Below are 230,686 nucleotides of genomic sequence, written 5' to 3'. Positions count from 1 at the left end.
GTCGCCGTCGCGCAGGAAGGTGTTCACCGCGAAGCCCGCGCCGGGACCCGCGCCCATGTCGGCGCCGAACGGGCTGTCGTGGGTGGAGTACCAGGTCATCGTGTTCCCGACCCGGCGCTTGTAGGCGAGCGCCTCCTCGATCGGGCCCTGGGTCACGATGACGAAGCGCGCGTCGTAGGCGGCGAGGAAATCCAGCCGGGCGTACTGCGCGGTGAGGCCGGTGCAGCCGGGGCACTGCCAGGTGTTCCCGTCGGTCCACATGTGGTGATAGGTGATCAGCTGGGAGTGTCCGTCGAAGACCTCGGCGAGCGAAACATCGCTCCCGTCTTCGGCTTTCAGCGTGTACGGGGGAAGTTCGACGGCGGGCAGCCTGCGCCGTTGCGCGGCGACGGCGTCGAGTTCGCGCGTCGCGGCCTTCTCCCTGATCCGGAGTTTGTCGAGTTCGGCCTGCCAGGTGTCGCGATCGACGATGGTCGGCAATGCGGTCATGGGGCGACTCCTTGAATGTGTACGGCGTGCACATTTGATATGTTCACACTGTACACTTCGTTCGGAGGGAGCTCCAGGGTTGGCCTATCACCACGGCGACCTCGCTGCCGCGCTGATCGAGGCCGGGCTGGAACTCACCAGGACCGGCGGTCCCGACGCGCTGACGATCCGCGAGGTCACCCGCCGGGTCGGGGTCACGCCGAACGCCGCCTACCGGCACTTTCCCGACCGGCAGGCGCTGCTGCGCGCGGTGTCGGCGGCGATCGAGGCCGCGATGGCGACCGGCATGGCCACCGACCGGGGCTTGGCCACCCCGCGCGACAGCCTGCGCGCCGTCGGTCTCGGCTACGTCGACTTCGCGCTGGCCGAGCCGGGCTGGTTCGCCGTCGCGTTCTTCGGCGCGGGCGACACCTCACCGGAGTCGGTGCTCGACTCGCCCGCCTACCTCGCTCTCGCCGACGCGCTCGACATGATGGTCCACATCGGGGATCTGGCGCCCGCGGCGCGCCCGGCGGCGACCTGGAGTTGCTGGTCCACCGTGCACGGCTTCGCCGAGCTCGCGCTGCGGGGGCCGCTGCGTCATCTCGACCGCGCCGAGCTGTGGCGTCTGGCCGAGCAAGCCGTCGACACCATTGTCGCCGGACTGCCGCGCGATATGTGATCGAGGTCACTGTGACCAGTGGTACGTCAGTGTAAAGATGAAACGTCTGGGCTCCGCATGTACCCTGCAGGTGGAAGGGTGTGCCCGGGTGGGTACTCCAAGTGATCTGCAGCGGCGATGGCCTGCAGCGACGACGAGGAGGTGGTGTTGCGATGCGCAGCGAACCCCCCAGTCGAAGGCCGCGCGGCGTCGCCCCTTCGCTCTCTCGCTGATTCCCGGTCGATTTCCTTCGGCTGTGCGTGACGGTCGTGGCGGTGGACGCCCGCGGTGTGCAGCACCGTCTCCCGATCCACTTTCGTAGCATCCCTGCGGCTCGGCCGCAGGCATGCGCGCTGTCGCGCCAGAGGACTCTCCCATGTCGCAGATCGACCTCGTCGAAGCACGTCACGTACCCGCTGATTCCGCTGTGCCGGAAGCGGATTCGCCGCAGCAGCACCATCGCTCCGGTGCCGATGATCACTCGGTGACCGAGGCGCTGGAGATCCTGTCGGAATCGGTGCGCCACCTCGTCGAGACCCACCGGGTCGACGGCGCCATGGAGTGGCTCGACAACCGCCCGCCGCACGTCATCGCCGACGCGCTGGCCCGGATGGACGCCGTGCAGGCGGGCGTCGTGTTCCGGCTGCTGGACAAGGATCGCGCGATCACCGTGTTCGAGGAGCTCGAGCCGGTCGACCAGCAGCAGATCCTGCAGGGCCTGCGCGAGAAGAGCTTTCGCGATCTGGTCGAGGCGATGGACCCCGACGATCGCGCCCGCATGCTGCACGAGGCGCCGGCCAAGGTGGCCAAGAAGGTGCTGGCCGGGCTGAGCCCGCGCGAGCGCCGGATGACCGCCGCGCTGCTGGGCTACCCGGAGGGCTCGGTCGGTCTGTACATGACGCCGGAAGTCGTTGCGCTGCCGGACAATCTGACCGTCGCGCAGGCGCTGGCCTGGGTGCGCGCCAAGGGCGGCAACGCCGAGACCGTGTACACGCTGCCGGTCGTCGACTGTGGTCGCCGGCTCACCGGCATCGTCGAGCTGCGCGAGCTGGTGCTGCACGCGCCGGACGCGATGGTGTCCGAACTGGTCGTCACCGAGCCGGCGTTCGCGCGGGCCACCGACTCCGCCGAGAAGGCCGCGCGCCTGATGAGCTCCACCAACGACATCAACCTGGTTGTCGTCGACAGCGAGGACCGGGTCGTCGGGCTGCTCACCATCGACGACGCGATGGAGGTGCTCGAGGCCGCCGACAGCGAGGACGTGGCCAAGCAGGCCGGTTCGGCGCCGTGGGAGGGGCACTACATGGCCGCCAAGGTGTTCCAGCTGGCGCGCTACCGGGCGCTGTGGCTGATGCTGCTGCTGTTCGCCGCCACCCTGACCGTCAGCGTCACCGACGTCTTCTCCACCACGCTCGAGCAGGCGGCCAGCCTGGCGCTGTTCATCCCGCTGCTGATCGGCGCGGGCGGCAACGCGGGTGCCCAGGCGGCGACGGCGTGTGTGCGCGCCCTGGCCGTCGGCGAGGTGCGGGTGTCGGACCTGTTCAAGGTGATCTGGCGGGAATGCCGGGTGGGCCTGGTGCTCGGCAGCATGCTCGCCGCCGCCGGCCTGTTGATCGGCACGCTGTTCGTCGGGCCCAAGATCGCCGTCGTCGTCGCCATCACCCTGGTCATCATCTGCGGTTGGGCCGCCACCATCGGCGGCACGATGCCGTTGCTGGCCAAGAAGTTCCGCATCGACCCCGCCGTCGTCTCGGCCCCGATGGTCACCACTCTGGTCGACGCCACCGGCCTGATCATCTACTTCACCACCGCCAAGCTGGTCCTCGGCATCTGACCCGAATTCGCGGCCGGCGTCAGCCCTGGGGGAACAGGGTGAGGGCGCGCGTCATCACGTCTCTGGCGACGTCGTCGGTGGCGGCGACGACCTCCACGATGGGGATGCGGCGGCCGAAGGCGGTGGATTCGGCCGGTAGTTCGGGGCCGACGGCGGCGGTGTAGATCGGAATCCGGTTGTCGTAGACCGAGACCGAGCGGTGCACGACGCGGCCGTCGAGGTGTTCCTCGGTGCTGTTGGCGGCCAGGTAGGCGGGTACGCGGTACTCGTAGCCGACGGTGATCTTCTCGCCGCGATAGCCGAACAGGCATTGGGTCAGCCGTTGTTCGTCGTCGGGGACGGTGTCGGCGAGTTTCGTGCGGACCGTGCACGGGTCGGCGCCGAGCAGCACGGTCGGGACCGTGTCGGGGGAGGTGCCCTGGGGTGGCGACTGCCGCCAGCGGTCGATCATGCCGGGGACCAGTTCGTCGGCGACCGTGCACGGGTTCTTTCCCGGCGGCGTGGACAGGCCGAGATAGAACGCGGCGCCGGACGGGAAGTGGGCGGTCGCGCCGCATGCGCGGGGTTCGCCCGCGTCGCGGTCGGGAACCAGGCGCACGGTGACGTCGCCGAGCGGCTTGGTCACGCCCCGGCCGCTCGGCGTCAGGCCGGGCAGCAGGGTGGCGTGCCAGGTGAGGGTGGTGCCCGCGCCGGAGGTGGCGCTGCCCAGGATCGCCCGGCACGAATCCAGACCGACGGTGACGCTGGTGATGTCGCCGAGCGGTGCCAGCGCCTCGCGGGGCAGGACGGCGCAGACGTCGACCTGGCGGGTCGCCTGGGCCACCGCCTCCCGCCCAGCCTGATCCCGCGGGACCTGCGACCAGAACTCCGGCGGCGGGGCGGGCATCACCGGGGCCGGTGGCGGCGGCAACGTCGCGTAGTCGGGTGTCGAGCCCTCGTCGTCGCCGCATCCGGCGCAGAGGAGCAACGCGGTAGCAGCCAGCGCCATCCTCCGGTCCATCAGCACCCCTGTCCTCGGCGGAACCGGGCTCGGACGCGCGCCCGACCACCGAGTCTGCCCGCCGGGGCAACCCGGTCGCAAACATCTCCGCCGGTCGTTCCCAGAACGTTGTGACCGCGCGGGTCTCAGTTCAGCAGCGGCAGCGTCTCGCGCATGATCTTCTCGGCGGTGCCGGAGTCGGCGGTGACCGAGACTGTCGGCACGCGCGGGCCGAGCAGGGCGTCGGTGGGGCCCGCCGCCATGGCGGGGCCGACGATCGCGGTGAGCGAGGCGATGCCGGACTGCGCGGCGGGCGCGTCGAAAAGGTAGACCTGCCGCGCGCCCACGGTGAAGGCCGGGGTGTCGTCGGTGATCGAGCGTTCCGCGTTGTAGTCGTAGGTGATGATCGCCTGGTGACCGTCGACGGTCAGCCTGCACGTCGTGACACCCTGATCGGTCACCGGCACCCGGACTCCGAGCAGCGGCGCGACCGCGCACGGATCGGCCCCGGTGACCACCGTCCGGTCCGAATCGGGCGAGCTACCCTGCGCCGGGTCCGTGCGCCATCGGGTCAGCGCGGTCCGCATCAGGGCCGCCGCGGTGGTGCACGCGTCCTTCGGCGCCCGCACGCTCATCGACAGATCGGCGCCCGCGACGAAGTGGGCCCACACCTGGCAGCCGCCGCGCACCTGCGGGTCGGCCGAGCCGGACGGCTCGTCGTCGAAGAGCACCCGCACATCGCCCATGGCCTGCTCGGTCACCGGCGCGTCCATGGTGGGTTCGCCGGAGAACATCACCCCGGTGGTCCAGGTCGCGTCGATCCCGGTGAGGTGCCCGTCGACCGCGATTCCCATCCGGCACTGGTTCGGATGCACGTTCTCCACGTCCCGTACGGTCCCCAGCCCCGTCACCGACTCGCGCGGGATCAGCGCGCACGCGTCGATCGCCCGCACCTTGCGCAGCACCGCCGCCTTCTCCTGATCGGAAACCGCCGCAGTGGACCAGAATCCGCCGGTCGGCATGGTGTCCGGCGCCTCGGCGCGCTGGCACGCGAGCAAGGTCAGGGCCATCGCGATGAGCGGAACGAGTCGGCGCACGTCAGTCCTCCGGGAACAGTTCGGCGGTGTGGCTCAGGACTTCTCGCAAGACGGTGGGATCGCGGCCCATCAGTTTGACGACCGGCACCCGGGGGCCGAGGGGCGACGGATTGCCCGGTGGGGTCAGCGGCGGTCCGAGAATCGCTCCGTACCAGGAGTTTTCGGTGGGACTGCGCAGATCGTGCCCGGGATGTCCGTTGACGACCAGGATCGGGTCACCCTTCGCCACCATGCCCTTGTAGTCGTACTGGTACTGCAGGTCGACCTTGGTGCCCTGGTAGTCGAAGACGCACCGGTGCAGGAGCTGCCGGTCGAGCGGGGTGGTGACGCCGAGCTCGGACAGCACCGCGCACGGATCCGCCACGGCCAGAGCGGTTTTCGGGGTGTCGGGGGAGGTTCCGATCGCGGGCTGGGTGCGCAGCAGCTCCAGCGCGCCGGGCAGCACCCGGTCGAGGAGCGCGCACGGCAGGTCGGTGATCGGCGTCGCCGCATGGACGAAGAGTCCGATGGTCACGGGGAATCGGGCCCGCGCCGCGCAGGAACGGACCACGACGTCAGGTTCCGGCTCGGTGTCCCGGTCGGCGAGAACCGTCGCGTCGCCGATCGTGCGTTCCACGCCGCCGGGGTAGGGGTCCGACGGGCTCGGGGCGACGAGCACGGTCCAGGCCAGCCGCGTCTGCTTGCCGAGGTCGGTCGAATTCAATTCCGCGACACAGGAATCGGGGGCCGTCGCGTCGACCGTCTGCACCGTGCCGAGCGCGTCGAGCGTGGCCCGGGGGATCAGCGCGCACGGGTCGATCGCACGGGCGGCGGCCAGTACCGCGCGCCGCTCCGTATCGGTGGTCGGCGGGGTGGTCCAGGCGATCGGCGGGCGGACGGTCACCGGGCGCGGATCCTCGCAGCCCGTCGATCCGAGCAGGAGAAGGACCGGAACGACGGTGGCGAGGAGTCGGCGAAGCATGGTGGATCCCCCTGTCATGATCACGCGTCCGTGGCGGGACCCGCGAGCCGCAGTTTGCCGGGTGCCCGGTGAGAATGCAAAGCACGCCGAGTGGCCGGATTCACCCGGCGGGGCGTCCCCGCGCGTATGTGGCGAATCACGGGCGATGCGATGGTGGTGCGACGGCGGTCGTGTCGCACAATAGGGGCCGCGTGTGTGGCGCGGGTGTCCTGTCCGAGTGGCTGGGTTCGGTGCGTCGCAACACAAGCTGTTGTGTTGGCGGGAGTTGTCACCCACTACGAGTAGTGTTCAGGGTGAATGGGCTCGTGCACGGCGGCGGTGCGGGTCAACGGTGGAGGCGGAAAGGTGTGGAGGCGGAATGAAGCTCATCGATCGGGTAAGCGCCATCAACTGGAATCGGGTGCCCGATGAGAAGGACGCCGAGGTCTGGGATCGGCTGACCGGCAACTTCTGGCTGCCGGAGAAGGTGCCGGTGTCCAACGACATCCCCTCCTGGAACACGCTGACCGCCGACGAGAAGCAGCTCACCATGCGGGTCTTCACCGGCCTGACGCTGCTGGACACCATCCAGGGCACCGTCGGCGCGGTCTCGCTCATCCCGGACGCGCTCACCCCGCACGAGGAGGCGGTGTACACCAACATCGCGTTCATGGAGTCGGTGCACGCCAAGAGCTACAGCTCCATCTTCTCCACCCTGTGCTCGTCGAAGGAGATCGACGAGGCGTTCCGCTGGTCGGAGGAGAACCGCAACCTGCAGCGCAAGGCCGAGATCGTCCTGTCGTACTACAACGGCGAGGACCCGCTCAAGCGCAAGGTCGCCTCGACGCTGCTGGAGAGCTTCCTGTTCTACTCCGGCTTCTACCTGCCGATGCACTGGTCCTCGCGGGCCAAGCTCACCAACACCGCCGACATGATCCGCCTGATCATCCGCGACGAGGCCGTGCACGGCTACTACATCGGCTACAAGTACCAGAAGGGCCTCGAGCTGATCTCCCAGGCCGAGCGCGACGAGCTCAAGAACTACACCTTCGAGCTGCTCTTCGAGCTCTACGACAACGAGGTCGACTACACCCAGGACCTCTACGACGAGGTCGGCCTCACCGAGGACGTCAAGAAGTTCCTGCGCTACAACGCCAACAAAGCGCTGATGAACCTCGGGTACGAGGGCCTGTTCCCGAAGGACGAGTGCGACGTGAACCCGGCCATCCTGTCGGCGCTGTCGCCCAACGCCGACGAGAACCACGACTTCTTCTCCGGCTCGGGCTCGAGCTACGTCATCGGCAAGGCGGTCAACACCGAGGACGAGGACTGGGAGTTCTGACCGAACCCGTACTCCGGCGGCGGCGCACCTACTCGGGTGCGCCGCCGTTGTGCGTTCGCGGGCCGCGCTTGCGTCGGCGACACGGTTCCCGGGATCGGGTTTCAGCCGTAACCTCGCAGAGATGAGCAACGCCATCACCCCGTTCCGCATCGATATCGCTCAGCGCGAGCTGGACGACCTGCGCCGCCGGCTGACCGACGCGCGCTGGCCCACCCAGCAGCCGGGTGCCGAGTGGAGCCGCGGCGTTCCGGTGGAATACCTGCGGGAGCTGGCCGAGTACTGGCGCAGCACCTACGACTGGCGGGCGGCCGAGGCGGAACTGAACGCGTTCCCGCAGTTCACCACCGAGATCGACGGCCAGCGCATCCACTTCCTGCACGTGCGGTCGGCGCGCCCCGACGCGACGCCGCTGCTGCTCACCCACGGCTGGCCGGGGTCGATCGTCGAATTCCTCGACGTGATCGGTCCGCTCACCGATCCCGGCGCCCACGGCGGCGATCCCGCCGACGCCTTCCACCTGGTGATTCCCTCGCTGCCCGGCTACGGATTCTCCGGTCCGGTGTCGGACGCCGGCTGGAATCCGGCCAGGATCGCAGCAGCCTGGGTGGAGCTGATGAGCAGGCTCGGTTACGAGCGGTTCGGCGCGCAGGGTGGTGACTGGGGCGCGTTCATCACCCCGGAGGTCGGCCGCGCGGGTGGTGACCGGGTGATCGGCGTGCACGTCAATGCCGCGACCGTCGGCTTCCTGCCGTTCGGGCCGGTCACCGACGCGGACAAGGCGACGATGACCGAGGCCGAACTGGCCCGGCTCGACCGGCTCGCACTGTTCAAAGGTGAGGGCAGCGGCTACTTCCGGATCCAGGCGACCCGCCCGCAGACCCTCGCCTACGGCCTGCACGACTCACCGATCGGCCAGCTCGCGTGGATCGTGGAGAAGTTCAAGGAGTGGACGTTCCCGGCGGACGGACTGCCGGAGTCGGCCGTGGACCGTGATCGCCTGCTGACCAATGTGATGCTCTACTGGCTCACCGGCACCGCCGGTTCCTCGGCCGCCCTGTACTACGAGACCACGCACGCCGGGTCCTGGCCGACCACGCCGTCGACCACGCCGACCGGGGTCGCGGTCTTCGCCGAGGACGTCGCGATCCGCCGCTACGCCGAGGGCAACGCGAACATCGTGCACTGGTCGGAATTCGACCGGGGCGGCCATTTCGCGGCGATGGAGGCGCCGGACCTGCTGGTCGGCGATATCCGCGCGTTCTTCCGCGGCCTGCGCTGACTCAGCGGTCCCATGGTGCCCGCAGGTCCGGGTCGTCGAAGGCCTGCGCCGCGTCCAGATAGAGGGCGGAGATCCGATCCGCCACCCGGGCGCGATCGGCCTCGGGGAGATCGGCCTGGTCGAGCCGGGCCGCGGCATTGGTGACGGCGTGGAAGACGCGGGTGGGCTGTCCGTCGATGATGTCGGCGACCGGGAACTTGTAGTCGGCCTCGGTCGCCGGGTTCCCGCCGGGCTGCCGGTACAGGTAGATACCGGCCAGCTTCCGCGGATCGCCCTTGGCCCATTCGAGTGCGTCGTGCTCGGCGCGGTGCCCATTCCACGGGTGCTCGCGCGGCGCCCACGGCAGGTCCAGATCGGCGGCATTGTCGGACGCGGGCGGGATCGGTTCGCCCTCGGAACCCTGAACCATGTTTCCTCCTCGTACGGCGGCGACGGAGCAACGGCGCCGGGACGGCGCGACGTCATGGATCACTGCCCGCCATGATAGCAATCACGCTGCTACCTGCGGTTTGCCCATGGAAATCGGGGTTTTCCGATCCGTGTGGTTGCCGATCTAATCGGAGCATGACCGCGATCGGACAGCAGGCCAGCCTCGGTGACATCCTCGATCGCGGCGGAGCGGGCGCCGGGATCGCCGTCGTCGACGGTGACGCAAGCTGGACCTACGCGACCCTGGCCGGTGCGGCGCATCGGCTCGCCAGGGAGCTGATCGAGCACGCGGTGGGCCCGGAATCGGTGGTGGTGCTGGCCCTGCCGCGCTCGGCGGAGCTGGTGCGCGCGGTGTGGGCGGTGGCCGCGACCGGCGCGGCCGTCCTGCCGGTGGACTTGCGGCAACCGCAGGCCCGGCGCCGCTATCTGCTGGCCGACGCCGCCGCCACGATCGGCATCACCACCCGCTCGATGCTCGCCGAACTGCCGACCTGGATCACCTGGTTGGTGCTCGACGACCCCGACCTCGCGCGGCGGTGCGCGCGGCACGATCCGGCGCCGCTCACCGATGCCGACCGGGTCGCGCCGACGCACCTCGACCAGCTCGCCTACGTTCTCTACACCTCCGGGTCGACCGGGGCGCCGAAGTCCGTCGCCATGACCCACCGCGGCCTCACCACGCTGGTCGCGGCGGTGTCGGCGCGGCTCGGCTCGTTCGAGCGGGCGCGCGTCCTGCAGGTCAGCTCACCGGGTTTCGACCTGTTCGTGCTCGAGCTGATGCTGACGTTCACGCACGGCGCGACGGCGGTCATCGTGCCGCCGGAGATCACCGGCGGTGGCGAACTCGACGAGCTCATCGCCGAACAGGCGGTCACCCACGCGGTACTCACGCCCGGGGTGCTGGCGACCCTCGACCCGCAGCGCCACGTGACGCTGCGCGGGCTGGTGGTCGGCGGTGACGCCTCGGACCCGGCGCTGGTGGCCCGGTGGGCGCCGGGGCGCATCTACGTCAACGCCTACGGGCCGACCGAGACGATGGTCTTCGTCACCGCGACAACACTGTCCGCGGGCGAGCCGGTGGTGCTCGGCGCGGTGTTCGAGGGCTGGTCGGCGCTGATTCTGGACGAGCGCCTGCGTCCGGTGCCACCCGGTGAGCCGGGGGAGCTGTATCTGTCCGGTCCCGGTGTCGCGCGGGGCTACCGCCGCAGGCCGGGGACCTCCGCGACGCGCTTCGTGGCCGACCCCTTCGGTCCGCCCGGCACGCGGATGTACCGCACGGGCGATCTGGTTCGCGCGCACCGCGGCGACTCGGCGTCGCTGGAGTTCCTCGGCCGCACCGATTTCCAGCTCAAGGTGCTCGGCGTCCGGGTCGAGCCGGGCGAGATCGACGCCGTCCTCACCGGGCACGATGCGGTTCGCTCGGCGATCACGACCGGATGGCGGACACCGGCCGGGGCGCGCGTTCCGGTGAGTTACGTGACGGCCGAGCCCGGTCGGGTCGTCGACATCGGCGCGCTGCTGGCCTTCGCGCGGAGCAGGCTCGCCGCGCATGCGGTGCCCGCGACGGTGATCGTCCTCGACGAGCTGCCGTTGACCCCGGTGGGCAAGGTCGACCGGGCCGCGCTGCCCGCCCCGGTCTTCGCCTCCAAGGGCGGTGCGGCGCCGATGGATTCGGTCGAGCGGCTGATCGGTACGGTCATGGCCGGACTGCTCGGCGTGGAATCGGTGGCCGCTCAGGACGATTTCTTCGCGCTGGGCGGGAACTCCCTGCTCGCCGCGCAGCTCGGGGCGCGCGTCGGTGCGGCGACCGGCAAGCAGATCCCCGTCCGCACCGTATTCGACGCGCCGACCGTGGCCCGGCTCGCCGTCGCGATCCGCCATCTGGCGCAGGCGGCGCCGCGACCACCGGTGACCCGCCGGGTCCGGCCGCAACCGGTGCCGCTGGCGCCCGCTCAGCAGCGTCTGTGGGTGCTCAACCGGATCGACCACCGGTCACCGGCGGACAATATCGCGCTGACGGTGCGGCTGCGCGGGGCGCTGTCGGTCGAGGCGTTGCGCGCCGCCCTCGACGATGTGGTCGCACGGCACGAACCGCTGCGCACCCGCTATCCCGAGCTGGACGGAGTCGGCGTCCAGCACATCGTGGCGATCGACCACGCGCGCAGCACCCTCACGCCGGTGCCGGTGCGCCCCGGGGAACTCGCGGACGCGGTGGCCGAATTCGCCACGGCCGGTTTCGATCTCACCGTCGACCTGCCGCTGCGCACCAGGCTGTTCGCGCTGGATGATCGCGAGCACGCCCTGGCCGTGGTCGTGCACCACATCAGCGCCGACGGCTGGTCGCTCGGCCCGCTGCTGCGGGATCTGCTCGGCGCGTACGCCGCTCGGCTCCGGGACGCGGTGCCGGAGCTGCCGCCGCTGCCGGTCACCTATGCCGACTACGCACTGGCACACCAGGATTGGCTGGCCGATCCCGCCGGAGCCGCGACCTTCGACAGCCAGCTGCGGTACTGGCGGGCCCGGCTGAGCGGGCTGGCGCCACGGTTGCCGCTGCCCGTCGACCGCCCGCACCCGCCCGTGGCGTCCGGGCACGGCGCCGTGCTCGATGTCACCCTCGACGTCGAGCTCACCGCCGCCCTGCGCCGCATCGCGGTGGCGCACGGCGCGACCCAGTTCATGGTGGTGCATGCCGTGCTCGCGGTCGCGCTGGCCCGATCCGGCAGCTGCGCCGATATCGTCATCGGTACCCCGGTGGCCGGGCGTGGCGGTCCCGAACTGGACGACCTCGTCGGCATGTTCGTCGCCATGGTGGTGCTGCGCACGACCGTCGATCTCGCGCAGTCCTTCGCCGCTCTGCTCACCCGGGTCCGGGATATCGACCTCGGCGCGCTGGCCAATGCCGATATCCCGTTCGAGCGGGTCGTCGAGGCGCTCGATCCACCGCGCACCCGGGCGCACCATCCGCTGTTCCAGGTCGTGCTCACCGCCGAGGCAGGGGTCGAGCCGGTCGTGGCCGACCTCGCCGGGCTCGTCGTCGAGCCGATCGAGCCCACCGAGACACCGGCGAAGTTCGACCTCCAGCTGACGATGTCGGACCCGGCGGCCGACACCCTGCGGCTGGCGATCACCTACGCGACCGACCTGTTCGATCGCGACACCGTCGCGCGGTTCGCCGAGACGATCGAGCGCATCGCCCGCGCGGTCGCCGCCGAGCCGGCGCGGACGGTCGGCGATATCGCGCTGGTCGACCCCGTGGCGGTGCCCGCCGTGGCCCGCACCGACGACCGCACGCTGCGCGATCTGTTCGAGGTCGCCGCGCATCGGTATCGGCACGCGGTGGCCGTGCGCGCGGGCGAGACCACCCTCACCTACCAGGACCTCGATGACCGCAGCGCGGCTCTGGCACGGGAACTCGTGGCTCGTGGTGCGGGGCCGGAGCAGCGGGTCGCCGTCGTCGTACCGCGCTCGGCCGAGCTGGTGGTGGCGATCGTGGCGGTGGTGCGCAGTGGGGCGGCCTATGTTCCGATCGACCCCGGGAATCCGCGGGAACGGATCGACTACCTGCTGGCCGACGCACAGCCGGTGTGCGTGATCGCCGAAGGGCTCGTCGTCCATCACGCCGAGCCGGCCACGCCGTACGCGTCCGGCAGGGCTGCGTCGTTGGATACTGCTGAGCCACAGGCACTCTCGACGTATCCCGTCGTCCACCGTGCGCAGGTCGACGCCGAAGATCGGCAACAGCCGACCGGTGCGCGGCGGGAAGTGCGGGAGGGGCGGCTCGCCGGAGTCACGGATGGCGTGATCCACGCGGCGAACGTCGCCTACGTGATCTACACCTCCGGGACGACCGGAACGCCGAAAGGTGTCGCGGTGGAACACCGCAATGTCGTCGCGCTGCTCGACCGGACCCGTCGGGTGCTGTCCACCCGATCCACCGATGTCTGGGCGCTGTTCCATTCGACGGCATTCGACTTCTCGGTGTGGGAGCTGTGGGGTGCGCTCACCACCGGCGCGGTGCTCGTAGTGGTCGATCAGGACACCGCGCGCTCACCCGAGCAACTGCGGGAACTGCTGGTGCGCGAACAGGTCTCGATCCTCGGTCAGACCCCGTCGGCCTTCGCCGGTCTGGATGACGCCGATGCCCGCGCCACCGACAGCCCACTGGCCTTGCGGCGCATCGTCTTCGGCGGCGAAGCGCTCGACCCGCGCCGGCTCACCGCCTGGCGTGCTCGGCACGGTGCGAGCGGACCCGAGCTGGTCAACATGTTCGGCATCACCGAGACCACCGTGCACGTCACCCACACGACCCGCACCGACAGCGCCGCCGAGCGCGCGGGCAGCCCGGTCGGCCGACCGCTCGACGGACTCACCGTGCACGTGCTCGACGACCGGCTGCGGCCGGTGCCGACCGGCGTCATCGGGGAGATCTACGTCGGCGGCGCCCAGGTGACCCGCGGCTACCTGCACCGCCCCGGTCTCACCGCCACCCGCTACGTCGCGAATCCCGCTGCGGCAGGCGGCATCCTGTATCGCTCGGGTGATCTCGGCCGCTGGACTCGCGCGGGTACCCTCGAGCACTTCGGTCGCGCGGACCGTCAGGTGAAGATCCGTGGCTATCGCATCGAACCGGCCGAAGTCGAAGTGGCGCTGCTGGAGTGCCCGCGGATCGGCGCCGCTGTTGTGGTGGTGCGAGACGACCCGGCGACCGGACACCAGCTGATCGGCTACGTGGTGCCCGGTGGTGGCGAGCGAGTCAGTGGCTCCGAGGTCCGCGCTCAACTGCGGGACCGATTGCCGGAGCACCAGATTCCGGCGGCGGTCGTCGTCATCGACAGTCTGCCGCTGACGGCGAACGGCAAACTCGACCTCGCGGCGTTGCCGAGCCCGGCGTTCGGTTCCGCCGCCTACCATGCCCCGGCGGGCGCCGTCGAGCAGTGCGTCGCCGCCGTCTTCGCCGAACTCCTCGGCCGCGACCGGGTCGGCGCCGACGACTCGTTCTTCGACCTCGGCGGCAACTCGATGGTCGCGACCCGTGTGGTGGCGCGCTTGCGGACCGAGCTGGCCACCGATATCGCGCTGCTCTGGCTGTTCACCGACCCCACCCCGGCCGGCCTGGCGCGCCGCATCGCCGAGAACACAGCGGGCGGAGACGAATCCATGCTGACGCCGCTGCTCACGCTGCGCCGCCGGGGCAGCGGCGCGCCGTTGTTCTGCGTGCATCCGGTGGTCGGGCTGGCCTGGAGCTTCGCGGGGCTGACCGGCGAACTCGACTGCCCGGTGTACGGACTGCAAGCACCGGCCATCGCCGAGGACACGCCGCTGCCGGAGTCGCTCGACGCGCTCGCCGACGACTACGTGGCGCGGATCCGTGCCGTCCAGCCACACGGGCCGTACCGACTGCTCGGCTGGTGTGTCGGCGGGGTGATCGCCCACGCGATGGCCGTGCGGTTGCAGGAACTGGGGGAACGGGTGACGGTCCTGGCCATGCTGGACTCCTTCGTCGGGGACGTCGGATACCGCAGCGAGACACCGGTGACGGTCGGCGATCTGCTCGGCCAGTTCGGTACCGAGCACGAACTCGCCACGCCGGTGGGCGAATTCACCCCCGACGACGCCGTCACGCTGGTCGCCGAGCTGCCCGGACCGTTCACGGAACTGACCGCCGAACGGGTGCACCGGATCTTCGCGGGCATCCTGCACGCCCAGGTGATCGGCGCGGCGCACCGGCCCCGCGTCTTCCACGGCGACCTGCTGTTCTTCACCGCGGGCCGCGACGACCGCGGCGCGGGCCGAGCCGCGGGGGCGTGGCGGGACCACATCGGCGGCGAGATCCGCGATGTTCCTGTCGACGCCACCCACTGGGACATCACCGGCGCGACCGCCCTGGCCACGATCGGACCCGCGCTGGCGGCGGCGCTCGACCGCGAGTGAGCCCGGTGGTGGCGGCGACCCCTCGCCGCCGCCACCGCGTCAGCGCAGTGCCGCCAAGCCGACGCGGTCGATCTTGCCGGTCGGTGTGCGCGGGAGTTCGTCGACGAACACCACGTCGCGGGGCGCTTTGAACCGGGCCAGATGCGACTTCACAGAGGTGCGGACGGCGTCGGCGTCGAGGTCACCGGCGCGCACGACGAACGCGGCCAGCCGCTGCCCGAACTCCTCGTCGGGCACCCCGAGGACGGCGGCCTCGGTGACCGCCGGGTGTCGGTAGCGCAGGTCCTCGATCTCGCCGGGGAAGACGTTCTCGCCGCCGGAGACGATCATGTCGTCGTCGCGTCCGTCGATGAAAAGCCTGCCCTCGGTGTCGAAGTGGCCGAGGTCGCCGGTGCTCATCAACCCGCCCCTGAGCTGTTTGGAGCCGCCGCCGGAATACCCGTGGAGGGCGATCGAGTTGTCGACGTGCACGGTGCCGACCGCGCCCGGCGTGGTCACCCTGGTGTCGCCGTCGTAGAGCGCCACCGTGATCCCGACCGGTGCCCGGCCGACCGTGCCCGGCGGGCGTCGAACTTGCCGTGCAGCACGATCGTCGAGCCCAGATTCAGCGACAGGATGAACTGGGACAGCGCGGTGCCGTGGAACAGCGGCGCGCCGTCGACGAGCGCGATCCGTTCCGGTGCGCGGCGGGCCGAGGCCAGGATGCCGCCGGCGATCGGGCCGTAGGTGCGCATCGCGCGGGTCGTGTGCGCGAGTCGATCGGGGCGTCGCAGATCGATCAGTCCGGCGCGCTGCAGGACGCGCAGCTGGCGCGCCATGGTCGACGCGGCGTGCGGCCAGGTCGCCGGGCTCATCGCGAATCTCCCTGCCGGCGGGCGTTATCGGGTCGGATCAGCACAGCGTCGGTCCCGGGTCGGCGCCCGCGGTGACCGCCAGCAGCCAGGCGACCGTACCGATCTCGGGGACGATCTCGGCGCTGGTGTGCTCCGACATCGGCACCCGGAACATACGCAGGTTCACCCCGCGCGCGCAGTAGGCGGCGGCGATCTCGTCGATGGCCAGTTCGGCGGGCAGCAGCTGGTCGGTGGTCGAATGCCACATGAGCAGCGGGATGTCCGGGGTGTTCTCGGGACGGCCGAAGCTCGCCGCGGCGAGCCCCTCGTGCGCGGCGGCCAGCGCGGCGGCCGGGTCGGTCAGGTAATCGGCGACCGGGCGCAGCAGCGTGGAGCCGACGGCGGTGTAGAGGCAGCGGTCCGACAGATCGCGAGCGACTTGCTTGCCCTCCGGCGTGAGGTAGGTCTGCAAGGCCCGATCGAACTCGGGATATTCGCGAGCGAGACCGAGGATGGCCAGCCAGCCGGTGAAGTTGGCCTGCGGCTGAGTACCCGAGATGGCGAACGGCGCGATCGCGACCTTGTCACCGGGGATGCCGCCCTGCGCACTGGCGCGCAGCGCGAGCTCGGGCGCGTACTTGCGGTGCTGTTCGGCCGCCGACGCCGAGGAATTGCCGCCTCCGGAGTACCCCCACAGGCCCACCGGCGACGCCTCGAGGCCGAGCCCGCCGCGCTGGGCGGCCCGGATGCCGTCGAGCACCATCCGGCCCTCGCTCGGGGACATGATCGTATTGCGCTTGCCGTCGAAATCGGTGACCACCACCGCCGCGCCCGCGGCCAGGAACTGGCCGATCAGCGCGACCTCCTTCTGGATACCCGCGCGCAGCGTGTACGACGGATTGCACTGCTGACCGAGGCTGTCGATCGCCTCCTGATACGAGATCAGCGGGCGCGCACCGGGACCCAGCCACGGAATGCCCGGCATCAGCACGGTGGTCGCGGTGGCGATCGGGTTGTCGTGGGTATCGGTGCTGCGGAACAGAGCTGGGTGGTGTGCACCGGGACCGGGATGCCGAGGGCGTAGGTCTGCACGACCCGGTCGCGGATCACGTCGCCGTTGGCGTAGGCCGCGAAATCGGCCGGATCGCCGTACCAGGGGTCCTGCTGCCAGCAGGGCGGGCACGCCGAGGCGCCGGGATCGGTGGGTGGCCGTGCTGCGCTGCATGGCATCTCCTTCGGTAGGTGACGCTGATTACAGCAGGTTCTCTTGTTGGTAACAAGAGTTCTTGTCAATATTGGGTGATCGGTAGGCTGAGCTGCGTGACGTCGACCGAGAAGAGTCCCGTTCGCTCCCGGCGTATCCAGGGGCTGGACGCCGAGCAACGCCGCGCCCGTCGGCGCGAGCAGATCCTGGCCGCCGCGTTCGAACTCATCGCCGCCGATGGCTACGTCAACACCGCGATCGAGCAGATCTGCCAGACCGCCTTCGTCGGCAACAAGGCTTTCTACGAGTTGTTCGACAGCAAGGAATCCTGCTATCTGGCGCTGCTCCAGCAGCTCAGCGAACGCACCCAGGCCGAAGTCGCCGCCGCGCTGGCCGAGTGCACCGGCGGCCGCGACGAGGTGGTGTCGGTCGTCCTCGCCGCCTTCGCGCACTCGCTCGTCGACGATCCGCGCGTCGCTCAGGTCACCTTCGGCGAGGCCAGTGGCATCTCCGCGAACGTCGAACAGCAGCGCCGCACCAATCGCCGCTGGGCCGCCCAGTTCCTCGAAACCCTGTGGCGCGAATATGGTTTCGTCCCCGCGTCCGGCATCGGCGTCGACCTGCACGCCCTCGCCGTCGCCACGATCGGGGGCCTGTTCGACACCGTCGCCGACTGGCTGAACCAGACCGCCGCGGGCACCACCGGCGAGATCGACACCCTCATCCGCGATCTCACGGCTTTCACCGACATCGTGCACCTGGGGTTGGCGGCCGCCGCCGAGAAGCACGCCGGTCGCTGACCGCGGAGCCGGCCCTCTCGGCTCAGGCCAGAGTCACCACGGCGCAGGCCGCGAGAAACAGCGCCTGGAGTGCGGTGCGGGCGGGTAGGGGCATGGTCTTGATGCCCAGATCGACGCGGGCCGCACGGACATTGGCCGGGAACATGGCCAGCAGCAGGGCGAACAGGCAGGCGGCGGCCAGGGGCGCGGTGGCCGGGATCAGCAGGCCGACGGCGCCCGCCAGTTCGAGGACGCCGGTGAGGGTGACCAGGGCGGCCGCGTTGGGGAGCCGGGGCGGGACCATCGCTTTCAGGGCGGCGCGGCGGGGCTCGAGGAAGTGGGCGCTCGCGGTGAGGGCGAACATGGCGGCCAGGCCCAGGGCGATGGCGCGCGGCCAGGAATTCAGCCAGGACAGATCGGTGAGCAGGCCGATCAGCCTGGCCAGGGCGGTGACGACGGCGAGAACGATGAACGGGGCCATGGGAACTCCTCGAAGTGGGCGTCGACTGGCCTGCCGCCAATCTTGACACTGGAAAGATTGACATCGGAAGTCGAACTTGTCAATGACAAGTTTGTGCGTCAGGATCGAGGCATGACCAAGACCGGGTATCACCACGGGGATCTGCGGGCGGCGCTGCTGGACTCGGCGGCCGAGCAGATCGCGGCCGAGGGCGTCGAGGCGGTGTCGCTGCGCGCGCTGGCGCGCCGGGCGGGGGTCTCGCACGCGGCCCCCGCCCATCACTTCGGCGACCGGGCGGGTTTGTTCACCGCTCTGGCGATCGAGGGATTCGACCTGCTGGCAACGGAATTGGCGGCCGCGGGCGACGACATGCGGGAGGTCGCGGTCGCCTACATCCGCTTCGCGCTGGCCCATCCCGGCCGGTTCGACATCATGTACCGGCGCGAGGTACTGCGCGCCGACGACCCCGAGTTGCTCGCCGCCCGGGCCCGCTCGGGTGCGGCGCTGCGGTCGGGGATCGCCGAGCTGCAGTCCGGGCAGTCACCCGATCGGCAGCGTTCGACCCGGCTCGCCGCCTGGTCGCTGGTGCACGGGTTCGCGACGCTGTGGCGGGAGGGGGCGCTCGACGGGTCGGAGCTGGCGTCGTCGGCGGATCCCGAAGAGCTCGCGCGCGACATGCTCGCGACGGTGCAGTTCGACTGAAGTCACAGAGCCCAGTCGGCCTCGCGCCGACCCGGATCTGCTTCGGTTACCGGGGCGGCGCTCCGCCGCCCCGGACCCTGGCCCCCGGGCGGCGGGGAGCCGGCGGCGCCACTGGGCGGCATGCCGGGAGAACCGTTGCCGGACTGGGTGTTCTGGGACTTCGCGGCGACGCCGACCGCGAGGGAGACCGCCATGGTGGTGGTCGGGGTCCCGGTGACCGTGGCCAGGCTCACCCCGGACATGTTCGCGATGCTCGCGGAATAGCCGGAGTCGGCGGCGAAGACGGACTCGCAGGAGTCCTGCGGAAGGGCGATCTGGGAGGTGAGGCGGGCATTGTCGCCCGTTACGGCGGTGGCGAGATCGTCGTGGTCGTCCACGCTGCTCCTTCGCTCGTCCGTGTCGTCGCCGACGGTAGGCGCGGGCACTGCGCCGGAGCTGGGAACACGCTGGGCGTTCGCTGGGAGCCCCGAGGTCAGTCGGTGACGTACCCGTTGAGGCTGTCGCGCAGGTCGGTGAGGATCGCGCGGGCGGCGGTGAGGCCGGTGGTGTGCCAGACGCTGTCGTCGACGGCGAACACGCGACGATCGGTCGAGGCGCCGAGCGCGGTGAACTCGTCCGAGCGCAGGACCTGCTTGCCGTGGTCCTCACCCGGTTCGCCGGCGAACATCACGTAGATGATGTCGCCCTCGGCCTTGGTGGCCAGGTCGGCGGTGGTGATGTCGTAGGAGGTCCCGCGCTGGGCGGTCGGGCGCTGCACGCCGACATCGGACAGGACCTGGGCCGCGAAGGTCTCGCTGCCCTGCACCTGGGTGGCATCGGCGGTGAACCGCAGCACCGACGCCTGCGACTGGCTCGCGTTGAGCGCGGGGCCGAGATCGTGCGCCTCGGTGAGATAGCTCTGCAGCGCGGTGTCGGCGGCGCCGCGGCGGCCCATCCCGGCGGCGTAGGCCGCGAAGTCGGCCTGCCAGCTGCCGCCGGACCCGATCAGGACGGTCGGCGCGATCGCGCTCAGCGCCTCGTAGCCGCCAGCCGGGGCCACGTCGCCGAGGATCAGGTCGGGCTTCAGTTCGGCGATGCGCGCCGGATCGGGCTGTCCGATCGGGCCGACGCTGGGCACCTTCAGCACGCCGTAGCCGAGGTACATCGGCTGCGGGCGCGCACCGTCGAGGGTGACCGCGCCGGCGACTCGCTCCCACAGGCCCACCGCGCAGGCGGCGTCGAGCGCCGAACTGGTGAGCACCACGATGCGCTGCGGGTCGGCGGGGACCTGCGTGGTCCCGGCGGCATGGGTGACGGTGCGCGTCGCGCCCGCGGCGGGATCGGGCGCGCTCGGCAGCGGGCACGCGGTCGCGGTGTCCCTGGCCACGCCGACGACACCGGCACCGGCGATATTCGTGGTGGTGCGGATGATCGTGCTCGCGTCGTCGTGCTTGTCCGCGCAGCCCGCGGTGACCACGGCGACGCACAGCAGCGCGGCGACGGCGAGGATGCCACGCGAGCGGACACGAACGCCCTGCTCGGCGGTGCGACGGAATCGGGTGCGTACTCGGGCGCTCACCGGCATGCGCACGAGGGTACTGCGTGGCAGGCCGGCCCGGCGCCGCGGGTTCGCGGCCCGAACTCAGCGCCGGCTGGCGCGCCGGAACCCGACCCCGGCCGGGACCGCGAACAGCACGATCGCGCCGAAGCACCACACCAGGGTCAGGATCAGCGGCCGCGCGACGGGTCCGTGAGCGGCGAGTCCGCGCATGGCGTCGACGGCGACCGACATCGGCTGGTTGCGCACGATCGGCTGGATCCACGCGGGGAAGGCGATCAGCGGGACGAAGCCGGTGCTGAAGAACATCATCAGCGAGGTGAGGATGGTGACGCCTTCGACCAGTGAGGCTTTCGCGGTGTAGACGGCGATCGCGGTGACGATGGTGGCGAAGGCGAGCCCGAACAGCACCGGTACCAGCAGAAACACCAGCGCGGCCAGCGGGCCGTGGTGGAAGCGGAAGCCGAGCACCGCGCCGACGGCCACCACGGCGAGGGTGCCGAGCACGATCCGGCAGCCCTCGGCGAGGATGCGCGAGGCGATCCCCGAGGCCCGGTGCACGGGCAGCACCCAGAACCGGGCCAGCAGACCGGCGTCGCGTTCGCGCCCGAGCAGGACCCCGCTGGCCACGGCGCCGGAGAGCGCGCCGACGATGGCGACCATCGGGACCGAGCCGTAGAGGGCGTCGTCGCCGGTGAACTTCTCGATCTGCCCGCCCACGACGATGTCGAGCATGATCAGCAGCAGGCACGGGATGAGCAGGGTCTCCAGCAGGGTGACCGGATTGCGGCCCCAGCGCACCAGCAGGCGCTGTGTCTGGATCAAGGTGTGCCGGACCAGCGCGCCCATCGTGGTCTCCGAACCCGCCGTGGTCTGCTCGGTACGAGCGGCAAGCAGCGCCATCACGCCCTCCTCGAACTCAGCCGGATAGCCAGGGGCGTACAGATCAGCAGGATCGCCGCCAGCCACAGCAGCGACGGGCCCACCAGCGACCAGCTGACCGTGCCCGCGTTCCCGGCGGTGTCACCGGCCAACGCCCGCAATACGATCGCGAACTGCGAGACCGGCTGATTGCGGACGAACCACTGGATCCAGGTCGGGAACTGGCCGGCCGGCGCGAGACCGGTCGAGAGCATGCCGAAGATCAACGGCGGCAACACCAATGCCTGGGTGGTGGCCTCGGGGCTCTTGGACACCGTGCCGATGACATCGGCGCCGAGCGTGAACGCGATCCCGATGAGCAGTGAGAACGCCAGGTATCCGAGGGTGTGCGCGGCGTCGAGCCGGAACCGGAAGCCGATCACGTACCCGGACGCGATCGCCGCGGCCAGCGAGATCAGCAGCCGGAAGATATTGGCCGACATCCGCGCCGCCACCGGCACCAGCGGGCGCAGCGGCATCGCGCCGAAGCGGCGGTTGAGCCCGGCCACGGAATCGGTGGCCGAGCGGAACGCCGCCGAGATGGCGGTGAACGCGGCGGCCTGCAGGATCACCAGCGGCATCATGTACTGGGCGTAGCTGCTGAAGCCGTTGCCGGAGAACATCATCACGGTCTTGAGCGGGATGTAGAAACTGGCCGTGAAGGCTGCGGGCGCGACGATCGAGGACAGCACCTCGCCGGTCTTGACCGAGGGCACGATCAGCCGGGTGGTCAGCACCCACCACTGCTGCACCGTGTCCGGGGCGGCGCGGACATCGGTGTGCCAGGTGGTGGCGGTCACGACACGGCCTCCGGCGCCGTCTCGGTGGTCGGCAGATGGCCGGTGAGCTGGAGGAACACGTCGTCGAGTGAGGGGCGGCGCAGCGCGATGTCGACGAGCTCGACCGCCGCGTCGTCGAGGCGGCGCAGTGCTTCGGCGAGGGTCTTGGCGCCGTCCGGGGCCGGGATGGTGATCCGGTCGGATTCCGGTGTCAGCGCGGCCAGGTTCTCGGCGGGTAGCAGCGCGCCGAGCGCGGCGACGATGGCGGGCATTTCCTCCAGATCGAGCGGCACCACCTCGCAGTAGCTGCCGCCGGTGCGGTGTTTCAGCTCGTCGGCGGTGCCGGAGGCGATCACCACGCCGTGGTCGATGACGATGATCTGATCGCTGAGCGCGTCGGCTTCCTCCAGGTATTGGGTGGTGAGCAGGGTGGTGATGCCCGCGCTCTTGAAGCTGCGCACCAGGTCCCAGACACCTTGACGGCTGCGCGGATCCAGGCCGGTGGTCGGCTCGTCGAGGAAGACCACATCGGGCCGGACCACCAGCCCGCAGGCGATGTCGATGCGCCGCCGCATGCCGCCGGAGTAGGTGCCCACCCGCCGGTTCGCGGCCCGCTCCAGATCGAATTCGGCGATCAGTTCCTTGGCCCTGGCGCGGGCCGCCGGTTTGCGCAGGCCCATCAGCCTGCCGAACATGACGAGGTTCTCGTAGCCGCTGAGCATGTCGTCGAGCGCGGCGTACTGCCCGGTCAGCATGATGGATTTGCGGACCGCCGCCGGGTCGGCCACGACATCGTGCCCGGCCACCACGGCCCGCCCCCGGTCGGGGGTGATGAGCGTGGACAGCACGTTCACCATGGTGGTCTTGCCCGCGCCGTTGGGGCCCAGGATGCCGAGCACCTCGCCGGGGGCGGCCACGAAGTCGACGCCGCGCAGCGCGTGGACCTCGCCGAAGGATTTCTCGATCCCTTCGACGACTACGCCGCCGGTGGAGGTGAGGGTGGGGCTCGGTGCGACGCTCATGTCCGGTCTCCTGCTTCCATGTGGTCATCCAGCACCGGCGAGATCACCGACAGTGCGAGGGGATTGGTCAGCTCGTCGTGGGTCACGTCGACGTCGTGATCGACGATCGCGCCGGTCACGTAGGGACGCCAGCCGTCGGGGCCCATCCACGCGCCGGGGTCGACGGCGGCGGTGAAATAGAGGACGTCGCCGTCGTAGACCGGGCGCTGGTAGCCGGTTCTGGTTCCGGCGGAGGCGTTGTAGGAGCCCGCCATTCGCTCGATGGTGGCGGCGTCGACGAGTTCGACGCCGCCGAGTTTCGCGGTGATGAGCTCGGCAGCCTCCTGTGCGGTGGCTTCGGCGGGAACGTTGTCGATCCCGAAGATCGAGCCGAAGGTATTGATGAACGCGCCCGGCGTGAGCCGCTCGATGCTGTCACCGTCGATATCGGCGGTGTCGGTGTCCAGTAGCGCCACCACGCCGACGCGTTCCCCCGCCGCGGCCAGCTGCACCGCCATGGCATGGGCGATCAGTCCGCCGAACGACCAGCCCAGCAGGTGATACGGGCCGCTCGGCTGGACCGCGCGTATCTCGCGCACGTACCGCCGCGCGAACTCCTCGATGGACCTCGCCGACGGCTCGCGGCCGCTGAGATCGGGCGCCTGCAGACCGTAGATCGGCCGACCGGGCCGGAGACGTTCGGCGAATCCCAGATAGCTCCACGACATTCCGGAGGAGGAGTGGATGCAGAACAGCGCGGGTTTGTCGCCGCCGAGGCGGATCGGCAGCAGGACGTCGAGTCCGAGGCCGGTCGATCCGGTGCTCGCGGGTTCCGCCGCCGCGGCGACCATGGCGGCGGCTTCCTCGGCCGACGCCCGTTCGGCGGCCGGGGAGTCCGCGAAGCGCGCGGCCGCGCCCAGCGCCTCCCACCACAGCTGGGCCAGCTCGGCGACCTCGTCGCGGTCGAGCAGCTCTGCGGGATAACCGAAGTCGGCGCGCAACCGGTCACCGAGCACCATGGCGTTGATATCGATCGCCGCCATGACCGGGACCGTGGCGTGTTCGCCGACATCCAGATCGCCGAATTCGTCGGTGGGCAGCCAGCCGATGCCTTCCAGCCCGGCGGGGATCTCCGCGGCGGTGTGCCGGCCGAGATAGTTGACGGACACCTGGCCGGGCAGCCGCTCGGGCAGTTCGGCGGCGGTCTCCGGATTCAGGTACCGCAGCAGGCCGAACCCGATGCCCTTGTCCGGCACCGACAGCAGCTCGTGTTTCACCGCGCGGATGGCCGCGCCCATCGCCGGGCCGCCGGCGAACGCGTCGTCGATGTCGATGCCGGACAGTCCGAGCCGGACCGGATACAGGGTGGTGAACCAGCCGATCGTCCGGGACAGATCGGCACCGGGGATGATTTCCTCCTGCCTGCCGTGTCCTTCCAGCCGCAGCAGCGCGGACTTCTCGTCCACGCCGCGGCGGGCCCGCCAGCGGACGAGCGCCAGTGCGAGCGTGGCGAACAGCGCGTCGGTGACGCCGCCGTGGAACAGCCGGGGCAGCGTCGTGAGCAGGGCGGTGGTGACGTCTTCGTCGACCTCGATATCGACGCGGCGCACGGTATGGGCTTGATCGATGGCGGGATCGAGGTGCCTGGTGCCGAGCAGCGGGTCGGGGCCGCCGACGATATCGCGCCAGTAGTCGAGTTCGGCCCGGCGCTGTTCGGAGTGCGCGGCTTCGGTCAGCGCGTAGGACCAGCGGCGCATCGAGGTCCCGGTCTCGGCGAGCACCGGGGTGGCGCCGGCGGACACCTGGGACCAGGCACCGATCAAGTCCTGCACCAGGATTCGCCACGACACACTGTCGATGGCGAGGTGGTGCGCGACCACGATCAGCCGGCCGGGTCTGGTGCGCGAGCCCGCGGCGCCGACCGGGTCGAGCCAGACGAACTGCAGCACGACGCCGTCGGCGGGAGCGAGGCGGTTCAGGGCGGAGTCGAGTTCGCTGCGCACGTCCTCGCGCAGTTCGGTGGGTTCGGCCACGGCGTCGATCTCGGTGCGGTGCACCAGGGCGTCGACCTCGATCGTGCCCGGTTCCGCCACCCGCAGCTGCCAGCCGTCCTCGTCGGACCACAGCCGGGCCCGCAGCATGTCGTGTCGGTCGATGACGGCGGTGAGCGTGGCGACGAGGTCCGAACGCTCGATGCCGACGGGCAGTTCCAGCACCGCGGTCTGGGCGAAGCGGTCGAAATCGCCGCCGCGCTCGATCATGTACCGCACGATCGGGGTGAGCGGCAGGTCGCCGACACCGCCGCCGGGCAGTTCCGCGAGCGCCTCCACCGTCCCGGCGGCGTCGACGGCCGTGGCCAGCGCCGCGACGGTGCGATGCTCGAACACCTGCAGCGGCGTGCAGTGCACGCCACGCAGTTTCGCCTGGGTGACGAGCTGGATCGCCAGGATGCTGTCACCACCGAGGGCGAAGAACGAATCGTCGACGCCGACCTGATCGCGGCCGAGCAATTCGGCGTAGACCTCGGCCAGGACATGTTCGGTGGGTGTGCGCGGCGCCAGGTACGGCGCTTCCTCGGTGCCGAACACCGGTTCCGGCAGCGCCTTTCGATCGAGCTTGCCGACGGCGTTGACCGGGATGGCGTCGAGGACGACGAAGGAGGCGGGCACCATATAGGCGGGCAGGCTGTCGGCGGCGACGGCCCGCACCCGCGCGAGATCGAGGTCGGCGCCGGGCATCCGCACCAGATAGGCTGCCAGCGCGGTCGCTCCGGTGGGCCCGGGAACGCCCAGCGTCACCGCGAGATCGACACCGTCGATGCCACCGAGCACCGCGTCGATCTCCCCGAGCTCGATGCGCTGACCGCGCACCTTCACCTGGAAGTCGGTGCGGCCGAGGTACTCCAGCGTCAACCCCAGCTCCGGCGGACGGATCCAGCGCACCAGATCGCCCGTGCGGTACAGCACGTCGCCGGGCGCGCCGTAGGGATCGGCGACGAAGCGAGCCGCCGTGAGCCCGGGCCGGGCGTGGTAGCACCGCGCGGTGGCGGTGCCGGTCAGATACAGCTCACCGGCGACACCGACCGGCACCGGGCGCAGCCGATCGTCGAGGACGAGCACGGCCGCACCCCGGATCGGCGTGCCGATGGTGACCGGCTCGGTCGTGGCCAGCGGCGCGGAACCCGTGGCCCAGATGGTGTATTCGGTCGGCCCGTACAGATTGACCATCCGCCGCCCCGCGGCCCCGCCGCACCAGCGCCCGACCAGGTCGGGACCGACCGCCTCGCCCGCCACCGCGAGGACCCGCACGCTCGACACCTCGGCGGGATCGATCGTCGCCAGCGCGGACGGCGTGATCACCATGTGCGTGACCGCTTCGGCGGCGATCAGCTCGGCCAGCGCAGCGCCACCGAAGACCTCGGGCGGTGTGATCACCGAGGCGCCGCCACCGCCGAACGCCATCAGCGCCTCGAAGATCGACGCGTCGAAACTCGGCGAGGCGACCTGGAGCACCCGCGACTGTTCGTCGAGTCCGAGGTCGGCACGCTGCGCCGCCACCAGATCGGCCAGGCCGCGATGGGTCACCGTGACGCCCTTGGGCGTTCCGGTCGACCCGGAGGTGTAGATCATCCAGGCCGGATTCTCCAGGCGGATCGGCGCGGGCAGGTCGCCTGCGGTGAGCGCGGCGTCGGAGGCGGCGCGCAGGCGGGCGACGATATCGGGATCGTCGAGGACCAGCCAGCGGGTGGTGTCGGGCAGGCTCGCCCGGTACGCGGTCAGGGTGAGACCGACGCGGGCACCGGAATCGGTGAGCATGTGGTCGATGCGCTCCACCGGATGCTTCGGGTCGACCGGCAGGAACGCGGCACCGGCCTTCGCGGCGGCCCAGATTCCCAGGTGCAGCTCGGCGCAGCGGGGCAGACCCAGGGCGACCACGGTTTCGGTGCCCGCGCCCGCGTCGATCAGCAGGCGGGCCAGCTGGTTCGATCCGGCATCGAGCGCGCGGTAGGTGGTCGTGGTCCCGGCGACCAGCGCGGGACGATCGGGGTAGGTCGCGGCGGTGTCGGTGAGCAGCTCGGGCAGTGTGGTCGTGCCCACGGTGGCGGGGCCGCGCACCGGAATCAGTTCCGCGCGTTCTCCTGCGTCGAGGAGGTCGATATCGGAGACCCGGATGTCCGGGTCGGCGAGGACGGCCGAGAGGACGCGTTGCCAGCGGGTCACGAACGCGGCGACCGTGGCCGCGTCGAACAGGTCGGTCGCGTAGGTCAGTACGCCGTCGAGACCGGCCGCGCCGGAGTCGGTGAATCGCTCGCGCAGGTCGAGGGTGAGGTCGAAGGCCGAGGCGTCGCGGTCGAAGTCCTCGACCTCGAACCGCACGCCGGCCAGTTCCAGCACCGGCTCGACGAAGTTCTGCAGCGACAGCGACACCTGGAAGACCGGGTGGTGCGCGGTCGAGCGGGTGGGGTCGAGCGCCTGGACGAGCTGTTCGAAGGGCACGTCGGCGTGGGCGAACGCATCGAGATCGGTGGCGCGGACCTCGGCCAGCACCTGCCGGAAACTCGCGCTCGGGTCGATCGGGGTGCGCAACGCCAGGGTGTTGACGAACATGCCGACCAGGTCGTCCAGCGCCGCCTCGCCGCGCCCGGCGACCGGGGTGCCGATGACGACATCGCCGGTGCCGCTCAACCGGGCCAGCAGGACGGCGAGCGCGGCGTGCACCACCATGAAGACGCTGACATTGCCCGCCGCCGCGACCTCGACCAGCGTGCGGTGCAGCTGCTCGTCGATCGCGAAGTCGAGGTCGGCGCTGCGCATCGTCTGCACGGCCGGGCGCGGGCGGTCGGTGGGCAGTTCCAGCGCGTCCGGTGCGTCGGCGAGGGTGCCGGTCCAGTACCGGATCTGCTGGGCGGCAACGGATTCCGGGTCGGTCGCGCTGCCGAGGAGTTCGCGATGCCACAGCGCGAAATCGGCGTACTGCACGGGCAGCGGCGACCAGGCGGGAGCGGTGCCCGCCACCCGCGCCGAATAGGCGGCCACCAGGTCGCCCGCCAACGGTGCCATCGACGCGCCGTCGGCGCTGATGTGGTGCACCACCAGGACCACGACATGCACGGGGACAGGGCCGGAGCCGACGAGCCGGAACAGCCCGACCCGCAGCGGCGCCTCCCTGGTCAGATCGAACCCGGTGCCCGCCAGCTCGGTGATCCGATCACGCAGGGGCGCAACGTCTTCGGTATCGACCACCGCCATCGCGGGCGTGGCGGCCTCGATGCCGACGACGACCTGCCGGGGCCCTTCGGTATCGGCCGGATAGCGGGTGCGCAGGCTCTCCTGCCTGGTGATCACATCGGTGAGCGCCAGGCGCAGGGCCGCCACCTCCAGGTCGCCGGTCAGCCGCAGGGCGATGGCGATGTTATAGGCGGCCGAGCCCGGGTCGAGCTGGTTGAGTACCCACATGCGCTGCTGCGCCGGCGAGAGCGGGATCCGGTCGGGGCGCACGCGCGCGGCCAGCGCCGGGCGCCCGGGACCGCCCGCGGCGGCCGGGACGACTCGCGCGGCCAGTTGCGCCACGGTGGGCGCGTCGAACAGGTCGCGCAGCGCGATGGTCGAGCCGAGCGCCGAATTCACCCGGGCGACGACCTTGGTCGCGCTCAGCGAGTTGCCGCCCAGCTCGAAGAACGACTGGTCGACGCTGACCTGCTCGGCCCCGATCACCTCCGCGAACACCGCCGCCACCGCCGCTTCGGTCGCAGTCCGGGGCGCGAGGTACGGGCGCTGGGCCGCCGCGAAGTCCGGCACCGGCAGTGCCTTGCGATCCAGCTTGCCCACGGGGGTGAGCGGAATCTCGTCGAGCACAACGACATACGCGGGCACCATGTACCCGGGCAGCTCCGCCGCGACGGCCGCGCGCACCCGCTCGGTAGCCAGGTCGGCGCCGGGCGTCGGCAGGACATAGGACACCAGCACGGTCGCCCCCGCCGGACCCGCGCGCCCGATGGTCACCGCGTAGTCGATCTCCTCGTCGCGCGAGAGCACCGCGTCGATCTCGCCGAGCTCGATCCGCAGACCGCGGATCTTCACCTGGAAATCGCTGCGGCCCAGGTACTCCAAGGCGAGCGCACCGTCCTCGACGACCCAGCGGACCATATCTCCGGTGCGGTACATGCGGTCACCGGCCGCGCCGTACGGGTCGGCGACGAACCGGCTCGCGGTCATCTCGAACCGGTTGAAATAGCCGCGCGCCAGCGCCGGACCGGCCAGATACAGCTCGCCCGCGATACCGACCGGCACCGGCCGCAACCAGCTGTCCAGCACGACCACCGCCGACCCCCGAATCGGTCCGCCGATGGTGATCGGCTCGCCCGCGACGAGCTCGGCCGGACCGGTGGCCCAGATACTGAACTCGGTGGGGCCGTACAGGTTCACCATCCGGCGGCCGGCCGACCACTTCTCGATGAGTTCGGGGGTGGCGGCCTCACCGGCGACCGACAGCACCCGGAGATCGGTGAGGTCGGCCGGTTCCATGGTGGCCAGTGCCGACGGGGTGATCACCGCGTGGGTGACCCGTTCGGTGCGCAGCAGCTGTTCGAGTTCGCTGCCGCCGTACACCTCCGGCGGCGAGACCACCAGCCGTCCGCCCGCCGAATGCGCGGTGAGCATCTCGAAGACCGAGGCGTCGAAGCTGGGTGAGGCGACCTGCAGCGCACTCGCCGACGGGTCGAGCGCCAGCGTTTCCCGTTGCGCGGTGGTGAGATTCGCGATGCCGCGGTGGCTCAGCAGCACCGCCTTCGGCTTGCCGGTGGAGCCGGAGGTGTAGATCAGGTAGGCGGTGTGGTCGATGTCGATGGGGCCACCGCGTTCGGCGTCGGTGATCGGCGCGTCGGAGACCAGCATCGCCCGGCGCAGCGTGTTGAGGTCGTCGAGCAGCAGCCAGTCGATGGTGCCGGGCAGCGTCTCACCGGTCGCGGTGACGCTGACGCCGATCGGCGCCTTGGAGTCGTCGAGCATGTGCTCGATCCGCTCCACCGGATAGCTCGGGTCCAGCGGGACGAAGGCCGCGCCGGTCTTGGCCAGCGCCCACACGGCCACCACCGATTCCAGCGACCGGGTGAGCGCGAGCACCACGAACACCTCGGGGCCGACGCCGCGGCCCAGCAGGACCCGGGCGAACCGGTTCGACCAGGAATCCAGGTCGCGGTAGCTCATCCGCAGGTCACCCGCGCTGACCGCGACGGCGTCGGGATCGATGCGCGCGCCGGCGGTCAGGAGGTCGGGCAGCGTGCGCATCGGCACCGAGGGCAGCCCGCGGACCGGGGCCAGCCGCGCCAGTTCGGTGTCGTCGCAGTACTGCACCTGCGACACCAGGTCGTGCGGCTGCGCGGCGAGCCTGCCGAGCAACCCGACGAACCGGTCCAGCAGCGACCGCGCGGCGGCGGCGTCGAGCTGATCGGCCATGAACTTCACCGTGACCCGCAGCGCGTCACCGGTGCCCGCCTCGCCGCGCAGGGGGATCACCATGAGGTTGAGCGGATACGGCGTCGCGTCGGTGCCCTCGACGTCGAGCACCCGCATGCCCGCGATGTCGAGCGCCTGCGACAGCGCCTCGCGGTCGATCGGATAGGACTCGAAAACGGTGAGGGTGTCGAACAATTCGGCCAGCCCGACCGCGCGGTGGATCGCAGCGAGTCCGACGTGCTGGTGGTCCATCAGCCGCGCCTGCTCGGCCTGCACCCGGGCGAGCAGATCGGACACCTTCTCGGCGGGGTCGAGCGTCACCCGCACCGGGACGGTATTGATGAACAGGCCGACCATCTCCTCGACGCCCGGCAGCTCCGGCGGCCTGCCCGACACCGTGCTGCCGAACACCACATCGGTGCGGCCGGTGAGCATGGCCAGCAGCAGCGACCAGCTCGTCTGGACCAGGGTGTTCACCGTGGCGCCCGCCTCGCGGGCCGCGATTTCGAGCTCGGCGACCGTGGCGGCGGACAGCTCGCGGGTGACCATCGCGGTCTCCGGCGTGGCGATCCCGGCCAGGGTCGGGACCGCGCGCGTCGGAGTGTCGACTCCGGCCAGCGACTGCTGCCAGGCGGCGAGCGAGGCGTCGGCGTCCTGGGCGGCGAGCCAGGCCAGGAACTCGCGGTAGGAGCGGGCGGGCGGCAGCACCGACGGATCGCCCGCGGTGACGTAGAGCGCCAGCAGTTCCCGGACCAGCAGCGGCGTCGACCAGCCGTCGAGCACCAGGTGATGGTTGGTCATGATCAGCCGGAAATTGCCGGGGGTGGTGGTGACCAGGGTGAAGCGGATCAGCGGGGGACGGGTGAGGTCGAAGCGGGTCAGCGCGTCGAGGGCGATGATCCGGTCGAGTTCGCGGGCGCGCGCTTCCTCGTCGGCGAGGTCGGTCAGATCGATGTCGGCCCAGCGGATCTCGGCGTCGGCGAGGACCAGCTGGCGCGGCCCGTCGTCGGTCTCGACGAAGGCCACCCGCAGGTTCTCGTGCCGGTCGACGAGCGCCTGGGCCGCCGCGCGCAGGCGGGTGGTGTCGACCGTGCCTGCCAGGGTGAGCATCGACTGCACCGTGTAGCCGTCGGCGGTGTCGGAATCGTAGAGGGCGTGGAAGAGCAGGCCGTACTGCAGCGGCGAGAGCGGCCACACGTCGGCGAGGTTCGGATAGGTCTGTTCCCAGCGGTCGATCTGCGGCTGGTCGACGGCCACCAGCGCGAAGTCCGACGGCGTCCGCCCACCCGCGTCGCCGGCGCGTGCGTGGTCGGCGAGCGCGTGCAGCGCGGCGGTCCACAGCTCGGCCAGCTCGTCGACCTCGCGCTCGTCGAGCAGTCTGCTCGCGTAGGCCCAGGTGACCTCCAGGCCCGCGTCGGTCAGGACGGCGTTGATGTCGACGACGGCGGCCAGCGGGGCCCGGTCGTCGTTGGTCGCGGCGAAGCGGCGGGGCATCCAGGAGTCGGCGCCGGTGACCGCGCGGCCGAGGTAGTTGAAGCTCAGCTGGGGTGTGGGGGCGGCGGCCAGGGCGGCGGCCGTGTCGCTGTTCAGGTATCGCAGCAAGCCGTAGCCGACACCACGGTCGGGGATCGACCGTAGCTGCTCCTTGGTCGTCTTGATCGCCGACCCCGCCGCCGGGCCGCCGGCGAAGGCATCGGCCAGGTCGATGTCGGTGAGGTCGACGGCGACCGGGTACACGCTGGTGAACCAGCCGATCGTGCGCGCGACATCGGCGCCGGGCAGCAGGGATTCGTCGCGGCCGTGGCCCTCCAGGGTCAGCAGCGTGCCGGTGCGGTCGCGCCAGCGGCACACGGCCATGGCCAGGGCCGCGAGCAGCACATCGTCGGCGCCGCAATGGAATCGCTCGGGCAGCGTGGTGAGGACGGTGTGGGCCAGATCCGGTGGCACCGTGCTCAGCCGCTGTTCCATGGTGGCCACGACGTCGAGGGCAGGATCGAAGGAGATCTCCTCGGTGGCGAACGACGGGTCCGGTGTCGCCAGGATGCGCTGCCAGATCGGCAGTTCACCGAGGCGGGTCGTGGCGTTGTCGGCCTGGCCGTGCGCCCACCGGCGGAACGAGGTGCCGACCGGGTCGAGCGTGCCGCCGAAGGCCGCGGTCGCCAAGTCCGGCAGCAGGATTCGCCAGGAAACGCCGTCGGTGACGAGGTGGTGCAGGACCAGCCAGCACAGTGGGGCGGCGTCGTCGCGTTCGAGCAGGACGAACCGGGCGACGGCACCGACAGCGGGGTCGAGCTGATCCGCGGCATCCCGCAGGGCGCGCTCGACGGTGTCCTCGGTCTCGGCCCGGACGACATCGATCAGCGACTCGGCCGCGACCGAACCGGGCTCGGCGACAACCCATTCCCAGCCCTGCGGCGTGGCACGCAGCGAGGAGCGGAGCAGATCGTGGTGCTCGACCAGGACCTGGAGGGCCGTCGCGAGGGCCGGACGGTCGACGCCATCGGGCAGGCCGATCAGCACCGCCTGCCCGTACCGGCCCCAGGTGTCACCGTGCTCGACCATGGCGTGCACGATCGGCGTGAGCGCCACCGGACCGACACCGCCACCGGGCAATTCGTGCACCACCTGGACCTCGGTGTCGGCCGCGACCGCCGCCAGCGCGGCGACGGTCTTGCGTTCGAACACATCCCGGGCGCTGAACGCGATACCGGCGGCCTTGGCCCGTGAGACCAGTTGGATGGAGACGATGCTGTCGCCGCCGAGGGCGAAGAAGCTGTCGTCCACGCCGACCGATTCCAGGCCGAGCACCTCGGCGAACAGGGCGGCAAGTGCCTCCTCGCGCGGGGTAGACGGCGCCCGGCTGGTGACGGTGCGCGCGCGGAAATCCGGTGCGGGCAGCGCCTTGCGATCCACCTTGCCGAGCGGGGTGAGCGGAACCCGGTCCAGCACCATGACCACCGAGGGCACCATGTACGCCGGAAGGCTCTCGCCGACAGCTGCTTTCACGGCTTCCGGATGTGCCTCGGCACCGGGCTCGGTCGTCACATAGGACACCAGCGCGGTCGCGCCCGCGGCCGTCTCGACGCCGAGGGTGAGCGCGAAATCGATCTCGGGGAGCCGCTGCAGGGCGGCGTCGATCTCACCGAGCTCGATCCGGAAGCCACGCACCTTCACCTGGAAGTCGCTGCGGCCCTGGTATTCCAGGACGAACCGGCCGTCGTCGTCACGCCAGCGCACCAGATCGCCGGTGCGGTACATCCGCTCGCCGGGCGCGTGTGGATTCGCGACGAACCGGCTCGCTGTCAAACCGGTACGCCGGTGATAGCCGCGGGCGACGCCGGGACCCGCGAGATACAGCTCGCCGACGGTGCCCGCCGGGACCGGGCGCAACCAGGCATCGAGCACCAGGCCGCTCACGCCACGCACGAGGCTGCCGATCGTCACCGGCGCATCGGGGACCAGGCCGTCGGTGAGGGTGGTCGTCACGGTGGTCTCGGTGGGGCCGTAGCCGTTGATCAGGGTGCGACCGGCCCACTTGACCACCAGTTCCGGCGGGCACGCGTCGCCGCCGACGACGATGGTGCGCAGGTCGGGCAGCGTCGCCGGATCGAGCGAGCCGACGACGGCCGGCGTGACATTGAGATGGGTGACCCGGTGCGCGCGCAGCACCTGCGCCATGTCCTCGCCCGCGTACGCCGACGGCGGCACCACCGCCAGACTCGCGCCCGCCGCCAGTGTCACCAGGATCTCCTCGACGGAGATGTCGAAGCTCGGCGAGACGGCATGGGCGACAACGGAGCCCGCGTCGACCCCGAACCCGGCGCCCGAACTCGCGACGAGATCGGCCAGGCCGCGATGGGAGACGAGCACGCCCTTGGGCAGACCGGTCGAGCCGGAGGTGTAGATGATGTAGGCCACCTGATCCGGGCGCACCGGGGCGCGGCGGTCGGCGTCGCCGATCGGCCCGGCGTCCTCGGCGGCGATCTGCCCGAGGGTCGCCTCGTCGTCGAGGGTGAGCCAGTCGACCCGGTCCGGCAGCGATTTGCGCGCCTGCGCGACGGTGAGACCGGTGCTCACGCCGCTGTCGTCGACCATGTGCTCGATGCGGTCCGCCGGATAGGTGGGATCGATCGGCACGAACGGCGCGCCCGTCTTGGCCACCGCGATGGTCGCCAGCACCGACTCGGCCGAGCGCGGAATCGACAGGGCGACACCGTGTTCGGGTCCGGCGCCGGCGGCGATCAGGACCCGGGCCAGGCGGTTGGTGTAGTCGTCGACCGCGCGGTAGGTCAGCGTCTCGTCCGTGCCCCAGCGCAGCGCCACCGCGTCCGGGTCGAGCGCGGCGCCCGCCGCGAGAATCTCGGGCAGCGTGCGGATGTCGACACCGGCCGGGCCGCGCGCGGGCACCGAGACGGCCTCCTCGGCGGGCGAGAGGACCGGCACCGCCGACAGCGGCGCCTCGGGTCCGGCGACCAGGAACCGGTGCAGGAACCGCAGGAAGCGCGCGTGATGCGCCGCCAGGTCGGCCTCGCTGTACAGATTGCCGTTGCCCTGCAGGTCGATGTGGGTGCTCTCGCCGCCGACGCCCGGATACAGGTTGACGAACAGGTCGTCGATCAGGCCCGAGGTGAGCACGTGCAGCCGCCCGACGACCTGGCCGAGCGCGATCCTGGTGTCGACCATCATCAGATTCACGGCGGGGCCGAACGAGGTGGCCTCGTCCATCGCCCAGCCGAGATCGCGGACGATGTCCTCCTGACGGTAGCGCTGGCGGCGCAGCGCGCCGGTCAGCTCGCCCTGCACGGCGAGAATCGCCGCGCCCACGGTCGTCGTCGGGTCCAGGGTGACGCGCAGCGGGACGACATTGGCGAGCATGCCGCCGGAACGACGCAGCGTCGCGGAGGTCCGCGCCGACACCGGCAGGCTCAACACCACTTCCGGCGCACCGGTCATCGCGGCCAGGTAGGCGCCGAACGCGGCTACCACCGTCGGCGCGACACCCGAATTCACTGAGGCGGCAACGGAATCCAGCAGCGCCGAGGTTTCCGGGGGCAGCGCGCCGGAGACCCGGTTGGGATGGCCGTCGACCTCGGCGTCGCGGCCGGCCAGATTCACCGGATCGGCCATCTCGGCCAGGTGCTCGCGCCAGTACTCGCGGTCGGCGGTGAAGCGGTCGGAGGTGCGATAGGTCAGATCCGCCTCGACGATCTTCGGTAGCGGCTCGGCCTTGGCCGGCGGCGCCTCCCTGCCCTCGACGGCGGCGTTGTAGAGCTCGCCGGTGCGCTGCACCAGGGCCAGCGCGCCCATTCCGTCCAGCACGATGTGGTGCATGCGCGAGTACCAGAACCACCGGTCGTCGGCGACGCGGATCATGGCCAACCGGACCAATCGGTCGCGCATCACGTCCAGGGGTGCGGTGTACTCGGCGCGCATCCACGCGTGCGCGGCCGCGATCGGGTCGGGCTCGCCGCGCAGATCCAGCTCGGTCATGTCGGCGTCGAGAGAGAAGTCGACGAGCTGGTGGGGTTGGCCGTCGAGATCGATCAGGCGCAGATAGCCGGTGCCGAACTCGCGACCGGCCCGGCGCACGACCCGCACCAGCAGATCGTGGTCGACCGGACCACTGAGTTCGACGTATTGGGCGATGGAGATGGGGGTGTCACCCGCGATGTGCTGGGCGAACCAGATGCCACGCTGGGCCGCGGACAGCGGGAAGGCGCCCTCGGAAGACTGGGTCATGAGCGGACCTGCGTTCTCATGTCTGGAGCTCGGTATTCACCATGTGTCCCCGACCGGCGGGCAAGTACCTGGTAGGTAGTACCCGCCGCTGCGTACTGCGCTCTCGATCCATTCTGGACCTGCGAGGACCAGACCGGAATGGGTTCAGGAGACAGCGCGCAGATCGGCCGTGGACAGCGGCGCGTCGGAGCTGACCAGATAGCGCCGCAGGGTCGAGCGATCGTCGAGGACCAGCCAGTCGACGACGTCGGTCAGTTCGGCCTTGCGGGCCCGGGTGGTGATGCCGGTGTAGGCGCCGAAGACGAACTCGTCGTCGGTGACGGAGACGGGGACGGCGCCGATCTTGCGCACCGCCGCCTCGGCGACGATCGCCTCGGTCGTGGCGTCGACCGCCAGCGCGATCCGGGTGCCCGCGGTGGCGCCGCGGCCGAGCAGCAGTCGCGCCAGCCGATTGGCCCAGCGATCCAGATCGGAATCGGCGAGGTGACCATCGGCGGCGACCTGGCCGGCCTGCTTGCGCGGCAGCTGGATGACATTGTCGGCGATCGCGGTGGTCATCGTGCTCATCGTGGTGTCCCCTTGACGCTGGTAGGAGGTGCTTTTCGGTACACCTCTACTGTCGTCGGCGGGCGGGGACTCCGACAGCAACCCCAGCGTTGGGGGGTGACCTCCCAGGGGGCGCGTTTCCCACCCCAAGGTGGTGCAACCCCGACGGCGGCGGCGCGACCGGGCCCGCCGCCGTCGCGGGCCGCTCAGCGCGCGTTGCCGCCGATGCTGAAGTGGGCGCCGGTGGGGTCGGTGAGACCGGCCAGGCGGCCGTAGGGGGTGTCCATCGGCTCGAAGACGACGGCGCCGCCGAGGGTCTTGGCCAATTCGGCGGTCTTGTCGACGTCGTCGGCGCCGAAGTAGGCCGTCCACGCGCCGGGGATGCCCTCGGGAAGGTGGCCGGTGGCGTCCATGACACCGCCGAGCATCGGCGAGGTCGCGTGGATGGTCGTGTAGCGGAACTCGGGGGAGTCGGCCACGGCGAAGGTGTCGCGCCAGCCGAAGACCTCGCGGTAGAAGGTCAGCGAGGGTTCGTAGGCGCGGGTCATCAGCTCGAACCAGGACGGGACGCCGTCGTGGTTGCTCCAGACACCGTCGGCGACATCGCCGATCGCCTCGAAACCGGGGAACTCGCCGGCCTGCCAGACGCCGACGCCGACACCGCCGACATCGGCCAGCACCGCCATCGTGCCGAGGTCACCGACCGCCATCGGCTCGACGAAGACGTTGCCGCCCGCGGCGCTCGCCTTTGCCGTGGTCGCCGCGGCGTCGCTGGAGGCCAGGTAGACGGTCCAGCGATCCGGGTACGGGTCACCGGCGTCGGGGGTCCGGCTCATCGCGCCCGCGACGGCTTTGCCGTCCTTGCGCAGGGTGGTGTAGCCGCCGAATTCCTCGCCGCCGCGTTCGGCGGTCCAGCCGAACAGCTCGCCGTAGAAGGCGATGGCACGGTCGAGATCGGCGGTGTAGAGATCGACCCAGGTGGGGTCACCGGGTTGCTGGGTACTGGACATGACGACTCCTCGGCTGCGGGGGACTGGCTCGACAGAGACGGTGGCGGGACGCGCCCACCGTCATCGATCATGACGCCGCGGCACCCGAAAAGTCATCGACGACAACCGTTGCACCCGCGCGACCTGCGGAGGAAGATCGAGAACGGCGCCGGGCCGACACACCGTCGGCCGTCTACGGCGCGCTGAATACGACACAGAGTAGGACCCGCGCGGAATGCTGCGGCAGCACGGTTTACGATTCACACCAACGCATGCTGACCGTCGTCTGCCTCTGACCGGAGGACGGAGGGCCTGCGAGTGACGTACAGGCATCTTCAGGAGGATCAGTGACTGCGGTAGAGCCCAGGCCAGTCCCTCAGTTGGAAGCGACTCGACCGTATCCTGCTCGGACCGGGCCCAAGGGCTCGTTCCTGTACAAGGCGGTCACCACCACCGACCCCAAGGTGCTCGGCACCATGTACCTGGTGACGGCGATCAGCTTCTTCCTGGTCGGCGGTCTCATGGCGCTGCTCATGCGCGCCGAGCTGGCGCGCCCGGGTCTGCAGTTCCTGTCGCCCGAGCAGTTCAACCAGCTGTTCACCATGCACGGCACGATCATGCTGCTGTTCTACGCGACGGCGATCGTGTTCGGCTTCGCCAACATCATCCTGCCGCTGCAGATCGGCGCCCCCGACGTCGCCTTCCCGCGACTGAACGCGTTCAGCTACTGGCTGTACCTGTTCGGCGGCACCATGGCGACCGCGGGCTTCGTGACCCCCGGTGGCGCGGCGGACTTCGGCTGGACGGCCTACGTGCCGCTGACCGACATCCTGCACTCGCCCGGTGTCGGCACCGACCTGTGGATCCTGGGTCTGGCCGTGTCCGGTCTGGGCACCATCCTCGGTGGCGTCAACATGCTCACCACCGTGGTCTGCCTGCGCGCGCCCGGTATGACCATGTTCCGCATGCCGATCTTCACCTGGAACATCGCGGTGACCTCGGTGCTGATCCTGCTGGCCTTCCCGCTGCTGACCGCGGCGCTGTTCGGTCTGGCCTACGACCGCCACCTGGGCGGCCACATCTACGACCCGGCCACCGGCGGCATCCTGCTCTACCAGCACCTGTTCTGGTTCTTCGGCCACCCCGAGGTCTACATCATCGCGCTGCCGTTCTTCGGCATCGTCTCCGAGATCTTCCCGGTCTTCAGCCGTAAGCCGATCTTCGGTTACACCACGCTGGTCTACGCGACGCTGGGCATCGCGGCGCTGTCGATCGCGGTGTGGGCGCACCACATGTACGCCACCGGCGCCGTGCTGCTGCCGTACTTCTCCTTCATGACCTTCCTCATCGCGGTTCCGACCGGTGTGAAGTTCTTCAACTGGATCGGCACCATGTGGCGCGGTCAGCTGACGTTCGAGTCACCGATGCTGTGGTCGATCGGCTTCATCGTGACGTTCCTCTTCGGTGGTCTGTCGGGTGTCATCCTGGCTTCGCCGCCGCTGGACTTCCACGTCACCGACACGTACTTCGTCGTCGCGCACTTCCACTACGTGCTCTTCGGCACCATCGTGTTCGCCACCTTCGCCGGTATCTACTTCTGGTTCCCGAAGATCACCGGCCGCATGATGGACGAGCGTCTGGCGAAGTGGCACTTCTGGACCACCTTCGTCGGCTTCCACACCACCTTCCTGGTGCAGCACTGGCTGGGCGCCGAGGGCATGCCGCGTCGCTACGCCGACTACCTGCCCAGCGACGGCTTCACCACGCTGAACACGATCTCCACCATCGGTGCCTTCATCCTGGGCTCGTCGATGCTGCCGTTCGTGTGGAACACCTTCAAGAGCTACCGCTACGGCGAGGTCGTCACGGTGGACGACCCGTGGGGCTACGGCAACTCCCTGGAGTGGGCCACCACCTGCCCGCCGCCGCGGCACAATTTCTACGAGCTGCCGCGCATCCGCTCGGAGCGTCCGGCGTTCGAGCTGCACTACCCGCACATGGTCGAGCGCATGAAGGCCGAGGCGCACGTGGGCTGGGGCTCGGGTAAGCACGCGACGCACGTCAGCGAAGGCGCGCTCGCCAAGAAGTAAGAAACACCGGAAGACCAGGGTGTGCACCTGCTGGGGTGACCAGCAGGTGCACACTCTTTTTGTGGGTAATCGAACGGAGCAGATCGACTTGGCCGACACCACAGTTCTCGTGACCGTCACCGGCCCGGACCGACCCGGCGTCACGTCCGTGCTGCTGGCGACGCTCTCCCGCCATCAGGTGAGCCTGCTGGACGTGGAACAGGTGGTCATCAGGGGCAGGCTCACCCTCGGTGTGCTGGTGTCGTGCCCCAACGACCCCGAGGCACTGCAGGACGAGCTCGAAGAGGCCATGAACACCGTCGGCATGCAGGTCGACGTGTCGGTCGACGCGCAGATCGGCAAGCCGCCGATGTCGACGCACGCCGTCGTCGTGCTCGGCGCGCCGGTCACCGCGCACGCCTTCAGCGCCATCTCGCGGCTGCTGGCCGGCCTCGGCGCCAATATCGACACCATCCGCGGCATCGCCGACTACCCGGTGACGGGCATGGAACTGATGGTCTCGGCCGTCGATTCCGGCGCCGACACCGACTCGCGACTGCGCACCGCGCTGGCCGACATCGCCGTCGCCGAACAGGTCGACATCGCGGTGGAACGGGCCGGGCTGGCCCGGCGCGCCAAGCGGCTCATCGTCTTCGACGTGGACTCCACGCTGATCCAGGGCGAGGTCATCGAGATGCTGGCCGCGCACGCCGGCGTCGAGGAGCAGGTCCGCGAGGTCACCGAGGCCGCGATGCGCGGCGAGCTCGACTTCGCCGAATCGCTGCGGCAGCGGGTGGCCACCCTCGAGGGTCTCGACGAATCGGTGATCGAGGAGGTCGCCGACCGGATCGAGCTCACCCCCGGCGCGCGCACCACCATCCGCACGCTGCGGCGGCTCGGTTTCCGCTGCGGTGTGGTCTCCGGAGGGTTCCGGCAGGTCATCGAGCCGCTCGCGCACGAGCTGGAACTGGATTTCGTGCAGGCCAACACGCTCGAGATCGTCGACGGCAAGCTCACCGGCCGGGTGATCGGCGAGATCGTCGACCGGGCGTTCAAGGCGACCGCGCTGCGCAAGTTCGCCGCCGAGGCGGGCGTGCCGATGGAGCAGACCGTCGCGGTCGGTGACGGCGCGAACGACATCGACATGCTCAACGCGGCCGGTCTGGGTGTGGCGTTCAACGCCAAGCCCGCGCTGCGCGAGGTGGCCGATACGGCGCTGTCGCATCCGTACCTGGACGCGGTGCTGTTCATCCTCGGTGTCACCCGCGACGAGGTCGAGGCGGCCGACGCCCGCGACGGCGGCGTGCGCCGGGTTCCGCTGCTCGGCCGGTAGTCCTGGCGCGTCGCGACCGGTGCATCCCGGTCGCGGCGCTAGCCTCCAGCGCAGGAGTCCTTCGGCGTTGGGAGAGTTCCATGCGGAAAATCCTGTTCGCGGCGTGCGCGGTGGCGATGGTGGTCACCGGGTGCGGTGACGACGACGACACCGGGGACCTCTCCTCGACGACGATCGACCTGCCGACGACGGCCCCGCAGTCCGCGGCCGGACCGGTGGAGGTCGACCAGATGTTCAGCGGGAGCACCGTCGCGCTCGGGCTCGGCCAGCAGTTGCTGGTCCGGCTGCCGCAGAACCCGGACGACACCGAGTCGTGGACGCCGGTGAACATCGAGCGGGGTGTGCTGGCGCCGGAGCACCCGCAGTCCGAGGGCACCAGCACGGTGTGGCCGTTCCGCGGGGTCGGGCCGGGGACCTCGACCATTCAGTTCGTCTACGGTCCGGCCAGTCAGCCCCCGATCGCGCCGGGGCCGGAGTTCATCCTGACCGTGCGGGTCGCCTAGCGCCCACGGCGGCACCGTGGTCGCCAGGTCAGGCGTACCTCCGCACTCGCTCCGGCCGCGCGCGGGTCATCGGACGGCTCCGCCGGTAGCGCCGATTAGGCTTGGCCGCAGTGGCGTCGATCGGATCGGGTGTTGTGGCATGGGTAGCGGGGAACTGAGCAGCGTGGAGATCGAGGCGGCGGCGCGCGACGACGCGGCCGAATTCGCGCTCCGGCACGCCGAATTGGCGCGGGGCTACGGCGGCAACGGCGATCCCGACGACCCGGCCATGGTCCAGGCGATGCAGATGGTCCTGCACATCCCCAAGGCCGATCCGCCCGCGCGTAGCGCACTGCTGGAAGCCGCCGCGGCCGCGGCGGTGGCCGTGTGCCTGGACCCGCGGTCCGGGCCGGGCGGGGAGTGGGAGCCGCGCTATCTGGCGTGGAAGCGCTCCAGGATCAGGAAGGTGGCCCGGCGGGCGCGCGGAGCGCAGTGGGTCGCGGCAGGCGAGGTCGACGGGGTGACCGTCGACGTCGACGGCGCGCAAGCCCGCGCGTTCGTCCCGGGCCCGGTGGGCGCGATCGATCAGCGGATCCGCAAACTGCAGATCGGCGGAACCGACCTGGAGCACGACGAGCCCGGCCCACCGGACCCCGAACTGCCGGTGCTGTGGGTGAACGCGGCGCTGGAGATGTCGGTCGGCAAGGCCGCCGCCCAGGTCGGCCACGCCGGCATGCTCCTGGCCGGCGCCCTCCCGGTCGCCGCCGCCGCGGCCTGGGCGCAGCGCGACTTCCGGTGCGCGGTCCGCGACGCCGACGCACCCCGGTGGGCCACGCTGGTAGCCGACGTAGCCGCCGGGCGCGCCGTCGCCGTCCGCGACGCCGGCTTCACCGAGGTGGCCCCCGGCTCGATGACCGTGATCGCGGTCCCCGCCCAGCCCTGATCCACCGCGTTACGCGTGAACCGAATTCGTCGATCAGCTGACGGGTTTCGCGACCCGCCGCCCGGATGCGTGGGGACGGCGGTGGGCGCCGCGATTCGGTATCGACCAGGGACGACGAATCCCACACGGGCCGGTCGTTCCGCTGAGGGCCCGTGTGGTCCAAGATGGAGCGCGTGTCGCAACCCGATCCCGATCTGCTCATCGACTTCTCCGACGTGACCATCCGCCGCTCGGGCCGAACGCTCGTCGGTCCGGTCACCTGGCAGGTCGAGCTCGACGAACGCTGGGTGGTGCTCGGCCCCAACGGAGCCGGCAAGACCTCGCTGCTGAGAATGGCCGCCGCCGAGATCCATCCGACCTCCGGTGACGCGAACCTGTTGGGGGAGACCCTCGGTCGCGTCGACGTCACCGAGCTGCGGCCGCGCATCGGGTTGTCCTCGGCGGCGGTGGCCAGCCGCATACCGGTCGACGAGAAGGTCAGCGACCTGGTGGTGTCGGCCGGGTACGCGGTGCTGGGCCGGTGGCGCGAACGCTACGACGACATCGACACCGAGCGCGCCGTCGACATGCTGGAAACCCTGGGCGCCGAACATCTTTCCGACCGCACCTACGGCACCCTGTCCGAGGGCGAGCGCAAGCGGGTGCTGATCGCCCGCGCCCTGATGACCGACCCGGAACTGCTGCTGCTCGACGAACCGGCCGCGGGCCTGGACCTGGGTGGGCGCGAGGAACTCGTGGAGCGGTTGGGCAATCTGGCCGCCGATCCCGACGCGCCCGCGATGGTCCTGGTGACCCACCACGTGGAGGAGATCCCGCCGGGCTTCACCCATGCCCTGCTGCTCAAGGAGGGCGAGGTGGTCGGGCAGGGGCTGCTCGAGGACGTGCTCACCGCCGCGAACCTCAGCGCCGCGTTCAGCCAGTCCATCGCGCTGGACCGGGTCGACGGGCGCTGGTTCGCCCGCCGGGCCCGGCGCGCGGGGCAGCACCGCCGCGCCTGAGGTCCACTCAGCGGGAACCATCGTGTCGCGCCGCTGAACTGTTTCCCTGGCGAACCAAGCGAGCGTTAGGGTGCAGACAGGCCGATGCGACGGCCGCGGTGGCACGCGAGCGGCTCCGATGAGCCCGCCCGATCCACGGTGGCCGCCGGACCGTCGGCCACGTGGTGGAAAGGAACGGTATGAGTGAGTCCGGGGTAGCCGCGCGCGACGCGTCGACGGTGATGCTGGTGCGCGACGGCGATACGGGCATCGAGGTGTTCCTGCAGCGCCGCGTCAGCGGGATGGCCTTCGCGGGCGGTATGACAGTGTTCCCCGGCGGTGGCGTCGACGCCGCCGACGGCACCGCCGACATCGCCTGGGCCGGACCCGCACCGGCGTGGTGGGCCGAGCGTTTCGCGACGTCCGAGCAGAGCGCGCAGGCACTGGTCGCGGCCGCGGTCCGGGAGACCTTCGAGGAATGCGGCGTCCTGCTGGCCGGGCCGACCGCCGACACCGTCGTCGACGACTCCGCGGTCTACCGCGAGGCCCGCGGCAAGCTCGAGCGCCGGGAGCTGTCGCTGGCGGACTTCCTCGCCGCCGAGGGTCTGGTGCTGCGCGCCGATCTGCTGCGCCCGTGGTCGAACTGGATCACCCCCGAAGCCGAACCGCGCCGCTACGACACCCGGTTCTTCGTCGCCGTGCTACCGCAGGGCCAGATCGCCGACGGCGCCACCTCCGAGGCCGCCCAGGTCGTCTGGGCGACCCCGAGCGACGCCCTGGCGAGCTGGCGAGCGGGCGAACACGTCCTGCTGCCGCCGACGTGGTCGCAGCTCGACGGCCTGCGCGGTTTCGCCGATACCGCGGCCGTGCTGGCCGCCGAGCGGGCGATCACCCCGATCATGCCGCACTACACGCCCAATCCCGGAGGCCCGCCGCTGACCGACTTCCCGGACAACGGCCGGTATTTCGCGGAGCTGCCGCAGCTGGGTGCACTGGGCGGCCGGTAGGTTGGCCGCATGGCCGAATTCGTCACCCTCGAGCTGCCCGCCGACCCGTCCGCTCGCGGCGTCGCGCTGCTGCGCATCGATCGTCCGCCGCTGAACCTGGTCGATGCCCAGCTGGCCCGTGAGGTCGCCGCGGCGGCCGAGACGGTGGCCCAACACCCCGGCGTGGCCGCGCTCATCGTCTACGGCGACGAGCGGGTCTTCAGCGCGGGCGACGAGATGACCGAGCTCGCCGAGCTCGACGCCGGGCAGGCCGCCGCGATGGCGGCGGATCTGCAGGCGGCGCTCGGCTGCCTCACCAAGGTGCCGCAGCCGACTGTCGCCGCGATCACCGGCTACTGCCTCGGCGCCGGCCTCGAGCTCGCGCTGGGCGCCGACCACCGGATCATCGGCGACAACGTCAAGCTCGGCCTGCCGCAGATCAAGGCCGGGCTGATCCCGCTCGCCGGCATCCGCAAGCTGTCGCTGCTGATCGGCGCGAGCCGCGCCAAGGACCTCGTCTACACCGGTCGTTTCGTCGACGCCGAGGAAGCCGCGAAGCTCGGTCTGGTCGACGAGGTCGTCGCGCCCGACCATGTGCTCGACGCCGCGCGCCGTTGGGCCGAGCAGTTCGTCACGGCCGCGCCGCGGGCACTGGCCGCCGCCAAGGCCGTCTTCGAAGCGGGCCCGCACGGGCATTCCGCCGCCGTCACCGAGTGGTCGGCGTTGTTCGACACCGACGACGCGCGCACCGGCACCGGGACCTTCGCCGCCGACGGACCGAACAGCGCGACCTTCACCGGACGGTAGCAACTCGCCCGGAACCATCGTTAACTTCGCGATCGGTGATCTCGCGAGCACCTGGGTAACTCCCCAGCCACCTCCTACCGACATGGTGAGAACCGCATGCCCGGCGCCCGAAGCACCGTGCGCACAGCCCCGGCCGAGTACCCGGAGCGGCGGGCCGCGGGTCTCCTATTACTCTTGGCGGTTATGACGGTTCACCCCGATGACCCGGCGCCGAACCCGCACGCCACCGAGGCCGAGGTCGAAGCAGCGCTGAAGGACACCAAGCTCGCCCAGGTCCTGTATCACGACTGGGAAGCGGAGACGTACGACGACAAGTGGTCGATCTCCTATGACGAACGCTGTATCGCGTATGCCCGCGGCCGGTTCGACCTCGCGGTCGGCCCCGCCCCGCTGCCCTATGAACGGGCGCTCGAGCTCGGCTGCGGCACGGGGTTCTTCCTGCTGAACCTGATGCAGGGCGGCATCGCGAAGAAGGGTTCGGTCACCGACCTCTCGCCCGGCATGGTGAAGGTCGCGCTGCGCAACGCCGAGCACCTGGGCCTGGATGTCGACGGCCGCGTCGCCGACGCCGAGACCATCCCGTACGACGACGACACCTTCGACCTGGTCTGCGGCCACGCCGTGCTGCACCACATCCCGGACGTGGAGCTGGCCCTGAAGGAGTGCCTGCGCGTGCTCAAGCCGGGCGGCCGTTTCGTCTTCGCCGGTGAGCCGACCACCATCGGCAACCTCTACGCACGCAGGCTCGGCCAGGCCACCTGGAAGGTGACCACCGAGGTCACCAAGCTGCCGTTCCTGTCCGGCTGGCGTCGTCCGCAGACCGAGCTGGACGAGTCCTCCCGCGCCGCCGCGCTCGAGGCCGTCGTCGACCTGCACACCTTCGACCCGAGCGATCTCGAGAAGATGGCGAAGTCGGCCGGTGCCGTCGACGTGAAGGCCACCACCGAGGAGTTCGCCGCCGCGCTCTGGGGCTGGCCGGTGCGCACCTTCGAGGCCGCCGTGCCCGACGAGAAGCTGACCGTGACCTACCGCATGGCGCAGTACCGCGCCTGGCTGGGCCTGAGCTGGCTCGACGAGAACGTGCTGCGCAAGGTCGTCCCGCGCCAGTTCTTCTACAACGCGATGATCACCGGCGTGAAGCCGGGCGCGGCCGGGAAGTAAGTGGGTTACCGCTTCGGCCGCGACGATGTCGCCTTCCTGGGCAGCGCGGCGGGATCCGCCGCGCTCGCCGAGGTCGACCGGCTGGAGCTGACCCCGGCGACGCACCTGCGCGATATCGAGCGGGTGCGTCGCTCGTATCCGGACCGGACCGCCGCGCTGATCGAGACGGTGCGGTTGCGGCGCAAGGCCGCGGTGAAGCTGCCCGGGGCCGCCGACTGGCTGTTCACCGACGACGCGTTGCAGCAGGCGACGCCCGCGCTGGTCGCCCGGCACCGGGCGGCCCGGCTGGCCGGCCGGGCCGTGCACGACGTCACCTGTTCGATCGGGGCGGAACTGGCCGAGTTGTCGGCCGTGTGCCCGGCGGTGATCGGCAGCGATCTCGACGAGGTGCGGCTGGCGATGGCCGCCCACAATCTGTCGACGCGGGGGCGAAACATCGTGCTGGCGAGGGCTGATGCCCTCACCCCGACGTCGCGGGACACCGTGATCATCGCCGATCCGGCCCGCCGCGCGGACGGCCGCCGTACTTACGACCCCGCGAAACTCCAGCCCCCACTACCCGATCTGCTGGCCGCGTACGCGGGCCGCGACATCGCGGTGAAGTCCGCGCCCGGCCTGGACTTCGACCGGCTCGGCTGGGCGGGCGAGGTGGAGATCGTGTCCCTGGACGGCGCGGTCCGCGAAGCCTGTCTGTGGTCGCCCGGGCTGACCGAACCCGGCGTCACCCGTCGCGCCACCGTCCTCGATTCCCGGGGCAGCGCGACCACACTCACCGACACCGACCCCGACGACATCCCCGAGCGCGCGCCGGGCGAGTGGATCGTCGACCCCGACGGCGCGATCGTGCGGGCGGGCCTGGTCCGCCACTACGCCGCGAAACACGGCCTCTGGCAGCTCGATCCGCAGATCGCCTACCTCACCGGCGACACGGTCCCGGCGGGCATGCGCGGCTTCCGCATCGACGATCGCTTCGAACTGCGCGAGAAGACGCTGCGCCAGGAACTGTCGCGGCGCGACTGCGGGTCGCTCGAGATCCTGGTCCGCGGCATCGATATCGACCCCGACGCCCTGCGCAGGAAGCTGAAACTGCGCGGTTCGGTCCCGTACACCCTGGTCGTCACCCGCATCGGCCGGGCGGGCGTCGTCTTCCTCTGCACCGCGGTCGCCGCGACGCGCTAGCCCTCGATCTTCTTCACCACCCGCTGCACCGTGAGCCAGGTGCGGGTGGTGATGTCCTTGCCGTAGGTCTTCTCCAGGCGGGCCATGAAGTCGGGCGTCGCGCCGGTGCTGTTGTCGATGACGGTGAGGAACGCGCGGGCGTCGCGGTCGTAGCCGATGACGCGGGTCAGCGGATCGTCGTCGAACGAGGACAGCTCGGCCTCGCGCATCTCGTGCTTGAAGAAGGTGACTGTCAGATACGAGCCGCGCTCGTGCGGGAGCCCGTCGAACGGGTCGCGATCGAGCAGCTCGCGCAGCACGCGGTGACTGCGGATGATCGTTCCGCCGGGAATGCCGAGCTCGGCCGCCAGCGCCTCCTGGACGCGGTCCTCGAGGTCGGCCGGGTCGTCGCCGGTGCGGAACACCAGATTGCCGCTCGTGAGTACCGAGGCGACCTTGTCGAACCCGAGCCCTTCGAGCACCCCGCGCAACTTCTCGTTGCGCATGTTCGGGTTGGTCGGCATGATCCCCCGCAGCAGTGCCGCATAGCTCTCCACGGACCCGACCGTACCGACCGCCACCGACACACACCATCGCAGCGCGCCGCCCGGCGCGCTGCGACGACGGGTTACGCCTGGGCGGCGGCGTTCTTCTTGCGCTCGATATCGGCCAGCGCGGCCAGGTAGGCCTCGCGCTCCTCGGCGCTCGCGTCCCAGGCGACCTTGCGGTTCTTGACCACCTTGGCCGGCGCGCCGACGGCGATGCTGAAGTCCGGGACGTCACCGCGGACCACCGCGTGCGCGCCGAGCACACAGCCACGGCCGACGCGGGTGTCGCGCAGCACGGTCACCTTCGCCGCGATCCAGGTGTCGGGGCCGATCCGCACCGGGCTCTTGACGATGCCCTGGTCCTTGATGGGCAGGGTGATGTCGTCCATCTTGTGGTCGAAGTCGCAGATGTAGCACCAGTCGGCGACCAGCGTCGACTCGCCGATCTCGATGTCGAGGTAGGTGTTGACGACGTTGTCCTTGCCGAACACCACCTTGTCGCCGATGCGCAGCGAACCCTCGTGGCACCGGATGGCGTTGCCGTCACCGATGTGCACCCAGCGGCCGATCTCCATGCGGGCGAATTCCGGCGTCGCGTGGATCTCCACATTGCGGCCGAGGAACACCATCCCGCGCAGCACGATGTGCGGGTTGGTCAGCCGGAACTTGGCCAGCCGGTAGTAGCGCACCAGGTACCACGGGGTGTAAGCGCGGTTGGCGAGTACCCAGCGCAGCGAGTCCTTGGTCAGGAACCGCGCCTGCTGCGGATCGCGGCGGCGGGAACCACGCCAGCGCGCGCTCAGCGGCGCGCCCCACATGCTCGTCACGAAGTACTCTCCCGTCGTGATCGCACCGGGCCAGCCCCGGGGATTCGGTCGTCGGTTACACAGAGTACTTTCGGAGCGCACGCCTACCGTGCGATACCCCGATCATCGGCTCGATTACACAGGGAGATCAGCAGGTGCGAACTCGGACTCGTGTCGCGGCCTCGCTCGCTGCCGCCGGTGTGGTGGCGCTGGCAGGATGCGGCACCGATGTGGACGACATCACCGTCGGCGGCGGAAAGGGCTGGCCCGCAGCTCATCACGACGGCCGCAACGGCGGGGCGAGCCCGGTGACGGGCGCGGAGGCGATGACGCTGAGCTGGTCACGTCCGGTGGGCGGTCCGATCGCCCAGCCGTTGACGATCGGCTCCGAGGGTCAGATGTTCGTCACCTCGAGCACCGGCAACTGCGCGATCTTCTCCTTCCAGATGCGCACCGGCCGCAAGCGCTTCTGCAACCCGCTCGGCCCGTCGACGATCGAGGCGCCGACCGTGGTCGACGGCGTCAGCAATGTCTACGTCGGTGACGACGGCGCGGTGAACTCCTTCAACTACCTCGGTCAGCCCCGCTGGCGCACGCCGGTGGCCGGTGTCCCGGTGGCGATCCAGTTCACCGGTGACGGCCGGGTGCTGACGGTGACCCAGTCCGGCCAGGTCGACATCCTGAGCCGCCAGACCGGCGGCCGCGAGGTGCCGACGCTGCAGCTGCTCGGCGAGCCCGACTTCCTGCAACTGCCCGGCCTGACCCGCCCGGCCTCCGGCGACGGCCTGAGCGATTGCCAGACCGGCGGCCCGCGCTGCGCGGTCGCCAACACCACCGCAGTCGACCCCGATTCGGGCCGGTTCTTCGTCACCGTGTGGGAGCCGGGCAAGTCGGTGGCCTCGCTGCGGTCGATGCGCTACGCCGACGGCAAGGTCGTCCAGGAGTGGAGCGCCGACATGCTCACCGGTGGCAGCGCCACCAGCCCCACCCTCTCCGGCGACGGCGCCACCGTCTACGTCGGCGACAACAGCGGCCGCCTGATCGCCGTGAACGCCGAGGACGGCAGCACCCGCTGGACCCACGCGCTCGGCTGGACGCCCAGCGGCGGCATCTCCGTCGTGGACGACCTGATCATCCCCGCCGGCGACGACGGTTACCTGATGGCCGTGCACGACCGGGGCGAGCGCGCCGAGCCGGCCTGGGAACGCAAGGACCTCGCCCTGCGCGGCACCCCCGCCGGAACCGCGGGTGGCGTCGGCTATACCGTCGCCGCCATCGGCGCGGGGCTGAGCCTGATCACCTTCGACACCGCCACCGGCAACACCATCGACTCCGATGCGCTGCCCGGCGCCACCGGCACCACCACCGGCACCTCCGTCGGACCGGAGGGCGAGGTCGTCGTCGCCACCCGCGTCGGCGAGATCTTCACCTTCACCCCCGACGTCTGACCAGACGTCAGTACGGGTTGATCCGGTCGGCCCAGCGCGCGCCGGCCTCCGCCGCGAGGTGGCGGGGGAAGGAGATGCGGGCCGGGTCGCCGTCGGCGGTGTAGCGCTGCTCCGGGTGGGCGGCCAGCCAGTCCAGCCAGTAGCCCGAATCGAACGGGACCGCGCCCCGGCCGGATCGGATGCGCGGCACGCCGCCGGGGTCGATCGCGCCGTACGGTGCGGGGGCGGGGTTCGAACCGACCAGCATGACGGCGTCGAAGCGGTAGCCGGTCCCGTCCCAGCTGCCCGCGGCGGCCAGCGCGTGATCGCGCGGAGAGATGCCCAGCGGTAGGGCCATGGTGCGCACGGTGACTCCCGGCGCGGCCGCGCGTACCGCGCGCACGTTCTGCGCCAGTTGGCGTTGCACACCGTCGGCGTCGAGGTTCGCGAGATTCGCGTGATCGGCGGTGTGCGCGCCGATCTCGTGGCCGTTGGCCGCCAGCCACGGCAGCGCCCGTGGGTCGGCGCCGAACGGCTCGTTGTTGACGTAGAAGGTGGCGACCGGCCGGAAATCCGGGTAGCGGGCGCCGAATTCGGTGAGGATGCCCGCGGCGCTGTCGGGAGCCACGGCGCCGCTGTCGGTGAACGCGATCTGGCTGCCGGTGGAATCGTCGAAGGTGAGCACGACCGGGTGGGTGCCGGCGGGCAGGTCGAGGTCGCCGGCGACGTACTGCGCCGCCGTCACCGGGCGGTAGCCCTCGCGATACAGCCGTTCCAGCTCGTCCCGGAACTCCGCGGGGGTCTGGTCGTATTCCCCGGCCGGGTTCGGGGTGATCTGGTGGTACATCAGCACCGGGACGAATCCCAGTTCGTTGGCGGCGATCTCGGCCGGATTCGGCGGTGCGGGTTTCGCCGCGGTCGTGGGTGGCGGAGCGGCGGGAGCCGGTGCTTCCGGTGTCGCGCAGGCGGTGAGCGCCGCGATCAGCAGGAGCGCAGGCGCTAGTCGAAGGACAACATTCGAACCGCCGGTCATCGCGGCGATATTACGCGGCGGCCGAGGTTTTCCCTCGATCTTGCGATAACCCGCAGACAGCCCGTGCGACTGCGCCATAGTGGCCTGGCGAACGGTAGTGGAAGTTGGTGCGGGCGTTGGGATTGCGGATCCAGTCGGGCGATCGGCGGCGGTGGGCGACGATCGCCTCGGGTGCTGTCCTCGCGGTGGTCATCGTGGCTCTGGTGGCGGGATTCGCGCTGAGCAGGTCCGATTCGGAGCCGTCGGCCGATACCGTGCCACCGGTCCTCGAGGTGGCACCACCCGAGCTCGCGCGGTCCTATCGCGCGCCGGTCGTGGTGCGCGGCAAGGCCATCGATGCCGTGCGCGTGTCGATCGGCACCGACACGGTGACACCCGCCGCGGACGGCTCGTTCGAGATCTCGGTGCCGTGGGCGCCCGCCGTCGAGGTCGTCGCGGTGGACGCCGCCGGTAATCGGAGCAGCGGCATCGCTGTCACGGCGGTCGCGCTGCCGCGCATGCGGGCGGTGCATGTCACCGCGCATGCCTGGTCGCACGAGGGGTTGCGCGAGGCCGTCCTCGACCTCGCTCGCGAAGGCCGCATCGATACCGTGCAGCTCGATATCAAGGACGAGGACGGCGTCGTCGGCTACGACTCCCAGGTCCCGCTGGCCCGCGAATCCGGTGCCGTCGCCGCCATCTACGATGCGCCGTCGGCCCTGCGGCAGCTGCACGAGCTGGGCCTGCAGGTGGTCGGGCGCATCGTCGCCTTCCGCGATCCGACGGTGGCGGCGTGGGCCTGGCACAACGACAGACCCGACTGGGTGATCCAGAACCAGTCCGGGCAGCCCTATTCCAGCCACTACGGCCCGATCGCCTTCACCAATGTCGCTCATCCCGACATCCGCCGCTACACCATCGATCTGGCGGTGGAAGCCGCCCAGCTCGGCTTCGACGGCATCATGTACGACTACGTCCGCCGCCCCGACGGCAGCCTGACCAGCATGCGTTTCGCCGGACTCACCGGTACCCCCACCGACGCGGTCGCCGGATTCCTCGCCGAGAGCCGCTACCCGGTCCACCTCGCCGGCGCCCACCTGAGCGCCGCGGTCTACGGCATCGCCGCCACCCGCCCCGACGAGATCGCCCAGGACATCCCCCGCATGGCCCGCAGCGTCGACTTCGTCGCCCCCATGCTCTACCCCTCACACTGGAACTCCGGCGAATACGGCGTAGCCAACCCCAACGCCCAGCCCTACGACATCATCGCCCGTTCCCTCCACGACTTCCAGACGAGCACCGCGGGCACCGGCGCGACAGTCATCCCCTGGCTCCAGGACTTCAGCCTCGGCGTCCCCTACGGCGACGCCGAACTCCGAGCCCAGATCGACGCCACCCACGACACCGGCATCAACAGCTTCTTCCTCTGGAACGCCGCCACCCGCTACCACACCAACGGCATCCCCCCAGCCTGAGAACGCCGCCTGCTCAGACATGGGTCGGCTCCTTCGTCGTGGTGGTCGGCCACCAGCGACGGTAGAGCCGGGTCGCGACCCCGGCGTCATGCGTTGTGGGTGAACTCGAACTCGGCGCGCGACCCGGGAACGGCCGCGCGACGAGCACCGCGTCCTACTTCGGGTCGCGCTCCGGCAGCGGCCGTTCCACGATGTCGGGGCGGCCCAGCGAGGTGCGCACCCGGCGCTTGGCCGCCGAGTAGACCTGCGCGGTCTCCGCGGCGACCACGTCCCAGGCGAAGTCGGCGGTGAGCCGTTCGCGGGCGTTGTAGGCGCGGTCCTGCGCGGTGGCCGGATCGTCGAGGACGGCGCGGGCCGCGTCGACGATGCCGTCCACGTCGGCCGGTTCGAAGGAGGCGCCGGTGACACCGTCGATGACGGCCTCGCCGAGTCCACCCGCGGTGGAGGCGATCAGCGGGACACCCGCGGCGGCCGCTTCCAGAGCGACGATCCCGAACGGCTCGTACCGGCTCGGCAGCACGATGGCGTCCGCGCCGTGCAGCCAGCCCAGCAGCTCGGAGTGCCCGAGACTGCCGACGAACTGCACCGCCCTGGCGACGCGATGCACGCGCGCCCGCTCCCGCAGCCAGTCGAACTGGGTGCCGACACCGGCGACGGTGAGGGTGGTCCCGGGGTGGGCGCGGCGGATGCGGGGCAGCGCCGCGATCGCGTCCTGCACGCCCTTCTCGTATTCGAGCCTGCCCACGTAGAGCAGCTTCGGCGGCCCGGAGCGCGGCGCGCGCGGCCGGAAGGTCCACGCGCCGACATCGATGCCGTTGCGGATCACCGTGATCGGCGCGAGCTCGGGCCCGTAGAGGCGTTCCACCTCGTCCTGCATGGAGGTCGAGCAGGTGATCAGCTGATCGGCCTCGTTGGTCAGCCACCACTCGACCGAATGGACCTGCTTGTTGACCCGCCCCGACACCCAGCCACTGTGGCGACCGGCCTCGGTGGCGTGGATGGTGGCCACCAGCGGCACGTCGTAGTACTCGGCCAGCGCGATGGACGGGTGCGCGACCAGCCAGTCGTGCGCGTGCACGACATCAGGCGTCCACCCCTCGCCGACACCCGGCTTGCCCAGGGCGACGCCGGCGCGGACCATCGCGTGCCCCATCGCCAGGGTCCAGGCGAGCATGTCCTCGCCGAAGTCGAAGCAGGGCGGGTCCTCGGCCACCGCGACGACGAGCACGCCGTCGGCGATGTAGGAGTGCGTGGGGTGGGTGACCGAGTCGGTGCCCGTCGGCCTGCGCGCCAGCACCACGACCTCGTGACCGGCCGCGGCCAGCTCCACCGCCAGGTGATGGACATGTCGACCGAGCCCCCCGACCACGACCGGCGGGTACTCCCACGACACCATCAAAATCTTCATGCGAATCCTTCAGCGGCGGCCGACGGGACAGCGGTCGGCAACCGCCGCGCGTCCAGACCTGGGAAGAATCCGTCGGCCAGGTTCCATCCTGCCGCGAGACGGGCCGCTTTGGCGAACTGGCCGGCCCCGATGGCCTCGGCGAGTTCGCGCACCGCGTGCGCGTGCTCGTGCGCCCGATCGCGGGCGTACCCGGCGGCGGAGTCCTTGGAGACCATGAAGGCCCAGTCGCTGGAGACGGTGAGAATCGCCTCCCGGAGCAACTGATCGGCGACCGGATCGCGCAGCGAACCGCCCCGGCCGACCTTGTCGAGGGTGTCCAGCGCCAGCCGCACGATGTCGGCGTTGAGCTCGACGAGGTCGGCGACCTGATCGCCCGCCCATACCCGCCAGTCCTTGCCGGAACCCCACGACGAGTCGTTGAGCTGCACGGGTTCGCCCACGAAGCCGTTGTCACGGGCGTCGGCGAGGGTGCCGACGGTGACGCCCGCTTCGGGCAGTGCGCGCAGCACCTGCTCGAGCCAGGCGGGGCCCTCGTGCCACCAGTGGCCGAACAGTTCGGTGTCGAACGCGGCCACCACGAGGGCGGGCCTGCCGATCCGCGCGGACTCCTCGATCAGCCGGGCGCGCACGGTCTCGACGAAGTCGGCGACATCGCGGGTGATGGCGGTGGCGGCGAGTTCCGGATCGTAAGGGGCCTTGTCAGGACCGGCGACGGTCTTGCCGGTCACCCGGGACGGTTTGAGACCGGTCGCGTGGTCGTAGTGGTGGAAATCGCGGTAGGCGCTCTGGCCCGGGTAGCCCTGTTTCGGCGACCAGACCCGGTAGCTCACCTGGAGATCGCGGCCGAACGCGAGCACGTCGGCGTCGCGGACCGGCCTGCCGAGGGTGGTGTCGCCGCGCAGCGACGGGCCGTCGACCATGAAATGCGTCACACCCGCGGCGTCGTAGTTACGCTCCATTCCGGGGGTGTAGCCGCACTCGGGCGCCCAGATGCCGGTGGGGGTGGTGCCCCAGCGCAGCCGCGCGTCGGCCAGGCCCTCGGTGAGCTGGAACTGCCGCAGCCGCTCGTCGAGCAGCGGCTGGAACGGGTGGGCCAGCGGACCACCGAGCAGTTCGATCGCGTCGGCGTCGATGAGCGAGCGCCACACCGGCGCGCTGCCGTGCCGCCAGTCCCGCTCGAACTCGGTCAATGCCGTTGCGGCGAGCCGATGTTCGTGCCGGCCCAGCGCCACATTGCCCGACATCGACGCCTCGTCGGCGCGCAGCTGCCAGTTGCCCAGCCAGTGGTGCATGCCCGCCAGGCAGTGCGGATCGTCGAGCTGAGCGGCCAGCACCGGGGTGATACCCAGGCTCAGCAGGTGTGTACGGCCCTCGGCCGCAAGGTTTTTCAGTACCCGGACCACGGGCAGGTACGAGGCGGCCCAGGACTGGTAGAGCCATTCCTCGCCGACCGGCCAGCGGCCGTGATGGGCCAGCCAGGGCAGGTGGGAATGCAGAACGAGCGTGAACTGGCCCGGCACGGAGCCGGACCGGGCGGAGCGGGAATCGGTCAACGCCGTGCCTTTTCGGCGATCGCGACCAGGTCCAGGCTCGCGTCGATCTCGCCAGCCCGCAGGTCGAAATCGTCGATGGTGACGGCCGCGACGTCGGCGGTCAGGTCGGCCGGCCACGGCTCACCGGCCAGCGCGCGCTCGATCTGGGCGTCGATGAACGACCCACCGTGCTTGGCGTCCAGCGCTTTCAGGCTCGCGCCGTGGTGCACGCCGAGCATCTCCGAGACCGTGAACCCGGCCTCGACCAGCAGTTCGGTCAGCTCGGCCGCGTTGAGTTCGCGGGTGTGGAACGGGTTGAGCGGGGTGTCGCGACCGGGGGAGAAGGTGATCCGGTTCGGGGTGCTGATCAGCAGCTGCCCGCCCGGGCGCAGCACGCGCAGGCATTCGCGCAGGAACTGCGCCTGGTCCCAGAGGTGCTCGATGACCTGGAAATTCACCACGACATCGACGGATTCGTCGTCGAGCGGCAGCTCGGCGAGATTGCCCTGGATCATCTCGACCCGCGGGTAGCGCGCGCGCACGTGCGCGACGGCGCCGTCGTCGTAGTCCACGCCGACGACACGCGCGGCCACGCCGGCGATCATGTCGGCGCCGTAGCCCTCGCCCGAACCCGCCTCGAGCACGGTCTTGCCGGTGCACCGGTCGAGCAGGCGGGCATAGGCGATCTCGTGCCGACGGAACCAGTAGTTCTCCTCGGCGATACCGGGCACGGTCCGCTCACCGGTCAGCGGCAGTGGTTCATGTGTGGCGGCCACAGGTGCGGCAGGGATCACAGCCTCGCTCATTTCTCCGACGTTACTGGTACCGCGGGTTCCCACAGGACTCAGGGATCGGTTCCGAACCCCTTGCGCATGTAGGTTACCCACGAGTAACTTAGCGTAGGGTAGTGTTCCGCTCTGAGCTACTCACACGGACGTACGGCCCAGCTCGTGCGGCCCGCCACCACGTGTACCCAGAAGGAGGTCGACGAAGACCGATGCCGAACATCGTCGTACTCATCAAGCAGGTTCCCGACACCTGGTCCGAGCGCAAGCTGACCGATGGTGACTTCACCCTCGACCGCGAGGCCGCCGACGCCGTCCTCGACGAGATCAACGAGCGCGCCGTCGAGGAAGCGCTGCTGATCAAGGAGGCGCAGGGCGGCGAGGTCACCGTGCTGGCCGCCGGTCCGGATCGCGCCACCGAGGCCATCCGCAAGGCGCTGTCCATGGGTGCCGACAAGGCCATCCACATCAACGACCCGGCGATCCACGGCTCCGACGCCGTGCAGACCGCGTGGGTGCTGGCCGGCGCGCTGGGCCAGGTCGAGGGCGTCGAGCTGGTCATCGCCGGCAACGAGGCCACCGACGGTCGCGCGGGTGCCGTGCCTGCGATCATCGCCGAGTACCTGGGCATCCCGCAGCTGACGCACCTGCGCAAGCTGACCGTCGACGGCGACAAGATCACCGGCGAGCGCGAGACCGACGAGGGCGTCTTCAAGCTCGAGGCGTCCCTGCCCGCGATCGTCTCGGTCACCGAGAAGATCAACGAGCCGCGCTTCCCGTCCTTCAAGGGCATCATGGCCGCGAAGAAGAAGGAAGTTCAGGTCTTCACCCTGGCCGACCTGGGCATCGACCCGTCGACCGTGGGCGTCGCCAACGCCGGCACCCAGGTCACCGGCTCCACCCCGAAGCCTGCCCGTACCGCGGGCGAGAAGATCGCGGACGAGGGCGAGGGCGGCAACCAGATCGCCACCTACCTCATCGGTCAGAAGATCATCTGATCCGGCCCCGTCCGAGACTTCGAAGGAGAAAGAACAATGGCTGAAGTACTTGTGCTCGTCGAGCACGCCGACGGTGCCGTGAAGAAGGTCAGCACCGAACTGCTCACCGCCGCCCGCACCCTGGGCGAGCCCGCCGCCGTCGTCACCGGCCCGGCCGGTACCGCCGAGAAGCTGGCCTCCGCGCTGGCCGCCGCCGGCGCCGAGAAGATCTACGTCGCCGAGTCCGACGACGTCGACGGCTTCCTGGTCACCCCGAAGGTCGACGTGCTCGCCGGTCTGGTCGAGTCCGCCTCGCCCGCCGCCGTGCTGGTCGCCGCCACCGCCGAGGGCAAGGAGGTGTCGGGCCGCCTCGCCGCGCGCATCGGCTCCGGCCTGCTCGTCGACGTCATCGGCGTCAACGCCGACGGCTCGGCCGTGCACTCCATCTTCGGTGGCGCGTTCACCGTCGACGCCAAGGCCACCGGCGACGTGCCGGTGATCTCCCTGCGTCCGGGTGCCGTCGAGGCGGTCGCCCAGGCCGGCGCCGGCGAGCAGGTCGTCGTCGCGGTTCCCGCCCAGGAAGAGGGCGTCGTCAAGGTCGTCTCGCGGGAGCCGATCGTGGGCGGCGACCGTCCGGAGCTCACCGAGGCCGGCATCGTCGTCTCCGGTGGCCGTGGTGTCGGTTCCGCCGACAACTTCGCGGTCGTCGAGGCGCTGGCCGACTCGCTCGGTGCCGCCGTCGGCGCCTCGCGTGCCGCCGTCGACTCGGGCTACTACCCGGGCCAGTTCCAGGTCGGTCAGACCGGTAAGACGGTCTCCCCGCAGCTCTACATCGCCCTGGGCATCTCCGGCGCCATCCAGCACCGCGCCGGCATGCAGACCTCGAAGACCATCGTCGCGGTCAACAAGGACGAAGAGGCCCCGATCTTCGAGATCGCGGACTACGGCATCGTGGGCGACCTGTTCAACGTCGCCCCGCAGCTGACCGAGGCCGTGAAGTCCCACAAGGGATAGAGACTCGCAGCGCTGTGCGGCCCCGTCCGGGTTCTCCGGGCGGGGCCGCTGGCGTCTCGCGAGAGATGTCGTCGCCGCTGAGTAGCATGAGCGAATGGCCGTGCCGAGCGTCGACCGTCCTGACCTGCCCGAGTCGATGACCTGGGAAGAGCTGGCGAAGCTACCCGAAGAGGTCGCCGCCCAGATCGAGTTGTGGAACGGGCGAGTCGTGTGGACGCGCCGCGGGCCAGGCGAACATCAATTGGCGACACTGCTGTTAGCGCAGGAAATCAGGCGCTGTTCCAGCGACGACAGGTTGTCGCACCCCGAACGCTGCTGGCGAGGAAATCTCGAGACGAATGTTTTCTTCGGCACCACGGGTAAGTCCGATTTCGTCACCCCGGACTTCCTCGTGCACCGTTGCTTGCCGGCTGGCTCCGATGTCCGCGCTGCCGACACAGTGCTGGTCGGCGAAGTCCTGTCGCCGTCGAATACCCCGTCCGAGATGGAGGCGAAGAAGGCTCGCTACGCGGGTGCGGGTATTCCGTCGTACTGGGAAGTCGAACTGACACAGGATCTCACCGGTATCGGAGCGCTGCGGGTCTACATCCTCGAGATCGGTCATGGCGAGCTTCCGCCGGGAGTCCGCCCGCTCCGGCCCGCCAACTACCTGCTCGCCGGTGAGTGGAATCCGACGTCGGCTGCCGGCGTCTCGTTCCCGTATCCGTTCTCGATCGAGATTCCTTGGTCGGCGCTGGCCTTCTGATCAGGCGGGGTCGGGGGCATTCACCGGCCGGCCGAGAACCATCCACTTCTCGGGGTCGGTGAGGGGCTCGAAGCCGAACTTCTCGTAGAGGGTGTGGGCGTCGTGGGTGGCGAGCATGATGCGGCGCAGGCCGTAGGGGGCGAGGTGGTCGCGGACCGCGGCGATCAGTGCGACGCCGACGCCTTTACCGCGCACCGCGCGATCGACGTACACGTCACAGAGCCAGGCGAAGGTGGCCTGGTCGGTGACCACCCGGGCGTAGGCGACCTGTTGGCCCGAGACACTGTCGTACACACCGAAATTGAGTGATTCCGCGATCGCGCGATCCTGCAGCTCGCGGGTTCGGCCCATGGCCCAGTACGAGTCGGCGGACAACCAGGTGTGTACGCGGGCGGCATCGACGCGGGCGGTCTCGGCCGAGATTTCGTAACCGGCGGGGATTTCGGGGAGTGGCGTGTCGGTCATCCGGGCAGAATTCCAGGCCGGCGAACGCATGTCGAGCGGGTTTTGCGCCCGCCTGCATGTTCGTCCTCTCGGGTCCGTCGGTGGTCTCAGCACTATCATGGGGCCATGTCGCTGCCAGGTGTCGATCGGCCTGACCTGCCGGAATTCATGACGTGGGAAGAACTGGAGCGGCTTCCCGCGGAGATCGCGGATCAGATCGAGCTCTGGGAGGGCCGCGTCGTCTGGGTCCGCCGTGGCCCGGGAGAACATCAGACGTTCACCCGCCGGTTCGTGAACGAGCTGGAACGGTGTGCCCGGCAGGCCATGGAGACGGCTCAGCCGCAGAAGTGCTGGCGGGTCAACCTGGAAACGAACGTATTCCTCGGTGCCACCGGTAAGTCGGACTTCCTCACCCCGGACTTCCTGGTTCATCGGTGTCTGGCTGCGGCCTATCAGGACGTGCGGGCAGACGACACTGTTCTGGTCGGCGAAGTGCTGTCGCCGTCGAATACGCAATCCGATATCGAAGCGAAGAAGAGCCGATACGCGCGGGCAGGTATCCCTTGGTACTGGGAGGTGACGCTCGAGCGGGATGTCAGCGCCATCGCCATCATCCGGGTCTACGGTCTCGAGACCAGCTATCCAGCACTTCCTGACGGGGTGAGCCCGCTCTATCCGGTGAGCTACCGGCTCGTCGGCGAGTGGATCAACGGCTCGGTGACCGCCGTCGACTTCACCCATCCCTTCCCGATCGATGTTCCGTGGTCCGCACTGGCCTTCTGATCGAATGGTCATCGCACCTACCGAGACCGCCGTGGCAGGGTGGGTGGGGTGACGACTTTGCCGATCGAGGTGCCGCCGGAGGTCGAAGAGACGGTGCGGGGGGTGTTCGGGGCCGCGGGGGAGCGGTGGCTCGTGGATCTGCCCGGGCTGGTGGAAAAGCTGTGTGTGGCTTGGGAGTCGACGGTGATCGGCCCGGCGTTCGGGGGTGGCACGCACGCGTTCGTTGCGCCGGTGCGGCGCGGGGACGGGTCGGTGGCGGTGCTCAAGGTGCCGGTGGTCGACGAGGAGAACGTTGCCGAGGCGACCGGGCTGTTCTGCTACGGCGGGGACGGGGCCGCGACGCTGTACCGGTTCGACGTCGCCAGTGGCGCGATGCTGATGGAGTGGGCGCGGCCGGGGGAGCCGCTGCTCGCGCAGCCGGGGTTCCCGAGTCTGGAGGGCCGGCCGGAGAACGCGGGCCGGGTTCGCCTGGCGTGCAGGCTGCTTCGCCGGTTGCGGCGGGAGCCGGTCGGCATTCCGGCGGACTATCCGACGCTGCCGACAGCGGCAGACATGGTCGCGCAGTGGACCGCACGGCTTCAGCGGCCGGAACCCGAACTCGCCGAGGTCCTTCCAGCGGGTCTGCGCGAGCAGGCCCTGGCTTGGTGCGCGCGCCTAGCCGTTCCGGCGGGACCGCTGCTCGTCGTGAATCGCGACACCCACCTCGGCAATATCGTTGCCGCCGAACGCGAACCGTGGCTCCTGATCGATCCGAAGCCCTACCTGGGCGACGCCGCCTTCGACGCGGGCTTCCTGAGCATGATCCAGGTCCAGTCCACGCCGACCCCCGCGCACGCCCGCGCCGTGGTCGCCGCGACGGCACGTGACCTCGACGTCCCCGTCGACCGCGCCCACGGCTGGGCCTTCCTGCGGGCGATCGAGGAGATCATCTGGTCGGTCGAGGACGAAGACGCTGAGATGCTGCCGCTCCACCTGGCCGTCGCACACGCCTTGGTGATCTCGCCCACCGGCTAGCCACTCCCTGGTGACTGCCCAGCAGCGAGCGTGCCAGGCGTGAGCGACCAGCTGTCAGCACCGGCGCACCTCACCGCCGTCCACGCGCTGGTCCGGAACGGCGCCGAGCACTGCCCTACCGCCGGTGCAGTGCGTCCAGCAGGGTGCTGACGATCGGGTTCTGGCGGGCGTCCTCGCGCAGGACCGCCGAGACCGGGATGCGGAGGCGGTGATCGGTGAGGTCGAGGGTGAGTAGGCCCTTGGTGGGGCCCTCGTAGAGGACGGTCCAGGATTCGGGGCGGTTGAGCAGTTCCATGGTGGCGGTGTGGTCCGGGGGGATCGGCGGCCCGAAAGTGGGGCCGACGGGGAGGTCGGCGAAGGCCGAGCGGATCAGGGTGTGCAGGAGGACCTGTTCCTGTTCGGGCGGGAGCAGCAGGGGATAGGGGCTGAGGTCGGCGAGGGTGACCACGCCCTTGCCCGCCAGCGGGTGACTGCTGGAGATGGCGATCACCAGGTCCTCGACCCAGAGCTGTTCCACCGCCAGGCCGGGTTGATCCACGCTGCCGCGGATCAGCGCGAGATCGCAGTCGCCGTCGGCCACGGCGGTGATCCGCTGGCGGAACGGTTTGATGACGTATTCGATCTCGGCGTCGGGGTGGGCGGCGCGGGCGGCGGCGATCGCGGACAGGGAGCGCGCCGCGAACGACATGTTGGCGGCGAGGCGGATGCGCGGGCCGGTGGTGCGCACGGCGGCGCGGATCGCGGACTCCAGGCTCAGCATCTGCTTGGCCAGGGGGAGCAGCCGCAGGGTGGCGTCGGTGGGGACGACGGCGCGCGTCGTGCGCTCGAACAGCTGGGCGCCGAGGTCACGTTCGAGTCTCGCGATCTGGTGGCTGATCGCGGATTGGGAGATGAAGCAGCGGCTCGCCGCGCGGCTGAAACTGAGCTCCTCACAGACCGCGACGAAGTACGCCAGCTGGCGAAGTTCCACCAGGTACCTCCTATTGATTAGTTATACAGATAAGAGTCATCTTCAGTATGCGCCCAAACACTGGAAACATCTGCGTTCCGCATCGCGTTTACTCATATGAAAGGACTCATTACCGATCTTGGAGCGCGCGATCATGGAACACACGGATGTCGTCATCGTCGGTTCGGGCTTCGGCGGACTCGCCGCTGCCAAGCAACTGAGCAAGTCACGAATCAGCTACGTCCTGATCTCGAGCACGCCCGAGCACCTGTTCCAGCCGCTGCTCTACCAGGTGGCCACCGGCGTGCTCGCGCCCGAGGAGATCGCGCCGCCGATCAAGAACGTACTGCGCCGTCACCCCGAGGCCGACGTCCGGCTCGGCAAGGTCACCGCGATCGACGCCGAGGCCGCCGTGCTCACCTACGAGACCGCCGAGGGTACCCGCCGGATCAGCTACGGCTCGCTGATCGCGGCCACCGGTGCCAACCAGAGCTACTTCGGCCGCGACGACTTCGCGGACAAGACCTTCTCGCTCAAGACCATCGACGACGCCCAGCGCCTGCGCGACCAGATCGCCTCGGTGTTCGCCGCGGCCCAGGGCGCCGACGAGGCGACCCGGCGCAGGCTGCTCAGCTTCGTCGTGGTCGGCGCGGGCGCGACCGGCGTCGAGGTGGCGGGCCAGATCAAGGAGCTCGCCAAGCGTCACTTCCACCAGGAGGTGTCGGTGACCCTGGTCGAGGGCGCGGGCGCGGTGCTGCCCCCGTTCGGCGGCGGGCTCTCGGAGTACGCGAAGCGCTCGCTGACCGACAGCGGCGTCGAGGTGCTGCTGGGCACCTTCGTCACCGATATCGACGAGGGCAAGGTGACGGTCAAGGACGCCGAGGGCATCGAGCGCGGCATCGCCGCCGAGACCGTGGTGTGGTCGGCCGGTGTGCAGGCGGGTGGGTTCGCGGCGCTGCTGGCCGAGGCCACCGGCGCGGAGACCGATCGCGCGGGCCGGCTGCTGATCAACCCGGACCTGACCGTCGGCGGCCACGCCGACATCTACGCCATCGGCGATATGACCTCGCTCAACGGCTACCCCGGCCAGTCGCCGGTCGCCATGCAGGAGGGCCGCCACGCCGCCGACATCATCCGGCGCAAGAAGGACGCGGGCACGCCGTTCGTCTACTGGGACAAGGGCAGCATGGCGGTGATCAGCCGCTTCAGCGCCGTCGTCAAGCTCAACGACCGGATCAGCTTCCGCGGCACCATCGCCTGGGCGATGTGGCTGGCGGTGCACCTGATGTACCTGGTCGGCTTCCGCAATCGCTTCGCCGCGGTCGCCTCGTGGCTGGTGGCCTTCATCGGCACCGCGCGACCCGGCTTCGACGAGGCCGAGCGGACCCCGAAGAGCGCCGAACCGGTGCGCGCGGCCGCCTGAGGACACCCCGATCGGCCCGCCGTGTGACGGCGGGCCGATTGTCGTTCCGGGGCCTCGGAATGCGGACCGCCAGGCCGGATCTCGCGGCCCGATCCGGCCCCGAAACCGGCCTGTTCGGCTAGAAACCCGCAGGTGGGCGAACGATAAGCAGCGCATCGGTGAACGCGCGGTGTGACGGGTGTCTCGTTCACCGAACGGGCATCGACACGACACCGATGTGTCGCTCCGATGCCAGCTCGGGCTGGCTTCATCAGCGGTATGACAATTTCGTCCGTGTTGACCGCGCCGGCGCCGGACTCCGGGGTGGGGAAGTCTCGGTACAGTCTGGTCGTCGCGTCCGATGCCGAGCACAGGGAGGCCGCCCAGCGGCTCCGATTCCAGGTCTTCGCCGCCGAGCCCGGGTTCCGGATACCCGACAACGGGACCGGCCTGGACGCCGACCGGTTCGACGAGCACTGCGACCACCTGCTGGTCCGTGACGAGTTCACCGAGCAGTTCGTCGGCTGCTACCGGATGTTGCCGCCGGACAAGGTGACCGCCGCGGGCGGGTACTACACGGCGACCGAATTCGATCTCACCCAGCTCGACCCGACCGGTCACCGGATCGTCGAGATGGGCCGGGCCTGCGTGGTGCCCGACCACCGCAACGGCTCGGTGCTCACCCTGATGTGGGCGGGCATCCTGCACTACATCCAGCTCACCGGCTACGACTGGGTGATGGGCTGCGTCTCGGTGCCCATGCAGGACGGTCCGCAGGACCCGGTGGGGGTGAACGTGCGCGGCGTGCGCGACATGCTGCTCGGCCGCCACGCCTGCGACCCCGAGCGCCGCGTGCACCCGCACCGCCCGGTCGTCGTCGATGGCCGCACCCTCGACGAGCTGACCCCGCCGAGCCGGCCCAAGCTCCCGCCGCTGCTGCGCGGATACCTGCGCCTGGGCGCCGAGATCTGCGGCGAACCGGCCCACGATCCCGACTTCGCCGTCGCCGACTTCGTCGCGCTGCTCGGCATGGAAACCATCAATACCCGGTATCTGGAGCGGCTGCAGAGCGCGGCCGCCAATTTCGACGGGAAGTAATCACCATGGTGTTCGACGCGCCGCCCGCCACTCACTCGCACTCGTGGATGCCGTCGAGCCCCTGTGGTTCACGCTGCATCGAACCGATCGACCAGGTCGGTACCGCCAGGATGATCGCCCGGCTGGCCGGGATCGTCGGCCTGGTGTTCAGTTTTCCCGTGCTGACCGCGGCGACGCCGAAGTCACGGCGGGAGAACCTGCAGCGCCGGTACGCCCGCGCCGCGCTCGGGTGCCTGGGGATGCGGCTGCGCATCGTCGACAACCGCACCGCCGAGCAGGGCGCGTCGACGGCGGGCTTCGCCGATCCCGGCACCGCGGTAATGGTGGTGACCGGGCACATCGGCTGGTCCGATGTGGTCGCGCTGGCCGCGGTGCAGCCGGTCAGCTTCGTCGCCAGGGCCGACATGGTCGACTGGCCGGTGCTGGGCAAGCTCGCCCAGCTCACCCGGGTGATCCCGATCGAGCGGGCCCGCCTGCGCGAGCTGCCGGGCGTGGTCGGCCAGATCGGGCAGCGGCTGGCCGAGGGCAACCGGATCGCGGTCTTCCCGGAAGGCACCACCTGGTGCGGCCGGGCCTACGGGTCGATGCGCCCGGCCATGTTCCAGGCCGCGATCGACACCACCACCCCGGTGCAGCCGGTCCGCCTGCGCTACCTCGACCGGAACGGAGTGCCGTGCACGGTGCCCGGCTTCGTCGGGGACGACACCTTCGCCGATTCGGCGAAGCGGGTGCTGCGCAGCCGGGGCATGGTCGTCGAGATCTCGCTCGAGCCGCTCGAGCACCCCGGGCTGGATCGTCGTGATCTCGCGCGCCGGTGCGAGGCCGCGGTGCGCGGCACGGACCGCTCGCGGCACGGCGTGCTCGACACCGAATGGATCGAAGCGGGGAACACTCGCGTGCAGGATCCGTCGGTCGATCAGCAGACGCCGGACAGAGTATCGGCTACTGCCTGGTAACTATTTGCCGGTTTTACTCACCCTTTACCGGAGACCGCGCTCGCGGTCTCCGGTAAAGGTGTTTGCCTGACCGAATTGCGGAGAATTCGCAGGTCGGCGCCCGGCGGGTAATCGGCGCGAAAAGTGAAACAGTCACATCCGCCCCAAAGTCGTTCGCGCAGCATATGACCTGCGTATGACGTGGGTTACATACCGGACAGTTGGCTATACCCAAGCGACGTAAACTGAAACCGCCAAATTGCCGCTGCGCCAAAATTGATGAGATATTTGCGGTACCGTCACGCAGGATTTTCCCGATACCCCCGGTGTAGCCGAGAGTCCAGGCGACGTTCTAGCAGTGCGATCGCAGGGGTGATCGATGGTGAAGGGAAGAATTACCGGTGACCGAGCAAGCTTCTGGCGTACGTCGTCCCGCCGCGCGCCGCGGCCGTCGATCGCCGGTGTCCACCCTGCCTCGATTGCTGATGGCCGCCGTCGAGCGCGCACCGGAGGCGCGGGCGCTGAGCCTGGCCGGGCGCGTGCTCACCTACACCGAACTCGACCAGCAGTCCTCGCAGCTGGCCCGGGTGCTGATCGGCCGCGGTGTCGGCCCCGGTGACCGGGTGGTCCTGGCGCTGACCCGATCGATCGAGTCGATGGTGGCGCTGTGGGCGGTGGCCAAGACCGGCGCCGCTTTCGTGCCCGTCGACCCGCGCTATCCGGCCGAACGGGTCGCGCACATGCTCGCCGACTCCGGCGCCGGAGTCGGCCTCGCGCTGGCCGCCGACGCCGACCGGCTCGACGCCGGACTCCGCTGGCTGGCGCTGGATTCCGCCGAGTGCCGCGACGAGCTCGAGCGCGCCTCGGACGCGCCGGTGGTCGCCACCGACCGCACCCGCAGGCTCTTCGGCGAGGACATCGCCTACATCATCTACACCTCCGGATCGACCGGCGTGCCGAAGGGCGTCGCCGTCACCCACACCGGCCTGGCCGGGCTGTGCGCCGAGCAGATCCGCCGCTTCCGGATCACCGCCGCGTCCCGCACGCTGCACTTCGCCTCCCCGAGTTTCGACGCCAGCATCCTGGAACTGCTGCTCGCGATCGGCGCGGGCTCGACGATGGTCATCGCACCGCCCGAGATCTACGGCGGCGACGAACTGACCGACCTGCTGCGCGCCGAACGGGTGACCCACGCCTTCATCACCCCCGCCGCGCTCGCCGGTGTCGACGGATCGGGCCTGCCGGAGCTGGCCGCGATCGTGGTCGGCGGCGAGGCCTGCCCGCCGGAACTGATCGCGCGCTGGTCGCCCGGGCGCGATTTCTACAACCTCTACGGTCCGACCGAGACCACCGTCGCGGCCTCGATCAGCGATCCGCTGACCCCCGGTGACCCGATCACCATCGGCGGTCCCATCCCCGGCATGACCGCTCTGGTGCTCGACGCCCGGCTGCGTCCGGTGCCGGACCGCACCCCCGGTGAGCTGTACCTGGCCGGTCCCGGCCTGGCCCGCGGATACCACGAGCGCGCCGGCCTGACCGCGGCCCGCTTCGTCGCCGACCCGATCACCGGCGGCAGGCTCTACCGCACCGGCGACCTGGTGCGCTGGGAGCTCACCGCCGACGGCGACGCGCAGCTGATCTTCCTCGGCCGCACCGATGCCCAGGTCAAGCTGCGTGGCTTCCGTATCGAACTGGGCGAGATCGACGCGGTCCTGTCCACCGACGCGTCCGTCCGTTTCGCGACCACCCTCGTGCGGACCCTGCCCAGCGGCGTGGACGCGCTCATCGCCTACGTGGTGCCCGTGGCGGGCGCCACGGTCGACCCGGCGGCGCTGACCCGCCTGGCCGAGCAGCGGCTTCCCTCCCATGCCGTGCCGGCCGCCATCGTGCCGCTCGAGCGGCTGCCGCTCACGCCGGTCGGCAAGCTCGACTACCGGGCGCTGCCCGAACCGGAACTGACCGCCCGCGCCTTCGAGGCGCCGCGCACCGGCACCGAGGAGTCGGTCGCCGAGGTCTTCGCCGACCTGCTCGGCGCCGAGCGGATCGGCCGCGACGACGACTTCTTCGCCCTCGGCGGCAACTCGCTGCTCGCCACCCGGCTCGCGGGCCGCTTGGGTGCGAGCACCGGGGTGCGTGTGCCCGCCCGCACCGTCTTCGAACACGGCACCGTCGCCGAGCTGGCCGCCGCCCTCGACGCGCTCGTCGGCGAGGCCGCCGTGCGGGTACCGCTGACCCGGCGCGAGCGCGGCGAACGGGTGCCGCTCTCGCTCGCCCAGCAGCGCATGTGGTTCATGGCTCGCCTCGATCCCGGTTCCAGCGCCTACAACATCCCGGTTGCGCTGCGCCTGTCCGGCCCGCTCGACACCGCGGCACTGGCCGCCGCCCTCGAGGACGTGCTCGACCGCCACGAGGTCCTGCGCACCGTGTACCCCGAGCACGACGGCCAGGGCTACCAGCGGGTGCTGCCGGTGGCCGAGGCCGGACTCGACGTGGCCGTCACCGCGATCGCCGAGGCCGACCTGCGGAGGGAACTGGCCCGGCTGACCTTCGGCGGCTTCGACGTCTGCGCGCGAGTTCCCGTGCGCGCCGCCCTGTTCCGGCTCTCGGCGACCGACCACGTGCTGGCCGTGGTGGTCCACCACATCGCCACCGACGGCTTCTCCCTCGCCCCGCTCACCCGCGACCTGATGACCGCCTACGCCGCCCGCACGCACGGCGCGGCGCCGGACTGGGCGCCGCTGCCGGTGCAGTACGCCGACTACACCCTCTGGCAGCAGGAGATGCTCGGCGCGGCCGAGGATCCCGGCTCCCTGCTGGCGCAGCAGCTCGGTTACTGGCGCACGGAGCTCGCGGGCACGCCGACCCTGCTGGAGCTGCCCACCGATCGGCCACGTCCGCCGATCGCGGGCAGTCGCGGCGCCGCGCACCACTTCGCGCTCGACGCGTCGCTGCACCAGGCACTGGAAACCCTGGCGCGCGAACACAACGCGTCGCTGTTCATGGTCGTGCGGGCCGCGCTGTCGGTGCTGCTGGCGCGCGTCGCCGGTACCGACGACGTCACCGTGGGCGCGCCGGTCGCCGGCCGTGGCGAGCCCGAACTCGACGACCTGGTCGGCATGTTCGTCAACACCGTCGTGCTGCGCACCCGCGTCGACGCCGCCGAGTCCTTCGCCGCGCTGCTGGATCGGGTCCGTGAGACGGACCTGGCCGCCTTCGCCCACGCCGACGTGCCGTTCGAACGCCTTGTCGCCGAACTGGATCCGCCGCGCACCCAGGCGCACCACCCGCTCTACCAGGTGGCGCTGTCGTTCCAGAACTTCGGCGGCGCCCGGCTGGAACTGCCCGACCTGGTGGTCTCGGCCGTCGACCTGGGCGACGAGGTCGCGCCGGTCGACCTGCAGCTGACCGTCGTGCCGCACGAGGACGCGGCGGGCCCCGCCGGACTGCGGTGCTCCTGGCGCTACGCCACCGACCTGTTCGACGATCCGACCATGGCGACGCTGGGTCAGCGCCTGGCCGGACTGCTGGCCGCGGCCGTCGCCGCACCGCACCGGCCCGTCGGCGATCTGCCGCTGCTGACCGCGGCCGAGCGCAGCGAACCCGCCGGTGACCTGCGGTTGGTGCCCGAGGCGACGCTGGCCGAGGCCGTCCAGAGGCAGGCGCTGCTGCGTCCGGACGCGCCCGCCGTCACCTTCGCCGGCTCGACGCTCACCTACGGCGAATTCGCGAGCCGGGTCAACCGGCTGGCCCGGCTGCTCGTCGCCACCGGCGTCGGCCCCGGCGCGACCGTGGCGGTCGCGATCCGGCCGTCGATCGACCTGGTCGTCGCCATGTACGCGGTCTTCGTCGCCGGTGGCGCCTACGTGCCGATCGATCCGGACGCCCCGGCCGATCGCCGCGCCGACATCCTGTCCGTCGCCCGGCCGGTCTGTGTGCTGACCACGGTGGCCGACACGGTCGATGTCGACGGGCTGCCGGTCGTCTCGGTCGACCTGGTCGCGACGTCCGGTGCGCTGTCGGCGTTCCCGGACCGCCCGCTGACCGACGCCGACCGTCTCCGGCCGCTGCGCACGCTGGACCTGGCGTACGTCATCTTCACCTCCGGGTCCACCGGCAAGCCCAAGGGCGTCGGGGTACCGCACTCGGCCATCGTCAATCAGGCGGCCTTCATGGTCGGCGAATACGCGGTGGGGACGAACGACACCGTCCTGCAATCGATTCCGTGGACCTTCGACGCCTCGATGATCGGTTTCGCGACCCCGCTGCGCGCGGGCGCGCACATGATCGTGGCCGCCGCGCACGGTCTCACCGACCCGGCCTACCTCGCCGATCTCATCGCGCGGCACCGGGTCACGGGCACCACGATCGTGCCGTCCGTGCTGCAGATGCTGCTCGAGGCCGCGCCGTCCGGTGCGCTGCGGTCGGTGCGCGCGGTGTGGGTCGGTGGTGAGGCACTGCCCAACGCCACCATCACCCGCTTCACCGCCGCCACCGCGGGCAGGCTGCACAACCTGTACGGACCCACCGAGGCCACGGTGTCCATCACCGCCGCCGATGTGACCGAGGTCGGAGACGGGATCGTCCCGATCGGCAAGCCGCACTGGAACTCCCGCGCCTACGTCCTCGACGCCCGGCTGCGCCCGGTGCCCGTCGGTACGCCCGGTGAGCTGTACCTGGCCGGCGCGCAGCTGGCGCGGGGTTACCTCGGCAGCCCCGACAAGACGACCGAACGCTTCGTCGCCGATCCGTACGGTCCCGTCGGCGAGCGCATGTACCGCACCGGCGACCTGGTCCGCAGGCTGCCCTCGGGTGAGCTGACCTACCTGGGCCGCACCGATGTCCAGCTCAAACTGCACGGCCTGCGCATCGAGCCCGGCGAGATCGAGGCCGCGCTGCGCGCGCATCCGGCCGTCGCCGGTGCCGCGGTGACGGTGCACCACGAACAGCTCGTCGGCTACGTCACCCCGGCCGCCGGGCGCACCGTCGACCTCGCCGACGTACAGGCGACGGTCCGAACCCTGCTGCCGCCGTACATGATTCCGCACCGGCTGTTGGAGCTCGACGAGTTCCCGCTCGGCGCCACCGGCAAGCTCGACCGCAAGGCGCTGCCCGCGCCCGCGGTGGAACTGCGCGAGTACCAGGCGCCCGCGACCGCCGATGAGGAGGCCGTGGCGGCAGTGTTCGCGCGGATCCTGGACCTCGACCGGGTCGGCCGCGACGACGACTTCTTCGTCCTGGGTGGCACCTCGCTCTCGGCGATCCGGGTGCGCGCCGCGCTCGCCGAGCGCCTCGGTATCGAGGTGCCGTTGCGTCTGCTGTTCAGCTATCCGCAGGTCAGCGATCTGGCACTGGCCGTGCGCGACGAGTCCTCGGCCTCGGCGGCGGGCCCCGATCCGGCCGCCGACGCGATCCTGGATCCCGCGATCGACCTCACCGGCTGCGCGCCCCAGCGCGCGGGCGACCCGGCGACGTTGCTGCTCACCGGCGCCACCGGCTTCCTCGGCAGCTTCCTGCTGCGGGAACTGCTCGAGCAGACCGGCGCCACCATCCACTGCCTGGTCCGGGCCACCGACGACGCGAGCGCGGTGGACCGGGTCGTCGCGACCGCCGCGAAGTACAGCATCGACCTGGCGCCCTACCGCGACCGGATCGTCGGCGTGCCGGGCGATCTCGCGCAGCCGAGGCTGGGCATCGAGCCGGTGCGCTTCGCCGAACTGGCCGCGCGGATCGACGCGATCTATCACAACGGCGCGCTGGTCAACCACCTCGAGCCGTACGGCCGCATGCGTGACGCCAATGTCGGCGGTACCACCGAGGTGCTGCGGCTGGCGACCACCACCCGGGTCAAGCCGGTTCACTACGTCTCGACGCTGTCGGTGCTGGCCGGTATCCCGCAGGACAGTGGAGTGCCCGGCGGTCTGCCCGGCTACGCCATGACCAAGTGGGTCGCCGAGCAGCTGGTGCACACCGCGATCGAGCGCGGCATTCCCGTCGCCGTCTACCGGCCCGGCCTGATCACCGGCGACTCCCGCACCGGCGTCGCCCCCGCCGAGGACGCCTGGTGGACCATGCTGCGCGCCATGCTGGTGCTCGGCGTCGCCGTCGACGTGCGCGCGATCGGGGTCGAGATGGCCCCGGTCGATCATGTCGCGGCGGGCATCGTCCACCAGTCCCGCGACGCCGCCGCGATCGGCAACATCTACCGCGCGGCGGGCGCCCAGGTGCCGTTGCAGGTCGTCTACGAGGAGATCCTGCGCCGCCACTACCGGTTCGACTTCATCGACCCGATGGAATTCGGCCTGACCCTGACCACTGCCGCCGAGCGCACCGACGCCGACCCGATCCTGGCCCGCGCCTCGGCACTGAGCGGCAACTACGCCGCCGCCATCGCCGCGGCAACCCCGGCGACGGTCCTGAGCGCGGTCGAATCGGCCGCCCCCGCCGAGCCCTACCGCGGCCTGCCGATCGAGTTCCCCGCGGTCGACGCGACGGTCATCAGCCGCTACTTCGACCACTACATCGACACGGGGTTCTTCCCCGCGCCGGACGCGGGCAGCCTGACACACGCCTGAGATCGGACTACGAGCCCGCCGGGTACACCGCGTCGACCTCCACCTCGACCAGCCAGCCCGCGACCGGCAGGCTGGCCACCTCGAGCGCGAACCTGGTCGGCCGCGCGGCATTACGGACCAGGGGCGCGGTCGGGGCGGCGGTGCCGAGCGGGACCAGTTCGGTGTCGCCGGTGTCGAGGTCGGTGTTGGCGAAGAACTGGCGGTAGGCGCGGTTCCAGCCCGCGTAGTCGGCGCGATCGGTGCCGGGGGCGTTGTCGAGGAACACCCGCATGGTGACCACATTGTCCAGGGTCAACCCGCGGGCTTCCAGGTTCTCGCGGATCCTGGCCAGCACCGACATCCCCTGCGCCTCGGTGACGGTCACGCCGGGCCCCAGCGTGCCGCCGGCGAATTGCTGGGTGTCGATGAAGGATTCGGGGCTGCCGGTGGGGGCCGCCTTGTTGAGCGCGGTGGGTCCGATGCCACTGGTCTTGTAGACGGCGGCGTCGGCGGCGATCACCACGCCCTGCGCGATCATCGGATTGGCCTGCCCCGCTTCCAGAATCGACGAGCTCGGCGCCGGCTTCGGCTCCCCGGCGGCGTCGGAATCGGCGGAACAGCCGGTGAGGGTCAGTGCCACGAGGGTCGTCGCGGCCACAGTGATCATGGTCTTCATGGTGGGCTCCTTGTCCGGGTGGGTAGATCAGGCGGCGACGCGGGCGTGCAGCGCCGTGACGACATCGCGGGCCGAGGTGAACGCGCCGTGCTGCCAGGCGATCGCGTTGGACAGGTGGTCACCGGCGAAGTACACCCGCTCGACCGGGGCGAGCAGCTTGGTGTATTCCGGGGTGGCCACCCCGCCGTGCGCGTCGCTGCCGGACCAGCCGACCCACGCGCCCTCGGAATACTTGGTGCGCCGCCAGCTTCCGGAGAACGACGAGGCGATATCGCGCCCGTACTTCTCGCCGTGGATGGCCGAGCCCTCCGCGACCGCTTTCGCCAATCGCTGCCGGTGCGTGAGGGATTCGAAGGCTTGATGACGTTTGCCGGTGTTGTAGTAGCCGACCACCACACCGCGTTCGCCGTGGTAGTGGTCGTACGGGAACATGATCTGCGCGATGTCCTTGTCGGTATTGGTCGCGCCGCCGTAGATTCGGTCCTCCAGCTCCCACCAGCGCCGCGAGTACTCGATGCCGAGCTTGCCGGAGGACACCGGTATCGCCGCCTTCAGCGCGGTCAGCACATCGGCGGGCAGGTTGGTGGCCAGGCGTCCGACGAGATTCGGGGGCAGCGTGCAGATGCAGTAGTCGGCGTCGATGGCCTGCTTCGCGCCGTCCTGGGCGTACTCGATCCGCACCCCGCCCGGCGTGTTCCGCATGGCCGACACCTCGGCGCCGAAGCGGATCCGGTCGGTGCCGATCTCGCGCTGGAAGGCGGTGTAGATGCGGTCCATGCCGCCGACCGGGGTCATCATCATCATGGCCTGGTCGTAGCCGAATTCGAAGCTGAAGTTGCGGCCGAGACCGCTGCGGATCGTGTCGGACATGGCGAAGGGCTTGCGCTGGTCGCCGAAGTTCAGGCCCGCACCCGGCTCGGAATCGTAGCCGCGCCGGGTCGACCCGAGATAGCGGCCGTCACTGGACAGATCGCCGAAATCGCGCAGGAACGAGGCCAGCGCTTCCTTGTCGGCACCGGTCAGCACATCGTCGAGCGCGCCCCGCGACGCGGCCTTCTGCAACAGCTCCGACAGGTAGCCGTACATGTCGGCCTTGGCCGCCCGGTACTGCACGGACTGCCCGGAGATCGGCGTCGCGCTCTGGTAGTTGACCAGGGTGTTGGCGTTCTGATTGCCGAAGGGCTGGACCTCGACGCCCAGTTCGCGGCAGTAGTCGAGGGTGATGTGGCCCTGTGGAATGCGCGTGGCACCCAGGTTGAAGTAGTGCCCCTCGGCGAAGGTGCAGGTCTGGGTTTCGCCGTTGAGGTCGGTCTCGGTGGTGCCGTTACGCACCGACCACACCCGCCCGCCCGGGCGCTTCCTGGCCTCGAGCACGGTCACGTCGTAGCCCGCCTTGCCCAATTCGTACGCCGCGCAGAGTCCGGCGGGCCCGCCGCCGAGAATCGCGACCGACGCGCCCGCCGCCGACTTGCCGATGAGGTCGCCCATGGCGGGGGACCGGAACGGCACCTGCGCCGTGGCGGGCGCGAGACCCAGGGTCGACAGCGCGCCGTAGGCGAGGCCCGCGCCGCCGGTGACCCCGAGACTCTGCATGAATGATCTTCTGGTGACTGCCATGGGGCGCTCCGTCCACTGATCCGCGATGTCCGTTCTGCGAAAGTCTCGAAGGACGGTGGGGCGGTGGCGCTACGCCGGGGAAAACGTTCACCGGCCGGCGAGTGAGAGGGGCGGCGGCACTTTCTCGCTCGGTGTCGACCGACGGACTCACCACCGCAATATCGCCGAAATCCGGCCTGGCTAGGGTCGCCCGCACCGGCGAGCACGCGTCGCCGGGGTGGGAGGTGTGTGGTGACTGCTCTGGCCGACGCGGTCGCGAGGTCGTTCGCGGCGGGTGAACCCGAGCGGCCCGCGGTGTCGCCGTTGCGCGCGCTGGGCCGCAGGCAGCTCTCGGGCGTCGCGCTGCTCGGTCAGTCGGTGGCCACGACCGCGCCCGCCGCCTCGGCGGTGCTGCTGCCGGTCACCATGCTTACCCACAACGCGCTGCTGCCCGGGCTGGTCACGATCGTCGTCGCGACCGTGGTCGTCACCCTGATCGCGCACTGCCTGACGCAGTTCACCCGGCGGCTGTCCGCGGCGGGCGGGCTCTACACCTTCGTCAGTCACGGCTCCGGGCCGCGAGCGGCGCTGACCTGCGGTGTCGGCATGCTCGTGAAGTATCTCGGCAGCGCCGCACTGACGATGTATCACGGCTCGCAGACCGCCCTGGCCCTGGCCGCGCAGCTCGGAATCACCGTGCGCGGCTGGGGGATCGGCGCGGTCTACCTCGTCATCGCGGTGCTCGTCGGCGCCGTGCTGGTGCGGGGTGTCCGGTTCGCCGCGATCGCGATCCTGGCCGTCGAGGCGTGTTCGCTGAGCTTCATCATCGGCCTGATGCTGGTGTCGGGGCCCGCGGTGCCGGTCACCCCGGTCGCGCCGAATGTGCCCGCGGTGCTGGCGATCGCGCTGTCGGCGCTGTTCGCGCTGGCCGGCTTCGAGAGCGCCACGTTCTTCGCGCCGGAGACGCGGCGTCCGCTGGTGACGGTGACCCGCACCGTGCTGTGGACGCCGATCCTGTGCGGTGCGCTGTTCATCTTCGCGTCCTGGGCGGCCTGGTCCGGGCACGCGGGGACGGTGGTCAACGCGTATCTACACGGGACGGCGGGCGGATCGAGCCTGCTCGTGGTGATCCTGCTCGACGCGGGGCTCACGTGTTCGTGGCTCGGTTCGTCGATGGCGTCGTCGAATGCCGCCTCCCGGCTGGTCTATTCGATGAGCGTGGAGGGTGTGCTGCCGCGGGTGTTCGGCCGGGTGGGCGCGCGGCTGCGGACCCCGCACGTCGCGTTGATCGTGATCACCGGCACGGTCGCGGCCGTCGGCCTGCTCTTCGTCGCCCTCGACGGGGTGCCCGCGCCGGCGAAGACCGTCGTGCGGACCGCGCTCGCGCTGTCCTACATCCTGGTCGCGGTGGCCGCCGTGCGGTTCCTCGGCCGCATCGACGAACTGCGTCGCCCGGATCGCTACGCGGGGTGGATCGCGAGCTCCGTGCTCGCCGTCGTCCTCGGGTATCTGACGATCTCCGACGCGCGGCACGGTGTCCTGGTCGCGCCCGCGATGGTTGTCGCCGTCGTGGCGATCGGTGCGGTGTGGTACCGCTATCTCCGGCTGGCGCGCCCCGGAAGCCTCACCGCCATCGGGGTTTTCGACAGCCCGGAATCGGCCGACGTGCTGCCCGGCGCCGGGGTGTTCGCGGTCAACGCCCGCGGCGCGATCGCCCTGGTCGGGGTGCGGCGGTCCGGCCCCGGCGAACGATGACCGCGACGACCCGCCGTGACGGCCCGACCGGGCACGAGCCGCGGGCTGTCCAGAAGGCCCTGGCCCTGCTGGAAGCGGTCGCGCGACTGGGCTCGGGTGCCACCGCGAAGGAGATCGCCGCGCAGACCGGGATCGCGCCCGCGACGGCCTACCGGCTGCTGAATCTGCTCGTCGCCGACGGCTACCTGGTGCGCATCGAAGACCTGTCGGGCTTCGCGCTCGGGCGTCGTACCCGCGAATTGGCCGGTGCCGCACCCGAACCCGCGGCCGACCGCAGGCAGGTCCTCGACGAACTCCGTGCCCAGGTCCGCTTCGGCATCCATCTCGCCGCGTTCACCGGCCACCGGATCCGGATGATCGACAAGGACCCCGATCACGAGCTGAGCGGGGAGAAGGTCCTGGTCCGGCACCCGCACGCCTCCGCGATCGGCAAGGTGCTGATGGCACAGCATCCCGAGCTCGCCGCGGGACCACTGCGCCGGGTGACGACCTTCACGATCACCTCCCCGGCCGAGCTCGCGGCGGAACTGCGGCGGGTCAGCGCGAGCGCCGTCGCCACCGAGGTGAACGAATGCCGGGTCGGCCGCAGCGCCGTCGCGGTGCCGGTGCACGCGGCCGACGGCACCATCGCGGGCGCGCTGGCGGCGATCGGCAAGACCGGGCGGCTGCCGGTGCACGACCGCGACCTCATCGACCTGCTGGCCGCCTCGGCTCTGCGGGTGAGCTTCTGACGTGAAACCCCGCGGGAGCCGCGTAGACGACTCCCGCGGGACGCGATCACTTCGCGTAGTCGTAGAACCCGCGGCCGGACTTGCGGCCCAGGCGGCCCGCCTCGACCATCCGGCGCAGCAGCGCGGGCGGAGCCAGGTGCGGCTCGGCGAACTCCGCGTACAGGGACTCCGAAGCGGCCAGGGCGATGTCGAGGCCGACGGTGTCGAGCAGGGTCAGCGGGCCCATCGGGTAGCCGCAGCCGCCCTTCATGGCCGCGTCGATGTCCTCGGCGGTGGCGTAGCCGGACTCGAGCATCCGGATCGCCGAGCACAGGTAGGGGATGAGCAGGGCGTTGACGATGAAGCCGGAGCGGTCACCGGCCTGCACGGTCATCTTGCCGAGGGTGTTCTTGGCGTAGTCGGTGACGGCCGCGGCCGCCTTCGGCGCGGTCACCAGCGTCGAGATGATCTCGACCAGCGGCATCACCGGCACCGGGTTGAAGAAGTGCACGCCGACCACGCGCTCGGGCCGCTCGGTGGCGCCCGCGACCTTGATCACCGGGATCGAGGAGGTGTTGGTGGCGAGGATGCCCTCGGGCTTGACGATCTTGTCGAGCTTGCCGAAGATCTCGTACTTCACCGATTCGATCTCCGGCGCGGCCTCGATCACCAGGTCGCGGTCGGCGAATTCGTCGATGTCCAGGGTGACCCGCACGCGCGCGATCGCCGCGTCGGCCTCTTCCTGGGTGATCTTGCCGCGGGACACGCCCCGGCTGATCGAACTCGCGATCCGCTGCTGGGCCGCCTCGGCGAACTCCGGCTTGGTCTCGAGCACGAGCACCGAGCTACCCGCCTTGGCACAAACCTCCGCGATGCCGGCACCCATGGTGCCGCCACCGATCACTCCGATGAACTCCACTGCAGAACTCCCAACATCGCATTGCCCTGGCTGTCCCGGGGATTATTTCACCCGAGCTGGCACTCAGTGCCACAGGCTGTCGAAAGCGCTGATCGGCCGGGTCACCGACGCCGCCGGGCCGCCACCGGCTCGATGGTCGAGCGGTGACGGCCCAGCGGGTGTCGGCTATCGGACCGGCGTCAGCTCCGGTTCGTCCGGTTGCCGTCGCCCGCGACCGAGGACCGAGTGCCGACGGCCGTAGGCGAAGTAGACGACGACACCGAGGGCCATCCAGATCACGAACCGCAGCCAGGTCTCGATCGAGAGGTTCACCATCAGCCACACGCACGCCAGCGCGCCGAGGACGGGAACCACCGGGACGAACGGGACGCGGAAGCCACGCGGCAGATCGGGGCGGGTCCGGCGCAGCACCAGCACACCGACCGACACCAGCACGAACGCCACCAGGGTGCCGATATTGACCATTTCCTCGAGCGTGCCGAAGTCGACGAACCCGGCCAGCAGCGCGCAGACCACGCCCACGATCACGGTCAACCGGACGGGCGTGCCCTTCTTCCCGGTCTGGGCCAGGCCGCGGGGCAGCAGGCCGTCTCTGGCCATAGCGAACAGCACCCGGGTCTGGCCCAGGAACATCACCATGACCACCGTCGACAGGCCGGCGAGGGCACCGATCGCGATGATGTTCTTCACCCAGGTCGCGCCGTGGATGGCGAAGGCCGTCGCGAGGGTGGCGTTGCCGTCGGCCAGCGCGGTGTAGGGGACCATGCCGGTCAGGATCAGCGAGACCGCGATGTAGAGCACCGTCACGATGGCCAGCGAGCCCAGGATGCCGCGCGGGATGTCGCGCTGTGGGTTGCGGGTCTCTTCGGCGGTGGTGGCGACCACGTCGAAACCGATGAAGGCGAAGAACACCAGGCTGGCCGCGGCGAGCAGGCCGTACCAGCCGTAGCTGGTGCCGCCGGAGCCGGTGAGGAAGGCGAACAGCGACTGCCGCAGTCCCTCGGCCTTCTCCGACGGTGCCGCCGGCGGGATGTAGGGGGTCAGGTTGGACGGCGTGAAGTAGGTCGCGCCGACCACCAGCACCAGCGCGATCACGCCCAGCTTGATCGCGACGGCGATGGCCGATACCCGCGAGGACAGCTTGGTCCCGGTGGCCAGCAGCACGCCGACCACCGCGATGATCACGACCGCGCCCCAGTCGAAGGTCACCGAGCCGAAATGGACCACCGGCGCCGACGACCCGAGCACGTTGCCCAGATACTGCGACCACCCCTTGGCGACCACGGAGACCGCCAGCGCGAATTCCAGGATCAGATCCCAGCCGATGATCCAGGCGATCACCTCACCGAAGGTGGCATAGGCGAAGGTGTACGCGCTGCCCGCCACCGGCACGGTGGAGGCGAATTCCGCGTAGCACAGGGCCGTCAGCCCGCACGCGATCGCCGCGAAGACGAAGGCGAGCGAGACCGCGGGCCCCGCCACCGTGCCCGCGGTGCGTGCGGTGAGGGTGAAGATGCCCGCGCCGATCACCACCGCGACACCGAAGATCGTCAGGTCTTTGGCCGTCAGATCCTTGCGTAGCTTGGAATCGGGATCATCGGTATCCCGGATCGACTGCTCGACAGACTTGGTGCGGAACAGGCCGCTCGTGATCGCCACTGTGGTCTCCTCTTCGAAACTCGGGCGCGCTCAGAGCGACCGGGGGATGGCGTCGAGACGGCGCTCGGCGAACCGGTTCGCGGCAGCGCCGGTGCCGATGCCCTCGGCCCTGGCGGCGGCGATGATCTCGCGGCAGCGCGGGTAGATGTCGGCGACCTCGGCTTCCACCTCGGCCGGGGCGGCGACGCGCAGCTCGCCGGCGACCTGGATGAGCCCACCGCCGTTGGCGACGAAATCGGGCACCCAGGTGATGCCGCGGTCGGTGAGCGCCTGTTCGACATCGGGGGTGGCGAGCTGGTTGTTGGCGGCGCCGCAGATGAGTTTGGCCTCGATCGTCGCGGCGCTCGACGCGGTGAGCGTGGCGCCCATCGCGCACGGGGCGTACACGTCGACCGGCGCGGTGGACACCGTCGACAGCAGCCGCACGGCGGGCTGTTCGTCGGCGATGCGCCGCAGCGCGGCCTCGTTCACATCCGTGACGCAGACCTCGGCGCCGTCGGCCAACAGCAGGGCGGTCAGCTCGCGGCCGACCTTGCCGACGCCCTCGATACCGACCGTGCGACCCGCCAGTGTCGGTGCGCCCCAGACGGATTCGGCACCGGCGCGCATGGCGTGGAAGACGCCGAGCGCGGTCAGCCGGGCACTGTCACCGCTGCCGCCCGCGGCGACGCTGCGGCCGGTGACGTAGCGGGTGTGCCTGCCGATGACATCCAGGTCGTCGGTGTTGGTGCCCACATCGCCCGCGGTGATGTAGCGCCCGCCGAGGGTTTCCACGAAGCGCGCGTAGGCGGCCAGCAGTTCTTCGCTCTTCATGGTCGCCGGATCGCCGATGATCACCGCCTTGCCGCCACCGAGGTCCACGCCCGCGGCGGCGGCCTTGTAGGTCATGCCCCACGACAGCCGCAGCACGTCCTGCAACGCCGCGGACTCGTCGGCGTAGGGGTAGAAGCGGGTCCCGCCCAGGGCCGGGCCCAGCGCGGTCGAGTGGATGGCGATGATCGCCTTCAGCCCCGACCTGTCGTCCTCGCAGAACACCACCTGCTCGTGGGCACGGGCGCTCAACTCGTGCGATCGGCCGAAGACTCCCGCTTCGGTGTGCACAACGGTCACTGTCGATTCCTTTCGGTGGCCGCGCACCACGGGTCGTGCCGGGGTGCGACGGTGTTGGGTTGCCGCGGGTGTGCGGCGGTGGGGGTGCACCACGGTGTCGTGATGCGACGGCGCTCGGCGGCGTGGTCACCGCCGGTGCGCTACGGGTGTCGCGGTGCCGCCGAAGTGGTGGCGCCGCAGGGTGTTCGTCAGTACTCGATGCCGAGCTCGCGCAGTCCGGCGCGGTACAGCTCGACAGTGGCGAGCTTGATGTCCTCGTAGCCGCGCACCACGTCGGGCAGCGCGGCGGCCGCGGTGGCGGTGTCGTAGGTCTCCGGGCGCAGTTCGCCCGCCAGCCGCCCCACCATGTCGGTGTAGTGGGCCAGCAGTTCCCGCTCGACCTTGCGGACGTGGGCATAGCCGAAGGGGTCGAGCTTGGTGCCGCGCAGGAATTTGCCCCTGGCCAGTACCTTCAGCGCCACATGGGATTTCGGCGTGAGCCCGATCTTCTTGCGCCTGCCCAGGGCCCGCAGCACCGGCGGATGCAGCTGGTAGGTGAGCTTCTCGCCGTCGGGGACCTGGGCCGCGACCTCGTCCAGGAACGCCGGATCGACCAGCAGCCGGGCCACCTCGTACTCGTCCTTGTAGGCGGTGAACTTGTAGAGCCCGCGCGCCACGGCCTCGCTGAAGTCGGTGCGGTCGGTGACCTTTCGCTCCGCCGCCCAGGCGAGTTCGACGGTCTCGATGTAGCGCCGGGCCACCTCGGCGTTCTGGTAGCCGACCAGGTTCGCCACCCGCAGCTCCAGGAGCCGCCGCACCTCGCCGTCGAAGTCGGTGTGCGCCAGCAATTCCACCGGCACCCGTGGGGGAGTGCGCCGCGGCTGCCCCTCATCGACAGCCGCGGCGAACGCGGCCGGATCGGCGACGGCGACCCGCCCCCACCGGAAGGCCGCGATATTGGCCGCCACCGCGACACCGTTGATCCCGATGGACTCCTCGATCGCCGCCACCGGCAACCGCAGCCCACCGGACTGCACGGCCGCGCCGACGATCAGGAAGTTGGCCGCCGCGGTAGTGCCGAACAGGGCCTGCGCCGCGGCGAGGGCGTCGAGGTGGTGCGTCGAACGCGACACCGCCGCAAGCCGATCCAGCAGCGTCTCGGTGCCCGGGTAGGCCACCGACTTGTCGTAGACCATGTCACCGGTCGGGGTCTGGCTCGTCGAGGCCACGGCCACGGTCCGGGCCGCGTCGCCGTACTGCAGATACCGCGATTCGGTGGCGGTGAGCAGGTCGACGGCGAGCAGGCAGTCCGCGCTGCCCGGGGTGAGCCGGTTGGCGGGCTCCAGCTCCGTGCCGGAGAACCGCAGGTGCGAGACCACCGGACCGGCCTTCTGGCTCATCCCGATCTGATCCAGGCTCTCCACCTCGTACCCGGCCCGCAGGGCGGCGGTGGCCAGCACCTGGTTCACCGTCACGATGCCGGTACCACCGATGCCGGCGATCAGCACGTTCTGGGTGCGCAGCGGTGTGCCCGATCCGGGATCGGCGACCGCGGGCGGTTCGCCGACATTGCGGCGCTTGGTCTTTCGTGGCTTGTCCGGGACGGTCTCCACCGTGACGAACGACGGGCAGTCGCCGTCGAGGCAGCTGTAGTCGGTATTGCACGAGGTCTGATCGATGCGGGTCTTGCGCCCGAACTCCGTCTCGACCGGCTGCACGGACAGGCAGTTCGACTTGGTGCCGCAGTCGCCGCAGCCCTCGCAGACCGCCTCGTTGATCACCACCCGGGTGTTGCGGACCGGCAGCGCGCCGCGCTTGCGCTGCCTGCGCGCATCGGCGGCGCAGTGCTGGTCGTAGATCAGCACCGTGACGCCCTCGATCTCACGCAGGGTCCGCTGTGCCTCATCGAGCCGGTCGCGATGCCACAGCAGCGTGCCCTTGGCGAGCGCGCGCTTGCGATGGCGTTGCGGTTCGTCGGCGCAGATGATGATCTGCCGCACGCCCTCGGTGGTGAGCTTGTGGGTCAGCCGCGCGACGGTGAGCACGCCTTCCACGTCCTGGGCGCCCGTCATCGCGACGACCTCGTTCCAGAGCAGCTTGTAGGTGATGTTCACCCCCGCCGCGACACAGGCCTGCACGGCCAGCTGCCCGGAGTGGAAGAAGGTGCCGTCACCGATGTTCTGGAACAGGTGCGGCACGTCGGTGAACGGCGCCTGCCCGATCCACTGACTGCCCTCACCACCCATCTGGGTCAGCCCGGTGACCGCGCTGTCGGCGCGGCCGGACATGGTCACCAGGGTGTGGCAGCCGATGCCGCCGCCGCCGATCGAGCCCTCGGGCAGCGCGGTGGAGCGGTTGTGCGGGCAGCCGCTGCAGAAGTAGGGGGTGCGCTCGGCGGACAGGACCTCCAGCGGAAGTGCCGGTGGCGCCGCCCTTTTCAGCTCCACTCGGCCGCGCAGTACCCGGCGCAGCGGGGCGAGCAGCCGGCCGGCGGTGAGTTCGCCGTCGACCGGCATCAGCCGGGCGCCGCGCTCGTCGTGCTTGCCGAGAACGCGGGGCGCGTCCTGGGTGCCGTAGAGGATCTCGCGGATCTGGGTCTCGATGAACGCGGTCTTGTCCTCGACCACCACGACCTCGTCGAGCCCGCGGGCGAACTCGGTCACGGCGGCCGCGCCGACGGGATAGGGCATGCCGATGCGCAGCAGCCGGATACCGGCCCGGTGCATGGCCGCCTCGTCGACGCCCAGATCGAGCAGGGCCTGGCGGACCGCGTCGAAGGTGGTCCCGGTGGCCGCGATGCCGACCTTCGCCCCGGTCGGATCCACCTCGACGACATCGAGGGCGTTGGCCGCCGAGTATGCCTGCACCATCGCCCAGCGTGGACCGTAGAGATCCGCCTCGGCCAGCACGCTGTCCGAGGGCGCCGCCATCGGCCGCTGCCGGTAGACGAACGGCCTGCCCTCCCACTGCACTTCGGGCACGGTGACGGCGAGATCGGCCACGCTCGCGTCGACGGTCCAGGCGCCGTCGGCGACATCGGCGACGATCTTCAACGCCACCACGCAGCCCGAGGCCCGCGACAGCGCGATGCCCCGCATCCCCAGGGTGATGATCTCCTCGGCATTGCGCGGGAACAGCACCGGCACGCCCATGGCGGCCAGCGAGCGCTCGCTCACCGCGGGCACGGTCGACGACTTCGACGCCGGATCGTCGCCCACCAGCAGCAGCACACCGCCGCGCGGGTTCACGCCGTACATGTTGGCGTGGCGGATGGCGTCGGTGGCGCGGTCGACGCCGGGGCCCTTGCCGTACCAGACGCCGATCACGCCGTCGTGGGTCGGCGTTCCGGCGGGCAGCTCGGCCTGGCTGCCCCAGACCGCGGTGGCGGCCAGTTCCTCGTTGAACCCGGGGACGAAGGTGATGTCGTGCTCGGCGCGCACCTCCGGCATGCCCAGCAGCATCTTGTCCACCCCGCCCAGCGGGCTGCCCTGGTAGCCCGAGACGAACGTCGCGACCCGGCGCCCGGCGCGCAGATCGCGCACATGCTGTTCCACGAGCAGCCGCGCGATGGCCTGGACGCCGGTGAGCAGCACCGGTCCCGCTCCGGAGCGGTAGCGATCGGCGAGGTCGTAGGGCACGGCAGGCTCGGCCTGCGGCGCGGCGGTCGGACAGACGACGGTGGTCATGGACGCCTCACTGCAACGAAGGAACTTGCTATCGGTGCAGCGCAATCTGCCGTGGAGCGGTGATGGGTGTCAACAGTCAGTTGAAAAGTTGATCAGTCTGCTCAAAAGTGATCTACGCCACTGGGGTGCGGGTGTCAATCTGCTCGAGCGGGGAGACCTTGGTCACATCACGTCTGGTCCGTCTCGCCCGGGTCGCGCCCCACTCGCAGCACGGCGTCGAATCCCGCCGCGACGCAGTCGCGCAGCGCGGGGAGATCGGGAACGGCCGCGGTGTCGGCGTTGAGGCCGACACCGCAGATCCCGGTATTCGTGGTGAGCGTGATGTTGAACGACGCGCCGAGAGTCGGGCTGAACGCGTACAGGCGATCGATGCGCGCCCCGGCGAGAAACTGCGGCACCGGGGAACCCGGGACGTCGGAGGCGACGAAGTCGATGTGTTCCAGCATGCTCGAGATCAGCCGGATCGGGACCCGGTTGAGGACAGCGGCGGCCGCACCCGAGTAGTGGACGCCCGGCTCGTTCCGCTGGGCGGAAACCGTCTTGTCCACGGCGCGCATCAGGTCGGAGGCATCGGCGATGTCCGCCGGGACCACGAAGCGGGCGAGGCTGATCCGATTGCCGCCGACGGGGTCGTCCGTGGCGCGCAGGCTGATCGGCATGGTCACCCGCAGCTGATCGACACTCGCGCCGTGCTGGTCGTGATAGCGGCGCAGGCCGAGCAGGACCGCGGTCAGGAAGGCGTCGTTGATCGTGCACCCGGCGGTGTGCGCGCTGCGCCGCAACTGCTCGGCGGGAACCTCGAGCACCGCGAGCCTGCGTCCGGTGCCGCGCTCGGTCATGACCGGCGACAGGGTCGAGAGGACCGGTTTGACCAGGCGAGCGAGGGAGGCCACCGCCGTGGCGGCACCCCGCACGGATCGCACGTGGTGGGCTGTGCCGGAACGCGTGGCGCCGGCCGCCGGTCCGGTGTTCGAGCGGTGCCCGGCTGCCTCGCCTTCGCCGCCGCACATCGCGGAGAGCATGCGCATGCCGCCGACGCCGTCGGTGAGGGTGTGGTGGACCGTCAGCACCAGCGCGGCGGTGGCACCATCGGGCCCCTCCAACAGCTGCGCTCGCCACAGCGGACGGGCGCGATCGAAGACCGCCATCGCCTCCACGCGAGCGAACTCGAGTGCCACGGAGACATCCACCGGGCGGTGGGTCCGCACCTCTCGCAGGTGCCACGACAGGTCGAAGCCCAGGTCCGGCACCCAGTGCGGCGGACGCAGGCCGAGGCGTCCGCCGACCAGCTTGCTCCGGAATTCCGGCACCGCGCGGGTCGCGCGGTCGACCGCGCCGACCAGCCGATCCCAGCCGGGTGCGGAATCGAGGATCAGCACCGCGACGATCGTCGGCCGCAGGATCGGGTTCTGCTGCAGCCGCCACGTGAGGAAATCGGTCTCGGAGAGTTGGGACCCGCGCATGGGTGCCTTCTATCGTCGGTTGGTGCCGTTACCCCCAGCATCGTCGTCAGCCGATCGCCTCGGCCAGGGTCGCAGGTCCCGCAGAGCGAGGTCTTCCGTCGCCGTCGCGGCGCGAGTCGGGCCGATCTGCCGGTGAGCGGCGACCCGGCTCCGTTACGGCTGATTCGTCCGGTGGGTCAGATGGTCGACCAGGGGCAGGCTCCGGTAGCCGATCGGGGTGGCCAGCGCGAGCATGGTCTCGGTGTGGTTCACGCCGTCGATGGCGTGCACCCGCTGGATGATCTCCAGCAGATCCTGCTGCGATCGCGCCGCGATGCGGACCAGCAGATCCGCCCGCCCGGTGGTGGCATGCACCTCGAGCACGTGTGGGAAGCCACGCAGCGTCTCGATGATCGGATCCATCTTGTTCTGATCGAGTTCGACCCCGAGGAAGGCGTGCACCGCGAAGCCGATCGCCTGCACGTCGATATCGGGCGGATAGCCCCGCACCGCGCCCGAGGATTCGAGCCGCTTCATCCGCGCCTGCACGGTATTGCGGGCGATCCCGAGCCGCTGGGCCAGCTCGAGGATCGGCGCCCGCGGGTCCGCGGCCAGTTCGGCCAGCAACGCGGCATCGAGTGCGTCGAACTTGATGGTCATGCCGCATTCTGGCACGACGGAAACCGTGCGATGGCCGCGATCAGCCCCTGACCATGGCGCGGTGATCCTGGCGGCCGGTGCACCGATCCCCATCTACGCGGGAGTGGGATATCGAACTGGACAAACGCCATCGAAGGGGGTGGCGGAGGTCGATCGACATTCATCGCACGCTGGAGGGCTTGTTCCTGGGCGGCGGCGTCTTCTCCGGGGCGCGCCGCGGGTCGCGCGGTCGCCGGCCGTCTATCAGGCCGCGCAACGTGGGGGTGACGCGGGACGTAGCGTGAATCCTCCGCGTCGGGCGGTTGACCAGGAGTGAGACGCGTTCTATTTTGAGTGATTCGAAGCTGCTGACCGCATGCGCTGCTATTCGGGCGGCTGGAAGGCACGCGGGGGAGTGGCTGATAGTGGATCCGAACATCGGGGTGGTTGCTGAACAGCGGGGTGTCGTCCGGCTGTTCCCGGATGAGAAGTGGGGCGGCAGCCTGCAGAAGATGCTGCAGGAGGTGCGGGAGGAGGCGGTGGTGGCAGTCTGTGCCCCGCTGCAGATGAAGCGGTACTACCAACGCGAAGCGCTGGTGCTGCGCGATCTGCTGGAGGCCGGGCGTCGGGTTCGAGTCCTCTACTCGCAGAACTACGCGACCTCACGTGCGCCTGTTCCGGGATCGTTGCCCTCTGTGATGGCGCCTCACACCAAGGTCACGGGCGTCGAATTCCCCAACACGATCATCATCGACCGTCGAGTGGCGGTAGGCCGTGGGGCTGCAAACCGGTCCGGAGCGATCCCGCCCAGGGCTCGCCGCGGTGGAGATCGCTGTTCTCGAGGTGCTCGGTGCCGGGCTGAAAGATGAGGTGGCGGCGCGACGGTTGTCTGTGTCGCTTCGCACCTATCGACGCTATGTTGCGGCGATCATGGTGCAGCTCGGGGTGGGGACCCGGTACCAGCTCGGCGTCCGCGCGGCGGAGTTGGGATTTGGGTGCCGTGGAGGTGCCGGCGGCGAAATGGCAGGAAACTGACAACATCGGTTGTGGGCGCCCGATTCCAGGTCCTGGATCGGAACCAGTTCTAGCTTTGTGGCCATGGCTTTCAACGTCGCTGATCTGTTCGAGCACGCCGCCGATGCGGTGCCGGACCGTGTCGCAATCATTTGTGGGAACCGGCAAGTCACCTATCGTGAGCTGGACGAACGCGCCAACCGCTTGGCACACCACCTCGCCTCGCGTGGCGTCGGCAAGGGTGACCATGTCGGCGTGTATTCACGCAACTCCATCGAAGCGCTCGAGACGATGATCGCGACCTACAAACTGCGCGCGATCTCGGTGAGCGTGAACTTCCGCTACACCGCTGACGAGGTCCGCTACATCGTCGACAACGCGGATATGGTCGCGCTGATACATGAGCGCCGGTACTCGGACATCGTCGCAGAAGTCATGCCGCACACTCCGAAGCTGTCCGATGTGGTCGTGATCGAGGACGGCTCGGGTATCGACTACAGCCGATATGGCGGCGTGGACTACGACGTCGCGATCGACGCGCACTCGGCGGAGCGCGACTTCGGCGAACGCAGCCCCGACGACCTCTACATCCTCTACACCGGCGGCACAACAGGATTCCCCAAGGGGGTGATGTGGCGGCACGAAGATGTCTGGCGCGCACTGGGCGGTGGCATCAACCATGTCACCGGAGAATATGTCGAAGACGAGTGGGAACTGGCCGACCAGGCCAAGCGGTCGCCGGTCGGCATCGTGATGGCACCGTTGTCGCCACTGATCCACGGCGCGGCCCAGTGGGCGGCCTTCATCGGCCTGAATTCCGGCGGCACCATCGTTTTCGTGCCGCAGTTCGATGCCGACGAGGTGTGGCGGCTCGTGGAAAAACACAAGGTCAACGCCTTCACTGTGGTCGGTGACGCGATGGCCAAGCCGCTGCTGGACGCCTATCGGGCCGGCGATTACGACGCGTCGTCGGTGTGGTCTATCAGCAGTCACGCCGCACTGTTCTCGCACTCCCTCAAGCAGCAGTACGTGGAGCTGTTTCCGAACGTGTTCATCACCGACGTGATCGGTTCATCGGAGAGCGGCGGCACCGGGCTCGGGGTGGTGACCAAAGACAGTGACCATTCCCAGGGTCCGCGAGTGAAGTTCAGTGCGCAGGCGGCATTGATCGACGACGACGGCAAACTGGTGGAACCGAAGCCCGGTGCGGTCGGGCGCATGGCACGTACCGGGCACGTGCCGATCGGCTACTACAAGGACCCGGAGAAGACCGAGACGATCTTCGTCGAGATCGACGGCAAGCGATACGTAGTACCCGGTGACTACGCCCGCTATGAGGACGACGGCACCGTCACCCTGCTCGGTCGAGGCTCGGAATGTATCAACACCGGCGGGGAGAAGGTGTTCCCCGAAGAGGTCGAGGGTGCGCTCCGGTCGCATCCAGATGTTTTCGATGCTTTGGTGATCGGCATCCAGGACGAACGGTTCGGCCAAGCGGTGGCCGCGCTGGTCCAACCCCGTTCGGGTGCCGGTCTCGACCTGACTCGGCTGGATGCCCATGTTCGGACGAAAGTCGCCGGCTACAAGGCGCCCCGCGCCTACTGGATTGTCGGGGAGATGATGCGGCAGCCCAGCGGCAAGGCCAACTACCCGGCCGCGAAGAAGTACGCCGCTGATCACGCCGACCTTGCCGAACCTGCTCGCTGAGATAGAGATGGACCCGGCCGCTACGGCTGAGGAGGCTGTCGTGGTGGACCTGATCGTCGGTGGTTGTCGCTGGTCCGGATCCGGATCCAGGGCGGGCGTCGCTGCGACTGGTCGTCGACGAGGTCCCTCCGGCACTGAGATCGAGCTCGGAGCACGGGGCGTCGATGGCACCTCGGCCAGGCTGTCGCCGGGCCGGCCGGGAGGGCCGGTCCCGGGACGGACACCGGCGGCTTGCCTCGTACGACGACCGTGCGACCTCTGGCCGGCGCAATAGTCTTGCGTGCCAGTGCCCGCTGTCGTCGGGTGATTCCACGAATGGTGTCGGGACGTGGATCTTGACGCACGGAGATCGAGCGCATATTTTGGGCTGCGGACTTTGAGCTGAGGGGGAAAGAATACTGGAGTCCGCGCTCATCACCCCGCTGAATCGGGGGGAATTCTCTTCGTTTCGCAAGGTTGTCGGCGGTGTTGAACGGGCGCCGGTTCGCCACTGCATGACCGTGCTCCGCGTGCGGTGGATGCGGTTTTCGTCATGGGTCACGGCGAACTCGGTAGGTGGCGCAGCTAACGATATCGGTCCGGCGGCGAGGGTTCGATCAGTATGGCTGCCAACCGTTTTCGTTCCACGCTCCGGACGTCAAATGTCCGGTCGTGGCCTGCCACGTACCGCCGCGCGCCCTTATCTCGAGCACCGCTCGGTTATTCTCGGAGGTTGAAAAACAATGTGTGGAATTGTCGGATGGGTCGATTTCTCGACGGATCTCGAGACGCAACGCTCGGTGGTGCAGCGCATGACGGATACGATGCGCTTTCGCGGGCCGGATGCCGGTGACGTCTGGATTTCCCGGCACGCCGCACTCGGACATCGTCGATTGTCGGTCATCGATATCGAGGGCGGCGCGCAGCCGATGGTCCGCGATGATGTCGCATTGACTTACAGTGGCGAGATCTACAATTTCCGGGAATTGCGGCGCGAATTGGAAGGCGCAGGTCACCGGTTCACGACCAAGAGCGACACCGAGGTCGTGCTGCGCGCCTACCTCGAATGGGGCATCGCGTGCCTCGAGCGGTTCAACGGCATGTTCGGGTTCGCCCTCTGGGACGAGCGCAGCCAGGAGCTGTTCCTCGTGCGGGACAGGGTGGGCGTCAAACCCGTCTACTACTACCCGACCGCCGACGGGATCCTGTTCGGCTCCGAACCGAAGGCGATCCTGGCGAACCCGGCGGCGAAGCGAAAGGTCGATCTCGACGGGTTCGCCAATTTCCTTGTGTTGCAGGCGAATATGTCAGGACAAACGCCGTTCGACGGCCTGCTGGAATTGCAGCCCGGCGAATACCTGCGGGTCGGCCGGGCGGGGATCGAGCGTGATCGCTACTACCGGTTGACGGCTCGCCCGCACGAGGACGACCTCGACACCACGGTGGAGACGGTGCGTGCGTTGCTGGCCGACATCGTGGAGCGGCAGCTGGTGTCCGACGTGCCGATCGGCACGCTGCTGTCCGGCGGCATCGACTCGAGTCTGCTGACCGCGCTGGCGACCCGATCGAACGCCGCGGCCGATGTGGTGCGGTCGTTCTCCATCGATTTCGTCGGGCACGCCGACTTCTTCGAGACCACCGCCGACATCCTGCGCGCGACCGAGGACGCGCCCTTCATCCGCGAGGTGGTCGACTACGTCGGCTGCAAGCACGAGGGCATCGACGTGCCGACCGCCGCGCTCTGCGACCCCGAGGTCCGGCGCCGGGTGCTGACGGCCTGGGATCTGCCGAATCACCTGGGCGACATGGATGTCTCGCTGTATCTGCTGTTCCAGGCGGTGCGGGAGCGCTGCACGGTGGCGATCTCCGGCGAAGGCGCCGACGAGGTGTTCGGCGGCTATCCCTGGCTGCACGACGAGAAAGTCCTCGACGTGCCGATCTATCCGTGGATGGCGTTCCAGCTGCTGCAGGGCACCCCGTCGACGTTCAGCCTGTTCGACGGCGGCGTGCTGGCGCGCACCGGTTTGTTCGAGCGAATCGGCGGGATGTACGCGCAGGGCATCGCCGAAGCTCCTCGCCTGGACGGCGAGTCGCCCCTGGACGCGCGGATGCGGGCGGCCAACTATCTCGACCTCACCCGATTCATGCGGCCCCTGCTCGACCGCAAGGACCGCATGAGTATGGCGGTCGGGCTCGAGGTCCGCGTCCCGTTCTGCGACCACCGCCTGATCGACTACGTCTTCAACGTGCCCTGGTCGATGAAACAGCGTGCGGGCGAAAGCAAGTGGCTGCTGCGCGCCGCCGCCGGCGATCTGCTGCCGGACTCGGTGCGCAACCGCCCGAAGTCGGTCTTCCCGGCGACCCTGGACACCGGCTACGACGACATGCTGCGCAAGGGGTTGAACGAGGTGCTGACCGGAGCCGACGAGCCGATCCGGGAGTTCCTGAACATCGACGCGGCCACCGCGATCGTCGACGGCACCGACACCGCGGGCGGCGGCTCGTGGACCCGGCTCCGGACGGAGAGCATCCTGCGCGCCAATGCCTGGATCAAGGAGTACGACGTCGATATGAGTGCGCTCGCCTGACCGCTGGACGCCTCGTCGCGCTGCTCCGCCCTGCCCCGGGGCGGAGCTGAGGGAAGCTGGTGCGGCCCATCGTGATCCGATGGGTGTCGCCAACTGTCAGTCGCGGCCTCCCGCCACCCTGACCGAAGCCGCCTGGAACAACACCGAGATCATCACCGGCGACATCGCCATCACCGGCAGCCTCACCCTGGTCCAGTCCCTGCTGCGCGCCGGTCTGCTCGATAAACCACAGCTGTTCGTCCACCCCGTCGTCTTGGGCAAGGGCGCGCGCCGGTTCGACAAGCTCGACAACAGCGTCGAGCGGATTCGGGCCTGGTCGTAGGGCCGCCGCGCTCGACCGGTGTCGGGCACGGGTCGAGCGGGGCGGTCGTCAGCGCACACCGAACCAGCCGAGTGTCACGCGCTCTCGCAGACCTACCCGTCCGCGGGCCCACTGTCCGGGGTGAGCGCCCGGCGAGCCAACGTCAGCCACCGAAGTTGCTGTTGCTCCTCGGTGGGCGCGGTGGCCAGCAGAAGGATCACGTCATCGCTGGTGACGTCGGTATACAGCGACTCGGTGCGATGCGCGAGCGCGACCAATCGGTCAACGGCGGCGCGGCCACGTGCCTGCAACTCCAGGAACGGCTCTTCGGCCACAGTGGCGACGGCGAACCGAAAAAGGCGCTCCTGACCCATATCGAGCGCCACATTGCGCATGAGTGCGGTCAACTCCTGGCGGGCCGAGTCCGGATTCGCCTCAGCCCGCGCGATGGCGGCGTCCAGAGTTTCGCCGATCGCCGAGGACAGTTCGTCCACGATCGCGTCTATCAGGTTCTTCTTCGTCGGGAAATGCCGATACAGCGTGCCCACCGCGACGCCTGCCGCGGCGGCCAGTTGATCCATTCCGACGCCAGGCCCGCAACTGATGACCAGTTCGCGCGCGGCGGCGATGATCGCCTGGCGATTGCGTCGCGCATCCGCGCGCTGGGGCCTGCTGCCCATCTGCTCCTCCTGGACCTTGCACACAACATGAACTACTGGTTCCGGAGCGAACACCGGACTGGGTTTCGAAACCGCGTCAGCGCTGGCAGCACGCGGCGCCGAGGTCGTGCTGGCCTGTCGCGATCGAGGCCGAGCCGAGGCCGCCGCCGAACGCCTCCGATCCCGATTGCCCGGCTCTGTGGTCGATACCTACTGATCAACAACGCCGGTGTGACCGGGCTGTCCGGAACTACCGAGGACGGATTCGAAGTGCAATTCGGCATCAATCACCTGGGGCACTTCGCCCTGACCGGTCTGCTCTTGGACCGCCTCACCGCCACCGAGGGCGCGCGAGTGGTCACCGTCAGCAGCATCGGCCATCGGTTCGGCCGCATCGATCCTGATGATCCGGCCGCCCCGACCGGAAACGCCTACGGGAAGTCGAAATTGGCGAACCTGCTGTTTACCTACGAGCTCGATCGACGTCTCGGCGGCACCGCGGCGGTCGCATTGGCCGCTCATCCGGGTGGCGCGAGTACCGATGTCTTCCGCTACTCTTCCGCGGCGTTTCGGCTTCCGAATCTGGCGATCGCCCGGCTGCTCGGCCGGACACCCGCCATGGGAGCATTGCCGACACTTCGCGCGGCTACTGATCCGAGCGCGGTCGGCGGCGAATACTATGGCCCGTCAGGGTTTTTCGGAATCCGAGGCTATCCGTCCCGGATGCGATCGAGCGGAGGCTCGTACAACCGTCACCGGCAAGAGAGACTATGGGAGGTCTCCGAGCGACTGACCGGCGTGACGTATCCCGTCAATGCCGAAGCGCACTGAAATCGGTGCGGGCTAAGAGCTCCTAACAGGTTCTGTCGGGTAGCAACGAGTCCTGTTGTAGTGCAGGATGTTTCGTCGTGGCAGCGCCGTGGATCGTGGACGACCAGCTGTGGGCAGTGATCGAACCGCTACTACCGGTCAAGGCCCCGGGAACCCCGGGACCACCCCGGATGAACGATCGGCTTGTCCTGCAAGGGATCTTGTTCGTGCTGATCACCGGCATCGGGTGGGAGGACCTGCCACAGGAGCTGGGGTTCGGGTCCGGGATGACCTGCTGGCGTCGGCTACGCGACTGGCAGGCCGCCGGGGTGTTCGAGGCCATGCACACCACCGATGCTCGCCCACTGCCACCGCGCGGGACTGATCGATGTCGACCGCGTCATCCCCGACGGCTCACACGTGCGGGCCGAAAAAGGGGCACCGACACAGGTCCAAGCCCGGTCGACCGCCGCAAAACCGGAGCGAAACACCACATCCTGACCTGCGGCACCGGCCTCCGGCTCGCGGTCGTACAGTCAGCGGCCAACGTCAATGACCATCTCGTGCTGCCCGAACTGCTCAATCGTGTGCGGCCGCTACGAGGACGCCCCGGCGACCACGCGCGAAGATCACGACCTTGATCGCGGACAAAAGGCTACGACTTACTGTCGGGCCATGTGCATGCGCAGTTCGGCTTCGGCGTCGTGGATGAGGTATCCGCTGACGTTCACGGTCACTGTGTGGATGGTGCCGGTGAATTTGAAGGGGCTGGTGTAGTCGTCGGTGACGGCGGATCCGGGGTTGGCGCCGCAGGTGAGTGCGCCGGGGTTGAGCATGAATGGGTTGGTGACGGGGGCCTCGGTGCTCCCGGTGAGGGTGCCGTCGACATAGAGCTGGAGCCTTCCAGACGCGCCCTTGCCGTGTGGCATGTCCGGTTCTCCGGTCGGTTCGAATTCGAAAATGAGTTCATGTCTGCCGGGCGCGAGGACCTGGTCGGATTCCACTGCGTAGCTGGTCCGCCCGACATAGTTGTGGACGTAGCGGAGCTTGCCGTCCTTGACGAAAAGGGAGTATCCGCCAGCGGCGCTGCCCTGGCAGAGCAGCACCCCCTCGGCCCCGCCGTCGGGGATCTCGACGTCCGCGGTGAAGCTGTGCGGGCGGTTGAGCACCCGGGGGGCCGCGAAGAATGGGACCGATTGGGTGCCGGGCCGGTAGGTGTAGCTCTCGCGCAGCGGTGCCACGAGAGGTTTTTCGGCGATCATGCGGGGCAGGCCGCTGCCGTCTACCGGCATCACGTCGTACTTGCCGGCCTCCACATACCAGGTGGCGATCATCGCGATCAGCCGGTCACGGTGCTCGGCGGCCACGTTGTGATTCTCGGCGAAGTCGGCGGCCACGTGGTAGAGCTCCCAGCTTTTGGCGTCCAACTCGGCGAGGGTCTCGGCCGAGATCGGCTGTCCGAAGCCCACGCCCGCCTCGGCGAAGGATGGGCCGGGCCAGGGGCAGACGGCCCGCCAGCCGTCGTGGTAGATGGCCCGGTGGCCCAGCATTTCGAAGTACTGCGTGCGGCGGTTGCTCTCGGCGGTGTCGTCGTCGAGCGTGTGGGCGAAGCTGACCCCGTGCAGCGGTGCTTGTGTGACGCCGCGGATGGTCTTGGGCGGATCGATGTTCAGCAGGTCCAAGACTGTGGGCACCATGTCGATGATGTGGGCGTACTGGGTGCGGATCTGCCCCCGGGCAGTGATTCGCTGCGGCCAGGACACGATGAAGGGGTCGCTGGTGCCGCCACGGTAGGTCTCGCGCTTCCACCGCCGGAACGGCGTGTTGCCAGCCCAGGTCCAGCCCCAGGGGTAGTGGTTGAAGCGCTTGGGGCCGCCGATCTCATCGATCAACTCGAGACTTTCCTCGATCGGCTCCTGGGCGTTGTTGAAGAACTGCGCCTCGTTGGTGGTGCCGGTGGGTCCGCCCTCGGCGCTGGCGCCGTTGTCGGAGATGACCATGATCAGCGTGTTGTCCAGCTCCCCGAGTTGGCGCATGAACTCGATCAGCCGCCCGACCTGGTGATCGGTGTGGGAGAGGAAACCGGCGAACACCTCCATCATCCGGCTGAACAGTCGGCGTTCCGCCGCCGGATGCGACGCCCAGTCGGCTACATCGGGATCATGGCGCGAGAGCTCCGCGTCCGCTGGGACGATGCCGAGCTCCTTTTGCCGAGCGAACACCTTCTCCCGATAGGCGTCCCAGCCCTCGTCGAACACGCCCGCGTACCGGTCCGCCCACTCCTTGGGCACATGATGTGGGGCGTGCGTGGCACCGAAGCACAGATTCAGGAAGAACGGCTTGGCCGGGTCGATCTGCTTGGCGTCGGCGATGAACTCGATCGCCTTGTCGACCAGGTCCTCGCTCAGGTGGTAGCCCGCTTCGGGGGCGCGCGGCGGCTCCACCTGATGGTTGTCATACACCAGATCAGGGTGCCACTGGCTGGTGTCACCACCCAAGAAGCCGTAAAAGCGCTGGAAACCACGCCCCAGCGGCCACCGGTCATAGGGACCTGCGGCGGTCTCCTGGTTGCTCGGCGTCAGGTGGTACTTCCCAACCATGTACGTGTTGTAGCCGTGCTCGAGCAGCATCTCGGACAGGAAACCGTTCTCGAACGGGATGACGCCGTTGTACCCGGGGTAGCCGCTCGCCAGTTCCGTGATGGCAGCCATACCATTGCTGTGATGGTTGCGGCCGGTCATGATGCACGCCCGGGACGGCGAACACAACGCCGTCGTGTGCATGTTGTTGTACCGCAGGCCGTCCCCCGCGAGCGCATCGAAATTGGGTGTTCGGATCGGGCTACCGTAACAGCCCAGGTTGCCGAACCCGGTGTCATCCAACACGATGAACACCACGTTCGGGGCACCCTCACGCGCCCGCACCGGCGCCGGCCACGCCGGGGTGGACTCGTCGGCGGTCCGCCCGATGACACCCGGGAACGCAGCACCCGGCTCATACTCGGTAATTGCCACTGATGATCAACTCCCACGGTTTCTTTTTGGCCCTGACCACCCATCCTGCATCGATACACGGCGCGCCCACCTCACCCGGCACGGATGATTCCCGTCGCCGCCTACCTGGGCCACAAGCCGTGTAGTTGATGTCTGGGTGCTGTTGTTGACCGAGAGCGCCGGCAGTCACCACCGGATCGGTGTCAGCCGAGACGACCTGCGGATCGTAGCGACCATGATCGAAGACGGCCCGTCCGAACACGAACTCACAGGAATGGACCGATATGGACACTGCTCGAGGATTCGTCCGGGTCGTCGCCAAGGGCGTCTAGGAGCGACCGTTCGAGTTCGTCGGTGCGCTCGGCGCCCCGATGCGCTGTGTCGGTGCAGGCGGCGGTGTGTGCGACGCTGACCAGCCCGGTCCTGATCATGGGGCGGCGACCTCACCCGCAGCGGGTGAGGCGCGGGTGAGGCCGCCGGAGCAGTCTGTGGACAGGACAGTGGCGTGAGGCGCACACGGAGCGCTCCGGGCTGACACGCAAAGGCAGGTTTGTGATGGCGGGCTCCGATGACGACAATCCCACGGGCGATGCCCTGAGCACGGGCGAGCGGCGCGAGCTCGAGTGGCTGCGCGCCGAGGTTGCGCAGTTGCGCGGCGAACCGCCGCCCCCGCCGCGAGGCCACGGCGGCCTACGCTGGACCGCGGTGGTGGCCCTCCTGGCGCTCGTCGGAGTGTTGCTGGTGACGTCGGTGGTGGCCCGATTTGCGCGCAGCGAGATATTGAACACCGACCGCTACGTGAGCACCGTGGCACCGCTCGGGGAGGATCCCATCGTCAAGGCGGCGATCACCAATCGGGTCACCGACGAGATCTTCGCGCAGGTCGACGTCGAGGGCCTCACCGAACAGGCGCTGACCGCACTCATCGATGCCTCGAATCTCGCCACGAACGCGCCCCGCCTGGACCAGGCGGTGGTCGGTCTGGCGCCGGTCATCGCCGGGCAGGCGAAGACCTTCGTGCACGACACCGTCGAATCGCTGGTCGAGTCGGACGAGTTCGAGGACCTGTGGATCCAGGCCAACCGCGCCGCCCACACCACCCTCGTCGCGGTGGTCACCGGCGACACCGGCGACACCGCGGTGCAGGTCGACGACAGTGGGACCGTGAGCATCTCGCTCAGCACCGTCATCGACAAGGTCAAAACACGGCTGTCCGGGCGCGGTTTCGCGTTCGCCGACAAGATCCCGCAGATCGACAAGCAATTCGTTCTGGTCCAATCACCGGAACTGGCCAAGGCGCAGCGCGCGGTCCGTGCGCTCGACAAGGCCGCCGACGTGCTCCCGTGGCTGACGCTGCTCGTCGCCGCCGGGGCGATCTGGGCAGCGCCGCGGAGCTCGCGGCTGCGGGCGCTGGCCGCTGTGGGCGTCACCTTCGTCGTCACGATGGCGCTGCTCGCGGTGGCGATCCTTATCTGCCGGTCGCTGTATCTCGATAACCTGCCGCCCGAGATCCGCTCCCCGGAGGCCGCGGCCGCGGTGTTCGACACCATCGTGGTGCCGCTGCGGACCACGTTGCGGGCGGTCTTCGTCGTCGGCCTGGTCGTCGCGGTCGGTGCCTACCTGGTCGGCGGATCGGCCTCCGCGCTGGCGGTGCGCCGCGGATTCGGCCGCGCACTGGAGGTGCTGCGACGGCCGAGCACTCGGACACCCACCGCCGTGGAGATGAGGCTCGCGCGGGCGCGGGTCCCACTGCGGGCGGCCATCATCGGCATCGCAGTGCTGGTCATCGTGTTCTGGAACTACCCCACCGGGGCCGTCGTCGGCTGGACCGTGCTGATCGCCCTGCTCACGCTGTTGTTGCTCGAGATCCTCGTCCGACCTGTCCTCACGCGGGCCCGCCAGCTCGGCGATGCGGCGGTGGTGACGTGACGTGGGCGTTGCCGGCGATCACTGCGGTGTTGCTCGCCTATACCGCCGCTCTGCCCCTGGGCGGGTCGGGGTTCATCGCCGCGTTCGTCGGCGGACTGACCTTCGGCACGCTCCGCCACCTCGCCACCGAGCACCACGAGGGCGACGGTGCCGGGCACGAGGGCGAGGTCGAGAGCGACATGCTCGACGAGGCCGGCGACGTGTTCAGCGCCGTGACGTTCATCGTCTTCGGCGCCGTGCTCCTCGGTCCCGCCCTCGGCTACCTGTCCTGGGCGGTGTTCGGCTACGCGGTGGTGAGCCTGACCGTCGTCCGGATGCTCCCGGTCGCGCTGTCGCTGATCGGAACACACCCGCGCGCGCCGACCGTCGCCTTCGTCGGCTGGTTCGGCCCTCGCGGACTGGCCACCATCGTATTCGTCATCCTCATCCTCGAAGAACCCGGCGACCTGCCCCACGAAGAGCTGTTGTTGACCGCTGCCGTGATCACCATCGGGCTCTCGGTCCTGGCCCACGGACTCACGGCCGGGCCGTTAGCCGACCGCTACGCAACCTGGTTCGGCCGTCACCCCCGCCCCAAGGACCAACCCTCACCCGGCAAGCCAGGATGACGATTCCTGCGGCCGGGTGCGCGGCCTGAATACCTTTGGTGACAGCATGAACACATCCGTTCGGCCGACGTGAGACCGCCGTTCGCGTGCGTACCCGGGTCGGGGAGCTCGAGTACTTTCACCATGATCACGGACGGCACCAACATTCCTGTGGTGGCGTTCGAAATGGCGGGTGACGGCCGCGCCGAGTTCGGTGGTCAGGCTCATCTCGAGGTTCGCGCCTTCGCCGATGAAGTGTCATGTCTCGGGGGGGGGGTGAGCATCCGTTGCCAGGCGGCGCGGTTGATCGCGATGGAGCGGCGTTTGATCAGGTCGTCGTTGCCGATCAGCCAGTCCAGCAACGTACCGAGCAGGTCAGCGGTCGGGTTCTTCCTGCGGTACTGCACTTACTGGAACTTCACTTACTTCACTTGTTGGAACCACTAGTCCATCGAGCGGACACGCCATTGATCGAGCTGCCGCTTGATGTACAGGTCGGTTTGCAGTGGGGTCCAACCAGTTTACTGCGGTGGTCACCGCGTCGACGACAGTTCGACTGCGGCCGGATGAGGTCGTCAACGGCGGGACTTGAGAGCTCGTCTCTTTGGCCTCGGTGAGTTGTCGATGACGAGTACCGGCAGGTGTTCGGTGAGTCAATAGCAGTCGTCGACCTCGTCAACTGATTGCTGCGACCCGGAATCCGACGTTGCCCGACGAGCTTTCAGGGGTGCTGCCAAATCGTGCAGATACCCGGTATCTCCGGCAGTATGATGCGTGGCAAAGGTACGACCCTCCACGCTGCACCCGCTCGGGACCGACTATCGGCCCGGTAGGCGATTTCGTCGGGGATTTCGCGTAGTACCCGACGTCACGGACGTCTGCGCACCATTCCCAAACGTTGCCGGTCATGTTGTACAGCCCGTAGCCGTTCGGACCGAAGGCTGTGACAGGCGCCGTGCCCACGTAGCCGTCTTCCCCGCTATTGATCCCGGGGAACTCGCCCTGGAAGACGTTCATTCGGTGTGTCCCACCAGGTTCCAGCTCGTCTCCCCACGGAAAGGGCTTGCCCACCAGACCGCCACGCGCGGCGGCCTCCCATTCGGCTTCGCTCGGTAGCCGAGTACCCGACCAAGAACAGAACGCCTGCGCATCGTTCCAGGAAACATGCACCACCGGATGGTCCATCCGATCGGCGATGTCAGAGTGCGGACCCTCTGGGTGGTTCCAGTCGGCACCGTAGACCTGTCGCCACCACGGTGTGCCCTCCACGCCCCGAGTGGGTGGGAAGTCGTCGGGCAGGAGCCCACCGAATACGAAGGACCATTCGAACTTCTCGGCTTCCGTGCGCCATCCTGTGGCGTCGACGAACTCCGCGAACCGCTTGTTGGACACGGCGAAGCGATCGAGGCGAAACGAGGGCAGAGTTACCTCGTGGGCTGGTCCCTCGCCATCGGCCGGGTAGGCCCATGGCGAGTCGTCGCCCATCCGAAAGGTCAAACCCGGCACGGTGATCAGCGAATCAGCCGCAACGTGTCCAGGGCCGGGTAGGGCTACCACTGGGTGGTGCTCGGCGGGTTCGCGGTTAGGGGAGCAACAACTGTGCACCATGGAAGCTACTCTATTGCTCGAGGGCGGGATCAACAGGTTACTGGCGCGATATCGCAACCCTGGAGACGTCGGCGGGGTCGATGAGGTGGGAGTTGTCGTCGTCGCCGACATCGATCTGGACTACGTCGATTTTGCCGGTGAACTTGCTGGCACCAGCGTAGGCGCTACTGACCGGCATGCCGTAGTCCTCGCCGATGTCGGTGGTTTCGTCGGCGGAGAAGATCATCGGCTGGGTCTGCTCGACCCGGCCGTTCCCGACCGGCATGCCGTCATAGAACAGCGTCACGTCACCGCCTTTGGCCAGCCCACCCCCGTCGTAGGCGAACTCCGTGCGAACTTGATGGCTGCCGACCGGAATGGCTTCGGTTGCGACAGTGGTGAACTCGGTCATGCCGAGGAGGTTGTAGACAAAGGATGCGTGTCCGCCTTTGAAGTAGAGTGCCCAGCCGCCGAATCGGCCACCTTGGGCGATGATCACACCGTTGGTGACACCCCGCTCGGGAACTTCGACCGAGGCTGTCACACTGAAGGACCTGTTCTTCACGTTGATGACGCTGTGCTCGGTGAGTCGCTTCATCCCGGGGGACAGCACCTGTGTGGTGCCCTTGATCAGCTCCGGGCGTCCGGCGATAGTCGGATTGAGCCGTTCGAACCGGCGGTCGTCGATGGGGAGGACGTTATATTTCACGGCCTCGATCAGCCCTGGGAGAAGTCGACATGCCCATCGTAGAGTTCCCAGATGTCGTCATCGAGGGCCGGTAGCTCCTCGTTGGGCAGCCACGGCGTGCTGTGCCTGGTGACCGCAACCTCCGATCCCGGTGGTACGCAGGCACGTAGGTGCCTTGCCAGGCACACGGAGCCCAGGCACGTCATGAGAATCAAGGGCCTGCTATCAAGGAGCCGGATCTCGACGGCTTTGAGCCCGCGCAAGTGGTTTCTGGGACTCGCAGGGAACCTGATGGTGGGCCGAGGACTCGTTCATCGCCATATCAGCTCAGGGTCCTTCTCCAGGGAAGTTGCGAGCTCGGGAGGCTTCTCGATCGCTGCGATCAGTTCGCGGGCGGCGCGTACGACTGGAAGGCTGGCGAGCAGCAGGTCGGCCACGGCACCGGGGATCTGTGCGGCGTTCTGCTCTGGTCTGCCGAACGTCACCGAAGGCTGGCCAGGTAGATCAAGGGAACGTTGAAGCCAACCCGCACGACATCCACGGGTGCGAGGATGTGTAGCACGCGATGGTCGAGCTCTGTGCCGACGGTGGGCTCAGTTACACGAAGCGGAGCCGCTGTCCGGGATTCATCTTCTTGTCCAACACAATCAACGACTGGATCCACGGCAAGTCCTTTCCGCGGTGGGCCAACTTGTCACTAGCCCTGCGCGCCTGGGGCGTAACAGACGACGAGTTGACTGCCTGGAAGGCCGCGCCCAAGCGCGCCGACGAGGATCCCCAGCTCTGCGACAGAGGTACACGATGCGTCCGCGTTGGAGGTGCACGAACCGAACACTGTCACCATCGGCGATGGCGCCTCGAAGGCTTTGCCACCGTATGTGCGCCGCGCCCACGACGATCAGCTAGTGCCGCGTCCGGAAAGGTTGATGCGGTAACGGCTCGAGGTGGCGGGTTGATCCGTGGCCGGTGACCGGTGATGCTGCCTGACGGAGGTGGTGCCGGTGGCTCGCAAGCCGGATGTGTTCGTCAGAGCGGTAACCCCGGAGGAAGGCCGCAAACTCGCCCAGATCGCCCGGCGCAGCACAGTGCCGGTCCGGATGCGGCGGGCCGTGGTGGTGATGGCCTCGGCCCAGCATCAGCCGGTCGGGCTGATCGCGAAGCTGATGCAGGTGTCGGAATCCTATGTGCGGCAAGTGATCCACGACTTCAACGCCCATGGATTCGAGGCACTCGACCCAAAATGGAGCGGGGGCAGGCCGGCGAAGACCGATCGAGCGACACGTGATCGGATCACTCAGATCGCCCGGTACTGCCCCCGTGATCTGGGCTGGCCGTTCAGTGTGTGGAGCCTGTCGAAGCTGGTGGAAGTGTTGCGGCTCAACGGGATCGCGACGTCAGCCGGGAGACGCTGCGCGTGATCCTGAAGGCTGGCGGGGTGTCGTGGCAGTCCACCAGAACGTGGAAGTCCAGCAACGACCCGGAATTCGTCGCCAAGATGAGCCGGGTGCTCGACCTCTACGACAATCCGCCCGAAGACGGGCGTGGACCTATCCGCGACTTCGCGGTCGGCTCGAAGATCCGGCGGCCGGATTACCTACCCGACGTTGCTTGACGCGGCACTAGCATCGGTATCTCTCACCAGAGCGCCCGCGCTACTCGTGCGCTCTGGTGCGAGATCACCCTCGGCGCCGAGACCGGCTGTTGGTCAGCTGGTCTCGGCGCCCAGCCCCTTGGGCAAGCCTCATCGGTGTGGGCGTGTTCGGTGCCAGACGCCCGTGGCGAACTCGTTTTGTCCGCGGCCAAGGCTCGGGCTTCGCATTTTCCGCGAGGCGCACACCCGGCCTGCTATGCGGCGACAGGTCCCGCAGTTCACTCGCCCTGGTCCTGGAGAGAGCCGCCCAATTGAGCGGCTGATTTCGGCGTCACTTGCGCTGCACGAGGCCTTGTTGTGGCGAGCGCGGCGCGCCCGCAGGTGGTCGTGATCGTCGCCGGACCGTCATCAGGTCTTCGCTCGGCCAACACGACGACAAGGAGGCCAGCGATCTCGAACCCGCCACGTGCGCGGGCCAGTGGCGCCCCGGCCGGCGGGACTGCGGAATATCGGGTTTGTCACGTTTGCGGCGCAGCTAACGGCCGTTGTCTGCCGCCGCACAGTGACGGTCCATCGGATGGATGCGCGCAGGCGGCCGACTGCGGTCCAACGGCTGCAAGCGCGTGGAATCTCGCGTTCATCTCTGCCGCGGGTCGGCGGACCGCTGCGGTAGCCAGCTCGGCTACTTCGCTCCCAGCTGTCTCGACTGTCCCACCGGCCTGCTCATCGACGATTCGGGAATGAAAGTAGGTGATACAGGTGTTGAGATTCCTGGGTAAATCGTAGAAAAATCGTAGAAAGTAGGGGTGGACCCCGAAGATGACCAGGTCAGCGGTGGTATAGGCTTTGTCGGTCATGAAGTCGGCTTATGCGGGTCCGGTCAACGGTGCGCCCACCACGGTCTACCTCGACCACGCGGCCACCACTCCGATGCTGCCCGCCGCCGTCGAGGCGATGACGGCTGCGCTGACGACGGTGGGTAACGCCTCGTCGCTGCACGGATCGGGCCGGGCCGCGCGGCGGGCGCTGGAGGAGGCGCGCGAGTCGATCGCGGCTGAGCTGGGTGCCCGGCCGTCCGAGGTGATCTTCACTTCCGGCGGCACCGAGAGCGACAATCTGGCTCTCAAGGGCATCTTCTGGGGGCGCCGGGCCGCCGATCCCCGCCGCACCAGGATTGTCACCAGCGCCGTCGAGCACCACGCGGTGCTCGACGCGGTCGAGTGGCTGGAGAAGCACGAGGGCGCGCGGGTCAGCTGGCTGCCGGTGGACGCCGAGGGTGTGGTGTCGCCGCAGGCGCTGCGCGAAGTGCTCGCCGAGTACGCCGACGAGGTCGCGCTGGTCAGCGTGATGTGGGCCAACAATGAGGTCGGCACGATCCAGCCGATCTCCGAATTGGCCGCGGTCGCCGAGGAATTCGGCATCCCCATGCACAGCGACGCGGTCCAGGCGGTGTCCCAGGTCCCCGTCGATTTCGGCGCGAGCGGACTGGCCGCGCTCAGCGTCGCCGGACACAAGGTGGGCGGCCCGCACGGTATCGGCGTGCTGCTGCTCGGCAGGCAGGTGCCCTGCGTGCCGCTGGTCCACGGCGGCGGACACGAGCGTGACCTGCGCTCGGGCACCTCCGATGTGGCTGCGGCGGTCGGCTTGGCCGCGGCGCTGCGCGACGCGATGGGCGAACTGCCCGCCCGCGCCGCGCACCTGCGCGCACTGCGCGAGCAGCTGATCGCGGGTGTGCGCGAGGTCGTGCCCGAGGCGGTTCTCAACGGACCGGTCGGCGAGCACCGTCTGCCCGGCAACGCCCACTTCACCTTCCCCGGCTGCGAGGGTGATTCGCTGCTCATGCTGCTCGACGCCGCCGGTGTCGAATGCTCCACCGGGTCGGCCTGCAACGCGGGCGTGGCCTCACCCAGTCATGTCTTGATCGCGATGGGCGTCGAGCCGTGGCAGGCCCGCAGTTCGCTGCGGTTCTCGCTGGGCCACACGTCGACCGGGGCCGATATCGAGACCATGTTGACCGTTCTGCCGCAGGTCATCGAACGGGCCAGGGCCGCGGGCCTGGCCGGCGCTAGAGGAGGTGCCTGATGCGAGTACTCGCCGCGATGAGTGGTGGCGTCGATTCGGCGGTGGCCGCGGCGCGGGCCGTCGACGCCGGCCACGAGGTGGTCGGGGTGCACCTGGCGTTGTCGGCGTCGCCGGGCACGCTGCGCACCGGATCGCGCGGTTGCTGCTCCAAGGAGGACGCCGGTGACGCGCGCCGCGCCGCCGACGTGCTCGGCATCCCGTTCTACGTCTGGGACTTCGCCGACCGGTTCAAAGAGGACGTGATCGACGACTTCGTCGCCGCTTACGCCGCGGGCGAGACCCCCAATCCGTGCCTGCGCTGCAACGAGAAGATCAAGTTCTCGGCCCTGGCCGACCGCGCGCAGGCGCTGGGCTTCGACGCCGTGGTCACCGGCCACTACGCCCGGCTCGACGACGGCGTGCTGCGCCGCGCGGTCGACGCCGACAAGGACCAGTCCTACGTGCTCGCGGTCCTCACCGCCGAGCAGCTGTCACGCGCGATGTTCCCGGTCGGTGACACCCCGAAGCCGCGGATCCGCGAGGAGGCCGCCGAGCGCGGTCTGGCCGTGGCGAACAAGCCCGACAGCCACGACATCTGCTTCATCCCCTCCGGCGACACCCGTGCCTTCCTCGGTGCCAAGATCGGCATCCGGCCTGGCGCGCTCGTCGACTCCGACGGCACCGTCCTGGGGGAGCACGAGGGCGTGCACGGCTTCACCGTCGGCCAGCGCAAGGGTCTGGGTCTCACCCACACCGCCGCCGACGGCAAGCCCCGCTACGTCACCGGCATCGACCCCGATTCCGGCACGGTGAGCGTCGGTTCGGTCGAGGACCTCCAGGTCGACGTCGTCACCGCCGATCGCGCCATCTGGACCTCCGGTGTGCGTCCGGACGCGCCGGTCGAGTGCGTCGTGCAGGTGCGCGCGCACGGCGGCACCGCACCCGCCGTCGTCACCCCCGAGGGTGACGGTTTCGTCGCTCGGCTGCGCGAACCGCTCACCGGTGTCGCCAAGGGACAGGCGATCGTGCTCTACCTGCCCGATGCGGAGGGCGGGGACACCGTGGTCGGCAGCGGCACCATCAACGGCACCGACCGGGCCGGGGTGCCGGCGGACGCGGCCGACGCGTCGGCCTGATCGGCTCGTGCGTCCCGCGCCGGGCGGGGATCGGCTCGCCGCGGCGCTTCATGACTCTGGTCCTCGGGCCCGACGGCCGCCGCCGCTGTGCTGCGGGGCAGGATGGTGACCGACGGTCCGTGCGTCGCACGAATCGGCGAGGTGCGGTCCGTGGAGCGTGATGTCCGCACCGGTCCGGTGGAGGCGGGCGTTCGATGAATCGAAAGGTGTTGAGCGCGTGACATTGTGGCGTAGCGAGAACTCGCAGGAGACCGCCGCACCGGAGCCGGTCGTCCCGCTCGTCGGCGGCACCGCCACGGCGGTCGGCTCGTGGCCGGGCACCGATCCGCGCGAGGCGGCCGCGACCATCATCGGCGAACTGCCCGATCTCCCGCACCTGGTCGAGCTGCCCGATCGTGGCGTCGGTGCCGATCTGGTCGGCCGCGTCTCGGCCCTGCTCGTCGACCTGCGCTTCGACTCCACGACCCGCGGTTACCGCTTGGCTGCCCGGCCCGGCGCGGTGTCGCGCCGCGCCAGGGACCTGCTGAACGAAGACCTCGACGCCATCGAAGAGGCGTGGGAGACAGCGGGTCTGGCAGGCGCGGGCCGTGTGGTGAAGATCCAGTCCGCGGGCCCGCTCACCCTCGCCGCCGAGGTCGAGCTGCCCGGCGGACACCGGATTCTGACCGATTCCGGTGCGGTGCGCGATCTTTCGGAGTCACTCGCCGAAGGGCTGGCCCGGCATGCCGCCGAGGTCGCCCGGCGGCTCGGGGCCCGGGTGGTCGTCCAGCTGGACGAACCACGGCTCACCACGGTGCTCGACGGCTCCCTGCGGGGCCCCAGCATCCTCAACACCATCCGCGCGCTGCCCGAACCCGAGGCCCTGCACATCCTCGACACGGTGATCACCGCCCAGTCCGCGCCGGTCCTGCTGCACACCTGCGCCTCCCGCCCCGCCCTCACCACGCTGGGCCGCACCGCCGCCGCCGCGATCTCCTTCGACACGTCGACGATCACCACCGCCGATCTCGACGCTCTCGGCGAGATCCTCGACTCCGGCAAGAAGATCGCCCTCGGCCTGACCCCGACCACGGCCCCCGCCGCGCCGCCCACCTGGCGCACCGTCGCCGAACCCGGCGTCCGCCTGATCGATCGCCTCGGCTTCCCCCGCCGTGTCCTCGCCGAGCAGATCCTGGTCACCCCCGCCTGCGGCCTGGCCGGCGCACCGCTGCCCTGGGCCCGCAAGGCCCTCACCCTCACCGGTGAGGTCGCCCGTGCCTTCGCCGAGGAACCGGAGTCGATCACGGTCGAATGAGTCGGCGCGAACCCCTGCGACGTGCGGGAACGGTGGCCGGAAGTGTCGGTGGGCTCGGCTAGTGTTCGACGGGTGAGTGACAGCGACAGCGTGGTTTCCGTGGGTGCCGAGCTGGTGGGCGCGACCCCCGAGCAGCGGGTGCACTGGCAGCAGCTGGCGGACGAGGTGCGCGAGCACCAGTTCCGCTACTACGTGCGCGACGCGCCGATCATCTCCGACGGCGAGTTCGACACGCTGCTGCGGCAGTTGCAGGCGCTCGAGGACGCGCATCCCGATCTGCGGACGCCCGATTCGCCCACCCAGCTCGTCGGCGGCGGCTTCGCCACCGAGTTCACCGCCGTCGACCATCTCGAACGGATGCTGTCGCTGGACAATGTCTTCGATTACGACGAACTGCGCGCCTGGGCGAGCCGGGTGGCAGCCGAGACCGGTCCCGATCCGCACTTTCTGTGCGAGGTCAAGATCGACGGCGTCGCGCTGAACCTGGTGTACGAGCACGGCACACTGGTGCGCGGCGCGACCCGTGGCGACGGCCGCACCGGCGAGGACGTCACCCTCAACGCGCGCACCATCGAGGACATCCCCGCCGAACTCACCCCGAGCGCGGAGTTCCCGATCCCCGCGCTCCTGGAAGTGCGCGGTGAGGTCTACTTCCGGCTCGCGGATTTCGAGACCCTCAACGCCAAGATCGTCGCCGAAGGCAAACCGCCGTACGCGAATCCGCGCAACACCGCCGCCGGATCGCTGCGCCAGAAGAACCCGGCGATCACCGCGCAGCGCAGGCTGCGGATGATCTGTCACGGCTTCGGCCGCATCGACGGCTACCGCCCGGAGTCCCTCCACGATGCCTACCGGGCACTGACCGCCTGGGGCCTGCCGGTCTCCGAGCACACCCGCCTGGTCAAGGGCATCGACGCCGTCATCGAGCGGGTGGCCTACTGGGGCGAGCACCGCCACGACATCGAGCACGAGATCGACGGCCAGGTGATCAAGATCGACGAGACGGCCTTGCAGCGCCGTCTCGGCTCCACCTCCCGGGCCCCGCGCTGGGCCATCGCCTACAAGTACCCGCCCGAAGAGGCGACGACGACGCTGCTCGATATCGAGGTCAACGTCGGTCGCACCGGCCGGGTCACCCCGTTCGCGGTGATGGCGCCGGTCTTGATCGCCGGCTCGACCGTCGCCATGGCCACCCTGCACAACGCCTCCGAGGTGAAGCGCAAGGGCGTACTGATCGGTGACACCGTCACCATTCGCAAGGCGGGCGACGTGATTCCCGAGGTCCTCGGCCCCGTCGTCGACGCGCGCACCGGCGACGAGCGCGAATTCGTGATGCCGACGCACTGCCCCGCATGCGGCACCGAACTGGCCCCCGCCAAGGAGGGCGACGCCGACATCCGCTGCCCCAACCAGCGGCACTGCCCCGCCCAGCTGCGCGAACGCGTCTTCCACCTGGCCGGCCGCGGCGCCTTCGACATCGAAGCCCTCGGCTACGAAGCGGCCAACGCGCTGCTGACCTCGGGCGCCATCACCGACGAAGGCGATGTGTTCGCGCTCGACGGGCAGGCCCTGCTCGGTGTCCCGCTGTTCACGAAACAGGACGGGGCGCTGTCCGCCAACGGCGCCCGCCTGCTGGAGAACCTGAACGCCGCCAAGGACACTCCGCTGTGGCGGGTACTCGTCGGCCTGTCGATCCGGCACGTCGGCCCCACCGCCGCCCGCGCGCTGGCGTCCGAATTCGCGAGCCTGGATCGCATCGAAGCGGCGACGGGCGAAGAGCTCGCGGCGACCGACGGTGTCGGCCCGACCATCGCGGCCGCCGTCGTCGAGTGGTTCACCGTGGACTGGCACCGCGCCATCGTCGACAAGTGGCGCGCGGCGGGCGTGCGCATGGAAGACGAACGCGACGAGTCCATCGAACGTAACCTCGACGGCCTGTCCATCGTGGTCACCGGCTCGCTGCAGAGCTTCACCCGCGACGGCGCCAAGGAGGCGATCCTGATCCGCGGTGGCAAGGCGGCCGGTTCGGTCTCGAAGAAGACCGCGTTCGTGGTGGTCGGCGATGCCCCCGGCTCGAAGGCGGCCAAGGCCGAGGAACTGGGTGTCCCGATCCTCGACGAGGACGGCTTCCGCCTACTGCTGGACCGCGGACCCGCCGCGGTCACCTCCGCGCCGGAGCCCACCGAGGACGAATAGCCGTCGGTCGGGGTCCGTCGCAGTATGGCGGATCCCGGCTCTGTCCTCGCTCAGTGCGGGGTGACGGTGACGGTATTGCCGATCTGCGTCTTCATGTCGAAGCTCGAGCACTGCCCGTTGCTGATCTCGACATGGCGCGTCGGCCGCTTCTTGATATTGGTCTCGATATCGACCGCGACATGCGTCCCCGACATCGAGCACACCTTCGACACCGGCGCCTCGGTGTAGGACACCGAACCGGCCCCCTGACAGGAATTCGTCTCGTTCCCGAGGAACACCCGCGCGGTCCCGTTCGGGCACGGATCGGCCACCGCGCTCGGCGCGCTCAGCACCATCGGCACCACGGCACCCGCGGTCACCGCCGCGACGACAACTCCGCGAACCATCATCCGAACAGCCATCCCGAGCACCCATCCTCGTCGTCGACTCAGCCCCGCCGACCAGGCGGCCGCGGTGCCCAGCATGCTAGTGCGTCCGCGCCGGACACGCCCGGCCACGGCTGTTCCGCACCGCACCCGACACTCGGCGTCGCCGTCCGCGGCGCCTACCGCGTGCCCAGGCCCGTCGTCGCCTAGTCTTGCGAAGGATCTGGGAGAGGTGGACGACCTTGCTGCGTAGTTTTCAGGTGACCAATCACCGATCGCTGGCCGAGGCGCAGCAGTTGCGGTTGAGCAAGGGGAGCGGGAGTCCGGTGGCGGTGCCGGTGACCGCGGTGTATGGGGTGGCGGCGTCGGGGAAGACGAGTCTGGTCGACGCGCTCGCGCAGATGCGGGACGCGGTGCTGCATTCGGTGAGCGGGTGGGATCCGTACGCGGGGCCGGTGCGCAGGCCGCATCTCGGGTTCGCGGACCGGCCGACCGAGTTCGTGGCGGGGTTCGTGGCCGAGGGGGTGCCCTATACCTACGGGTTCCGGCTCGACAACGCCGATGTGATCGCGGAGTGGTTGTACACGCATCCGCGCTCGCGTAAGCGGATCGTGTTCGAGCGCAACGGTGATCAGGTCAAGATCGGGCCGATGTTCGAGGCGGCCCGGTACGGCGTGGCGGCATTGGTGCCGTTGGTGCGGCCGAACGCGCTGCTGCTGAGCTTGGCGGGACAGATGTACGCGGAGGCGCTGGTGCCCGCGTATCGCTGGTTCGCGGCGAACCTGCGGGTGCAGCAGGGGGAGGCGGGGGTCGACGAGCTCGCGCACGATCTGGGCAGTCACATCTCGCGCTCGCCCGACAACGCGGCGCGGCTGCTGATGCTGTTGCGGACGGCGGATCTGGGCATCGAGGATCTGCTCGTCGCCGAACACGATCCGATGTACGCGGACTATCTGCGTGACCTGGACGCCGAGATCAGCGCGCTGGCAGCGCAACTCGACCACGGCGGCGCCGATCCGATCCTGCTGGAACGGGAACTGAGCACCGTGCGCGCCGCGCGCGACGCGCTGTACCGGCGGATGGTGGACCGGCGCGGCGCCGCGCTGAGCCTGGTGCACGAGGGCATCGATGTGCCGTTCGAACTCGTCGACGAATCCACCGCGACGCGCTCGCTGCTGCGGGTGCTGCCCGCCATGCTCGAGGCGCTCGACACCGGCCAGGTGCTCGCGATCGACGATCTCGGCGCGGGCCTGCCGGTGGAGGAGACCGACCGGCTCGTCCAGCTGTTCCAGAACCCGGAGACCAATGCCCGTGGCGCGCAACTGATCTACACCACCGCCCAGCGCGCGCTGATCGACCGGGGCAACGGCCGCTCGCAGCGCACCCGCGCCGTGGTCTGGCAGCTGCGCCGAGAACGTGGCGTCAGCGAACTCACCCCGCTGTGACGTGGCCGCGGGGCCGGCACCGGCCCCGCGAGCGAGGCCTACGATGGGGGCATGCTCGAAGTGGTGATGGCCGCGGCCATGGTGACGATGCTGGTCGTGACGATCGGCGCCGTGGCCGCCCACCGGATCGGCCGCGGCGGCGGCGCGAACCTGGAGCAGGGCTCGCTCTACATCACCGGAGTCAGCCCGCTGCCCGCGATGACCGGCGAGCACTACGTGACGATCACCGGTACGCTCATCGGCCCGTCGGTGCCCGGCACGGTGGTGTATCGGCGCTTCGCCTGGGAGGCCGCGCAGTGGCCGTCGATCGGCGATCAGCTGCTGGTTCGCTATCCGCCGCGCAACCCGGACAAATGGGTGGCCCAGCATCCCGGCCTGCGGTCCTACCTCGGGTCGTGATCTCACCGGCTCGGTGAGACATGGGTGAGTTTCAGATCACAACGGCCGGGGTGGGATCATGCCCGGATGCAGGGTAACCACCATCAGACCCCCGGGAACGGCCTCCATATCCGGACCGCCCGCCCCGAGGACTTCGCCGCCATCTCCGCGCTGACCGTGCAGGTGTATGTGGGCGACGGCTATGTCGACGAGGACGACGGCTACGTCCAGGAGCTGGGTGACGTCACCCACCGGGCCGCCGAGGCGCAGGTACTGGTCGCCGTGCACGACGGCAAGGTCGCCGGGTCGCTCACCGTCGCGAAGCCGGGCACGCGGTACGCGGAGATCGCGTTACCTGGCGAACTGGAGTTCCGGATGCTCGCGGTGGCCAAGGACGCGCGCGGCCTCGGTGTGGGGACGGCGTTGGTGCGCACGGTGATCGACGAGGCGCGCGCCGGTGGCTACGAGGCGGTGGCGCTGACCACCATGGGCACGATGGTCGACGCGCACCGCATCTACGAGCGACTGGGATTCGTCGGTGTGCCGGAACGCAATTGGTCCACCCACGACGGACTGCAGCTGTATGTGATGCGGCTCGCGCTCAGCTGAGCGCGGTCGCCACGATGCCCGCCAGGTAGCCGAGGCGGGCCACTTCCGACGGGCGGAAGTCGGGGCCGCCCGGACGACCGAGCAGTAGTGACTTGCCGGTGTTGCCCAGCGGGGCCGCGGCCAGCTTGGTGTCCATGTCGCGCCAGATCTGCGGCACCCACTCGGCCTCGCCGTCGAGCCACGCCGGCTTCTCCAGCGGCATCCACGGCGCCGAACCCGCTTGCGTCTCCGGGGCGCTCGGGCTGCCGACCACGCGGTACGCGCCGCCGGGGCCCATCCCGATGATCGTGGACCAGCCCACGCGCAGCACCCGCGGCACACCGTCGACGAGCACCTGCAGGCGATCGTCCCGCGCGCTGGCGACCTGATCGATCAGCTCGAGCTCGCGGTGGGTGTCCAGGACGCCGGAATAGGGCCGGATCGAGTCGACGCTCACATCGTGCACGGACTCCGCGGCGGTGATGAGCGTGTCGGGCAGCGCGCCGGTGGGCACCTCGACCACCAGATCGTCGATCGCGAAGCCGGCGCCACGCTCCACGACGTCGAGCGAGAGGATGTCCGCGCCGACCCCGCCGAGGGCGAGTGCCAGGGAGCCGAGGCTTCCCGGTCGATCCGGAAGTTGCACGCGGAGCAGGTATGACACGTGCGTTCCTTTCCTAGGCGGCCGGGGCTGTTCGACACGAATACCCGGTGACGCAATACTTACACCCCCGAGCGCGGGCTATCGAGTCGAAGTATGCGCCCCTGGGCGCGACATGCGCGAACTTTCGCGCGAGGCGGGTGCGTCCGGGCCCGTCCGCTCCCCTCGATAGGCTGTCGGCAACTAGTTCCCATACCTAAGCCGAAAGGGGTCCCGCGGTGCCCGCAATCTCCCGTGACGAGGTCGCTCACCTCGCCCGGCTGTCCCGGCTGGCGTTGACCGACGCCGAACTCGACCAGTTCGCCGGTCAGCTGGATTCGATCCTCAGCCACGTGCGGACCATCTCCGAGGTCGCCGCCGACGTCCCCGCCACCGCGTCGCCGAACCCGACGACGAATGTGACCAGGCCCGATGTGGTCGTGCCCGGTCTGACACCCGAGCAGGCGCTGGACCAGGCGCCCGCCGTGGAAGAACAGCGTTTCCTGGTCCCGCAGATCCTGGGAGAGGGCGAATGAGCGAGTTGACCACGCTGTCGGCGGCGGAGCTGGCGGCCAAGATCCACGGCGGCGAGGTGTCCTCCACGGAGGTCACCCGGGCGCACCTGGATCGGATCGCCGCGGTCGACGGTGAGCTCAACGCGTTCCTGCACGTCGCCGGAGACGAGGCGCTGGCCGCGGCCGCCGTGGTCGACGCCGCGCTGGCCGCCGGTGAGACGCCCGCCTCGCCGCTGGCGGGAGTTCCGTTGGCGCTCAAGGACGTTTTCACCACCACCGACATGCCCACCACCTGCGCCTCGAAGGTGCTGGAGGGCTGGATGTCGCCCTACGACGCGACGGTGACCTCGCGGCTGCGCGCCGCGGGCATCCCGATCCTGGGCAAGACCAACATGGACGAGTTCGCCATGGGCTCCTCCACCGAGAACTCGGCCTACGGCCCGACCCGCAACCCGTGGGACACCACCCGCATCCCCGGTGGTTCCGGCGGCGGTTCGGCGGCGGCGCTGGCCTCGTTCCAGGCACCGCTGGCGATCGGCACCGACACCGGCGGCTCCATCCGGCAGCCTGCCGCGGTCACCGCGACCGTCGGCGTGAAGCCCACCTACGGCACCGTCTCGCGTTACGGCCTCGTCGCGTGCGCGTCGTCGCTGGATCAGGGTGGTCCGTGTGGTCGCACGGTGCTCGACACCGCGCTGCTGCACGAGGTGATCGCCGGGTACGACCCGCGCGACTCGACCTCCCGTGACGTGCCGGTGGCCCCGGTGGTCGAGGCGGCCAAGCAGGGCGCCAACGGCGATCTGACCGGCGTGCGGGTCGGCGTGGTGCGCGAATTGCATTCCGACAGTTACCAGCCCGGCGTGCTGGCCTCCTTCGACGCCGCGGTCGCGGTGCTGAAGGAACTCGGCGCCGAGGTGGTCGAGGTGTCGTGCCCGAACTTCGAGTACGCGCTGTCCTCGTACTACCTGGTGATGCCCTCGGAGGTGTCGTCGAACCTGGCGCGCTTCGACGCCATGCGCTACGGCCTGCGCGTCGGTGACGACGGCAGCCACAGCGCCGACCAGGTGATGTCGCTGACCCGCGAGGCCGGCTTCGGTCCCGAGGTGAAGCGCCGCATCATCATCGGCACCTACGCGCTCTCGGCCGGCTACTACGACGCCTACTACGGTCAGGCGCTCAAGGTCCGCACGATGATCGCGCGCGACTTCGACGCCGCCTACGAGCAGGTCGACGTGCTGGTCTCGCCGACCAGCCCGTTCACCCCGTGGAAGCTGGGCGAGAAGGTCGACGACCCGCTGGCCATGTACCTGTCCGACCTGTGCACGCTGCCGACCAACCTGGCCGGGCACTGTGGCATGTCGGTGCCGTCGGGCCTGTCGGCCGACGACAACCTGCCGGTGGGCCTGCAGATCATGGCGCCCGCGCTGGCCGATGACCGCCTGTACCGGGTGGGCGCGGCCTACGAGGCGGCGCGGGGCGCGCTGCCCGCGCCCGCGGGCGTCTGACACCAGCACGGAGCGGGGTGCGCTGGGCCGAATCGGCCTGGCGCACCCCGTTTTTCAGATCTCGGTCGCGCGCTTGCCGACGCCCGCGGTCATCGCGGCGAAACCGGCCCGCAGATGCTTGCCGAGAGCCAGTTCGACGACGGGGCTGAGCCAGCCGGCCAGGGTGAACCGCGACTCGTAGCGGGTGCGGTTCGGGCCGAGCGCGACCACCGTGTGCGAGCGCAGGCTGTGCAGGGCGCCCAGCGGCACCGGCTTCATCGTGTAGCTGAACTCGGTGCCGGGGGTGTGGGTGCGGATCCACTCCCGCTGCGGGCGCCGGTTGGAGCCGAGCTGCACCCGCATGTCGATGGCCGAGCCGGGTTCCAGTGTGGTCGCCGCCTCGTAGCAGAAGGTGTTCCATTCGCCGTAGCGGTCGAAATCGGTGAGCACTCGCCACACCGTCTCGGCGGGGGCGTCGATCTCGATCGTTTCGTCGATAGTGAGGGCCATGCGGAAAAACTAGGACATGTTCTAGTTTTCGGCAACCAGGTCAGACCAGCCGCCGCCGGCGTTTGCGCAGCGCGTCGATGATGACCGCCGAGGCCGCCGTCACCGCGAACAGCCCGAGCACGGTCCTGGCCAGCGGCCACAGGTTCGGGCGGTCGGCCGGGTCGGTGGTCGCGAAGACGTTCTCGACCACCGGGGCGCCGTACTCCTGCCTGCGCGAGTTCACGTCGACCGCGGTGAACGCGATGTCGGCCATCACCCCGCAGCGGGCCCGGGAGAACTCGTCGTCGCGCAGCTCGCAGGCCGCGTGGATACGCCGGTTCAGCGCCGCGTCCACCGACCGCCGCGCCCACGGGCCCAGCGGCTCGTCGACCCGTTCGGCGTAGCGCAGCATGTCGTAGCCCAGGTCATGGGCCTTGCAGGCGGGGCCGAACTCGGCGGGCAGCGTCACCGGGGAGGAGCAGCTGCCGTTCGGGTTGACCAGCAGCCCGTCCTGCTGGGCCGGGTCGTAGCCGAACTTGTAGCCGAAGTCGCGGGGGATCAGCGCGGTGGCGTCGGGGTCGTCGTCGGTGAGCGCGCGCACCACCGCGGTCGCGGCCGCGTTCTCGGCGCCGCCACCGGGCGTGGTGCCCATGGCGCCGGGCGCGGACATGACGACGGCGGCGGCCATGGCCAGCCCCGCGGTGCACAGGGCGACACCACTGCGGCGGCGATGCGCGGCTTCGGCCGGGGAACCGGTGTGCGGCGAGGCGGAGGCGGCGGAGACGGCGGTACGGGCACGGCGAGCGGCGGGTACCGGGCGAAGCGGGGTGTTCATGGCCTCCGACGGTAAGGAGCGGGTCCGGTGGCGGACATCCCGCTGTGGACCGGTTCTCGGGGCACGCGGGCGGGTGACCCGGCGCCGGGGTCACACCAGGGTAGGGGGTCCGAAATCGTTCGTGGGTATGAGGTCCGCTGACCGGACGGTTCGTAGGCTCGAGCCATGCCCGGACAACCGCGCCCCGTCGCGCGCCGCATCTCCGCTCGAACATGGTTCGACCTCGCGACGGTGGCGGTCGCGCTGATCCTGTACAGCATCGCCTGGCCCACGCTGTTCGTCACCCACGACGTGCCCGCGGCCCTGGCCCCGCTGCTGTCGGCGCCGGCGGTGTTCCCGATCCTGTTCGTGCGGATCAACCCGGCCCTGGGCTGGGCGATCTCGGCGGGCGCGGCGCTGCTGTTCTCGATCGGCCTGACACCGATGCCGGACAACGACCTGCCCTTCCAGGTCGTGCACGTCATCGTGCTGTTCGTGTTGCTGTTCGCGGTGGCGCTGCGGGCGCCGGTGCCGATCATCGTGGTGGCCTGGGCCGCGCAGTCGATGCTGTTCGCCACCACCATGCCCGGGTCGGCCGACGGGCCGCTGTGGGGCTGGGTGGTCGGCTTCGGCGCGCTCGCGCTGTTCGGGTATCTGCTGCGCATCGTGGTCGCCTCGCGGCGCAAGCTCGAGCGTCAGGAAGAGGTCACCGAACTCGAACGTGCGCGCCGGGCGATCCTCGAGGAGAAGGCGCGCATCGCCCGTGACCTGCACGATGTGGTCGCCCACCACATGTCCATGGTGGTGGTGCAGGCGCAGACCGCGCCCTACCGGATCGACGATCTCGACCCGGCGGCACGCGCCGAATTCGAGTCCATCGGCGCTACCGCGCGCACCGCGCTCAACGAGATCCGCGGGCTGCTCGGAGTGCTGCGCAGCGACGGCCAGCTGCCCGAACACGCGCCGCAACCGCGCGCGGCCGATGTGCCCGAGCTGTGCGCCTCGGCCCAGCGGGCGGGCCTGCCGGTCGAGTGGACCGTGCGCGGTGACCTGGCGGCGGTGCCGGAGACGACCGGGCTGACCGTGTACCGGGTGGTGCAGGAGTCGATGGCGAACTCGGCCAGGCACGCGCCGGGCGCGCCGGTGCATGTCGCCGTCGCCGTCGATCCCGGGGTGGTCATGGTGACCGTGCGCAACGCGGCCGCGGTGGCCGTCGGCGGGCCGGGCGCGGGCGGCGGGCACGGGATCGACGGCATGCGGGCCAGGGTCGAGGCGGTCGGTGGCGAGCTCGCCACCGGACCCACCCCGGACGGTGGGTTCGAGGTCGCGGCGAAACTGCCCACGCCGTAGGCCTCTTCGCTTCGTCGCCGCGCCCATTAGGGTGGTCGAGTGGCTATTACCGTTTTGATCGCCGACGACCAGGCGATGGTGCGGCAGGGTTTCGGCGCGCTGCTGGCCGCCCAGCCCGACATCAGCGTCATCGGTGACGCGCCGGACGGCCGGGTCGCGGTGGCGGAGGCCAAGCGGTTGCGCCCCGACGTGGTGTTGATGGACGTGCGCATGCCGGAGATGAACGGTCTCGACGCCGCCCGCGCCATCCTGGCCGCCGGATTCGATCCGCCGGTGCGGGTGCTGATGCTGACCACCTTCGACATCGACGACTACGTCTACGAGGCGCTGAGCCTGGGCGCGAGCGGGTTCCTGCTCAAGGACGCGCCCGCCGAGGAACTGGTGCGCGCGGTCCGTGTCGTCGCCGACGGTGAGGCGCTGCTGGCGCCGACCATCACCCGTCGCCTGATCGCCGACGTCACCCGCAGGCGCAACACCGTGCGCACGCCCGCGGCGCCCGCGCTCACCTCGCTGACCCCGCGGGAACGGGAAGTGCTCGAACTGGTGGCCAAGGGGCTGTCGAACACCGAGATCGCCGAGGCGCTGTTCGTCGCCGAGCAGACCGTGAAAACCCATGTCTCCAAGGTCTTCTCGAAGCTCGGGCTGCGCGACCGGGCGCAGGCGGTGGTGCTGGCCTATGAATCCGGCCTGGTCGTCCCCGGCTGAGCTGGTGCGCTCAGCGCGGGCACACCCCGCCGCGCAACTCCGGCAGGTGCCGCGACAGCAGCAGCGCCATCCGGTCCAGCAGCGCGGTGGTGTCGTCGAAGGTGCCCGAATCCGCTTGCGCGGCAAGGGCGACCGCCAGCAGGCCGCTGCCCACCGGCACCAGCCCGAACTGGCGCACCGTGTAGATGCCGGTGTCGTCGTCGGGGCCCCAGCCGCCCTTGAACTCGGTGCCGTCGAGCCGGCCGAGACCCCAGCTCTGATCGGGCGTGATCTCGCCCATCAGCTGCCGGACCAGCTCGGTGTGCGGCAGGCACGGCAGGCGCGAGGCGAACCGGACCTGGTTGGCCAGCGACCATTCGGTGCCGCCGAACGAGGTGTAGTCGAGCTCGGTGCGCAGGTTCGCCTTGCTGGTGGAGATGTCGCCCGCCTCGTCGAGGACCTCCTGCACGGCCTCGGCGGCTTCCTCGCCGTCGCCGAGGGATTCCCACAGGCCCGCGGCGGCGTCGTTGTCCGACACCGTGATCGCGGCCTGCACCATCTCGAAGATGGACTGGTCCTGATCGTGGCGCAGCGCGGCGACGGCCAGCGGGATCTTGATCGTCGACCAGGCGATGCCGGTGGTCCAGTCGCCGTAGATCGTCATCCGGCCGCCGCCGACCGGCATCAGCGCCATGCCGACCTGGCCCGGCAGCTGCGCCTGCAGCTGGGTGAACTCCGCGGCCAGCGAATCGGGCAGCATGATGGACAGGCCGGGGTGCCAGGCGTCTTCGCTGTTCACCGTGACCGTGGGGGCGCTCACGGCGGTCGGGGTGCCCGGCAGGGCACACGAGGTGGACAGTGCGGCCGATGCCAGCACCACACATTGCAGCAGCCTGCGACAGGCAGCCGCCTTCCAGGTCGACTTCACCACCGAATCCTCCCCACCACCCACTGCGCGTCGGCGCCCTGCTTCGGCGGTGCAAACTACTCGTCGAGCGCGCCCGGACAATACCGGACGACCGTTGGCAAGTTTCACCGATTTTCGGCGAGAATTCGAATGAACGTGGTCACGCCGCTGCGCGGGTGCCATGCTGATCCGCCACAGGCGCCGGAAGGGGGTCGCAGTGCTCGACATCGGTGAGGTGTTCGCCGGGTTCACCATCGAGCGGATGCTTGGCCAGGGCGGCATGGGCACGGTGTACCTGGCGCGGCATCCGCGGCTGGATCGGTTGACCGCGCTCAAGCTGCTCAACCGCGATCTGTTCGCCGACGAACGGGTGCGCGCCCGGTTCGAGCGGGAGGCGGATCTGGCGGCCGGTCTGGACCATCCCGGCATCGTCACCGTCTTCGACCGCGGCACCGAGGGCGAGCAGCTGTGGATCAGCATGCAGTACGTCGACGGGATCGACGCCGCGACCGTCGATCCGATGACGCTGCCGCCCGAACGGGCCGTGCAGATCGTCGAAGGGGTCGCCGACGCACTGGATTACGCGCACGGCAGGGGAGTGCTGCACCGGGATGTGAAGCCGGCCAACATCCTGCTGGCCCGCTCCAGCGGAGGTCAGGGCGAGCGGGTGTTCCTCACCGATTTCGGCATCGCCCGGCTGCGCGCCGATTCCACCCACCTCACCCAGCAGGGCATGTTCACCGCGACCCTGGCCTATGCCTCGCCCGAACAGATGACCGGCGCCGAACTCGACCACCGCTCCGACCAGTACTCGCTGGCGTGCGCGCTGTACTGGCTGCTCACCGGCATCGCCCCGTTCGACTCGCCCGACCCGAACGAGATAATCCGCGGCACCCTCTACCTCAACCCGCCACCCCTGGCCCTGCGCCGCCAGGGGCTCCCACCCGCCCTGGACGCCGTCCTCGCCGCCGCCATGGCCAAACACCCCGCGGCCCGCTTCGATTCGTGCACCGCCTTCGCCAAAGCCGCCCGCCAGGCCCTCACCTCCAACACCCCACCCTCCCTACCCCGCCCCCGGCCAACACCCCCGCCTTCTACCCACCCGCCCCCGCGGGCCCCTACCCGCCTCAGCCACCCGGCTACGGCCCCAACCCCGCCCAGCCGATACCGCCTGCCCCCCAACCCACGTGGCGCCTTCCCCACCAGCCCGCGGCCCCGGCAGGGCCCGCCCCCGTGCCGCAGCGGGCCCCAGCCCCGCCACCGGCCGGATACGCCCCACCGCACCCCGCCCAGCCACCTGTGGTGCAGCAGGGTGCTCAGCCCCCTGTGGCGCAGCAGCCCCCTGTGGCGCAACAGCCGCCTGTCGCTGAGCCGCCCGTGGCTCACCCTGCGGCGGAGGCCCGACCGACCCCGCCATCGCCTGCGGCGCCGTCGCTACCAGCCGCCGAACAGGATCTGTCCTCGCCCGGTCAGCAGGCGGCGATTGCCCAGCTGGGTCCACAGCAGCCGGTCGCGAATCCGGCCCCGAGCGCGAATCCAGTGGCTGCCCAACCATTCTCGGCCCACCACGCGAGCGGCCGGATTCCTGCCGTGCCCCCGGCGCCCGCAATCCAGCCGACCGAGCTACCGCCGTCTGGCCGGCCGCCGCATGCTGGGGATCAGCCAGGCGCGCAGTCGCCTTCGGCGGTCGAATCGCCGGGTGGTGTGCAGCCCGAGGGGACTCGGGCAGGGGCCGGTGAAGAAGGCGGGACTCGGCGGCCGGGGGATAGCTCTGACGGGCAGTCTGTTACCGCGGTGCGCGGCGTCGCCGGATCGGCGGTCGGGATGTCGTCCGGAGCTGCGGTGGCAGGCTCGGTCACCGGTGATGGCGAGGAGCTTTCGCTCGGCGAAAAGCCGAGTAGGGCAGTTGGTTCCGGGACCGGTGCCGGCGGCTCGGATGCCGATTCGGTTGTGACCGATGTGGTGCCGATGCCGGACACCGGGCAGTTGGATGCCGCGAACGCGAATGCGCTGACCGAGGTGACACCGATCTCGCGACCTGCGAGGGAAGTCGGTCAGGCTGGCGAATCACTCGGTTCTCCCACTGATTCCGGCCCGCCGGCGGCTGATGCTGTATCGGGCTCTGCGGTCGCCGAGCCGGTGAATGGTGCGATGGAGTCGCCGCCCGCTGCAGCCGAGCCTGGTGGTAGTGCCCGAGGCGTGGCGATCGGATCGGGCCTCGGGCACGGGGGTTCGCTCGCGCAAGGCGTCGCGCCGGGGGGTGGTGTGCCGACCGGGACGCCGCAGCCGGGAGGTGGGCGGCTGGGTGGGTCGCCGGGCGTAGGGCACGGGGCGTGGGTAGGACCGCGGCGGCCGGTGCAGCGGCGGATGTCGCGCGTGCATCGGTTGGGATGGTTGTTGCTGGCGGCGTTGGTGTTCGCGCTGGTCGGGCTGTTGGTGGCCCTGGTTGTCGTGGTGCTGCCCGATGGGGACGAGGATCCGGAAGCGGCCGGTGGGACGGCCAAGGGGCCGTCGAGTTCGGCGGCGGCCGTGGGGGATTCGTTCGTGGCGAGTCGGCGGGTGTTTCCGACCCTGGTCCCGCAGGGGTCCGTGGCGGGAGGACCCGGGTATCGGGGTGCCCGGTGTTTCGCGGTGCGCGGGGTGAGTGAGCTGGAGTGGAAAGAGCCCGCGCTGCAGTGGAATCCGATCAGCGCGGGCTGGCAGTGCGAGCGGACCGACAACAATGCCGGGTCGGTGAGCTACCTGGTGCTGGAGTATCCGACGGCGGCGCAGGCGCGTTCGGTGGTAGAGGCGATGCCCGCGGCGGTGCGGTACCCGGGGAACAAGGACGGCGTGCCGTTCTCGTTGCGCCGCTGGGTGGTTCCCGACCAGGCCGGCATTCGCACCCAGACCGCCCACCAGGTCATGAGCTTCCCCGACGACCCCACCCGCGCGAACTACCTGATCGCGGTGAGCCGCCGCGGCAGCAGCGGAATGGCCGGCGCCCCACGTCCGACCGCCCAGGACGAGGTGATCGCCTGGTGGGAGGACGTGCCATTGTGACGTTGCCGGATCGTCGGAAGCCGCACCGCCACAGCGTCACTGGAAACCTCCTGATCGGGGAGGCGTGCTGTGACGCTGCGACGGAGGCGGCTCAGTCGACCGCCAGCGCCGCCACGATCGGCATCCTGGCCGCCCGGAAGGCGGGTGGGATGGATCCGAGCAGGGCCAGGCCGAGGGCGACAGCGCCGTAGACCACCAGCAGCGGACTCGGCCGGTAGACGATGTCGATCGTCATGGCGTGCCCGATCGCCACGGTCGCCAGGTACTGCACGGCCGCGCCGACGACGAGACCGATAGCGGCGCCGATGAAACCGATGCCCGCGGCCTCGGCCAGGACCGAGCGCAGCAGGAACTTGCGGTTGGTACCCATGGCGCGCAGGACGCCGAGTTCGCGGCGCCGTTCCAGGACCGACAACATCAGCGTGTTGAGCAGCGCCACCGTCGCCACCAGGACGACGATCCACAGGATCATGTTGCTCATCGCCGCGCCCTGCTGCACGCTCGACGAGATGGCGTTCACCATGTCGGTGCCGCTGTCGACATGGATCTCCTGCGGCACCGCCGCGCGGACCCCGGCGCGCACCGCGGCCGGGTCGGCGCCGGGGGCGAACTTGATCGCCAGGATCGTCTCGCCGGGCCGCTGGTACCACTCGCGCATCTGATCCAGGCTCATCATCACCACGCCGGACACCGCGGTGAAGTACGGAATCACCTGTAGCACAGGCACGGTCCGCTCCCCGGAGGGTGTCGGCATGGTGATCCGGTCGCCGACGGCCAGCTGCATCGAACGGGCCACGTCCCGGGTGATGACGACGCCTTCGCCGCGGCCGAGCTGGTCGATCACGGCCTTGTCGACCGCGCCCAGCCGGGCGTCGTTGTAGCTGGGCGGGTAGCCCTGCAACATGACCCGCCCGCTGCCGACGGTCGCGAACGCCATCTGCGCCGGTCGCACGTGCTCGACGCCCGGCACGGCGGCCACCCGCTCGGCGATCTCGGGCGGCAGCACCGGTCCGGTCGGGAACTGTTCCACCGGACTGGGACTCACATATAGGTCGGCGTCGCCGAGGCTCTGGAAGGAGTCGGTGGCGGAGTCGACCATGTTGCCCGACGCGCCACCGAGCGCGACGACGGCCGCGACGCCGATCATCACCGTCATCGCGGTCGCCCAGACCCGGCGCGGGGCGCGCTCGAGAGTGGTCGCGCCGAGGGCGCCGGGTGCGCCGAACCAGCGCGCGATGCCCGCGGCGGCGCGCACGATCGGCCCGGTCGCGGCGAAGCACAACAGCACGGCGGCGGCGAAGGAGGTCGAGATCGAGGCAAGCGATGCCCGCCCGAGATCGAGCGCGGCCAGGGTCACGGCAGCGCCGGCGAAGCCGAGGCCGCCGACCAGGGCCGCCCACCGCAGCGGCTTGCTCGACGATGCGCCGACACCGGCCTCCACCGGGGCGAGCGCCTCGACCGGAGCCACCTTGTACACCTGCCTTGCCGCGATCGCCGCTGCCAGCACCGTGGCGATGACGCAGGCCGCGATGGCAACGGGCACCGCGTAATTCGGGACCATGAACTCGGTACGGGCCTCCACCGACTGCACGATCGCGGCGGGCAGGCGCCCGATCGCGAACCGGCCCATCGCCGCGCCGACCGCCGCGCCGATCGCACCGCCGATGAGCCCGAGCAGCGCCGCCTCGACGAGCAGGTCACGCACCATCGGCCCGCGCTGACTGCCGATCGCGCGCAGCAGTGACAGCGTCGGCCTGCGCTGGGCCACCGCCATACTCATCGCGTTGTAGATCAGGAACGCCGAGACCATCAGCGCCGCCGCCGAGGACATCAGCGTGGAGTACCGCATGATCTGGATCGCCCCACCCGCCTGCGCGGTACGCAGACTGGGCTCGGCGACCACGGCACGGCCGTCGACCACGGTGGTGAGATCGGCGCGCAGCTTCGCGATATCGGTGCCGGGCTTTGCCAGGATCTGCACCGAGTCCAGCTTGTCGACCCGATCGAGCAGCATCTGCGCCAGCGGCAGCGGGGCGGCGACCAGGTGGCCGCCGTTGAGCCGGTTGCTCGCCTCGTCGTCGAGGACGCCCGCGACGGTCGCGGTACCCCAGCCGATCGGGATGCTGTCGCCTTCCTGCAGGCCCATCGCCGCCCCGACCAGCACGCCCTTCGGCGTGGTGAGCAGTTTGTTCGTGTACTTCGACATCGGTCCGGCCAGGTCGCTGCCGAGCGCGGCGATACTGGCGTCGGCGCCGATCAGCAGGGCCCGATCGGGGCCCGCGCCGAGCGTGCTGCGCAGCATCGGCACCGCCGTGGTCACCCCCGGCGTCGCCGCGATCCGGGTGAGCAGCGATTGCTCGAAGCCCGCGTCGGTGATGCCGGTGATCTCCAGGACGCCGTCCCCGGCAAGGCCCTGGGTGAGCTTGTCGACCGACCCGGTGACCGAGCCGGAGATACTGAGCACGGCGACCAGCAGTGCCGCCGACACCGACATCACCGCCGTCGACATGAAGGTGCGACCGGGATGGCGGACCAGCTCCCCGATGTTGAACAGCCGCAGGCGATCCCAGAACGCGGCGATCATGCGTCCACCCGTGCCGGCACGATGTCGTCGGCGTCGATGCGGCCGTCGTGCAGGGTGATCACCCGGTCGCAGTGCGCGACCGCGCCCATGTCGTGGGTCACCATCACCACCGAATTGCCCTGTGCGGTGATCTCGCCCAGTAGATCGAGGATCGCCGCGCCGGTCTTGGAGTCCAGGTTGCCGGTGGGCTCGTCGGCCAGGATCAGCGGCGGGTCCATGATCAGCGCGCGCGCCACCGCGACGCGCTGCATCTGGCCACCGGAGAGCTCCGCGGGCCGGTGCTGGGCGCGGTCACCGAGACCGACCAGCTCGAGCAGTTCCAGCGCGCGCGGCTTGGCCTTGCGTAATCCGGTGCCGTCCAGCAACTTCGGCACCGCCACGTTCTCCCACGCCGACAGCGTCGGCAGCAGGTTGAAGAACTGGAAGACGAAACCGACCTGCTGCAACCGGAACGCGGCCTGCGCGTCCTCGTCCAGAGCGCCGATCTCGGTGCCGCGGAACCGGATCGAGCCCTCGTCGGGGCGATCCAGCGCGCCGAGCAGATGGAGCAGGGTGCTCTTTCCCGAGCCCGAGGGCCCGATGATCGAGGTGAACTGGCCTGCCTCGATCCGCATGCTCACCTCGTCGAGCGCGCGCACCTGCTGATCGCCGACGTGGTACTGCTTGACCACCCGCGTCAACTCCAGCATCGGCGGCTGCGGCGAATCGTTGTCCGGCATGTCGTGTCCCCCAGGGGTTTTCGGTTGTCGGGAAATCAGCGCGCGAAGGCGCGGGTACGGGTAGTCTGCACGGTCGGCGTGCGTGCGTCGAGAATTGCCCGCAGCGCCGGCTGCTCGGCGGCCAGTTCCAGATAGGCCTCGACCGCCGAATGTCCCTCGATCTCGGCCTGTTCGAGCTTGGCGCGCAGGTGATTGTTCCAGCGGTAGGCCAGGGCGTGCAGTAGTCCGTCGGTGCCGCCGAAGAGACGCTCCACCTCGGGGAGACCGGCGAACAGGGCGGGGTCGTTCGGGTCGATCGCTGCCCTGGCGAGCACGGTGTGCACGATCTCGGTGCGTCGATGCTGATCGGTCCAGGTCATGGGCTTCACCTTCCGTGAGCGATACCGCCAACGCTACGGTCGCGCCACCCCGGAATCGTCGTGCCCGGGACCCGACTTCCTCTCCTACTCCGGTAGGAGACCGGGCCCGTTCGCGGGACGATGACGGGCCGTGGCCGCGGCCGCTAGCCTTACCTCATGGAGGTGAGTCACGCCCTTCCCGCGGGTACGGCGGGCCTGCGCAGCCGCTGGCGGCGGCTCGCGGACCGGCCGCGGAACGGCGTGCGGCGAATGCTCGACACGGTGCGCGAGAGCATCGAGTCGCTGCCCTACGACTACCCGCCCGCCGTCATCATCGGCGCCGATCTGGCCCTGCTGGTGATCACCGGCGCGGCCGTGATCCAGCGGCATTCCTACTTCCCGAGCCCGCTGCCGCTGATCGCGATGGCCACCGCCTTCCTGCCGATTCCGCTGTTCGCGATCTTCGGGGTGAAGCCGCATCCGGCGCTGTTGAAGGGGTCGGCGCTGCTGTCGACCGCGCTGTTCCTGGTGCAGCCGGTCAACGCCGATTTCGCACCGTTCGTGCTGGTGATCGTCGCCGGTGAGGTGGCGGCGGTCGCCTCGCGCGGGATCACCATCGGCTTCACGCTGCTCGCGATCCTCGAGCTGGTCGCGTTCGACGTCGCCGGCCACGTGCAGTGGGGCTCGGGGGAGCGGCTGCAGGGGCTGCCGATGTACGTCCTCGGCGTCATCCTGGGCGTCTTCGTCGGCGTACTGCTGCAATACCAGCGCCGGTTCCTCTATCAGGAGCGCGAGAACCAGGCCATTCGCGCCGGCCATGCCGCCGACGAGGAACGGCGCCGAATCGCGCGCGAGGTGCACGACGTGATCGCGCATTCGCTCTCGATCACCCTGCTGCATCTGACGGCGGCCCGGCGCGCGCTCCAGACCGATGACGACGTCACCGAGGCGGTGGAGGCGCTCGTCGATGCCGAACGGCTCGGTAGGCAGGCCATGGCCGACATCCGGCGCACCGTCGGCATGCTCGACACCAGCCCGGCGCTGCTCGCCCCCGAGCCCAGCGCCGCCGACATCGACGAACTCGTCGGCGACTTCCGCCGCGCCGGGCTCACCGTCGACTACGACCGCACCGGCGACCTGGCCGTCATCGAGGGTGCCGTCGGGCACGCGCTGTACCGGATCGGCCAGGAATCGCTGGCCAATGTCGCCAAACACGCGCCCGGCACCCCGGCGACGGTGTGCCTCGACGTCACCACCGAGGCGGCCACCCTGGTGGTGACCAACGCGATGCCGCTCGGTCCGCCGCCGCGCCACGACATCGGGATGGGTCTGCGCGGCATGCGCAAGCGCACCGAACTGCTCGGCGGCTCGATCAGCGCGGGTGCCGCCGGCGACGGGTGGACAGTGCGCGCGCGGTTTCCACTCAAATCCAGCCCGTGCGCCATGATCACGGCCATGCTGCCCGGCCTGCTCAAGACCAAGCCCCAGGAGGACATGTGACGGCCGCGGCGCCGATCGACAACCCGGTGACGGTGCTCGTCGTCGACGATCAGGAACTGGTGCGCGGTGGGCTGCGCCGGATCCTGCGCCGACGCGACGGCTTCCTCGTCAGCGAGTGCGCCGACGGTGACGAGGTGGTGGCCGCCGTTGCCGCCGACCGTCCCGACGTGGTGCTGATGGACCTGCGGATGAAGCGGGTCGGCGGCATCGATGCGACACGGTTGCTGCGGGCCCGCCCGGACGCGCCGCCGGTCCTGGTGCTCACCACCTTCGACGACGACCAATTGCTCTCCGGCGCACTGCGCGCGGGCGCGGCCGGGTTCCTGCTCAAGGACTCGCCCGCCGAGGACCTGATCCGCGCGGTGCGCACGGTGGCCGCGGGCGGCGCGTGGCTCGACCCGTCGGTGACCGGCCGGGTGCTCACCGCCTACCGGACCGTCAAACCGGGCGGGACGCGCACCGATCGCCGGCTCGGCGAACTCACCGCCCGCGAGTACGAAGTGTTCGAATTGATCGGCCGAGGCCGGGTCAACAGCGAGATCGCCGCCGAACTCGGCATCTCCGAAGTCACCGTGAAAAGCCACGTAGGACACATATTCGGCAAGCTCGACCTGCGCGATCGCGCCGCCGCCATCGTGTTCGCGTTTGACCACGGCGTGGTGACACCGGGAGAATCCTCCTTCTGACGAGCAGGTCCTCGGACATGCGAGAAGTGGGAGGCGGACGCCGGTGCAGGCACCTGGGTCACGGACGGGGAGCAGGTTCGGTCCGTACGAGTTGCGGTCGATGCTGGGCAAAGGCGGGATGGGCGAGGTCTACGAGGCCTACGACACCGGCAAGGACCGTGTGGTCGCCCTGAAGTTGCTGGCGGAGGAACTCGCGCAGGACCCCGCCTATCAGGTCCGGTTCCGCCGGGAGTCCCAGGCGGCGGCGAAGCTGGCCGAACCGCACGTCATCCCGATCCACGACTGGGGCGTGATCGACGGGGTGCTGTTCATCGACATGCGCCTGGTCCCCGGCACCGACCTGCGGACCGTGCTGCACGCGGGCGGGCCGATGAGCCCCGATCGCGCGGTCGCGGTGGTCGAGCAGATCGCCGCCGCCCTCGACGCCGCGCACGCCGGTGGGCTGGTGCATCGTGACGTGAAACCGGCCAACATCCTGGTCACCCCCGCCGACTTCGCCTACCTCGCCGACTTCGGCATCGCCCACACCGAGGGCGACAGCGCGGTGACCCAGGCCGGGATGGCCATGGGCTCCTACATCTATATGGCGCCCGAACGCTTCGACGTCGGCCCGATCTCGCATCGCGCCGACGTCTACTCGCTGGCCTGCGTGCTGCACGAATGCCTCACCGGCGCCTCGCCGTTCCCCGCCGCCAGCATGAGCGTGCTGATCCGCGCGCACCTCTCGGAGGTGCCGCCGCGACCCAGCGAGATCCTGCACGGGCTGCCCACGACCCTCGACGAGGTCATCGCCCGTGGCATGGCCAAGGACCCGGCCGATCGGTACCCGAGCGCGGGTGCGCTCGCGGTCGCGGCCAGGGACGCGCTCGCCGCGGCGATGCTGCAGGGCGGTGCGCCGATGCGCGGGCCCGGGGCCCCGCCGCCCGGCACACGCGGTCCCGTCGGCGGTGGACACGGAGCGCCCTTCGGCGCCGCCGGTGCCGCGTTCGGCGCCGCGGCCGCCGCGACCGGCGCCCGTCAGGTGCCGCCCGGTGCGGTCCCGGGACGCGAGGTGCCCGGTGGCCTGGCCGCCGGTGCCGCCGCCCAGAACGCGTCCGCCGGTGCGACCGGTGGGCGTGCCGTTCCTGGCGCGCCTGCGGGTGCGACGACTGGTGGGCGTGCTGTGCCCGGTGTGCCTGCGGGTGCGGCGACTGGTGGGCGTGCTGTGCCCGGTGTGCCTGCGGGTGCGGCGACTGGTGGGCGTGCTGTGCCCGGTGCGGCTCCTGCCGGCACCACGACCGGTGGGCGCGCTGTACCTGGTGGAACGCCCGCAGCTGGCACGACTGGCGGCCGCCCTGCTGCCGGAGGACGCGCGGCCCCCGGTGCGCCGGGGGCGGACGCGCCGGAGCCCGCGCCCACGCCGACCGGTGAGTTCCGGGTCGTCGGCGCGGTGACCGCGACCGGCGGTGTCGAGACCTCGCGCAGCCAGACCAGCGCGACCGGCGCGCAGCCGACGCTGATCATCCGGCCGCCCGCGTCCGCGCCCGGCCCGGGCGAGACCACCGGTTTCCACCGCATCCCGGTCGAGGGCACCGGCGAGATCTCCATCCCCGCGGTGATCCAGCCGACCGGCCCCGCCGAGATCCGCGCGGCCGATACCCATTTCACCCCGCTCCCGTCGGTGGACGAGCCGCCCGCGCCCGAACCCCCGCCCGCCTACACCCCGGACCAGGGCCTGCCGAAGATGCGCCCGTTCCCGGATGCCCACCTCTACGGCGGTGCGCAGCCCGGCGACACCTCCGGCCCGGTCCCGGTCCCGCCGTTCCCCGCACCCACCGGTTTCGTCCCGCCCGACGCCGACCGCCCGGCCCCGCCGCCGCGGCTCGACCCGCCCTCAGGCCCGGTCCCGCAACGCGCCGCCCCGACCCAGCGGTTCGACGGCCCCTCGGCAGAACATCACGGCCCGTCGAACCCGAACCCCCGGTTCGCCCCGACCCAGCAGTACGGCGACCAGCCCCCGACCCCGGATGCCCGATTCGATTCGTCCGCGGATCTTTTCGGCGACAGCCACTCGAATCCCGGTGCCCGGCCGGGTGCTCCCGCCCAGCCGTTCGGCGACACCCAGTCGCCCGGCGGATTCGGCGCCCCCGCCCAGCGGTCCGACGGCCCGGAGACTCGATTCGATTCTCCGGCAGGACCGTTCGACGATGGTCGCCCCACCTCGGTGCCGCGTTTCGCGCCGACCCAGAAGTTCGACGGCGATCAGTTCGGTCCGGACGCCCGATTCGGTGGTCCCGCCGCCGACGATCCGTCCGCCCGCTTCGCGGCCCCGACCGAACAGTTCGGCGGCACTCCGGATCGCTTCGGCCCACCGACCGAGCAGTACGACCCGGCCGATCCACAACGGTCGGCCGTGACACAGCACTTCGGTGGCGCTCCGAACGACCGGTTCGGTCCGGCCACCGAGCAATACGATCCGCAGCGGGCAGCCGCCACTCAGCACTTCGGCGGCGCACCCGATGACGGCTTCGGCCCCGCCACCGAGCAATACGACCCGCAGCGATCAGCCGCGACCCAGCACTTCGGTGGTTCCCCCGACGGCCGGTTCCCCGCCACCGAGCAGTTCGACCCGGCGGGCATCGACGCGCAGCGGGCCGCGCCGACCCAGCACTACCAGGGCGCCGACCGGTTCGGTGTGCCGAACGATCCGTTCGACGAGCCGGACCCGCAACGCGCACAGGCGACGCGGCAGTATCGCGGTGGCGCTGCCCCGTTCCCCGCGCACCAGGCGCCCGACGACCCGGCGCGCGCGGCCGCGACCCAGCACTACGCCGGGGGCGCGCCGGATGCCTACTCCCAGTACGACGATCAGCACAACACCTATGGCGATCACGCCTACCGCGATCCGGCCGATCCGTACGGCCCCGACCCGGGCTATGGACCGGATCCGGCCTGGCAGCAGCAGGATTCGCGCCCCCGGCGCTCCCTACTGTTGCCGATCCTCGTCGGCGTGCTCGCCGTCGTGGTGCTGGCCATCGGCGGCGCGATCGGCTGGCGGCTGATGTCGGCGGCGGATTCGACGGAGACCACCAGTGCCGCGCCGAGCTCGGCCGCGCCCGGTGGCACCGGCGGCGTCCCCGGGACCACGGCACCGCGGGCGACCACCGCCGCACCGACGACCTCGGCCGGTCCGGTGACCTTGCCCGCGGGCGCCCAGCCCTGCGAATCCGGTACTGCCAGTGGCGCGTTCGGGAAGGCGGCGGTGGGGACCACGGTCACCAGTTGCGGCTTCGCCGAAGCGGTCAGGGCCGCCTACGTCGGCGGTGGCACGGCACCGGGTCCGCGACCGGTGGTGGCGGCCAGCCCGGTGACGGGCCGCACCTACACGATGACCTGCACGCCCGAGGGCAAGCTCGTCACCTGCATCGGCGGCGAGAACGCCGTGGTCTACGTCTACTGAGCCTCGAACCGGCCGCGGCCCGGAACACGGGTCGCGGCGGGGATCTCGCGTCAGCTCGCGGCCGACGCCACGGTGTCACCGAGCCGGGTGACCGTGGCCGGATCGCTCCACGACCCGGTGATCGACATACTCGGCGACCACCTGAGTGTCCGCCCGGCGCAACCGATCCGCCATGTCCTGGTTGACCACCTCACCGGGCCCGGCCGTGCTGACCGCGACCGTCGTCCCCTCGTCGGCGAACAGCAGCACGCCGTCGGCTTCCAGGGCGGAGCGGCGCAGCTGATTGGCGATCAGCGGCCGCCCGAGCTCGGGTGCCTCCTACCTGGCCTGCCGGGCGATCTTCTGCGCCGCGGCCTCGATCGCCGCGTCGTCGGCCGCGCTGAGATCGATGACGCCGATACCGGTGATCCGGTCGGCCAGCGCGTGGTTCGTCTCCTGCAACCGCAGCGCGAAATCCTCGGCGACATCAGAGGTCCCGGTGCCGTGCCCGAGCAGCACGAACGGTTCGGTGCCGATCTCCGCGACAAGCGCGACGGCGAGATCGTCGAAATAGCGCAGGTACACCTGGTGATCGTCGTGCCCGGTGTGCCGCTCGACCGTGCGCAGATGCCGGGCGGCGGTGTCGGCGTTGCGCACGTCGCGCTCGGTGTCGCTGACGTCGGTGGTGTCCAGGTCGAAGTGCAGGATCCGGGCGGTCTCGGCGTCCATCGCGACGGCGAACAGCGACCCCGCGCCCTTCAGCTCGGGATGTTCGGCCAGCAGGTGCCGCGCGTGCTCGATATCGCCGATGGCGACCCGGCCGTCGTGTGGTCGGTGGAAGACCTCGCGGTGTCCGTTCATCCGCACCGCGAGCCGATCACCCGATTCCTGCTCGACCTCGTCGGCGAGGTCCTCCCACAGGGAGACGAACCGGGTCCATTCGAGGTCGCGGGGCGCCGGATGTCCGGTGATCGCCGCCAGCGTCTCGCGGGTATGCGCGTTCACAGTGTTCTCCTCGGTGGGTCAACTCGATGGTGTGACAGTGACTTTCACGCTCTTCATCAGTGGTTGATCGCGGGCAGGTCCCGCAGCGCCTTGCCGACCATCTCGAACGTGTCCGGCCGCGCCGCGCCCCCGCCCGCCGCCGGATGGTGGTAGGGCTTCACCGGACCGTCAGCCATGACGTGTTCCCTTCGATCGAAAGAGTTCGAAGCCTGTCGGTACCCGGTGGGGATTCTCTACCGCCGAGGTCACGGATGGGCGTAGGCCGGGTACCGGCCCACCGACGTCGAGCGTGTCGCGCGCGATTCGAGTGTGCGCGCCCCGCCGGTCCGGCCGCGTCCAAGACAGACTTCCGAGCATCCGACAGGCGGCGCCTATCACCTCCGGTAGAGTCCCGAAAACCGTCTCCCACCTGCGTTTCGGCGGTTCGACGTGCGCTGCGCGGGTCGCCCACGACGGTTCACCACCGACATTGATCCTCTGCCCGCCGCCCGGGTGTTCGTCGGCCTCGCGGTGACCGCCCGCTGCCGATCCGCGAATCGGCGTCCGGCACGCCTTCGACCTCCCTGCCGCTGACATGCGAACCGATGCATACTGTCGACATGGCTGACGACAACCAGTGGTACTACTGCATCAAGCACCATCAGGCCGAACAGGGCAAGACCTGCTGGTACGGCGACCGGATGGGCCCGTACCCGGACCAGGCCACCGCCGAGCGAGCGCTCGAGATCGCCAAGGCCCGCAACAAGGCCGCCGACGCCGAGGACGACTGAGCTGCTGTTCCGTCAGCACGAGTACTTCGTCGCCCTCGCCCGCGAACGGCACTTCGCCCGCGCAGCCGCGGCCCGCTGCGTCTCCCCGCCCGCCCTGTCCGAGGCGCTGCGCGTTCGGCCTGGTCCCGGCGCCGCAGCTAGCCCTGGCAGACGATCTTCCCGCCGCCTGAGGGCGTGCGGCTCGACGACCCGGCCGTGACCGGGTTGGACCGGGCCATCGTGGTCCGGCGCGGCCTGCTGTCCTACGCTTTCGGCACGGTCATCCTCGCGCCGACGTGTCGTCGGCATCGCGACCGGCTGAGCGAACCCACCGCAACACGACCGATGGGCACCTCCTGATGAGCAGAGTCACCGCACGGCGCAAGACGATCCGGCTGTCGCCGACCGGACGGATCCAGCGTCCGGACACCCTGGCGGTGGAGGAACCGCTCGAGATCCGCGTCGACGGGCAGTCGCTCACCGTCACCATGCGCACCCCGGGCAACGACATCGATCTGGTGCACGGCTTCCTGTTCGGCGAGGACATCATCGGTGCGGCCGAGGACATCGTCACTGCCCGCTACTGCGCGGGCACCGACGACGAGGGCCGCAACACCTACAACGTGCTCGACCTGCGCCTGCGCACCCCGGTGCCGCTGCACACCCGCAATTTCCCCACCACCGGCGCGTGCGGTCTCTGCGGCAAGTCCGCCCTCGACGAGGTGCGCACGCGCACCCGCTACCCGATCCCGCGCGACATCGCGACGGTGCCCACCGACGTCCTGTCCGGCCTGCCCGAGCAGCTGCGCGCCGGGCAGAAACTCTTCGACGCCACCGGCGGCCTGCACGCGGCGGGCCTGTTCACCACCGACGGCACGCTGCTCGCGGTGCGCGAGGACATCGGCAGGCACAACGCCGTCGACAAGGTGATCGGCTGGGCACTGCGGGAGAACCGGATTCCGGCGCACGACCTGATCCTGGTGGTGAGCAGCCGCGCGTCCTTCGAACTGGCGCAGAAGGCGGTGATGGCCGGCATCCCGATCCTGGCCGCGGTGTCGGCGCCGAGCTCGCTCGCCGTAGACCTGGCGGCCGAGTCGGAGCTGACGCTGGTGGGCTTCCTGCGTGGCGAGTCGATGAATATCTACACGGGTGAACATCGTCTGACCTGAGCGTTTCACGGTCGAAGTGGGCGTTCGGCCATACTGCCCAGTACGGTGTCGGGACTGCTACCCCGGCATCGAAGCCCGGGGGGAGTTCAGAAACGAAGATGCTCTACATGATGACGAAAGATCGGCGCCCCGTCCGGGTGGTGCTCACCGCGCTGCTCGGAGCCGTCGTGCTGCTCACCGCGGGGTGCGGCTCCGGATCGAAGTCCGCGACACCACCGCGCACGACGACCAGCACCGCCGTCGTCGTCGATCCCGGCGCGGGCGGCGCGGGCGGGAGTCTCTCGATCGCGGTGCCCGGCAGTCTGGCCGCCGACTTCAACGCACTACAGCAGGGCATCCGCGGCAGCGTGGGACTGGCGATCATGCCGGTCGGCGGGGACAAGATGGTCACCTTCGGCACCTGGGCCACCGGTCCGGCCTGGTCGACGATCAAGGTGCCGCTGGCCATCGCCGCACTCCGCAACAACGCCTCCTACGCCACCACCGCGACCTCGGCCATCACGGCCTCCGACAACGGCGCCGCCGACACCCTGTGGCAGTCGCTGGGCTCCGGCGCCGCCGCCGCCACGGCCGTGGAGAACGTGCTGCGCGAGGGCGGTGACACCGAGACCACGGTGCCGACCACCCGTACCAGGGCCGACGCGTCGATCTACGGGCAGGCCGAATGGACGCTGGCCGATCAGGTCCGCTTCGCCGCGCACCTGCCCTGCATCCCGCAGAGCCAGCGCGTGGTGGGGCTCATGCAGCAGATCATCCCGAGCCATCGCTGGGGTCTCGGTGCGTTCGGCAGCGCCGAGTTCAAGGGCGGGTGGGGTCCCGACCCCTCCGGCAAGTACCTGGTTCGCCAGTTCGGCCTCATCGATTCGCCTTCGGGCCGGATCGCGATCGCCTTCGCGGCGCAACCGGATTCGGGCTCCTTCAACGACGGCATGACCATGCTGGACAAGATGGCGACCCTGATCTCGGGTCATCTCAGCGAGCTCGCCGGAGGTCACTGCTCCTGATCGCCGCAGGTGCGGCAAGATGAACGCCATGCGTATCGGAGTCTTGACCGGAGGCGGAGACTGTCCAGGGCTGAACGCGGTGATCCGGGCTGTCGTCCGCACCGCCAACGGCCGCTACGGCGACTCGATCGTCGGGTTCGAGGACGGTTGGCGCGGCCTGCTAGAGGACCGCAAGATCCGCATCCACAACGACGACCGCACCGACCGGCTGCTCACCAAGGGCGGCACCATGCTCGGCACCGCGCGCACCAATCCCGACGTGCTGCGCGCCGGGCTCGGCCGGATCAAGCAGACCCTCGACGACAACGGCATCGAAGCGCTCATCGCGATCGGCGGCGAGGGCACGCTCACCGCCGCGAGCTGGCTCTCCGAAGAGGGGGTACCGGTGGTCGGCGTCCCCAAGACCATCGACAACGACATCGACTGCACCGATGTCACGTTCGGCCACGACACCGCCCTCTCGATCGCCACCGAGGCCATCGACCGGCTGCACACCACCGCCGAATCCCATCAGCGGGTGATGCTGGTCGAGGTGATGGGCAGGCACGCGGGCTGGATCGCGCTGAACGCCGGCATCGCCGCGGGCGCGCACCTGACGCTGGTGCCCGAGGAACCCTTCGACGTGGCGCAGGTGTGCGCGATGATCAAGAGCCGTTTCCAGCGCGGGGACAAGCACTTCATCTGCGTGGTCGCCGAAGGCGCGCATCCCGCACCGGATTCCGGCTTCACGCTGCGCGAGGGCGGCATCGACGAGTTCGGCCACGAGCGGTTCACCGGCGTCGCCCAGCAGCTCGGGTCCGAGATCGAGCGCCGGATCGGCAAGGAGGTCCGCACCACCGTGCTCGGCCACGTGCAGCGCGGCGGCAGCCCGACTCCGTACGACCGCATCCTGGCGACCCGGTTCGGCGTGCACGCCGCGGAAGCGGTGCACGCGGGACATTTCGGGCAGATGGTCGCCCTGCACGGCACCACCATCGGGCTGGTTCCGCTGTCGGAGGCCACCAAGCAGCTCAAGCGGGTGCCCGCCGAACGGCTCAGCGAGGCGCAGGCCTTCTTCGGCTGAACCGCCGCGGTCCTCGACTTTCCGGTGCGCGTCGGTACCGTTGCCGTATGCGCACCGGTCGAGTGATCGTTTCGGTTCTGTTCGTCGTCGCCGCGCTGGTGACGGGCTGTTCCTCGGACGAGGAGGCCGGTCCCGCCGTCCAAGGGCCGTGGCACGGCGACATCCAGGTGCCGGACGCGCCGATCGCCATCGGCGTGACCTTCGCCGAGGACGGTTCGGCCACCATCGACATCCCGGTGCAGGGCGTGCGCGCCGCGGCACTGAAGGATGTGCGCACCGAGCCGGACCGGGTCGAGTTCACGGTTCCCGACGCACCGGGCGACCCGGGCTTCCGCGGCAAGCTCGACGGCGAGCAGCTCACCGGTGATTGGGTGCAGTCCGGCCAGACGCTGCCGCTGGTGCTGCGCCGCGGGCCGGTCGAGGGCGTCGCCAGGCCGCAGGACCCGATACCGCCGTACCCGTACCGCAGTGAGGACGTCACCTACCGCAACGGTGACATCACCATCGCGGGCACCCTCACCGAACCCGAAGGCAGCGGCCCGTTCCCGGCGATGCTGCTGATCTCCGGCAGCGGCCCGCAGGACCGCGACGAGGAGCTGATGGGCCACCGCCCGTTCCGGCTGCTGGCCGACACCTTCACCCGCGCCGGCTACGCCGTCCTGCGTACCGACGACCGCGGCGTCGGCGGCACCGGCGGCAAACTCGACGACGCCACCTATCCCGATCTCGCCGCCGACGCCGCCGCGGGCGTCGCGTTCCTGCGCGCCCGGCCCGAGATCGACCCGGCGAAGGTCGGCCTCTTCGGGCACAGCGAGGGCGGCTACCTCGCCCCGCTGGTCGCCGCCCGGCCCGACAGCGACATCGCGTTCGCGGTGCTCATGGCTGGTCCGTCGGTAGTCGGTGCGGACGTGCTGATCGAGCAGAACAAGGTGATCATGGCCGCGGCGGGCGCATCGCAGGACGAGATCGACGCCCAGGTCGCCTACGTCACCCGCTGGTCGGAGCTGCTGCGTGCGGGCGATACCGAAGGCGCCGCGGCCTTCGCACAGCAGCACAACGACTCGCTGCCGCCCGACCAGCGCGCGTCCCAGGCGACGCTCGACTCCTTCAACACCCCGTACATGGCCTCGTTCATCACCTACGACCCGAAACCCGCGCTGGAAGCGCTGCGGGTGCCGGTGCTGGCCTTCTTCGGCGACAAGGACCAGCAGGTGCTCGCGACGCAGAACGAACCGCCGATGCGGGCGAATCTGGCGGGCGACCCCGACGCCACCGTGTACACCTTTCCCGGCGTCAACCACCTGATGCAGCCCACCGAAACGGGCAAACCCAGCGAATACGCGTCCATCGAGACCACCATCGACCCGGCGGTGCTCACTTACGTCACCGACTGGCTCACCCAGCGCGTCCCGCCCCGCTAGAGCTTCCTAAGATAGACAGCTATGAGTGCACCCACGGTCGAGTTGATGGACTACGCCGATGTCATCTCCCGGTACGAGCCGGTGCTCGGCATGGAGGTCCACGTCGAGTTGTCCACGGCGACCAAGATGTTCTGCGGTTGCCCCACCGAGTTCGGCGCCGAACCCAATACCCAGGTGTGCCCGGTCTGCCTCGGCCTGCCCGGCTCGCTGCCGGTGGTCAACGAGAAGGCCGTCGAGTCGGCCATCCGGATCGGTCTCGCGCTGAACTGCTCGATCACCCCGTGGGGCCGGTTCGCGCGCAAGAACTACTTCTACCCCGATCAGCCGAAGAACTACCAGATCAGCCAGTACGACGAGCCGATCGCCACCGAGGGCTTCCTCGATGTGGTGCTCGACGACGGCTCCACCTTCCGGGTCGACATCGAGCGCGCCCACATGGAGGAGGACACCGGCAAGTCGCTGCACGTGGGCGGCGCGACCGGCCGGATCCACGGCGCCAGCCACTCGCTGCTCGATTTCAACCGCGCGGGCGTGCCGCTGATCGAGATCGTCACCAAGCCGATCACCGGCGCCGGTGAGCGCGCGCCCGAGGTTGCGCGCGCCTACGTCACCGCGCTGCGTGAGGTGCTGCGGTCGCTGAACGTCTCGGACGTGAAGATGGAGCAGGGCTCGCTGCGCTGCGACGCCAACGTGTCGCTGATGCCGGTGGGCGCGAAGGAATTCGGCACCCGCACCGAGACCAAGAACGTGAACTCGCTCAAGAGCGTCGAGGTCGCGGTGCGCTACGAGATGCGCCGTCAGGCGGCCGTGCTCACCGACGGCGGCGAGATCGTCCAGGAGACGCGGCACTTCAACGAGGCCGACGGCTCCACCTCCGCGGGTCGCCGCAAGGAGACCGCCGAGGACTACCGCTACTTCCCGGAGCCGGACCTCGAGCCCGTCGCCCCGGCCGCCGAGTGGGTCGAACAACTGCGCGCCACCATCCCCGAGTACCCGTGGCTGGTGCGCGCCCGGATCCAGGCCGACTGGGGGCTGTCGGACGAGGTCATGCGCGACCTCGTCAACGCAGGAGCCCTCGACCTGATCATCGCCACCGTCGAGGCGGGCGCCCCGGCGAACGAGGCGCGCTCGTGGTGGGTCGCCTACCTGACCGAGAAGGCCAAGGAGCGCGAGGTCGCCCTCGCCGAGCTGCCGATCACCCCCGCGCAGGTGGCCGCGGTGATCGCGCTGGTCGAGGCCAAGACCGTCAACAACAAGGTCGCCAAGCAGGTCGTCGACTTCGTCCTCGCGGGTGAGGGCGAGCCCGCCGCCATCGTCGAGGCCAAGGGCCTCGGCATGGTCAGCGACGACTCCGCCCTGCAGGTCGAGGTCGAGAAGGCGCTGGCCGCCAATCCCGACATCGCCGAGAAGATCCGCTCCGGCAAGGTCCAGGCGGCGGGCAAGATCGTCGGCGACGTGATGAAGGCCACCCGTGGCCAGGCCGACGCCGCCAAGGTCCGCGAATTGGTGCTCGCCGCCTGCGCGTGAGTGTGCGAAACGACCGCCCCCACCGGATTCCGGTGGGGGCGGTCGCTTTCCTAGTCCGGTCCGCCCGCGCCGCCCTGCGGGGGCGGGATACGTACGACGCGGTCGTCGAATTCGCCCGGCTCGCCGTCGGTCTTGTTCGTCGTGGTGACCCACACGCTGCCGTCGGCGCTGGCCGAGGCGCCGAGCAGCTTGCCGTACTTGTCCTGAGCGATCAGGGTGGGCGCGGCGCTGACGGCGAAGGTGTTGGGGTCGGCGCCGACCGCGGCCAGCGCCTTGCCGTCGCCGAGCGCGACGGCGACGCCGTCACCGGTGGCGGTGCAGCCGCCGACACCGGGACGATCGGGCCAGGTCCAGGCGACGCTGAGGGTGCCGTCGGTGCCCAGATGCTGGAGCCGGTCCTCGGCGGCGGTGCGGTCGGTGACCCACATGCCGTCCTTGCCGTCGCGGCAGATGTCGCCCGCCGAGCCGAGGCCCGAGGCGACCACCTGAGGCGTGTTGACGCCCGAGGACGGTGACTCCAGGCGCAGCAGTTTGCCGCCGAGCGAGCCCGGATCGGCGGCCGCGCCCGGGTTGCCGGCGTCGCCGGTGAGCACCATCAGCTGGGTGGGGGTCGCCCATTCGATGGCGCCGCGATTCCCGGTGGCGCCCTTGGGGATTCCGGTGAGGATCTCCTTGGGCGCGCCACCGTTTCTCGACAGCCGGACGACGCGGTTGTCGCTGCCGGTGGTGATGTAGGCGTACATCAGCCCGTCCTCGCCGAAGGTGGGCGAGAGCACGATGTCGGAGATGCCGCCGTCGGCCGATCCGTCGACCGCGACACTGGCGATCTCCACCGGCGCCGGCTGCGGCGTGCTCGCGTCCACCGGGCTCACCTGCAGGATGCGGCCGGTGCGCCGCTCCGCCACCAGCGCGCCGTCGCCGGCCGGGATCAGCCCGGCGGCCGAATCCAGGCAGGTGGCGATGACATTCGGGTCGGGATCTATGCACGGCCCGGTCGGCCGCGGCACCTGCGACGGTGCGTCCTGCGGCTTCTTCGGTTCGACATTGGACCCACCCAGCGACGGCTCGGTGGTGAACGGGCTCGACGCCGACTCGTCGAATCGGGCGCACCCGGCGACCAAGACGGTGCCCAGCGCCAACCCGATTGCCACGCGGCCCGCGAATACCGAACTCATGGCACAGACGTTACCGGCAGCCGAGTACCGCTGACACGCCCGTTCCGGGGAAGACCGGCACACCGACTCGGCACGTCATAGGGTGAGACGGTGACCGACAAGTCGAATGACACACCGAACGCCGATGGGCCGGCGCCGACCGGACCACCCGCGTCGTCGTCGGGTCGCCCGGTGACCAGCCCGTACGATTCGCCCACCACGCAGATGCCGAAACCGGACCTGCACAAGGACATTCCGCGCACCGACGAGGACCTCGGCCTCGACCCCGGTGACGAGGTGCCGACCACGAGCGCCGCGCAGGCCGCCGGTGGGGGCGACGACGGCTACGGCTACGCGTCGATCCCGCCCGCGGCCGCCGCCTCCGCGGGCGCGGTCCGGCTGCAGCGCCGCAACCGTGAGCCCCGCCGCGGCACCCTCGACCTGGGCCTGTTCGTGCTGCGCCTGGTGGTCGGCTACACCTTCATCTACCACGGCCTGCAGAAGCTCACCGGGTGGTTCCACGGCCCCGGCCTCGACGGCACCAAGGCGATGATGGAGGGCGGCGGCTGGGACTACCCGTCGCTGTCGACTGCCCTGGTGATCGCCGGCGAGCTCGGTGGCGGCATCCTGCTCGTCCTCGGCCTGGCCACTCCGCTCGCCGCGGGCGCCGTGCTGGCGACGATCCTGACCGCGTGGATGTGGAAGCAGGGCATGATCGCCGGCTTCCAGTACAACGCGGGCACGCCGACCGGCGTCGAGCTCGACTCGATCCTGGCAGGCGCGGCCCTGGCGATCATCCTCACCGGCCCCGGCCGCTGGTCCTTCGACCGCGCCCGCGGCTGGGCCACCCGCCCGGCCTACGGCTCTTTCACCGTCGTCCTGCTCGCCATCGCCGCCGCGATCGGCACCTACCTGTTCCTCCACGGCGGCAACCCTCTGACGGGCATCGGCCCGTTCAGCTGAGTTCCAGCGGCTGCGGCGGTGCGGGCTCGGCCAGATGTGCGGTCATGGTGGTCCGCACATCGGCCAGGAATTCCTCGAACCGCCGCAGCTCGGCCGGGGAGTATTTCCCCATCACCGTGTCCTCCACCTTCACCCCGAGCGGCCCGAAGAAGTCTCCGGCCAGGGCGTGGATGCGCGGGGTGCTGCGCAGTGTGACGACGCGCCGGTCGTCGTGTTCACGGCTGCGGACGATGTGACCGGCCTTCTCCAGCCGGTTCAGCAGCGCGGTGGTCGCGCTGTTGGACAACGAGATCCGCTCGCTGAGGCGCGCGGGTGACAGCGTGCCGCCGCGTTCCTCGGCGGTGAGGATCTCGATCAGCGCCTCGGCATCGGTGGAGTGCAACCCGAGCCAGGTCGCGAACCGATGGGTGAATTCGCGGTAGTTCGCGCCGTAGGCGCGCAGGCCCTCGTGGATCCGTTGATACTGCGCACCAGCGTCCGACCGACTCATAGGTTCCTTTCGCATCGGTTGACATCCTATTGCCCACAATCTACTTTGACCATGGAAATATTCCACCATGGAAATAGGAGATGCGATGAGTCAAGAGTCGTCCATCCGCCGATGGCTCGGCTTGATCGCCATCGCCCTCGGTGTGGCGCTGATCGTGGTCGACACCACGATCGTGAACGTGATCATCCCGTCGATCATCGAAGATCTGGACACGGGTTCGACCGAGGCGCAATGGATTCAGGAGTCCTACGCGATCGTGTTCGCGGCCCTGCTGTTGGTGGTCGGGCGCATTGCCGACATCGTCGGGGCGCGGCGGGTGTTCGTCGCCGGAGTCGTCGTCTTCGGCGCGACCAGCGTCCTGGCCGGGCTGGCTCCCGGCGGCGGACTGCTGGTCGTCGCGCGGTTCCTGCAGGGCGCGGGCGCCGCGATGATCCTGCCGACCTCGCTGGCCCTGCTCAATGCCACCTTCACCGGTAAAGCGCGTGGTCAGGCGTTCGCGGTATGGGGTTCGACGATCGGTGCCGCCGCCGCGCTCGGCCCGCTGCTCGGCGGCTGGCTGGCCGAGCACGTGTCGTGGCGCTGGGCGTTCGGGATCAACGTGCCGCTGGCGGTGTTGATCGTGATCGGCGTGCTGGCGTGCATCGCGCCCTCGCCGAAGGTCGCGGGACGCCTCGATGTCGTCGGCTCGATCCTGTCGGTGCTCGGCCTCGGGTTGCTGGCGTTCGGTCTGGTCGAAGGCCGCACCTACGGCTGGATCACCACCGTCCATCCGCTCGGCATCGGCGGCTTCACCTGGAGCGGCGGACCGTCGCCGGTGCTCGTGGCGCTCGTGCTGAGCGGGCTCGCGCTGACCGGTTTCGTGCTGCGCCAGGTGCTGCTGCGCCGTGGTCCCGACGCCGACAAGGCGCTGATGGACCTGAGCCTGTTCCGGCTGGCCTCGTTCCGCAACGGCAATGTGGCGACGCTGATCATCGGACTCGGCGAGTTCGGCATCGTCGCCGTCCTGCCGCTGTGGTTGCAGTTCACCCTCGGCTACAGCGCGGTGCAGTCCGGGCTGGCGCTGGTACCGATCGCCATCGGCAGTTTCCTCGCCAGCGGCGCCAGCTTCGGCCTGGCGGGCAAGGCGTCACCGCTGAACATGGTGCGGCTGGGGCTCGCGCTCGAGGTCGTCGGCCTGGCGGCGCTCGCGTTCTTCGCCGCCACCGACAGTTCCTGGTGGGTGATCTCGCTGATCCTGTGCGTGTACGGCATCGGCGTCGGCTTCGCCACGGCCCAGGTCACCAATGTGGTGCTCGCCGAGATCCCCGAGAACGACAACGGCCAGGCCTCCGGCATCCAGAGCGCCTTCCGTCAGCTCGGTTCCGCGCTCGGCATCGCGGTGCTCACCACGGTGTTCTTCACCACGCTGAGCTCGAACGTCGACGACGACCTCACCGCGGCGGGCCTGCCACCGGCCCAGGCGCAGCAGTACGCGCACGCCGTCACCAGCAGTGCGGGCGCGGCGATCGAAGGCTTCGCCGCCCAGCCTGCGACGGTCGAGGTCGCCGAGGCCGGACGGGCGGCCATGACCGACGGCATCACCCTCGGCGGCTACCTGGCCGCGGGCTTCGTCCTGCTCGGTCTGATCGCCACCGCGCTCATCCCGTCCCGCACGGGCGACGAATCAGCCACGCCGACAGCACAACCCGCGCTCGTGTGAGGACGACAAGGTCCGCCCCGCCACACCCGGCCCCGACCTGGTGCGACGGCGAGAACAGCCGCCTGAATTCGCGAGAACACGGGTAGCTCACCGGAAATCGGCTGAGCCCACCGACGAGAACGCCGCCGGTCGCGTCGACGACCGGCGGCGTTCTCGTATCCGGCCAGAGTTACCGGGGGCTTACGGCACCTTGCGGACGGCGCCCTTGTCGGCCGACGTCGCCAGCGCCGCGTAGGCGCGCAGCGCCGTGGTCACCGGGCGGTCGCGGTTCACCGGCTGCCACGGGCGCTCCGAAGCCTCCATCTTGGCGCGCCGCTCGGCCAGCGCCTCGTCGGAGACCAGGACCTCGAGCGCGCGGGTGTGCACGTCGATGCGGATGCGGTCACCGTTCTCGATCAGGCCGATGACACCGCCCGAGGCGGCCTCGGGGGAGACGTGGCCGATCGACAGCCCCGAGGTGCCGCCGGAGAACCGGCCGTCGGTGATCAGCGCGCACACCTTGCCCAGGCCGAGGCCCTTGAGGAACGAGGTCGGGTGCAGCATTTCCTGCATGCCCGGACCACCGGCGGGACCCTCGTAGCGGACGACGACCACATCGCCGGGCTGGATCTTCTTGCCCAGGATCATCGAGACCGCCTCCTCCTGGGACTCGACCACCACGGCCGGGCCTTCGAAGGTGAACAGGTCCTCGTCGATGCCCGCGGTCTTGAGGATCGCGCCGTCCGGGGCGATGTTGCCGCGCAGCACGCACAGCCCGCCCTCGACGGTGTAGGCGTGCTCGATGTCCCGGATGCAGCCGCCTGCGGCATCGGTGTCCAGCGAGGACCAGCGGTTGCTGGTGGAGAACGGCTCGACGGTGCGCACGCCACCGGGCGCGGCGTGGAACAGCTCGATCGCCTCCTCGGAGGCCTTGCCCGAGCGGATGTCCCAGGTGTCGAGGAACTCCGCGTAGTCGGCGGTGTGCACGGTGGTCACGTCGGTCTCGAGCAGGCCGCCGCGACGCAGCTCACCGAGGATGGCGGGGATGCCACCGGCGCGGTGCACGTCTTCCATGTGGTAGTCGGAGTTGGGCGAGACCTTCGACAGGCACGGCACCCGGCGGCTGATCTCGTCGATGGTCTGCAGATCGAAGTCGATCTCGCCCTCCTGCGCGGCGGCGAGGGTGTGCAGCACCGTGTTCGTCGAACCGCCCATGGCGACATCGAGCGCCATCGCGTTGCGGAAGGCCTTGGCGTTGGCCACGTTCCGCGGCAGCACCGACGCGTCGTCGTCCTGGTACCAGCGCTTGGCGATGTCGACGATGACCGTGCCTGCCCGCTCGAACAGCGCGCGCCGCGCGGAGTGGGTCGCCAGGGTGGAACCGTTGCCGGGCAGCGCGAGTCCGAGCGCCTCGGTCAGGCAGTTCATCGAGTTGGCGGTGAACATGCCCGAACACGAACCGCAGGTCGGGCAGGCCGAGCGCTCGACCTCGTCGAGGCCCTCGTCGGACACGGCCTGGCTCGCGCTCGCCGAGATCGCGCTGACCAGGTCGAGCGGCGCGTGCGCGACACCGTCGGCGATCACGGCCTTACCGGCTTCCATCGGACCGCCGGAGACGAACACGGCGGGGATGTTGAGGCGCATCGCGGCGTTGAGCATGCCGGGAGTGATCTTGTCGCAGTTGGAGATACACACCAGCGCGTCGGCGGTGTGCGCGTTGGCCATGTATTCGACCGAGTCGGCGATGATCTCGCGCGAGGGCAGCGAGTAGAGCATGCCGCCGTGGCCCATGGCGATGCCGTCGTCGACGGCGATGGTGTGGAACTCGCGCGGCACGCCACCGGCGGCGCGCACGGCCTCGGCGACGATGTCGCCCATGTTCTTGAGATGCACGTGACCCGGCACGAACTGGGTGTAGGAGTTCGCGATCGCGATGATCGGCTTACCGAAATCGGAGTCGGTCATACCGGTGGCGCGCCAGAGCGAGCGGGCGCCTGCGGCATTGCGGCCGATGGTCGTGGTGCGTGAGCGAAGCGGTGGCATGGGGGAGTCCTCGTAGTGTCGCTGGGTGCGTCCAAGCGTGCGCGCAGGGGGCTGACCTGCGCGGCACAGAGCGAGTGCGCGGTGCGTCCGGCAACCCCGCACGTTACTCCGGCGCGCGCTGGTCGCGTCGCGCCGGTCGTCGGTGCGGGAGTACCGGAACCGGGCTCGAGGCGGGAGTGTCGCTCCGGAGGGTGTCGCCGCGGTGGTGCCGTCGGCGCGGGGTGCCCGGGTGCCGTCAGCTTACCGGTGCAACGGCACGGTGCCGCGTGCTGATTCCCACGGTGACCGAGCCGACGCTCAGTCCTCGGTGCCGGGCTCCTCGGTCTTCGCCTGCTCGGCCGCTGCGGCCCGCTCGGCGGCGGCGCGCTCGGCCTCGGCCTGCTCGGCGGCGGCGAACACATCGGGCAGGCGGCCGTGGGACGCGTCGATCAGCTCACGCAGCCGGTCGTAGCCCACCGCGGGCAGCTTGACCTCGGAGTCGTCGGCCAGCCGGGCCTTCACGGCGCCGCGCTTGGGGATGCTGATGCCCTTGACCTGTGCCCAGTCGAGGTGCTTCTTGCCGATCATCGAACTCAGGTCCAGCCCGGCGTCGGAGATCGTGGTGTGCGTCCGGACGACCCACCAGATCGCGACCAGCGGGAACAGCAGCAGCCACCACAGCCCGGCGGGCCAGCCGACGAACGGGAAGAACACGCAGAACGCGAGCACCAGCACGCCGATGTAGGCCAGCCGCGGCACCCCGATGACGTGCACGCCCGGCGTCGGGGTGTTCGACTTGCGCGGGAGCAGCAGCCAGACGATCACCGCGGTCGGCACGATCAGGCCGATCCGCAAGCCCAGCGACCAGTCCTGCACGGTGCCGACGACGACGAAGATGAGGTACGCGAGCACCACCGCGGCGATGGCCGCGAGCCTGCCCGGGCTCGCCGAGCGCAGACCGCCGGGTCGCGAGGAGCGACCCGTATCGGTTCCCCCGTCGGCGGTGTGGGACGATTTAGCCGGTGGCACGGACTGATGCGGTGATGACACCCTCCTATCCTCGCATCCTGGTACACGGACCCACGCAACCACTCGAGTCCCACATAATGGGATGCAGAGAGTAGTCTGTTTGACTCTTCGGTCCGCACGCACCTAACGTCGTGTGTGTGAATCGAAACGAGTTGCTCGTACTCGGCCGGCGCGTCCAGCGTTGAGCCTGACTGCCTGAGTCGAATACGTCAGCTCGCGTTGCGACGCGCCACCCTCGAACAGCCTGCGCTGGTCGGGGGCTTTTTTGTGTTCGGGCATTTCCGATGCGCGACGGGTCGCAAGACACCGCGTGTCAGGCACAACAGTGTTGTCCGGGGTCAGAACGACAAAGTAAGGAACGTAGACGGTGAGTGCACCAACCGCACGACCCGGGCCATCGGCCCGCAGGTCAGCGCCTTCGGCGAACCAGCCTGCCGCTGGTAGCCAGGCGACCAACCCCACCCGCCGCCAGGTCGCGCCCGAGCGCGTGACCGGCGCCCAGTCGGTGGTCCGGTCCCTCGAAGAGCTCGACGTCGACACCGTATTCGGCATTCCCGGCGGCGCGGTCCTTCCCGTCTACGACCCGCTCTTCGACTCCACCAAGGTCCGCCACGTCCTGGTGCGCCACGAGCAGGGCGCCGGTCACGCGGCGACCGGCTACGCGCAGGCCTCGGGCAAGGTCGGTGTGTGTATGGCCACATCCGGTCCCGGCGCCACCAACCTGGTGACCCCGCTGGCCGACGCGCAGATGGACTCGGTCCCGATCGTGGCGATCACCGGTCAGGTGCCGTCGAGCCTGGTCGGCACCGACGCGTTCCAGGAAGCCGACATCTCCGGCATCACCATGCCGATCACCAAGCACAACTTCCTGGTCAAGGACCCGATCGACATCCCGCGCATCCTGGCCGAGGCGTTCTACCTCGCCGCCTCGGGCCGCCCGGGCGCGGTCCTGGTCGACATCACCAAGGACGCCCTGCAGGCCCAGACCACGTTCTCGTGGCCGCCGGAGATGCGCCTGCCCGGCTACCGTCCGGTCACCAAGCCGCACGGCAAGCAGGTGCGCGAGGCCGCCAGGATGATCCTGGAGTCCCGCTCGCCCGTGCTCTACGTCGGCGGCGGTGTCATCAAGTCCGACGCCTCGGCCGAGCTGCTGGAGCTGGCCGAGCTGACCGGCATCCCGGTGGTCACCACCCTGATGGCGCGGGGCGCGTTCCCCGACAGCCACACCCTGAACATGGGCATGCCCGGCATGCACGGCACCGTCGGCGCCGTGGCCGCGCTGCAGCGCTCGGACCTGCTGATCACCCTCGGCGCCCGCTTCGACGACCGCGTCACCGGTCAGCTGGACTCCTTCGCGCCCGACGCGAAGGTCATCCACGCCGACATCGACCCGGCCGAGATCGGCAAGAACCGCCACGCCGACGTCCCGATCGTGGGCGACGCGCGTGAGGTCATCGTCGAGCTGATCGAGACCCTCAAGGCCGATCCGCAGTCCGGTGCCGCCCCGCTGCTGAACCTCACCGAGTGGTGGGCCTACCTCGGCGGGATCCGCGACAACTACCCGCTGGGCTGGAAGACCCCGAGCGACGGATCGCTCTCGCCGGAGTTCGTCATCGAGACGCTGGGCCGGCTGGCCGGTCCCGACGCCGTGTACTGCGCGGGCGTCGGCCAGCATCAGATGTGGGCCGCGCAGTTCATCAAGTACGAGAAGCCGCGCACCTGGCTGAACTCCGGTGGCCTCGGCACCATGGGCTACGCGGTTCCCGCGGCCATGGGCGCCAAGATGGGCACCCCGGAGAAGGAGGTCTGGGCGGTCGACGGTGACGGCTGCTTCCAGATGACCAACCAGGAGCTGGCCACCTGTGCCGTGGAGGGCGTGCCGATCAAGGTCGCGCTGATCAACAACGGCAACCTCGGCATGGTCCGCCAGTGGCAGACCCTGTTCTACGAACAGCGCTACTCCAACACCGATCTCGGCACGCACACCCTGCGCATCCCCGACTTCGTCAAGCTGGCCGAGGCGCTGGGCTGCGTCGGCATCCGCGTGGAGAAGGAAGAGGACGTCGAGGCCGCGATCCGGCAGGCGCAGGCGATCAACGACCGCCCGGTCGTGATCGACTTCATCGTCGGCAAGGACGCCCAGGTGTGGCCGATGGTCGCCGCGGGCACCAGCAACGACGAGATCATGTTCGCCCGCGGCATCCGCCCGCTCTTCGACGAGGACGAGCAGGTCGCCGAGCCCGCCGTCATCCACGAGGCGATGGAGCGCGAGCAGGCGGCCTTCGAGAAGGGTTCCCCGGAATGAGCACCACCCACACCCTGAGCGTTCTCGTCGAGGACAAGCCGGGCGTGCTGGCGCGGGTCGCGAGCCTGTTCTCGCGCCGTGGCTTCAATATCGAGTCGCTGGCCGTCGGTGGCACCGAGATCCCCGAGATCTCGCGCATGACCATCGTCGTGACCGTCGACGATCTGCCGCTCGAGCAGGTCACCAAGCAGCTCAACAAGCTGATCAACGTCATCAAGATCGTGGAGCAGGACGCCGACGCCTCGGTGGCCCGCGAGCTGATCCTGGTGAAGGTGCGCGCCGACGCGTCGGTGCGCACCCAGGTGATCGAGGCCGTGCAGTTGTTCCGCGCCAAGGTGATCGACGTGTCGCCCGACGCGCTGACCATCGAGGCCACCGGCACCCGGTCCAAGCTGGACGCCCTGCTGCGCATGGTCGAGCCCTACGGCATCCGCGAGATCGTGCAGTCGGGCGTGGTCGCAGTCGGACGCGGTCCGAAGTCGATCACGGCCACCCGCTAACTTTTACCCACCAGAAATTATCCAGAAGGGACTCCACAGTGGCAGTCGAGATGTTCTACGACGACGACGCTGACCTGTCGATCATCCAGGGCCGCAAGGTCGCCGTGATCGGCTACGGCAGCCAGGGCCACGCGCACTCGCTGAGCCTGCGCGACTCCGGCGTCGACGTCCGCGTCGGCCTCGCTGAGGGTTCGAAGTCGCGGCCGAAGGCCGAAGAGGCCGGTCTGACCGTCGGCACCCCCGCCGAGGTCTCCGAGTGGGCCGACGTGATCATGGTGCTGGCGCCCGACACCGCCCAGGCGTCGATCTTCACCAACGACATCGAGCCGAACCTGAAGGACGGCGACGCGCTGTTCTTCGGCCACGGCCTCAACATCCACTTCGGTCTGATCAAGGCTCCGGCCAACGTCACCGTCGCGATGGTCGCCCCGAAGGGCCCCGGCCACCTGGTGCGTCGTCAGTTCGCCGACGGCAAGGGCGTTCCGGCCCTGATCGCCGTGGACCAGGATCCGACCGGCGAGGGTCAGGCCCTGGCGCTGTCCTACGCCAAGGGCATCGGCGGCACCCGTGCCGGCGTCATCAAGACCACCTTCAAGGAAGAGACCGAGACCGACCTGTTCGGTGAGCAGGCCGTCCTCTGTGGTGGCACCGAGGAACTGGTCAAGACCGGTTTCGAGGTCATGGTCGAGGCGGGCTACGCCCCCGAGATGGCCTACTTCGAGGTCCTGCACGAGCTGAAGCTGATCGTCGACCTCATGTACGAGGGCGGCATCGCGCGCATGAACTACTCGGTGTCCGACACCGCGGAGTTCGGTGGCTACCTGTCCGGTCCGCGCGTCATCGACGCCGGCACCAAGGAGCGCATGAAGGCGATCCTGGCCGACATCCAGTCCGGCGAGTTCACCCGCCGCCTGGTCGCCAACGTCGAGAACGGCAACACCGAGCTCGAGGGTCTGCGCAAGGCCAACGCCGAGCACCCGATCGAGGTCACCGGCGCCAAGCTCCGCAGCCTGATGAGCTGGGTCGACCGCCCGATCACCGAGACCGCGTAAGTTCCGCAGTCTTTCCCGAAGGGCCCGTTCGCCACGCGCGAGCGGGCCCTTCGGCCGTCGATTGCCGGTCGGCCGCTGATGGCGGGTCCGGCGCGCATCCTTGCTGTTGATCGCCGATAGCGCGAGACTTGCTCGATGACGAATGAGACGGTGGAGGACTTCGCGGACGAAGCGGTCGAGCGGGGCAAGGCGGCGCGCAAGCGGATCTCGCGCTCGGAGCTGGGGGAGTGGGGCGCGGGGCCGGACCGGGAGGATCCGGTCGCCATTCTGGAGCGGCAGGGCGAGACCAGAGTGCCGGAGCTGGTACCGATCCGGTATGCCCGGATGAGTCAGTCGCCCTTCACCTTCCTGCGCGGCGCGCCCGCGATCATGGCCGCCGATCTGGCCAAGAGCAAGAACACCGGCCTGACCGTGCAGCTCTGCGGCGACGCCCACCTGTCGAATTTCGGTCTCTACGCCTCGCCCGAGCGCAACCTCGTCTTCGACGTCAACGACTTCGACGAGACCCTGCCCGGTCCGTTCGAGTGGGACGTCAAACGCCTCGCGGCCAGTGTCGCCGTCGCCGCCCGCGACAACGGCTGCGACGACGACCGGGCCGCCACCGCCGTCGAGGCCGCCGCCCGCGGCTACCGCGAGGCCATGCGCATGCTCGCCGAGACCGACAGCATGACGGTCTGGTACGAACGGGTGGACGCCGAGCGGGTCTACGACCTGATCCAGAAGCCCAAGGTGCGCAAGAAGCTCGACAAAGCAATCAGCACCGCCCGCAGCAAGACGAGTCTGCAGGCACTGAACAAGCTCACCGAGCCCGACGCGAACGGCATTCCGCGGATCAAGAGCCAGCCACCGTTGCTGGTGCCGATCGAACTTCCGGACGAGAAGATCATCAAGGAGGTCTTCGCCGACTTCCGCCGCAGCCTGCCCGACGAGCGCCGGGTGCTGCTCGACCGGCATCGCCCGGTGGACCAGGCGATGAAGGTGGTCGGGGTCGGTAGCGTCGGTACCCGGTGCTTCATCTCGCTGCTGATGGACAAGGAATCGGGCAGTCCGCTGTTCCTGCAGATGAAAGAAGCCGAGACCTCGGTGCTGGCGCCGTACCTGAAGCCGAGCAAGTACCACCATCAGGGACATCGCGTGGTCGTCGGACAGCGGTTGATGCAGTCCGCCAGCGATATCTTCCTGGCTTGGGCGACCGGCCCGGCGGGCCGGTTCTTCTACATGCGGCAGCTGCGCGACATGAAGGGCTCCGCCGACGTCGGCAATCAGACCCACAGCGAACTGGCCAAGTACGCGGAACTGTGCGGCTCGGTCCTGGCGCGCGCGCACGCCCGCTCCGGTGACCGGGCGGCTATCGCCGCCTATCTCGGCAAGAACGACGCGTTCGATCGCGCGATGGGCGAATTCGGTCTGGCCTACGGCGACCAGACCATCACCGACCGGCACTCGTTGCTCGCCGCCATCGACTCGGGACGGATCACCGCGGCCCAGCACGCCTACTGAGTTCGTCGCCACCCGCCGGCGGGCGGCGCGCGACCGCGACGACCCGCCGGTGCACGGTGCACCTACACTGGTTACCGATGAGTAAGTTCTTTGCTTCGGTGGACCAGGTGCAGGACCGGCTGACCGCAGCCGGCTACCTGCCGTCCCTCGATATCGCGACCGCGGTCTTCCTGGCCGATCACCTCGGCAAGCCCCTGCTGATCGAGGGGCCTGCGGGCGTCGGCAAGACCGAGCTGGCCAAGGCCGTCGCCACGGCGGTCTCGGCCGAGCTCATCCGCCTGCAGTGCTACGAGGGCATCGACGAGGCCCGCGCGCTCTACGAGTGGAACCACGCCAAACAGCTGCTGCGGATCACCGCGACCTCGGGGGAGACCTGGGAAGGCACCCGCGACCACGTCTTCACCGAGGAGTTCCTGCTCGCCCGCCCCCTGCTGGCCGCCATCCGCAACCCCGATCCGACGGTGCTGCTGATCGACGAGCTCGACAAGGCCGACGTGGAGCTGGAGGGCTTGCTGCTGGAGGTGCTCGGCGATTTCCAGGTGAGCATTCCCGAGCTCGGCACGGTCACCGCGGTCCGCAAGCCGTTCGTGATCCTCACCTCCAATGCCCATCGCGACCTGTCCGAGGCGCTGAAGCGACGCTGCCTGTACCTGCACATCGACTATCCGGCAGCGGAGCTGGAGAAGGCGATCGTCCGGCTCAAGGTGCCCGAACTGGATGCGGCACTGGCAGAGCCGGTCGTGGCGACAGTCAGCGCGCTGCGGCAGCTGTCGCTGCGCAAGGCGCCGTCGATCGCCGAAACCGTGGACTGGGCCAAGACCCTGGTCGCGCTGGGCAGCCGCACACTCAGCACGGGGGTCGTCCGCGCCACCTTGGGTGTGCTGCTGAAGTACCAGTCCGATCATCGGGTGGCGATCGAACGGCTCGGTCTCGACGATCAGACCGACGGCAGCGTGGCCCGATGACCGGCGCGGCGTCGTGGTGACCATCGTGCCCGCGCACGGCGGGATCGAAGCACCGATGTCGGATCGCCTGGTCGGCTTCGTCGGGCTGTTGCGCGAACACGGCATCCACGCGGGCCCCAGCGAGACCGTCGACGCCGCGGCGACGATCGTCGCCCTCGGCACCGCGGACGCCCGGGTGCTGCGCTCGGGCCTGGCCGCCTGCCTGCTGCGCCGCAACGGTCAGCGCACGGTGTTCGACCAGCTCTTCGACCTCTACTTCCTCGACGGCACGAGGCCGGTCGCCGCGGCGGGCGAGGACTCCGATCCGCTGCGCGAGCGGGTGATCGCGGCCCTGATCCAGGGCGCCGACACCGCCGAACTCGCCAGGGAGGCGCTCAATACCTTCGGTGCCTACGGCGGTGCGGGGGAGAGCGCGGGGCGGGTCACCTCCGCGTCGGGCGCGGGCTGGTCCTCGTATCTGACGATGAAATCGCTGCGCCCGGACGAGATCTCCGAGCAGGTCGCCCACACTATGGGCGGCACCGGTCAATTCGACGCGGCGGTGCACACGATCGAGGCGCGTCGCCGGGTCGAGCAGTTCCGTGGCGAGGTGCAGGCCGAGGCCCGGCTGCGCTCGGCACAGCTGCGCGGCACCGACTACATCGCGCGCCGCGGCGTCGAATCCGGCGCCGACAGTACGGATTTCCTCGGCGCCCGCGAACAGGACCTGGCCGAGATGCGCCGCCTGGTGCACCCGCTGGCCCGCAAGCTGGCCACCCGCCTGGCGGTGCGCCGCAAGAAGGCCGTGCGCGGGCAGATCGACCTGCGTCGCACCCTGCGCCGGTCGATGGCCACCGGCGGCGTCCCCATCGATCCGGTGCTGCGCGCCCGCCGCCACGGTCGCCCCGATCTCGTTGTGCTGGCCGATGTCTCGGGCTCGGTGACCGGTTTCGCCGAGTTCACCCTGCAACTGGTGCAGGCCCTGCAGGACCAGTTCAGCAAGGTCCGCAGCTTCGGCTTCGTCGACGTCTGCGCCGAGATCACCGACTACTTCACCCCCGGCGAACCGCCACCGGCCGGCTTCGCCCGCGACATCGTCCGCGACGCGGGCGTGACCCGCTTCGGCTCGAGCAACTACGGCGAGGCTTTCCAGGGCTTCGTCGACCACTACCTCGACGCCCTCGGCCCCCGCACCTGCGTCCTGATCCTCGGCGACGCCCGCACCAACCGCACCGACCCGAATCTGGCCGCGCTGCAAGCGATGACCGAACGGGCCAGAGCGGTCTACTGGCTCAATCCGGAGCCGTCGCGTTCGTGGTCGACCGGTGATTCGGCCGCCCACGTCTACACCGACATCGTCACCATGCACGAATGCCGCACGGTGCGGCAGCTGGCCGAGGTGATCGGCCGGCTGCTGCCCGCGTGAGCGTTCGTCCGGTCATCGTGGGCTGAGGCGCACGACCGCGTACTCGTGATCGCTCTTCGCCTGGTACTTGCCGTATCGCGGCTGCGCCGTGGTGATGGACTCCCAGGCCGCGGCCCGTTCCGCGCCGGTGAGCACGCGCGGGGTGACCGGCAGCGGTGACCCGCCGGGCAGCTCGATGGTGGCCTGATCGGGGTGTCCCATCAGGTTGAGGTGCCAGTCGGGGTGGCCGTTCTTCCCGCCCGAGGCCACCAGCAGCCAGGAGCCCTCGCCGTCGGCGAACCAGGAGATCGGCGTCTGCCTCGGCTCGCCGCTGCGGCGGCCGACGGTGTTGAGGATCAGCACGTCCATGCCCATGAAGGTGCCGTTGCCTGCGCGGATCTTGCGGTTCATCCTGGCGTTCATCCGGTGCTGCATCCACCGGGAGAAACCCCCGTGCGAGCTCTTCTTGGGGGACTGGTTGGTGGTCATCTCGAAGGTTCCTTTCGGTGGATCGGGTGTGTGGGGGGAGGGAGGGGGCTCAGCCCCAGGCGCCGGCGATCTGGCGGGTGGTGGCGTTGAGCCGGTTGAACATGTTGGTGACGCCGATCATCAGCACGATCGAGGCGAGCTGGCGCTCGTCGAAGTAGCTGGCGGCCGCGTCCCAGATCTCGTCGGTGACGGCGTTGGGACGGTCGGCCAGGCGGGTCGCCGCCTCGGCCAGCTCGAGCGCGGCGCGCTCCTCGTCGGTGAAGTACGGGGTCTCCCGCCAGGCGACGACGGTGGCGAGGCGATCCTCGCTGACACCGGCTTTGCGAGCGGTCTTGGTGCCGCCGTCGACGCAGGCGCTGCAGCCGTTGATCTGGCTGACCCGCAGGTGCACCAGCTCCAGGATCTCGCCGTCGACGCCGCCGGTCTGCACGGCCCGCAGGACCTGCTGGATGGGGCCCATCGCGTCGGTGAGGACCATGGCCGGGTTCTGCATCCGAGACTGCATGATGTTCTCCTTGTTTCCCGTTGTTCTCCGCTGCTTGCGGTGTGACCCAATAACAGCCCGTCGGGCGCCGGAACACGATGGCTGTGGGACACTGTGGGACAGTGGAAAACGGCCCTGACCTCCCGATTGTCATCGGGAAACTTCCTGATCCGGGCCGGGACAGCGACAGTGGGAAACGGTGGTTGTGCAACAGCAGACGGCAAGGGCCTACCCGCAGGACGAACTCGCGGCGCGTCTGCGCCTGATCCAGGAGCTGTCGGGCCGCGGCGTGCGCGCGCTGGCTCGCGACACCGGTCTGAGTTCGTCGTCGCTGTCGCGCTATCTCAGCGGGCAGACGGTGCCGCCGTGGCCCGCCGTGCTGGAACTGTGCCGCCTGGTCAAACGCGATCCGCGCCCGCTGCGCCCGCTGTGGGAGCGGGCCAACAACCCGCTGCCCGCGCCGCCGAAGACGAGCCGCCAGGTGGCCCCGCCGAGCCTGCCCGCCGACGCCCCACCGCCGCCGCGCAACGACCTGCCCCGCGACGTCCCCGACTTCACGGGCCGCGAACAGGCGCTGTCCGATGTCCTGGCGGCCGTGCGCGCCGACCGCGTGGTCGCCATCGACGGCATGGCCGGCGTCGGCAAGACCTCCCTCGCCGTGCACGCCGCGCACCAGCTGACCGCCGAATACCCCGACGCCCAGCTCTATCTCGACCTGCACGGTTTCACCGACGGCCGCCAGCCGCTGGACCCCGACGCCGCGATCCGCGCCCTGCTGGCCGCGCTACAGGTGCCTTCGGAGAAGGTGCCGCAGGACGGCGGGGTCGAACTGCGGGCGGCGTGCTGGCGGTCGGAACTGGCCCGGCTGCGCGCGGTGGTCGTGCTGGACAATGTCGCCGACGCGGCGCAGGTCGCTCAGCTGCTGCCGGGCGCGGGCGAGTCGGTCGCCATCATCACCAGCCGCAACCGGCTGCTCGAGCTCGACGAGGTGCCGCCGGTGACCCTCGACGTGCTCACCGCCGAGGAGAGCGCCGAGCTGCTGGTCAGGGCCAGCGGTGACGCGCGTGGACCCGACGGCAGGCTCGCGCGGGAACCGGAGCAGGCCGCCGAGGTGCTGCGGCTGTGCGGCAATCTGCCGCTGGCACTGCGGCTGGCCGCGGCCCGGCTGCGGCATCGTCCGGGCTGGTCGGTCGGCATCCTCGTCGAGCGAATGGCCGAGGGCGCCACCGAATTCGACACCGCCTTCGGCATGTCGGTGCGCCAGCTCAACCGCGATCAGCGCCGCCTGTTCCGGCTGCTCGGCCTGATCCCCGGTGCCACCTTCACCGACTATGTCGCCGCCGCGGTCGCCGATGTGCCGCTGCGCACCGCGCGCACCATGCTCGAGGACCTGCTCGACGCGCACCTGGTCCAGCAGCCTGCCGAGGGGCGCTACCGGCTGCACGATCTTGTCCGCCAGCACGCCCGCCACGCCACCTTCGAGCACGACTCCGACGCCGACCGCGAGCGCGCGCTGGGCCGGATCCTCGACTACTACGTGCACACCGCGGCCGCCGCCGACGCCGCGATGCCGTTCCTGTCGCCGACCCGGCCGGTCTCGGCGGGTTCGCCCCCGGCCGAGCTACCGAAGTTCCCCGGCCGCGACGCCGCGTTCTTCTGGTTCGTCACCGAGTACACCAACCTGATGGCGGTCTTCTACGCGGCCGTCGAGATGGGCGCGAACGTCCATGTGTGCGAGCTGCCGCGGTTCATGCGCGCGTTCTTCGCCCGGCGGTGCGGCACCACCCATCTCAACGCGTTGTTCGAGCAATCCCTCACCGCCGCTCAGCATCTCGGCGACCCACGGCAGCTCGCCGAAGCGCACAGCGACCTGGGTTTCGCCCGCTACAACGCGGGCCGGATGACCGAGGCCGCCGCCGCCTACGCCGCCGCGGCACCGTTGATCGCGGCCGCGGGCGACCCGCTGCCGCGCGCCGAGCTGACCATGCGCTGCGCCCAATTGCGCTGGGACGAAGGCGATACCGAGGAACCACTCGAACTGTTCCGCCAGGCCCGCGACCTCTACGCCGGCAGCGGGTGCCCGATGAGCGCCGCCGACGCCATCGCCAGCGAGGCCTGGGCCATGCTGCAACTGGGTCATCGCGAGCAAGCCGCCGAACTGGCGCGCGAGGCCCTCGACATCCCCGCCGACAACCCGTCCTGGCCGCCGTCACTGCAGGCCCAGATCACCCTCGGGGTCGCCATCGCCGCCGACGCGCCGCAGGAGGCGCTCGAGCACCTGAGCAGCGCGCTGGCCCTGGCCCGCGCCGACGGCCACAAGCACAACGAGGCCTGGTGCCTGAACTGCCAGGGTGTCGCGCTGCGCCGGATGGGCCGCTACGACGCAGCTCTCGCCAGTCATCGCGAGGCGTTCGCCCTGCTCGACGACCTGTTCGAGGAGCACTGGAAGATCCACTTCCTCAACGGCTACGCCGAAACCTGCCGCCTCGCCGGACTCCCCGACGAGGCGCTGCGCCTGCACCGCCACACCTTGGAGCTGGCACCGAAACTCGGCTACCGCATCGAGGAGGCACTGGCCCACCAGGGCATCGCCGACGTGCTCGAACCCACCGACCCGGACGCCGCCGCCGATCATCGCGCGGCGGCCCAGGCCATCCAGTCCGAGCTCAGCCCATCGACTTCGCCCCGTCGAGGGATTCCCGAATGATGTCGGCGTGGCCGGAGTGCTGCGCGGTCTCGGTCATGATGTGCAGGAACACCCGGCGCGCGCTCCAGCGTCCGCCGGGCTCGAACCAGGGCGCCTCCGGCAGCGGCTGAGTCACGTTCAGGTCGGGCAGCGTGCGCACCAGCTCGTCGGTGCGCGCGGCCACCTGCTCGTACTCGGCCAGCACGCCGGCGAGAGTCTCGTCCGGCCGCAGCACGAACTTGTCGCTCCACTCCGCGATCTCCGCCTCGCTCATCGAGGAGAAATCCGGGCCGGCCGCCGGCCCGTCGACGATGAACTTCGCCCAGTTGGCCTCCACCGCGGCCACGTGCTTGATCAGCCCGCCCAGGGTCAGTTCGCTGACGGTGGTCCGCATCCGGGCCTGCTCGTCGGTGAGCTCGCGGGTGGTGAAACGCAGGAAGAAGCGGTGCTTGGCCAGCATCTCCAGCAGGTCGGTGCGCTCGGTGTCGAGGAGGGGCGAGGCGGTGGTGGTCATGAGCTGGTTCCCTTCGTTGTCGGTATGAAACCAAGGTAGAACCCATTGCGGTCACTTTCTGTCCGCAATATGCGCGAGAATGAGAAACATGGCCGACACGAGCGCGCGCACCCTCCGTCTGCTGTCGTTGCTGCAGACCCATCGCTACTGGCCGGGCACGGAACTGTCCGAGCGGCTCGGTGTTTCGCCACGCACCCTGCGCCGCGACATCGACCGGCTGCGCGACCTCGGCTATCCGGTGGAGGCCCGCCCCGGCGTCGACGGCGGCTACCAGCTCGCCGCGGGCGCCGCGCTCCCGCCGCTGGTCCTCGACGACGACGAAGCCGTCGCCATCACCGTCTGTCTGCAGGCCGGTTCCCAGGGCGCGGGCGACGGCCTGGCCGAACCGTCCCTACGTGCCCTGGCCAAACTCGTCACCGTCCTGCCCACGCGCCTGCGCCGCCGGGTGGACGCCCTGCGCGCCATGACCGTCTCCTCCGGCTGGAACGCCGTTCCGCTCTCCGACGTCGACCCGGCCGTCCTCACCGACCTGGCGCTGACCTGCCGCGGCGAGGAACGCCTGACCTTCGCCTACACCGCCGCCGACGGCCGCACCAGCACCCGCGAGGTGGAGCCACACCGCCTGGTCTCGCTGGGTCGCCGCTGGTATCTCGTCGCCTACGACCTGACCCGCCACGACTGGCGCAACTTCCGCGTCGACCGCCTCAGCGCCTCCCGCTCCACCGGCGTCCGGTTCCGCCCTCGCGACCTGCCCGCCCCCGACGCCGCCACCTTCGTCCGCGACGGAATAGGTTCCCGCCGAAACGGTTACACCGTCACCGCCGAGATCGAAGCGCCCGCCCTCGACGTCCACGCCCGCGTCGGCCGCTGGTGCGTCGTCACCGCGCTGCCCGCCGATCGCACCCACATCGAGATGACCGTCGACAACCTCGATTGGCCGATCCTGTTGCTGGGCAAGGTGGAAGCCGAATTCCGCGTCCTCGGCCCCCCGGAGCTCACCGATCGGCTGGCGGAATGGGGATCGCGGTTCCGCGCCGCGTCGTAGTCCTCAGATCCGGGCCGCGCAGGGGTGATACTCGGCGGAACCGGGCTCGGTGGAATCGGGCGACACCGTCGCGACCGTCACGAGCGCCGCGTACAGACCGACCCCGGCGAGCGCGAGGCCCGCCACCAGAATCGCCCCTGGCTTCCAGCGCGAGGCGATACGGGTCAGCGACACGATCAGCCCCGCCAGCAGCACCACGGTGCCGAGCAGCAACCCGGCCCCCAGCGAGTTCAGCAGCACCGCCCCGCCGGGGACATCGACCACGGTCGCACACCGCTTCGCGAGCAGCTCACGTTCCCGCTCGCCCAGCAGCTGGTCCGCCACGATCAACGCGCCGACCGCGCCACAGAATGCCGCCACCGCGGCACCGACGAAGACCAACGGCCCGCGTGTCACTCCCAGAACTCCTCGCATCGAGATGATGCGCCCATTCTGGGTATCCGTCACCGCTGCTGGCAATTCCGAGGCTGGCAGGGCCTGCCCCCACCAGGAGGACAGGCCCCGATCGATCAGTCGCAGCTACCGAACGCCCCGTGCGGCAGCAGCTGATGCAGCAACTTCCGCAGCGGGTTGTGCCCGAGGTGCAGCCCGTTGTCGTGGTCGTGCCAGCTGCGGTCGACGAACTCGGCCGCAGCGGGTGCCTGCTCGGCCTGCGCACCGGCCTGACCGGCGACCCCGACGAGCGGGACGGCGAGGAACGCGCCGGTCAGCGCGAGACGGAGCAATCGACGGGAGGGTTGTTTCGAGATCACAGGTGAATCCTTTCGAACCAGATCTTGCAGGCCTACACCCTGCCCCAGATTCCCGCCGCTGTCGTGCCCTGATCTGTCAGGGGCGGTATCCCTCCTGCGGACGATGATCCTGCGGTGGCCCGGCAGGGTGTGGATATCCCTGTGGCGCACTCTGATTCGGTGCCGGGCTATCGGGACGCTGCGCGTCGGGCCGCAGCGGTGCGCTGGTGTAGGGGGCGGGCTGGGCCCCCAAGTACGGCGCAACGAGTGCAGGTTGGGCGCCCGGATGCGGGGTGCCGAGCGCTTGCTGCCCTCCCGCATCAGGCGCGGCGGGAACGGGCCGCATGCCGGGATATGGTGCACCGCCGGCGAACTGCGCCCCCGGAGGCTGGGCATGGAGCGCTTGATGCGGTGCACCCGACCCAGGTCGGCCCGGCACACCGGCCATCGGCGGTATGCCGGGATGCCTGCTCAGCCCCGGCGCCCCCACACCGCCGGGCGGTCGGGCCCCCTTGCACCACCTCCGGGTCGACGGCAGCACCGCGAGCACGAACGTCACCACCGGAAACACCAACAGCAGCACCGACACCATCCACGGCACACTGCGCTCCACCGAGAACAGCCCGTTGAACACCGATTGCCCCAGCACCGCGTCGATGTGACGCCCGATCGGCAGGTCGTACTGGATCAGCTGAACCGCGGTCGAAGCCGCCGTCACCACATACGCGCCCAACGTCCCGACGCTTCCCAGCGCCGCCAACGTCGGGCCCGCCCCACGTCGCCGGAACACCAGAATCGCCCCCACCAACAGCGACACCGCGGACAGCGCGTCGACCAGCAAGGTCGCCCCGGACACCACCGACACCCACCCCGGCGTGATCCCCCACCCGAACAACCCGGTCTCACTCCGCACCATCCTGAACAGCCCGAACACCACCCCCACGGCCCCGGCGATTCCCCCGAGCAGCGCGAGCACCGCCACCACCATGGCCGTCCCGCCACTGGCCGGCCGCTGATCGGCAACCCTGTACATCCGCTCCTCCTTGCTGTTTCCAGTCGACCCCACCCTCTCCCGGATCCGCCCCGCTGTCTTGTCCACCGACACGCATCCAGCCCACGAGTGAGCCCGCCGCACCTACCCACTTACCCGGACTGGCGGTCGAATACACGAAGCCGGTAGCCACGATGGTGCGGCGGCGCACTCGCTCTGTTTCGCGTGCCCTGCGTGAGCGAAGTCAGTCGAATGCGACCACATCCGGAAGCGTGAGGGCGTCCTTTGCACGGCCGAAGTCGTAGCGTGGCATGGAGACGGATGCTGGTGAGCTTCCGCACGCCCAGCAGGCGTTCGAACCGGCTCCCCGGGTATCCGCACCGACTGCGCCGTCATGAATTCTCCAGCAGCGAGGCACCTCCATCGTCAGCCGTTGCGGTACCGCTGCATCCGCCGTCGCCGGAAGAACAGCTGATCCACCGCGACCGGATCCACCGCGGCCGTGATGTCGGCCAGCCGGGTGTCGTAGTGATGTTCGTGAATGCATCGGTGCAGGTGCGCCCGCCGTTCCGGCACCAGATCCGACCACACCGCGCCGAACCGACCTTGTGCCTCCGGCCCCGACACCGCGACCAGATCGAGAAGCGCGGGCCAGGAACTGGTCTCGGTGGCGTGCGCCGGCAATTCCGCGACCGTCGCGTCCGACAACGCCGCCAGCGCGTACCCGACCACACCCCGGATGGTGTCGTCCATCCGCGACATCAACGTGAACAGCCCCCGCCAGCTCCCCGCATCACTGCGATCGTCGAGCGGCGCGACCAACCCGACCCCCACCCCCGCATCACCGAACACCGGATTCCCCACCAGCGTCCACAATCCGAGCGGCGTGAGATGCCCGGTCACCGTGAGGAACTCGGGCACCGCCCCCACCTCGATCGCGTTGCGCACCAGATTGGCGATCTCCCGCTGCGACGCACTGCCGAACATCACGTCGCCCACCCTGCTGATCACCTCCGGCGAACACCGTGAGAACACCGACAGCGCGGCGTGTTGCAGCGCAGGCCGCCCCGCCATCACCACCTGCGCCATCCGCGGAATCCGCCGATGCGGCCCATCGAGCAACTGCCGGATCACCGCGCTCAGGATCTCGGAATCATAGGAGTAGGCCGCCGAATGGATCAGCCCCGCGTCATCCTGCACGTCGGCCTCGACAGCCGCGATCAACTCCGGTGTGGCACACGACAGGAACGGCCCCGCCGTCACATAGTCACACCGCCGCAGCAGCTCGTTGACGATCGCGACCACCGGCCCCGGCGGCGCCACATCGCCCAGCTGCGCGATGGCCCGCGGATCCAGGTAGGGCGCACAGTCCGCCGCATACCCCGGATCGAGCATCATCAACGTCTCCGCGGCCTTGGCCGGATGCTCCACCCCCACCGACCCCGCCGCCCGCCCGGTCGTCATCGGCGGAACCAGCCGCTGCACCAACGGAATCGAGATCGACAGCGGAATGAACGGCACCAGCGCACTGATCCGCCGAAACGTCTCGGTGTGCTGATCGAACAGCACTCCCGCGATCTGCTGCTGCAACTCGTGCAACCGATCGGCCCCCAGATACCGCAGATGCTGCACCCGCTGAGGATGAACATGCAGCGTGCGAGCCAGCAGAATCAACTGCGCCCGCGTAGTCAGATCCGTCATCTGCCGCCGAACATGATCTTCTTCGTCACCGCGCGAAACGGCCGAGGCAACGCCCCCAACATCGAGTCGATCGACTTGTCCAACGCCTTCGCCTCGAACGTCACCGCCGCCCGCATCAACTCGAACAAATCCCTGGCCTCATCAGCAGGCAAACTCTGTAGCGCGGGTAGCGTCGCGGGCACGCCACCCTCACGGTCACTTCGACTCATCATGTGACTCCTGGGTAACGCGAACTCACCCCCGAGGATGCCGCCTCCACCCGGCCCTGACCACAACTTCGCGAATATCTGTGCACAACAACGAAAACAACGGCACGAATACATGTGAACCGACGTCCCGCCGACGATGTTTCATGGCATGCCTCCCTTGATATCCCGCGATCTCCGATCCTGGCGGATTCGCGGAAGGTCCTGCGCATGGCGTCTTCGCACGAGGTCACCTATTGGGATACTGATGAGTAGGCGGCCGCGCCACCGGGCCGACGTCGGTCGCACCGCGTAGATTTCTCCTGTCGAAGAGGTTTACAGCGCGTCCGGGGTGGTTATGAAAGCGGATTGGCAGTTCGAGGTCCCCACGGCAGGCAGCCGGTACCTGCCGCCCGACGCTCGCTACATGGAAGCCTTGACCAGCCAGGGCTATGGTTTCGAGGCCGCCGTTGCCGATCTCGTCGACAACTCGATCGACGCCGGTGCCCACGACGTCGTCGTCCACTTCCTACGCGACGGCGACGACCTGCTCAGCCTGCTGATCATCGATGAGGGCCGCGGCATGTCCGAGGAGGAACTCGATGTCGCTATGACCGTGGGTGGACGCCGCGACTACGCGGACGACGCGCTGGGCATGTTCGGCACCGGCCTGAAATCGGCGTCGCTGAGCCAGGCCTCGTCGCTGACCGTGGTCAGCCGCACCCGCAAATCCCGCCCCGCAGGCCGGCGCTGGGCCATGGAACGCGCCCGCGCAAATTTCCAGTGCGACATCGTGGAGCCCGGTTACGCGCAATCCCTGATCGATCGCTACCACGGTTGCCCGATCACCTGGCAGGGCACCGTGATCCGCTGGGACGGCGTCAAGGATTTCCCGCGCAATGTCGGCTCGGCGCAGACCGGCCGGTACCTCGACCGCACCATCGCCCGCGTCGGCTTACACCTCGGTGTTCAGCTACACCGCTTCCTTGCTCGCGAGGATTTCAATATCACCATCGCGGTCGAGGACGTCCGCACCGGCGACATCTATGCCAACTTCGGTGTGGTGGCGCTGAATCCGTTCGGCTACCCCGTCTCCGGTCACCCCGAGTACCCGCGCGTGTTCGCCGCTGAGCTGGCCGGTCTGGGCCGGGTCGAGCTCACAGCCCACGTGTGGCCTGCGAAGTCCTCGCTCAGCGAATACAAAGCGTTCGGAAGTGTGCTCGACCGCCAGGGCTTCTATTTCTACCGCAACGAACGAATTGTGCAGGCCGGTGGCTGGAACAACTTCCGCCAGCCCGAACAGCATTTAGCCCTGGCCCGTGTCGATGTGAACCTGCCTGCCGATGGAGGGGACACCTTCCGCCTCACCGTGAAGAAGGAAGGCGTCGAAGTCTCCCCGGAATTCACGACGGCGCTGGACAAGGCTGTCGACGGCGAAGGCCGCACCTTTGCCGACTACCTGACCGACGCCCAGCACATCTATCGGGAGGCCCGCCGCCGGGCCGGAGCCGTCCGAAAGCCGGTGATCCCCGCGGGTCGGGGTTTCGCCGCGCCACTCCGCGAAACCTTGGACGAGGAACTGCCTGCTCTGCCCGGCGAGGACGCGATCGCCATCGAGTGGCGAAAGCTCTCCGACGATGTCTTCTTCGATGTCGACCGCGAAACTCGCACTATCGCGTTGAACCGCCGCTACCGCTCCGCCCTCAACGGCGGACGTCGTGGCACTGCCGACGACGCCCCGATGGTGAAGGCGCTCATGTACTTCCTGCTGCAAGAGGTGTTCGGCAAGGAGTTCAACGGACCGCGGACCAGGGACAATCTTCAGCTCTGGCAGTCGGTGCTGCTGGCCGCGGCCCGCGCCGAGTTCGATCAGGCAGACGCATGAGTGCCGACGTCGCCGCCGCCCGGCTGCGGCTGCATCAGGCGGTGCTGGGCGAGATGGCCGGTACCCGCCCGCGGAACCTTGTGTCCTCCATGCGCTATCAGTGCGAGGACATGATCGACGCGATCGCGTTCGCCACGGAGGAGGACTTCCGCGACGCCCTGCTCTACGTCGTCGACAACATGGCGCTCGTGGAGATGTGGCGAACCAGGCTGTACCAATGGGACTTCGAATCGGCGCCGACGTGGTCGGATGCCGAACCCCGCACCCCTGAACGGCGTGCCCATATCTGCCTGCGCCTCGGCGTCGACCTGGCCACCGCGAAGTTACTCGAGGCCAACGCCCCTATCCCCGCGCTGCCCCAGCCGGTGATCATCGGTCAGCGCTTCGAGCCCTGGTATCACACCCGAGCGTCCCAGTTCTCCCGTCACGGCAGGGAGGGGTACTGGAACAACTACCGGCTGCTCCTGGCCGAAAAGCACTGGTCCGCCGAGGCCGTCGCGGATCTGGACGCGGCCACCGACGCTGTCGTCGAACGGCTGGCCGACCCTGTCGCTCCGACCGCCTACCAGTCCAAGGGTCTGGTCGTCGGCTATGTCCAGTCGGGCAAGACCGCCAACTTCACCGGTGTCGTCGCCAAGGCGATGGACGCGGGCTACCGCCTGGTCATCGTGCTGTCCGGCACCCTGAACCTGCTGCGCGCGCAAACCCAACGCCGCCTCGACATGGAACTCGTCGGCCGCGAGAACATCCTCCGTGGCGCCGCCGACCACGAATCCGACTACCGCGACGACCCCGCCTGGATCGAGCGCCGATTCCTCGAACTCGGCGAACTCCCCTCCCTGCAGGGATGGTTCGACATCCACCGCCTCACCACTCGCGACAATGACTACCGCAGCCTCCAGCAGGGCATCTACGCGCTCGAATTCGAGAAGCGCGAGCCCGCGTTGCCGCTGTACGACCCGGTCAATCTGTATCGCGCCGCCGCCCGCCTGATGGTCGTCAAGAAGAACAAGAGCGTCCTGACCAAGCTCGTCAAAGATCTCAACAAGATCAGGACCCCGCTGTCGGAGATCCCCGTCCTCATCATCGACGACGAATCCGACGAGGCGTCGGTCAACACCACCCGCGCCAAACCCGACACCGAGCGCACCGCCATCAACCAGTCGATCTCCGACCTGCTGACCATGCTCCCGCGTGCCCAGTACCTCGGCTACACCGCCACCCCGTACGCCAACGTTTTCATCGACCCCTCCGATTCGGCCGACATCTTTCCCAAGGACTTCCTGCTCTCGCTGGAACGCCCGATCGGCTACATGGGTGCCACCGACTTCCACGACATCGATTCCGCGATCCCGGAACCGGAACGTACCTACGCGAATTCGAACGAGAAGGCGCACGTTCGCGACGTGGTCGTGGCCGACGAGGACGACACCGACGCTTTGGTCCAAGCGGTCGACATGTTCGTCCTGGCCGCCGCGATGAAGATCTATCGCGAGGAGCGCGGCCTGGGCGAGGGCTACTTCACCCACCACACCATGCTCATCCACGAATCCAGCTTCGTCGCCGATCACCGCGACCTGCTGGCGCGCGTCACCGACGTCTGGTGGAACGCGGACTACTCCGGGCCCACCGGCCACGCCCGCCTCCGTGAACTCTTCGACACAGATGTCGCTCTGGTCAGCGCTGTCCGCGCTGAAGGCCACCCCGTCCCACCGACCTTCGACGACCTGCGCTCCTACATCGCGCCGGCGGCGATTCGCATCGGCGGCGACCAACAACCGATCATCGTGGTCAACGGCGACACCGCCGTCGAGACCGGCGAAGCCGATTTCGACAAACGCCCGATCTGGAAGATCCTCATCGGCGGCCAGAAGCTCTCCCGCGGCTTCACCGTCGAGGGCCTCACCGTGTCCTACTTCCGCCGCCGCGCGGGCAACATGTCCGCGCTCATGCAAATGGGCCGCTGGTTCGGCTTCCGCCGCGGCTACCGCGACCTCGTGCGCCTCTATATCGGCCGCGAGGAATCCGGCCCCGGCAGAAAGACTTTCGACATCTACCAGATGTTCGAGGCCATCTGCCAGGACGAGGACGCCTTCCGCCAGGAACTCCGGCAATACGCCACCACGATCGACGGCGAACCACAGGTCACCCCCGCCCAGGTCCCACCCCTGGTCTCCCAGCACCTACCCCTGCTCCCACCCACCAGCAAGAACAAGATGTACAACGCGCGCCTGGTGGAGGTGCGTTCGCCGGGCCGCTGGCGCGAACCCACCGCTTACCCGACGACGGCCGCCGACTTGCGGCACAACGTGTGCGCCTGGGCAACCCTGCTCCGCGAACTGTCCGCCGCCCCGACCTCCTTCTCCTACCACTTCCCCGATGGCGCAAGCAGTCACGAGGTCGGCGCCCACCACACCCTGCTCCCGGCCGACCGCGTCCTGGATGTCCTCGAATCCCTGCGCTGGCGCGCCGAACGCCAATTCGCCCCCGACCTGGAATACCTGCGCGCCATCACCACCGACGGCGACGTCCGGGACTGGGCCCTGCTCTGCCCTTACCCCACCCGCACCCCCGGCCAGCTTCCCCTGGCCGACCGCCTCCTCCCACGCTGGGACCGCGCCCGTCGCCGCGACCCCCTCTTCGGCACGATCAGCTACCACTGGCACCGCACTATCGCCCGCCGCATCGCGGGGGCCCTGGGACATTCGGGCGACCCCGCAACCGAGTCCCTGACCGCACCCCAGCGCGGCGCGATCCTCGTTCACCCGGTCGTGGAACCTGCCCACCTCGCCGACATCGGACCGGACGGCACCATCGACCCCGGAAAACTGGTCATGACCTTCGGTCTCATCGCCCCGTCCACTGCGATGGGACGAGACTCCCGGGTGGTGCGATTCGAGACCAAGGACATGTCGACTGAGAGCGCGATCGTAGAGGTGGAGGGGACGGCGATCAGCGGAGACGGTGCCCGGCGATCGGGTCCTGAGCACTCCCGGGCATAACCGTGCTATTGGTCACATCACTCCAAATGACCCAACATCGGACACGCGGACTGCGTGCCTGCAATGAGTGGATCCGAGTTCCCCCTAGGTTCTCTGCCAGATTTGGTGTCATGAAGCAGGAAGGGCGTCGCTCGGACGATCTCCCAGCACCCTGGCCAGGAGGGCGCGGGCATCGTTATGCAGGCCGCGCCTCATCAGGAGATGCAGTATCTGCAGCACGTCACGATCCACTCGGAGTCCGGCATAGTTGATGATGGCGTCAGCAGCATCCGAAAGGCCATGTTCACGGCAGGCGATCACGGCGCTGGCCGTCTCGTGCGGGTCGGCATCTGTCGCGACGTGGTGAATCATGCGGCTGGAGTTCTCCAGCTGGCCGGCGCGGATGTAGCCCGCAAGATCGGTTGCCGGCACCCACGACGATACTTGGCCGCTCGTCCACGCAATGTCGGCCATTGGGTCGGAGCTGATGTGCCGGTCCCCCTGGTCTGGGGGACCGGCACATCAGCTCCGACCGCGCTGCTTGCCGCCCCGGCGACTGGGGCTGAGGGTTTGGCCGGCTCCGCAGGAGCTGGTGCCCCGCACTGGGGGCATGCAACCGCGGCCCTCTGTCCAGCGGTGCTTGTCGGTTTGCCGGTCTTGCCAGCGAAATCCCGTCGAAGATCGCAAAGATCCTCCCAGCCGATGACCTCCGGACCTCCATCGATCGCCGACGCGACCTTGTAGATCTGCTCCAGAGTGAACTCGTGTGGGCCGTACTGGTGCTGGCCAGTCAGCAGCCGGGTCACTGAGTCCGGGCTGACCTTGGCTGCCTTGGCAAGACCGCGTTGAGACATGCGTGTGCAGCACATCAGCTTGCGGACTTCGAAATAGAAGCGGCACCGGCCCGATGACCAGGTCTTCTCGAACTTGTACTTCGAACACTCGATCAATTCAGCAGTCCCCCATGGCATACGGCGCACGATCGAACCCATTGTGCCTGGCAGCACCCCGTAGAGAAATGGTTCAGCTGTGCTGATTTCTTGCCGCTCAGCCTGGTCTGGAAGTCGGTACAGCGGATGACTTTCCACGGGCCGGGATTTGCTGTTCATTGGATATGGCCAACCGGCGGACGCTCGGTCCTGGCGAATGATCTCTGATGCATCGATACGAGAGGAATCAGTCCTGATGGATATGCCCGCCTGGAATGACCCGAAGCTCGGAACTATGAAGGCCTGCGCGCTGTGGCTGGTGCGCGAGGTCGGCGTCGGTGCGGTCTTCACGAAGGGGCAGCTCAGAGAAGCATTTCCGGGCAAGTCCCAGGTCGACCGGCGGATGCGGGACCTCCGTGACTTCGGCTGGCGGATCGACACCAACCGCGAGGACGCGTCGCTGGGTCCACATGAGCAGCGGTTCGTCGAACAGGGCGTCGCGGTGTGGGAACCGGGCAAGGCAACGCGACCGGCTGGTGCAACGATCACGGCGGCCGAACGCTACGAGGTGATGGTGAGGGACGGCCGCAAGTGCCGATCATGTGGTATCGGTCCGGGTGAGACCTATGCCGGCACTTACGTCTCGTCGCAGCTCGACGTTGCCCGGCGCGCGGTGAAGCTGGCCAATGGTGAAACGGCGGTGCAGATGCTCCTCGAGTGCAGCCGATGCCGGATCGGCGGCCGCGAGTCGGTTGCCGACCTCAGCGATGTACTGGACAGGATCGATAAGCTGCCGGTCTATGAAAAGCAGATGCTGAGCCAGTGGATCGAGCGCGATGCGCGTAGTTTCAGCGAGGCCGAGGACTTGTGGGCGTTGTACAGGACGTTCCCGGCGGAGTCGAGGGACGAAGTCCGGGATCGCTTGAAGTAGGAGCAGCGGCGGTCCGACCCCAAGTCCACACAGATTTGATCGAGAGAGACCACAGAAATGTTCACAGACTTTGGTGTCCCCCCTACAGCGGAAGCTGTTCGTACGATGGTTGCGCAGCGGCTCAGGGACCTGGACGACAACGGCGGTGTCGCCGAGACTCTGACGCTGGAGTGGCGCGATACCCCGCTGCACGTCCAGGTTATCGACATGCCGATCAATGCGTTGTACTACAACCCCGGTACGCACCGAATTCGGGCTCAGCGCAGTTTGGATCAGGTGCGTGACGCAGCGCTCTCAGATGACCCGTGGAGCCAGGAGAGCCAGGGCTACCTGAGATATCTGCTCACCTGTCGGCCTGCGGACACGACGCAGCGTGACCCTGAGTTCGAGAAGCTGGCGGAGCACCTCGAACAGTTCGGTCAGATCGAACCCGGTCTGATCACTCGCGAAGGCGTCCTGGTCAATGGGAACACTCGCTGCGCTGCGCTGCGAGAGGGATCCAAAGCCACCAGCATGCGTGTCGGGGTGCTGCCTACGGCATCGTGCACATGGGACGACATCAATGCCGTGGAAGTCTCCCTGCAGTTGCGGCGGGACGAACGACGTAACTACTCATATATCAATCGTCTTCTCGCACTGGAAGAACAGCGAGATCAGCTTCGTCGCCCGATATCGGTCATCGCGAAGACCTTTCACACGACGGCAGCCGTTGTTGAGCGGGATTTCTGGGTATTGGCTGAACTGCGGAATTGCATTGAGCGCAGCCGCACCGCTGGGCAGGAGGCGATGCGGCTTGTGGACTTCGAGCAGTCCCAGGAGAAACTGGCTGAGCTCTATCGTGCGTATCAGGATGAGCACAGGAAGAACAAAGAACGAGCGGAGCTGCTGAAAGAGGCCCGCCTCGCCGCGATAGTGTTGGAGTACGCTAAGACCGATGTTCGGTTCGTCGGTACCGATTTCCAAGAGCGATTCCTCGACAAGGGCTTGATCAACGAATTCGGACGAACGGAGCCAGGTGCTGGCGCGGCCGTCGCGATTCCTGGTCTTGACCGCAGCGTAAGGGCGCCGGGGGCCGATGTTGCTGTTGCACGGGCACTTACCGACAAGCTCCTGCAGGCAAAAGCCGTCGCAGCTGCCGGCGACGCCGCGGGGGAGCCTGCCAAAACTGCTGCGGATAGACTGATTACGTCATACCGGAAGGCTTTTGACGAGGCTATCACCGTCGCAGGTCGCGAGGCGCTGCTCCGCAAGAAGCGTCTCGCTGCACCCGATCGGGTTGTGGCGGCCTGTAAAGACCTAGAGCAGGCTATCAATGATGTTGTTCTGGCGAGGGGCAGCTCGAGTCTGGATGAGGGTGCATTCGACGATGCTCTGATTCAGATGCATACCGTGCTGGGGCAGCTCGCGATCGAGGCACAGCGATCGGTCAAGATTCCTGGTAGCGGCCTCGACTGGCTCGCCACCGCGGTGGCGAGCAGGCCTCGGCTGTCATGACCAACGTTCAGAACCATCCTTCGCTTCGCCTGCGGTTCGGTATGACCCGGATGCGCGTGGAACTGCTCACGACACCTGACTTCCAGAGTGAATTTCAGCAGCTGGCAGCCCGTCTCAGTACTTCCGGCGCGAGAGGTCCCCTATCCGCGGAAGTCGATCTCGATGACTTTCTCGTCAACCTGGGCGAGCTGGGTAGCTGGACCCATCCTGATGTGGAGTGGGCCGACGACCTGAGAGTTCTCGTCACCGGGGTTCTCGACGACACCGAAGCTGTCGAGCGAAACCTCGATGGGGCAACCGAGGACTCGGCGGACGTCGTTCATCCGGAATCAGTCGCCGACTTGCTCGGCATTGACTGGACCGGTGAGCTCACATCGTTCCAGCATCGAGACATCGCCAGGCTTATGTCGCTGCGGCACGGAGCGAACTTCAGTGTTCCTGGCGCAGGCAAAACCCGCGTAGCACTGGCTGTCTACGCTGCGGCACGTGCTCGCGGCGAGGCGGAGCGGCTGCTCGTCGTCGGTCCGAAATCGGCATACGAGTCCTGGGAGTACGAGAGCTCGTACTGCTTTACAGAACCACTGCGCAGTGCCGTGATCGGTCGCTCTACCGATCCACTCGCAGAACTCTGCATCGTGAATTACGAACGCCTCGATCGTTCGCTGGACGCTCTGGCAGCCTGGCTCCGGGCGAAGCCCTCGATGATCGTGCTGGACGAGGCACACCGGATCAAACTGGGTGCGCGGGGCACTTACGGCTCGGCGGCTCTTGCCCTCGGCCCGTTGGCGAATCGTCGCCTGATTCTGACCGGAACGCCGGCACCGAACGGTGCCCGTGACTTGGAGAGCTTGCTTTCATTCGTGTGGCCGGGCCACGGCAAACGTGCGGTGATCGAGGCTGTCGGCGGTGGTGATCTCGCGCGGGCCAGTGCGGTGCTCCGTCCGCTGTTCACCCGCACGACAAAGGATGAACTCGGGCTGCCTCCGTTCGAGCCGCGGATCAGGTATGTGGACATGCCTCCGGTTCATGCGGAGGTCTACGAAGCGCTCAAAGGGAATTACACCGCACGTGCCGAGAGTTCGCGTGGAAGTATTGAGGCACTCGGGCGGGCGATGTTGCGAATGCTGATGGCCGCGACGAGTCCGGCCCTGCTTCTCGAAGGCGCGAGCCGGTACGAGCCACTGGAGTACCAGCTCCCGCCACTGCAGCCTTCTCCGGGCGATTCGCTCTTCGATCTGTTCCAGAATCTCCCCAGCATCGAGTTGTCACCCAAGTACCAGGAAGCCGTCAAGATCGTCGCCGACAACGCGCAGGTCGGCCGGAAGACCCTGGTATGGACGACTTTTGTCCGTAGCTTGACCACGCTTGAAAAGCTTCTCGAGAACTTCGGCCCTGCCACGGTCTACGGCGGCACACCGGACCGGGACGAACAGTTGCGGCGATTCCGGGAGGACCCCGACTGCCACGTTCTCATATCCAACCCGGCAACACTCGGCGAAGGCGTCAGCCTCCACCACGTCTGCCACGACGCGGTCTATGTAGACAGGGACTTCATGGCCGGTCGATTCCTGCAGAGCCTGGACCGCATCCACCGTCTCGGGCTTGCACCGGATACGGAGACACGAGTGACTGTCCTGGCCACTCGCGGCACTGTCGACGAAGTGGTGCGCCTCCGCTTGGACGCGAAGCTGAGGTTCATGGCGGCGATTCTCGATGATCCAGATGTTCAGCAACTGGCCGACCTGGAAGAAGAGCCTGCCGCAGGTGCCGGAATGGACGCTGCCGATGTCCGTGCACTGCTGCGGCATTTCGATGACGCGGTGGCTCCGGCCGAATAGCTGTTTCCCTGGCGGACTACCAGGTCGCGAGCGACGCAGCTAGTTGCGTGTAATCCAGCAGACGTCCCTGTTCTGTGACCTCTGTCCACGCATCTTGCTGTTCGCTGGTTCCCACCGCCGCCACGGCATGTTTCATGGCGGGATATGCCAGGTGGTAGGTCGCGTCGACTTCGCCGGTGCCGCGGGCGATCGATGCCAACCGCGTCGGCAGCGGTTCTGCTGTGATGGTCACCAGGTGAGGCAAGCGTCCGCGCCGATGCCGGATCATATTGCCGTTTTCGTGACGGATGTTCTGGACCCGGTCGGATCGGATGGTCCATTTGCAGGCAAGCGCAGCATGCAACCAGGGATGCTCTGTCGCTGTCGGGGTGCCGAGGATGCCTACGAGGACATCCGGCTTTATCAGGTAATCGGTCCCAAGGGTGACGCGAAGGTTCGGATCATTCGCAATCGCACGGTCCATCGCGGCCAGATGCTGGTATTGCGCATAGTTGACGATGCTCCGCCCTTTGCGGACTTCCCATTTGCGTCGCGGATCCAGCCGCGGAAGCTCAGTGGCGAGGTCGGCCGCAACCTGTGTCTCGAGCAGTGCACCCGGGTAGTCGGGTGGCTCGACTGGATCGGATGCACCGCCGTTCGGATTCGGGGCGGCCAGATACTCGAGCACAGCCGCCGACAGGCGGAGACTCGACACGTTGTCGGTATCGGCGGTATTAGGTACCCAGTGCCAGCCGAGCTTGTTCTTGCGGCTGCGCTTCCACCCCAGCAGATCAGTTCCGAATGTCATCCCCATGCCTGCCAACTTAGCGCTGCCGGTGGGTTGCCGTGACCTCAGCTACCTGATCCCCTACGATCGCTCATATGTTCGGGTCCCGATCTAGCTTGTCGACCACGGCGGTCAGCGCAGACGCGACCGGTTCGTGCTCCCAGACCCGCACCACTGTCCACCCAGCCGTCGACAACGCGGCGTCTGCTTCCCGATCCCGCGTGACGTTTCGGCGGAGCTTCGGTGTCCAATACCATTCGTTCGTGGTCGGCGATCTGCCGTGCTCAGGGCACGCGTGCCAGAAGCAGCCGTCGACGAACACCGCAACCCGGCGAGCTGTGAACACGATGTCGGGTCTGACCGGTCTGCGACCCTCGACCGCGATCGGCAAGTCTTTCCGGAACCGGTACCCGAGCCGATGCAGTTCCCTCCGCAGCTCGACTTCTGGCTTGGTGTCGGTGCGCTTGATCGCCCGCATGTTTCGCCCACGGCCAGGCGACGATGCTGCCGGTACGCCACTGCGGCTGTCCGGCCCCGGCGGCGGCAACTGGTCTCGATCCATCCTCTACCCAGCCTTCGACTGGTCTATGACTGCACGGCATGATAGTCATCCGCGTCCCACAGGATCGCTCGATACACCACTTCGCAGAAGGGACACCGCGTGACCGAGCTCAGCGTCATCGAAATTTGCGCAGGAGCAGGCGGCCAAGCGCTCGGGCTCGAGCGAGCAGGCTTCGAGCACAAGCTCGCCGTCGAACTCGACCAAACCGCCGCGGACACCATCCAGCGTAATCGTCCGCACTGGAAGGTCGAAGTCGGTGATGTGGCTAATCCTGCGGTATTCAACCCGAAGGCATTTGCTCCTGATGCCGAAGGCCGTGGCGGGCGACAGATCGATCTTCTTGCAGGCGGCGTTCCGTGCCCTCCGTTCTCCATTGCGGGAAAGCAGCTGGGCGCTAATGACGAGCGGGACCTTTTTGCGTGGGCCGTCGAGCAAGTTGATGTAGTACGACCCCGGGCGCTGTTGCTCGAGAATGTCCGTGGGTTGAGCATGCCGCGCTTTGCCGGATATCGGCAGCATGTGCTGGATCGACTCAGCAAGTTCGGCTACTCGGCAGAGTGGCGCCTTATCCAAGCATCCGAATACGGAGTGCCTCAGCTGCGTCCACGGTTCGTTCTCGTTGCCATGGCGCCCGGAGATTTCCAGTACTTCACGTGGCCCGAGGCGACTGGCGAAGCCAGGACGGTCGGGGAGACGCTACTGCCATTGATGATGGAACGCGGCTGGAAAGGTGCGGCTGCGTGGGCGGAGAAAGCAAACGGCATCGCTCCGACAATCGTAGGCGGATCGAAGAAGCATGGCGGTGCTGATCTGGGTCCGACCAGGGCTAAGCGCGCCTGGGCAGAACTCGGTGTAGACGCCTATGGTGTGCACGATACCGCGCCACCCTACGAGAAGCGGCCGATGACCGAGTTCGGTCCGAAACTGACAGTCGAGATGGTTGCGCGCATCCAAGGATGGGTCTTCGCCAAGGACGAAGCGCATCGGTCCGAGCTGGAGGACGCCGGGAACGGCGAGTTTGCGTGGATCTTCACGGGCAAGAAGACAGCTCAATACCGCCAGATCGGCAACGCGTTTCCGCCTCCGGTTGCCAAAGCGATCGGGCAGTCCATTTCCCGCGCACTTCGTCATATCGGGAATCCGATCGAGCGCAACGACGATCCACTCACAGATCCCATCTACAAGGTTCTGCGTGACCATGCCCAACAGGATCCGGACACGTTCCTCACCGCGGCACAGATAGTTCAGCGGGCGAAATTGTCCATCGATGATCCCGAAATCGACCGTCGAATCTCCCTGCTGGACAAAGATTTCGAGATCATCAAGGACGAGAGGTCCAGCGGACTCGCATATCGAATGGGTGAGTTTCGGGCGTTCACTGGTCAGGATGATCACGTTCGGCACGAGTACTACCGGAACCACATTTCGCGGGTGAGCTGACCTGTTCGCGTCAATGTCTGGCCGCTGGCGCGGATGAGGGCCAGGCTTGGGAACCTCGCCCGATCCGGTGAACCTACTGGTGGTAGCGAAGTGGTTCTGGTGCGTCGACTACATGCTCGCCTGAGACTGTTGGGCATTGGGCGCAGAGGCGTGGCCTGGCTACGCCGAGCCTTTCGGGGGCTGGGTCGGTGTTGGTGCACGGTCGCCGATCTGGACGTGCAGCGCGTCCAACGTTGCGGCCCAGATGCGGAGGCGCCTCGCCTCCTCTGCTGAGTCTGCAATCGCTTCCCAGGCATTGCGCGTTCGCTGGATAGTCATGGGTTACCGGCCTCTTTTGGGTATCTCGATCGCGAGTACCTCAACTCGATCGAGTTCGAGGTTCAATGACGGGTGGGGCTGTTGCAGGATCGGGTGACAGTGTCACCTATCCCTGCAGCAGCCCCTGTTGAGGGAGCTGTGGGTATCCGATATCCGCTGGTGCTGCTGACAAACACGCCGACCCTCACGTGTGGCTCGGCGAAGGCACGGGGCACGACGGGATCCCACACACCTGGACAGGCAGCTTGTCCGGCGGATGGTAGGGCACAGGCATGTTTTCTCCTCGGGATGGCTCGCCGTCGAGCGGTGTCAGAGTTGCAGAGAGCCACAATCGGATCAGTTCGTCGCGCGGACCTTGATGGCGTCGTGGGAGATGAGGACGTCGTATTCGCCGGGGGTGGCGATGACGGCGTTGCCGTAGGCGGATTTGACGAAGGGGGAGGTGTACCAGGTGCCGGTGTTCATGTCGTCGAAGAAGTCTCGGTCGCTGCCGTTGAGCATGATGTGGTCCTGGTGGGTGGCTTTGCCGTCGAGGCGCTGGCCGTAGAGGCGGGTGATCTTGTAGCCGGAGTGGAAGCCGAGGGCGTTGACCCAGGGGTGGAGTTCGACGATGTTGGCTTGCAGGGCCCAGAGGTTGCCTTCGACGCGGTGGGTGGTGCGGGTGTCGACGGCGCCGTCGTCGTCGAAGAGGGTCAGTTCGAGGTCGAGTTGGTCGGAGTGTCCGGCAACGGGTTTCGCGATGACGTGGGCGGCGGTGATCTCGCCGGACAGGCCGAGGTAGGTCTGGAGGAGGGTGGCGATCCAGAGCAGGAGGGTGGCGACGAGGAGGAGGGCAAGGCCGGGGGCGCCGCGACCCAGGACGGTTGTGAGGCCGCCGCGGCGGCGGGCCGCGAGGACTGCCGAGACGAGTAGGGCTACGGCGAGTGCGAGCAGGGCGAGCAGGCCGATCTGGGCGAACCCGAAGGTCACCGGGAAACTCATGTACCGGTTGTACCCCGAATGTGGCTGTGACAGGAGTGGTCTCGGCATCTCGGTAGGGTGAATTCGTGGACAAGTATCGGGTACTCGTCGGCGTTCATCTGGTGCTCCTCGACGGTGACGGGCGGGTGTTGTTGGGGCGCAGACTCGATACCGGCTTCGGGGACGGGTTGTTCCATGTGCCCGCGGGGCATCTCGAGGCGGGGGAGTCGGCGGTGGCGGGGCTGATCCGGGAGGCGCGCGAAGAGGTGGGTGTCGAGATCGACGCCGGGGACGTGGAATTCGCGCACGTGCTGCACAGCGACGAGCGGGTGCAGATGTTCTTCACCGTGCGGCGCTGGCGTGGGGAGGTCGCGAATCGGGAGCCCGAGAAGTGCTCGGAACTGCGGTGGTTCGATCCGGGGGCGCTTCCGGTGGAGATCGTGGAGTACGGCAAGGTCGGTGTGCGGCCGGCGCTGTCCGGGCGGGTGTTCTCGGAGTTGGGCTGGGACTAAGCGGCGGGCCTGCGCCGCTGCAGTAGCACGATCGCGGCGGTGCCGGCGAGGGCGATGCCGATCGACGCCGACGCCGGGATCGGACCGCGGTCGACGTCGGCGGTGCGGTACCACGACGAGGAGTAGGCGAGGTGGCCGAACTTGTCGTCGCTCAACGCCACTCCGAGCGACGGCACGAACAGGATCGACAGGCCGACGACGGCGGAGGTGGGACTCTGGGGGACCGCCGAGCCCACGCAGTACCCGCACACCGCGCCCAGCGCCAGACAGCCGATGGCGGCGATGAGGGTCGCGGGCGGGTCGAGGAGGTCGGTGGCCAGCACGAACACCGACAGCGCGACCACGGTGATCGCGGCGATGATCGCGCGTGGCCTGCGCAGGCCGACCAGGAGCCCGGCGCCGAGGGCGATCATGGTGCCCACATCGACCAGGCCGGAGCGGGGCAGCGGGATGACGAGGCTGCCCGCCACGGCGAACGTGGTCATGAGCAGCAGCAGGATGCCGTCCCGGTCGGGCAGGATCAGCGCGGCCACCGTCGCGGCCGCCACGACGACGATCGAGCCGGCGAGCACATACGGGACGGTGATCTCGCGGACCGCCACCGCCAGCGACGTCGCCAGGATCACCGAGAAGGCGATGACGGCGGCGAACACGGGAGCCAAGGGGATCGCGGTGTCGAGTACCGAGCGCGGCGAGGTGGTGGTCGTGGCCGCGAAGTAGCCGAGGGCGAGGACGCTGGCCGCGATGAACCACAGCGGTAAGGCGCCGGCGAGGACGCCGTCGAACCCGGCCGAGGTCTCGTCGGTGGGCGCCTCGGTGAGGTCGCCGAGCACGGTCGCGGCGGGCACGGCGAACAGGTACGCGGTGCGCAACAGCGGGGTGGGCCAGACCGCGATGGCCAAGGCGCCCACCGCCATTCCGGCGAGGAGGGCATCGACGAAATTCAGGGTCGGCAGGGACAGACCGGTGAAATGCGAGCTGTCGGTATTGCGCGCCAGGACCAGGTGACTCAGCAGAATCCCCGCGAGGGCGACCAGCGCGGTCCAGCGGGCCGTGCGCACGCTGCCGACGGCGACGGTGACCGCGGCGGTGATGACCGCGACGAACGCGGCGCCGGTCATCGCGCGCGGGATGTTGAACACCAGCAGATCGACATGCCGCGACTCGGCCAGGGCGGCGAAGCTGATCGGCAGCATGATGGCGAGGACGGCGACCGCGGCGGCCACGAACACCGTCACCGCTTCGGCGGCGGTCCGGATCTCGGTGGCGTTCGGCCGCCGGATCATCGGGCGGTCCGCACGGGTGGTCGCGGTGTCTTCGGGCCTCGCGCGATGGGGGCGTGCACCGAATCTCCGTTCTCGCGAACCGGGCGGTCCGGGCGGACCTGCAGGGAGTCTATCCAGGGCCGATGCGCGCACGGGCGCACGCGACGTCGCCCGCTTCCGTGTCGCGGGCCTGACCCGGGCCGGGCGGTGTCCGTGGGGAGCGGGGCGGGGATGCTCGGGCGGTGTCGCCGGAGCAGGCACTGTCGTCGACGCCCTGCTACGAGTCGCGGGCACCGGCATGCGACGATGAACGAATCTGCATGTCAGGTAAATGATTCGGAAGGTCGGTCGATGCCGAACGGCGTGGTGAGCTGGTTCGACGGCGGTAAGGGATTCGGGTTCATCACCCCCGATGCGGGCGGGCCCGAGGTGTTCGTGGAATACACCGAGCTCGTTGGTACGGGGTTCCGCACGCTGCGCGCGGGTCAGCGGGTGGAATTCGGGGTCAAAGAGACCCGGCGCGGACCGGAAGCGCTGCACGTGCGGGTCGTCTAACAGACGCCGATGGCGTAGATCGACCACGCTGACGATCAGCAGCCGGACGCTGAGCCGGTGTAGCCGGGCAGGTTCGGCCTAGTTCTGGCCGCTCGGCCAGAAGCGGCTCGCGCGCTGGCCGTGCACCGGCCGGGTGAGGTTGGGGTCCTCGGCCTCGGTGATGCCTACCTGCATGAGCAGGATCATGGTGACCATGCTGATCCCGATGATCAGCGGGGTGAGCAGCTGGGTCGCGGTGGCGCCGGTGGCGTGGGCGACGTGGGCGCTGGTGTGTGCGCTCATCGAGAACATGCCGGTGTAGTGCATGCCGGTGACGGCCACCCCCATCAGCAGGGCGGCGCCGATGGTGGCGAGGATGCCGTGGACGTGCAGCGCGAACCAGAGCGCGGCCGTGGACGCGACGACGGCGATGACCATCGACACGGCCACCACGAACGGGTCGTAGACGATCTCGATGTCGGTCTTCATCGCGTACATGCCGGAATAGTGCATCGCGCCGACCCCGAGTCCGGTGATCGTCCCGCCCACCGGGAGGGCCGCGCTGTCCCAGCCGCGCCGCACCACGATGGACAGTCCGAGCCACACCACACCCATCGCGACGGCGGCGCTGAACAAGGTGATCGGGACGTTGTAGCGGATGGTCGCGCCGTGGACGGAAAACCCGAGCATCGCGATGAAATGCATGACCCAGATCCCGGTCCCGCCGAGGGCGATCGCGGCCGCGGTGAGCCAGCCGCCGTGACTACCGGAGGCGCGCGAGCGAACCATACAACGCAGTGCCAGCATCGACCCGAGGACCGACATGAGATATGCCAGCAGCGGGGTTACCCAGCCGTAGGTGAAATGGTTGATGTCCAGCACTGTCTACTCCTTGCGTGATTTCTCCGCGAGGTGTGCGCTCCCTCACAATCTCGGAAAATACGCTGGTAGAAAATTTGCCGTACTGGGTTTCTCGAAAATGTCTAGGGATGCTGACGGTGATAGATCACCGCGGCATAGAGATGTCGATGGTGAACCGTGCCAGTCGGTTTGGTGAGTGCTTCCCGGCTGATCCGGCATCCGCGCCGCAACTACCTCGGCATACGCCGAGCATCCTCCTCGTTGCTCAGCGCGCTCACTGTGTGACAGCACCAGCTGGCAGCAACGTGGCGTTGGGTTCCTCACAGTCCGCGAGCTCGGGTGTGGAGGAATTCGTCGGATCATGGCATTGTTGAAGCCGAGACCGGGACCGGACTATTAGGACCTGGCTCGTCAACAGAAGGTTTTGAAATGGCTCAGGGCATTGTGAAGTGGTTCAACAGCGAGAAGGGCTTCGGCTTCATCGCACAGGACGGCGGCGGACCCGACGTCTTCGTGCACTACTCGGCTGTTAGCGGCGCGGGCTTCCGCTCCCTCGACGAGGGTCAGCGTGTGGAGTTCGAGATCGGTCAGGGTCAGAAGGGCCCCCAGGCTCAGGACGTCCGCGTCCTCTGATTCTGCGCTTGACCAGCGTACGAACGTGAAGCTCCGCACCGGTAGGTGCGGAGTTTCTGCTATCTGGGGGCCAATGCCTCCGCCCGGAAGAACTCGTCGGTGACGGCCCGCGCCGCCGTCAGATCCCGTGGCCCGCGCGCGGCGAACGCCTCGGTCGCCGCGCCGAACTCGGCCGCGATGAAATCGGTGATCAATCGCGGCGGCTCGCCCGTCCCCATCTCCCTGGTCCTGGACTTGAGCGCCGTCAGCTCGCCGATCGCGGCGACCAGGTCGGCGGGCAGCTCGCACTGGGCCAGCAGCGTCGGCAGGTGCATCGGTGCCACCGCCGCGCCGGGGTGTTCGCGCAGCCAGCGCAGCGCCATCGCCGGGCGCAGCGAGTAGAACACCTTCTTCAACCCGCCGTTGCGCTCGAACAGCGCCCACTGGCGGGCGCCCAGGTGCAGATAGTGCCGGGCGATCCGGTCGCGGTCGGCCACCTCGTCGGCCACCTCGCGCAGCCGGGCGCGGAACGCCTCGTCGCCGCGGTAGACGATGGGTGACATCAGCCACTCCACCAGCACCGCGTTGCCCTGCACCAGCAGGCGCAGGGCCTTGGCCAGATCCCAGCCGTTCACGTCCAGCAGTCCGACCAGCGGCGTCTCGATGACATCGCGGGTCGACCACGGCGAGAGATACGTCCCGAGGCTCGCCACGTAGAGGAAACGGCAGTCGTAGTCGGAGTCCGGTGAGGGGAAACCCCAAGCCCGGCTGCCGCTTTCGATGGCCAGGCGGATCGTCACGCCGTGCTCGGCCGCCACCCGGTCGAGCTCGGCGTCGACGGCGGCCACGACGGCCGGATCCATCGAGTCGGGGACGGTGCGCAAGGACATGGCGTGATGGTAGGCGGGGCGCCGCCCAGGGTTCATCCGGTTTTCGGGCAGGGGGGTAAGGGCACCCGAACCCCGGCGACTATTCTGGTCGGCGGTAACTGCCGACCCCTTTCTTCCCCAGGAGTACCCCACAGTGAGCCAAGCAGGCCGTCCTGTAGTTCTGATCGCCGACAAGCTCGCCCAGTCGACCGTCGACGCGCTCGGTGACGGTGTCGAGGTTCGCTGGGTCGATGGCCCCGACCGCCCGGCGCTGCTCGCCGCGGTCCCCGAGGCCGACGCGCTGCTCGTGCGCTCCGCGACCACCGTCGACGCCGAGGTGCTCGAGGCGGGCAAGAAGCTCCAGATCGTCGCCCGCGCCGGCGTCGGCCTCGACAACGTCGACGTGCCCGCCGCCACCGAGCGTGGCGTGATGGTCGTCAACGCGCCGACCTCCAACATCCACACCGCCGCCGAGCACGCCGTCACCCTGCTGCTCGCCGCCGCCCGCCAGATCCCGGCCGCCGACGCGACCCTGCGCGAGAAGACCTGGAAGCGCAGCAAGTTCAACGGTGTCGAGATCCTCGGCAAGACCGTCGGCGTCATCGGCCTCGGCCGCATCGGCCAGCTGTTCGCGCAGCGTCTGGCGGCCTTCGAGACCAAGATCGTCGCGTACGACCCCTACACCTCGCCCGCTCGCGCCGCGCAGCTCGGCATCGAGCTGCTGAGCCTGGAGGAGGTGCTCGAGCGCGCCGACTTCATCTCGATCCACCTGCCGAAGACGCCCGAGACCAAGGGCATGCTCAACGCCGAGACGCTGGCCAAGACCAAGCCGGGCGTCATCATCGTCAACGCCGCCCGTGGTGGCCTGATCGACGAGCAGGCGCTGGCCGACGCCATCAAGTCCGGCCACGTGCGCGCCGCCGGTCTGGACGTGTTCGAGACCGAGCCCTGCACCGACAGCCCGCTGTTCGACCTGCCCGAGGTCGTGGTGACCCCGCACCTGGGCGCCTCCACCGCCGAGGCCCAGGACCGCGCGGGCACCGATGTCGCCAAGTCGGTGCTGCTCGCGCTGGCCGGTGAGTTCGTGCCCGGCGCCGTGAACGTCACCGGTGGCGCCGTCAACGATGTCGTCGCGCCGTGGCTCGACGTCGTCCGCAAGCAGGGCGCGCTGCTCGGCGCCATCGCCAGCGAGCTGCCCGTCAGCGTCGAGGTGCAGGTGCGCGGCGAGCTCGCCTCGCAGGACGTGGCCGTGCTGGAGCTGTCCGCGCTGCGCGGGGTGTTCTCGGCGCTGGTCGAGGACCAGGTCACCTTCGTCAACGCCCCGGCGCTGGCCAAGGAGCGCGGCATCACCGCCGCCGTCACCACCGCCACCGAGAGCCCGAACCACCGCAGCATGGTCGACCTGCGCGCCGTGTTCGGCGACGGCTCGACCCTGAACGTGGCCGGCACGCTGACCGAGCCCGCCCTGGTCGACAAGATCGTCAACATCAACGGCCGCAACTACGACATGCGCGCCGAGGGCCTGAACCTGGCCGTGCTGAACTACACCGACAAGCCGGGCGCGCTGGGCAAGATCGGCACCAAGCTGGGCGAGGCCGAGATCGATATCCTGGCCGCGCAGCTGAGCCAGGACGTGGATGCCGAAGGCGCCACCGTGGTGCTGCGCGTCAACCGCGAGGTGTCGGCCGAGGTGCAGTCCGCGATCGCCGAGGCCGTCGGCGCCGCCAAGGTCGTGCTGGTCGACCTGAGCTGAGTTATCGGAGCGCTGGCGCGCTCGAGGTCGCGGCCCCTGCGGTCCCGACGAAATGCGGGGCGAAACTCGCGCCTTCGGCGCTTTGTCTCGCCCCGCCTTTCGTCGGGACGGTCGCGACGCCCGCTGCGCGGGCAGGCCTCCTCGGGGTCGGCCCCGAGGGGGCTCGGTGGGGGCGCGACGGTACGGCTTACGGTTGGTCGTGGCGACCGCCGATCCTCTGAACGGAGCTGGATTTCATGAAACTCGCAGTTATCGCCGGTGACGGCATCGGTCCCGAGGTCATCGCCGAGGCGCTCAAGGTGCTCGACGTGGTCTCGCCCGGTGTCGAGAAGACCGAATACGACCTGGGCGCCGCCCGTTACCACCGCACCGGCGAGATCCTGCCGGAATCGGTGCTGCCCGAGCTCAAGCAGCACGACGCGATCCTGCTCGGCGCGATCGGCGACCCGTCGGTCCCCAGCGGCGTGCTCGAGCGGGGTCTGTTGCTCAAGACCCGGTTCGCGCTGGACCACCACGTGAACCTGCGTCCGTCGCGGCTGTACCCGGGCGTCACCAGCCCGCTGGCCGGCAACCCCGACATCGACTTCGTGGTCGTGCGTGAGGGCACCGAGGGCCCCTACACCGGCACCGGCGGCGCGATCCGCGTCGAGACCCCGCACGAGGTCGCGACCGAGGTGTCCACCAATACCCGCTTCGGCATCGAGCGCGTCGTGCGTTACGCCTTCGCCGTCGCGCAGTCGCGCCGCAAGCACCTGACCCTGGTGCACAAGAACAACGTGCTCACCTTCGCCGGGTCGCTGTGGCAGCGCACCGTGAACGAGGTCGCCGCCGAGTTCCCCGAAGTGCAGACCGCCTACCAGCACATCGACGCCGCCACCATCCACATGGTGACCGACCCGGGCCGCTTCGACGTGATCGTCACCGACAACCTGTTCGGCGACATCATCACCGACCTGGCCGCCGCCGTCAGCGGTGGCATCGGCCTGGCCGCTTCGGGCAACATCGATGCCTCCGGCGTGAACCCGTCGATGTTCGAGCCGGTCCACGGCAGCGCCCCCGACATCGCGGGCCAGTCCAAGGCCGACCCGACCGCCGCCATCCTGTCGGTCTCGCTGCTGCTCAACCACCTCGGCAACGCCGAGGGCGCGGCCCGCATCGAGTCCGCCGTCGCCAAGGACCTGGCCGCGCGCACCGGCACCGCCTCCACCGTCGAGGTCGGCGACCGGATCGCCGCCATCGTCTGATGCTCTGCCAGGTTCGGCCCGCTTCGTTGATTGCGCGAGGCGGGCCGAACCTGTTCACGAGTGCAGCACGTCTCGGCCGAGTCCAGCAGTAGACTGTCTGGGCAACCAGTTCGACGGTGCGCACGAGTCCAGCCTCGGAGGCATGATGACAGCTCATCACGACGCCGGTAGTGCGAACTTCGGCCCGTATACAGTGCTCGACCTGCACGACCTGAACGACGACGGTAAGGGTTTCGAACTCGAAGACGGGTGGTTGGTCGAGGTGGCAGCGGGGGCACGGCACAACTTCATCGCTATCGGCCTGGGCGAAATTGTCAAGGCTGCGGCCGCTGCATCCGATGTGTATGTCTGCTTGGGCGGTGAATGGGAGTTCAGCACACCGAGCGGTGTGCGTAAGCCCGATGTCGCCGTGGTACCGAAATCTGTTGCCCGGGCGGCGATTATCGACGAGAAGCCTCGGCTGATGCCGGCGTCGGAGGTGCTTCTCGCCATCGAGGTAGTTTCACCGGGCAGTGGGAGTGAGCGTGCCGATCGGGTGCGCAAGGTGCGCGAGTACGCCGCCGTCGGAATTCCTGAGTACTGGATCGTGGAGCAACACCCCGCGGTTCGTATCCACCGCCTCGTTCTGGACGACGGCGTGTATCGGGTCGACTCGGTCGGTAAGGAAGGCGAGATGTTCACCAGCACCGTCGTTTCCGAGGTGCCGTTCAGCATCGCGTTCGATCCGGTGGATCTGCTCGACATCTGAGGTACCGCGGATCGTGCGGCTCGGTTATCTCGGAACAGGCTGCGGCGCAGCTACTTTCCGGTGACCCGCGGGACCAGCGGGACCGCCGCGGCGGCGGCGATCGCGGCTATGGCGAAGGCGGCGGGGAAGCCGGTGGCGGTGATCAGGAGGCCGAAAACCGGTGGGACGGCGGCGATGGCGAGATTCTGGCCGGTGTTCTGGATGCCCAGGCCGCGACCGCTCCAGAACGGGCCGGCGATCTCGGCGACGGCGGTGAAGGCCAGGCCGTTGTCCGACACCGAGATCACCGAGGCCACGACCATCAGCGGGACGGCCGCCCACCACCAGTCGGTCCAGGCGGTGACGGTCAGGGCGGCCATCGCGACGACGGCGGCCACGGCCACCTGACGCAGCGGGCCCAGTCTGCTGCCGACCCGGTCGGACCACGCGCCCGCGCCGATTCGCCCGGCGGCGCCCAGGAATTGGGTGGCCGTCATCAGCGCGCCCGCGGCCGCCAGCGACCAGCCCAGGTCGCGGTGCAGCCACAGCAGGGCGAAGGTCCACAGGGTGGCCTGCGGGACGACCAGCAGGATCGACACGGCGTGGATGCGCCACAGGGTGCCATCACCGCGATAGGGGTTGGCGCGGTCGGCGGCCTTGGCGGGCGGGCGCGGCGGGTCGACGATGCCGAACAGGCAGCCGACCGCCGCGATCCCGGCCATCGCGGCGGGCACCAGCAGCGCGGCGGGGATGCCGTGGTGCGCGGCGACCCACGGGATGCTCAGCGCGGCCAGGCCGACGCCCAGCGGCTGCGCGGTCTGGCGGATGCCCATGGCCAGGCCGCGCCGATCCGGTGGGAACCAGCCGACGATCACCCGCCCACTCGCGCCGTTGGAGCTGGCCGCGCCGACGCCACCCAGGAACAGCAGCGCGCCGAAGGCGATCGGGTTGTCCACCACCGCGGCGGCGACGCCGGCCACGAACATCAACACCGTGCCCGCCACCAGCACGATCCGCTCGCCGATCCGGTCGACGACGTAGCCCCACGCGATCAGCGTGCACACCAGACCCACGGTCGGCAGGGCGACCAGCGCGCCCGCGGCGGCCAGCGAATCGCCCCGGGCCGTCAGCGCGGGCAGCAGGAACGGGGTGCCGTGGATGAAGATCGAGCTCGAGGTCTGCGCGAAGACGCCGAGGGCGAGCATCAGCCAGCGTCTGCCGTCGCTCATCCTGGTCGTTTCGGCCGTCAGCCGCACCTCTGTCACGATTCTCACCTCGCCGGGTTGCACGATTGCATCTCAATATTTGAGATTGATGTCTCATGTGGTGAACATCTGGGTTCACGGTACACCCGTGACCGCTGAATGGCGCCCTCCGATTCGGTGTCTGACAGATCACAACCGGCGTCGGCGACGCGGGTGATGAATGTCGCAGTCGGGCAGCGGCTTCGAATCACACCGGTGTGAGCTTTCCCGCATTCCGCGCGTGGGCGCATGACCGTGCCCGTGCCGCGTCCCGGGCGCGTTCGGGCAGGTGGGCGCGTCTCGATAGACTCCGGGGCATGCGCTTAGGTCGAGTTGCCAGTCCCGATGGAGTCGCGTTCGTCAGCATCGAAGGTGACGGCAGCGATGCCACCGCCAAGGAGATCGCCGAACACCCGTTCGGCTCGCCGACGTTCACCGGCCGGAGCTGGCCGCTGGCCGATGTCCGCCTGCTGGCCCCGATTCTGGCGAGCAAGGTGATCTGCATCGGCAAGAACTACGCCGCGCACGCGGCCGAGATGGGTGGCGAGGCGCCGGCCGATCCGGTCATCTTCCTCAAGCCCAACACCGCGATCGTCGGCCCGAACGCGCCGATCATCCTGCCGCCCAGCTCTTCCCAGGTCGACTACGAGGGCGAGCTGGCCGTGGTCATCGGCCGTCCGTGCAAGGACGTGCCCGCCGCGAAGGCCGCCGAGGTCATCCTGGGCTACACCGTCGCCAACGACGTCACCGCCCGTGACCAGCAGCGTCACGACGGGCAGTGGACCAGGGCCAAGGGCTACGACACGTTCTGCCCGCTCGGCCCGTGGATCGAAACCGCTCTCGATCCAAACGATCTGGAGATCGTCACCGAGGTCGACGGCGAGGTCCGCCAGCGCAGCCGCACGTCGCTGTTCCTGCACGACATCCCGAAGATCGTCGAATGGGTGTCGACCGTGATGACGCTGCTGCCCGGTGACGTGATCCTCACCGGCACACCGGAAGGCGTCGGCCCGCTGCAATCCGGGCAGAACGTGTCGGTCACCGTCGAGGGCATCGGCACCCTCACCAATCCTGTTGCCACCAAGCGCTGATACCGCGGAGAGAGAGTCATGACTGAAGTACGGGTCCGTTTCTGCCCGTCGCCGACCGGCACGCCGCACGTCGGCCTGATCCGCACGGCGTTGTTCAACTGGGCGTACGCGCGTCACCACGGCGGCAGTTTCGTCTTCCGTATCGAAGACACCGACGCCGCCCGCGATTCCGAGGAGTCCTACCGGGCGATCCTGGACGCGCTGCGGTGGCTGGGCCTGAGCTGGGACGAGGGCCCCGAGGTCGGCGGCCCCTACGAGCCGTACCGGCAGTCGCTGCGCCGCGATCAGCACCTCGAGGTCGTGCGCAAGCTGGTCGAGGCAGGCGAGGCCTACGAATCCTTCTCCACCCCGGACGAGGTCGAGGCGCGCCATCGCGCGGCCGGTCGTGACCCGAAACTGGGCTACGACAACGTCGATCGCGACCTCACCGCCGAGCAGATCGCCGCGTACAAGGCCGAGGGCAGGCCCGCGGTGATCCGGCTGCGGATGCCGGACGAAGATCTCAGCTGGAATGATCTGGTGCGCGGTGAAACCACCTTCAAGGCCGGTACCGTGCCCGATTTCGCGCTCACCCGCGGCAGCGGCGATCCGCTCTACACGCTGGTGAATCCGGTCGACGACGCGCTGATGAAGATTACCCATGTGCTGCGCGGCGAAGACCTGCTGTCCTCGACCCCGCGCCAGCTCGCGTTGTACGCGGCGCTGCAGCGTATCGGGGTCGCGGAGTTCACGCCGGAGTTCGGTCATCTGCCGTTCGTGATGGGTCAGGGCAACAAGAAGCTGTCCAAGCGCGACCCCGAATCGAATCTGTTCGTCCATCGGGACCGCGGATTCATCCCTGAGGGTTTGCTGAATTACCTGGCCCTGCTCGGCTGGAGTATCGCCGAGGACCGCGACGTGTTCTCCATGGCCGAGATGGTGGCCGCGTTCGACATTTCGACGGTCAATTCGAATCCGGCCCGATTCGACCAGAAGAAAGCCGACGCCATCAATGCCGAGCAGATTCGTTTGCTCGAGCCGGGTGATTTCGGCCACCGTTTGCGCGAGTTCCTGACCGCGCAGGGTCATATCGGCGCCGAAATCGACGAGAAGGCCTTCCTTGCCGCGGCCGAACTGGTGCAGACCCGCATCGTCGTGCTCGGCGACGCCTGGGACCTGCTGAAATTCCTGTTCGTGGCGCCCGGGGAGTTCGCGATCGACCAGGCCGCCGGCGCCAAGAATCTCGGTGCTGAGGCCGACCCGGTGCTCGACGCTGCCATCGCCGCTGTGGAGCCGCTGACCGAGTGGACCACCCCGGCCCTGGAGGCGGCGCTGAAGAAGGCGCTGATCGACGATCTGGGGCTCAAGCCGCGTAAGGCGTTCGCGCCGGTGCGCGTCGGGGTGACGGGCTCGCACATCAGCCCGCCGCTCTACGAGTCGATGGAGCTGCTCGGCCGTGAGGTCTCGCTCGACCGGCTCCGTGCCGCCCGTGGCTGGGTGCCCGCCGCGCAGTGAGTGCGTCCGGGGCGGTGCCCGTGCCGCCCCGGAACGGTCAAAACAGCCGAAAATGGGCTCCTGACCAGGCGATTTGTAGTTTACCCCACTGTGTTTGGTAATCTTCTCATCGCCGCGGAACACGGCCTCGCAACACCGACAACCAGCCGGTGAGACGGAGGCCGAGCGTTTCCATCCTTGGGGTATGGTGTAATTGGCAACACAGCTGATTCTGGTTCAGCCATTCTAGGTTCGAGTCCTGGTACCCCAGCAAGATTTCACTTCGGTGAGATCGTCCTGGCCCCGTCGTCTAGCGGCCTAGGACGCCGCCCTCTCAAGGCGGTAGCGCGGGTTCAAATCCCGTCGGGGCTACAAAGAAAGACCCCCGCTCGAATTCGAGCGGGGGTCTTCTTCGTTTACAGCCGCTTGTGCAGTGCCTCGGCGGCGGCGACCAGATCGGCAGCCCAGCGCGCGCCCGGCCGCCTGCCCATCCGATCGATCGGGCCCGACACCGACACCGCGGCCACCACGACGCCCGCCGCGTCGCGCACCGGCGCCGAGACGCTCGCCACGCCCTGCGCGCGTTCGGCGGCGCTCTGCGCCCAGCCCCGCTTGCGGACTTCGGCCAGCGCGCGATCGCCGAACACCGCGTCGGCCAGGACGGTGCGCTGTAGCTCGGGATCGGCCCACGCCATCAGGACCTTGGCCGCCGAGCCCGCGGTGAGCGGGAGCCGGGAGCCGACCGGCACGGTGTCACGCAGGCCGACGGGCGGCTCCAGCGCGGCCACGCAGACGCGCGCGTTGCCGTCGCGGCAGTACAACTGGACGCTCTCGCCGGTGATCTCCCGCAGGCGGGGCAGAATGGCCCCTGCGGCCTCCACCAGTGGATCGGCGGCCCCCGCCGACAGTTCGGTGAGCGCGGGGCCGGGACGCCACAGCCCGTTACCGTCACGTGCCAGCAGCCGGTGCGTCTCCAGCCCGACCGCCAGCCGGTGCGCCGTGGCGCGGGGCAGGCCGGTGCGGGTGCACAGGTCGTTGAGACCGCATGGCTCGTCCGCGACGGCGTAGAGCACCGCCACGGCTTTGTCGAGGACCCCGATACCGCTATGCTGTCTCATAGAACGATACTAACGTCTCATATCTTGAGATACCAAGTATGTCCGTCGAAAGGTGATGAAGCAATGGCCGAGCGCGCCCGCACACTGGCCGAGAAGGTGTGGGACCAGCACGTCGTCGTCCCTGGCGAAGGCGAAGGTTCCTCCCGCGAACCCGACCTGATCTACATCGATCTGCACCTCGTGCACGAGGTGACCAGCCCGCAGGCCTTCGACGGGCTCCGCGCGGCGGGCCGTCCGGTGCGCAGGCCCGATCTCACCATCGCGACCGAGGACCACAACGTCCCGACCGTCGACATCGACAAGCCGATCGCCGACCCGATCTCGCGCACCCAGGTCGAGACGCTGCGGCGCAACTGCGCCGAGTTCGGCGTGCGCCTGCACCCGATGGGTGACGTCGAGCAGGGCATCGTGCACGTGGTCGGCCCGCAGCTGGGCCTGACCCAGCCGGGCATGACCGTGGTGTGCGGCGACAGCCACACCTCCACCCACGGCGCGTTCGGCGCGCTGGCGATGGGCATCGGCACCAGCGAGGTCGAGCACGTGCTCGCCACCCAGACGCTGTCGCTGCGCCCGTTCAAGACGATGGCCATCACCGTCGACGGCGAACTGGCGCCCGGCGTCACGAGCAAGGACCTGATCCTGGCCGTCATCGCCCAGATCGGCACCGGCGGCGGCCAGGGCTATGTGTTGGAGTATCGCGGCGAGGCGATCCGCAAGCTGTCGATGGAGGCGCGGATGACCATCTGCAACATGTCCATCGAGGCGGGCGCGCGCGCCGGCATGATCGCCCCCGACGCGATCACCTACGAATTCCTGAAGGGCCGCCCGCACGCGCCGCAGGGCGCCGACTGGGACGCCGCGGTAGCCGCCTGGGACGCGCTGAAGACCGACGAGGGCGCGGTTTTCGACGCCGAGGTCCACATCGACGCCAACCAGCTGACCCCGTTCGTCACCTGGGGCACCAACCCCGGTCAGGGCCTGCCGCTGGGCGCGAACGTGCCGGATCCGGCCCAGATCGCCGACGAGAGCGAGCGCGACGCCGCCGAGAAGGCCTTGCGCTACATGGACCTGACGCCGGGCATGCCGCTGCGTGAGGTCACCGTCGACACCGTTTTCGTCGGTTCCTGCACCAACGGCCGGATCGAGGATTTGCGGGCCGTCGCCGACGTGCTGAAGGGCCGTCACGTGGCCGACGGCGTGCGAATGCTGGTCGTTCCCGGCTCCATGAAGGTGCGCGCCCAGGCGGAAAAAGAAGGACTCGGCGAGATTTTCACCGCCGCGGGCGCGGAATGGCGCCAGGCGGGCTGCTCGATGTGCCTCGGCATGAATCCCGATCAGCTCGAGCCCGGCCAGCGCTGCGCCTCGACGTCGAACCGCAATTTCGAAGGCAGGCAGGGCAAGGGTGGCCGTACCCACCTGGTCTCGCCCCTGGTCGCGGCCGCCACGGCGGTCCGCGGCACCCTGTCCGCGCCCGCCGACCTGGCCTGAGCCCCCGACCACCACGATCGAAGGAGAATCGTTATGGAAGCCTTCACTGTTCACAAAGGCATCGGGGTCCCGCTGCGCCGGTCCAATGTCGACACCGACCAGATCATCCCGGCCGTTTACCTGAAGCGGGTGACCCGCACTGGTTTCGAGGACGGCTTGTTCGCCGGTTGGCGGGCCGATCCGGACTTCATTCTGAACACCGAGCCCTACAGCCACGGCAGCGTGCTGGTGGCCGGGCCGGATTTCGGTACCGGGTCCTCGCGTGAGCACGCCGTGTGGGCGCTGTCGGACTACGGCTTTCGGGTGGTCATCTCGTCGCGTTTCGCCGACATCTTCCGCGGGAATGCGGGGAAGGGCGGCCTGTTGGCCGCGCAGATGTCACAGAACGATGTCGAAATGCTGTGGAAGCTGATCGAGGAACAGCCCGGCCTCGAATTGGTTGTCGACCTGACCGCACGCACCGTGACGGCGGGAACCGTCGTGTTGCCGTTCGATATTGACGACTACACCCGGTGGCGTCTGCTGGAGGGTTTGGACGACATCGGCCTCACGCTGCGGCGGGCCGACGTCATCGGCGAGTTCGAAAAGGGAAGGCCGTCATGGAAACCCGTGACGCTGCCGGAGCCTATTTCGCAGGCGTAATCACCTGGGACGCTTAGTGGCGCTTCCCTGGGGGCGGTAGCTGGACGTGTGCTAAACCACATGAATTTTGGCGTGGCACATAGACTCTTGCTCAAACTGGGTTTACCGTGGTACCTAGTCGGTCCGACGACGGGCCATTAGTCTGCGGAGGATTCAATGAACAAGGCGGAACTGATCGACGTTCTGACCGAAAAGTTGGGTACGGACAGGCGCACGGCAACTGCGGCTGTCGAGAACGTGGTCGATACCATCGTTCGCGCCGTGCACAAAGGTCAAAGCGTCACCATCACCGGATTCGGTGTGTTCGAACAGCGCAAGCGTGCCCCCAGGGTTGCCCGCAACCCGCGTACCGGTGAAACCGTGAAGGTGAAGGCGACTTCGGTGCCTGCCTTCCGGCCGGGCGCTCAGTTCAAGGCGGTGATCGCGGGCAAGCAGAAGCTGGCCGCGTCCGGCCCTGCCGTCAAGCGTGGCGTGAACGCCCCGGTGGCGGCGAAGAAGGCGGCAGCCAAGAAGACGGCGGCCAAGAAGACCGCCGCCAAGAAGGCGACGCCGTCGAAGGGTCCAGCCAAGACCACCGCCCGTAAGGCAGCCACCAAGGCGCCCGCCGCCAAGAAGACCACGACGGCGGCAGCGAAGAAGGCCACCGCCGCCAAGAAGACCACGGCGGCAAAGAAAGTGACCGCGGCCAAGAAGGCTCCGGCCAAGAAGGTCACGGCGGCCAAGAAGACCACGGCCGCCAAGACCACCGCGGCTAAGACCACGGCCGCCAAGAAGGCTCCTGCCAAGAAGACTGCTGCGAAGAAGACAGCCACCCGTCGTGCTCGTTGATCCCGCCGCAGCGGGATCGGGTCGGGGAATGTGCACGTAGGCGCGTACCTGTGCCTTCGCTTCGGCCATGCGCGAGAGACTGTGGAACGCTGTCGCGCCTGTGCCTATCGAGCCGCATCACCCACCACTGGACCGAGAACGGCCCCGGGAAACCGGGGCCGTTTCGGCTGTTTCGAGGTGGTGCGCGCGACTCAGGCGGTGACGATTCCCGTCGAGAGGGATCGGTCCATATGGTCCGCCGCGACCAATCGGTCCGCAACGAACGACAATGCCCAGACGCTGCCCTTGCGATTGCGCGCGGGCGGCAGGGTGAGCCCGCCCTGCTCGGCGAGCCACTGCATCAGATCCGGAATCACCCTGCCCTGACTGCACACCACCGGCACACCCCGATCCGTTACCAACGACAGAAATCGTTGCCGCGCGGCGATTTTCGCTGAATCGTAACCTTGCTCGGAAAACATTGGCTCGCAATTGATTTCGACGTTCAGCTGTTCCGCCAGCGGGGTCACGGTTTGGATACAGCGCAGGGGGTCGGCCGAATGGATCTCGGATGCGCCGAACGCCAGCAGATTCGGCGTCAATGCCTTCGCCTGCTGCTCGCCGGCGGGCTCGAGCGGGCGCGACTCGTCGGGTCCGTCGAAACGCGCGCGCTTGCCCGCCTTGGCGTGGCGGACCAGCAGCACCGTGTTCGTCTTCGCGGGCAGCCGGGCGAACATCCGGATGACCTGACGATCCATCGGATACGACAGCTGGTCCATCACCTGGTCGAGCGGGAACCAGCGCAGCTGGTCGACCTCGGCGTTGACGGCGAACTCGCCCGCCGCCGCCTCGGCGGCCCAGTAGTCGACCCGCTTGAGCTGACGGTGGCCGGGAATCGGATAGGTGACGTGCCCGAGATAGCGCCCCAGCGTGCACGGCAGGCCGGTCTCCTCGCCGACCTCGCGCACCGCGGCGACCACCGGGGTCTCGCCGGGGTCGAGTTTGCCCTTGGGCAGCGACCAGTCGCCGTACTTGGGCCGGTGGATCACGGCGATCTCCGGCCCAGCGGCGCCGTCGCGCCACAGGACCGCGCCGGCGGCATGGATATTGGGTCGTACCCGGGGATCATGCATCTCGGTGTGTGCGTCCTTGTTCACGGCTGATCGGGACGACGCAGCCGCATCAGGAACTGCTGGTGGTCGCGCACCTGATCGGCGTCGGCGTCGGTGGGGCTGGCCCGCCAGGCGCCCTCCGGGCCGAGGACCCAGCAGCGCGTCATCGGATCGAGCGCCGAATCGAACACCACGCCGAGCCGTTCGACCAGGCGCGGATCCTTCACCTGCACCATGACCTCGACGCGGCGGTCGAGATTGCGGTGCATCATGTCGGCGCTGCCGATCCAGGTCTGCTCCTGCGCGCGGAACTCGATCACCCGGGAATGCTCGAGGAACCGGCCCAGGATCGAGCGCACCTCGATGTTCTCGCTCAGGCCCGGCACGCCGGGGCGCAGGCCGCAGATGCCGCGCACCACGATCTGCACCGGGACACCGGCCTGGGACGCCCGGTAGAGCGCGTCGATGATCTGCTCGTCGACGATCGCGTTGGCCTTGAGCCGGATCCGGGCGTCGAAGCCCTCCCTGGCCAGTTCGATCTCGCGGTCGATCCGCTCGATGATGCCCGCCCGCACGCCGAGCGGGGCGACCATCAGATTCCGGTAGTCCTCCTTGCGGGAGTACCCGGTCAGCGAGTTGAACAGGTCGGTCAGATCGGCGCCGATCTCCGGTGCGGCGGTGAACAACCCGACGTCCTCGTACAGGCGCGCGGTCTTGGGGTTGTAGTTGCCGGTGCCGATGTGGCAGTAGCGGCGGATGGTCGAGCCCTCGCGGCGTACCACCAGGCAGGTCTTGCAGTGGGTCTTGAGGCCGATCAGGCCGTAGACCACGTGCACGCCCGCCTGTTCCAGCGCGCGTGCCCATTTGATGTTGGCCTGCTCATCGAAGCGGGCCTTGATCTCGACCAGCGCGACGACCTGCTTGCCCGCCTCGGCGGCCTCGATCAGCGCGTTGATGATGGGGGAGTCGCCGGAGGTGCGGTAGAGGGTCTGCTTGATCGCCAGCACCTGCGGGTCGGCCGCGGCCTGCTCGATGAAGCGCTGCACGCTGGTCGAGAACGAGTCGTAGGGGTGGTGCACCAGCACGTCGCCCTCGCGCAGCGCGGCGAAGACGTTGCGCGGGGTCTCGCGCTCGCCGAAGGCCGGCGGGGTGGCCGGAACGTACGGCGCGTCCTTGAGGTCGGGCCGGTCGACGCCGTAGACCTGCCACAGGCACGACAGGTCGAGCAGGCCGGGCACCTGGATGACGTCGGCGGGGTCGACCTCGAGCTCGCGTAGTAGCAACTCCAGCATGTGCTCGGTCATGTCGTCGGAGACCTCGAGCCGCACCGGTTTGCCGAAACGCCGCCGCGCGAGTTCGCGTTCCATCGCCTGCAGCAGGTCCTCGTCGCGGTCCTCGTCGACCTCGAAGTCGGCGTTGCGGGTGATCCGGAACGAATGGGTCTCCACCACGGTCAGACCGGGGAACAGCAGGTCCAGGTGCGCGGCGATGAGATCTTCCATCGGCAGGAACGCCGCGATCGCCGAGGGCGCCTTGGTGCGGCGCACGCGCACGAACCGGTCGACGTTGTCGGGCACCTTCACGCGGGCGAAGTGCTCGCCGCCCGTGCCGGTGTCCTTGACCGTCACCGCGAGATTGAGGCTCAGGCCCGAGATATAGGGGAACGGGTGCGCCGGGTCGACGGCCAGCGGGGTGAGCACGGGGAACACCTGATCGGTGAAGTAGCCCGAGAGCCGTTGCCGTTCATCGTCGTCGAGATCGGCCCAGCCGATGAGATCGATGCCCTCCTCGGCCAGCGCCGGATCCACCTCGTCGAGGAACACGTGCGCGTGGCGGACGGCGAGTTCCTGGGCGCGGGCGGCGATCATCTCCAGCTGTTCCGACGGGGAGCGGCCGTCGGCGGAGCGCACGGACAGCCCGGTCTCGGCACGGCGTTTCAGGCCGGCGACACGGACCATGTAGAACTCGTCGAGATTCGAGGCGAAGATCGCCAGGAACTTGGCGCGTTCCAGCAGCGGTAGCGAGGCGTCCTCGGCGAGCGCGAGGACGCGGGCGTTGAAGTCGAGCCAGCTCAGTTCCCGGTTGAGGTAGCGATCCCTGGGCAATCGCTGTGTCGTCGGGTCACCGCCCGAGGCGGTGGCGGCCGCAGGTGGCGGGGAAATCGGGGGCTGCTGCTTGATGGTTTCCGTATCGCTCACGCTGTCAATCATCCCCTACGAACCGGGCAGTCCGCAGTATGACGTTGCCGCGTTCGTCCGATCCTGACCAGTGGTGGCGATCGGCTAGCACACGGTGCGAACGGGATCACCGAGGTGACAGGACAGCCCGAACTCGCGGAGGGTGCGCGCGGTGTGGGCGCCGACGCCCAGCCCGCGGACGGTGGCGAGGTCGGCGGGGGTGTCTACGTCGCAACGAAGGCCCGGCCAGTGCCCGGCGAGCTCGCGCGCGCCGTCGGTGCGGTGGGCCTGCGCGGAGCCGGCGCCGAATCGGGGAGCCAGCGGGGCGGTCGTATCGCGGACCAGTAATGCCGCGGTGCCGGTGCCGGTGTGGTCGATCACTACCGAGCGGACACCGTCGGGTGCGACGGTGAGCAGGTCGGCCAGTTCGGCCGGGCGCAGGGCGGGGAGGTCGGCCTGCAGGGCCAGCAGATGGGCCGGGCCGTGCCGGTCGCGAACGTCGGCCGCGCCCGCGGACAGCGCGGCGTTGAGCGGATCGGGAGCGCCGACCGGTTCGCCGAGGACGTGTGCGCCGAGCTCGCGGGCGCGGGTCGCGACGAGCGGATCGGGGGTGACCACCGTCAGCGACAGCACCTCGGGCACGGCGGTCGCGGCCACGACGGTGTCGGTGAACATGGCCAGCACGAGCTGACCGCGCTGCTCGGGAGTCAGCACGTCGGCCAGCCTGCTCTTGGCCCGATCGATGTGCTTGACCGCCATCACGGCGTGCACGGTGTGCGGACGCATGACATCAATCCTTACATGGCATATTGAGCTGATGACGAGGGCGGCGGTTATGGGTGCGGGGTCGTGGGGCACCGCGTTCGCGAAGGTGTTGGCGGAGGCGGGGACCGAGGTCACGATCTGGGCCAGACGGAGCGAGGTGGCGCGGGCGCTCGACAGCGAGCACCGCAATCCGTTCTACCTGCCCGACGTGCAGTTGCCGCCGGTGCGCGCCACCGACGATCACCGGGCCGCGCTCGCCGGCGCCGACTTGGTCGTGCTCGCGGTCCCGTCGCAGACGCTGCGCGCGAATCTGGAGCAGTGGAAGGGCGATATCGACCCCGACGCGACGTTGCTGAGCCTGGCCAAGGGCATCGAGACCGGCACTCTGCTGCGGATGAGTCAGGTGATCGCCGAGGTCACCGGAGCCGCGCCGGGGCGCATCGCGGTGCTGTCCGGCCCGAATCTCGCGGGCGAGATCGTCGAACGGCAGCCCGCGGCCACCGTGATCGCGTGTACCGACAGCGAACGAGCCGGGGTCGCGCAGCGGGCCTGCGCTACCGGCTATTTCCGGCCGTACACCAACACCGATGTGATCGGCTGCGAGATCGGTGGCGCGTGTAAGAACGTCATCGCGCTGGCCTGCGGCATCGCCTCGGGAATGGGGCTGGGCGACAATACGATCGCCAGCCTGATCACCCGCGGACTGGCCGAAGTCATCCGGCTCGGGGTCGCGCTCGGCGCGCAGCCGGTCACCCTGGCCGGGCTCGCCGGCGTCGGCGATCTGGTGGCAACCTGCACCTCGCCGCTGTCGCGTAACCGGTCCTTCGGGTATGTCCTCGGAGCGGGCGGGTCGATGCAGGTCGCGCAGGACGCGACCCATGGGCAGGTGGCCGAGGGTGTGAAGTCGTGCACATCGGTGCGGGCCCTGGCCGCCGCGCACGATGTGGAGATGCCGCTGACCGACGCGGTGCACCGGGTGTGTCACGAGGGTCTTTCGGTGAGCGAGGCGGTCGACAGTCTGCTCGGCAGGCGGATCAAACCCGAGTAGGTCGATAGCGCCGCAGGTCGGCCGACCGGTTACGGTGACGTTCATGACGAACCGGATCAGGGTGGCCGTGGTTTTCGGCGGACGCAGCGGCGAACACGCCGTCTCGTGTGTGTCGGCGAGCAGTGTGCTGCGCAACCTCGATCCCGAGCGCTACGAGGCGGTGCCGATCGGCATCACCACCACCGGCAGCTGGGTGCTCGCCGAGGGCCTCGGCGCGCTCGAACTCAGCCATGACGCGCTACCCGCGGTCGACGCGACGGGCACCGCGCTCACCCTGGCCGCCGATCCGGGTCGGGGTGGCGCACTGGTCGCCCTCGACGATCCAGCCGCCGCGCTGGGCGGTGTCGATGTGGTGTTCCCGATCCTGCACGGTCCGTTCGGTGAGGACGGGACGCTGCAGGGCATGCTCGAATTAGCCGGCGTCCCCTATGTGGGGGCGGGCGTGCTGGCCAGCGCCGCGGGCATGGACAAGGAGTTCACCAAGAAATTGCTGGCCGCCGAGGGTCTGCCCGTCGGTGTGCAGGTGGTGCTGAGGCCCGGCACGGCGACGCTGACCTCGGACGAGCGGGCGCGCATCGGCCTGCCCGCGTTCGTGAAGCCGGCCCGTGGCGGATCGTCGATCGGCATCACCAAGATCACCGACTGGGCCGAGCTGGACGCCGCCGTCGCGGCCGCGCGCGAACACGATCCGAAGGTGATCGTCGAAGCGGGCATCATCGGACGCGAAGTCGAGTGCGGTGTCCTGGAATTCGCCGACGGCCAGGTACGGGCCAGCGTCGTCTCCGAGATCCGGATGCCCGATGCCGACGCCGCGGCCCCGGAGTTCTACGACTTCGCCACCAAGTACCTCGACGACGTCTGCGAATTCGACGTCCCCGCCAAGCTCGACGACGAGGTCGCCGATCAGATCCGCGAGCTGTCGGTGCGCGCCTTCCGCGCCCTGGACTGCCAGGGCCTGGCCCGCGTCGACTTCTTCGTCACCGCCGACGGCCCGGTGATCAACGAGATCAACACCATGCCCGGCTTCACCCCGATCTCGCAGTACCCACGGATGTGGGAAGCGACCGGCGTCGACTACCCGGCCCTCGTCTCGACACTGATCGAAACCGCCGTCGCACGCGGCACCGGCCTGCGCTGAGCTTTCGGCGGCTGGCGCCGCAGGTTTTCGGCCTCGTGACCTCGCATCCGAGGGGCGATACTGCGCCTTCGGCGTTCCGTCTCGCCCCTCGGATGCGAGGCGGCCGAAAACGTGGTGGTTGCGCCTCGGAGTAACGAGACTCCGAACTACAGCTCGCCGGGAGTCGGTTCGCGGGCGGGCAGATTCGCGGTGATGACCTCGGACACCGTCTGGATGGAGCCCGCGCCCGAGCCGTCGGGGACGGTCAGGGCGATGTAGGTCTCGCGGTCGACGGCGAACCAGGTGCCGACCTTGCCGACCTCGTCGCGGACCTGGAACCACTTCACGCCGTCGACGACGGTCAGCGGGGACGCGCGGTTGAATTCGAGCGGCCGGTCCAGGCCACAGCGCAGGACGATCGGCTCGCCGCCGTCGGGGTGCTGCCAGGCGCGGGTCGCGGGCGGCGCCGGTTCGACGAGGGTGGACTTGGTGTACTCGCCGAGGACGGCGGGCAGGGCGGGGAGTAGGGCCTGGCAGGCCGGGCCGTCGGCCGCCGGGGCGGGGACCGGGCCGAGGGCGAGGGGCGCGCGTTCGACCGGGGCACGCAGGGCGATGAAGGCGGCGACGAGGACGCCGACGATCAGCACGATCGGCAGGGCGACGGCGGTGGCGATCAGCGCGGGGGAGTAGGGGGTCGAGAGGTCGTCCGTGCCCGGCTTCGTGGCGCCGTCGGTGGAACTCGTGCCGGTCGACTCGGCGGGCTCGCCTGCCGTCGACTCGTCATCCGTGCCGGTAGCGGACTGGTCGGCCGACGACTCGGCCGCGGAGTCAGGGGCGTCGCCACCCGGAGACTTACCGTCCCGGTCGTCCGCCGCTGTCGAGTCCGACGAATCCGCCGCCATAACCGTCCGGTCCCTTCCGTTGTGTCCGATCGCCTCCGAAAGGGTACCGTCGGGGCGATTTCGTCGGTCAGCAGCACACTGGGAAGGGGCCGGTCATCAGCGAGGACAGCCGTCCGCAGACGGTGCGTGAGCTGGGTGAGTTCGCCCTGATCGACCGGATCACCGCGAATCGCGAGCAGGCGCCGCAGGTGCTGCTCGGGCCCGGTGACGACGCCGCGCTGGTCGCCGCGCCTGATGGCCGGTTCGTGGTGAGCACCGACATGCTCGTCGAGGGCAGGCACTTCCGCCGCGACTGGTCGACGCCCGAGGACATCGGCCGCAAGGCCATCGCGCAGAACGCCGCCGACATCGTCGCCATGGGCGCGCGCCCGACGGCGTTCGTCGTCGCGCTCGGCTGCCCGGCCGACACCCCGGTGTCGGTGGTCACCGGCATCGCCGACGGTATGTGGCGCGAGGCGAGCCGCGCGGGCGGGTCCATCGCGGGCGGCGATCTGGTGCGCAGCGACCAGCTGGTCATCTCGGTGACCGCGTTCGGCGACCTCGGCGGGCAGGCGGCGCGCACCCGCTCCGGTGCGCGGGCCGGCGACATCGTCGCGGTCGCGGGCGAACTCGGCTGGTCCGGGGCCGGGCTGGCCGTATTGTCCGGCGACGCCGACTCTTCCGACCCGGCCTTCGCGCATGCCCTTGCGACGCACCGGGTTCCGCAACCGCCCTACGCCGCGGTGCTCGACGTCGGCGGCGGCGCCGCGCCGACCGCGCTCACCGACGTCTCCGACGGATTGCTCGCCGACCTCGGCCACCTCGCGACGGCCTCGGGCGTCGCCGTCGACCTGCGCAGCGCGGCGCTGGCCGACCCCGATCTGGCCGCAGTGGCCGCGTTGCTCGATACCGATGCGGCGCAATGGATTCTGGCCGGCGGTGAGGACCACGCCTTCGCGGGCACCTGGCCGGCGGGCACCGCGTTGCCGCCGGGTTGGCGGGCGATCGGCGTCGTCTCCGCAGGCAGCGGCGTCACCGTGGACGGCGCCGCGCCGACCGGCGGCACCGGCTGGGAATCGTTCCGTGGGGTGGACGCCACGCCCGGCGGCCGGAACCGATAGGTTGTGCGGTCATGGGTGCCAAACCACTGTCGGAGATCATCGATCCGGGCTGGGCCCGGGCACTGGAGCCGGTGGCCGACCGGATCAGCGAGATGGGCGAATTCCTGCGTGCCGAGAACACCGCGGGCCGGGGCTATCTGCCCGCCGGGGAGAACGTGCTACGCGCGTTCCGCCGCCCGTTCGACGCCGTGCGCGTGCTGATCGTCGGCCAGGATCCCTACCCGACGCCGGGCCATGCCATGGGGCTGAGTTTCTCTGTCGCGCCTGATGTCTCGCCGGTGCCGCGCAGCCTGTCCAACATCTTCGCCGAGTACAGCAAGGACCTCGGCTTCGATACGCCCAGCTGCGGTGACCTGAGCCCGTGGTCGGATCAGGGCGTGCTGCTGCTGAACCGGGTGCTCACCGTGACTCCCGGTACGCCCGCCTCGCATCGCGGCAAGGGCTGGGAAGCGGTCACCGAGCAGGCCATCCGGGCACTGGTCGCCCGCGACGAGCCGCTGGTCGCCGTGCTCTGGGGGCGCGACGCCGGCTCGCTCAAACCAACCCTCACCGAGGCCGAGATCCCCTATATCGAATCGGCCCACCCCTCACCGTTGTCGGCCTCGCGCGGATTCTTCGGTTCGCGGCCCTTCTCCCGGGTCAACGAACTGCTCGACGAACTCGGAGCCGAACCCGTCGATTGGCGGCTGCCCTGACCCGGGGCGTCGCCCGCACCAGAAGAAAAATGATGAAGGAGCACAACCCGATGCACATCTCCACCGTTCGCGCCGCCGTCGCGACCGCCGCCGTCGCCGCCGCCCTGACCGCGGGCGCCGCCTCGGCCAACGCGGCTGGCCTGGCGCTCGAGCCCTACAACGAGGAGGCCGCGCCGGTGGCCACCACCCAGATCGGTGAGGAATGGACCTCCACCGGCACCTCCACCATCTCCTCGGGTGTGAACGCGAAGGTGACCTGCCTGCTGCAGAACACCTTCAGCGCCCTCGGCGCGGCCTGCTAATTGGCGGCTGGCGCCGCGGGTTTCGGCCTCGTGACCTCGCCGCCGAGGGGTGATACCGCGCCTGCGGCGGTACGTCTCACCCCTCGGCGGCGAGGCGGCCGAAACCGTGGTGGTCAGTTGAGGCCGAGGTAAGCAGGCTTGCGCTTGCCGACGAAGGCATCTACGCCCTCCCGGCCGGTTTCGCTGTTCGCGGCGGCGGAGATGCTGTCGCGTTCGGCATCGAGCTGCTGGTCCAGAGTCGCCGTCGGCGATTGGGCCAGCAGCTTTTTCATGGCCGCGTAGGTGGCGCGGGGGCCGGTGACGAAGCTCTGGGCGACCCGCAGCGCCTCGGCGCGGACCTCGTCGTCGGCGACGGTGCGGCTCAGGATGCCCAGGCGCACGGCCTCTTCGGCACCGAGCACGGCGTCGGTGAGCAGGATCTCACTGGCGCGGCTGGTGCCGACGATTCGGGGCAGCAGCCAGGACATGCCGCCGTCGGGGCTCAGGCCGATGCCGGGGTAGGCGGGGCGCAGCTTGGTCGACGGGCCACCGATCGCGATGTCGGCGGCGCACACCAGGCTCATGCCGGCCCCGGCGGCCCAACCGTGCACCGAGGCCACGACCGGGACCGGCGTCGCGGCCAACGCGCGCACGAAGTCGTGCAGCTCGGACGCGAGCCGATGCAGGTAGGCGCCACGGTCCTCGGCACCGGCGAAATGGTGGACGTTGCCGCCCGCGCAGAAGTTGGCGCCGGTGCCGGTCAGCAGCACGGCGCCGACCTCGGGATCGAGCGCGCGCAGGGCCTCGGTGCCCGCGTTGATCAGGTCGAAATTCATCGAAGTGCCCGCGGCGGCGGTGGCGATCGGCAGCTGCAGGACGCCGTCGACGACAGTGACGGCGGTGACCGGTTCGGTGGTACTCATGGCGTCACCCTAGCGAGAGCCGCGCCGCCACCACTGTTCGGGCAGCAGGGTGAAGGGGTCGACGCGGCGGACTCCGGTGTCGGCGAAGCCGTGCCTGCGATAGAAGGCATGGGCGCGTGGATAGTCGCCGAAGACCCACAGCGTGCACGGCGAGCCAGGGGCGGCGGCCTCGATCAGCGCGTCCGCGACGCCGGTGCCGTGCCAGGCCGCGCGGACGTACAGCGCTTCCAGTTCGAATTCGGTCGCCGAGGCGAAGCCGATCAGCCGGTCACCGGACAGCGCGATCGGCAGGCGGTGCGTTCCGTCGGTGCGGCGGCGTTCCCAGGTGAGCGCGGAGCGTTCGAGATCGAACCCGGACAGCACATGGCCGGGGACCAGGGCATCGTAGGCTTCGCGCCAGCTCGCGATGTGGCAGGCGGCGAGCGCGGTGACCCGCTCGGCGGTCAGCGACTCGATACGCCAGTCAGCCACGTCGACCTCCACCGACGACAAAGCCCCGGACCACCCACGCGGGGTGCCGGGGCACTGTCGGCAGAATGTACGGGCTGAGAATCAGCCGCGGACGACCTTGCCCGCCTTCAGGCAGGAGGTGCACACGTTCATCCGGCGGGTGTTGCCAGGGGCAACCTGCGCACGCACGGTCTGGATGTTCGGGTTCCAGCGACGGTTGGTGCGCCGGTGCGAGTGCGAGACCGACTTCCCGAAACCGGGGCCCTTGGCGCAGACGTCGCAAACGGCAGCCATGTCGCGAGCTCCTTCATGTCATAAGCGGACAGCGGCGCACGTATGCCCGCTGAACCGGAAACTGATGTCGTCAAATGCCTTGCCGACTTGCGTCGGCCAGCGCAGACCGGGATCGGCCGCACGAGGCAACCCTGCAAGGGTAGCTGGCCGGGCCGTGAACTTCCAAACCGGGTGTCCCGGTCGACACGCCGGGCACGGCCCGGATGACGGGCCCGTCCGCGGTCAGCATACCCCTGTCGGTTGCTGGCGCTAACCTGGCGTGCGGTGCCCGGCGGGCGGGCACCGCCAACAGTGAGCGAGGTGACGGTGTCGCAGGTGCGGGAGGCGCTGGACGGCGCCGAGCTGCTGGACTGGGCCAGGACCTGCCGCACCGATCTGGAACTACGCCGCGCCGAGATCGACGCGCTCAACGTGTTCCCCATCGCCGACTCCGACACCGGCACCAATCTGCTCGCCACGATGCGCGCCGCCGTCGCCGCCGCCGAGCGCGCGATTCCCGACGCGACGCTTGCTGGTCTCACCGCCGATCGAGCCGGCCTCGCGAACGCGGACCTCGATGCGGGCGGTATCGCGGGCGTGGACCTCGGTGGGGGCGGTATCGCGGGTGTGGACCTCGGTGGGGGCGGTATCGCGGGCGTGGACCTCGGTGGGGGCGGTATCGCGGGTGTGGATCCCCGTGCGGGCGGTATCGCGGCTGTGGATCCCCGTGCGGGCGGCATCGGCGGCGTGGATCGCGGTGCGGGTGTCGAGTCGGAATCGGACGGCGCCGGAACGGGCGCCGCGGGCGTCGGACTCGGCGCGGAGGACAGCGCGGTCGGGGTCGACCCGAGAGCTACGGAGACCGACGGCGCCCTTTCAGCACATCTCGTCGCGCAGGCGCTCGCGCGCGGAGCGACCACGGGTGCGCGGGGCAACTCGGGGATCATTCTGTCGCAGGTGCTGCGCGGGATCGCCGAGGCGGTGATCGGGGGTCCGCTGACCGGGGAACGGTTGCGGACGGCCCTGCGGCGGGCCGCGGTGCTCGTGCGCACCGGACTCAGCGCCCCCGTCGAGGGCACGATCCTGACGGTGCTCGACCGTGCCGCCGTCGCGGCCGACGCCTCGGCGGAACTCTCGCTGATCTCCGTCGCGCAGTCGGCGGCCGAGGGCGCCGCGCGTGCGCTCAACGAGACGCCGGCGCAGCTGGGCGTCCTGCGGGCGGCGGGCGTGGTCGATGCCGGTGCCAGGGGACTGCTGGTACTGCTCGATTCCCTGGTGCGGCAGATCTGCGGCCAGGCCCCGGCCAGGGACAGCTACCTGCGGGCCGACGGGCAGGACTCGGCGCGGCGGTGGCCCGGCGCCGACGACAGCCGACCCGACAGCGGCCGACGCGACCACGGCCGACCCGACGGCGGCCGACCAACGGCCGTCGACGGCCGAGAGCATCCGGTCGGCCCGGCGCGGCCCCGAACCGCCGATTCGGAACCGGCGCGCCCCGCCGACTCCTGGGATGACCACCGCGACTCCCCGGATCCCCACTTCGAGGTCATGTACGTGATCGCCGGCACGGACGAGGCCGCCGCGTCGGGACTGCGCGACCGGCTCACCGTCCTCGGCGATTCGGTCGTCGTGGTCGGCGACGGGGACAGCACCTGGTCGGCGCATGTGCACTGCCGCGACGCGGGCGCGGCGATCGAAGCCGGACTGGCGATCGGCACCGTCACCGGCATCCGCATCGAGAGCTTCGCGGTGACCGCGCCCCACGGCGGACATGCCGAGCGTGCCGTGCCCGACGCCGCGGGCGACGGTGCGCACGCGACCGACGGCGATGGTCGGCACCGCGCCGGGCCGCTGGTGCCCGCCGACCGCGGCATCCTGGCGGTGGCCTCCGGCGCTGCGGCCGCTCGCCTGTTCGAGGACGCGGGCGCGGTGGTGCTGCGCGGTGACCGCCAGCTCGACACGACCGCCCTGCTGACCGCGATCCGCGCGATGCCGAACCGGGAAGTCCTCGTGCTCCCCAACGGCGCGCTGCCCGCGCAGGAACTCGTGGCCGCCGGTGTCGCCGCCCGTGACGGGTCACGTGACGTCCTGTTGCTGCCGAGCGCGTCCATGGTGCAGGGCTTGGCCGCGCTCGCGGTCCACGATCGCGGCCGGATCGCCGTCGACGACGCGTTCGCGATGTCGGAGGCGGCCGCGGCCACCCGCTGGGGCGCGTTGCGCCCGGCGCGAGTGCGCGCGCTCACCATGGTCGGGATGTGCTCGCCCGGTGACGGGCTCGGCCTGGTCGGCCAGGACGTGGTGGTCATCGACCCCGACGTGGTCGGCGCCGGCCGCATCCTGCTGGACCGGATGCTCGGCCTCGGTGGCGAGTTGGTGACCTTGCTGATGGGCGCCGACGCGGGCCCCGAACTGGGCGCGGTCCTGGCCGAGCACGTGACGGCCGGATTCCCCGGTGTCGAGGTCGTGGTGTATTCCGGTGGGCAGCAAGCTGATCTGGTGCAGATAGGGGTCGAGTGATGGCGACGTTGAGTGACCGGCTCGACCACGTGCTCGGAGTGAAGGCGGCCGACCGGCTGACCGAGGCGTTCGACATGACCACGGTCGAGGACCTGCTGCGCCACTATCCCGTCCGCTACGCCACCCAGGGCCAGCCGCTGACCGAGGAGGAACCGGAGGAGAGCGCGCACATCACCGTCATCGGGCGGATCACCAAAACCGAACTGCGCCCGATGAAGAACCGGCGCGGCTCACTGCTGAAGGTACAGCTCGACACCGGCGCCGCCCGGCCGATCGAGGCGACTTTCTTCAATGGTGACAAGGTGCGCTACCTGGTGAAAGAGGGTGTGCGGGCGATGATGTCGGGCACCGTGCACTGGTGGCGCCCCGACCGCTGGAACCTCTCGCACCCGGACTACCTGATCCTGCCCGACAAGGCCGAGGCCGGCGTCGAGGAGCTCACCTCCGTGCGCGGCAGCGGCGCGCTGCGCGGGCTGGCGCAGAGCGCGAAAGGCGCCGGGGGAGTGGACGCGGCGTTCTTCGAGCGCGAATTCGTGCCGGTCTACCCGGCGACGGCGAAGGTGCAGAGCTGGGACCTGCTGGCCTGTATCCGCCAGGTCCTCGACCAGCTCGACCCGATCGAGGACCCGCTGCCGGCCGACCTGCGCGAGGAACGCAACCTGCTCGAGGTCTCCGACGCGCTGCGCCTGATCCACCTGCCCGAGCACAAGCTCGATATCGAGAAGGCCAGGGACCGGCTGCGTTTCGACGAGGCGCTGGCCCTGCAGTTGGTGCTCGCCGAACGCAGGCACGAGGTCGAGGGCCGCACCGCCCCGGCCTGCCCGCCGCGCACCGACGGTATCGCGGCCGCCTTCGACGAGCGGCTGCCGTTCGAGCTGACCGAGGGCCAGCAGCAGGTGATCGACGAGATCTCCGCCGACCTGTCGCGCACCCGACCGATGCACCGTCTGCTGCAGGGCGAGGTGGGCTCGGGCAAGACGATCGTCGCGCTGCACGCGATGCTGCAGGCGGTCGACGCGGGCCGCCAGTGCGCGCTGCTCGCGCCGACGGAAGTCCTTGCTGCCCAGCACTATCGGTCGCTGCGGGCGATGCTCGGTGATCTCGGCACCGCCGGGGAGCTCGGCGCGGCCGAACACGCGACCAAGGTGGTGTTGCTCACCGGGTCGATGTCGGTGGCGGCCAAGAAGGCGGCGCTGCTGGACGCGATGACCGGCGAGGCGGGCCTGGTCATCGGCACGCACGCGCTCATCCAGGACGCGGTGGAATTCTTCGATCTCGGCCTGGTGGTCGTCGACGAACAGCACCGCTTCGGCGTCGAACAGCGAGATGCCCTGCGGGCCAAGGCCAAGGACGGCATCAGCCCGCATCTGCTGGTCATGACGGCCACGCCGATCCCGCGCACCATCGCGATGACCACGCTCGGTGATCTGGAGACCTCCACCCTCACCCAGCTGCCCAGGGGCCGTTCGCCGATCGTGTCGAAAGTGGTGCCGCGCAAGCTGCATCCGGGCTGGGTCGACCGGGCCTGGGAGCGCATTCTCGAAGAGGTCGGTGCGGGCAGGCAGGCGTATGTGGTGTGCTCGCGGATCGGCGAGGACCCCGATGCCCCGCCCGCCAAGGGCAAGAAATCGGCCGAGGAGAAGGAAGGCCCGACCACCCAGGCGGCGGTCGAGATGTACGAGACGCTGAGCGCGGGCGCGCTGTCCGGGGTGCGGGTCGGACTGCTGCACGGGCGCCTGCCGTCGGACGAGAAAGACCAGGTGATGCGCCAATTCAACGACGGCGCCATCGATGTCCTGGTCTGCACCACGGTCGTCGAGGTCGGCGTCGACGTGCCGAACGCGACGGTGATGGTGATCGTCGACGCCGACCGGTTCGGCGTGAGTCAGCTGCACCAGCTGCGCGGCCGGATCGGTCGTGGCCGGCATCCCGGCCTGTGCCTGCTGATCACCGACGCCGCGCCCGGCGGCACCGCGATGGCCCGGCTGGAGGCGGTCGCCGCCACCACCGACGGCTTCGAGCTCTCGGTGCTCGACCTGCGCCAGCGCCGCGAGGGCGATGTGCTCGGCGCGGCCCAGTCCGGCACCGCCCGGTCGCTGCGGCTGCTGTCGCTGCTCGACGACCTCGAGGTGATCACCGCCGCCCAGGAGCTGGCCAGGCAGGTCGTCGCCGACGATCCCGGCCTGGTGAAGCATCCCGGGCTGGCGGGGATGATGAACGCCGCCGTCGACGGCGAACGCATCGAATACCTCGCGAAATCCTGACGCTCAGCGCGGCAGGCGCGGATACGGCAGATCGGTGCTGGTGTGCTCGGCCACCGCGAGCGGCCGCCCGATCTGCGGGAACGCGCGCTGCGGGCACGCGGGCCGCTCACACACCTTGCAGCCCGCCCCGATCGGCACCGCCACCTGCGGGTCCTCCAGTTGCAGGCCCTGGGAGTAGACCAGCCGGTCGGCGTATTCGATATCGCAGCCGAGCCCGATGACGAAGTTCTTCGACGCGGTGCCGTAGCCCTGCGCCGAGGCCGGGGTGGTCCGGGCGATCCACAGGTAGCGGCGCCCGTCGGGCATCTCCGAGATCTGGGTGAGGATGCGGCCCGGGTGCGCGAACGCCTCGTGGGTAACCCACAGCGGGCAGCTGCCGCCGACCCGGGAGAAATGGAACGCGGTGGCGGACTGCCGTTTCGAGATGTTGCCCGCCCGGTCGGTGCGCACCAGGAAGAACGGCACGCCACGCTGCCCCTGCCGCTGCAGGGTGCTCAGCCGATGGCACACCGTCTCGAAGCCGACCTCGAACCGCAGCGCGAGCAGGTCGACGTCGTAGCGCAGTTCCTCCGCCGAGCGCAGGAACCGGCCGTAGGGCAGGATCAGCGCGCCCGCGAAGTAGTTGGCCAGTCCGACCCTGGCCAGCGTGCGGGATTCGCCGGTGAGCGCCCGCGATTCGGCGAGGACATTGTCGATCTCGCGCCCGTAGAGCAGCAGGCCCAGGGTGGTCGCGATCTGGAAGGCACGCTGTCCGGGGCGCAGCCGCCGGGCCAGAGTGAGCGTGCGGGTGTCGGGGTCGTAGTGGCGCTTCGGGATGGTCGGGTCGGCGCCGTCGCCGCGGACCAGCACGGTGACGCCGGCGCGTTCCTCGGCGATCCTGGCCAGCTGCCGATCCAGCGAGCCGATGCTCAGACCCGACTCCTCGAACAGCTGCTCGGCGGCGTGGTCGAGGGTGGAGATGTGGTTGCGGTGGTCGTAGAAGAAGTCGCGCACGTCCTCGTAGGGCATGGGTGTGCCCGGCGCGCCGCTGGGCGTGTCCACCCGCGAGGACAGCAGGTCGAGCTGATCGGTGGCCGCGCGCAGGCGTCGGTGCATGGCGATGACGATGCGGGCCACCTCGGGCAGCCGGGTCGCGAGTTCCTCGACCTCGGTGATCGGCGCGGTGTCGCCGCCGCCCGCGGCCTCCACCAGGACCTCGTGCAGATCGGAGACCAGCCGCGCGTCGGAGTCGGCGGCGAAGAACTGCACATCCAGATCGAAGGTCGAGTTCAGTTTCAGCAGAACGGGAATGGTGAGCGGGCGCTGATCGCGCTCGAGCTGGTTGAGATAGCTGGGCGAGAGATCCAGCGATTTCGCGAGCGCCGCCTGAGTCATCCGTCGTTCTTCACGCAGCCGTCGTAGCCTGGCCCCCGCGTACATCTTCCGCACGCCGGAGATCCTAACTCGCCGGGTTTGCAAAGTTCGCTCGAAATCGTGATTGTCTGGGGAGAAGTCCAGTCCTGCAAGGGATTTTACCTGTGACTACCGGTGCGTAACGTGCGAAGAGACCGGTGGGTCGGGTCCGGGGTCCGTGGCGATCGGGTATCACCTCTCCGACTCTAGCGTTCGATCTTCGCAATGTTCGCTGATCGGTCGAGTGTCGCACGCAAAAATACGCTTGTGCAGTGTGTTCTCCGAATTGCGCGAGGTGCGTAGCGTGCGAATTGTGGCTGGGATCGACCGGCTGGAATCGGAGGATCAGTGAAGACTCATCTCGTTCGCAGTGTCGGCGCCGCCGAGGAGTTCCCGCGCGCGCAGCACCTGGCCACGCTGGTGGCGGAGGTGGCCACCGACCCCGTGCCGGTATCCGGTGAGGTCGCCGACATGATCGTCAACCGGATCATCGACAACGCGGCGGTGGCGGCGGCCTCGGTACTGCGCGGCCCGGTGCGGACCGCCAGGGCGCAGGCGAGCGCGCATCCGCTGCCCGCGAGCTCACCACGGCACGGCGCGACCGTGTTCGGATTGGCGGGCGCTCAGCGCTTTTCCCCGGAGTGGGCGGCGCTGGCCAACGGGGTGGCCGTGCGCGAGCTCGATTTCCACGACACCTTCCTGGCCGCCGAGTACTCCCATCCCGGCGACAACATCCCGCCGATTCTGGCCGTCGCCCAGCACACCGGGCGCAGCGGCGCCGAGCTGATCCGCGGGCTGGCCACCGGCTACGAGATCCAGATCGACCTGGTGCGCGCGATCTGCCTGCACGAGCACAAGATCGACCACGTCGCCCATCTCGGCCCGTCGGCCGCGGCGGGCATCGGCACCCTGCTCGGCCTGGACGCCGAGACCATCTACCAGGCGGTCGGGCAGGCGCTGCACACCACCACGGCGACCCGGCAATCCCGCAAGGGCGAGATCTCCAGCTGGAAGGCCTACGCGCCGGCGTTCGCGGGGAAGATGGCCGTCGAGGCGGTCGACCGTGCCATGCGGGGCGAGGGCGCGCCCGCCCCGATCTGGGAGGGCGCCGACGGCGTCATCGCCTGGCTGCTCGGCGGCACCGACGCCGAATACCGGGTGCCGCTGCCCGGCCCCGGCGAGGCCAAGCGCGCCATCCTGGACAGCTACACCAAGGAGCACTCGGCCGAGTACCAGAGCCAGGCCCCGATCGACCTCGCGCGCCGACTGCGCGAGCGGATCACCGACACCACCCGCGTCGCCTCGATCGTGCTGCACACCAGCCATCACACGCACTACGTGATCGGCACCGGTTCCGGCGATCCGCAGAAGTTCGACCCCCGCGCCAGCCGCGAAACCCTCGACCATTCGCTTCCCTATATCTTCGCCGTCGCTCTCCAGGACGGCACCTGGCATCATGAGCGCTCCTACGCGCCCGAGCGCGCGCAGCGGCCCGACACCGTCGCGCTGTGGCACAAGATCTCCACCGTCGAGGACCCGGAGTGGACTCGCCGCTATCACGCGACCGATCCGGCCGAGAAGGCGTTCGGCGCCAGGGCCGTGGTCACCCTCGACGACGGCACGGTCGTCGTCGACGAGCTCGCGGTCGCCGACGCGCATCCACTGGGCGCGCGGCCGTTCGGCCGCGCGCAGTACCTCGAGAAGTTCCGTGTCCTCGCCGACGGCGTCGTCGCGCCGGCGGAGCAGGAGCGCTTCCTCGACGCCGCGCAGCGCGCCCCGGAGCTGGCCGCGGGTGAGCTGGACCAGCTGAGTGTCGCGATCGACCCGGCGCTGTTCGACATGCTGCCCGCCGCGCGGGAAGGGCTGTTCTGATGAGTGTCTCGGGGCTGCTCGCCGCGCAGACGAGTCCGGCGGCCAAGCGCGCCGCCTTCCGGGCCGGACTCGGTTCCGGCACAGTGCAGCGGCTGCCGGGCGCGGTGAACCCACTGGTGGCCAAGCTGATCCAGGAGATCGGCTTCGACGGCGTGTACGTCTCCGGTGCGGTGGTGTCGGCCGAGCTGGCACTGCCCGACATCGGGCTGACCACGCTCACCGAGGTCGTCGAACGTGGTCGCCAGATCGCGCGCGCCACCGAGCTGCCGGTCCTCATCGATGCCGATACCGGCTTCGGCGAACCGATGAACGCCGCCCGCACGGTGGCCCTGCTCGAAGACGCGGGCCTGGCAGGCTGCCATCTCGAGGACCAGGTCAATCCGAAACGGTGCGGTCATCTCGACGGCAAGGCGGTCGTCGGCACCGCGGAGATGGTGCGCCGGATCCGGGCCGCCGTGGCGGTGCGCCGCGATCCGGGCTTCGTGATCTGCGCCCGCACGGACGCCCGGGCCATCGAGGGCTTGGACGCCGCGATCGACCGGGCCAAGGCGTACGCCGACGCCGGCGCCGACCTGATCTTCACCGAGGCGCTGGTAGCGGAGGCCGAGTTCGCGAAGTTCCGTGCCGCCGTGGATATCCCGCTGCTGGCGAACATGACCGAGTTCGGCAAGACCCCGCTGCTGTCCGCCCGGACGCTGACCGATCTCGGCTACAACGCGGTGATCTACCCGGTCACCACGCTGCGGCTGGCGATGGGCGCGATCGAGGACGGCCTGCGTGAGATCGCCACGGCCGGCACCCAATCGGCCCTGCTGGACCGCATGCAGCACCGGTCGCGGCTCTACGAACTGCTGGGTTACCAGCGCTACAACGAATTCGACTCCGGCATCTTCGATTTCACAGTGGGTGAGTGATCATGACCAGTGGACAGACGGCACCGCCGGCCATCGCCAAGGGGCTGGCGGGTGTGGTGGTCGACACGACGAGCATCTCCAAGGTGGTCGCCGAGACCAACTCGCTGACCTATCGCGGCTATCCCGTGCAGGAGCTGGCCGCGCGCCGCACCTTCGAGGAGGTCGCCTACCTGCTCTGGCACGGCGAGCTGCCCGACGACCCGCAGCTGCAGCAACTGTGCCAGCGCGAACGCGCGCAGCGCTGGATCGACCGGTCGGTACTGGCGCTGGTGGCGAAGATGCCCGACACCTGTCACCCGATGGACGTGGTGCGCACGGTCGTCAGCTACCTCGGCACCGAGGACGCCGTCTCCGAGAGCGGCGGCGAACCCGAAAGGCTCGCCGCCGCACTGCGATTGACCGCGCTGCTGCCCACGGTGATCGCGGCCGCGATGCGCAGGCGGCGCGGGCTCGACCCGATCGCCCCGCATTCCCAGCTCGGGTTCGCCGAGAACTTCCTGTACATGTGCTTCGGCGAGGTGCCTGCGCCGCGGATCGTGCGGGCGTTCGAGATCTCGCTGATCCTCTACGCCGAGCACGGTTTCAACGCCTCCACCTTCGCCGCCCGGGTGGTGACCTCCACCGGTTCGGACATGTACAGCGCGATCACCGCGGCCATCGGCGCGTTGAAGGGCAGGCTGCACGGCGGCGCCAACGAGGCGGTCATGCACACCATGCTCGAGATCGCAGACCCCGACCGGGCCGCGGCCTGGGTAGCGGAGACGCTGGCCGCGCGGCGCAAGGTGATGGGCTTCGGCCACCGGGTGTACCGCGACGGCGACTCCCGGGTGCCGACGATGAAGGCCGCCCTCGACGAGGTGGCCGCGGTGACCGGCGGGCAGCGGTGGGTGCGGATGTACGACGCGCTCGCGGCGGCGATGGCCGAGCAGACCGGTATCGCACCGAATCTCGACTTCCCCGCCGGGCCCGCCTACTACCTGATGGGCTTGGACATCGAGATGTTCACGCCCATCTTCGTGATGAGCCGGATCACCGGCTGGACCGCGCACATCGCGGAGCAGTCGGCGGCGAACGCGCTGATCCGGCCGCTGTCGGAGTATCGCGGCGTCGACCAGCGCCCGGTGCCGGCCACGCGCCACTGAACCGGCCCGCTTCGTCCGCCACTCCTCGCGGACGAAGCGGCCGGGCACCCCTGCCCCGGACGGATCGCGCCGTCCGGGGCAGTGCTGTGTCAGCGCAGCGCGGCGGCCGCCGTCACCAGATTGCGCAGCGACGCCTCGACCTCCACCGGCCCGCGAGTCTTGAGACCGCAGTCCGGGTTCACCCAGAGCCGCTCGGCCGGAACCGCTGCCAGTGCGGCCGACAGCGAGGCGGTGATCTCCTCCACCGAGGGCACCCGCGGCGAGTGGATGTCGTAGACGCCGGGGCCGACCCCGAGCGCGAAACCGGCCGCGTTCAGATCATCGAGGACCTCCATGTGTGAGCGGGCCGCCTCGATCGAGGTGACGTCGGCGTCCAGGCCCGCGATCGCCGAGATCACCTCGCCGAACTCCGAGTAGCACAGGTGCGTGTGCACCTGGGTGGTGTCGGCGACACCGGCGGTGGCCAGCCGGAACGCGTCCACCGACCAGCGCAGGTAGGCGGGCTGCTCGGCCGCGCGCAGCGGCAGCAGCTCGCGCAGGGCGGGCTCGTCGACCTGGATGATCCTGGTGCCCTGGGTCTCCAGGTCGACGGTCTCGTCCCGGATCGCCAGCGCGACCTGGCGGGCCGAGTCGGCGAGCGGCTGATCGTCGCGGACGAACGACCACGCCAGGATCGTCACCGGACCGGTGAGCATGCCCTTGACCGGCTTGGCGGTCAGCGACTGGGCGTGGCCGATCCACGACAGTGTCATCGGCTCGGGCCGCGAGACGTCGCCGAACAGGATCGGCGGGCGCACGCAGCGGGTGCCGTAGGACTGCACCCAGCCCGCCTCGGTGGCGGCGAAACCGTCGAGGAGCTCGGCGAAGTACTGGACCATGTCGTTGCGTTCCGGCTCGCCGTGCACCAGCACGTCCAGGCCGAGCTTCTCCTGCAGGGTGATCACCTCGGCGATCTCGGCCCGCATCCGGCGCACGTACTCGGCGTCGTCGATCTCGCCCTTGCGCAGCGCGGCGCGGGCCAGCCGGATGGCCGAGGTCTGCGGGTAGGAGCCGATCGTGGTGGTCGGCAGCAGCGGCAGGTCGAGGTGATCGCGCTGCGCCGCCCGGCGCTCGTCGGCGGGGGAGCGGGTCAGGTCGCCCGCGTCGAGGGCGGCCAGGCGGGCGCGGACCCGGTCGTCGTGCAGGCGCGGGTCGGTGCGCCTGGTCTCGGCGGCGGCGCGGGCCGCGGCCAGATCGTCGGCGACCGCGGCCGTGCCCTCGGCCAGCGCAGTCGCGAGAACCCGTACCTCACCGACCTTTTCGGCGCCGAAGGCCAGCCACGACCGCAGGTGGTCGTCGAGCCCGGTCTCCGGTGTCAGCGAATACGGCACGTGCAGCAGCGAGCACGAGGTCGATACGGCCACGCCGGTCCCGAGGGCGCCGAGCGTGTCGAGGGCGGCGTCGAGGTTCGTGCGCCAGACATTGCGGCCGTCGACGACGCCGGCGACCAGCAGCTTGCCTGCCAGCGCGGGGACCGCGGGCACTTCGGTGCCCCCGGTGACATCGAGGGCGACACCCTCGATTCCGGTGTCCGCCAGCGCCGCCAGCGCACCATCGGGCTGCCCGAAGTAGGTGGCGACCAGCATCGCGGGCCGGTCTTGCGCGGCCGACAGCGCGGTATAGGTGTCGCGCACGAGCCCGATCTCGGCCTCGGTCAGGTCGGTGACCAGCACCGGCTCATCGATCTGCACCCACTGCGCGCCCGCCTCGGCCAGCCGCGCCAGCAGGTCCTGGTACAGCGGCAGCAGCTCCGGGAGCCGGTCCAGCGCCACGCCGTCGGCGGACTTGGCCAGCTTCAGGAAGGTCAGCGGGCCGATCACCACCGGCCGCGCCTGCACGCCGAGCGCGATCGCCTCGGCGAGTTCGGTCAGCAGCTTCTCCGGGTGCAGGGAGAAGGTGGTGGCCGCGTCGATCTCGGGGACCAGGTAGTGGTAGTTGGTGTCGAACCACTTGGTCATCTCCAGCGGCGCGACCGTGTCGGTGCCGCGCGCGGCCGCGAAATAGCGGTCCAGCGGGTCGGCGATGCCGGCCACCCGGTGCGGCAGTGCGCCGAGCAGCACGGCGGTGTCGAGCATCTGGTCGTAGTAGGAGAAGGTGCCGACGGGCACCGAATCCAGTCCGGCCTCCTGCAGTGCGGCGAACTGCACGGTGCGCAGCATGCGGCCGACGGCGTGCAGGTCCTCGGCGCCGAGCCGGCCGGCCCAGTAGGACTCGGTGGCGCGCTTGAGTTCCCGGCGCGGGCCGACTCGCGGCAGGCCGAGAACCGTTGCGGTGAACGGGGAGTGCGAAACAGTCACGGAGATTCTCCAGTGTCGTGCAGGGAGAGCCGACGCCTTTCGCGGGTGACGAAGACACCTCCGGGGACCCGTCGCGAGGACACGACAGGCCGGCACAGGTGGTCCGCGCGCCCGATCCACGAGGCGGTGGCCGCCGGATACGGCGTATCCGGCACAGTCGGCAGGTCTTCGGACTCGCGGGCACCGGTCGGGTGATCGACCGACCTACTGGCCGTCGCTTCCCGGGCTTCGTGCCCAGTGCTGATGACGGCGGTCGTTCCTGCATACCGCTGCGGGACAGTCCCGGATTCCCACCGGGTTCCCTCTTCACCCGGCACGGTGTGCCCGGGCTTCGACGCCGGCGCGGGAGGTCGGGGCTCCGACTCTTCCACCGCGCAGGCGAACCAGCTGCGGCATCCAGCATAGGGCCTCGGCGTGGGCCGCCGCGACCACCCCGGCCCGCGCCGCCCGCGTGACCTGCGCTTCGGCGGCGCACCGCCGACCGCCCGCCACGGTGAGATGTGACGGCTCGATGAACGCAACTTCGCAGGTGGGCGGGTGTGCGATGTGAAGATTGCTGCGAAGCCACCTTGCGTGACTGTCCTGCGGTCACGTCCGGGTACCGTAGTCCAATGTTCTCGAAAGTCTTGGTCGCCAATCGTGGTGAGATCGCCATTCGCGCCTTCCGCGCGGCATACGAACTCGGCATCGGAACGGTCGCGGTGTTCCCTCATGAGGACCGCAACTCCGTCCATCGGCTGAAGGCGGCCGAGTCGTACCAGATCGGCGAGGAAGGGCACCCGGTCCGGGCGTACCTGTCCATCGAGGCGATCATCGACGCGGCCAAGAGCGCGGGCGCCGACGCGATCTACCCCGGCTACGGCTTCCTCTCCGAGAACCCCGACCTCGCGGCCGCCTGTGAGCGCGAGGGCATCACCTTCATCGGCCCCTCGGCCGGCGTGCTGGAGATGGCGGGTAACAAGGCCACCGCCATCGCCGCCGCCAAGGCCGCCGGGCTGCCGGTGCTGAAGTCCAGCGAGCCCTCCGCCGATATCGACGCGCTGCTGGCCGCCGCCCAGGAATTCGAGTACCCGATCTTCGTCAAGGCCGTCGCCGGTGGTGGCGGTCGCGGTATGCGCCGGGTCGCCGCGCCCGAGCAGCTGCGCGAGTCGATCGAGGCGGCCTCGCGCGAGGCCGAGTCGGCCTTCGGCGATCCGACCGTGTTCCTCGAGCAGGCCGTGGTGAACCCGCGCCACATCGAGGTGCAGATCCTGGCCGACCAGCACGGCAATGTCATGCACCTGTTCGAGCGCGACTGCTCGCTGCAGCGCCGGCACCAGAAGGTGATCGAGCTCGCGCCCGCGCCGAACCTGGATCCCGCACTGCGCGAACGGATCTGCGCCGACGCGGTGGCCTTCGCCCGCCAGATCGGCTACAGCAACGCCGGCACCGTGGAGTTCCTGCTCGACGAGCGCGGCAACCACGTGTTCATCGAGATGAACCCGCGCATCCAGGTCGAGCACACGGTCACCGAGGAGATCACCGACGTCGACCTGGTGCAGTCCCAACTGCGGATCGCCGCCGGGGAGACCCTCACCGATCTGGGCCTGAGCCAGGACACGGTGTCGATCCGGGGCGCCGCGCTGCAGTGCCGCATCACCACCGAGGACCCGGCCAACGGCTTCCGCCCCGACACCGGTCGCATCACCGCCTACCGCACGCCCGGTGGCGCGGGCATCCGCCTCGACGGCGGCGCGAACCTGGGCGCGGAGATCGGCGCCTACTTCGACTCGATGCTGGTCAAGCTGACCTGCCGCGGTCGCGACCTGCCCGCCGCCGCCGCGCGCGCCCGGCGCGCGCTGGCCGAGTTCCGCATCCGTGGCGTCACGACCAACATCCCGTTCCTGCTCTCGGTGCTCGACGACCCGGACTTCCAGGCGGGCCGGGTCACCACCTCGTTCATCGATGAGCGGCCCGAGCTGCTGACCTCGCGCGGCTCGGCCGACCGTGGCACCAAGATCCTGAGCTACCTGGCCGACGTCACCGTCAACAAGCCGCACGGCGACCGCCGTACCACGGTGTACCCGTACGACAAGCTGCCGGCCGCCGATCTGACCCTGCCGCCGCCGGACGGCTCGCGCCAGCGTCTGCTCGCCCTCGGCCCGGACGGTTTCGCCAGTGCCCTGCGCGAGCAGAAGGCGCTCGGCGTCACCGACACCACCTTCCGTGACGCGCACCAGTCGCTGCTGGCGACCCGCGTGCGCACCAACGGCCTGCTCGGTGTGGCCGGACACGTCGCCCGGCTGACCCCCGAGCTGCTCTCGATCGAGGCCTGGGGCGGCGCGACCTACGATGTGGCGCTGCGCTTCCTGCACGAGGACCCGTGGGAGCGGCTGGCCGCGCTGCGCGAAGCCGTGCCCAATATCTGTCTGCAGATGCTGCTGCGCGGTCGCAACACCGTCGGCTACACGCCGTACCCGGAGCAGGTCACCCGCGCCTTCGTCTCCGAGGCCGCGACCACCGGCATCGACATCTTCCGCATCTTCGACGCGCTCAACAATGTCGACCAGATGCGCCCGGCCATCGACGCGGTGCGCGAAACCAACACGGCCATCGCCGAAGTCGCGCTCAGCTACACCGGCGACCTGCTCGACCCGAACGAGTCGCTCTACACGCTGGACTACTACCTGAAGCTGGCCGAGCAGATCGTCGACGCGGGCGCGCACGTGCTCGCGATCAAGGACATGGCGGGCCTGCTGCGCGCCCCCGCGGCGGCGAAGCTGGTCACCGCGCTGCGCAGCAACTTCGACCTGCCGGTGCACGTGCACACCCACGACACCCCCGGCGGTCAGCTGGCCACCTACCTCGCCGCCTGGCAGGCCGGCGCCGACGCGGTCGACGGCGCGTCGGCGGCGATGGCGGGCACCACCTCGCAGCCCGCGCTCTCGGCGATCGTCGCCGCCACCGCGCACACCGAGCGCGACACCGGCCTGAACCTGCAGAACGTGTGCGATCTGGAGCCGTACTGGGAGGCGCTGCGCAAGGTGTACGCGCCGTTCGAGTCGGGTCTGCCCGCGCCGACCGGGCGCGTGTACACCCACGAGATCCCGGGTGGTCAGCTGTCGAACCTGCGTCAGCAGGCGATCGCGCTCGGCCTGGGCGACCGGTTCGAGGAGGTCGAGGCCAAGTACGCCGCGGCCGACCGGCTGCTGGGCCGCCTGATCAAGGTGACCCCGTCGTCGAAGGTCGTCGGTGACCTGGCGCTGGCGCTGGTCGGCACCGGCGTCGACATCGAGGACTTCGCCGCCGATCCGGGCCGCTACGACATCCCCGACTCGGTGATCGGCTTCCTGCGCGGTGAGCTCGGCGAGCCCGCCGGGCGGCTGGCCCGAGCCGTTCCGCAGCAAGGCGCTGGCCGGGCGTAACGAGCCCAAGCCGGAGACCCCGCTGACCCCGGCCGACCAGTCCGGGCTCGACGGCACCTCGCAGGAGCGTCGCGACACCCTCAACCGCCTGCTGTTCCCCGGCCCGACCGCGGAGTTCCAGGCGCACCGGGAGAAGTACGGCGACACCACCGGGCTGTCGGAGAACCAGTTCTTCTACGGTCTGCGCCGCGGCGAGGAGCACCGGGTACAGCTGGAGAAGGGCGTCACCCTGCTCATCGGGCTGGAGGCGATCTCCGAGCCGGACGAGAAGGGCATGCGCACGGTCATGTGCATCATGAACGGGCAGCTGCGTCCGGTCGCGGTGCGGGACCGCTCGATCGCCTCCGAGGTGCCCGCCGCGGAGAAGGCCGACAAGAACAACCCCGGCCACATCGCGGCGCCGTTCGCCGGCGTCGTCACGCTGGCGGTGTCGGAGGGCGACGAGATCCACGCGGGCGACACCGTCGGCACCATCGAGGCGATGAAGATGGAAGCGGCCATCACCGCGCCGCGCGCCGGCATCGTCGGCCGGATCGCGACCGCCAAGGTCCAGCAGGTCGAGGGCGGCGATCTGCTGGTGGAACTGGCTGCGCGCGAGTCGGAATGACGCGCATCGTCGCGGGGACGGCAGGCGGGCGGCGGCTGAAGGTGCCGCCCGCCGGTACCCGGCCCACCTCGGACCGCGTGCGCGAGGCCCTGTTCAGCGCCATCGACGCGCGCCTCGACCTCGACGGTGCACGCGTCGTCGACCTGTACGCGGGGTCGGGCGCGCTCGGTCTGGAGGCGCTCTCGCGCGGCGCCGCGCACGCCCTGCTGATCGAGGCCGACCGCAAGGCGGCCGCCGTCGTGCGCGCCAATATCGCCGAACTCGGCCTGCCCGGCGCGGAACTGCGCCTGGGCACGGTCGGCTCGGTGCTGGCGCACGCCGCGCCGAGTACCTACGACCTGGTCTTCTCCGACCCGCCGTACGACGTGAGCACCGAGGACGTGATCGCCGACCTCACCGCGCTGGCGGCCAATGGCTGGCTCGTGCCCGACGCGCTGGTGATCGTCGAGCGGTCCATCCGCTCACCCGAAATCGCCTGGCCCGCAGGCTATGCGCCGCTGAAGCCGCGCAAGTACGGGGAGACCAGAATCGAGCTCGCAGAGTTCGGTGCTAGCGTCTGAACCATGGCTGCAGCACTGTGCCCCGGCTCCTTCGACCCGGTCACCAACGGTCACCTCGACGTGTTCGCTCGCGCGGCCGCGCAGTTCGACGAGGTGGTCGTCACCGTCAACGTGAATCCCAAGAAGCAGGGCATGTTCACCGTCGAGGAGCGCATGGAGTTGTTGCGCGAGTCGGTGAGTCACCTGCCGAACGTGCGGGTCGCGTCCTGGCAGGGCCTGACGGTCGACTTCGCCAAGCAGGAGGGCATCACCGCGATCGTGAAGGGCCTGCGCGACGCGGGCGACTTCGGCTACGAGCTCCAGATGGCCCAGATGAACCACAAGCTGGCCGGCGTCGACACCTTCTTCATCGCCACCAACCCGTCGCTGAGCTTCCTGTCCAGCTCCCTGGTGAAGGAAGTCGCGGCCTACGGCGGCGACGTGAGTGACATGCTCCCGCCCGCAGTGCACAAGCGCCTCCTCGATCGGCTCGCCGAACGCCGGAGCTGATCTCGGACCCGGATCTGGCCCGAGTCGCGGAGAGCCGGATCAGAAGACCAGGCCGCGCAGGGCGAGGAAGCGCATGCCGCCGACCGCGGCGGTGATGGCGAGTACGGCCAGTGCCTGCACGCTGTCGCCCAGGCCGGGCGCCCACACACCGAGGGCGGCCAGGCCCGCGGTGGTGATGCCGAGACCCAACAGGGCGAGTCCGCCGCCCTCCCACTGCGCGGTGAACCAGGTGACCCGGTCGGCGGCGTGGAAGGTGAGCTGACGGTGCAGTTCGTTGGCGATGATCGTGCTGACGACCGAACCGGCCACATTGGCGATCAGCGGGCCGATGCCGTGCATGGCGAAGAACAGCAGCACGTAGGCGATATTGCTGGAGCCACCGACCAGGGCGAAGCGGATGAGCTGCGGGAGCGCGCGGTCGCCGCGCAGGTAGGACAGGGCGTTGTCGAACCGGGGGCGCAGCACGGGGGCGGGTTCGCTCGGCGCGACGACCGGGAACGGGCCGGTCCAGGGAGTGAACATGCCCGCGACAGGCAGCACCGAGCTTCTCGGTGTTTCCAGAACGGTCATGGTCGACTCCGATCCTGTCGAAAGGCGTCGAGGAGTACAACAGCAATAAACGTGCAGTGCTTCCCGGCGGACGGCGTTGTCGTGCCTACCGATGGTAGCGGAAGTGGAGGGGTTCACTCCACTTGATATCTGTGCGATCTAGGACACTCTCGCGACACACCGCGACGACATTCGGAACACGCGCCGCCGACGGGCACACTGGGCCACGGCGGTAGTGGTTTCGCCGTGAGGAAGCAGGAGGGTAGTGAGCATGTATCGCGTATTCGAAGCACTCGACGAACTGGTCGCCATCGTCGAAGAGGCGCGCGGCATCCCGCCGACTCGCAGCTGCATCGTGCCGCGCGGCGACGTTCTCGAACTGCTCGACGATGTCCGCGACGCCCTGCCCGGTGAGCTCGACGACGCCCAGGACGTCCTCGATCATCGCGACAAGATCGTCGGCGACGCCCGCACCGGCGCCGAGGCCACCGTCACCTCGGCCAACGACCAGGCGCGCACGACCATCGAGCAGGCCCGCGCCGAGGCCGACCGCATCCTGGCCGACGCCAAGGCGCACGCCGACCGGATGGTCGCCGAGGCCACCACGCACGCCGATCGCCTGGTCGCGACCGCTCAGGCCGAGGCCGACCAGGTCATCGCCGACGGCAACGCCGAGTACGACGAACTCACCAGCCGCGCCCAGGTCGACGCCGACCGGGCCATCCAGGCGGGCAAGGACTCCTACGAGCGCTCGGTCGCCGACGGCAAGGCCGAGCAGGCCAGGCTGGTCGCCCAGACCGAGGTGGTGCGGGCCGCGCACGCGGAGTCGGCGCGCCTGATCGACAGCGCCCAGGCCGAGTCCGACCGGGTGCGCGCCGAATGCGACGACTACGTCGACGAGCAGATGGCCGATTTCGGCAACAGGCTCGCCGAGATGGAGGAGACGCTGAACACCACGCGGCGCACGATCACTCGCGGCCGTCAGCAGATGCGCGGCGGTCAGGCCGCCGAATACCCGGAATACGCCGCCGAGCACCGGCGCTGAGCGCACTCCCGCGTTTTGAGTTCGGACGGGGTCCTGCCGTACTGTTGAGTGGTTGCCCAAATCCCCTCAGAAGTAAGTGAGTCAGTGATGCCCGCCGCTTCCGGTTCGCCCTCGCGTCCGCACAAGACCAGTGGTCCTGTGTCCGACGCGGGCTTCGTGCTGGATGTCCGCAGTCTCGGCCGTCGGCCGGGAACCATGCGGGAGCTGCGTCGCACCGTCACCGACCATGAGCGGCTGGGTCTGGATCTGATCGCCATCCCGGCCGACGCCGCGGTGGAACTCGACCTGCAGCTGCAGGCCGTCTCGGAGGGTGTGCTGGTCACCGGCACGGCGTCCGGGCCGACGGTGGGGGAGTGCTCGCGCTGCCTCGAGCCGTTCGACGACCAGGTCGAGATTCGTCTGACGGAGCTGTTCGCGTATCCGGACAGCACCACCGAGCAGACGACCGAGGACGACGAGGTCTACCGCATGGAAGACGACCTCATCGACCTCGAGCCGGTGATCCTCGACGCCATCGGGCTGGAGCTTCCGCTGCAGCCGCTGTGCACCCCGGACTGTGCGGGCCTGTGCCCCGAGTGCGGTGTGCGGATGGCGATTGCGGGTCCTGATCATGGGCATGAGATACTGGACCCTCGCTGGGCCAAGTTGGCGAGTTTCGCCGCCGAGGCGCCCGGCACCGGCGACCCCGCTGAGGGTTCCACCACCCCAGACCGATCCGCTCCCGTGGCAAACGATGCCCACGTGGTCAGCGAAAACACAGAGGAGAAGTAGCCGTGGCTGTTCCCAAGCGCCGGATGTCCCGTTCCAACACCCGGTCGCGGCGCAGCCAGTGGAAGGCCGTCGCGCCGACCCTGGTCACCTGCCCGAACCGTGCCTGCGGTGAGAAGACCCTCCCGCACATCGCGTGCCCGTCCTGCGGCACCTACAAGGGCCGCCAGGTCACTTCCGCTGTCTGATTCGTGACAGCCAGCAAAGACACTGCAGGCTCGGCCGATCACGCCAGTCTGCTCACCGCCCTCGGTGTCGACGTACGACCGGAGCTGCTGCGCCTCGCGCTGACGCACCGGTCGTACGCGTACGAGAACGGCGGTCTGCCGACCAACGAGCGCCTCGAGTTCCTCGGCGACTCGGTACTCGGCCTGAGCATCACCGAACGGCTCTACACCGAGCATCCCGAGAAGTCCGAGGGTGAGCTCGCGAAGTTGCGCGCCAGTGTGGTGAACATGCACGCGCTCGCCGAGGTGGCGCGTGGTCTCGGCAACGGCGGACTCGGTCAGTACCTGCTGCTGGGCAAGGGCGAAGAGCTCACCGGCGGCCGCGACAAGCCGAGCATCCTCGCCGACGGCATGGAGTCGCTGCTCGGCGCCGTGCATCTCGAGCACGGCATCGAGGTGGCCCGTGGCGTCGTGCTGCGGCTGTTCGCCGAACTGCTCGAGCGTGGCCCCCGCATGGGCGCCGGTCTGGACTGGAAGACCAGCCTGCAGGAGCTCACCGCCGAGCGTGGCCTCGGTGTGCCCAACTACGAGATCACCTCCACCGGCCCGGACCACAACAAGGAGTTCACCGCGACCACGGTGATCGCCGGTCGTCCGTACGGGCAGGGTGTCGGCCGCTCCAAGAAGGAAGCCGAGCAGAAGGCCGCGGGCACCGCCTACAAGGCACTCACCGACGAATCCTCCGTCACCGAAGCGTGACCACGGCGGGCCGGCGGCGGCAGCGGAGCATAACCACGCAGGCCCTCGAGGGCCTGCGCGGCAAGGCAGCCTGACCGTGCCCGAACTGCCCGAAGTCGAAGTAGTGCGGCGCGGTCTGGCCGATCATGCGGTCGGCCGGGCGATCGACGCCGTCACCGTCACCCATCCGCGGGCCGTGCGCAGGCACGTCGCGGGTGGGGCGGATCTGGCGGCCCGGCTGACCGGGCTGAAGATCGAGGGCGCGCAGCGTCGCGGCAAGTACCTGTGGCTCACCTTCGATGAGCCGGACACCGCGCTGGTCGTCCACCTGGGCATGAGCGGGCAGATGCTCGTGCAGCCCGCGGACGCCCCGGTCGAGAAGCACGCACATATCCGCGCCGTCCTCGGTGACGGCAGCGAGCTGCGTTTCGTCGATCAGCGCACCTTCGGCGGCTGGGCGCTGGCCGACCTCGTCGAGGTCGACGGCACCGTGGTCCCGGACTCCGTCGCCCACATCGCCCGCGATCCGCTGGACCCGCGCTTCGACGCCGAGGCCGTGGTCGCCGCGATCCGGGCCAAGAACACCGAGATCAAGCGGGTGCTGCTCGATCAGACCGTGGTGTCGGGCATCGGCAACATCTACGCCGACGAGGCGCTGTGGCGGGCAGGTCTGCACGGCGCCCGGGTGGCCGCCGAACTCACCCGGCCGGTGGTGCGCCGGCTGCTCGATGGCGTCACCGCGGTCATGAGCGAGGCGCTGGCTGTCGGCGGCACCTCCTTCGACGCGCTGTATGTGAACGTGAACGGTGAATCCGGCTATTTCTCCCGGTCACTGGCCGCTTATGGCCGCGAGAACGAGCCGTGTGATCGCTGCGGCTCGCTGCTGATCCGCGAACAATTCATGAATCGCTCGTCGTTTTCCTGCCCCAAGTGTCAGCGGAAGCCGCGCCGCCGCTGATCCGGGCGCGCTACCGTTTCTCCTGACAGGTCGTATCGGACCGGGTCCGTGCAGGAGGACGTTATGCGCAAGCTGACCTATTTCGTGGCATCGACGATCGACGGCTTCATCGCCGCCGAGGACGGGACCCTGGACTTCTTCCCGGTCGGCGGCGACCACGGGCCCGCGATCATTTCGCAGTACCCCGAGACCCTGCCGACCAAGGTGCGCGAGGCGCGCGGCATCGCGGCGGGCAACGTCTACTTCGACACCGTGATCATGGGCCGCAAGACCCACGACTTCGGGGTGCGCACCGGCACCGCCAGTCCCTACGAGCACCTGCGGCAGTTCGTGGTGTCCACGACGCTGCCCGAGTCGCCCGCGCCCGGGGTCGAGCTGATCTCTGCCGACCCGATCTCCGCCGTGCGGGAGCTGAAACGTGAAGCAGGACTGGGGATCTGGCTGTGTGGTGGTGGTGAGCTGGCGCAGACGCTGCTGCCCGAGATCGATCAGGTGTTCCTCAAGCTGCATCCGGTGGTGCTGGGGACCGGTCGTCCGCTGTTCGGCGGCGGCACGAAACTGCCGGAGCCGGAACGCTTCCGGGTGATCACCAGTCGCGTGTACGCCGACGGTGTCGCGTTCCTCAAGTACGGCCGGATCGGGTAGCGCGGGTGACGTCGGCGGCGGGTCCGGGCCCGGTGGCGGCCCTGCGCGAGATCGGGTTCTGGCTCGAGCGATCACGCGCGCAGACCCATCGGGTGAAGGCGTATCGTCGCGCCGCCGATATCGTCGCCGGCCTGTCGGAGTCCGAACAGGCGACCCGGGCGAGCGAGCACAGCTGGCGGGAGCTGCCCGGCATCGGCCCCAAGACCGCCGCCGTCATCGAACAGGCCTGCGCCGGTGCGGTTCCCGACTATCTGGCCGAGCTGCGCGGCGCCGCGCAGCCCATCGCCCCCGCGGGCGACCCGCTGCGGACCCTGCTGCGCGGTGACCTGCACACCCACTCGGACTGGTCCGACGGCGGCAGCCCGATCGCGGAGATGATGGGCGTCGCCGCCGCGCTCGGCCATGAATACTGTGCGCTGACCGATCATTCGCCGCGGCTGAAGGTCGCCAACGGCCTGTCCGCCGACCGGCTGCTGCGCCAGCTCGATGTGATCGCCGACCTCCAGGAGCAGCTGGCACCCTTCCGCATCCTCACCGGCATCGAGGTCGACATCCTCGACGACGGCACCCTCGACCAGCGGGCCGATCTGCTGGAACGCCTGGATATCGTTGTCGCCAGCGTGCATTCACACCTGCGCGACGACAGCGCCACCATGACCAAACGCATGGTCTATGCCGTCGCGAATCCGAATGTCGACATCCTCGGTCACTGCACCGGCCGCCTGGTCGAAGGCAATCGCGGCACCCGCCCCGAGTCCAGCTTCGACGCCGAACTCGTCTTCGAGGCCTGCCGCAAGTACAGCACCGCCGTGGAGATCAACAGCCGCCCCGAACGCCGCGATCCACCCGGCCGCCTCATCGACCTCGCCGTCGAGATGGGCTGCCAGTTCAGCATCGATACCGACGCCCACGCCCCCGGCCAATTGGCCTGGCAGGGTTACGGTTGCGAGCGCGCGCTGGCCCACGGCGTCCCCGCCGACCGGGTGATCAACACCTGGCCGGTCGACGAGCTGCTGACCTGGTGCGCGACGACCGCCGGGTGAAGACTCGCCGAACAACCGGCGTCGGGCGCCGCGGGCGCGGATCGGCCTGATAGACAGTCGGTTACAGGTATCCGGGGTGAGGGGGGAGGAGCGCCGATGGGCGAGTTCCCGGTGGAGATCGTGCTGTCGACGCTCGGTCTGCTCGTAGCGACGGCCGCGTTTCTGCGTGAGTTCGTCTTCGTCGGCCGCAAGCGCCTCGGCTATCGCGTGCAGATGAATACGCCGGCCAGCCGGATCCAGCTCGCCGACCCGAACGGCACGGCCGCCCAGGGGGACACCTCGGCGGGACAGCCGGTGTCGGTGGTGCTGATCCGGATCGAGAACTACGGCTCCACGGTGATCGAGGCCGACGACTACGCCGGCGAGAGTCCGCGACTGCTGTTCCCGCACCACACGATCCGGGCGATCGAGGTCACCGAGCGCGTCACCCGCACCGGGCACTCGGTGACCGCGCTGAGCGACGCCCTGCGGGAGCTGGCCGCCGGCGTCGGCGCGGACAATGCCGCGCGGATCGTGCTGCCGAGCGAACGGCTCGAACGCGGTGAGCACTACAAGGTGCTGGCGGTGCTCGCGGGTCCGGCGCCCGATCCGCAGGACATCAACGCGGCGAAGGTGGTGACCACGGCGGGCAGTCTCAAGGGCGGGCGATTCGTCGAGACCACCAGCCGCTCCCGGCGCGAACCCGCGCTGCTCGGGCTGAGCGTGTTCCTCGCCCTGGTGGTGATGGTGCAGTTGCTGGCCACCGTGCTGCGCGGCGACCCACCGCCGCGCGACTGCGCCGCGGGCGAGCTGACGATAGTCGGATCGACCGCGATGGCGCCGATGATCCGCAAGGCCGCGCAGAACTACGAGAAGACCTGCACCGGAGCGCGATTCACCTTCGACTTTGCCGGCACCGAGCCCGGCCTGCGCACGATTACCAAGGCCGGGCCGACCACGGGCATGCTTGCGATCGGCGACGGCGCCAAGGGCACCTCGTTCGAGGCGCTCACCGAACTCCCGCTGGCGCGTGGCTCGTTCTCGCTGGTGGTGCATCCCGGTGTCGGCGTGAAAGACGTCTCGACCCAGCAGGTCCGGGACCTGTACCGCGGAAACATCAAGAACTGGAACCAGATCGGCGGACCCGATCTGCCGGTGGTCCTGATCGACCGGACGGCGGGTTCGGGCACCCGGCGCGCGCTGGAATCGCGTCTGCTCGAGGACAACCGCAAGGTGTTCCGCTACACCAGCTGCATCGGCATGGCCGCGGGTGGCGAACAATGCGAGGTCGACGTCACCGACGAAGTGGCTACGTTCGTTGCCAAAATGCCTGGCGCGGTGGGGTATCTGGAGACTTCGGTCGTCGACGACCAGGTCGCGGCGGTCACGATCGACGGGGTGAGTCCGACACCCGAGACGATCCGGTCCGGCGCCTACCGGTTCACCGGTGTCGAGTACGCCTACACTCACGGTCCGATCGCCGGTGATTCGCTGGTCGCGCAGTTTCTCGACTACCTGACCCGGGGTAAGGCCAGGCTCACCATGACCGAGTTCGGCAACATCCCGTGCGTCGACCCGGTCGAACCGAAATTCTGTACGCCGTAGACCGCCTCTGACGGCGTAATCTCCTGTCTCGTCAGGCAATCGCCGACATGTTTTGCCAGCAAACCACTGGTTTACTCCCCGGTAGCGGGGTACGTTCCACTACGGCCCCTCTGTTCAGGCGGGCACCCGCGTGGTGCGTTTCCCGCTTGGCCAGGCCAACCATGCCCCATGGACGGCGGTGAAGCTCTCGTCTCCACCTCCGCCGAGGCGGCCATCTCTTGTTCGCGCAAGTGTTGCGAGGTTGTGTCCCTGGAAGGAAGGTCATGAGTGCAGATACGTCGGCAATGTCGCCGACCGGGTTCTCCACGTCCGATCTCTATTCGATCGAGCACAACGGTGGCCCACTGCGGATCGCGATGGTGGTTCCACCGTATTTCGATGTACCCCCGAAGGCCTACGGCGGTGTCGAGGCCGTAGTCGCCGATCTGGTCGATTCGCTCTGTGAGCGCGGCCATCACGTCACCCTGTTCGGTGCGGGCGAACCGGGCACCAAGGCGGATTTCGTCCCGCTCTGGGACCGGATCGTGCCGGAACGACTCGGCGATCCGTTCCCCGAGGTGGTGCACGCGCTGCGCGTGCGCCGCGCGATCGAGCGCCTGGCCGAGACCCAAGGCATCGACCTGGTGCACGATCACACCTTCGCCGGCCCGCTCAACGCCCCGGCGTACGCCAATCTGGGCCTGCCGACCGTGGTCACCGTGCACGGGCCGGTGCAGGACGACTGCTACCGCTACTAC

190 protein-coding genes, 2 tRNA genes, 4 pseudogenes and 1 riboswitch (2 of these 197 cut by a window edge) are annotated in these 230,686 nt (G+C 69.4%); of the genes and pseudogenes, 115 read left to right on the top strand and 81 right to left on the bottom strand.

All coding sequences use genetic code 11. The features are described 5' to 3' along the window. A protein-coding gene (locus NV348_RS06210; protein WP_447146131.1) for a DUF899 domain-containing protein crosses the window boundary here: on the bottom strand, positions 1-489 show its 5' portion. It extends 198 nt beyond the left edge of the window; only the first 489 of its 687 coding nucleotides appear in the window; its start codon is at positions 487-489; its stop codon lies off the left edge, out of view. A 79-nt stretch (positions 490-568) separates the two neighbouring features. Between NV348_RS06210 and NV348_RS06205 the strand changes: the two genes are divergently transcribed. Then, positions 569-1,150: a TetR/AcrR family transcriptional regulator gene (locus NV348_RS06205; RefSeq protein WP_447146130.1), complete on the top strand. Its 582-nt coding sequence runs from the start codon at positions 569-571 to the stop codon at positions 1,148-1,150. Positions 1,151-1,505: 355 nt separating this feature from the next. Further along, positions 1,506-2,963 (top strand): magnesium transporter, encoded by a 1,458-nt coding sequence (gene mgtE / locus NV348_RS06200; RefSeq protein ID WP_447146129.1) that lies wholly within the window; start codon positions 1,506-1,508, stop codon positions 2,961-2,963. 19 nt (positions 2,964-2,982) lie between these two features. Here mgtE and NV348_RS06195 read toward each other — a convergent pair whose 3' ends face one another. The 3 genes from NV348_RS06195 to NV348_RS06185 form a co-directional block, all read right to left on the bottom strand. Beyond that, positions 2,983-3,951 carry a peptidase gene (locus tag NV348_RS06195; protein WP_447146128.1) on the bottom strand — a complete coding sequence of 323 codons (969 nt, stop codon included), beginning with the start codon at positions 3,949-3,951 and terminating at the stop codon, positions 2,983-2,985. Between the two features lie 137 nt (positions 3,952-4,088). Next, on the bottom strand, positions 4,089-5,039 hold the full coding sequence (locus NV348_RS06190) for a hypothetical protein (protein ID WP_447146127.1): 951 nt from the start codon (positions 5,037-5,039) through the stop codon (positions 4,089-4,091). 1 nt (position 5,040) lies between these two features. Next, positions 5,041-6,000 (bottom strand): hypothetical protein, encoded by a 960-nt coding sequence (locus NV348_RS06185; protein ID WP_447146126.1) that lies wholly within the window; start codon positions 5,998-6,000, stop codon positions 5,041-5,043. 358 nt (positions 6,001-6,358) lie between these two features. Here NV348_RS06185 and nrdF point away from each other — a divergent pair, with 358 nt between their 5' ends. Beyond that, complete coding sequence (nrdF, locus tag NV348_RS06180) at positions 6,359-7,321, top strand: class 1b ribonucleoside-diphosphate reductase subunit beta (RefSeq protein ID WP_447146125.1); 963 nt, start codon at positions 6,359-6,361, stop codon at positions 7,319-7,321. Positions 7,322-7,442: 121 nt separating this feature from the next. After that, positions 7,443-8,600, top strand: a complete 1,158-nt coding sequence (locus tag NV348_RS06175) for an epoxide hydrolase family protein (protein ID WP_447146124.1) — start codon at positions 7,443-7,445, stop codon at positions 8,598-8,600. Between the two features lies 1 nt (position 8,601). Here NV348_RS06175 and NV348_RS06170 read toward each other — a convergent pair whose 3' ends face one another. Then, complete coding sequence (locus tag NV348_RS06170; protein WP_447146123.1) at positions 8,602-9,009, bottom strand: hypothetical protein; 408 nt, start codon at positions 9,007-9,009, stop codon at positions 8,602-8,604. A gap of 155 nt (positions 9,010-9,164) precedes the next feature. Between NV348_RS06170 and NV348_RS06165 the strand changes: the two genes are divergently transcribed. Next, positions 9,165-14,960, top strand: coding sequence for a non-ribosomal peptide synthetase (locus tag NV348_RS06165; protein ID WP_447146122.1), 5,796 nt, complete (start codon positions 9,165-9,167; stop codon positions 14,958-14,960). 39 nt (positions 14,961-14,999) lie between these two features. On the opposite strand, the gene NV348_RS06160 is transcribed toward NV348_RS06165, so the two are convergent. From NV348_RS06160 to NV348_RS06150, 3 genes are read right to left on the bottom strand one after another with little or no spacing between them, the layout of a single operon-like run. Further along, the gene (locus NV348_RS06160; protein WP_447146121.1) at positions 15,000-15,485 is read right to left on the bottom strand and encodes an AMP-binding enzyme; all 486 of its coding nucleotides are present in this window, start codon (positions 15,483-15,485) and stop codon (positions 15,000-15,002) included. Then, entirely contained in the window at positions 15,455-15,814 is a 360-nt protein-coding gene (locus tag NV348_RS06155; protein ID WP_447146120.1) for a hypothetical protein, read from the bottom strand. Before NV348_RS06155 ends, NV348_RS06160 begins: the two co-directional genes overlap by 31 nt. 37 nt (positions 15,815-15,851) lie before the next feature. Next, a complete protein-coding gene (locus NV348_RS06150) occupies positions 15,852-17,018 on the bottom strand; it encodes a lipase family protein (protein ID WP_447146119.1) in 1,167 nt (388 codons plus the stop codon). 95 nt (positions 17,019-17,113) lie between these two features. Between NV348_RS06150 and NV348_RS06145 the strand changes: the two genes are divergently transcribed. Next, entirely contained in the window at positions 17,114-17,797 is a 684-nt protein-coding gene (locus NV348_RS06145; RefSeq protein WP_447146118.1) for a TetR/AcrR family transcriptional regulator, read from the top strand. A gap of 22 nt (positions 17,798-17,819) precedes the next feature. On the opposite strand, the gene NV348_RS06140 is transcribed toward NV348_RS06145, so the two are convergent. Beyond that, positions 17,820-18,257: a DoxX family protein gene (locus NV348_RS06140; RefSeq protein ID WP_447146117.1), complete on the bottom strand. Its 438-nt coding sequence runs from the start codon at positions 18,255-18,257 to the stop codon at positions 17,820-17,822. 111 nt (positions 18,258-18,368) lie between these two features. Here NV348_RS06140 and NV348_RS06135 point away from each other — a divergent pair, with 111 nt between their 5' ends. Next, on the top strand, positions 18,369-18,938 hold the full coding sequence (locus tag NV348_RS06135; protein WP_447146116.1) for a TetR/AcrR family transcriptional regulator: 570 nt from the start codon (positions 18,369-18,371) through the stop codon (positions 18,936-18,938). A 2-nt stretch (positions 18,939-18,940) separates the two neighbouring features. Here the strand turns inward: NV348_RS06135 and NV348_RS06130 are convergent, their stop codons facing one another. From NV348_RS06130 to NV348_RS06095, 8 genes are all read right to left on the bottom strand, one after another. Then, complete coding sequence (locus tag NV348_RS06130) at positions 18,941-19,315, bottom strand: hypothetical protein (RefSeq protein ID WP_447146115.1); 375 nt, start codon at positions 19,313-19,315, stop codon at positions 18,941-18,943. A 95-nt stretch (positions 19,316-19,410) separates the two neighbouring features. Continuing rightward, a complete protein-coding gene (locus NV348_RS06125) occupies positions 19,411-20,502 on the bottom strand; it encodes an ABC transporter substrate-binding protein (RefSeq protein WP_447146114.1) in 1,092 nt (363 codons plus the stop codon). A 57-nt stretch (positions 20,503-20,559) separates the two neighbouring features. Further along, positions 20,560-21,378, bottom strand: a complete 819-nt coding sequence (locus NV348_RS06120; RefSeq protein WP_447146113.1) for an ABC transporter permease — start codon at positions 21,376-21,378, stop codon at positions 20,560-20,562. Beyond that, entirely contained in the window at positions 21,378-22,196 is an 819-nt protein-coding gene (locus tag NV348_RS06115; protein ID WP_447146112.1) for an ABC transporter permease, read from the bottom strand. Before NV348_RS06115 ends, NV348_RS06120 begins: the two co-directional genes overlap by 1 nt. Beyond that, positions 22,193-23,197, bottom strand: a complete 1,005-nt coding sequence (locus NV348_RS06110) for an ATP-binding cassette domain-containing protein (RefSeq protein WP_447146111.1) — start codon at positions 23,195-23,197, stop codon at positions 22,193-22,195. Before NV348_RS06110 ends, NV348_RS06115 begins: the two co-directional genes overlap by 4 nt. Next, positions 23,194-36,369, bottom strand: a complete 13,176-nt coding sequence (locus tag NV348_RS06105) for a non-ribosomal peptide synthetase (protein ID WP_447146110.1) — start codon at positions 36,367-36,369, stop codon at positions 23,194-23,196. Before NV348_RS06105 ends, NV348_RS06110 begins: the two co-directional genes overlap by 4 nt. A 144-nt stretch (positions 36,370-36,513) precedes the next feature. Then, positions 36,514-36,936 (bottom strand): AMP-binding protein, encoded by a 423-nt coding sequence (locus tag NV348_RS06100; RefSeq protein WP_447146109.1) that lies wholly within the window; start codon positions 36,934-36,936, stop codon positions 36,514-36,516. A gap of 185 nt (positions 36,937-37,121) precedes the next feature. Next, the gene (locus NV348_RS06095) at positions 37,122-37,925 is read right to left on the bottom strand and encodes a VOC family protein (RefSeq protein WP_447146108.1); all 804 of its coding nucleotides are present in this window, start codon (positions 37,923-37,925) and stop codon (positions 37,122-37,124) included. A 326-nt stretch (positions 37,926-38,251) separates the two neighbouring features. Between NV348_RS06095 and ctaD the strand changes: the two genes are divergently transcribed. From ctaD to NV348_RS06050, 9 genes are all read left to right on the top strand, one after another. Next, positions 38,252-39,994 carry an aa3-type cytochrome oxidase subunit I gene (gene ctaD, locus NV348_RS06090; protein ID WP_447146107.1) on the top strand — a complete coding sequence of 581 codons (1,743 nt, stop codon included), beginning with the start codon at positions 38,252-38,254 and terminating at the stop codon, positions 39,992-39,994. 82 nt (positions 39,995-40,076) lie between these two features. Beyond that, complete coding sequence (serB, locus tag NV348_RS06085; protein ID WP_447150953.1) at positions 40,077-41,306, top strand: phosphoserine phosphatase SerB; 1,230 nt, start codon at positions 40,077-40,079, stop codon at positions 41,304-41,306. A gap of 80 nt (positions 41,307-41,386) precedes the next feature. Beyond that, positions 41,387-41,809 carry a hypothetical protein gene (locus NV348_RS06080; RefSeq protein ID WP_447146106.1) on the top strand — a complete coding sequence of 141 codons (423 nt, stop codon included), beginning with the start codon at positions 41,387-41,389 and terminating at the stop codon, positions 41,807-41,809. A gap of 139 nt (positions 41,810-41,948) precedes the next feature. Continuing rightward, complete coding sequence (locus NV348_RS06075; protein WP_447146105.1) at positions 41,949-42,731, top strand: peptidyl-tRNA hydrolase; 783 nt, start codon at positions 41,949-41,951, stop codon at positions 42,729-42,731. 164 nt (positions 42,732-42,895) lie between these two features. Further along, positions 42,896-43,729: an ABC transporter ATP-binding protein gene (locus tag NV348_RS06070; protein ID WP_447150952.1), complete on the top strand. Its 834-nt coding sequence runs from the start codon at positions 42,896-42,898 to the stop codon at positions 43,727-43,729. Between the two features lie 179 nt (positions 43,730-43,908). Beyond that, positions 43,909-44,715, top strand: a complete 807-nt coding sequence (locus NV348_RS06065) for an NUDIX hydrolase (protein ID WP_447146104.1) — start codon at positions 43,909-43,911, stop codon at positions 44,713-44,715. Between the two features lie 9 nt (positions 44,716-44,724). Further along, the gene (locus NV348_RS06060; protein WP_447146103.1) at positions 44,725-45,501 is read left to right on the top strand and encodes an enoyl-CoA hydratase-related protein; all 777 of its coding nucleotides are present in this window, start codon (positions 44,725-44,727) and stop codon (positions 45,499-45,501) included. Positions 45,502-45,684: 183 nt separating this feature from the next. After that, complete coding sequence (locus tag NV348_RS06055) at positions 45,685-46,662, top strand: class I SAM-dependent methyltransferase (protein ID WP_447146102.1); 978 nt, start codon at positions 45,685-45,687, stop codon at positions 46,660-46,662. Next, positions 46,663-47,841, top strand: coding sequence for a THUMP-like domain-containing protein (locus NV348_RS06050; protein ID WP_447146101.1), 1,179 nt, complete (start codon positions 46,663-46,665; stop codon positions 47,839-47,841). On the opposite strand, the gene NV348_RS06045 is transcribed toward NV348_RS06050, so the two are convergent. Next, positions 47,838-48,377: a DUF1697 domain-containing protein gene (locus NV348_RS06045; RefSeq protein WP_447146100.1), complete on the bottom strand. Its 540-nt coding sequence runs from the start codon at positions 48,375-48,377 to the stop codon at positions 47,838-47,840. The two genes, NV348_RS06050 and NV348_RS06045, sit on opposite strands and share 4 nt — an antisense overlap. 71 nt (positions 48,378-48,448) lie before the next feature. After that, positions 48,449-49,195 carry an acyltransferase gene (locus NV348_RS06040; RefSeq protein WP_447146099.1) on the bottom strand — a complete coding sequence of 249 codons (747 nt, stop codon included), beginning with the start codon at positions 49,193-49,195 and terminating at the stop codon, positions 48,449-48,451. Between the two features lie 134 nt (positions 49,196-49,329). On the opposite strand from NV348_RS06040, the gene NV348_RS06035 reads away from it, so the two are divergent. Continuing rightward, positions 49,330-50,622: an outer membrane protein assembly factor BamB family protein gene (locus NV348_RS06035; RefSeq protein ID WP_447146098.1), complete on the top strand. Its 1,293-nt coding sequence runs from the start codon at positions 49,330-49,332 to the stop codon at positions 50,620-50,622. A 7-nt stretch (positions 50,623-50,629) separates the two neighbouring features. On the opposite strand, the gene NV348_RS06030 is transcribed toward NV348_RS06035, so the two are convergent. Beyond that, positions 50,630-51,634 carry a polysaccharide deacetylase family protein gene (locus NV348_RS06030; protein ID WP_447146097.1) on the bottom strand — a complete coding sequence of 335 codons (1,005 nt, stop codon included), beginning with the start codon at positions 51,632-51,634 and terminating at the stop codon, positions 50,630-50,632. A gap of 116 nt (positions 51,635-51,750) precedes the next feature. Between NV348_RS06030 and NV348_RS06025 the strand changes: the two genes are divergently transcribed. Then, positions 51,751-53,088 (top strand): putative glycoside hydrolase, encoded by a 1,338-nt coding sequence (locus NV348_RS06025; RefSeq protein WP_447146096.1) that lies wholly within the window; start codon positions 51,751-51,753, stop codon positions 53,086-53,088. A gap of 154 nt (positions 53,089-53,242) precedes the next feature. Here the strand turns inward: NV348_RS06025 and NV348_RS06020 are convergent, their stop codons facing one another. From NV348_RS06020 to NV348_RS06010, 3 genes are read right to left on the bottom strand one after another with little or no spacing between them, the layout of a single operon-like run. Next, positions 53,243-54,496 (bottom strand): glycosyltransferase family 4 protein, encoded by a 1,254-nt coding sequence (locus tag NV348_RS06020; protein ID WP_447146095.1) that lies wholly within the window; start codon positions 54,494-54,496, stop codon positions 53,243-53,245. Further along, positions 54,493-56,049 (bottom strand): 1,4-alpha-glucan branching protein domain-containing protein, encoded by a 1,557-nt coding sequence (locus NV348_RS06015; RefSeq protein ID WP_447146094.1) that lies wholly within the window; start codon positions 56,047-56,049, stop codon positions 54,493-54,495. Before NV348_RS06015 ends, NV348_RS06020 begins: the two co-directional genes overlap by 4 nt. After that, on the bottom strand, positions 56,046-56,834 hold the full coding sequence (locus NV348_RS06010) for a class I SAM-dependent methyltransferase (RefSeq protein ID WP_447146093.1): 789 nt from the start codon (positions 56,832-56,834) through the stop codon (positions 56,046-56,048). Before NV348_RS06010 ends, NV348_RS06015 begins: the two co-directional genes overlap by 4 nt. Positions 56,835-57,025: 191 nt before the next feature. Here NV348_RS06010 and NV348_RS06005 point away from each other — a divergent pair, with 191 nt between their 5' ends. The 3 genes from NV348_RS06005 (at position 57,026) to NV348_RS05995 (ending at position 59,549) form a co-directional block, all read left to right on the top strand. Further along, the gene (locus NV348_RS06005) at positions 57,026-57,811 is read left to right on the top strand and encodes an electron transfer flavoprotein subunit beta/FixA family protein (protein ID WP_447146092.1); all 786 of its coding nucleotides are present in this window, start codon (positions 57,026-57,028) and stop codon (positions 57,809-57,811) included. 36 nt (positions 57,812-57,847) lie between these two features. Then, positions 57,848-58,804 carry an electron transfer flavoprotein subunit alpha/FixB family protein gene (locus tag NV348_RS06000; protein WP_447146091.1) on the top strand — a complete coding sequence of 319 codons (957 nt, stop codon included), beginning with the start codon at positions 57,848-57,850 and terminating at the stop codon, positions 58,802-58,804. Between the two features lie 94 nt (positions 58,805-58,898). Beyond that, on the top strand, positions 58,899-59,549 hold the full coding sequence (locus tag NV348_RS05995; RefSeq protein ID WP_447146090.1) for a Uma2 family endonuclease: 651 nt from the start codon (positions 58,899-58,901) through the stop codon (positions 59,547-59,549). On the opposite strand, the gene NV348_RS05990 is transcribed toward NV348_RS05995, so the two are convergent. Beyond that, the gene (locus NV348_RS05990) at positions 59,550-60,014 is read right to left on the bottom strand and encodes a GNAT family N-acetyltransferase (RefSeq protein WP_447146089.1); all 465 of its coding nucleotides are present in this window, start codon (positions 60,012-60,014) and stop codon (positions 59,550-59,552) included. It lies immediately after the preceding gene. 105 nt (positions 60,015-60,119) lie between these two features. Between NV348_RS05990 and NV348_RS05985 the strand changes: the two genes are divergently transcribed. Continuing rightward, positions 60,120-60,776 (top strand): Uma2 family endonuclease, encoded by a 657-nt coding sequence (locus NV348_RS05985; protein ID WP_447146088.1) that lies wholly within the window; start codon positions 60,120-60,122, stop codon positions 60,774-60,776. A gap of 48 nt (positions 60,777-60,824) precedes the next feature. Further along, positions 60,825-61,790 carry an aminoglycoside phosphotransferase family protein gene (locus tag NV348_RS05980; protein ID WP_447146087.1) on the top strand — a complete coding sequence of 322 codons (966 nt, stop codon included), beginning with the start codon at positions 60,825-60,827 and terminating at the stop codon, positions 61,788-61,790. A 115-nt stretch (positions 61,791-61,905) separates the two neighbouring features. Here the strand turns inward: NV348_RS05980 and NV348_RS05975 are convergent, their stop codons facing one another. Next, positions 61,906-62,760, bottom strand: a complete 855-nt coding sequence (locus NV348_RS05975; protein WP_447146086.1) for a LysR family transcriptional regulator — start codon at positions 62,758-62,760, stop codon at positions 61,906-61,908. Positions 62,761-62,893: 133 nt separating this feature from the next. On the opposite strand from NV348_RS05975, the gene NV348_RS05970 reads away from it, so the two are divergent. The 4 genes from NV348_RS05970 to NV348_RS05955 all read left to right on the top strand — a co-directional run bounded on the left by NV348_RS05970 (position 62,894) and on the right by NV348_RS05955 (position 72,746). Next, a complete protein-coding gene (locus NV348_RS05970) occupies positions 62,894-64,162 on the top strand; it encodes an NAD(P)/FAD-dependent oxidoreductase (RefSeq protein ID WP_447146085.1) in 1,269 nt (422 codons plus the stop codon). Between the two features lie 258 nt (positions 64,163-64,420). After that, positions 64,421-65,239 carry a GNAT family N-acetyltransferase gene (locus NV348_RS05965; RefSeq protein ID WP_447146084.1) on the top strand — a complete coding sequence of 273 codons (819 nt, stop codon included), beginning with the start codon at positions 64,421-64,423 and terminating at the stop codon, positions 65,237-65,239. Between the two features lie 5 nt (positions 65,240-65,244). Then, complete coding sequence (locus NV348_RS05960; protein ID WP_447146083.1) at positions 65,245-66,195, top strand: lysophospholipid acyltransferase family protein; 951 nt, start codon at positions 65,245-65,247, stop codon at positions 66,193-66,195. Positions 66,196-66,635: 440 nt separating this feature from the next. Next, a complete protein-coding gene (locus NV348_RS05955) occupies positions 66,636-72,746 on the top strand; it encodes a non-ribosomal peptide synthetase (protein WP_447146082.1) in 6,111 nt (2,036 codons plus the stop codon). Between the two features lie 7 nt (positions 72,747-72,753). Here the strand turns inward: NV348_RS05955 and NV348_RS05950 are convergent, their stop codons facing one another. Both NV348_RS05950 and NV348_RS05945 read right to left on the bottom strand, forming a co-directional pair. Then, the gene (locus NV348_RS05950; RefSeq protein WP_447146081.1) at positions 72,754-73,401 is read right to left on the bottom strand and encodes a Rid family hydrolase; all 648 of its coding nucleotides are present in this window, start codon (positions 73,399-73,401) and stop codon (positions 72,754-72,756) included. A gap of 27 nt (positions 73,402-73,428) precedes the next feature. Next, positions 73,429-74,994: a flavin monoamine oxidase family protein gene (locus NV348_RS05945; protein ID WP_447146080.1), complete on the bottom strand. Its 1,566-nt coding sequence runs from the start codon at positions 74,992-74,994 to the stop codon at positions 73,429-73,431. A 255-nt stretch (positions 74,995-75,249) separates the two neighbouring features. Between NV348_RS05945 and NV348_RS05940 the strand changes: the two genes are divergently transcribed. Together NV348_RS05940 and NV348_RS05935 are read left to right on the top strand one after the other, a co-directional pair. Continuing rightward, the gene (locus tag NV348_RS05940) at positions 75,250-76,752 is read left to right on the top strand and encodes an APC family permease (protein WP_447146079.1); all 1,503 of its coding nucleotides are present in this window, start codon (positions 75,250-75,252) and stop codon (positions 76,750-76,752) included. Next, positions 76,749-77,483: an IclR family transcriptional regulator gene (locus NV348_RS05935; protein ID WP_447146078.1), complete on the top strand. Its 735-nt coding sequence runs from the start codon at positions 76,749-76,751 to the stop codon at positions 77,481-77,483. The genes NV348_RS05940 and NV348_RS05935 overlap by 4 nt, the downstream gene beginning before the upstream one ends. Before the next feature lie 46 nt (positions 77,484-77,529). Here the strand turns inward: NV348_RS05935 and NV348_RS05930 are convergent, their stop codons facing one another. The 6 genes from NV348_RS05930 to NV348_RS05905 form a co-directional block, all read right to left on the bottom strand. Beyond that, complete coding sequence (locus NV348_RS05930) at positions 77,530-78,381, bottom strand: 3-hydroxybutyryl-CoA dehydrogenase (RefSeq protein ID WP_447146077.1); 852 nt, start codon at positions 78,379-78,381, stop codon at positions 77,530-77,532. Between the two features lie 165 nt (positions 78,382-78,546). Continuing rightward, the gene (locus NV348_RS05925; protein ID WP_447146076.1) at positions 78,547-80,040 is read right to left on the bottom strand and encodes an amino acid permease; all 1,494 of its coding nucleotides are present in this window, start codon (positions 80,038-80,040) and stop codon (positions 78,547-78,549) included. A gap of 30 nt (positions 80,041-80,070) precedes the next feature. Beyond that, positions 80,071-81,150, bottom strand: a complete 1,080-nt coding sequence (locus NV348_RS05920) for a Glu/Leu/Phe/Val family dehydrogenase (protein WP_447146075.1) — start codon at positions 81,148-81,150, stop codon at positions 80,071-80,073. A gap of 188 nt (positions 81,151-81,338) precedes the next feature. Continuing rightward, complete coding sequence (locus NV348_RS05915) at positions 81,339-84,815, bottom strand: indolepyruvate ferredoxin oxidoreductase family protein (RefSeq protein ID WP_447146074.1); 3,477 nt, start codon at positions 84,813-84,815, stop codon at positions 81,339-81,341. 167 nt (positions 84,816-84,982) lie between these two features. Next, positions 84,983-86,278: a wax ester/triacylglycerol synthase domain-containing protein gene (locus NV348_RS05910; RefSeq protein WP_447146073.1), complete on the bottom strand. Its 1,296-nt coding sequence runs from the start codon at positions 86,276-86,278 to the stop codon at positions 84,983-84,985. Positions 86,279-86,431: 153 nt separating this feature from the next. Next, positions 86,432-86,917 carry an Lrp/AsnC family transcriptional regulator gene (locus tag NV348_RS05905; protein ID WP_447146072.1) on the bottom strand — a complete coding sequence of 162 codons (486 nt, stop codon included), beginning with the start codon at positions 86,915-86,917 and terminating at the stop codon, positions 86,432-86,434. Positions 86,918-87,321: 404 nt separating this feature from the next. Between NV348_RS05905 and NV348_RS05900 the strand changes: the two genes are divergently transcribed. The 4 genes from NV348_RS05900 to NV348_RS05885 all read left to right on the top strand — a co-directional run bounded on the left by NV348_RS05900 (position 87,322) and on the right by NV348_RS05885 (position 92,506). Then, on the top strand, positions 87,322-87,765 hold the full coding sequence (locus NV348_RS05900; protein ID WP_447146071.1) for a hypothetical protein: 444 nt from the start codon (positions 87,322-87,324) through the stop codon (positions 87,763-87,765). A gap of 229 nt (positions 87,766-87,994) precedes the next feature. Continuing rightward, positions 87,995-89,617, top strand: coding sequence for an acyl-CoA synthetase (locus tag NV348_RS05895; RefSeq protein WP_447150951.1), 1,623 nt, complete (start codon positions 87,995-87,997; stop codon positions 89,615-89,617). 722 nt (positions 89,618-90,339) lie between these two features. Next, positions 90,340-92,184, top strand: coding sequence for an asparagine synthase (glutamine-hydrolyzing) (asnB, locus tag NV348_RS05890; RefSeq protein ID WP_447146070.1), 1,845 nt, complete (start codon positions 90,340-90,342; stop codon positions 92,182-92,184). Positions 92,185-92,263: 79 nt separating this feature from the next. After that, entirely contained in the window at positions 92,264-92,506 is a 243-nt protein-coding gene (locus tag NV348_RS05885) for a dihydrofolate reductase family protein (RefSeq protein ID WP_447146069.1), read from the top strand. 92 nt (positions 92,507-92,598) lie between these two features. Here the strand turns inward: NV348_RS05885 and NV348_RS05880 are convergent, their stop codons facing one another. Next, on the bottom strand, positions 92,599-93,165 hold the full coding sequence (locus NV348_RS05880; protein ID WP_447146068.1) for a TetR/AcrR family transcriptional regulator: 567 nt from the start codon (positions 93,163-93,165) through the stop codon (positions 92,599-92,601). Positions 93,166-93,205: 40 nt separating this feature from the next. Between NV348_RS05880 and NV348_RS05875 the strand changes: the two are divergent. Together NV348_RS05875 and NV348_RS05870 are read left to right on the top strand one after the other, a co-directional pair. Further along, positions 93,206-93,975: pseudogene (locus tag NV348_RS05875) on the top strand (SDR family NAD(P)-dependent oxidoreductase); the annotation flags it as partial. A 77-nt stretch (positions 93,976-94,052) separates the two neighbouring features. After that, complete coding sequence (locus NV348_RS05870) at positions 94,053-94,595, top strand: IS5 family transposase (RefSeq protein ID WP_447146067.1); 543 nt, start codon at positions 94,053-94,055, stop codon at positions 94,593-94,595. A gap of 21 nt (positions 94,596-94,616) precedes the next feature. Here the strand turns inward: NV348_RS05870 and NV348_RS05865 are convergent, their stop codons facing one another. Next, positions 94,617-96,968 (bottom strand): sulfatase-like hydrolase/transferase, encoded by a 2,352-nt coding sequence (locus tag NV348_RS05865; RefSeq protein WP_447146066.1) that lies wholly within the window; start codon positions 96,966-96,968, stop codon positions 94,617-94,619. A 245-nt stretch (positions 96,969-97,213) separates the two neighbouring features. After that, positions 97,214-97,378: a hypothetical protein gene (locus NV348_RS05860; protein WP_447146065.1), complete on the bottom strand. Its 165-nt coding sequence runs from the start codon at positions 97,376-97,378 to the stop codon at positions 97,214-97,216. A gap of 124 nt (positions 97,379-97,502) precedes the next feature. Here NV348_RS05860 and NV348_RS05855 point away from each other — a divergent pair, with 124 nt between their 5' ends. The 3 genes and pseudogenes from NV348_RS05855 (at position 97,503) to NV348_RS05845 (ending at position 99,910) form a co-directional block, all read left to right on the top strand. Next, a complete protein-coding gene (locus tag NV348_RS05855; RefSeq protein WP_447146064.1) occupies positions 97,503-98,876 on the top strand; it encodes a hypothetical protein in 1,374 nt (457 codons plus the stop codon). Next, positions 98,870-99,484, top strand: a pseudogene (locus NV348_RS05850) (cation:proton antiporter domain-containing protein); the annotation flags it as partial. The gene NV348_RS05855 and the pseudogene NV348_RS05850, both read left to right, overlap by 7 nt. 123 nt (positions 99,485-99,607) lie before the next feature. Next, positions 99,608-99,910, top strand: coding sequence for a hypothetical protein (locus tag NV348_RS05845; RefSeq protein WP_447146063.1), 303 nt, complete (start codon positions 99,608-99,610; stop codon positions 99,908-99,910). Between the two features lie 228 nt (positions 99,911-100,138). On the opposite strand, the gene NV348_RS05840 is transcribed toward NV348_RS05845, so the two are convergent. From NV348_RS05840 to NV348_RS05830, 3 genes are all read right to left on the bottom strand, one after another. Continuing rightward, on the bottom strand, positions 100,139-101,071 hold the full coding sequence (locus NV348_RS05840) for a formylglycine-generating enzyme family protein (protein ID WP_447146062.1): 933 nt from the start codon (positions 101,069-101,071) through the stop codon (positions 100,139-100,141). Between the two features lie 37 nt (positions 101,072-101,108). Continuing rightward, a complete protein-coding gene (locus NV348_RS05835) occupies positions 101,109-101,648 on the bottom strand; it encodes a hypothetical protein (protein ID WP_447146061.1) in 540 nt (179 codons plus the stop codon). A 401-nt stretch (positions 101,649-102,049) separates the two neighbouring features. Beyond that, positions 102,050-102,223: a hypothetical protein gene (locus NV348_RS05830; RefSeq protein ID WP_447146060.1), complete on the bottom strand. Its 174-nt coding sequence runs from the start codon at positions 102,221-102,223 to the stop codon at positions 102,050-102,052. A gap of 516 nt (positions 102,224-102,739) precedes the next feature. Between NV348_RS05830 and NV348_RS05825 the strand changes: the two genes are divergently transcribed. Further along, the gene (locus NV348_RS05825) at positions 102,740-103,156 is read left to right on the top strand and encodes a helix-turn-helix domain-containing protein (protein ID WP_447146059.1); all 417 of its coding nucleotides are present in this window, start codon (positions 102,740-102,742) and stop codon (positions 103,154-103,156) included. Continuing rightward, positions 103,153-103,350 (top strand): hypothetical protein, encoded by a 198-nt coding sequence (locus NV348_RS05820; protein WP_447146058.1) that lies wholly within the window; start codon positions 103,153-103,155, stop codon positions 103,348-103,350. Before NV348_RS05825 ends, NV348_RS05820 begins: the two co-directional genes overlap by 4 nt. A gap of 497 nt (positions 103,351-103,847) precedes the next feature. Here the strand turns inward: NV348_RS05820 and NV348_RS05815 are convergent, their stop codons facing one another. Further along, a complete protein-coding gene (locus NV348_RS05815; RefSeq protein ID WP_447146057.1) occupies positions 103,848-104,186 on the bottom strand; it encodes a hypothetical protein in 339 nt (112 codons plus the stop codon). On the opposite strand from NV348_RS05815, the gene NV348_RS05810 reads away from it, so the two are divergent. From NV348_RS05810 to ligA, 4 genes are all read left to right on the top strand, one after another. After that, positions 104,185-105,411: a cysteine desulfurase family protein gene (locus NV348_RS05810; RefSeq protein ID WP_447146056.1), complete on the top strand. Its 1,227-nt coding sequence runs from the start codon at positions 104,185-104,187 to the stop codon at positions 105,409-105,411. The genes NV348_RS05815 and NV348_RS05810 overlap by 2 nt on opposite strands. Beyond that, positions 105,411-106,526 (top strand): tRNA 2-thiouridine(34) synthase MnmA, encoded by a 1,116-nt coding sequence (mnmA, locus tag NV348_RS05805; RefSeq protein WP_447146055.1) that lies wholly within the window; start codon positions 105,411-105,413, stop codon positions 106,524-106,526. The genes NV348_RS05810 and mnmA overlap by 1 nt, the downstream gene beginning before the upstream one ends. A 223-nt stretch (positions 106,527-106,749) precedes the next feature. Beyond that, the gene (locus NV348_RS05800; protein WP_447150950.1) at positions 106,750-107,820 is read left to right on the top strand and encodes a methionine synthase; all 1,071 of its coding nucleotides are present in this window, start codon (positions 106,750-106,752) and stop codon (positions 107,818-107,820) included. A gap of 114 nt (positions 107,821-107,934) precedes the next feature. Then, positions 107,935-110,016, top strand: a complete 2,082-nt coding sequence (ligA, locus tag NV348_RS05795; protein WP_447150949.1) for an NAD-dependent DNA ligase LigA — start codon at positions 107,935-107,937, stop codon at positions 110,014-110,016. Positions 110,017-110,066: 50 nt separating this feature from the next. Here ligA and NV348_RS05790 read toward each other — a convergent pair whose 3' ends face one another. Then, positions 110,067-110,417 (bottom strand): hypothetical protein, encoded by a 351-nt coding sequence (locus tag NV348_RS05790; RefSeq protein ID WP_447146054.1) that lies wholly within the window; start codon positions 110,415-110,417, stop codon positions 110,067-110,069. 224 nt (positions 110,418-110,641) lie between these two features. On the opposite strand from NV348_RS05790, the gene NV348_RS05785 reads away from it, so the two are divergent. The 3 genes from NV348_RS05785 to NV348_RS05775 all read left to right on the top strand — a co-directional run bounded on the left by NV348_RS05785 (position 110,642) and on the right by NV348_RS05775 (position 112,813). Beyond that, positions 110,642-111,826: an AAA family ATPase gene (locus NV348_RS05785; protein ID WP_447146053.1), complete on the top strand. Its 1,185-nt coding sequence runs from the start codon at positions 110,642-110,644 to the stop codon at positions 111,824-111,826. A gap of 51 nt (positions 111,827-111,877) precedes the next feature. Continuing rightward, complete coding sequence (locus NV348_RS05780) at positions 111,878-112,225, top strand: hypothetical protein (RefSeq protein ID WP_447146052.1); 348 nt, start codon at positions 111,878-111,880, stop codon at positions 112,223-112,225. 66 nt (positions 112,226-112,291) lie between these two features. Further along, the gene (locus NV348_RS05775) at positions 112,292-112,813 is read left to right on the top strand and encodes a GNAT family N-acetyltransferase (RefSeq protein ID WP_447146051.1); all 522 of its coding nucleotides are present in this window, start codon (positions 112,292-112,294) and stop codon (positions 112,811-112,813) included. Here the strand turns inward: NV348_RS05775 and NV348_RS05770 are convergent. After that, a complete protein-coding gene (locus tag NV348_RS05770) occupies positions 112,806-113,456 on the bottom strand; it encodes an ACT domain-containing protein (RefSeq protein ID WP_447146050.1) in 651 nt (216 codons plus the stop codon). The genes NV348_RS05775 and NV348_RS05770 overlap by 8 nt on opposite strands. Before the next feature lie 215 nt (positions 113,457-113,671). Here NV348_RS05770 and gatC point away from each other — a divergent pair, with 215 nt between their 5' ends. Beyond that, positions 113,672-113,968, top strand: a complete 297-nt coding sequence (gene gatC / locus NV348_RS05765; protein ID WP_067493225.1) for an Asp-tRNA(Asn)/Glu-tRNA(Gln) amidotransferase subunit GatC — start codon at positions 113,672-113,674, stop codon at positions 113,966-113,968. After that, complete coding sequence (gatA, locus tag NV348_RS05760; protein ID WP_447146049.1) at positions 113,965-115,452, top strand: Asp-tRNA(Asn)/Glu-tRNA(Gln) amidotransferase subunit GatA; 1,488 nt, start codon at positions 113,965-113,967, stop codon at positions 115,450-115,452. The genes gatC and gatA overlap by 4 nt, the downstream gene beginning before the upstream one ends. A gap of 54 nt (positions 115,453-115,506) precedes the next feature. Here gatA and NV348_RS05755 read toward each other — a convergent pair whose 3' ends face one another. Together NV348_RS05755 and NV348_RS05750 are read right to left on the bottom strand one after the other, a co-directional pair. After that, positions 115,507-115,941, bottom strand: a complete 435-nt coding sequence (locus NV348_RS05755) for an SRPBCC family protein (protein WP_447146048.1) — start codon at positions 115,939-115,941, stop codon at positions 115,507-115,509. A 40-nt stretch (positions 115,942-115,981) separates the two neighbouring features. After that, entirely contained in the window at positions 115,982-116,755 is a 774-nt protein-coding gene (locus NV348_RS05750; RefSeq protein ID WP_447146047.1) for a hypothetical protein, read from the bottom strand. Positions 116,756-116,920: 165 nt separating this feature from the next. Between NV348_RS05750 and NV348_RS05745 the strand changes: the two genes are divergently transcribed. Then, positions 116,921-118,084 (top strand): sensor histidine kinase, encoded by a 1,164-nt coding sequence (locus NV348_RS05745; RefSeq protein ID WP_447146046.1) that lies wholly within the window; start codon positions 116,921-116,923, stop codon positions 118,082-118,084. A 39-nt stretch (positions 118,085-118,123) separates the two neighbouring features. Next, positions 118,124-118,789, top strand: a complete 666-nt coding sequence (locus tag NV348_RS05740; protein ID WP_218721908.1) for a response regulator — start codon at positions 118,124-118,126, stop codon at positions 118,787-118,789. 10 nt (positions 118,790-118,799) lie between these two features. Here NV348_RS05740 and NV348_RS05735 read toward each other — a convergent pair whose 3' ends face one another. Beyond that, positions 118,800-119,696, bottom strand: coding sequence for a serine hydrolase (locus NV348_RS05735; RefSeq protein ID WP_447146045.1), 897 nt, complete (start codon positions 119,694-119,696; stop codon positions 118,800-118,802). A 196-nt stretch (positions 119,697-119,892) separates the two neighbouring features. Between NV348_RS05735 and NV348_RS05730 the strand changes: the two genes are divergently transcribed. Continuing rightward, positions 119,893-121,629 carry a serine/threonine-protein kinase gene (locus NV348_RS05730; RefSeq protein WP_447146044.1) on the top strand — a complete coding sequence of 579 codons (1,737 nt, stop codon included), beginning with the start codon at positions 119,893-119,895 and terminating at the stop codon, positions 121,627-121,629. Between the two features lie 422 nt (positions 121,630-122,051). Next, positions 122,052-122,717, top strand: a complete 666-nt coding sequence (locus tag NV348_RS05725; RefSeq protein ID WP_447146043.1) for a hypothetical protein — start codon at positions 122,052-122,054, stop codon at positions 122,715-122,717. 91 nt (positions 122,718-122,808) lie between these two features. Here the strand turns inward: NV348_RS05725 and NV348_RS05720 are convergent, their stop codons facing one another. From NV348_RS05720 to NV348_RS05710, 3 genes are read right to left on the bottom strand one after another with little or no spacing between them, the layout of a single operon-like run. Continuing rightward, positions 122,809-125,301, bottom strand: a complete 2,493-nt coding sequence (locus NV348_RS05720) for an FtsX-like permease family protein (protein WP_447146042.1) — start codon at positions 125,299-125,301, stop codon at positions 122,809-122,811. Further along, positions 125,298-126,020, bottom strand: coding sequence for an ABC transporter ATP-binding protein (locus tag NV348_RS05715; protein ID WP_447146041.1), 723 nt, complete (start codon positions 126,018-126,020; stop codon positions 125,298-125,300). Before NV348_RS05715 ends, NV348_RS05720 begins: the two co-directional genes overlap by 4 nt. Before the next feature lie 35 nt (positions 126,021-126,055). Then, positions 126,056-126,379 (bottom strand): hypothetical protein, encoded by a 324-nt coding sequence (locus NV348_RS05710; RefSeq protein WP_447146040.1) that lies wholly within the window; start codon positions 126,377-126,379, stop codon positions 126,056-126,058. Between the two features lie 156 nt (positions 126,380-126,535). On the opposite strand from NV348_RS05710, the gene NV348_RS05705 reads away from it, so the two are divergent. The 3 genes from NV348_RS05705 to NV348_RS05695 all read left to right on the top strand — a co-directional run bounded on the left by NV348_RS05705 (position 126,536) and on the right by NV348_RS05695 (position 131,983). Beyond that, positions 126,536-127,858 carry a sensor histidine kinase gene (locus NV348_RS05705; RefSeq protein WP_447146039.1) on the top strand — a complete coding sequence of 441 codons (1,323 nt, stop codon included), beginning with the start codon at positions 126,536-126,538 and terminating at the stop codon, positions 127,856-127,858. Continuing rightward, entirely contained in the window at positions 127,855-128,544 is a 690-nt protein-coding gene (locus NV348_RS05700) for a response regulator (RefSeq protein ID WP_447146038.1), read from the top strand. The genes NV348_RS05705 and NV348_RS05700 overlap by 4 nt, the downstream gene beginning before the upstream one ends. A gap of 100 nt (positions 128,545-128,644) precedes the next feature. Then, a complete protein-coding gene (locus tag NV348_RS05695; protein ID WP_447146037.1) occupies positions 128,645-131,983 on the top strand; it encodes a serine/threonine-protein kinase in 3,339 nt (1,112 codons plus the stop codon). A gap of 75 nt (positions 131,984-132,058) precedes the next feature. Here NV348_RS05695 and NV348_RS05690 read toward each other — a convergent pair whose 3' ends face one another. Both NV348_RS05690 and NV348_RS05685 read right to left on the bottom strand, forming a co-directional pair. Beyond that, entirely contained in the window at positions 132,059-132,232 is a 174-nt protein-coding gene (locus tag NV348_RS05690; protein ID WP_447146036.1) for a hypothetical protein, read from the bottom strand. 69 nt (positions 132,233-132,301) lie between these two features. After that, positions 132,302-132,967, bottom strand: a complete 666-nt coding sequence (locus NV348_RS05685) for a hypothetical protein (RefSeq protein ID WP_447146035.1) — start codon at positions 132,965-132,967, stop codon at positions 132,302-132,304. Between the two features lie 599 nt (positions 132,968-133,566). On the opposite strand from NV348_RS05685, the gene NV348_RS05680 reads away from it, so the two are divergent. The 8 genes and pseudogenes from NV348_RS05680 (at position 133,567) to gatB (ending at position 139,900) form a co-directional block, all read left to right on the top strand. Further along, positions 133,567-133,737 carry a hypothetical protein gene (locus NV348_RS05680; protein ID WP_447146034.1) on the top strand — a complete coding sequence of 57 codons (171 nt, stop codon included), beginning with the start codon at positions 133,567-133,569 and terminating at the stop codon, positions 133,735-133,737. 1 nt (position 133,738) lies between these two features. Beyond that, positions 133,739-133,849: pseudogene (locus NV348_RS05675) on the top strand (LysR family transcriptional regulator); the annotation flags it as partial. An 83-nt stretch (positions 133,850-133,932) separates the two neighbouring features. Then, positions 133,933-134,076, top strand: coding sequence for a hypothetical protein (locus NV348_RS05670; RefSeq protein ID WP_447146033.1), 144 nt, complete (start codon positions 133,933-133,935; stop codon positions 134,074-134,076). Then, positions 134,076-134,885, top strand: coding sequence for a formate dehydrogenase accessory sulfurtransferase FdhD (gene fdhD / locus NV348_RS05665; RefSeq protein ID WP_447146032.1), 810 nt, complete (start codon positions 134,076-134,078; stop codon positions 134,883-134,885). The genes NV348_RS05670 and fdhD overlap by 1 nt, the downstream gene beginning before the upstream one ends. Before the next feature lie 110 nt (positions 134,886-134,995). Next, complete coding sequence (locus NV348_RS05660) at positions 134,996-135,889, top strand: hypothetical protein (RefSeq protein WP_447146031.1); 894 nt, start codon at positions 134,996-134,998, stop codon at positions 135,887-135,889. A 28-nt stretch (positions 135,890-135,917) separates the two neighbouring features. After that, positions 135,918-136,952 (top strand): ATP-dependent 6-phosphofructokinase, encoded by a 1,035-nt coding sequence (locus tag NV348_RS05655; RefSeq protein ID WP_447146030.1) that lies wholly within the window; start codon positions 135,918-135,920, stop codon positions 136,950-136,952. Positions 136,953-136,999: 47 nt separating this feature from the next. Then, complete coding sequence (locus NV348_RS05650; RefSeq protein ID WP_447146029.1) at positions 137,000-138,373, top strand: alpha/beta hydrolase family protein; 1,374 nt, start codon at positions 137,000-137,002, stop codon at positions 138,371-138,373. A 21-nt stretch (positions 138,374-138,394) separates the two neighbouring features. Then, on the top strand, positions 138,395-139,900 hold the full coding sequence (gene gatB, locus NV348_RS05645) for an Asp-tRNA(Asn)/Glu-tRNA(Gln) amidotransferase subunit GatB (protein ID WP_447146028.1): 1,506 nt from the start codon (positions 138,395-138,397) through the stop codon (positions 139,898-139,900). Positions 139,901-139,950: 50 nt separating this feature from the next. On the opposite strand, the gene NV348_RS05640 is transcribed toward gatB, so the two are convergent. After that, positions 139,951-141,075: a PQQ-dependent sugar dehydrogenase gene (locus NV348_RS05640; protein ID WP_447146027.1), complete on the bottom strand. Its 1,125-nt coding sequence runs from the start codon at positions 141,073-141,075 to the stop codon at positions 139,951-139,953. A 171-nt stretch (positions 141,076-141,246) separates the two neighbouring features. Here NV348_RS05640 and NV348_RS05635 point away from each other — a divergent pair, with 171 nt between their 5' ends. After that, positions 141,247-142,017, top strand: a complete 771-nt coding sequence (locus NV348_RS05635; RefSeq protein WP_447146026.1) for a DoxX family protein — start codon at positions 141,247-141,249, stop codon at positions 142,015-142,017. Here NV348_RS05635 and NV348_RS05630 read toward each other — a convergent pair. After that, the gene (locus NV348_RS05630; RefSeq protein ID WP_447146025.1) at positions 142,010-142,507 is read right to left on the bottom strand and encodes a MarR family winged helix-turn-helix transcriptional regulator; all 498 of its coding nucleotides are present in this window, start codon (positions 142,505-142,507) and stop codon (positions 142,010-142,012) included. The two genes, NV348_RS05635 and NV348_RS05630, sit on opposite strands and share 8 nt — an antisense overlap. Positions 142,508-142,592: 85 nt before the next feature. On the opposite strand from NV348_RS05630, the gene NV348_RS05625 reads away from it, so the two are divergent. Next, entirely contained in the window at positions 142,593-144,206 is a 1,614-nt protein-coding gene (locus NV348_RS05625; protein WP_447146024.1) for a DHA2 family efflux MFS transporter permease subunit, read from the top strand. A gap of 180 nt (positions 144,207-144,386) precedes the next feature. On the opposite strand, the gene ilvD is transcribed toward NV348_RS05625, so the two are convergent. Both ilvD and NV348_RS05615 read right to left on the bottom strand, forming a co-directional pair. Then, complete coding sequence (gene ilvD, locus NV348_RS05620) at positions 144,387-146,228, bottom strand: dihydroxy-acid dehydratase (RefSeq protein WP_447146023.1); 1,842 nt, start codon at positions 146,226-146,228, stop codon at positions 144,387-144,389. Positions 146,229-146,525: 297 nt separating this feature from the next. Further along, positions 146,526-147,257: a PH domain-containing protein gene (locus NV348_RS05615; RefSeq protein ID WP_447146022.1), complete on the bottom strand. Its 732-nt coding sequence runs from the start codon at positions 147,255-147,257 to the stop codon at positions 146,526-146,528. A gap of 346 nt (positions 147,258-147,603) precedes the next feature. On the opposite strand from NV348_RS05615, the gene NV348_RS05610 reads away from it, so the two are divergent. The 6 genes from NV348_RS05610 to NV348_RS05585 all read left to right on the top strand — a co-directional run bounded on the left by NV348_RS05610 (position 147,604) and on the right by NV348_RS05585 (position 154,963). Further along, positions 147,604-149,541, top strand: a complete 1,938-nt coding sequence (locus NV348_RS05610; protein WP_447146021.1) for an acetolactate synthase large subunit — start codon at positions 147,604-147,606, stop codon at positions 149,539-149,541. Continuing rightward, positions 149,538-150,041: an acetolactate synthase small subunit gene (gene ilvN / locus NV348_RS05605; RefSeq protein WP_019048314.1), complete on the top strand. Its 504-nt coding sequence runs from the start codon at positions 149,538-149,540 to the stop codon at positions 150,039-150,041. Before NV348_RS05610 ends, ilvN begins: the two co-directional genes overlap by 4 nt. A gap of 50 nt (positions 150,042-150,091) precedes the next feature. Then, positions 150,092-151,093, top strand: coding sequence for a ketol-acid reductoisomerase (gene ilvC, locus NV348_RS05600; RefSeq protein WP_355282871.1), 1,002 nt, complete (start codon positions 150,092-150,094; stop codon positions 151,091-151,093). A gap of 135 nt (positions 151,094-151,228) precedes the next feature. Then, a complete protein-coding gene (locus NV348_RS05595; RefSeq protein ID WP_447146020.1) occupies positions 151,229-152,593 on the top strand; it encodes a DUF2252 domain-containing protein in 1,365 nt (454 codons plus the stop codon). A 77-nt stretch (positions 152,594-152,670) separates the two neighbouring features. Beyond that, positions 152,671-153,558: an AAA family ATPase gene (locus tag NV348_RS05590; protein WP_447146019.1), complete on the top strand. Its 888-nt coding sequence runs from the start codon at positions 152,671-152,673 to the stop codon at positions 153,556-153,558. Between the two features lie 16 nt (positions 153,559-153,574). Continuing rightward, positions 153,575-154,963 (top strand): vWA domain-containing protein, encoded by a 1,389-nt coding sequence (locus NV348_RS05585; RefSeq protein WP_447146018.1) that lies wholly within the window; start codon positions 153,575-153,577, stop codon positions 154,961-154,963. Positions 154,964-154,975: 12 nt separating this feature from the next. Here the strand turns inward: NV348_RS05585 and NV348_RS05580 are convergent, their stop codons facing one another. Further along, a complete protein-coding gene (locus NV348_RS05580; RefSeq protein WP_447146017.1) occupies positions 154,976-155,431 on the bottom strand; it encodes a nitroreductase family deazaflavin-dependent oxidoreductase in 456 nt (151 codons plus the stop codon). A 49-nt stretch (positions 155,432-155,480) separates the two neighbouring features. Further along, the gene (locus NV348_RS05575) at positions 155,481-155,936 is read right to left on the bottom strand and encodes a carboxymuconolactone decarboxylase family protein (protein WP_447146016.1); all 456 of its coding nucleotides are present in this window, start codon (positions 155,934-155,936) and stop codon (positions 155,481-155,483) included. A 178-nt stretch (positions 155,937-156,114) separates the two neighbouring features. Here NV348_RS05575 and NV348_RS05570 point away from each other — a divergent pair, with 178 nt between their 5' ends. Beyond that, entirely contained in the window at positions 156,115-158,622 is a 2,508-nt protein-coding gene (locus NV348_RS05570) for a tetratricopeptide repeat protein (RefSeq protein WP_447146015.1), read from the top strand. On the opposite strand, the gene NV348_RS05565 is transcribed toward NV348_RS05570, so the two are convergent. Then, positions 158,582-159,115 carry a DinB family protein gene (locus tag NV348_RS05565; protein WP_447146014.1) on the bottom strand — a complete coding sequence of 178 codons (534 nt, stop codon included), beginning with the start codon at positions 159,113-159,115 and terminating at the stop codon, positions 158,582-158,584. The genes NV348_RS05570 and NV348_RS05565 overlap by 41 nt on opposite strands. Before the next feature lie 88 nt (positions 159,116-159,203). Between NV348_RS05565 and NV348_RS05560 the strand changes: the two genes are divergently transcribed. Further along, positions 159,204-160,160 carry a helix-turn-helix transcriptional regulator gene (locus NV348_RS05560; protein WP_447146013.1) on the top strand — a complete coding sequence of 319 codons (957 nt, stop codon included), beginning with the start codon at positions 159,204-159,206 and terminating at the stop codon, positions 160,158-160,160. A gap of 3 nt (positions 160,161-160,163) precedes the next feature. Here the strand turns inward: NV348_RS05560 and NV348_RS05555 are convergent, their stop codons facing one another. From NV348_RS05555 to NV348_RS05535, 5 genes are all read right to left on the bottom strand, one after another. Further along, complete coding sequence (locus NV348_RS05555) at positions 160,164-160,556, bottom strand: hypothetical protein (RefSeq protein ID WP_447146012.1); 393 nt, start codon at positions 160,554-160,556, stop codon at positions 160,164-160,166. Between the two features lie 113 nt (positions 160,557-160,669). After that, on the bottom strand, positions 160,670-160,912 hold the full coding sequence (locus tag NV348_RS05550; RefSeq protein WP_447146011.1) for a hypothetical protein: 243 nt from the start codon (positions 160,910-160,912) through the stop codon (positions 160,670-160,672). 76 nt (positions 160,913-160,988) lie between these two features. Then, the gene (locus NV348_RS05545; protein WP_447146010.1) at positions 160,989-161,996 is read right to left on the bottom strand and encodes a hypothetical protein; all 1,008 of its coding nucleotides are present in this window, start codon (positions 161,994-161,996) and stop codon (positions 160,989-160,991) included. Between the two features lie 312 nt (positions 161,997-162,308). Further along, entirely contained in the window at positions 162,309-163,583 is a 1,275-nt protein-coding gene (locus tag NV348_RS05540; protein WP_447146009.1) for a hypothetical protein, read from the bottom strand. Then, on the bottom strand, positions 163,580-163,792 hold the full coding sequence (locus tag NV348_RS05535) for a hypothetical protein (RefSeq protein WP_447146008.1): 213 nt from the start codon (positions 163,790-163,792) through the stop codon (positions 163,580-163,582). Before NV348_RS05535 ends, NV348_RS05540 begins: the two co-directional genes overlap by 4 nt. Before the next feature lie 403 nt (positions 163,793-164,195). On the opposite strand from NV348_RS05535, the gene NV348_RS05530 reads away from it, so the two are divergent. Both NV348_RS05530 and NV348_RS05525 read left to right on the top strand, forming a co-directional pair. Beyond that, positions 164,196-165,653 (top strand): ATP-binding protein, encoded by a 1,458-nt coding sequence (locus NV348_RS05530; RefSeq protein ID WP_447146007.1) that lies wholly within the window; start codon positions 164,196-164,198, stop codon positions 165,651-165,653. Further along, a complete protein-coding gene (locus NV348_RS05525; protein ID WP_447146006.1) occupies positions 165,650-168,655 on the top strand; it encodes a Z1 domain-containing protein in 3,006 nt (1,001 codons plus the stop codon). Before NV348_RS05530 ends, NV348_RS05525 begins: the two co-directional genes overlap by 4 nt. Before the next feature lie 108 nt (positions 168,656-168,763). On the opposite strand, the gene NV348_RS05520 is transcribed toward NV348_RS05525, so the two are convergent. Then, positions 168,764-169,108 (bottom strand): hypothetical protein, encoded by a 345-nt coding sequence (locus NV348_RS05520; protein ID WP_447146005.1) that lies wholly within the window; start codon positions 169,106-169,108, stop codon positions 168,764-168,766. A 711-nt stretch (positions 169,109-169,819) separates the two neighbouring features. Between NV348_RS05520 and NV348_RS05515 the strand changes: the two genes are divergently transcribed. The 3 genes from NV348_RS05515 to NV348_RS05505 all read left to right on the top strand — a co-directional run bounded on the left by NV348_RS05515 (position 169,820) and on the right by NV348_RS05505 (position 173,826). Next, entirely contained in the window at positions 169,820-170,494 is a 675-nt protein-coding gene (locus NV348_RS05515) for a KpnI family restriction enzyme N-terminal domain-containing protein (protein ID WP_447146004.1), read from the top strand. Positions 170,495-170,599: 105 nt separating this feature from the next. Further along, positions 170,600-171,988, top strand: coding sequence for a ParB N-terminal domain-containing protein (locus NV348_RS05510; protein ID WP_447146003.1), 1,389 nt, complete (start codon positions 170,600-170,602; stop codon positions 171,986-171,988). Further along, entirely contained in the window at positions 171,985-173,826 is a 1,842-nt protein-coding gene (locus tag NV348_RS05505; protein ID WP_447146002.1) for a DEAD/DEAH box helicase, read from the top strand. The genes NV348_RS05510 and NV348_RS05505 overlap by 4 nt, the downstream gene beginning before the upstream one ends. A gap of 16 nt (positions 173,827-173,842) precedes the next feature. On the opposite strand, the gene NV348_RS05500 is transcribed toward NV348_RS05505, so the two are convergent. Beyond that, positions 173,843-174,619, bottom strand: coding sequence for an NgoMIV family type II restriction endonuclease (locus NV348_RS05500; RefSeq protein WP_447146001.1), 777 nt, complete (start codon positions 174,617-174,619; stop codon positions 173,843-173,845). Between the two features lie 64 nt (positions 174,620-174,683). Continuing rightward, entirely contained in the window at positions 174,684-175,070 is a 387-nt protein-coding gene (locus tag NV348_RS05495; protein ID WP_447146000.1) for a very short patch repair endonuclease, read from the bottom strand. A gap of 183 nt (positions 175,071-175,253) precedes the next feature. Here NV348_RS05495 and NV348_RS05490 point away from each other — a divergent pair, with 183 nt between their 5' ends. Continuing rightward, entirely contained in the window at positions 175,254-176,594 is a 1,341-nt protein-coding gene (locus NV348_RS05490; protein ID WP_447145999.1) for a DNA cytosine methyltransferase, read from the top strand. A gap of 654 nt (positions 176,595-177,248) precedes the next feature. On the opposite strand, the gene NV348_RS05485 is transcribed toward NV348_RS05490, so the two are convergent. Next, positions 177,249-177,893 (bottom strand): hypothetical protein, encoded by a 645-nt coding sequence (locus NV348_RS05485; protein ID WP_447145998.1) that lies wholly within the window; start codon positions 177,891-177,893, stop codon positions 177,249-177,251. A 65-nt stretch (positions 177,894-177,958) separates the two neighbouring features. Here NV348_RS05485 and NV348_RS05480 point away from each other — a divergent pair, with 65 nt between their 5' ends. Beyond that, on the top strand, positions 177,959-178,384 hold the full coding sequence (locus NV348_RS05480) for an NUDIX hydrolase (protein WP_447145997.1): 426 nt from the start codon (positions 177,959-177,961) through the stop codon (positions 178,382-178,384). On the opposite strand, the gene NV348_RS05475 is transcribed toward NV348_RS05480, so the two are convergent. Next, complete coding sequence (locus NV348_RS05475; RefSeq protein ID WP_447145996.1) at positions 178,381-179,670, bottom strand: hypothetical protein; 1,290 nt, start codon at positions 179,668-179,670, stop codon at positions 178,381-178,383. The genes NV348_RS05480 and NV348_RS05475 overlap by 4 nt on opposite strands. Positions 179,671-180,000: 330 nt before the next feature. Here NV348_RS05475 and NV348_RS05470 point away from each other — a divergent pair, with 330 nt between their 5' ends. Beyond that, positions 180,001-180,204 (top strand): cold-shock protein, encoded by a 204-nt coding sequence (locus NV348_RS05470; protein ID WP_447145995.1) that lies wholly within the window; start codon positions 180,001-180,003, stop codon positions 180,202-180,204. Between the two features lie 78 nt (positions 180,205-180,282). Here the strand turns inward: NV348_RS05470 and NV348_RS05465 are convergent, their stop codons facing one another. Then, positions 180,283-181,065 carry an MHYT domain-containing protein gene (locus tag NV348_RS05465; RefSeq protein WP_447145994.1) on the bottom strand — a complete coding sequence of 261 codons (783 nt, stop codon included), beginning with the start codon at positions 181,063-181,065 and terminating at the stop codon, positions 180,283-180,285. A 408-nt stretch (positions 181,066-181,473) separates the two neighbouring features. On the opposite strand from NV348_RS05465, the gene NV348_RS05460 reads away from it, so the two are divergent. Continuing rightward, a complete protein-coding gene (locus NV348_RS05460) occupies positions 181,474-181,677 on the top strand; it encodes a cold-shock protein (protein WP_054814460.1) in 204 nt (67 codons plus the stop codon). 59 nt (positions 181,678-181,736) lie between these two features. Here the strand turns inward: NV348_RS05460 and NV348_RS05455 are convergent, their stop codons facing one another. Continuing rightward, entirely contained in the window at positions 181,737-182,546 is an 810-nt protein-coding gene (locus NV348_RS05455; protein ID WP_447145993.1) for a nucleotidyltransferase domain-containing protein, read from the bottom strand. Between the two features lie 133 nt (positions 182,547-182,679). On the opposite strand from NV348_RS05455, the gene serA reads away from it, so the two are divergent. The 3 genes from serA (at position 182,680) to NV348_RS05440 (ending at position 186,270) form a co-directional block, all read left to right on the top strand. Beyond that, on the top strand, positions 182,680-184,278 hold the full coding sequence (gene serA / locus NV348_RS05450) for a phosphoglycerate dehydrogenase (RefSeq protein ID WP_447145992.1): 1,599 nt from the start codon (positions 182,680-182,682) through the stop codon (positions 184,276-184,278). 236 nt (positions 184,279-184,514) lie between these two features. Further along, positions 184,515-185,522, top strand: coding sequence for a 3-isopropylmalate dehydrogenase (locus tag NV348_RS05445; protein WP_447145991.1), 1,008 nt, complete (start codon positions 184,515-184,517; stop codon positions 185,520-185,522). A gap of 142 nt (positions 185,523-185,664) precedes the next feature. Beyond that, complete coding sequence (locus NV348_RS05440) at positions 185,665-186,270, top strand: Uma2 family endonuclease (protein WP_447145990.1); 606 nt, start codon at positions 185,665-185,667, stop codon at positions 186,268-186,270. A 50-nt stretch (positions 186,271-186,320) separates the two neighbouring features. On the opposite strand, the gene NV348_RS05435 is transcribed toward NV348_RS05440, so the two are convergent. Continuing rightward, complete coding sequence (locus NV348_RS05435; protein WP_447150948.1) at positions 186,321-187,478, bottom strand: MFS transporter; 1,158 nt, start codon at positions 187,476-187,478, stop codon at positions 186,321-186,323. Positions 187,479-187,810: 332 nt separating this feature from the next. On the opposite strand from NV348_RS05435, the gene NV348_RS05430 reads away from it, so the two are divergent. From NV348_RS05430 to NV348_RS05415, 4 genes are all read left to right on the top strand, one after another. Beyond that, positions 187,811-188,584, top strand: coding sequence for a fumarylacetoacetate hydrolase family protein (locus NV348_RS05430; RefSeq protein WP_447145989.1), 774 nt, complete (start codon positions 187,811-187,813; stop codon positions 188,582-188,584). Positions 188,585-188,602: 18 nt separating this feature from the next. Then, positions 188,603-190,078, top strand: coding sequence for a glutamate--tRNA ligase (gltX, locus tag NV348_RS05425; RefSeq protein WP_447145988.1), 1,476 nt, complete (start codon positions 188,603-188,605; stop codon positions 190,076-190,078). A 178-nt stretch (positions 190,079-190,256) separates the two neighbouring features. Continuing rightward, positions 190,257-190,328 (top strand) — tRNA-Gln (locus NV348_RS05420). A 28-nt stretch (positions 190,329-190,356) separates the two neighbouring features. Continuing rightward, positions 190,357-190,429: transfer RNA gene (locus NV348_RS05415), tRNA-Glu, on the top strand. A 44-nt stretch (positions 190,430-190,473) separates the two neighbouring features. Here the strand turns inward: NV348_RS05415 and NV348_RS05410 are convergent. Further along, positions 190,474-191,175 carry an IclR family transcriptional regulator gene (locus NV348_RS05410; protein WP_218719237.1) on the bottom strand — a complete coding sequence of 234 codons (702 nt, stop codon included), beginning with the start codon at positions 191,173-191,175 and terminating at the stop codon, positions 190,474-190,476. Between the two features lie 63 nt (positions 191,176-191,238). Between NV348_RS05410 and leuC the strand changes: the two genes are divergently transcribed. The 3 genes from leuC to NV348_RS05395 all read left to right on the top strand — a co-directional run bounded on the left by leuC (position 191,239) and on the right by NV348_RS05395 (position 194,133). After that, positions 191,239-192,663, top strand: a complete 1,425-nt coding sequence (gene leuC, locus NV348_RS05405; RefSeq protein WP_447145987.1) for a 3-isopropylmalate dehydratase large subunit — start codon at positions 191,239-191,241, stop codon at positions 192,661-192,663. Between the two features lie 33 nt (positions 192,664-192,696). Then, entirely contained in the window at positions 192,697-193,305 is a 609-nt protein-coding gene (leuD, locus tag NV348_RS05400; RefSeq protein ID WP_218719239.1) for a 3-isopropylmalate dehydratase small subunit, read from the top strand. A 156-nt stretch (positions 193,306-193,461) separates the two neighbouring features. Continuing rightward, a complete protein-coding gene (locus NV348_RS05395; protein WP_447145986.1) occupies positions 193,462-194,133 on the top strand; it encodes an HU family DNA-binding protein in 672 nt (223 codons plus the stop codon). Between the two features lie 191 nt (positions 194,134-194,324). Here NV348_RS05395 and NV348_RS05390 read toward each other — a convergent pair whose 3' ends face one another. The 3 genes from NV348_RS05390 to cofC all read right to left on the bottom strand — a co-directional run bounded on the left by NV348_RS05390 (position 194,325) and on the right by cofC (position 198,187). Next, positions 194,325-195,245 carry an NUDIX hydrolase gene (locus NV348_RS05390; protein WP_447145985.1) on the bottom strand — a complete coding sequence of 307 codons (921 nt, stop codon included), beginning with the start codon at positions 195,243-195,245 and terminating at the stop codon, positions 194,325-194,327. Positions 195,246-195,265: 20 nt separating this feature from the next. Further along, the gene (locus NV348_RS05385; protein ID WP_447145984.1) at positions 195,266-197,434 is read right to left on the bottom strand and encodes an RNA degradosome polyphosphate kinase; all 2,169 of its coding nucleotides are present in this window, start codon (positions 197,432-197,434) and stop codon (positions 195,266-195,268) included. 72 nt (positions 197,435-197,506) lie between these two features. Continuing rightward, positions 197,507-198,187, bottom strand: a complete 681-nt coding sequence (gene cofC, locus NV348_RS05380; protein WP_447145983.1) for a 2-phospho-L-lactate guanylyltransferase — start codon at positions 198,185-198,187, stop codon at positions 197,507-197,509. Between the two features lie 31 nt (positions 198,188-198,218). Here cofC and NV348_RS05375 point away from each other — a divergent pair, with 31 nt between their 5' ends. Together NV348_RS05375 and NV348_RS05370 are read left to right on the top strand one after the other, a co-directional pair. Further along, positions 198,219-199,214 (top strand): NAD(P)H-dependent glycerol-3-phosphate dehydrogenase, encoded by a 996-nt coding sequence (locus tag NV348_RS05375; protein WP_447145982.1) that lies wholly within the window; start codon positions 198,219-198,221, stop codon positions 199,212-199,214. 43 nt (positions 199,215-199,257) lie between these two features. Continuing rightward, a complete protein-coding gene (locus NV348_RS05370; protein WP_447145981.1) occupies positions 199,258-200,352 on the top strand; it encodes a D-alanine--D-alanine ligase family protein in 1,095 nt (364 codons plus the stop codon). A gap of 146 nt (positions 200,353-200,498) precedes the next feature. Here the strand turns inward: NV348_RS05370 and NV348_RS05365 are convergent, their stop codons facing one another. Then, positions 200,499-201,233: a DUF3515 domain-containing protein gene (locus NV348_RS05365; RefSeq protein ID WP_447145980.1), complete on the bottom strand. Its 735-nt coding sequence runs from the start codon at positions 201,231-201,233 to the stop codon at positions 200,499-200,501. Between the two features lie 95 nt (positions 201,234-201,328). Between NV348_RS05365 and NV348_RS05360 the strand changes: the two genes are divergently transcribed. The 3 genes from NV348_RS05360 to NV348_RS05350 are packed head-to-tail and all read left to right on the top strand — an operon-like array spanning position 201,329 to position 203,330. After that, on the top strand, positions 201,329-202,333 hold the full coding sequence (locus NV348_RS05360; protein WP_447150947.1) for a thiamine-phosphate kinase: 1,005 nt from the start codon (positions 201,329-201,331) through the stop codon (positions 202,331-202,333). A gap of 11 nt (positions 202,334-202,344) precedes the next feature. Beyond that, entirely contained in the window at positions 202,345-203,028 is a 684-nt protein-coding gene (locus NV348_RS05355; protein ID WP_447145979.1) for a uracil-DNA glycosylase, read from the top strand. Between the two features lie 50 nt (positions 203,029-203,078). Beyond that, positions 203,079-203,330 carry a hypothetical protein gene (locus tag NV348_RS05350; RefSeq protein ID WP_447145978.1) on the top strand — a complete coding sequence of 84 codons (252 nt, stop codon included), beginning with the start codon at positions 203,079-203,081 and terminating at the stop codon, positions 203,328-203,330. 113 nt (positions 203,331-203,443) lie between these two features. On the opposite strand, the gene NV348_RS05345 is transcribed toward NV348_RS05350, so the two are convergent. The 3 genes from NV348_RS05345 to rpmB form a co-directional block, all read right to left on the bottom strand. Continuing rightward, positions 203,444-204,232 (bottom strand): enoyl-CoA hydratase/isomerase family protein, encoded by a 789-nt coding sequence (locus NV348_RS05345; protein ID WP_447145977.1) that lies wholly within the window; start codon positions 204,230-204,232, stop codon positions 203,444-203,446. A gap of 9 nt (positions 204,233-204,241) precedes the next feature. Beyond that, positions 204,242-204,703, bottom strand: coding sequence for a GNAT family N-acetyltransferase (locus tag NV348_RS05340; protein WP_447145976.1), 462 nt, complete (start codon positions 204,701-204,703; stop codon positions 204,242-204,244). A gap of 81 nt (positions 204,704-204,784) precedes the next feature. Further along, a complete protein-coding gene (gene rpmB / locus NV348_RS05335) occupies positions 204,785-204,976 on the bottom strand; it encodes a 50S ribosomal protein L28 (protein WP_011210730.1) in 192 nt (63 codons plus the stop codon). Positions 204,977-205,303: 327 nt separating this feature from the next. Here rpmB and NV348_RS05330 point away from each other — a divergent pair, with 327 nt between their 5' ends. Together NV348_RS05330 and recG are read left to right on the top strand one after the other, a co-directional pair. Continuing rightward, the gene (locus NV348_RS05330; protein ID WP_447150946.1) at positions 205,304-207,472 is read left to right on the top strand and encodes a DAK2 domain-containing protein; all 2,169 of its coding nucleotides are present in this window, start codon (positions 205,304-205,306) and stop codon (positions 207,470-207,472) included. Next, positions 207,472-209,736 carry an ATP-dependent DNA helicase RecG gene (gene recG, locus NV348_RS05325; protein ID WP_447145975.1) on the top strand — a complete coding sequence of 755 codons (2,265 nt, stop codon included), beginning with the start codon at positions 207,472-207,474 and terminating at the stop codon, positions 209,734-209,736. The genes NV348_RS05330 and recG overlap by 1 nt, the downstream gene beginning before the upstream one ends. 3 nt (positions 209,737-209,739) lie before the next feature. Here recG and NV348_RS05320 read toward each other — a convergent pair whose 3' ends face one another. Continuing rightward, positions 209,740-211,164, bottom strand: coding sequence for a short-chain fatty acyl-CoA regulator family protein (locus NV348_RS05320; protein ID WP_447145974.1), 1,425 nt, complete (start codon positions 211,162-211,164; stop codon positions 209,740-209,742). A gap of 312 nt (positions 211,165-211,476) precedes the next feature. Between NV348_RS05320 and NV348_RS05315 the strand changes: the two genes are divergently transcribed. Genes NV348_RS05315 through NV348_RS05305 form a run of 3 tightly spaced genes read left to right on the top strand, consistent with a single transcriptional unit; the run spans position 211,477 to position 215,056 of the window. Continuing rightward, positions 211,477-213,000, top strand: a complete 1,524-nt coding sequence (locus NV348_RS05315; protein ID WP_447145973.1) for an MmgE/PrpD family protein — start codon at positions 211,477-211,479, stop codon at positions 212,998-213,000. Then, complete coding sequence (gene prpB / locus NV348_RS05310) at positions 213,000-213,914, top strand: methylisocitrate lyase (RefSeq protein ID WP_447145972.1); 915 nt, start codon at positions 213,000-213,002, stop codon at positions 213,912-213,914. Before NV348_RS05315 ends, prpB begins: the two co-directional genes overlap by 1 nt. Before the next feature lie 2 nt (positions 213,915-213,916). Beyond that, on the top strand, positions 213,917-215,056 hold the full coding sequence (locus tag NV348_RS05305; RefSeq protein WP_447145971.1) for a bifunctional 2-methylcitrate synthase/citrate synthase: 1,140 nt from the start codon (positions 213,917-213,919) through the stop codon (positions 215,054-215,056). 89 nt (positions 215,057-215,145) lie between these two features. Here the strand turns inward: NV348_RS05305 and metE are convergent, their stop codons facing one another. Beyond that, positions 215,146-217,392 carry a 5-methyltetrahydropteroyltriglutamate--homocysteine S-methyltransferase gene (gene metE / locus NV348_RS05300; protein ID WP_447145970.1) on the bottom strand — a complete coding sequence of 749 codons (2,247 nt, stop codon included), beginning with the start codon at positions 217,390-217,392 and terminating at the stop codon, positions 215,146-215,148. A gap of 142 nt (positions 217,393-217,534) precedes the next feature. Continuing rightward, positions 217,535-217,743: riboswitch (cobalamin riboswitch) on the bottom strand. Positions 217,744-218,003: 260 nt separating this feature from the next. On the opposite strand from metE, the pseudogene NV348_RS05295 reads away from it, so the two are divergent. The 3 genes and pseudogenes from NV348_RS05295 (at position 218,004) to coaD (ending at position 222,452) form a co-directional block, all read left to right on the top strand. Then, positions 218,004-221,403: pseudogene (locus tag NV348_RS05295) on the top strand (pyruvate carboxylase). Then, entirely contained in the window at positions 221,400-221,963 is a 564-nt protein-coding gene (gene rsmD, locus NV348_RS05290; RefSeq protein WP_447145969.1) for a 16S rRNA (guanine(966)-N(2))-methyltransferase RsmD, read from the top strand. The pseudogene NV348_RS05295 and the gene rsmD overlap by 4 nt, the downstream one beginning before the upstream one ends. 3 nt (positions 221,964-221,966) lie before the next feature. Further along, positions 221,967-222,452: a pantetheine-phosphate adenylyltransferase gene (gene coaD / locus NV348_RS05285; protein ID WP_447145968.1), complete on the top strand. Its 486-nt coding sequence runs from the start codon at positions 221,967-221,969 to the stop codon at positions 222,450-222,452. 39 nt (positions 222,453-222,491) lie between these two features. On the opposite strand, the gene NV348_RS05280 is transcribed toward coaD, so the two are convergent. Next, positions 222,492-223,022, bottom strand: coding sequence for a GtrA family protein (locus NV348_RS05280; protein WP_447145967.1), 531 nt, complete (start codon positions 223,020-223,022; stop codon positions 222,492-222,494). Between the two features lie 250 nt (positions 223,023-223,272). On the opposite strand from NV348_RS05280, the gene NV348_RS05275 reads away from it, so the two are divergent. From NV348_RS05275 to NV348_RS05235, 9 genes are all read left to right on the top strand, one after another. Continuing rightward, a complete protein-coding gene (locus tag NV348_RS05275) occupies positions 223,273-224,046 on the top strand; it encodes a DivIVA domain-containing protein (protein ID WP_447145966.1) in 774 nt (257 codons plus the stop codon). 87 nt (positions 224,047-224,133) lie between these two features. Further along, positions 224,134-224,817 (top strand): YceD family protein, encoded by a 684-nt coding sequence (locus NV348_RS05270; RefSeq protein WP_447145965.1) that lies wholly within the window; start codon positions 224,134-224,136, stop codon positions 224,815-224,817. 2 nt (positions 224,818-224,819) lie between these two features. Then, positions 224,820-225,002, top strand: a complete 183-nt coding sequence (rpmF, locus tag NV348_RS05265) for a 50S ribosomal protein L32 (protein ID WP_138447171.1) — start codon at positions 224,820-224,822, stop codon at positions 225,000-225,002. 3 nt (positions 225,003-225,005) lie between these two features. Then, a complete protein-coding gene (gene rnc, locus NV348_RS05260) occupies positions 225,006-225,740 on the top strand; it encodes a ribonuclease III (RefSeq protein WP_447145964.1) in 735 nt (244 codons plus the stop codon). A 76-nt stretch (positions 225,741-225,816) separates the two neighbouring features. Then, entirely contained in the window at positions 225,817-226,677 is an 861-nt protein-coding gene (mutM, locus tag NV348_RS05255) for a bifunctional DNA-formamidopyrimidine glycosylase/DNA-(apurinic or apyrimidinic site) lyase (protein WP_447145963.1), read from the top strand. A gap of 63 nt (positions 226,678-226,740) precedes the next feature. Beyond that, positions 226,741-227,322: a dihydrofolate reductase family protein gene (locus tag NV348_RS05250; protein ID WP_447145962.1), complete on the top strand. Its 582-nt coding sequence runs from the start codon at positions 226,741-226,743 to the stop codon at positions 227,320-227,322. A 5-nt stretch (positions 227,323-227,327) separates the two neighbouring features. Beyond that, the gene (locus tag NV348_RS05245) at positions 227,328-228,365 is read left to right on the top strand and encodes a PHP domain-containing protein (RefSeq protein ID WP_447145961.1); all 1,038 of its coding nucleotides are present in this window, start codon (positions 227,328-227,330) and stop codon (positions 228,363-228,365) included. 96 nt (positions 228,366-228,461) lie between these two features. After that, positions 228,462-229,949 carry a PstS family phosphate ABC transporter substrate-binding protein gene (locus tag NV348_RS05240; protein ID WP_447145960.1) on the top strand — a complete coding sequence of 496 codons (1,488 nt, stop codon included), beginning with the start codon at positions 228,462-228,464 and terminating at the stop codon, positions 229,947-229,949. A 284-nt stretch (positions 229,950-230,233) separates the two neighbouring features. Beyond that, positions 230,234-230,686: the beginning of a glycosyltransferase family 4 protein gene (locus NV348_RS05235; RefSeq protein WP_447150945.1), read on the top strand. 717 nt of this gene lie beyond the right edge of the window; 453 of the gene's 1,170 nt are visible here — the first part of the coding sequence; its start codon is at positions 230,234-230,236; its stop codon lies off the right edge, out of view.

The sequence above is a fragment of the Nocardia fodinahabitans genome (genome assembly GCF_052983615.1).
This window is presented reverse-complemented; position numbering and strand designations above follow the sequence as displayed.

Bases quoted from the DNA above. Each gene is read 5' to 3' on its own strand.
- mgtE (WP_447146129.1), top strand. From the start codon at position 1,506: ATGTCGCAGATCGACCTCGTCGAAGCACGTCACGTACCCGCTGATTCC.
- NV348_RS06195 (WP_447146128.1), bottom strand. From the start codon at position 3,951: ATGGCGCTGGCTGCTACCGCGTTGCTCCTCTGCGCCGGATGCGGCGAC.
- NV348_RS06185 (WP_447146126.1), bottom strand. From the start codon at position 6,000: ATGCTTCGCCGACTCCTCGCCACCGTCGTTCCGGTCCTTCTCCTGCTC.
- nrdF (WP_447146125.1), top strand. From the start codon at position 6,359: ATGAAGCTCATCGATCGGGTAAGCGCCATCAACTGGAATCGGGTGCCC.
- NV348_RS06175 (WP_447146124.1), top strand. From the start codon at position 7,443: ATGAGCAACGCCATCACCCCGTTCCGCATCGATATCGCTCAGCGCGAG.
- NV348_RS06170 (WP_447146123.1), bottom strand. From the start codon at position 9,009: ATGGTTCAGGGTTCCGAGGGCGAACCGATCCCGCCCGCGTCCGACAAT.
- NV348_RS06165 (WP_447146122.1), top strand. From the start codon at position 9,165: ATGACCGCGATCGGACAGCAGGCCAGCCTCGGTGACATCCTCGATCGC.
- NV348_RS06155 (WP_447146120.1), bottom strand. From the start codon at position 15,814: ATGAGCCCGGCGACCTGGCCGCACGCCGCGTCGACCATGGCGCGCCAG.
- NV348_RS06150 (WP_447146119.1), bottom strand. From the start codon at position 17,018: ATGCAGCGCAGCACGGCCACCCACCGATCCCGGCGCCTCGGCGTGCCC.
- NV348_RS06140 (WP_447146117.1), bottom strand. From the start codon at position 18,257: ATGGCCCCGTTCATCGTTCTCGCCGTCGTCACCGCCCTGGCCAGGCTG.
- NV348_RS06135 (WP_447146116.1), top strand. From the start codon at position 18,369: ATGACCAAGACCGGGTATCACCACGGGGATCTGCGGGCGGCGCTGCTG.
- NV348_RS06125 (WP_447146114.1), bottom strand. From the start codon at position 20,502: ATGCCGGTGAGCGCCCGAGTACGCACCCGATTCCGTCGCACCGCCGAG.
- NV348_RS06120 (WP_447146113.1), bottom strand. From the start codon at position 21,378: ATGGCGCTGCTTGCCGCTCGTACCGAGCAGACCACGGCGGGTTCGGAG.
- NV348_RS06110 (WP_447146111.1), bottom strand. From the start codon at position 23,197: ATGAGCGTCGCACCGAGCCCCACCCTCACCTCCACCGGCGGCGTAGTC.
- NV348_RS06105 (WP_447146110.1), bottom strand. From the start codon at position 36,369: ATGACCCAGTCTTCCGAGGGCGCCTTCCCGCTGTCCGCGGCCCAGCGT.
- NV348_RS06100 (WP_447146109.1), bottom strand. From the start codon at position 36,936: ATGAGCACGATGACCACCGCGATCGCCGACAATGTCATCCAGCTGCCG.
- NV348_RS06095 (WP_447146108.1), bottom strand. From the start codon at position 37,925: ATGTCCAGTACCCAGCAACCCGGTGACCCCACCTGGGTCGATCTCTAC.
- NV348_RS06080 (WP_447146106.1), top strand. From the start codon at position 41,387: ATGCGGAAAATCCTGTTCGCGGCGTGCGCGGTGGCGATGGTGGTCACC.
- NV348_RS06075 (WP_447146105.1), top strand. From the start codon at position 41,949: ATGGGTAGCGGGGAACTGAGCAGCGTGGAGATCGAGGCGGCGGCGCGC.
- NV348_RS06070 (WP_447150952.1), top strand. From the start codon at position 42,896: ATGGAGCGCGTGTCGCAACCCGATCCCGATCTGCTCATCGACTTCTCC.
- NV348_RS06065 (WP_447146104.1), top strand. From the start codon at position 43,909: ATGAGTGAGTCCGGGGTAGCCGCGCGCGACGCGTCGACGGTGATGCTG.
- NV348_RS06060 (WP_447146103.1), top strand. From the start codon at position 44,725: ATGGCCGAATTCGTCACCCTCGAGCTGCCCGCCGACCCGTCCGCTCGC.
- NV348_RS06055 (WP_447146102.1), top strand. From the start codon at position 45,685: ATGACGGTTCACCCCGATGACCCGGCGCCGAACCCGCACGCCACCGAG.
- NV348_RS06030 (WP_447146097.1), bottom strand. From the start codon at position 51,634: ATGACCGGCGGTTCGAATGTTGTCCTTCGACTAGCGCCTGCGCTCCTG.
- NV348_RS06020 (WP_447146095.1), bottom strand. From the start codon at position 54,496: ATGAAGATTTTGATGGTGTCGTGGGAGTACCCGCCGGTCGTGGTCGGG.
- NV348_RS06010 (WP_447146093.1), bottom strand. From the start codon at position 56,834: ATGAGCGAGGCTGTGATCCCTGCCGCACCTGTGGCCGCCACACATGAA.
- NV348_RS06005 (WP_447146092.1), top strand. From the start codon at position 57,026: ATGCCGAACATCGTCGTACTCATCAAGCAGGTTCCCGACACCTGGTCC.
- NV348_RS06000 (WP_447146091.1), top strand. From the start codon at position 57,848: ATGGCTGAAGTACTTGTGCTCGTCGAGCACGCCGACGGTGCCGTGAAG.
- NV348_RS05995 (WP_447146090.1), top strand. From the start codon at position 58,899: ATGGCCGTGCCGAGCGTCGACCGTCCTGACCTGCCCGAGTCGATGACC.
- NV348_RS05990 (WP_447146089.1), bottom strand. From the start codon at position 60,014: ATGACCGACACGCCACTCCCCGAAATCCCCGCCGGTTACGAAATCTCG.
- NV348_RS05985 (WP_447146088.1), top strand. From the start codon at position 60,120: ATGTCGCTGCCAGGTGTCGATCGGCCTGACCTGCCGGAATTCATGACG.
- NV348_RS05970 (WP_447146085.1), top strand. From the start codon at position 62,894: ATGGAACACACGGATGTCGTCATCGTCGGTTCGGGCTTCGGCGGACTC.
- NV348_RS05965 (WP_447146084.1), top strand. From the start codon at position 64,421: ATGACAATTTCGTCCGTGTTGACCGCGCCGGCGCCGGACTCCGGGGTG.
- NV348_RS05960 (WP_447146083.1), top strand. From the start codon at position 65,245: ATGGTGTTCGACGCGCCGCCCGCCACTCACTCGCACTCGTGGATGCCG.
- NV348_RS05950 (WP_447146081.1), bottom strand. From the start codon at position 73,401: ATGAAGACCATGATCACTGTGGCCGCGACGACCCTCGTGGCACTGACC.
- NV348_RS05945 (WP_447146080.1), bottom strand. From the start codon at position 74,994: ATGCAGAGTCTCGGGGTCACCGGCGGCGCGGGCCTCGCCTACGGCGCG.
- NV348_RS05935 (WP_447146078.1), top strand. From the start codon at position 76,749: ATGACCGCGACGACCCGCCGTGACGGCCCGACCGGGCACGAGCCGCGG.
- NV348_RS05915 (WP_447146074.1), bottom strand. From the start codon at position 84,815: ATGACCACCGTCGTCTGTCCGACCGCCGCGCCGCAGGCCGAGCCTGCC.
- NV348_RS05910 (WP_447146073.1), bottom strand. From the start codon at position 86,278: ATGCGCGGGTCCCAACTCTCCGAGACCGATTTCCTCACGTGGCGGCTG.
- NV348_RS05905 (WP_447146072.1), bottom strand. From the start codon at position 86,917: ATGACCATCAAGTTCGACGCACTCGATGCCGCGTTGCTGGCCGAACTG.
- NV348_RS05895 (WP_447150951.1), top strand. From the start codon at position 87,995: ATGGCTTTCAACGTCGCTGATCTGTTCGAGCACGCCGCCGATGCGGTG.
- asnB (WP_447146070.1), top strand. From the start codon at position 90,340: ATGTGTGGAATTGTCGGATGGGTCGATTTCTCGACGGATCTCGAGACG.
- NV348_RS05885 (WP_447146069.1), top strand. From the start codon at position 92,264: ATGGGTGTCGCCAACTGTCAGTCGCGGCCTCCCGCCACCCTGACCGAA.
- NV348_RS05880 (WP_447146068.1), bottom strand. From the start codon at position 93,165: ATGGGCAGCAGGCCCCAGCGCGCGGATGCGCGACGCAATCGCCAGGCG.
- NV348_RS05860 (WP_447146065.1), bottom strand. From the start codon at position 97,378: ATGATCAGGACCGGGCTGGTCAGCGTCGCACACACCGCCGCCTGCACC.
- NV348_RS05855 (WP_447146064.1), top strand. From the start codon at position 97,503: ATGGCGGGCTCCGATGACGACAATCCCACGGGCGATGCCCTGAGCACG.
- NV348_RS05845 (WP_447146063.1), top strand. From the start codon at position 99,608: ATGATCACGGACGGCACCAACATTCCTGTGGTGGCGTTCGAAATGGCG.
- NV348_RS05840 (WP_447146062.1), bottom strand. From the start codon at position 101,071: ATGGTGCACAGTTGTTGCTCCCCTAACCGCGAACCCGCCGAGCACCAC.
- NV348_RS05835 (WP_447146061.1), bottom strand. From the start codon at position 101,648: ATGAAGCGACTCACCGAGCACAGCGTCATCAACGTGAAGAACAGGTCC.
- NV348_RS05810 (WP_447146056.1), top strand. From the start codon at position 104,185: ATGAAGTCGGCTTATGCGGGTCCGGTCAACGGTGCGCCCACCACGGTC.
- NV348_RS05815 (WP_447146057.1), bottom strand. From the start codon at position 104,186: ATGACCGACAAAGCCTATACCACCGCTGACCTGGTCATCTTCGGGGTC.
- mnmA (WP_447146055.1), top strand. From the start codon at position 105,411: ATGCGAGTACTCGCCGCGATGAGTGGTGGCGTCGATTCGGCGGTGGCC.
- NV348_RS05790 (WP_447146054.1), bottom strand. From the start codon at position 110,417: ATGGCTGTTCGGATGATGGTTCGCGGAGTTGTCGTCGCGGCGGTGACC.
- NV348_RS05780 (WP_447146052.1), top strand. From the start codon at position 111,878: ATGCTCGAAGTGGTGATGGCCGCGGCCATGGTGACGATGCTGGTCGTG.
- NV348_RS05775 (WP_447146051.1), top strand. From the start codon at position 112,292: ATGCAGGGTAACCACCATCAGACCCCCGGGAACGGCCTCCATATCCGG.
- gatA (WP_447146049.1), top strand. From the start codon at position 113,965: ATGAGCGAGTTGACCACGCTGTCGGCGGCGGAGCTGGCGGCCAAGATC.
- NV348_RS05755 (WP_447146048.1), bottom strand. From the start codon at position 115,941: ATGGCCCTCACTATCGACGAAACGATCGAGATCGACGCCCCCGCCGAG.
- NV348_RS05750 (WP_447146047.1), bottom strand. From the start codon at position 116,755: ATGAACACCCCGCTTCGCCCGGTACCCGCCGCTCGCCGTGCCCGTACC.
- NV348_RS05745 (WP_447146046.1), top strand. From the start codon at position 116,921: ATGCCCGGACAACCGCGCCCCGTCGCGCGCCGCATCTCCGCTCGAACA.
- NV348_RS05720 (WP_447146042.1), bottom strand. From the start codon at position 125,301: ATGATCGCCGCGTTCTGGGATCGCCTGCGGCTGTTCAACATCGGGGAG.
- NV348_RS05715 (WP_447146041.1), bottom strand. From the start codon at position 126,020: ATGCCGGACAACGATTCGCCGCAGCCGCCGATGCTGGAGTTGACGCGG.
- NV348_RS05710 (WP_447146040.1), bottom strand. From the start codon at position 126,379: ATGACCTGGACCGATCAGCATCGACGCACCGAGATCGTGCACACCGTG.
- NV348_RS05705 (WP_447146039.1), top strand. From the start codon at position 126,536: ATGGAGGTGAGTCACGCCCTTCCCGCGGGTACGGCGGGCCTGCGCAGC.
- NV348_RS05695 (WP_447146037.1), top strand. From the start codon at position 128,645: ATGCTGGGCAAAGGCGGGATGGGCGAGGTCTACGAGGCCTACGACACC.
- NV348_RS05680 (WP_447146034.1), top strand. From the start codon at position 133,567: ATGGCTGACGACAACCAGTGGTACTACTGCATCAAGCACCATCAGGCC.
- fdhD (WP_447146032.1), top strand. From the start codon at position 134,076: ATGAGCAGAGTCACCGCACGGCGCAAGACGATCCGGCTGTCGCCGACC.
- NV348_RS05660 (WP_447146031.1), top strand. From the start codon at position 134,996: ATGACGAAAGATCGGCGCCCCGTCCGGGTGGTGCTCACCGCGCTGCTC.
- NV348_RS05655 (WP_447146030.1), top strand. From the start codon at position 135,918: ATGCGTATCGGAGTCTTGACCGGAGGCGGAGACTGTCCAGGGCTGAAC.
- NV348_RS05650 (WP_447146029.1), top strand. From the start codon at position 137,000: ATGCGCACCGGTCGAGTGATCGTTTCGGTTCTGTTCGTCGTCGCCGCG.
- gatB (WP_447146028.1), top strand. From the start codon at position 138,395: ATGAGTGCACCCACGGTCGAGTTGATGGACTACGCCGATGTCATCTCC.
- NV348_RS05640 (WP_447146027.1), bottom strand. From the start codon at position 141,075: ATGAGTTCGGTATTCGCGGGCCGCGTGGCAATCGGGTTGGCGCTGGGC.
- NV348_RS05630 (WP_447146025.1), bottom strand. From the start codon at position 142,507: ATGAGTCGGTCGGACGCTGGTGCGCAGTATCAACGGATCCACGAGGGC.
- NV348_RS05625 (WP_447146024.1), top strand. From the start codon at position 142,593: ATGAGTCAAGAGTCGTCCATCCGCCGATGGCTCGGCTTGATCGCCATC.
- ilvD (WP_447146023.1), bottom strand. From the start codon at position 146,228: ATGCCACCGCTTCGCTCACGCACCACGACCATCGGCCGCAATGCCGCA.
- ilvN (WP_019048314.1), top strand. From the start codon at position 149,538: ATGAGCACCACCCACACCCTGAGCGTTCTCGTCGAGGACAAGCCGGGC.
- ilvC (WP_355282871.1), top strand. From the start codon at position 150,092: ATGTTCTACGACGACGACGCTGACCTGTCGATCATCCAGGGCCGCAAG.
- NV348_RS05595 (WP_447146020.1), top strand. From the start codon at position 151,229: ATGACGAATGAGACGGTGGAGGACTTCGCGGACGAAGCGGTCGAGCGG.
- NV348_RS05590 (WP_447146019.1), top strand. From the start codon at position 152,671: ATGAGTAAGTTCTTTGCTTCGGTGGACCAGGTGCAGGACCGGCTGACC.
- NV348_RS05580 (WP_447146017.1), bottom strand. From the start codon at position 155,431: ATGACCACCAACCAGTCCCCCAAGAAGAGCTCGCACGGGGGTTTCTCC.
- NV348_RS05575 (WP_447146016.1), bottom strand. From the start codon at position 155,936: ATGCAGTCTCGGATGCAGAACCCGGCCATGGTCCTCACCGACGCGATG.
- NV348_RS05565 (WP_447146014.1), bottom strand. From the start codon at position 159,115: ATGACCACCACCGCCTCGCCCCTCCTCGACACCGAGCGCACCGACCTG.
- NV348_RS05560 (WP_447146013.1), top strand. From the start codon at position 159,204: ATGGCCGACACGAGCGCGCGCACCCTCCGTCTGCTGTCGTTGCTGCAG.
- NV348_RS05540 (WP_447146009.1), bottom strand. From the start codon at position 163,583: ATGACGGATCTGACTACGCGGGCGCAGTTGATTCTGCTGGCTCGCACG.
- NV348_RS05535 (WP_447146008.1), bottom strand. From the start codon at position 163,792: ATGAGTCGAAGTGACCGTGAGGGTGGCGTGCCCGCGACGCTACCCGCG.
- NV348_RS05530 (WP_447146007.1), top strand. From the start codon at position 164,196: ATGGAAGCCTTGACCAGCCAGGGCTATGGTTTCGAGGCCGCCGTTGCC.
- NV348_RS05525 (WP_447146006.1), top strand. From the start codon at position 165,650: ATGAGTGCCGACGTCGCCGCCGCCCGGCTGCGGCTGCATCAGGCGGTG.
- NV348_RS05520 (WP_447146005.1), bottom strand. From the start codon at position 169,108: ATGGCCGACATTGCGTGGACGAGCGGCCAAGTATCGTCGTGGGTGCCG.
- NV348_RS05515 (WP_447146004.1), top strand. From the start codon at position 169,820: ATGGATATGCCCGCCTGGAATGACCCGAAGCTCGGAACTATGAAGGCC.
- NV348_RS05510 (WP_447146003.1), top strand. From the start codon at position 170,600: ATGGTTGCGCAGCGGCTCAGGGACCTGGACGACAACGGCGGTGTCGCC.
- NV348_RS05505 (WP_447146002.1), top strand. From the start codon at position 171,985: ATGACCAACGTTCAGAACCATCCTTCGCTTCGCCTGCGGTTCGGTATG.
- NV348_RS05500 (WP_447146001.1), bottom strand. From the start codon at position 174,619: ATGGGGATGACATTCGGAACTGATCTGCTGGGGTGGAAGCGCAGCCGC.
- NV348_RS05495 (WP_447146000.1), bottom strand. From the start codon at position 175,070: ATGCGGGCGATCAAGCGCACCGACACCAAGCCAGAAGTCGAGCTGCGG.
- NV348_RS05485 (WP_447145998.1), bottom strand. From the start codon at position 177,893: ATGAGTTTCCCGGTGACCTTCGGGTTCGCCCAGATCGGCCTGCTCGCC.
- NV348_RS05475 (WP_447145996.1), bottom strand. From the start codon at position 179,670: ATGATCCGGCGGCCGAACGCCACCGAGATCCGGACCGCCGCCGAAGCG.
- NV348_RS05470 (WP_447145995.1), top strand. From the start codon at position 180,001: ATGCCGAACGGCGTGGTGAGCTGGTTCGACGGCGGTAAGGGATTCGGG.
- NV348_RS05460 (WP_054814460.1), top strand. From the start codon at position 181,474: ATGGCTCAGGGCATTGTGAAGTGGTTCAACAGCGAGAAGGGCTTCGGC.
- NV348_RS05455 (WP_447145993.1), bottom strand. From the start codon at position 182,546: ATGTCCTTGCGCACCGTCCCCGACTCGATGGATCCGGCCGTCGTGGCC.
- NV348_RS05445 (WP_447145991.1), top strand. From the start codon at position 184,515: ATGAAACTCGCAGTTATCGCCGGTGACGGCATCGGTCCCGAGGTCATC.
- NV348_RS05440 (WP_447145990.1), top strand. From the start codon at position 185,665: ATGATGACAGCTCATCACGACGCCGGTAGTGCGAACTTCGGCCCGTAT.
- NV348_RS05435 (WP_447150948.1), bottom strand. From the start codon at position 187,478: ATGAGCGACGGCAGACGCTGGCTGATGCTCGCCCTCGGCGTCTTCGCG.
- NV348_RS05430 (WP_447145989.1), top strand. From the start codon at position 187,811: ATGCGCTTAGGTCGAGTTGCCAGTCCCGATGGAGTCGCGTTCGTCAGC.
- gltX (WP_447145988.1), top strand. From the start codon at position 188,603: ATGACTGAAGTACGGGTCCGTTTCTGCCCGTCGCCGACCGGCACGCCG.
- NV348_RS05410 (WP_218719237.1), bottom strand. From the start codon at position 191,175: ATGAGACAGCATAGCGGTATCGGGGTCCTCGACAAAGCCGTGGCGGTG.
- leuC (WP_447145987.1), top strand. From the start codon at position 191,239: ATGGCCGAGCGCGCCCGCACACTGGCCGAGAAGGTGTGGGACCAGCAC.
- leuD (WP_218719239.1), top strand. From the start codon at position 192,697: ATGGAAGCCTTCACTGTTCACAAAGGCATCGGGGTCCCGCTGCGCCGG.
- NV348_RS05395 (WP_447145986.1), top strand. From the start codon at position 193,462: ATGAACAAGGCGGAACTGATCGACGTTCTGACCGAAAAGTTGGGTACG.
- NV348_RS05390 (WP_447145985.1), bottom strand. From the start codon at position 195,245: ATGCATGATCCCCGGGTACGACCCAATATCCATGCCGCCGGCGCGGTC.
- NV348_RS05385 (WP_447145984.1), bottom strand. From the start codon at position 197,434: ATGATTGACAGCGTGAGCGATACGGAAACCATCAAGCAGCAGCCCCCG.
- cofC (WP_447145983.1), bottom strand. From the start codon at position 198,187: ATGCGTCCGCACACCGTGCACGCCGTGATGGCGGTCAAGCACATCGAT.
- NV348_RS05375 (WP_447145982.1), top strand. From the start codon at position 198,219: ATGACGAGGGCGGCGGTTATGGGTGCGGGGTCGTGGGGCACCGCGTTC.
- NV348_RS05370 (WP_447145981.1), top strand. From the start codon at position 199,258: ATGACGAACCGGATCAGGGTGGCCGTGGTTTTCGGCGGACGCAGCGGC.
- NV348_RS05365 (WP_447145980.1), bottom strand. From the start codon at position 201,233: ATGGCGGCGGATTCGTCGGACTCGACAGCGGCGGACGACCGGGACGGT.
- NV348_RS05355 (WP_447145979.1), top strand. From the start codon at position 202,345: ATGGGTGCCAAACCACTGTCGGAGATCATCGATCCGGGCTGGGCCCGG.
- NV348_RS05350 (WP_447145978.1), top strand. From the start codon at position 203,079: ATGCACATCTCCACCGTTCGCGCCGCCGTCGCGACCGCCGCCGTCGCC.
- NV348_RS05345 (WP_447145977.1), bottom strand. From the start codon at position 204,232: ATGAGTACCACCGAACCGGTCACCGCCGTCACTGTCGTCGACGGCGTC.
- rpmB (WP_011210730.1), bottom strand. From the start codon at position 204,976: ATGGCTGCCGTTTGCGACGTCTGCGCCAAGGGCCCCGGTTTCGGGAAG.
- recG (WP_447145975.1), top strand. From the start codon at position 207,472: ATGGCGACGTTGAGTGACCGGCTCGACCACGTGCTCGGAGTGAAGGCG.
- prpB (WP_447145972.1), top strand. From the start codon at position 213,000: ATGAGTGTCTCGGGGCTGCTCGCCGCGCAGACGAGTCCGGCGGCCAAG.
- NV348_RS05305 (WP_447145971.1), top strand. From the start codon at position 213,917: ATGACCAGTGGACAGACGGCACCGCCGGCCATCGCCAAGGGGCTGGCG.
- rsmD (WP_447145969.1), top strand. From the start codon at position 221,400: ATGACGCGCATCGTCGCGGGGACGGCAGGCGGGCGGCGGCTGAAGGTG.
- coaD (WP_447145968.1), top strand. From the start codon at position 221,967: ATGGCTGCAGCACTGTGCCCCGGCTCCTTCGACCCGGTCACCAACGGT.
- NV348_RS05280 (WP_447145967.1), bottom strand. From the start codon at position 223,022: ATGACCGTTCTGGAAACACCGAGAAGCTCGGTGCTGCCTGTCGCGGGC.
- NV348_RS05275 (WP_447145966.1), top strand. From the start codon at position 223,273: ATGTATCGCGTATTCGAAGCACTCGACGAACTGGTCGCCATCGTCGAA.
- NV348_RS05270 (WP_447145965.1), top strand. From the start codon at position 224,134: ATGCCCGCCGCTTCCGGTTCGCCCTCGCGTCCGCACAAGACCAGTGGT.
- NV348_RS05250 (WP_447145962.1), top strand. From the start codon at position 226,741: ATGCGCAAGCTGACCTATTTCGTGGCATCGACGATCGACGGCTTCATC.
- NV348_RS05240 (WP_447145960.1), top strand. From the start codon at position 228,462: ATGGGCGAGTTCCCGGTGGAGATCGTGCTGTCGACGCTCGGTCTGCTC.